The organism is Stenotrophomonas sp. YJH_SMC_135 (assembly GCF_059372355.1).
The window spans coordinates 620,313-804,556 of sequence record NZ_JCAFVN010000003.1; the positions used below are offsets into that span (position 1 = coordinate 620,313).

Annotated in this window: 162 protein-coding genes, 1 tRNA gene, 1 pseudogene and 1 riboswitch (1 of these 165 only partly in view); of the genes and pseudogenes, 76 read left to right on the forward strand and 88 right to left on the reverse strand. The window is 67.5% G+C overall.

Annotated elements, in window-relative coordinates:
- The 11 genes from AC5P98_RS13905 to prmB all read right to left on the reverse strand — a co-directional run.
- Positions 1–1,827, reverse strand: the 5' end (the start) of a protein-coding gene (locus AC5P98_RS13905) for a DNA repair ATPase (protein ID WP_049407829.1). It extends 3,561 nt beyond the left edge of the window; the window shows 1,827 of its 5,388 coding nt (coding positions 1–1,827); the start codon lies at positions 1,825–1,827; the stop codon falls past the left edge of the window.
- A gap of 85 nt (positions 1,828–1,912) precedes the next feature.
- Positions 1,913–3,931, reverse strand: coding sequence for a hypothetical protein (locus AC5P98_RS13910; protein WP_014647885.1), 2,019 nt, complete (start codon positions 3,929–3,931; stop codon positions 1,913–1,915).
- Positions 3,928–4,602, reverse strand: a complete 675-nt coding sequence (locus tag AC5P98_RS13915) for a DUF1449 family protein (RefSeq protein WP_049407831.1) — start codon at positions 4,600–4,602, stop codon at positions 3,928–3,930. Before AC5P98_RS13915 ends, AC5P98_RS13910 begins: the two co-directional genes overlap by 4 nt.
- 168 nt (positions 4,603–4,770) lie before the next feature.
- On the reverse strand, positions 4,771–5,427 hold the full coding sequence (locus AC5P98_RS13920) for a phosphoribosylanthranilate isomerase (RefSeq protein WP_014647887.1): 657 nt from the start codon (positions 5,425–5,427) through the stop codon (positions 4,771–4,773).
- Complete coding sequence (truA, locus tag AC5P98_RS13925; protein WP_014647888.1) at positions 5,424–6,194, reverse strand: tRNA pseudouridine(38-40) synthase TruA; 771 nt, start codon at positions 6,192–6,194, stop codon at positions 5,424–5,426. The genes AC5P98_RS13920 and truA overlap by 4 nt, the downstream gene beginning before the upstream one ends.
- Before the next feature lie 32 nt (positions 6,195–6,226).
- Positions 6,227–6,589, reverse strand: coding sequence for a VOC family protein (locus AC5P98_RS13930; RefSeq protein ID WP_014647889.1), 363 nt, complete (start codon positions 6,587–6,589; stop codon positions 6,227–6,229).
- A 26-nt stretch (positions 6,590–6,615) separates the two neighbouring features.
- Positions 6,616–8,628, reverse strand: a complete 2,013-nt coding sequence (locus AC5P98_RS13935; protein WP_049419021.1) for a FimV/HubP family polar landmark protein — start codon at positions 8,626–8,628, stop codon at positions 6,616–6,618.
- Between the two features lie 145 nt (positions 8,629–8,773).
- Complete coding sequence (locus AC5P98_RS13940) at positions 8,774–9,802, reverse strand: aspartate-semialdehyde dehydrogenase (RefSeq protein WP_014647891.1); 1,029 nt, start codon at positions 9,800–9,802, stop codon at positions 8,774–8,776.
- A 90-nt stretch (positions 9,803–9,892) separates the two neighbouring features.
- Entirely contained in the window at positions 9,893–10,930 is a 1,038-nt protein-coding gene (locus AC5P98_RS13945) for a 2-hydroxyacid dehydrogenase (RefSeq protein WP_049406627.1), read from the reverse strand.
- A complete protein-coding gene (aroC, locus tag AC5P98_RS13950; protein WP_049406630.1) occupies positions 10,923–12,026 on the reverse strand; it encodes a chorismate synthase in 1,104 nt (367 codons plus the stop codon). Before aroC ends, AC5P98_RS13945 begins: the two co-directional genes overlap by 8 nt.
- On the reverse strand, positions 12,023–12,952 hold the full coding sequence (gene prmB / locus AC5P98_RS13955) for a 50S ribosomal protein L3 N(5)-glutamine methyltransferase (protein ID WP_014647894.1): 930 nt from the start codon (positions 12,950–12,952) through the stop codon (positions 12,023–12,025). Before prmB ends, aroC begins: the two co-directional genes overlap by 4 nt.
- A 123-nt stretch (positions 12,953–13,075) precedes the next feature.
- Here prmB and AC5P98_RS13960 point away from each other — a divergent pair, with 123 nt between their 5' ends.
- Positions 13,076–13,726, forward strand: coding sequence for an SCO family protein (locus AC5P98_RS13960; protein WP_014647895.1), 651 nt, complete (start codon positions 13,076–13,078; stop codon positions 13,724–13,726).
- Positions 13,723–14,565, forward strand: a complete 843-nt coding sequence (gene asd, locus AC5P98_RS13965; RefSeq protein ID WP_049406634.1) for an archaetidylserine decarboxylase — start codon at positions 13,723–13,725, stop codon at positions 14,563–14,565. The genes AC5P98_RS13960 and asd overlap by 4 nt, the downstream gene beginning before the upstream one ends.
- Positions 14,566–14,676: 111 nt before the next feature.
- Here the strand turns inward: asd and AC5P98_RS13970 are convergent, their stop codons facing one another.
- Both AC5P98_RS13970 and AC5P98_RS13975 read right to left on the reverse strand, forming a co-directional pair.
- Positions 14,677–15,024 (reverse strand): ribonuclease E inhibitor RraB, encoded by a 348-nt coding sequence (locus AC5P98_RS13970; protein WP_046431838.1) that lies wholly within the window; start codon positions 15,022–15,024, stop codon positions 14,677–14,679.
- A gap of 23 nt (positions 15,025–15,047) precedes the next feature.
- Positions 15,048–16,658: a transglycosylase SLT domain-containing protein gene (locus AC5P98_RS13975; RefSeq protein ID WP_014647898.1), complete on the reverse strand. Its 1,611-nt coding sequence runs from the start codon at positions 16,656–16,658 to the stop codon at positions 15,048–15,050.
- A gap of 122 nt (positions 16,659–16,780) precedes the next feature.
- On the opposite strand from AC5P98_RS13975, the gene AC5P98_RS13980 reads away from it, so the two are divergent.
- Both AC5P98_RS13980 and greB read left to right on the forward strand, forming a co-directional pair.
- Positions 16,781–18,286, forward strand: coding sequence for a helicase HerA-like domain-containing protein (locus AC5P98_RS13980; RefSeq protein ID WP_046431840.1), 1,506 nt, complete (start codon positions 16,781–16,783; stop codon positions 18,284–18,286).
- A 126-nt stretch (positions 18,287–18,412) separates the two neighbouring features.
- Positions 18,413–18,919, forward strand: coding sequence for a transcription elongation factor GreB (gene greB, locus AC5P98_RS13985; RefSeq protein ID WP_014647900.1), 507 nt, complete (start codon positions 18,413–18,415; stop codon positions 18,917–18,919).
- Between the two features lie 87 nt (positions 18,920–19,006).
- On the opposite strand, the gene AC5P98_RS13990 is transcribed toward greB, so the two are convergent.
- Together AC5P98_RS13990 and rimO are read right to left on the reverse strand one after the other, a co-directional pair.
- Positions 19,007–19,831 (reverse strand): DUF3025 domain-containing protein, encoded by an 825-nt coding sequence (locus tag AC5P98_RS13990; protein ID WP_495230066.1) that lies wholly within the window; start codon positions 19,829–19,831, stop codon positions 19,007–19,009.
- Positions 19,828–21,189: a 30S ribosomal protein S12 methylthiotransferase RimO gene (rimO, locus tag AC5P98_RS13995; RefSeq protein WP_049407526.1), complete on the reverse strand. Its 1,362-nt coding sequence runs from the start codon at positions 21,187–21,189 to the stop codon at positions 19,828–19,830. The genes AC5P98_RS13990 and rimO overlap by 4 nt, the downstream gene beginning before the upstream one ends.
- Before the next feature lie 204 nt (positions 21,190–21,393).
- Between rimO and AC5P98_RS14000 the strand changes: the two genes are divergently transcribed.
- Genes AC5P98_RS14000 through AC5P98_RS14010 form a run of 3 tightly spaced genes read left to right on the forward strand, consistent with a single transcriptional unit; the run spans position 21,394 to position 22,667 of the window.
- Positions 21,394–22,065 (forward strand): dienelactone hydrolase family protein, encoded by a 672-nt coding sequence (locus AC5P98_RS14000; protein ID WP_032957503.1) that lies wholly within the window; start codon positions 21,394–21,396, stop codon positions 22,063–22,065.
- A complete protein-coding gene (locus AC5P98_RS14005; protein ID WP_014647910.1) occupies positions 22,062–22,484 on the forward strand; it encodes an HIT domain-containing protein in 423 nt (140 codons plus the stop codon). The genes AC5P98_RS14000 and AC5P98_RS14005 overlap by 4 nt, the downstream gene beginning before the upstream one ends.
- A gap of 15 nt (positions 22,485–22,499) precedes the next feature.
- On the forward strand, positions 22,500–22,667 hold the full coding sequence (locus AC5P98_RS14010; RefSeq protein ID WP_005418011.1) for a LiaI-LiaF-like domain-containing protein: 168 nt from the start codon (positions 22,500–22,502) through the stop codon (positions 22,665–22,667).
- Between the two features lie 106 nt (positions 22,668–22,773).
- Here the strand turns inward: AC5P98_RS14010 and dcd are convergent, their stop codons facing one another.
- Together dcd and apbC are read right to left on the reverse strand one after the other, a co-directional pair.
- Positions 22,774–23,346, reverse strand: a complete 573-nt coding sequence (gene dcd / locus AC5P98_RS14015; RefSeq protein ID WP_014037995.1) for a dCTP deaminase — start codon at positions 23,344–23,346, stop codon at positions 22,774–22,776.
- A 78-nt stretch (positions 23,347–23,424) separates the two neighbouring features.
- A complete protein-coding gene (gene apbC / locus AC5P98_RS14020) occupies positions 23,425–24,279 on the reverse strand; it encodes an iron-sulfur cluster carrier protein ApbC (protein WP_014647911.1) in 855 nt (284 codons plus the stop codon).
- 213 nt (positions 24,280–24,492) lie between these two features.
- On the opposite strand from apbC, the gene AC5P98_RS14025 reads away from it, so the two are divergent.
- From AC5P98_RS14025 to AC5P98_RS14055, 7 genes are all read left to right on the forward strand, one after another.
- Positions 24,493–27,282: a TonB-dependent receptor plug domain-containing protein gene (locus AC5P98_RS14025; RefSeq protein WP_014647912.1), complete on the forward strand. Its 2,790-nt coding sequence runs from the start codon at positions 24,493–24,495 to the stop codon at positions 27,280–27,282.
- 387 nt (positions 27,283–27,669) lie between these two features.
- Positions 27,670–30,648, forward strand: a complete 2,979-nt coding sequence (locus AC5P98_RS14030) for a TonB-dependent receptor plug domain-containing protein (RefSeq protein ID WP_014647913.1) — start codon at positions 27,670–27,672, stop codon at positions 30,646–30,648.
- Positions 30,649–30,742: 94 nt separating this feature from the next.
- Entirely contained in the window at positions 30,743–32,770 is a 2,028-nt protein-coding gene (locus AC5P98_RS14035) for an alpha/beta hydrolase family protein (RefSeq protein ID WP_014647914.1), read from the forward strand.
- A 173-nt stretch (positions 32,771–32,943) separates the two neighbouring features.
- The gene (locus AC5P98_RS14040; RefSeq protein WP_495230067.1) at positions 32,944–35,046 is read left to right on the forward strand and encodes a M13 family metallopeptidase; all 2,103 of its coding nucleotides are present in this window, start codon (positions 32,944–32,946) and stop codon (positions 35,044–35,046) included.
- Between the two features lie 215 nt (positions 35,047–35,261).
- Positions 35,262–37,268, forward strand: a complete 2,007-nt coding sequence (locus tag AC5P98_RS14045) for a M13 family metallopeptidase (protein ID WP_049408192.1) — start codon at positions 35,262–35,264, stop codon at positions 37,266–37,268.
- Positions 37,269–37,391: 123 nt separating this feature from the next.
- Complete coding sequence (locus tag AC5P98_RS14050; protein ID WP_014647917.1) at positions 37,392–37,886, forward strand: VOC family protein; 495 nt, start codon at positions 37,392–37,394, stop codon at positions 37,884–37,886.
- A gap of 76 nt (positions 37,887–37,962) precedes the next feature.
- On the forward strand, positions 37,963–39,546 hold the full coding sequence (locus AC5P98_RS14055; RefSeq protein WP_049408194.1) for a phytoene desaturase family protein: 1,584 nt from the start codon (positions 37,963–37,965) through the stop codon (positions 39,544–39,546).
- A 50-nt stretch (positions 39,547–39,596) separates the two neighbouring features.
- On the opposite strand, the gene AC5P98_RS14060 is transcribed toward AC5P98_RS14055, so the two are convergent.
- From AC5P98_RS14060 to AC5P98_RS14090, 7 genes and pseudogenes are all read right to left on the reverse strand, one after another.
- Complete coding sequence (locus tag AC5P98_RS14060; RefSeq protein WP_014647919.1) at positions 39,597–40,268, reverse strand: rhomboid family intramembrane serine protease; 672 nt, start codon at positions 40,266–40,268, stop codon at positions 39,597–39,599.
- 93 nt (positions 40,269–40,361) lie between these two features.
- Entirely contained in the window at positions 40,362–40,790 is a 429-nt protein-coding gene (locus AC5P98_RS14065) for an MGMT family protein (protein ID WP_401730001.1), read from the reverse strand.
- A complete protein-coding gene (locus AC5P98_RS14070; protein ID WP_019660628.1) occupies positions 40,697–41,617 on the reverse strand; it encodes a DMT family transporter in 921 nt (306 codons plus the stop codon). Before AC5P98_RS14070 ends, AC5P98_RS14065 begins: the two co-directional genes overlap by 94 nt.
- Before the next feature lie 160 nt (positions 41,618–41,777).
- Positions 41,778–43,136: a glutathione-disulfide reductase gene (gene gorA, locus AC5P98_RS14075; protein ID WP_032957466.1), complete on the reverse strand. Its 1,359-nt coding sequence runs from the start codon at positions 43,134–43,136 to the stop codon at positions 41,778–41,780.
- Positions 43,133–43,294, reverse strand: a pseudogene (locus tag AC5P98_RS14080) (amino acid dehydrogenase); the annotation flags it as partial. The pseudogene AC5P98_RS14080 and the gene gorA, both read right to left, overlap by 4 nt.
- Positions 43,295–43,320: 26 nt before the next feature.
- Positions 43,321–44,565: a DUF418 domain-containing protein gene (locus tag AC5P98_RS14085; RefSeq protein WP_041863671.1), complete on the reverse strand. Its 1,245-nt coding sequence runs from the start codon at positions 44,563–44,565 to the stop codon at positions 43,321–43,323.
- Between the two features lie 99 nt (positions 44,566–44,664).
- The gene (locus tag AC5P98_RS14090) at positions 44,665–45,147 is read right to left on the reverse strand and encodes an FKBP-type peptidyl-prolyl cis-trans isomerase (RefSeq protein ID WP_014647924.1); all 483 of its coding nucleotides are present in this window, start codon (positions 45,145–45,147) and stop codon (positions 44,665–44,667) included.
- Between the two features lie 111 nt (positions 45,148–45,258).
- On the opposite strand from AC5P98_RS14090, the gene AC5P98_RS14095 reads away from it, so the two are divergent.
- Positions 45,259–45,798, forward strand: a complete 540-nt coding sequence (locus AC5P98_RS14095; RefSeq protein WP_026347086.1) for a C40 family peptidase — start codon at positions 45,259–45,261, stop codon at positions 45,796–45,798.
- A gap of 131 nt (positions 45,799–45,929) precedes the next feature.
- Positions 45,930–46,703 carry a C40 family peptidase gene (locus AC5P98_RS14100; RefSeq protein ID WP_005414115.1) on the forward strand — a complete coding sequence of 258 codons (774 nt, stop codon included), beginning with the start codon at positions 45,930–45,932 and terminating at the stop codon, positions 46,701–46,703.
- Positions 46,704–46,713: 10 nt separating this feature from the next.
- Here the strand turns inward: AC5P98_RS14100 and AC5P98_RS14105 are convergent, their stop codons facing one another.
- A complete protein-coding gene (locus tag AC5P98_RS14105; protein WP_153643432.1) occupies positions 46,714–46,866 on the reverse strand; it encodes a hypothetical protein in 153 nt (50 codons plus the stop codon).
- A gap of 53 nt (positions 46,867–46,919) precedes the next feature.
- Positions 46,920–48,254, reverse strand: a complete 1,335-nt coding sequence (locus tag AC5P98_RS14110; RefSeq protein WP_014647927.1) for a dicarboxylate/amino acid:cation symporter — start codon at positions 48,252–48,254, stop codon at positions 46,920–46,922.
- Positions 48,255–48,408: 154 nt separating this feature from the next.
- Between AC5P98_RS14110 and AC5P98_RS14115 the strand changes: the two genes are divergently transcribed.
- From AC5P98_RS14115 to AC5P98_RS14135, 5 genes are all read left to right on the forward strand, one after another.
- Complete coding sequence (locus AC5P98_RS14115; RefSeq protein WP_049408205.1) at positions 48,409–50,115, forward strand: alkaline phosphatase; 1,707 nt, start codon at positions 48,409–48,411, stop codon at positions 50,113–50,115.
- Positions 50,112–50,651, forward strand: a complete 540-nt coding sequence (locus AC5P98_RS14120) for a WG repeat-containing protein (protein ID WP_049408208.1) — start codon at positions 50,112–50,114, stop codon at positions 50,649–50,651. The genes AC5P98_RS14115 and AC5P98_RS14120 overlap by 4 nt, the downstream gene beginning before the upstream one ends.
- 463 nt (positions 50,652–51,114) lie before the next feature.
- Positions 51,115–52,401 carry a tRNA lysidine(34) synthetase TilS gene (gene tilS / locus AC5P98_RS14125; protein WP_172412081.1) on the forward strand — a complete coding sequence of 429 codons (1,287 nt, stop codon included), beginning with the start codon at positions 51,115–51,117 and terminating at the stop codon, positions 52,399–52,401.
- A 36-nt stretch (positions 52,402–52,437) separates the two neighbouring features.
- The gene (locus AC5P98_RS14130) at positions 52,438–52,698 is read left to right on the forward strand and encodes an exodeoxyribonuclease VII small subunit (protein WP_014647931.1); all 261 of its coding nucleotides are present in this window, start codon (positions 52,438–52,440) and stop codon (positions 52,696–52,698) included.
- Complete coding sequence (locus tag AC5P98_RS14135) at positions 52,688–53,566, forward strand: polyprenyl synthetase family protein (RefSeq protein WP_032961955.1); 879 nt, start codon at positions 52,688–52,690, stop codon at positions 53,564–53,566. The genes AC5P98_RS14130 and AC5P98_RS14135 overlap by 11 nt, the downstream gene beginning before the upstream one ends.
- 76 nt (positions 53,567–53,642) lie before the next feature.
- Here the strand turns inward: AC5P98_RS14135 and AC5P98_RS14140 are convergent, their stop codons facing one another.
- Complete coding sequence (locus AC5P98_RS14140; RefSeq protein WP_495230068.1) at positions 53,643–54,014, reverse strand: DUF4870 domain-containing protein; 372 nt, start codon at positions 54,012–54,014, stop codon at positions 53,643–53,645.
- Positions 54,015–54,101: 87 nt separating this feature from the next.
- Positions 54,102–55,469, reverse strand: coding sequence for a metalloprotease PmbA (gene pmbA, locus AC5P98_RS14145; RefSeq protein WP_014647934.1), 1,368 nt, complete (start codon positions 55,467–55,469; stop codon positions 54,102–54,104).
- Positions 55,470–55,537: 68 nt separating this feature from the next.
- Between pmbA and yjgA the strand changes: the two genes are divergently transcribed.
- Complete coding sequence (yjgA, locus tag AC5P98_RS14150) at positions 55,538–56,125, forward strand: ribosome biogenesis factor YjgA (RefSeq protein WP_014647935.1); 588 nt, start codon at positions 55,538–55,540, stop codon at positions 56,123–56,125.
- A 41-nt stretch (positions 56,126–56,166) separates the two neighbouring features.
- Here yjgA and tldD read toward each other — a convergent pair whose 3' ends face one another.
- The 4 genes from tldD to AC5P98_RS14170 are packed head-to-tail and all read right to left on the reverse strand — an operon-like array spanning position 56,167 to position 63,647.
- A complete protein-coding gene (tldD, locus tag AC5P98_RS14155) occupies positions 56,167–57,612 on the reverse strand; it encodes a metalloprotease TldD (RefSeq protein ID WP_014647936.1) in 1,446 nt (481 codons plus the stop codon).
- Positions 57,613–57,670: 58 nt separating this feature from the next.
- On the reverse strand, positions 57,671–61,528 hold the full coding sequence (locus tag AC5P98_RS14160) for a YhdP family protein (protein WP_049406602.1): 3,858 nt from the start codon (positions 61,526–61,528) through the stop codon (positions 57,671–57,673).
- A 30-nt stretch (positions 61,529–61,558) separates the two neighbouring features.
- A complete protein-coding gene (rng, locus tag AC5P98_RS14165; RefSeq protein WP_005418079.1) occupies positions 61,559–63,046 on the reverse strand; it encodes a ribonuclease G in 1,488 nt (495 codons plus the stop codon).
- Complete coding sequence (locus AC5P98_RS14170; protein ID WP_049406600.1) at positions 63,039–63,647, reverse strand: Maf family nucleotide pyrophosphatase; 609 nt, start codon at positions 63,645–63,647, stop codon at positions 63,039–63,041. Before AC5P98_RS14170 ends, rng begins: the two co-directional genes overlap by 8 nt.
- 129 nt (positions 63,648–63,776) lie before the next feature.
- On the opposite strand from AC5P98_RS14170, the gene AC5P98_RS14175 reads away from it, so the two are divergent.
- From AC5P98_RS14175 to AC5P98_RS14190, 4 genes are all read left to right on the forward strand, one after another.
- Positions 63,777–64,514, forward strand: a complete 738-nt coding sequence (locus AC5P98_RS14175) for an SIMPL domain-containing protein (protein WP_049406598.1) — start codon at positions 63,777–63,779, stop codon at positions 64,512–64,514.
- A 219-nt stretch (positions 64,515–64,733) separates the two neighbouring features.
- A complete protein-coding gene (locus AC5P98_RS14180) occupies positions 64,734–65,384 on the forward strand; it encodes an energy transducer TonB (RefSeq protein ID WP_049406597.1) in 651 nt (216 codons plus the stop codon).
- Between the two features lie 197 nt (positions 65,385–65,581).
- On the forward strand, positions 65,582–68,377 hold the full coding sequence (locus tag AC5P98_RS14185) for a TonB-dependent receptor (protein ID WP_014647941.1): 2,796 nt from the start codon (positions 65,582–65,584) through the stop codon (positions 68,375–68,377).
- Between the two features lie 167 nt (positions 68,378–68,544).
- Positions 68,545–69,966, forward strand: coding sequence for a basic amino acid/polyamine antiporter (locus AC5P98_RS14190; protein WP_046431885.1), 1,422 nt, complete (start codon positions 68,545–68,547; stop codon positions 69,964–69,966).
- A gap of 49 nt (positions 69,967–70,015) precedes the next feature.
- Here AC5P98_RS14190 and AC5P98_RS14195 read toward each other — a convergent pair whose 3' ends face one another.
- From AC5P98_RS14195 to AC5P98_RS14235, 9 genes are all read right to left on the reverse strand, one after another.
- Positions 70,016–70,981 carry an alpha/beta hydrolase gene (locus AC5P98_RS14195; RefSeq protein ID WP_080354531.1) on the reverse strand — a complete coding sequence of 322 codons (966 nt, stop codon included), beginning with the start codon at positions 70,979–70,981 and terminating at the stop codon, positions 70,016–70,018.
- 77 nt (positions 70,982–71,058) lie between these two features.
- Positions 71,059–71,135, reverse strand: a tRNA-Asn gene (locus AC5P98_RS14200).
- Between the two features lie 22 nt (positions 71,136–71,157).
- On the reverse strand, positions 71,158–71,628 hold the full coding sequence (gene rlmH / locus AC5P98_RS14205) for a 23S rRNA (pseudouridine(1915)-N(3))-methyltransferase RlmH (RefSeq protein WP_014647944.1): 471 nt from the start codon (positions 71,626–71,628) through the stop codon (positions 71,158–71,160).
- A gap of 66 nt (positions 71,629–71,694) precedes the next feature.
- Positions 71,695–72,105, reverse strand: coding sequence for a ribosome silencing factor (rsfS, locus tag AC5P98_RS14210; RefSeq protein WP_005410536.1), 411 nt, complete (start codon positions 72,103–72,105; stop codon positions 71,695–71,697).
- 58 nt (positions 72,106–72,163) lie between these two features.
- On the reverse strand, positions 72,164–72,829 hold the full coding sequence (nadD, locus tag AC5P98_RS14215) for a nicotinate-nucleotide adenylyltransferase (RefSeq protein ID WP_014647945.1): 666 nt from the start codon (positions 72,827–72,829) through the stop codon (positions 72,164–72,166).
- Positions 72,830–72,832: 3 nt separating this feature from the next.
- Positions 72,833–73,870: a DNA polymerase III subunit delta gene (holA, locus tag AC5P98_RS14220; protein ID WP_032961944.1), complete on the reverse strand. Its 1,038-nt coding sequence runs from the start codon at positions 73,868–73,870 to the stop codon at positions 72,833–72,835.
- A 12-nt stretch (positions 73,871–73,882) separates the two neighbouring features.
- The gene (locus AC5P98_RS14225) at positions 73,883–74,458 is read right to left on the reverse strand and encodes an LPS-assembly lipoprotein LptE (protein WP_032961942.1); all 576 of its coding nucleotides are present in this window, start codon (positions 74,456–74,458) and stop codon (positions 73,883–73,885) included.
- A gap of 137 nt (positions 74,459–74,595) precedes the next feature.
- Complete coding sequence (gene leuS / locus AC5P98_RS14230) at positions 74,596–77,238, reverse strand: leucine--tRNA ligase (protein WP_046431889.1); 2,643 nt, start codon at positions 77,236–77,238, stop codon at positions 74,596–74,598.
- Between the two features lie 105 nt (positions 77,239–77,343).
- Positions 77,344–77,943 carry a DUF998 domain-containing protein gene (locus tag AC5P98_RS14235; protein ID WP_495230069.1) on the reverse strand — a complete coding sequence of 200 codons (600 nt, stop codon included), beginning with the start codon at positions 77,941–77,943 and terminating at the stop codon, positions 77,344–77,346.
- Positions 77,944–78,266: 323 nt separating this feature from the next.
- On the opposite strand from AC5P98_RS14235, the gene trxA reads away from it, so the two are divergent.
- The 5 genes from trxA (at position 78,267) to AC5P98_RS14260 (ending at position 83,838) form a co-directional block, all read left to right on the forward strand.
- On the forward strand, positions 78,267–79,124 hold the full coding sequence (gene trxA / locus AC5P98_RS14240; RefSeq protein WP_014038035.1) for a thioredoxin: 858 nt from the start codon (positions 78,267–78,269) through the stop codon (positions 79,122–79,124).
- Positions 79,125–79,231: 107 nt separating this feature from the next.
- Positions 79,232–80,932 carry a FecR family protein gene (locus AC5P98_RS14245; RefSeq protein WP_032961938.1) on the forward strand — a complete coding sequence of 567 codons (1,701 nt, stop codon included), beginning with the start codon at positions 79,232–79,234 and terminating at the stop codon, positions 80,930–80,932.
- On the forward strand, positions 80,929–82,554 hold the full coding sequence (locus AC5P98_RS14250) for a CHASE2 domain-containing protein (protein ID WP_049406215.1): 1,626 nt from the start codon (positions 80,929–80,931) through the stop codon (positions 82,552–82,554). The genes AC5P98_RS14245 and AC5P98_RS14250 overlap by 4 nt, the downstream gene beginning before the upstream one ends.
- Before the next feature lie 67 nt (positions 82,555–82,621).
- On the forward strand, positions 82,622–83,074 hold the full coding sequence (locus AC5P98_RS14255) for a DUF4442 domain-containing protein (protein ID WP_014647953.1): 453 nt from the start codon (positions 82,622–82,624) through the stop codon (positions 83,072–83,074).
- A 47-nt stretch (positions 83,075–83,121) separates the two neighbouring features.
- Positions 83,122–83,838, forward strand: coding sequence for a hypothetical protein (locus AC5P98_RS14260; protein ID WP_495230070.1), 717 nt, complete (start codon positions 83,122–83,124; stop codon positions 83,836–83,838).
- An 8-nt stretch (positions 83,839–83,846) separates the two neighbouring features.
- On the opposite strand, the gene AC5P98_RS14265 is transcribed toward AC5P98_RS14260, so the two are convergent.
- A complete protein-coding gene (locus AC5P98_RS14265) occupies positions 83,847–85,163 on the reverse strand; it encodes a hypothetical protein (protein ID WP_049419039.1) in 1,317 nt (438 codons plus the stop codon).
- Positions 85,164–85,239: 76 nt separating this feature from the next.
- Here AC5P98_RS14265 and AC5P98_RS14270 point away from each other — a divergent pair, with 76 nt between their 5' ends.
- The 9 genes from AC5P98_RS14270 to rnfB all read left to right on the forward strand — a co-directional run bounded on the left by AC5P98_RS14270 (position 85,240) and on the right by rnfB (position 94,394).
- Positions 85,240–85,935 carry a DUF502 domain-containing protein gene (locus AC5P98_RS14270; RefSeq protein WP_049404662.1) on the forward strand — a complete coding sequence of 232 codons (696 nt, stop codon included), beginning with the start codon at positions 85,240–85,242 and terminating at the stop codon, positions 85,933–85,935.
- Positions 85,932–86,717, forward strand: coding sequence for a queuosine precursor transporter (locus tag AC5P98_RS14275; protein ID WP_032958685.1), 786 nt, complete (start codon positions 85,932–85,934; stop codon positions 86,715–86,717). The genes AC5P98_RS14270 and AC5P98_RS14275 overlap by 4 nt, the downstream gene beginning before the upstream one ends.
- 94 nt (positions 86,718–86,811) lie before the next feature.
- Complete coding sequence (locus AC5P98_RS14280) at positions 86,812–88,752, forward strand: DUF885 domain-containing protein (protein WP_495230071.1); 1,941 nt, start codon at positions 86,812–86,814, stop codon at positions 88,750–88,752.
- Positions 88,753–88,768: 16 nt separating this feature from the next.
- Entirely contained in the window at positions 88,769–89,839 is a 1,071-nt protein-coding gene (locus tag AC5P98_RS14285) for a serine hydrolase domain-containing protein (RefSeq protein ID WP_049404666.1), read from the forward strand.
- On the forward strand, positions 89,836–90,240 hold the full coding sequence (gene gloA2 / locus AC5P98_RS14290; protein WP_049404668.1) for an SMU1112c/YaeR family gloxylase I-like metalloprotein: 405 nt from the start codon (positions 89,836–89,838) through the stop codon (positions 90,238–90,240). The genes AC5P98_RS14285 and gloA2 overlap by 4 nt, the downstream gene beginning before the upstream one ends.
- A gap of 418 nt (positions 90,241–90,658) precedes the next feature.
- Positions 90,659–91,102, forward strand: a complete 444-nt coding sequence (locus tag AC5P98_RS14295) for a DUF2147 domain-containing protein (RefSeq protein WP_032958676.1) — start codon at positions 90,659–90,661, stop codon at positions 91,100–91,102.
- 102 nt (positions 91,103–91,204) lie between these two features.
- Positions 91,205–93,286 carry a methionine--tRNA ligase gene (gene metG, locus AC5P98_RS14300; protein ID WP_049407883.1) on the forward strand — a complete coding sequence of 694 codons (2,082 nt, stop codon included), beginning with the start codon at positions 91,205–91,207 and terminating at the stop codon, positions 93,284–93,286.
- 78 nt (positions 93,287–93,364) lie between these two features.
- A complete protein-coding gene (locus AC5P98_RS14305) occupies positions 93,365–93,955 on the forward strand; it encodes an HAD family hydrolase (RefSeq protein ID WP_032958670.1) in 591 nt (196 codons plus the stop codon).
- A gap of 25 nt (positions 93,956–93,980) precedes the next feature.
- Entirely contained in the window at positions 93,981–94,394 is a 414-nt protein-coding gene (gene rnfB, locus AC5P98_RS14310; RefSeq protein ID WP_014647962.1) for an Rnf electron transport complex subunit RnfB, read from the forward strand.
- A 50-nt stretch (positions 94,395–94,444) separates the two neighbouring features.
- Here rnfB and AC5P98_RS14315 read toward each other — a convergent pair whose 3' ends face one another.
- Positions 94,445–94,792 carry a RidA family protein gene (locus AC5P98_RS14315; protein ID WP_005418155.1) on the reverse strand — a complete coding sequence of 116 codons (348 nt, stop codon included), beginning with the start codon at positions 94,790–94,792 and terminating at the stop codon, positions 94,445–94,447.
- Between the two features lie 192 nt (positions 94,793–94,984).
- Here AC5P98_RS14315 and mprF point away from each other — a divergent pair, with 192 nt between their 5' ends.
- Positions 94,985–97,549, forward strand: a complete 2,565-nt coding sequence (gene mprF, locus AC5P98_RS14320; protein WP_049407881.1) for a bifunctional lysylphosphatidylglycerol flippase/synthetase MprF — start codon at positions 94,985–94,987, stop codon at positions 97,547–97,549.
- A gap of 123 nt (positions 97,550–97,672) precedes the next feature.
- On the opposite strand, the gene AC5P98_RS14325 is transcribed toward mprF, so the two are convergent.
- The 4 genes from AC5P98_RS14325 to AC5P98_RS14340 form a co-directional block, all read right to left on the reverse strand.
- Positions 97,673–99,019 carry a virulence factor family protein gene (locus AC5P98_RS14325; protein WP_049407879.1) on the reverse strand — a complete coding sequence of 449 codons (1,347 nt, stop codon included), beginning with the start codon at positions 99,017–99,019 and terminating at the stop codon, positions 97,673–97,675.
- A gap of 78 nt (positions 99,020–99,097) precedes the next feature.
- Positions 99,098–99,715, reverse strand: a complete 618-nt coding sequence (locus AC5P98_RS14330; RefSeq protein ID WP_049419037.1) for a DUF998 domain-containing protein — start codon at positions 99,713–99,715, stop codon at positions 99,098–99,100.
- A complete protein-coding gene (locus AC5P98_RS14335; RefSeq protein WP_032958663.1) occupies positions 99,712–99,885 on the reverse strand; it encodes an oxidoreductase-like domain-containing protein in 174 nt (57 codons plus the stop codon). Before AC5P98_RS14335 ends, AC5P98_RS14330 begins: the two co-directional genes overlap by 4 nt.
- Positions 99,886–99,934: 49 nt before the next feature.
- Positions 99,935–100,537: an HD domain-containing protein gene (locus tag AC5P98_RS14340; protein WP_014647966.1), complete on the reverse strand. Its 603-nt coding sequence runs from the start codon at positions 100,535–100,537 to the stop codon at positions 99,935–99,937.
- 229 nt (positions 100,538–100,766) lie between these two features.
- Between AC5P98_RS14340 and AC5P98_RS14345 the strand changes: the two genes are divergently transcribed.
- Complete coding sequence (locus AC5P98_RS14345) at positions 100,767–101,918, forward strand: tetratricopeptide repeat protein (RefSeq protein ID WP_049407988.1); 1,152 nt, start codon at positions 100,767–100,769, stop codon at positions 101,916–101,918.
- Between the two features lie 7 nt (positions 101,919–101,925).
- On the opposite strand, the gene AC5P98_RS14350 is transcribed toward AC5P98_RS14345, so the two are convergent.
- On the reverse strand, positions 101,926–102,261 hold the full coding sequence (locus AC5P98_RS14350; RefSeq protein ID WP_049407986.1) for a zinc ribbon domain-containing protein YjdM: 336 nt from the start codon (positions 102,259–102,261) through the stop codon (positions 101,926–101,928).
- Between the two features lie 192 nt (positions 102,262–102,453).
- Here AC5P98_RS14350 and AC5P98_RS14355 point away from each other — a divergent pair, with 192 nt between their 5' ends.
- The 3 genes from AC5P98_RS14355 (at position 102,454) to AC5P98_RS14365 (ending at position 104,532) form a co-directional block, all read left to right on the forward strand.
- Positions 102,454–103,815 (forward strand): Hsp70 family protein, encoded by a 1,362-nt coding sequence (locus AC5P98_RS14355; protein WP_049407984.1) that lies wholly within the window; start codon positions 102,454–102,456, stop codon positions 103,813–103,815.
- Between the two features lie 229 nt (positions 103,816–104,044).
- Entirely contained in the window at positions 104,045–104,338 is a 294-nt protein-coding gene (locus tag AC5P98_RS14360) for a YkgJ family cysteine cluster protein (protein ID WP_495230080.1), read from the forward strand.
- Positions 104,339–104,349: 11 nt separating this feature from the next.
- The gene (locus AC5P98_RS14365; protein ID WP_005410566.1) at positions 104,350–104,532 is read left to right on the forward strand and encodes a hypothetical protein; all 183 of its coding nucleotides are present in this window, start codon (positions 104,350–104,352) and stop codon (positions 104,530–104,532) included.
- Positions 104,533–104,581: 49 nt separating this feature from the next.
- Here the strand turns inward: AC5P98_RS14365 and AC5P98_RS14370 are convergent, their stop codons facing one another.
- The 3 genes from AC5P98_RS14370 to AC5P98_RS14380 are packed head-to-tail and all read right to left on the reverse strand — an operon-like array spanning position 104,582 to position 106,583.
- Positions 104,582–105,463 carry a DUF4097 family beta strand repeat-containing protein gene (locus AC5P98_RS14370; protein WP_032958651.1) on the reverse strand — a complete coding sequence of 294 codons (882 nt, stop codon included), beginning with the start codon at positions 105,461–105,463 and terminating at the stop codon, positions 104,582–104,584.
- Between the two features lie 11 nt (positions 105,464–105,474).
- Positions 105,475–106,008 carry a hypothetical protein gene (locus tag AC5P98_RS14375; RefSeq protein ID WP_014647970.1) on the reverse strand — a complete coding sequence of 178 codons (534 nt, stop codon included), beginning with the start codon at positions 106,006–106,008 and terminating at the stop codon, positions 105,475–105,477.
- A complete protein-coding gene (locus AC5P98_RS14380; RefSeq protein ID WP_049407981.1) occupies positions 106,005–106,583 on the reverse strand; it encodes an RNA polymerase sigma factor in 579 nt (192 codons plus the stop codon). The genes AC5P98_RS14375 and AC5P98_RS14380 overlap by 4 nt, the downstream gene beginning before the upstream one ends.
- A gap of 126 nt (positions 106,584–106,709) precedes the next feature.
- Here AC5P98_RS14380 and AC5P98_RS14385 point away from each other — a divergent pair, with 126 nt between their 5' ends.
- Together AC5P98_RS14385 and AC5P98_RS14390 are read left to right on the forward strand one after the other, a co-directional pair.
- Positions 106,710–106,889, forward strand: a complete 180-nt coding sequence (locus AC5P98_RS14385; protein WP_014647972.1) for a hypothetical protein — start codon at positions 106,710–106,712, stop codon at positions 106,887–106,889.
- A 35-nt stretch (positions 106,890–106,924) separates the two neighbouring features.
- On the forward strand, positions 106,925–107,518 hold the full coding sequence (locus AC5P98_RS14390; RefSeq protein WP_080281852.1) for a mechanosensitive ion channel family protein: 594 nt from the start codon (positions 106,925–106,927) through the stop codon (positions 107,516–107,518).
- A 538-nt stretch (positions 107,519–108,056) separates the two neighbouring features.
- On the opposite strand, the gene AC5P98_RS14395 is transcribed toward AC5P98_RS14390, so the two are convergent.
- Positions 108,057–108,323 (reverse strand): DksA/TraR family C4-type zinc finger protein, encoded by a 267-nt coding sequence (locus AC5P98_RS14395; RefSeq protein WP_049404696.1) that lies wholly within the window; start codon positions 108,321–108,323, stop codon positions 108,057–108,059.
- Positions 108,324–108,493: 170 nt separating this feature from the next.
- Positions 108,494–109,051: a DUF2058 domain-containing protein gene (locus AC5P98_RS14400; protein WP_032958646.1), complete on the reverse strand. Its 558-nt coding sequence runs from the start codon at positions 109,049–109,051 to the stop codon at positions 108,494–108,496.
- Between the two features lie 62 nt (positions 109,052–109,113).
- Here AC5P98_RS14400 and AC5P98_RS14405 point away from each other — a divergent pair, with 62 nt between their 5' ends.
- The 3 genes from AC5P98_RS14405 to AC5P98_RS14415 all read left to right on the forward strand — a co-directional run bounded on the left by AC5P98_RS14405 (position 109,114) and on the right by AC5P98_RS14415 (position 112,061).
- Positions 109,114–109,614 carry a M48 metallopeptidase family protein gene (locus AC5P98_RS14405; protein ID WP_014647976.1) on the forward strand — a complete coding sequence of 167 codons (501 nt, stop codon included), beginning with the start codon at positions 109,114–109,116 and terminating at the stop codon, positions 109,612–109,614.
- Between the two features lie 47 nt (positions 109,615–109,661).
- Positions 109,662–110,360 (forward strand): RNA pseudouridine synthase, encoded by a 699-nt coding sequence (locus tag AC5P98_RS14410; protein WP_046431915.1) that lies wholly within the window; start codon positions 109,662–109,664, stop codon positions 110,358–110,360.
- Between the two features lie 108 nt (positions 110,361–110,468).
- Positions 110,469–112,061: a phospholipase D family protein gene (locus AC5P98_RS14415; RefSeq protein ID WP_495230072.1), complete on the forward strand. Its 1,593-nt coding sequence runs from the start codon at positions 110,469–110,471 to the stop codon at positions 112,059–112,061.
- 3 nt (positions 112,062–112,064) lie between these two features.
- Here the strand turns inward: AC5P98_RS14415 and AC5P98_RS14420 are convergent, their stop codons facing one another.
- Entirely contained in the window at positions 112,065–113,141 is a 1,077-nt protein-coding gene (locus AC5P98_RS14420) for an HDOD domain-containing protein (protein WP_049404700.1), read from the reverse strand.
- Between the two features lie 278 nt (positions 113,142–113,419).
- Here AC5P98_RS14420 and AC5P98_RS14425 point away from each other — a divergent pair, with 278 nt between their 5' ends.
- Positions 113,420–114,517 (forward strand): Glu/Leu/Phe/Val dehydrogenase dimerization domain-containing protein, encoded by a 1,098-nt coding sequence (locus AC5P98_RS14425; RefSeq protein ID WP_008264553.1) that lies wholly within the window; start codon positions 113,420–113,422, stop codon positions 114,515–114,517.
- A 47-nt stretch (positions 114,518–114,564) separates the two neighbouring features.
- Here the strand turns inward: AC5P98_RS14425 and AC5P98_RS14430 are convergent, their stop codons facing one another.
- Positions 114,565–117,408, reverse strand: coding sequence for a S8 family serine peptidase (locus AC5P98_RS14430; RefSeq protein WP_495230073.1), 2,844 nt, complete (start codon positions 117,406–117,408; stop codon positions 114,565–114,567).
- Between the two features lie 182 nt (positions 117,409–117,590).
- On the opposite strand from AC5P98_RS14430, the gene AC5P98_RS14435 reads away from it, so the two are divergent.
- From AC5P98_RS14435 to AC5P98_RS14445, 3 genes are all read left to right on the forward strand, one after another.
- Entirely contained in the window at positions 117,591–118,766 is a 1,176-nt protein-coding gene (locus tag AC5P98_RS14435) for a thiolase family protein (RefSeq protein ID WP_049404704.1), read from the forward strand.
- Positions 118,767–118,890: 124 nt separating this feature from the next.
- Entirely contained in the window at positions 118,891–119,232 is a 342-nt protein-coding gene (locus AC5P98_RS14440) for a hypothetical protein (protein ID WP_005418203.1), read from the forward strand.
- 156 nt (positions 119,233–119,388) lie between these two features.
- Positions 119,389–119,799 (forward strand): hypothetical protein, encoded by a 411-nt coding sequence (locus tag AC5P98_RS14445; RefSeq protein WP_049404709.1) that lies wholly within the window; start codon positions 119,389–119,391, stop codon positions 119,797–119,799.
- 112 nt (positions 119,800–119,911) lie between these two features.
- Here AC5P98_RS14445 and AC5P98_RS14450 read toward each other — a convergent pair whose 3' ends face one another.
- Entirely contained in the window at positions 119,912–121,549 is a 1,638-nt protein-coding gene (locus AC5P98_RS14450) for an acyl-CoA dehydrogenase family protein (protein WP_046431928.1), read from the reverse strand.
- 113 nt (positions 121,550–121,662) lie between these two features.
- Here AC5P98_RS14450 and AC5P98_RS14455 point away from each other — a divergent pair, with 113 nt between their 5' ends.
- Genes AC5P98_RS14455 through pdeM form a run of 4 tightly spaced genes read left to right on the forward strand, consistent with a single transcriptional unit; the run spans position 121,663 to position 127,352 of the window.
- Positions 121,663–122,661 carry a ligase-associated DNA damage response exonuclease gene (locus AC5P98_RS14455; protein ID WP_046431930.1) on the forward strand — a complete coding sequence of 333 codons (999 nt, stop codon included), beginning with the start codon at positions 121,663–121,665 and terminating at the stop codon, positions 122,659–122,661.
- On the forward strand, positions 122,658–124,265 hold the full coding sequence (locus tag AC5P98_RS14460; protein ID WP_046431931.1) for an ATP-dependent DNA ligase: 1,608 nt from the start codon (positions 122,658–122,660) through the stop codon (positions 124,263–124,265). The genes AC5P98_RS14455 and AC5P98_RS14460 overlap by 4 nt, the downstream gene beginning before the upstream one ends.
- Complete coding sequence (locus AC5P98_RS14465) at positions 124,262–126,721, forward strand: ligase-associated DNA damage response DEXH box helicase (RefSeq protein WP_099476106.1); 2,460 nt, start codon at positions 124,262–124,264, stop codon at positions 126,719–126,721. The genes AC5P98_RS14460 and AC5P98_RS14465 overlap by 4 nt, the downstream gene beginning before the upstream one ends.
- The gene (gene pdeM / locus AC5P98_RS14470) at positions 126,711–127,352 is read left to right on the forward strand and encodes a ligase-associated DNA damage response endonuclease PdeM (protein WP_049404716.1); all 642 of its coding nucleotides are present in this window, start codon (positions 126,711–126,713) and stop codon (positions 127,350–127,352) included. The genes AC5P98_RS14465 and pdeM overlap by 11 nt, the downstream gene beginning before the upstream one ends.
- A 1-nt stretch (position 127,353) precedes the next feature.
- Here the strand turns inward: pdeM and AC5P98_RS14475 are convergent, their stop codons facing one another.
- The 9 genes from AC5P98_RS14475 to rlmD all read right to left on the reverse strand — a co-directional run bounded on the left by AC5P98_RS14475 (position 127,354) and on the right by rlmD (position 134,708).
- Complete coding sequence (locus tag AC5P98_RS14475) at positions 127,354–127,623, reverse strand: hypothetical protein (protein ID WP_014647988.1); 270 nt, start codon at positions 127,621–127,623, stop codon at positions 127,354–127,356.
- Positions 127,624–127,803: 180 nt separating this feature from the next.
- Positions 127,804–129,072 carry an FAD-dependent oxidoreductase gene (locus tag AC5P98_RS14480; protein ID WP_049404717.1) on the reverse strand — a complete coding sequence of 423 codons (1,269 nt, stop codon included), beginning with the start codon at positions 129,070–129,072 and terminating at the stop codon, positions 127,804–127,806.
- A 125-nt stretch (positions 129,073–129,197) separates the two neighbouring features.
- Positions 129,198–129,404: a cold-shock protein gene (locus tag AC5P98_RS14485; RefSeq protein WP_005410590.1), complete on the reverse strand. Its 207-nt coding sequence runs from the start codon at positions 129,402–129,404 to the stop codon at positions 129,198–129,200.
- Between the two features lie 88 nt (positions 129,405–129,492).
- Positions 129,493–130,239 carry an S-methyl-5'-thioinosine phosphorylase gene (locus tag AC5P98_RS14490; protein WP_006461208.1) on the reverse strand — a complete coding sequence of 249 codons (747 nt, stop codon included), beginning with the start codon at positions 130,237–130,239 and terminating at the stop codon, positions 129,493–129,495.
- A gap of 82 nt (positions 130,240–130,321) precedes the next feature.
- Positions 130,322–130,876 carry a hypoxanthine-guanine phosphoribosyltransferase gene (locus AC5P98_RS14495; protein WP_014038078.1) on the reverse strand — a complete coding sequence of 185 codons (555 nt, stop codon included), beginning with the start codon at positions 130,874–130,876 and terminating at the stop codon, positions 130,322–130,324.
- Positions 130,876–131,883 carry a beta-N-acetylhexosaminidase gene (nagZ, locus tag AC5P98_RS14500; RefSeq protein WP_049404721.1) on the reverse strand — a complete coding sequence of 336 codons (1,008 nt, stop codon included), beginning with the start codon at positions 131,881–131,883 and terminating at the stop codon, positions 130,876–130,878. The genes AC5P98_RS14495 and nagZ overlap by 1 nt, the downstream gene beginning before the upstream one ends.
- Before the next feature lie 159 nt (positions 131,884–132,042).
- Positions 132,043–132,738, reverse strand: a complete 696-nt coding sequence (locus tag AC5P98_RS14505; RefSeq protein ID WP_014647991.1) for a DsbA family oxidoreductase — start codon at positions 132,736–132,738, stop codon at positions 132,043–132,045.
- 115 nt (positions 132,739–132,853) lie between these two features.
- Entirely contained in the window at positions 132,854–133,339 is a 486-nt protein-coding gene (locus AC5P98_RS14510) for a CYTH domain-containing protein (protein ID WP_042359274.1), read from the reverse strand.
- Between the two features lie 34 nt (positions 133,340–133,373).
- Positions 133,374–134,708 (reverse strand): 23S rRNA (uracil(1939)-C(5))-methyltransferase RlmD, encoded by a 1,335-nt coding sequence (rlmD, locus tag AC5P98_RS14515; protein ID WP_049404724.1) that lies wholly within the window; start codon positions 134,706–134,708, stop codon positions 133,374–133,376.
- Between the two features lie 127 nt (positions 134,709–134,835).
- Between rlmD and AC5P98_RS14520 the strand changes: the two genes are divergently transcribed.
- A complete protein-coding gene (locus AC5P98_RS14520) occupies positions 134,836–135,564 on the forward strand; it encodes a response regulator (RefSeq protein ID WP_014647994.1) in 729 nt (242 codons plus the stop codon).
- A 519-nt stretch (positions 135,565–136,083) separates the two neighbouring features.
- Here AC5P98_RS14520 and recO read toward each other — a convergent pair.
- The 9 genes from recO to rpoE all read right to left on the reverse strand — a co-directional run bounded on the left by recO (position 136,084) and on the right by rpoE (position 144,738).
- Positions 136,084–136,803 (reverse strand): DNA repair protein RecO, encoded by a 720-nt coding sequence (recO, locus tag AC5P98_RS14525; RefSeq protein ID WP_049418795.1) that lies wholly within the window; start codon positions 136,801–136,803, stop codon positions 136,084–136,086.
- A gap of 18 nt (positions 136,804–136,821) precedes the next feature.
- A complete protein-coding gene (gene era, locus AC5P98_RS14530; protein ID WP_005410599.1) occupies positions 136,822–137,718 on the reverse strand; it encodes a GTPase Era in 897 nt (298 codons plus the stop codon).
- The gene (rnc, locus tag AC5P98_RS14535; protein WP_046431951.1) at positions 137,715–138,395 is read right to left on the reverse strand and encodes a ribonuclease III; all 681 of its coding nucleotides are present in this window, start codon (positions 138,393–138,395) and stop codon (positions 137,715–137,717) included. Before rnc ends, era begins: the two co-directional genes overlap by 4 nt.
- A complete protein-coding gene (locus AC5P98_RS14540; protein WP_014647998.1) occupies positions 138,385–138,768 on the reverse strand; it encodes a DUF4845 domain-containing protein in 384 nt (127 codons plus the stop codon). Before AC5P98_RS14540 ends, rnc begins: the two co-directional genes overlap by 11 nt.
- A 52-nt stretch (positions 138,769–138,820) precedes the next feature.
- On the reverse strand, positions 138,821–139,615 hold the full coding sequence (gene lepB, locus AC5P98_RS14545; protein ID WP_014038087.1) for a signal peptidase I: 795 nt from the start codon (positions 139,613–139,615) through the stop codon (positions 138,821–138,823).
- Between the two features lie 55 nt (positions 139,616–139,670).
- A complete protein-coding gene (gene lepA, locus AC5P98_RS14550) occupies positions 139,671–141,464 on the reverse strand; it encodes a translation elongation factor 4 (RefSeq protein WP_032958997.1) in 1,794 nt (597 codons plus the stop codon).
- A gap of 180 nt (positions 141,465–141,644) precedes the next feature.
- Positions 141,645–143,177, reverse strand: coding sequence for a DegQ family serine endoprotease (locus AC5P98_RS14555; protein WP_100450448.1), 1,533 nt, complete (start codon positions 143,175–143,177; stop codon positions 141,645–141,647).
- 74 nt (positions 143,178–143,251) lie between these two features.
- The gene (locus AC5P98_RS14560) at positions 143,252–144,121 is read right to left on the reverse strand and encodes a sigma-E factor negative regulatory protein (protein WP_049405576.1); all 870 of its coding nucleotides are present in this window, start codon (positions 144,119–144,121) and stop codon (positions 143,252–143,254) included.
- Entirely contained in the window at positions 144,118–144,738 is a 621-nt protein-coding gene (gene rpoE / locus AC5P98_RS14565) for an RNA polymerase sigma factor RpoE (protein WP_014038091.1), read from the reverse strand. Before rpoE ends, AC5P98_RS14560 begins: the two co-directional genes overlap by 4 nt.
- Before the next feature lie 235 nt (positions 144,739–144,973).
- Between rpoE and AC5P98_RS14570 the strand changes: the two genes are divergently transcribed.
- From AC5P98_RS14570 to AC5P98_RS14585, 4 genes are all read left to right on the forward strand, one after another.
- Positions 144,974–147,037, forward strand: coding sequence for a 3-hydroxyacyl-CoA dehydrogenase NAD-binding domain-containing protein (locus AC5P98_RS14570; RefSeq protein WP_049405574.1), 2,064 nt, complete (start codon positions 144,974–144,976; stop codon positions 147,035–147,037).
- 624 nt (positions 147,038–147,661) lie between these two features.
- Complete coding sequence (locus AC5P98_RS14575; RefSeq protein WP_005410608.1) at positions 147,662–148,525, forward strand: pirin family protein; 864 nt, start codon at positions 147,662–147,664, stop codon at positions 148,523–148,525.
- 121 nt (positions 148,526–148,646) lie between these two features.
- On the forward strand, positions 148,647–149,366 hold the full coding sequence (aqpZ, locus tag AC5P98_RS14580) for an aquaporin Z (protein ID WP_014648003.1): 720 nt from the start codon (positions 148,647–148,649) through the stop codon (positions 149,364–149,366).
- A 197-nt stretch (positions 149,367–149,563) separates the two neighbouring features.
- The gene (locus AC5P98_RS14585; RefSeq protein ID WP_014648004.1) at positions 149,564–150,022 is read left to right on the forward strand and encodes a hypothetical protein; all 459 of its coding nucleotides are present in this window, start codon (positions 149,564–149,566) and stop codon (positions 150,020–150,022) included.
- Between the two features lie 128 nt (positions 150,023–150,150).
- Here AC5P98_RS14585 and AC5P98_RS14590 read toward each other — a convergent pair whose 3' ends face one another.
- Positions 150,151–151,002: a pirin family protein gene (locus AC5P98_RS14590; RefSeq protein ID WP_014648005.1), complete on the reverse strand. Its 852-nt coding sequence runs from the start codon at positions 151,000–151,002 to the stop codon at positions 150,151–150,153.
- A 215-nt stretch (positions 151,003–151,217) separates the two neighbouring features.
- On the opposite strand from AC5P98_RS14590, the gene AC5P98_RS14595 reads away from it, so the two are divergent.
- On the forward strand, positions 151,218–153,299 hold the full coding sequence (locus tag AC5P98_RS14595) for a carbon starvation CstA family protein (RefSeq protein ID WP_014648006.1): 2,082 nt from the start codon (positions 151,218–151,220) through the stop codon (positions 153,297–153,299).
- Positions 153,299–153,523, forward strand: a complete 225-nt coding sequence (locus AC5P98_RS14600) for a YbdD/YjiX family protein (RefSeq protein WP_032958992.1) — start codon at positions 153,299–153,301, stop codon at positions 153,521–153,523. The genes AC5P98_RS14595 and AC5P98_RS14600 overlap by 1 nt, the downstream gene beginning before the upstream one ends.
- Positions 153,524–153,640: 117 nt before the next feature.
- Here AC5P98_RS14600 and AC5P98_RS14605 read toward each other — a convergent pair whose 3' ends face one another.
- Entirely contained in the window at positions 153,641–154,891 is a 1,251-nt protein-coding gene (locus tag AC5P98_RS14605; RefSeq protein WP_014648008.1) for a DUF819 family protein, read from the reverse strand.
- Between the two features lie 158 nt (positions 154,892–155,049).
- Between AC5P98_RS14605 and AC5P98_RS14610 the strand changes: the two genes are divergently transcribed.
- Positions 155,050–155,439 (forward strand): VOC family protein, encoded by a 390-nt coding sequence (locus AC5P98_RS14610; protein ID WP_049404936.1) that lies wholly within the window; start codon positions 155,050–155,052, stop codon positions 155,437–155,439.
- Between the two features lie 87 nt (positions 155,440–155,526).
- Here AC5P98_RS14610 and AC5P98_RS14615 read toward each other — a convergent pair whose 3' ends face one another.
- Both AC5P98_RS14615 and AC5P98_RS14620 read right to left on the reverse strand, forming a co-directional pair.
- Complete coding sequence (locus AC5P98_RS14615) at positions 155,527–156,813, reverse strand: sensor histidine kinase (RefSeq protein ID WP_032958989.1); 1,287 nt, start codon at positions 156,811–156,813, stop codon at positions 155,527–155,529.
- On the reverse strand, positions 156,800–157,513 hold the full coding sequence (locus AC5P98_RS14620; protein ID WP_014648011.1) for a response regulator transcription factor: 714 nt from the start codon (positions 157,511–157,513) through the stop codon (positions 156,800–156,802). Before AC5P98_RS14620 ends, AC5P98_RS14615 begins: the two co-directional genes overlap by 14 nt.
- A 131-nt stretch (positions 157,514–157,644) precedes the next feature.
- Here AC5P98_RS14620 and AC5P98_RS14625 point away from each other — a divergent pair, with 131 nt between their 5' ends.
- The 4 genes from AC5P98_RS14625 (at position 157,645) to AC5P98_RS14640 (ending at position 164,428) form a co-directional block, all read left to right on the forward strand.
- A complete protein-coding gene (locus AC5P98_RS14625) occupies positions 157,645–159,348 on the forward strand; it encodes an ArnT family glycosyltransferase (RefSeq protein WP_049420433.1) in 1,704 nt (567 codons plus the stop codon).
- Between the two features lie 111 nt (positions 159,349–159,459).
- Positions 159,460–160,227, forward strand: a complete 768-nt coding sequence (locus AC5P98_RS14630; RefSeq protein ID WP_049407129.1) for a phosphatase PAP2 family protein — start codon at positions 159,460–159,462, stop codon at positions 160,225–160,227.
- Complete coding sequence (locus AC5P98_RS14635) at positions 160,224–161,873, forward strand: phosphoethanolamine transferase (RefSeq protein ID WP_049407131.1); 1,650 nt, start codon at positions 160,224–160,226, stop codon at positions 161,871–161,873. Before AC5P98_RS14630 ends, AC5P98_RS14635 begins: the two co-directional genes overlap by 4 nt.
- Positions 161,874–162,463: 590 nt before the next feature.
- Positions 162,464–164,428 (forward strand): M2 family metallopeptidase, encoded by a 1,965-nt coding sequence (locus AC5P98_RS14640; protein WP_032960031.1) that lies wholly within the window; start codon positions 162,464–162,466, stop codon positions 164,426–164,428.
- Positions 164,429–164,723: 295 nt separating this feature from the next.
- On the opposite strand, the gene AC5P98_RS14645 is transcribed toward AC5P98_RS14640, so the two are convergent.
- From AC5P98_RS14645 to AC5P98_RS14655, 3 genes are all read right to left on the reverse strand, one after another.
- A complete protein-coding gene (locus AC5P98_RS14645) occupies positions 164,724–165,116 on the reverse strand; it encodes a hypothetical protein (protein WP_014648016.1) in 393 nt (130 codons plus the stop codon).
- An 83-nt stretch (positions 165,117–165,199) separates the two neighbouring features.
- Positions 165,200–166,093, reverse strand: a complete 894-nt coding sequence (locus AC5P98_RS14650; protein WP_032960029.1) for a siderophore-interacting protein — start codon at positions 166,091–166,093, stop codon at positions 165,200–165,202.
- A gap of 140 nt (positions 166,094–166,233) precedes the next feature.
- Positions 166,234–167,460 carry a multidrug effflux MFS transporter gene (locus AC5P98_RS14655; RefSeq protein ID WP_495230075.1) on the reverse strand — a complete coding sequence of 409 codons (1,227 nt, stop codon included), beginning with the start codon at positions 167,458–167,460 and terminating at the stop codon, positions 166,234–166,236.
- Positions 167,461–167,759: 299 nt separating this feature from the next.
- Positions 167,760–167,862: riboswitch (glycine riboswitch) on the forward strand.
- Positions 167,863–167,924: 62 nt separating this feature from the next.
- Between AC5P98_RS14655 and gcvP the strand changes: the two genes are divergently transcribed.
- Positions 167,925–170,792, forward strand: coding sequence for an aminomethyl-transferring glycine dehydrogenase (gcvP, locus tag AC5P98_RS14660; protein ID WP_014648019.1), 2,868 nt, complete (start codon positions 167,925–167,927; stop codon positions 170,790–170,792).
- A gap of 91 nt (positions 170,793–170,883) precedes the next feature.
- On the opposite strand, the gene AC5P98_RS14665 is transcribed toward gcvP, so the two are convergent.
- From AC5P98_RS14665 to AC5P98_RS14675, 3 genes are all read right to left on the reverse strand, one after another.
- Complete coding sequence (locus tag AC5P98_RS14665) at positions 170,884–171,294, reverse strand: VOC family protein (protein WP_005418291.1); 411 nt, start codon at positions 171,292–171,294, stop codon at positions 170,884–170,886.
- A gap of 138 nt (positions 171,295–171,432) precedes the next feature.
- Positions 171,433–172,800, reverse strand: coding sequence for an amino acid permease (locus AC5P98_RS14670; protein ID WP_014648020.1), 1,368 nt, complete (start codon positions 172,798–172,800; stop codon positions 171,433–171,435).
- An 82-nt stretch (positions 172,801–172,882) separates the two neighbouring features.
- Positions 172,883–173,605 (reverse strand): AraC family transcriptional regulator, encoded by a 723-nt coding sequence (locus AC5P98_RS14675; protein ID WP_014038112.1) that lies wholly within the window; start codon positions 173,603–173,605, stop codon positions 172,883–172,885.
- Positions 173,606–173,719: 114 nt separating this feature from the next.
- Here AC5P98_RS14675 and AC5P98_RS14680 point away from each other — a divergent pair, with 114 nt between their 5' ends.
- Together AC5P98_RS14680 and AC5P98_RS14685 are read left to right on the forward strand one after the other, a co-directional pair.
- On the forward strand, positions 173,720–175,810 hold the full coding sequence (locus tag AC5P98_RS14680) for a catalase (RefSeq protein ID WP_495230076.1): 2,091 nt from the start codon (positions 173,720–173,722) through the stop codon (positions 175,808–175,810).
- 22 nt (positions 175,811–175,832) lie between these two features.
- Positions 175,833–176,321: a hypothetical protein gene (locus AC5P98_RS14685; protein WP_049407577.1), complete on the forward strand. Its 489-nt coding sequence runs from the start codon at positions 175,833–175,835 to the stop codon at positions 176,319–176,321.
- Between the two features lie 8 nt (positions 176,322–176,329).
- On the opposite strand, the gene AC5P98_RS14690 is transcribed toward AC5P98_RS14685, so the two are convergent.
- On the reverse strand, positions 176,330–177,031 hold the full coding sequence (locus AC5P98_RS14690) for an alpha/beta fold hydrolase (protein ID WP_049407586.1): 702 nt from the start codon (positions 177,029–177,031) through the stop codon (positions 176,330–176,332).
- 133 nt (positions 177,032–177,164) lie between these two features.
- On the opposite strand from AC5P98_RS14690, the gene AC5P98_RS14695 reads away from it, so the two are divergent.
- The gene (locus AC5P98_RS14695) at positions 177,165–177,452 is read left to right on the forward strand and encodes a hypothetical protein (RefSeq protein WP_032960023.1); all 288 of its coding nucleotides are present in this window, start codon (positions 177,165–177,167) and stop codon (positions 177,450–177,452) included.
- 86 nt (positions 177,453–177,538) lie between these two features.
- Here AC5P98_RS14695 and AC5P98_RS14700 read toward each other — a convergent pair whose 3' ends face one another.
- The gene (locus tag AC5P98_RS14700; protein WP_049407579.1) at positions 177,539–179,662 is read right to left on the reverse strand and encodes a methyl-accepting chemotaxis protein; all 2,124 of its coding nucleotides are present in this window, start codon (positions 179,660–179,662) and stop codon (positions 177,539–177,541) included.
- A 233-nt stretch (positions 179,663–179,895) separates the two neighbouring features.
- Between AC5P98_RS14700 and AC5P98_RS14705 the strand changes: the two genes are divergently transcribed.
- Both AC5P98_RS14705 and AC5P98_RS14710 read left to right on the forward strand, forming a co-directional pair.
- Positions 179,896–180,858 carry a L,D-transpeptidase family protein gene (locus AC5P98_RS14705; RefSeq protein WP_049407580.1) on the forward strand — a complete coding sequence of 321 codons (963 nt, stop codon included), beginning with the start codon at positions 179,896–179,898 and terminating at the stop codon, positions 180,856–180,858.
- Between the two features lie 4 nt (positions 180,859–180,862).
- Positions 180,863–181,540 (forward strand): M23 family metallopeptidase, encoded by a 678-nt coding sequence (locus AC5P98_RS14710; RefSeq protein WP_049407582.1) that lies wholly within the window; start codon positions 180,863–180,865, stop codon positions 181,538–181,540.
- On the opposite strand, the gene AC5P98_RS14715 is transcribed toward AC5P98_RS14710, so the two are convergent.
- Positions 181,470–182,132 (reverse strand): hypothetical protein, encoded by a 663-nt coding sequence (locus AC5P98_RS14715; RefSeq protein WP_049407584.1) that lies wholly within the window; start codon positions 182,130–182,132, stop codon positions 181,470–181,472. The two genes, AC5P98_RS14710 and AC5P98_RS14715, sit on opposite strands and share 71 nt — an antisense overlap.
- A gap of 116 nt (positions 182,133–182,248) precedes the next feature.
- Positions 182,249–183,541: an adenylosuccinate synthase gene (locus AC5P98_RS14720; RefSeq protein WP_014648029.1), complete on the reverse strand. Its 1,293-nt coding sequence runs from the start codon at positions 183,539–183,541 to the stop codon at positions 182,249–182,251.
- Positions 183,542–184,244: the final 703 nt, after the last annotated feature.

Here is a 184,244-nt window from a genome sequence, read left to right on the forward strand (position 1 = left end):
GGCGAGGAAGTCACCCGTGGCGGCGCCGACACGATCCTGCGCCTCCACCAGCTCGGCCGTCATCGTCTCGATGCGCGCGGTGTCGATGTAACGCAGCTCGCGGATGGTCAGCAGCCGTCCACGCAATGCGGTGATCGCATTGAGGGCCTCGACGAAGGCCTGCACCTCGTTCCAGTTCTGCGGCTGCAGCCGGCCCAGCAGCGCCTTGTGCGCGGCCTCTGCCTCGACCATCGCCTGCGCCGACTGCTGGCGGATCGACTGCACCTTCTCGTACTCGTCCAGCACCGATTCGCCGGTGGCGCTGATCTGCCGCAGCAGCGCCTCGGCGCCATCGCAGGCCGCGTCGCCCAGCCAGTGGTGGGCATCGAACAGGCGCCGGGTGTCGGCCACCAGGCGCTGGTAGCGCTGCACCGACACGTCCTGGCCATCGATCTCGCGCGCCAGGTTGAACAGGTTGGAGATGCCCCGCACCAGTTCGGCGTTGCCGATGCGTCCCATGAAGGTGTTGCCGGGTGGCCGGCTTGCAGCAAACTCGTCACTGCTGAACGGGGTCTGCCAGACCTGCATCGGATGGATGCGGGTCGGTTCGCTGCCTTCGGCATGGAACAGCACCATGCGCCCGTCCTGCATCAAGGCGTAGCCATGGCCGAACACCGGGTTCTGCAGCACGCGCTGGATGGTGTTGTAGACGAACAGCGCCGAGCGCCCGCCTTCGCGCTCGTAGAAGATGTACAGCACGTCCTCGCCGTTGGGCGAACGGATGCTGCGCTTGAACTGCATGCCGGCCATCGAGGCGTCGAACGCCTTGTGCTCGCCGCCCTGCAGGTAATAGCCACCCGGGAAGATCACGCCGTGGTCTTCGGGCAGCTGCACGCAGGCCTGCACGATCGCATCGTTGCGCACGATGCCGCCGGTCAGCGTGTTGTAGATCAGCCCGCGCCACTCCGTCTCGCGGTACGGCAGCACCTTCAGCAGCACCAGCGAGCCGACCCGGGCGAACTCGAACTGGGCGTCGTCCAGCGACTGCGTGCTGTCCTCCACCGGTTCGCTGTAGATGCCCTGCCCGGTCTCGGTGTTGTTCTCGACCTTGATCGTGAGGTCGCCGCCGGTGGTCTCCACGAACAGGGTATCGAGGATGTTCAGGTGCGAATGGCGGCCATTGACCGCCAGGTCGCGGGTCGCCCGGGTCCATTCGAAGTCGAACGGCGGCGGCAGTGCGATATCGCGCTCACCGCGCGCATCCAGATAGGTCAGTTCGCCATCGCGCGACAGCGCCCAGCGGAACACGCGCACGTCGCTGCTGCGCTCACCGATCTGGAACGACGCCAGCAGCTTGTCCCCCACCACGATCAGCTGCAGCAGGCGCGCGTGCTTGTAGTAGGCGTACAGTTCGTTGAAGTCGTGCACGAAGCCGGGCTGGTCGAGGAAGCTGCCCTTCAGCTCCAGCGCCGCCACGTCGTAGCCGTCGCTGCCCTGCACCAGCCGGTACAGGCCGAACACGTCCTCGATGCGGGTCTGGGTCTTCAGCCCGATGAACACGTTGTAGCCGAACAGCAGGCGGTCCGGCCCGACCTGCACGATGTCACGGCCGACGCAGTTGTTTTCGCTGCGGATGCGGAAGCGCCCGACCACCTCCAGGCGGCTGTCGCCGAACTCGGCCAGGCGCTGGCGGTTGAGCGTTTCGGCCAGGCCCTGCAGGCGCTGGCCCTGCTCGGCCAGGCGGCGGCGCAGGACTTCATAGGCACCGCCCTGGGCAACGGCCTGGTCGACGGTAGTGCCGCCGGCCTCCGGTGCAGTGGATTCGGCGGACGGATGGGTATCAGACATCAGCAGGCTTCCGGCTCACGGGCGGACGGCCGCGGTTGCGGCCGGTGCGGGCGGGCGATGGCCGCAGCAGCCATCGCCCGATGCATCAACGGGCGCTGTCGACCACGGTGGCCGACACGGTCGGCACCGCTTCGGCATCCTCGGCGATCTGGCGCGGCGCCGGTTCGGCCACGGCCACGCCCAGGTAGCGCTGCATCAGCTCCTGCACGATCGGGCTCTTGCCGGCAAAGCCTTCGATCGACTTGCCCAGCGACACCGCCTTGACCAGGTTCTCGAACATGCCGCCGTCGCCACCGACCAGGTCGATATCGGCGTTGCGCAACGCGCTGGCGATGACGTTGGCGTTCTCGCGCGAGACTTCCTTGCCGGCTTCGATCGAGGCCAGCGCCTGCTTCAGGCTGTTGTCCAGCATCATGCGGAACTCTTCGTGGCCACGTGCCTGGTCGCTCAGCGAAGCGATCGCTTCGAACTTGCGCACCAGGCCTTCGGCTTCGGCCAGCAGCTTCTTCTGCACCACGCCGGCTTCGGCGTTGCCCAGCGATTCGGTGGCGGTGGCACGGGCCAGGCCCATCTTCTCCTCACCCTGCGCCTGCGCCTGCAGGGTCTCGGCCAGCACGCGGGCTTCGTTGCTGCCCTGCTTCAGGCTGGCTTCGGCCTTGGCTTCGATCACGCGGGCCTCGGCGATGCCGACCTTCTCGATGGCCAGTGCCGAAGCTTCACGCACCTGCGCTTCGGCCAGGCCCGGTGCGGCCTGCTCGGCGCGCAGCGCGTCGGCCAGCAGGCGCTTGGCTTCGGCCTGCTTGCCGGCTGCTTCGTGTTCGGCCTGGGCCAGCGTGGTCAGTTCCACTGCGCGGTGCTTGGAAGCGGTCTCGCGTGCCTGCGCTTCCTTTACCTCGCGCACCAGCGATTCCTGTGCCTTGGCCTCGGCTTCCAGGATCAGCACCTGCTTCTGGCGGTCGGCCTCGGAGACCTCGCGCACTTCCTTGATGCGCTCTTCCTCCTGCGCCACGGTCTTGTCGATGGAGATGCGTTCGCGGGTGATGTTGGCCACGTCCATCTTGCCCTGCTCGACCACCTTGTCGCGCTCCACGCCCTGCAGCTGCACTTCGCGGTCGGTGGTGACCTGCTCAAGCTGGCGTGCGCGCTCGACGCGCTCGGCCTCGATGGCCACGGCGCGCTGGCGGTTCTGCTCGGCCACTTCCACTTCGCGCAGGCGGTTCTGGTCGCGGATCTCGATCAGCTGCTGTGCTTCGATGCGGGCGTTCTCGGACAGCTGGCGCTGCTCTTCCTGCACCTTGGCGGTCTCGGCCTCCTCTCGCGCGCGGATGGTCTCGATCTCGCGCTTCTGGCGTGCTTCGGCTTCGGCCTGCTGGCGTTCCAGCGCCAGCAGCGCTTCACGCGCTTCCACGTTCTTCTTGGTGATGGCGAGCTTCTCGTTCTGCTCCAGCTCGTTGGTCACCACGTTCTGCGCGGCGGTCAGCTCGGTGATCTTGCGGATACCCTGCGCGTCAAGGATGTTGAACTGGTCCAGCAGCGCCTTCGGGGTCTGCTCCAGGTAATCGATCGCCACGTCTTCCAGCACATAGCCGTTGAGGTCGTTGCCGATCACCGCGATGATCTCGTCGCGGAACTCCTGGCGCTTCTCGAACAGTTCGGTGAAGTCGAACTTCTTGCCGACCGTCTTCAACGCTTCGGAGAACTTGGCGTTGAACAGCTCATCGACGGCATGCTTGTCCGACGCACGGTCGGCACCGATGGCCTTGGCCACGCGCAGCACGTCGGCCTGGGTCTCGTTCACCCGCAGGTAGAAGGCCACGGCGATGTCGGCACGCATGTTGTCGCGGCAGATCAGGCCTTCCTTGCCACGGCGGTCGATCTGCAGGGTGATCAGGCTGATCCGCATCAGCTCGGCGCGGTACAGCACCGGGATGATCAGCGCACCGGTGAAGTGCACCTTGGGCGTGGAGCTCATGTCGTTGACGATCAGGGCCACGCCCTGGTCGACCTTGCGGTAGAAGGCCTTGAACAGCCCGGCCACGCCCAGCAGCAGGACGAGCAGGCCGCCGGCGACGGCCAGGAACGGTAAGAGGGATGCCAACGTCATTGATGAGTCTCCTTGTTGCCCGGAAGCAGGTTGTCCTGGAAATCGAGGGCGATCGCGTCGGCGCGGACCACCCGGTAATAGTGTTGTTCGGCCATGTGCTCGACCAGCACGATGCGCTCGCCACGCTGCAGTTCGATGTCGCTGCGGATCTGCAGCACCAGCCCGGCGCCGCCATCATCGACCGTGGCATGACCGCTGCGTGCGTTCACCTTCGGCGATGCGACCACGCCGGCCCGGCCGAGCAGCGATGCCTGCGGCACCGGCCGCAGGCGCAGCAGGAAGCGCCGGACCGGGCGCAGGATCAGCGCGATGAGCGGTACCGCTGGCAGCGGTGCCAGCACCGCCACGAGCGTACCCAGGCCCCAGCGCAGCAGGTCCGGCAGCGGCAGCAGTACGAACAGATGGATGAAATAGGTGATGAGCCAGCCGAACAGGCTCAGCAGGGTGACCACCACCATGATCGGGACGCCACCCAAGCCCCAGCGCGCCAGCATGGCTGACAGGCCACTGAGGTCGGTCCCCGCCTCGAGCGCGCCATCGGCGCCGAGATTGCCAAAACCGTCATCGACCAGGCCGAACGCCGCAACCGCCCAATACATCACCGACACCAACAGCAGAATGCTGTACGGCAGCGTCGGGTAACCGAGTACGACGGTGAGAAACTCCTGCATCGCTTGCCTTCCTGGGCTGTGGGCGGCGGCCGTCCGTTCGGGGCGCGCCGCGCGCGTCCCGTCGATCCCCGCGCCAGCCCTCATGGCAGGCGCGCTTGGGACCATCCTATGTGAAGAATGCGTGCAGGCTCAAATCCAGGTCCAAATCACGGCAAATAATGACGCCAATCACTCGAGAACCGTGCAATCGGCGCGGCGCACTTCCTCGACGAAGGTGCGCATCTTGTAGCCGTCTTTGATGCCCGGCTCCAGTTCGATGCCACTGGAGACATCCACGCCCCACGGCAGGGTACCCAGCACCGCGTCGTAGACGTTTTCCGGGTTCAGGCCGCCGGCCAGCAGGAACGGGCGATGCAGGCCGGTCGGGATCCGGCCCCAGTCAAAGGCCACGCCGGTGCCGCCACCGCCACCCGGCGCGTGGCTGTCGAACAGGAAGCCGGCGGCGCTGGGATAGCGCAGCTGCAGGGTGCGGGCGTTGATCTCTTCACGGCCGCCCATGGCGATCGCCTTCAGGTACGGCATGTTGAAGCTGCGGCAGAAGCTCTCGTCTTCCTCGCCGTGGAACTGCAGCAGGGTCGGTCGTACCGTGCGCAGCACCTCGCGCACTTCTTCCTTGCTGTTGTTGCGGAACAGCGCCACCACGTCGACCATGGGCGCGATCGCCTGGCGCATCGCGCGTGCCTCGGCCGGAGCGACCCGGCGGCTGCTTTCACGGGCGAAGATGAAACCCACCGCGTCCACGCCCAGCTCACCGGCCAGGCGGACGTCGCCGGCCCGGGTCATGCCACAGAACTTGATGCGCGTGCGGTAGTAGGAGCGGCTCATAGCGTGACCTCGGCGGGCAGATGCCAGTTGTCGGGGTACAGGGGCCCAAGGAACACCAGGCCCTGCGGCGGTGCGGTGGGACCGGCTACGGTGCGATCGCGCCCGGCCAGCAGTTCGGCGATCCATTCCACCGGCTTCTCGCCACTGCCCACCAGGATCAGCGATCCGACGATATTGCGGACCATGTGATGAAGGAATGCATTGCCCTGCACGGCGACCTCGATCACCTCGCCCTGGCGGCTGACCTGCAGTGACTGCAGTTCACGCCGTGCATGCAGCGCCTGGCACTGCACCGAGCGGAACGCGCTGAAGTCGTTCTCGCCTAGCAGGGCCTGGCCGGCGGCATGCATCAGGCCCGCGTCCAGCGCACGGCGCTCCCAGCTGAGGGTCTGCCGCTGCAGCGCCGGCCGCACTTCGCGGTTGAGCAGGCGGTAACGGTAACGGCGTGCCCGCGCCGAGAAGCGGGCGTGGAAATCATCGGCCACGGGCACGCACCAGCGCACCGCGATCGAGCGCGGCAGGCGGGTGGTGGTGCCCAGCATCCAGGCGCGCGGATCGCGCACCACGTCGGTGTCGAAATGCACGACCTGGCACTGGCCGTGCACGCCGGCATCGGTGCGACCGGCACAGACCACCTGCAGCGGCGCATCGGCCACCGACGACAGGGCCTGCTCAAGGCTGGCCTGCACGCTGGGACCACCCTCGCCCAGGTTCTGCCAGCCCCTGAAATCGCTGCCGTCGTACTCGACGCCAAGCGCGTAACGCATGTGCTACCTCGATGTTGCGGGAGGGGCGGCGCTCAGGCCGGATCGCGTTCGGACCAGACCGCCAGTTCGTTGCCACCGGGCTCGACGAACTGGAAGCGGCTGCCACCGGGGAAAGAAAACACCGGCCGTACGATCTCACCGCCAGCGTCGCGCACCGCCGCCTCGATGGGCGCCAGCTGGTCGGCATACAGCACCAGCAGCGGCGCGCCGCTGTCACTGGCCCGTTGCGGCTGGCCGCGGAAGAAGCCGCCCTGCAGGCGGCCATCGTCGAAGGCGGTGTAGTCGCTGCCATAGTCGACGAACGACCACCCGAACACCTTTTCGAAGAAGGCGCGGCTGTCGGCCGGGTCACTGGAGGCGAATTCAACGTAGTCGATACGGCGCTCGCGGCTCATGGCACGGTCCTTGTCGGCGGGTTCGGTCACGGCAGGCGGGCCAGCAGTTCGCGAGCCTGGGCCTGGCAGTGCAGGTCGCCGCCCTCGGCCACTTCCAGCAGCAACGTCCGTGCGGTCTGCGCATCGCCCAGGTCGAGGTACGCGATGGCCAGTTCCAGGCGTTCCTGCCCGGCGCGCGGCGCCCAGCCGGCATCGCTGGCCGGCGCGGCAGCACCGTCTTCATGCGCGGCCGCGGGGAGCGCGTCGTGCGGCGCCGCGCTCGAATCCCCGCCGTCATGATGCTCGGCCGGCAGGTCGAACACGCCGCGGAACTGCGGCTGCTGTTCGGCGTGCAGCGCGTAGTCCGGTACTGCGATCTCGTCAGGGACCGCCTGCGCGGGCGGCTCATCCTGCACGGGGGTGTCCTGCATGGCCACCGGCTCGTCCCAGCGCGGCAGGTCGGTCACGGCCCCGGGCAGCTCCACCACTTCGTCATCGCGCAGCGTCTGCGCCTGCCAGTCAGTCTGGGCGGCGACGTCGGCGACCGCTTCGGCAGCCACGTCATCCTGCACCTCGGCTTCGGTCGCCCAGGCAGGCATCGCCGGTTCCTGGCGGCCACTGTCGGACACCGCCGTCGACCACGAAGACTGCTCGGCCAGCGTATCCAGCGCCGCGCCGGCCGGTACCGCAGCGGCCAGGCCGGCGGCGTCGCCTTCCTCGCGCAGCGGCGGCAGTGGCGACGGCTTGCGACGACGCAGCAGCCAGGCCGCGCCGGCCGCCAGCAACAGCACCGGAACACCCAGCCAGTACCACGGCGTTGCCGCATCGCGGGCATCCGGTGCCTGCGCCAGGCGCTGCTGCGCCGCGGCCAGGTCGTTGTCCTTCATCGCGATCAGCGACTGCTGCTGTTCCTTGAGTTTTTCCAGGTCGGCCACCCGCTGCTTCAGCTCGCCGATCTCGGCATCGCGGGTCGCGATGTCCTCGCGTGCCTGGCGCAGTTGTTCGTTGCCCAGCATGTCACCCTCGCTGCCGGCTGCAGTGCCGGTGGTTGTGCCCGCGTGCGCGGCGTCGGAGGCCAGCGCCGGAGCGATTTCAAGTCGTGCCCCAGTGGCCGCAGCCGGGGAAGAAGCGTTCGTGGTTCCCGCCGTGGCGACCGGGGCGACAGTACCCGCCGGTTGCGGCACGGTGCGCGCCTGACGCCACTGTGCGGCATGCTCGCGCACCAGCGCGGCGGCCTCGGCGGCATCGACCGCCGCCAGTGCATCGCTGCCGGGCATGCGCAGCACGGCGCCCTGCTTGAGCAGGTTGACGTTGCCACGGATGAAGGCCTCCGGGTTGGCCCGCAGCAGCGCAATCATTGCGCGGTCGCGGCTGACCTGGTTGCCGCGGGCCACCACGCTGGCGATCTGCGACAAGGTCTGCCCACGCTGGACGGTAACGCTGCCATCGGCTGCCGGTGCGGCAGCGGGTGCAGCCACTGCACGCGGGCGAGCCGGTGCGGGTGCCGGCGTGGTGGCGGTGGACGGCGCAGGCGCGCTCACGCTCTCCGCGGCGGCGGGCGCCGGGGCGGCCTCACGGGCGATGGTGTTGGAGAGCGTACCTGCGGGTGCAACGATTTCCGGCTCGGCCACGGCCAGTGCGCTGGACGGTGCATCGACCAGCGCCGAGTACTCGCGCACCAGGCGGCCCTGACCCCAGTCCGCCTCGATCAGGAAGCTCAGCGACGGGGTCTCGACCGGCGTCTGCGAGGTCACCCGCACCACTGCCCTGCCCTGCGCATTGCGGGTCAGTTCGAACTGCAGTTCGCCCACCAGCCCGGTCGGCCGCTGCAGGCCGACGCGCTCGAAGGTGACCGGTGAGGCCAACGCGACACGCAGGTTCTCCAGCTCGGACGGATCGGCCGAGACCACCGGGATTTCGGCCAGCAGGGGCTGGCCCGGCTTGGACAGGACACGGATGTCGCCCAAGCCCAGGGCAAGCGCCGAACTGCTGGCCAGGGCCAGCAGCGCGGTGGAAAGATAGAGGAGGGGGCGCTTTGCGCCCCTGGCCCGTTTATTCATGGCGACACTATAAAGCGTGCGGACCGCGGTCCGCACCCACCGATGGGGACCTTCGGTAGTGCCGGCCGCTGGCCGGCAGACACGCACGTGCCATCACGGCAATGCCGGCCAGCGGCCGGCACTACCGGTGAGGCAACCGCTGTGATCAGCGCTGCTCGGCGGCGACCAGCTCGGCCAGCTGCACGGCATTCAGGGCGGCGCCCTTGCGCACGTTGTCCGATACGATCCACAGGTTCAGGCCGCGCGGGTGCGACAGGTCCTCACGGATGCGGCCGACGTACACCGCGTCGGTGCCCGAGGCGTGGGTGACCGGGGTCGGGTAGCCACCGGCCTCGTGACGGTCCACCACTTCGATGCCCGGCGACTGCTCCAGCAGCGCACGTGCTTCGGCCACGGTGACCTTGTCGCGGGTTTCGATCGCCACCGACTCGGAATGGCCGTAGAACACCGGCACGCGCACTGCAGTCGGGTTCACCAGGATGCTGTCGTCGCCGAGGATCTTGCGGGTCTCCCAGATCAGCTTCATTTCTTCCTTGGTGAAGCCGTTGTCCTGGAAGTCGTCGATGTGCGGGATCAGGTTGAAGGCGATCTGCACCGGGAAGCGCTGCGGATCGATCTCCTGGAAGCTCAGCAGCTGGCCGGTCTGCTTGCCCAGCTCCTCGGTGGCCGAACGACCACCGCCGGACACCGACTGGTAGGTGGAGACGTTGATGCGCTCGATGCCGTACTTGCGGTGCAGCGGCGCCAGCGCCACCAGCATCTGCATGGTCGAGCAGTTCGGATTGGCGATGATGCCGCGCGGACGGTTGGCGACCTGTTCCGGGTTGACTTCGGACACCACCAGCGGCACGTCATCGTCGTAACGGAAGGCCGAGGAGTTGTCGATCACCACCGCACCTGCGGCGGCGAACTTCGGTGCGTATTCCTTGGACACACTGCCACCGGCCGAGAACAGCGCGATCTCGACGCCGGCCGGATCGAAGGTGGCCAGGTCCTGGACCGTGACCTTCTGGCCGTTGAACTCGATCTCGCCACCGGCCGAACGCTCGGAGGCCAGGACGCTCAGGGTACCGACCGGGAAATCACGCTCGGCCAGGATCGACAACATGGTCTCGCCGACGGCGCCGGTGGCACCGACGACGGCGACGTGGAAACTGCGCTGTGCATTGCTCATGGGGGAACTCTCACGAAAACGGGAATGGGGAAAAACACGCACGACAGCTGGGTTCGGGGAACCTCCTCAAGCGGGGCGCGCGGAGGTTCCCTATCGTTTCCCGGTTTTTTTGCCCAGCGTCACGCGCGCGGCCATCGCCGCGTCAGCGTTGATCGCGTTCGGCATCCGCGACGGGCCGCCGTCCAGGCCGAGCCCGGCAAGCAGATTATCCACCGCCAGCTGTACCATCGCCGTGCGCGTGGCCAGCGAGGCGCTGCCGATATGCGGAGTGAGCACGACGTTGCGCAGCGCCAGCAGTTCCGGGCGTACCGTTGGCTCGCCTTCGTACACATCCAGACCCGCCGCAGCCAGGCGACCGTTGGCCAGCGCATCGGCCAGCGCGATCTCATCGACCAGGCCACCGCGGGCGATATTCACCAGCGTCGCCGACGGCTTCATCTTCGCCAGTGCGGCGGCATCGATCAGATGATGCGAGGCCGGCGTGTACGGCAGCACCAGCAGCAGGTGGTCGGACTGTGCCAGCAGCGTATCCAGGTCCACATAGGTCGCGCCCACTTCCGCCTCGGTCGCCGCCGGCAGCTGCGACCGGTTGTGGTACAGCACCTTCATGCCGAAACCGTGCGCGCCGCGACGGGCGATGCCCTGGCCGATGCGGCCCATGCCAAGGATGCCCAGCGTGCTGCCGTGGATATCGGCACCGAGCATGGTCTGGAACGACCACTGCTGCCACTGCCCTTCGCGCAGCCAGCGCTCGGACTCGGTGATGCGGCGCGCGGTGGCCATCAGCAGGGCGAAACCGAGATCGGCGGTGGTTTCGGTCAGTACGTCCGGTGTGTTGCTGGCCAGGATGCCGGCCGCGCTGAGCGCGTCGACGTCCAGGTTGTTGTAGCCCACCCCGACATTGGCGATCACCTGCAGCTGCGCGGCGCCGGCCACCTGGGCCGCGCCGATGCGCTCGTTGAGCGTGATGATCGCGCCGTCGGCGCTGGCCAGTTGTCCGGCGATCTGGTCCGGCGCCCAGGCGGTGACGGTGTCGGTGCAGCGCAGCTGCACGCGATCGCGCAGCGGCGCGATGGCCGCGTCGATCAGCGGCTGGCTCACCCACACGGTCGGCCGCGTGTCAGCCATCGATCTGCCCGGGAATGCGCGGGGTGATCGTGCCGACATCGCCGCACTGCGCGCGGTGGCGCAGCGCCTGGTCCATCAGCACCATCGCTACCATCGCCTCGGCGATCGGGGTGGCGCGGATGCCGACGCAGGGGTCGTGGCGGCCGGTGGTGACCACCTCGACCACGTTGCCGGACGTATCCAGCGACGGGCCCGGCAGGCGCAGGCTGGAGGTCGGCTTCAACGCGATCGAGGCGACCACCGGCTGGCCGGTGGAAATGCCACCGAGGATGCCACCCGCGTGATTGCTGGCGAAGCCCTGCGGGGTCAGCAGGTCGCGGTGTTCGGTGCCCTTCTGCGCGGCGCTGGCGAAACCGTCGCCGATCTCCACGCCCTTCACCGCGTTGATGCTCATCAGCGCGGCAGCCAGTTCACCGTCGAGTTTGCCGTAGATCGGCTCACCCCAGCCCGGCGGCACATTGTCGGCGACCACGTCCACGCGCGCACCGACCGAATCTCCGGACTTGCGCAGCGCGTCCATGTACGCCTCCAGTTCGGGCACCTGTGCAGCGTGCGGCCAGAAGAACGGGTTGTCTTCCACCGCCGACCAGTCGAAACCGGCCGGGGTGATGTCGCCCAGCTGCGACAGGTAGCCACGCACGGTGACGCCGAAGCGCTCGGCCAGCCACTTCTTGGCGACCACGCCAGCGGCCACGCGCAGGGTGGTCTCGCGTGCCGAGGAACGGCCGCCACCGCGCGGGTCGCGGATGCCGTACTTGTGCCAGTAGCTGTAGTCGGCATGGCCCGGCCGGAACTGCTGGCCGATGTTGGCGTAATCCTTGCTGCGCTGGTCGGTGTTGCGGATCAGCAGCGCGATCGGGGTGCCGGTGGTCAGGCCCTCGTACACGCCGGACAGGATCTCGACCTCGTCGGCCTCGCGCCGCGCCGAAGTATGCCGGCTCTTGCCAGTGGCGCGGCGCTGCAGGTCGTGGGCGAATTCGGCCGCGTCCAGCGCCAGCCCCGGCGGGCAGCCATCGATCACGCAGCCGATGGCCGGCCCGTGCGACTCGCCGAACGTGGTGACGGTGAACAGCTTGCCGAACGAATTGGAGCTCACGGGCGCTGCGCCGCCAGTTCGGTGATGCGTGCGCTGTGGGCGATCAGCTCGCGGCATTCAACCGCGAAGATACCCATCTGGCCGACCTTGAATTCGATCCAGGCGAAATCGACTTCCGGCAGCAGCTTGACCAGATGCTGCTCGGATTCGCCCACTTCACAGATCAGCAGGCCGTCCTCGCTCAGGTGCAGCGGGGCATCGCGCAGGATCTTCAGCACCAGGTCCAGGCCGTCGTCGCCGGCACGCAGGCCCATCTCCGGCTCGTAGGAGTATTCCTGCGGCAGGGCATCGGTCTCGTCGTTGGTGACGTATGGCGGATTGGTGACGATCAGGTCGTAGTGGCGGCCGGACAGGCCGTTGAACAGGTCCGACTTGATCAGGGTGACGTTGTGCGCCTGCAGGCGCTCCTTGTTTTCTTCGGCCAGCGACAGTGCATCGTCGCTCAGGTCGACGCCGTCCACCTGCCAGTTCGGGTAGTAGTGGCCCATGGCGATGGCGATGCAGCCCGAACCGGTGCACAGATCCAGTGCACGGTACACGTCGCGGCCGGCCAGCCACGGCTCGAAGCCGCATTCGATCAGTTCGGCGATCGGCGAGCGCGGTACCAGGGCGCGCTTGTCGCTCTTGAAGCTCAATCCTGCAAACCAGGCCTCACCGGTCAGGTAGGCGGCCGGGATGCGTTCATCGATGCGGCGCTGGAACAGCTCCAGCACGCGCAGCTTTTCGGCCTGCAGCAGGCGCGCCTGGCCGTAGGCCGGGCCGAGGTCGTGCGGCAGGTGCAGGCTGTGCAGCACCAGCTGGGTGGCCTCGTCCAGCGCGTTGTCGTAGCTGTGCCCGAAGGTCAGCCCGGCTTCGTTGAAACGGCTGGTGCCGTAGCGGATCAGATCGATGATCGTATGGAGTTCGGCGGCCGTTTCAGCGGTCATGGCGGTACTGCGGGCAAAGTGGCCCCCGATTATAGGGGCTGGCGCCCGTGGCGGCATCCGTTGCGGCGGAAACGATTCGGGCCACAGCCGGTATGATGGGGCCCACTTCGCGCGGGAGCCCCCATGTTCAATCGCAACGCCGGCATCATCCTGCTGATCGCCCTGGCGGCGGGTCTCGGCCTGCTGGCCGCCCAGCAGGTGTTCGCGCCGAAGCCGCCGGCCAATGCCCCGGCCACCGAAGCGATCACGCTGTACCCACAGCCGCGCGAACTGCCCGACTTCAACCTGGCCCAGTCCGACGGCACCCGCCTGATCCCGGGCGAACTGAAGGGCCACTGGACCCTGGTGTTCCTGGGCTTCACCTTCTGCCCGGACGTCTGCCCGACCACGCTGGCCGCGCTGGCCGGCGCGCAGAACCAGTGGGAAGCCCTGCCCGACAGCCTGCGCCCACGCGTGCTGTTCATCTCGGTCGACCCCGACCGCGACAGCGCCACCCGCCTGGGCGAGTACGTGCACGGCTTCCACAAGGACACCCTGGCCGCCACCGCTGACGTTCCCTCGCTGGAGCGCTTCGCCACCTCGTTGGGCTTCGTGTTCCAGAAGGTGCCGGGCAAGCATTTCGACGAGAACCCCGAGGATTACACGGTCGAGCATTCGGCCAGCCTGGCCGTGCTCGACCCGCAGGGCCGCCTCGCCGGCCTGGTACGCCCCCCGTTCAACGCGCCGGCGATCGCCCGCGACCTGCAGAAGCTGACCGAGAAAACCGCCCCATGAGCCTCACCACCGCCCTGACGTATGCCCTGCCCCACCGCCTGCTGTCCTCGATGGCGCGTTCGCTGGCGTACTCGGACGATCCGCGCGTGTCGCGCTGGCTGATCGACACGGTCACCCGCAAGTTCAACGTCAACCTGGACGAAGCGGCCAACCCGGACCCGCGCAGCTATTCGACCTTCAACCAGTTCTTCACCCGTGCGCTGAAGCCGGGCGCACGCGTGGCCGATGCCGATCCGCGCAGCCTGGTGATGCCGGCCGACGGCCGCATCAGCCAGCTCGGCAGGATCGAGGCCGGCCGCATTTTCCAGGCCAAGGGCCAGTCGTTCACCGCCGCCGAACTGCTGGGCGGCGCCGAGGATGCCAAGCCGTACAACGACGGCCTGTACGCCACCGTGTACCTGTCCCCGCGCGACTACCACCGCGTGCACATGCCCTGGACCGGCACCCTGCGTGAAACCGTGCACGTGCCAGGGCGCCTGTTCAGTGTCGGCCCGGCGGCCGTCAACGGCGTACCGCGCCTGTTCGCACGCAACGAACGCCTGGTCTGCCATTTCGATACCAGCTTCGGCCCGATGGTCAGCGTGATGGTCGGTGCACTGCTGGTGTCCGGCGTGGAAACCGTGTGGAGCGGCGAGGAGATTCCGCACTACGGCGACCGCATCACCCGCAAGGACTACCGCGGCCAGGGCATCAAGCTGGAGCGTTTCGCCGAGATGGCACGCTTCAACTATGGCTCGACCGTGATCGTGCTGCTGCCGCCGGGCGTGGCCGAATTCGCCCCGCAGCTGGGCGCCGAAAGCCCGGTACAGCTGGGCCAGGCCCTGGCGAAGCTGAGCTGATAAAAAGGGGACGGAGGGGATTAAGTCGTTTATGCATAAACGACTTAATCCCCTCCGTCCCCTTTTCCACAACGGGATGCCGGCCAGCGGCCGGCACTACCGGTACGCGCGTTACTGCAGGGCCGGGGCCGGGCCGACGTCCATGCCGTCGTAGTCTTCCACGCCCTTCTCCGCGGCCAGAGCTGCGAATTCCTGGTTGCGACGGTCCAGCGAGGCTTCGTCGTGGATCTCCACGCGCTCCACATGCAGCACGTGGAACGGCGCGTCACCCTCTTCCGGATCTTGTTCGAACAGTTCCACGAAGGTGTAGCCCTGCGCCTGCAGGTGCTCTGCCAGTGCTTGCAACGGCTCAGCAGTGGAGTGCACGAAGAAGTACCCCCACAGCAGCGGGCCGTTGATGTCCCAGTCGGTGTTTTCGCGGAGGTTGGCGAACAGGTTGCGGGTGTCTTCGAGATCCATGCGGGTTCCAGGGGTCGGGGGAATTACTTGTCGCAGCCCTGCAGCTTCAGCGTCTGGCCGTGACGCAGGCTGTAGGCCGGGGCCTTCAGGCCGTTGGCGCGGGCCAGGGTCGGCACGTCGCACTGGAACTTCGCCGCGATGGCGCCCAGGGTCTCGCCCTTGCCCACCTTGTGGCTGCGCACCGGCTTCGGGCGCGCGGCCGGCGCCGGGCGAGGCGTCGCCACCGCCGCCACCGGCGTGGTCGGCACACTGGTGGAGGCCGCAGCGTCGGCCACCGGCACCACGCCGCCCACGGCGACGCTGCCGGTGTAGCTGGCCGCGGTCGGGCGCTTGATCGCCGCGTTCAGATCGGCGGTGATCAGCGTGCGGGCCAGGTCGGCACGCGGGCCACTGACGCAGTTGCGCTGGTACAGCCCGGCGATGCGGGTGGTGGCGTTGATCAGGGTGCCGGCCGGAATCCAGCCATCGGCTTCATAGCGCGGGTTGAGGTTGCGCAGCGCGCGCATGTAGCCATCACGGGTGCCGTGGCTGCCCAGGCAGATGGTCAGTTCATAGATGGTGGTGGACTTGGCCAGGCGCAGCGTGGCCGGCTGCGCGCTGATCTTCGGGAACTCCACGCCATACTGCTGCGGGTGCAGGAAGATCCAGGCCGCGGCAATCACCATCGGCACATAGTCCTTGGTCTCGCCCGGGAACTGGTTGTAGACACTGTCGGTCCAGAAGCTCTGGCCGGCGCTCTGCTTGAACACGCGTGCGGCACGGCCTTCGCCACCGTTGTAGGCGGCCACCGACATTTCCACGTTGTTGTTCAGTTCGCGCAGGCGTTCGTTGAGGTAGCTGGCGCTGGCCTCGGCGGCGCTGCGCGCATCGAAGCGCGTGTCGAAGCCGGTGCCATCCGGGCCGAGGCCGAAGCGACGGCCAGTGGCCGGCATGAACTGCATCAGGCCGGCGGCGCCGGCACGCGAGGAGGCGTGCACGCGGCCGTTGGATTCCTTGGCCATGATGCCGAACAGCAGCGCCTCGGGCAGGCCACGCTTCTCCCACTCCGGCCACATCACCGCGCGCAGGTTCTGGTAGTTCTCGTAGCTGGTCAGCAGCGCAGGACGCATGTCGGTCAGCCAGCGACGGATGCCGGCCTGCACCGCCGGGTTGTACTCGACCATGCTGTCGAAGGCGTGCCGCTTGTCGTTCAGCAGCGCGGCAGCGCGCGCGGCCTCGGGCACATCCGCGGTCAGCGGGCCGATGTGATCCGGGTCGGCTTCCAGGCGGTCACCCCCCTCGTCGGCCACGTCATCGCTGGCAGCCGCATCGGCGTCGTGCTTGAGCAGGCGCTTGTAGCTGGCCAGCAGGGTGCCCATCTGGCAGCCCTTCTGCTTCACGCAGTCGTTGAGGACATCTTCCATGTCCTCCAGCGCGGCGTCGGCCTCGTTGCTGCCCTTGGGGTCGGCATTGGCGACCAGCAGCAGGGCGTCGCTGTAGCGCTTTTCGGCGACGGTCATGCGCTGCTGCAGCGCATCCACCTTCACCTTGTCCCGGGCCGAAACCCGCTGCGCATGGGCGTCGGGCGCCAGGGAAACCAGGCCGGCCAGGGCCAGCAGCGGCCAACCGCGGGAAATCAGGACAGGAACGGGCATTGATGGCACTGTGTGCGAAACAGGCAGGCAGAGTAGCGGCGCCGCCAAGGTCCGGGCAAGCCGACCTTCGGACCGTCACTGCCGGCGGTTAACATTGGGCTATTCATCACAAGGGCTGGACCATGGATCCGATTCTGCTCGGCAAAGGCATTACCGACGATATTGCCGTCACCCTGCTGCCGAAACTCGGCAACCGCCACGGCCTGGTGGCCGGCGCCACCGGTACCGGCAAGACCGTGACCCTGATGACGCTGGCCGAGGGCTTCTCGCGACTGGGCGTGCCGGTGTTCCTGGCCGATGTGAAGGGCGATGTCTCCGGCCTGGCCGTGCCCGGCAGCGGCGCCGAGAACCTGCTCCAGCGTGCCGCCGAGATCGGCGTGGCCGACTATGCGCCGGCCGCCAGCCCCACCCTCTTCTGGGACCTGTACGGCAAGCTGGGCCACCCGGTGCGCACCACCGTCAGCGAAATGGGCCCGACCCTGCTGGCGCGCATCCTCGAGTTGAACGACACCCAGTCCGGCGTGCTCGACATCGTGTTCAAGCTGGCCGACGACCGCGGCCTGCTGCTGCTGGACATGGACGACCTGCGCGCCCTGCTCGGCCTCGTCGCCGAGGAGCGCAAGGACATCTCCACCGAGTACGGCCTGGTCAGCGCGCAGTCGATCGCCGCGATCCAGCGTTCGGTGCTGCGCCTGGCGCAGGACGGTGGCGAGCACTTCTTCGGCGAACCTGCGCTGGAGCTGGCCGACATCATGCGGGTCAACCACGACGGCCGCGGCATGATCGGCATCCTCGCCGCCGACCAGCTGGTACTCAAGCCCAAGCTGTACTCCACCTTCCTGCTGTGGCTGCTGTCGGAGCTGTTCGAGCAGCTGCCGGAAGTGGGCGACCTGGACAAGCCGAAGCTGGTCTTCATCTTCGACGAGGCACACCTGCTGTTCGACGATGCGCCGCCATCGCTGGTGCAGCGCATCGAGCAGGTGGTGCGCCTGATCCGCTCCAAGGGCGTGGGCGTGTATTTCTGCTCGCAGTTCCCCGACGACGTGCCAGGCAACATCCTCGGCCAGCTCGGCAACCGCGTGCAGCACGCACTGCGCGCGTTCACCCCGCGCGACCAGAAGGCGGTGAAGACCGCGGCCGAAACCTTCGTGCCGAACCCGAAGCTGGACGTGGCCAAGGTACTGAGCCAGCTCGGCACTGGTGAGGCCCTGGTCTCCACGCTGCAGGACAAGGGCATCCCGATGCCGGTGCAGCAGACCATGATCGCGCCGCCACGCTGCCGGATGGGGCCGATCACCGAAGCCGAGCGCGCCCAGGTGCGTGCCGGCAGCCCGGTCGGCAGTCGCTACGACACCGCGATCAACCGCGAATCGGCCGCCGAACTGCTGGCCCAGCGTGCACAGAAGACTGTCGAACAGGCGCAGGCGCCGGCCGCGCGCAGCCGCGAACAGGACGAAGCGCAGGAAGGCGGTTTCGGCCAGGCGATCAAGGATGCGATCTTCGGCACCAAGCGCCGCCAGGGCATGATCGAGACGATGGCCAAGCAGACCACGCGCACCGTCGGCACCAAGCTGGGCAACCAGATCGTGCGCGGCATCCTGGGTGGCATCTTCGGCGGAAAGCGTTGATCTGCCACGGCCGGGGTCAGAGCCCTTTCCGCTGGAAAGGGATCTGACCCCAGGGTCGGATCCCCCCCGCCAGGGAGGGCTCCGACCCCGCTCCCCGTTCGTCATCCAGAAAAGAAGTCGTATTGCATGTCGCGTTGGCGTCCCCCCGCAGAAAAAAGCACGGCCCTGATCACCGCCTCCGGGCATGCCCGGCTGAAGGCCGAACTGGATGAGCTGTGGCGCGTGCGCCGCCCGGAGGTGGTGAAGGCACTGGCCGCGGCCGCCGCGGAAGGTGACCGCTCCGAGAACGCTGAATACACCTATCGCAAGAAGCAGCTGGGCGAGATCGACCGTCGCGTGCGCTACCTGACCAAGCGGCTGGAATCACTGCGCGTGGTCGACACCACGCCGACCGACCCGCTGGCGGTGTTCTTCGGCGCATGGGTGGAACTGGAGAATGTGGACAGTGGCGAGACCAGCCGCTATCGCATTGTCGGGCCGGATGAGACCGATGCCGGGCTGGGCTGGATCAGCATCGATTCGCCGTTGGCGCGGGCGCTGCTGAAGAAGCGACTGGATGATGAATTCTCGGTGGAGCTGCCCGGCGGGCAATTCACCTTTGCGGTGATCGGGGTGGAGTACGCGCCGTTGTAGAGTCGAGTCATGCCCGACCTCGCTGCCGTTGTAGAGCCGAGCCCATGCTCGGCTGGTGGGCAAACACAGCCGAGCATGGGCTCGGCTCTACAACGGCGGCGGGTATGTGCGCCCTGCACGCAACGGGCGGAAATAATCGGCATTGCGATAGAAGGCGGAATCCTGCACGCCGTGCCAGCCAGGAATACCCGCCAACGGCAGGGGCCGCAGCTGCAGCGGATCGGTCACTGCCCTGCCTTCGGCAATGGCCGCAGTCACCGCGTCAACGCAGGCAGCATCGGCATCACCCTGCACCACCACGCACTTGCCCACCAGCAATCGCCCCGGCAGCAGTGCCTGTTCCATCAACGCGTGCCCGAATACGGTGGCAATGGCGATGTCACCGCTCTGCCAGCGCGTTGGCTCGAACATCGCAGGCCAGTCATGCCCATCCCACGCGCGCAGCAACGTGACATCACCCACACGCACGATCACGCCGGTTTCGTCGAACTGGGTCAAGGCGGCCTGCGCGCGGTTGCGCTGGCCGGGTGGCATGGCTTCGATATGCCGGCACTGCTGCACGTTGAGTGCCCGCTTGAGCTGCGGGTGGGAGGCCCACACCAGCGCGTTGAACAGGTCGTGCCAGTTGTCGGCACGGGTGGCGATGCGCCCCTGCGCGATGCGGGCCTCGTAGTGCAGGCCATCGGCCAGCAACGCGGCATCCTGTTCGACCAGCTGCCAACCCGGCAGGGACAGGCGTGCGTCAAGCGCCGCGATGGACGGCCAGTGGGGGCCATCCAGCAGATTACGGAAATCCTGCAGCCCGGCAAACAGCGGCTGCGCGAACACCTGCGGATCGATCGCCGCACGTGGCGGCGGTACGAAGCGCCGGACGCCGCCCCCGTCACTGGCGGCGGTCGTCGCTGCGGTCACAGCATCTTGAGGTCGAATGCCGGGCGGGTAGCGGCGGGCAGCGCGTCACCGTACAGGTCGTGCTCGTCGCTCTCGGTGATTTCCACGTCGACGAATTCGCCCACGCGCAGCGGCACCTGGTCGGCGTTCTGGATGTGCACCAGTCCGTCGATCTCCGGCGCATCGGCCCTGGAACGGGCCACGGCGATATCGCCTTCGATGGCGTCGACCAGGCACTGCTGCACGGTGCCGATCTTGGCCTCCAGGCGTGCGGCGGAGATCTGCGCCTGCTTCTCCATGAAGCGGGCCAGACGCTCCTGCTTCACTTCCTCCGGGACAGCATCGGGCAGATCGTTGGCGGTGGCCCCCTCGACCGGCGAATAGGCGAACGCGCCCACGCGATCCAGCTGCGCTTCGTCGAGGAACGACAGCAGTTCTTCGAACTCGGACTCGGTCTCGCCCGGGAAGCCGACGATGAAGGTCGAACGCACGGTGATGTCCGGCGCGATACGGCGCCAGTTCTGCACGCGCTCCAGGGTCTTCTCGACCGCACCGGGGCGCTTCATCAGGCGCAGGATGCGCGGACTCGCATGCTGGAACGGGATGTCCAGGTACGGCAGGATGCGGTTCTCGGCCATCAGCGGCACCACTTCGTCCACGTGCGGATACGGGTAGACGTAGTGCATGCGCACCCACGCATCCAGCTCGGACAGGCCTTCGCACAGCGCCTTCAGGCGGGTCTGGTAGGCCTTGTCGCGCCACATCTTCTCGGCGTACTTCACGTCCACGCCGTAGGCCGAGGTGTCCTGCGAAACCACCAGCAGCTCACGCACGCCACCACGCACCAGGCGCTCGGCTTCGCGCAGCACCTCATCCACCGGGCGCGAGACCAGCTTGCCGCGCATCGACGGAATGATGCAGAAGCTGCACTTGTGGTTGCAGCCTTCGGAAATCTTCAGGTAGGCGTAATGGCGCGGGGTCAGCTTGATGCCGTAGTCGGGCACCAGATCCACGAACGGATCGTGCTTGGGCGGCAGCGCTTCGTGCACCGCTTCCATCACGCTCTGGTAATCCTGCGGGCCGGACACCGCCAGCACGTTGGGGTACGCCTCGCGGATCTGCTCAGGGCGCTTGCCCAGGCAGCCGGTGACGATGACCTTGCCGTTCTGGTTCATCGCCTCGCCAATGGCATCCAGCGACTCGGTCACCGCCGAATCGATGAAGCCACAGGTGTTGACCACCACCACGTCGGCCGAATCGTAGGACGGGACGATGTCGTAGCCTTCCGAGCGGAGCTGGGTGAGGATGCGCTCGGAATCGACGAGGGCCTTCGGGCAGCCAAGGCTGACGAAGCCGACTTTGGGGTTCAGCTGGGACATGGAATCGCGGGACTCTGGGGGCCTGGGCCCCTGCCGGCATGGCAGGGGTACCTGGGGGCCGGGGCCTGAAAGGGCGCCAGTATACCGGGGTTGGCAGCCGCCCTCTGAACGCCCAGCCGCCCGATCCGGCACAGCCGCTGACGCCGCGCTAACCGGCGCAGCACCGACAATGCAGCTCTGTTCCCAGCAACGAGGAAGATGACGATGGCCGAGTGGATCACCCTGGATACGCATCACGGCCCGGTACGGGCCTGGCAGGCCCTGCCGGACGGCACCGCGCGCGGCGGCCTGGTGGTGGTGCAGGAAATCTTCGGCGCCAACCCGCACATCCGCAGCGTGGCCGAGCGCTTCGCAGCCGAAGGCTATGCGGTGCTGGCGCCCTCGTTCTTCGACCTGGTCGACGGCCCCGACGCCGACCCGGATGCGCTGCCCTACGACGCCGAGGGCGTGAAGCAGGGCCTGGAACGGGTCGGCGCGCTGGGCATGGAACGGGCGCTGGAGGTCGTGCGCGCGGCGGCCACCCGGCTGGCGCCCTACGGCAAGGTCGGCACCGTCGGCTACTGCTGGGGCGGCACGGTGGCGATGCTGTCCGCACTGCGCCTGGGGCTGCCGTCGGTCAGCTACTACGGTGCGCGCAACGTGCAGTTCCTCGACGAGGCGCCCAAGGCCCCGGTGATCTTCCACTTCGGCGCCCAGGACCGCAGCATCCCGCCGGAAGCGGTCCAGGCCCACCGCGAGAAGCTGCCGCAGATGGCCACCTACGTCTATCCGGCCGATCACGCCTTCAACCGGGAGGTCGGACATGCGTATGATCCAGACAGCGCCGCCCTGGCGCTGCAACGCACCCTGGACTTCTTCTCGGAGCATCTTGGATGAGCGAATTCGAACTCGATTCACGCCTGGCCACCGATAGCGTGCTGGTGGCGGAAGGACCGTTGTCGCAAGTGCGGCTGATGAACGACGAACGATTCCCCTGGCTGGTGCTGGTACCGCGCCTGGCCGGGGTGACCGAGTGGATCGAGCTGGACGGCGAGCAGCAGGACAAGCTGCGCACCGAGCTCAACCGCGCCTGCAAGGCCCTGAAGGGTGCCGACGGGGTGGAGAAGATCAACATCGGGGCGCTGGGCAACATCGTGCGCCAGCTGCACTTCCATGTCATCGGCCGCCATGACGGTGATCCGGCCTGGCCGGGCCCGGTCTGGGGCAGTGGCCCGGCGCACCGCTACGAGCCGGCGGCGCTGGACCAGCATGTCGCCTACTGGAAGGAACGGCTAGGATATCCGGCCCAGTCCTGAGCCTTCGCCGACCCGATGCGATTCAACCTCGTTGCCGCCGTCCTGCTGATCCTGATCGGCCTGTTCATGCTCGCCAGCAATCTCGGCTGGACGCACCTGAACCTGTCCAAGCTGCTGTTGACCTGGTGGCCGGTGGCCCTGGTTGGTGTCGGCATCGCGATGCTGTTCGGTCGCGGCAAATAAGGAAGGCGGCGCATTGCGCCGCCTTCCCTCATGTAGAGCCGAGCCATGCTCGGCTTCAATGCAGGGCAGCCGAGCATGGCTCGGCTCTACAAATCGCCTGCAATCGTCAGGTCCGCGGCAGGGTCACGCCGGTCTGGCCCTGGTACTTGCCGCCACGGTCGCGGTAGGACGTCTCGCAGACGTCATCGGCGGCCGCCTGGAAGAACAGCATCTGTGCCACGCCTTCGTTGGCGTAGATGCGCGCCGGCAGCGGCGTGGTGTTGCTGAATTCCAGGGTGACGTGGCCTTCCCATTCCGGCTCCAGCGGCGTCACGTTGACGATGATGCCGCAGCGCGCGTAGGTGCTCTTGCCCAGGCACACCACCAGGGTATCGCGCGGGATGCGGAAGTACTCGACGGTACGCGCCAGCGCGAAGCTGTTCGGCGGGATGATGCATTCGTCGGCGGTGATGTCGACGAAGCTGCCCGAGTCGAAGTGCTTGGGATCGACGATCGTCGAGTTGATGTTGGTGAACACCTTGAACTCGCGCGAGCAGCGCACGTCGTAGCCATAGCTGGACGTGCCATAGCTGACGATGCGCTGGCCGTTGGCCTGCTTCACCTGCCCGGCCTCGAACGGCTCGATCATGCCGTGCTGCTCGGACATGCGGCGGATCCAACGGTCACTCTTGATGCTCATGCTTTGTCCTGGGGGTACGAGGGGGCGCGAGGATTCTAGCAGGGGCCCGGCCTCGGCCGGCGGCCCCTGCCCCGGCCCTTACAGCAGCGACGACAGGATCGGGATCGAAGCCCGCGGGCGCCTGCCCACTTCCTCGATCAGGCGCTGTGCGGCATGGCGGTAGGCCTGGGCCGGCGCCGAATCCGGCTGGGCGACGGTGATCGGGGTGCCTGCATCGCCCTGTTCACGGATGCCGATCTGCAGGGGCAGAGAGCCCAGCAGCGGCACGCCGTACTGCGCGGCCATGCGCTCGCCGCCGCCCTCGCCGAACAGGTGCTCGATGTGCCCGCAACTGCTGCAGGTGTGCACCGCCATGTTCTCGACGATGCCCAGCACCGGCACCTCGACCTTCTCGAACATCTTCAGCGCTTTCTTCGCGTCCAGCGTGGCGATGTCCTGCGGCGTGGTGACGATCACCGCACCGGCCAGCGGAATCTTCTGGGTCAGGGTCAGCTGGATGTCACCGGTGCCCGGCGGCAGGTCGATCAGCAGGAAATCCAGGTCGTCCCACAGGGTGTCGTTGAACAGCTGGGTCATCGCCGAGGTGGCCATCGGGCCCCGCCAGATCATCGGCGTGTCCTCTTCGATCAGGTAGCCGATCGACATGGTGTCCACGCCAAAGGCACGCAACGGCTCGATGCTCTTGTTGTCCGGGCTTTCCGGGCGACCGGACAGGCCCAGCATGGCCGGCACGCTCGGCCCGTAGATGTCCGCATCGAGCACGCCCACGCGCGCACCGAGCTGCTGCAGCGCCACGGCCAGGTTCACCGAGGTGGTGGACTTGCCGACGCCGCCCTTGCCCGAACCGACCGCGATCACGTTGCGGATGCGGGCATGCGGCGTAAGTCCCTTCTGGACCTGGCTGACATGGGGACGGCGGGGAGAACTGTTCACAACGGGCACCGGCGGGGTCAGGGGGATAACCCGACATCATACAAGCTGGATGCAAGCTGACTGAAATTCAGGAATGCGACAGATTCGTGCACAGATTGTTAAGTTCATGTTACGTTCGATGAGCACTGTTTTGAGCTGCGGAGCCGGATATTCCAGCCCGCGCGATGGCGCATGCGCAGTGCCGTTTTTGTTTTTGCTCTCCAATGGAATTACATGAAACACGTCAGCAATACCGCACGTCGCAACACGCTCGCCGTCGCCCTGATGTCCGCTCTGATGGCCGCCGCCCCGGCAATGGCCCAGGACAAGGCGACCAACCTGGACAAGATCACCGTCACCGGTTCGCTGATCCCGCAGACCCAGGTCGAAACCCAGACCCCGGTGATGTCCATCACCGCCGAAGACATCCAGACCCGCGGCTTCAGCAGCGTTGCTGAAGTTCTGCAGCAGTCGTCGCTGACCACCGGCGGCCTGCAGGGTGGACAGACCTCGGGTGCGTTCACCCAGGGCGCCGAAGCCGCCGGCATGTTCGGCCTGAACCCGGGCTACACCAAGTACCTGATCAACGGCCGCCCGATGCTCTCGTATCCGGCGCTGTACAACGGCAGCGAGTCGTTCAACAACATCAGCGGCATTCCGATCGACATCGTCGAGCGCATCGAGGTCCTGCCGGGCGGCCAGTCGTCGCTGTACGGCTCGGACGCGATCGCCGGCGTGGTCAACATCATCCTGAAGGAACGCATGGACGGCGGCACGATGTCGATCCGTGGCGGCACCTACACCGAAGGTGGTGGCAGCAACATCCGCTTCAGCGCCGCCAAGGGCTTCAATGCATTCGACGACCGCTTCCACGCGCTGGTCAACGTGCAGATCGAAAACGGCAGCCCGATCTGGGGCTACCAGCGTGACATCACCAAGCAGAACAACCCGGTCGGTTACACCGCACAGCTGCCGTCGAACGACTTTGCCGTCATCGGCAACGCCGACAACAAGCTGTACATGATGGACCCGACCCGCTGCGCCAACGTCGCAGGCCTGTACGACGGCACCACCACCGTCGGCAAGCGTGCATCGGGCGAATCGTGCGGCTCGGTGTACAGCGCCGGCTACAAGACCCTGAAGAACGGCAAGAACAGCGGCCAGTTCTACTCGTCGATGACCTTCGACGTGAACGACAACTTCCAGCTGTTCGCCGATGTGCTGTACAGCAAGGAGAAGACCGAGTTCACCTCCGGCTCCAGCGCCCTGTGGTGGGGCACCAAGTCGGTGATGGGCGGTTTCTACGACCAGGGCCTGGGCAAGGTCGTGAACCTGCAGCGCGCCTTCGCACCGGAAGAAATCGGCCCGGGCCACTACAACAACATCCTGAACTCCGATGAGAGCCGTTCCTACCAGGTCACCCTGGGCGGCAAGGGCATGGTCGGCGACTGGGACTACAGCGCCAGCTTCACCCGCGGCGAATACCGCCTGGACCAGAACCGCTTCGCGCGCTGGAAGGACAAGATCGAAGGCTTCTTCGGCGACACCGTGCTGGGCCCGCGCCTGGGTACCACCGCTGATGGCTTCGGCATCTACAACCCGGACTACGCCGCGTTCTACTCGCCGATCACCCCGGACCAGTTCGCCAGCTTCACCGGCTATGGCACCCACCGCAGCAAGACCTGGCAGAACCTGGGTCGCGTGCAGGTGACCAACGGTTCGCTGTTCTCCCTGCCGGGCGGCGACGCCGGCCTGGCCGTGGTGCTGGAAGGTGGCAGCGAAGGTTGGGATTACTCGCCCGACCAGGCCTTCGTCGATGGCAACGCCTGGGGCGCCACCGCCGTGGCCGGTGCCGGCCACCGCAGCAACTACGCGGTGACCAGCGAACTGCGCATGCCGGTGTTCGAGTCGCTGACCATCAGCGCCTCGGGCCGCTACGACGCCTTCAAGATCGCCGACAAGACCGTTGACAAGGCCACCTACAGCATCGGCCTGGAATACCGCCCGGTTGAGAGCCTGCTGCTGCGCGGCAAGTACGGCACCGCATTCCGTGCGCCAACCCTGTCCGATGCCTTCCAGGGCATGAGCGGCTCGTTCGCCTCCGGCCAGAACGACTACTACCGCTGCAGCCAGATGGGCTACGCGCTGCGTGACGAAGCCTGCTCGTTCTACAAGACCACCTCGGTGTACAGCGAAAAGTCCGGCAACCCGGACCTGAAGCCGATCACCGCCGACGTGTGGAGCGCGGGCGTGGTGTGGGCCCCGGTGAGCAACTTCTCGCTGTCGGTCGACTACTACAACTGGAAGATCAAGAACGAGGTCAAGACCCTGAGCACCGACCAGCTGCTGCTGGCCGAGTACCAGTGCCGCAACGGCCTGCCGAACAACACCTCGGCCAGCTGCCAGAACGTGACCGACTGGGTGTCCCGCGACGCCGGTGGCAACCTGGCCCGCGTGTACACCCCGAAGCTCAACGTGGCCAGCCAGAACCTGGAAGCGGTGACCGTCGGCGCCAAGTACCAGCAGGACCTGGGCCGCTTCGGTTCGCTGATGTTCTCGGGCAACTACACCAACATGCTGAAGCGTGAAGTGGTGCCGCTGCCGGGCGCACAGAAGCTGGATCTGCTGAGCGATCCGTACAACATGTGGTACTACGACAACTTCGCCAAGGTGCGCGGCGATGTGTCGGTGGGCTGGGCCATCTCCAAGTTCACCACCACCCTGTACGCCAACTACGTCGGCAGCACCCCGAACTACCTGGCCTACACCGGCCGCAGCTATGACTACGTCCACTCCTCCGGCGCCAAGGCCGGCAAGTGGGGCTCGTACACCACCTACAACATGAGCCTGAACTACCAGGCGCAGGACGATCTGACCCTGTCGCTGATGGTCAACAACGTGTTCAACAAGCTGCCGGAAGGCCAGCGCTACAACTACCCGGGCAACGAATCGACCCCGTTCAACGACGGCTTCTACAGCGTCTACGGCCGTCAGATCTCGGCCCAGGTCAAGTACGACTTCTGATCCCGTCGTATTCCGGACTGCGTGTCTGGACCAGGCCCCGCTTCGGCGGGGCCTTTTTTTGTCCGTCGCACAGCGCGGCCACATCCCGTTCACGGTTCAGACACGTTTGACATGAACCGAAACAAATCAATACATATCAATGAGATGAAGGAGAAATGGGCGCTCCTGTCACTGCAAAGCGCGCCCATCACCCACAGCTTCATGACTCCCTCGTGAACGTTTGACAGGCTCGGTTAATGTCGTGTTAATCTCGGGTCATCGGCACGTGAAGCCGGTACCAGCGCCGGGTGGCAGCACGCTGCCGACCCCGGGCAAGGGGCACACGGAGACGCCGACAAGGACCTGTCCCGGTGTACGACGCAATCATTCGATTCAAGGGGATTTCAGATGATCAATCGCAAGTCGCTCAGCAAGCACCCGCTGAGCTTCGCCCTCGCCTCCGCCGTGCTGCTCGCTGCGGCTGCCCCGGCGATCGCACAGGACGCCTCGGGCTCGACGCAGACCACCGAAGAGGCATCCAAGTCCAAGGCCACCAATCTGGATACGGTGACCGTCACCGGCTCGCGCATCAGCCGCGACGTGTTCAACTCGGTCTCGCCGGTGCAGGTCGTTACCCGTGAAGAAACCACCCTGGCCGGCTTCAACTCGACCACGGCGGCCCTGCAGAGCACCGCGGTCACCGCCGGTGCGGCGCAGATCAACAACGCCTATGGCGGCTACGTCACCGACGGTGGCCCGGGCGCCAACACCCTGGGCCTGCGCGGCCTCGGCCCGACCCGCACCCTGATCCTGCTCAATGGCCGCCGCGTGTCGCCGGCCGGTACCCGCGGCTCGGTGGGCTCGACCGACCTGAACGTGCTGCCGAACTCGATCGTCGACCGCGTCGAAATCCTGAAGGACGGTGCGTCCTCGATCTACGGCTCCGACGCCGTTGCCGGCGTAATCAACATCATCACCAAGAAGAAGGTCGATGGCGTCAGCTTCGAAGCACAGCACAACGCCACCGATGGCGGCGGCGGTGAAGAGCGCCGTTACTCCATCATGTTCGGTGCCACCGGCGAGCGCTCGCACTTCTCCGGCTCCTATGAGTACTACACCCGCAACGAGCTGACCCTGGCCGACCGCAGCTGGGCCGGTGGCTGCCCGACCGACATGTACCGCGACATCGACGCGGGCGACTATTGGGGCAGCGGCGACTTCATCGACCCGCTGACCGGCAAGCCGAAGTGCTGGTCGCTCGATGCCGGCGGCACCACGCTGAACACCATCGGCACCAACACCCGTACCGGTGTCGCGGCCCCGGGCGGCGCCGGCACCCGCTTCAACCGCTGGCGCCCGAATGCGGCCATCACCACCGGCCTGGTGGGCTACGAAGGCGTGGACCTGAACACCCGCGACACCTTCGATCCGGCCATGCGCAACCAGTCGCTGATCTCGCCGACCAAGACCCACACCCTGTACCTGCAGGGTGGCTTCGACCTCAACGCACTGGGCGATGCCGAGCTGTACTACGAGTTCCTGGGCAACAAGCGCAAGTCGACCCAGACCGGCTATCGCCAGCTGACCCTGGACTATGCCGTGGGCAGCCCGCTGATCCCGGCCAACCTGCGTGACAGCGTTGCCGGTGCTCCGACCGACCAGACCAGCGGCAAGAACCTGGGCGTGCGTGCGTTCATCGGTTTCGGCAACGACACCAACAAGCAGAACGTCGACTTCCTGCGCTTCAATGCCGGCCTGCGTGGCCACCTGAGCTCGGAGTGGAACTATGACTTCAACGTCATGCACTCGCGCAGCGACGCCGACTACACCTTCGAGAGCTTCCTGACCAGCCGCCTGCGCCAGAGCCTGGACGTGGTCTCCAACGGTGCCGGTGGCTATGTCTGCCGGGACGGTTCCAACGGCTGCATCGCCGCGCCGGCGCTGAACACCAACACCATCGGTGGCAAGCTGCCGCAGGACTGGAAGGACTGGGTGTTCGTGCCGGTCACCGGCAACACGCTGTACAAGGAAACGACGGTCAACTTCAACGTCAACGGCCCGCTGTTCGACATGCCGTACGGTTCGGCCGGTGGTGCATTCGGCGTCGAGTACCGCAAGGCACGCATCGACGACACCCCGTCGCCGTACTCGATCAATGCCGACCTGTACAACCTGACCAACGCCACTCCGACCCGCGGTTCGGACTCGGTGTTCGAAGCCTACGGCGAACTGGAACTGCCGCTGCTGTCCGGCGTCACCGCTGCCGAGGAACTGACGGTCAACCTGTCCGGCCGCTACACCGACTACAAGTCCTACGGCTCGGATGAGACCTACAAGATCGGCGCGCTGTGGACCCCGGTGAAGTGGCTGTCGTTCCGCGCGTCGTACGGCACCTCCTACCGCGCACCGGCGCTGTTCGAACAGTTCCTGGGCGGCACCACCGGCTTCCTGAGCAGCAGTGCCGACCCCTGCAACGAGTATGGTGATCGCAACCCGAGCTCGCCGCGTTACCAGAACTGCGCATCGCTGGGCCTGGCACCGGACTACCTGGCCACCCAGGGCGTGACCGTGGTCACCCAGGGTGGTGCCGAGGCCGGCCTGGAAGCCGAAACCTCCAAGGCCAAGACCCTGGGCGTGGTGATCCAGCCGGAATTCGGCAGCGGCTTCGGTGACCTGTCCTTCGCCGCCGACTACTTCGACATCGAAGTGAAGAACGGCGTCGACAGCGCGGGCGGCGCGAACATCCTGTCGCGCTGCTACGACAGCGGCAGTGCCGACTTCTCCTCCGGTTCGGGTCTGTGCCGCCTGGTGGCCCGCAACCCGGTCAACAACCAACTGGTGGTGACCAACGGCTTCATCAACCTGTCCACCGACAAGGTCCGTGGCCTGGACTTCACCACCCGCTATGTCCGCGAAATCGGCCCGGGCACCCTGCGCACCACGCTGCAGTTCACCCACTACCTGGAACAGGCCAGCAAGGTCTTCTCCGACGATCCGCTGGTGGACTACAACGGCATGCTGTCGCGTCCGGAAAACACCGCCTCGCTGGACCTGAGCTACAAGTGGAAGAACTGGCAGGTGCGTTACGGCCTGGACTGGATCGACAAGATGGACAGCTACGCGTACTACGAGGAGCGCAACCCGGGTGACTTCGATCCGGCCACCTCGGCGTACAAGCTGTACACCCCGAACTACTTCCTGCAGGCCATCTCGGTGAAGTATGAAGCGGACAAGTGGTCGGTCACCGGTGGCGTGCGCAACTTCGCCGACCGCAAGCCGCCGACCATCTCGCAGGGTGTCTACAGCACCGTCGGCAACGCGCTGCTGTACAGCGGCTTCGACTACTTCGGTCGCAGCTACTTCCTGAACATCACGCGTTCGTTCTGATCCTGCTCCCTGCAACCGCCGCCCTTCGGGGCGGCGGTTCCATTTCAGGCACCGGATTCTCCGCAAGCCGGTGCCAACGCATTCCGAGGTTGCAATGAAGCGAGCCCTGCTGCTGGCGGCCCTGGCCAGCCTTTCACCGTTGCTGCACGCCAAGCCTGTGGCGCCCACCATCGAACAGATGGCCGCCTTCCCGGCCATCTCCAGCCTGTCGTTGTCACCAGACGGAAAACACATCGCCGGCCTTCGCGCCGATGGCGAGGAGCGCGTGATCGTGGTTTGGCGGACCGATGCACTGGACAAGCCACCCACCGTGATCGGCGCCAACCGCATGAAGTTCCAGAGCGTGTCGTTCATCAAGAACGGACAGCTGGCCGTCGTGCTGTGGCAACCCTACGACCTGCGCGCCGACCGGGTGACCAAGACCTTCGTCAGCAAGTTCTTCATCACCGACATCGAAGGCAAGCAGTGGAAGGAGCCGATCACGCCGCCGCGCGCCTCCAGTCGCAATGAAGAGCTCGAGCAGGCACTGGCCAACGCCACGGTGCTCGACACCCTGCCCAACGATCCCGACCACATCCTGGTGGTCAACGGTTCGGGCAGCAGTTCCGGTGACGTCTACAAGGTCGACCTGCGCAACTTCACCTCCCAGCGCATCCAGAAGACCGAAGAGCGCGTGGCGGGCTATATCACCGACCTGGACAGTGAACTGCGGGCACGCCTGCGGCAGGACGTCGACGGTACCGGCGCCTACGTCGCCACCGAGTTCCGCTCGCCTGCCAACGGTGCCTGGGAGGAGCATTTCCGCTCCTACGTGAAGAACCGCGACGTCAACCAGGTGATCGGCTTTGCCGATGATCCGAACATCGCGTTCGTACTCAGCAATGTCGGCCGCGACAAATCAATCGTCTACGAGTACGACATCACGGCCCGCAAGCAGAAGGAAGTGCTGTTCGAGCACAAACTGTTCAACGCCGGCTCGATGCTGATCAACCGCCACCGGAGCGGTGCGGTACCCTTCGGCGAGATCATGGGAATCGGCTACGCCGGTCCGCGCGGCGACGACATCCAGTGGACCTCTCCGCGCATGAAGGCCCTGGACCAGGGGCTGCGCCAGGCGCTTGGCATCCGCCAGGAGCCGCTGGCGATGGTCGATACCGCGAACGGCCAGCGCTACACCGCCAACTACGATACAGGCCTGAGCTACCGCATCGTCGACTACACCGCCGATCTTTCCAATGTGCTGGTGGCTACCTCCGGCCCTTCCAACCCGCCCGAGTATCACCTGCTGCACGACGGCAAGCTGACCCTGCTGGCCAAGACCTATCCGCAGATCCAGCCAGCCGCGCTGGGCACCACCCGGCTGGTCTACTACAAGGCACGCGACGGGCTGGACATTCCGGCATTCCTGACCACGCCCAGCACCGAGCTGTGCGGTGCCGGCCCGTGGAAAGCCGTGGTGCATCCGCACGGCGGCCCGTGGGCACGCGATGGCATGGACTTCGACGGCTCGATGTGGGTACCGCTGATGGCATCACGCTGCATGGCGGTCCTGCGCCCGCAGTTCCGCGGCTCGGCCGACTGGGGCCGCAAGCTGTGGATGGCCGGTGATGCCGAATGGGGCCAGAAGATGCAGGACGACAAGGACGATGGCGCGCAGTGGATGATCGACCAGAAGATCGCCCAGCCCGGCCACATCGCCATGTTCGGCTTCTCCTATGGCGGCTACTCGGCGTTCGCGGCTTCGGTGCGTCCCAATGGCCTGTACAAGTGCGCCATCGCCGGTGCCGGCGTTTCGGACATCAAGAAGATCTGGTCGCGCTTCTATACCAACCCGTTCTTCCGCCAGGCCCAGGCGCCGACCGTGGCCGGCCTCAACCCGGTCGACAAGGCCGGTGAAATGAAGATTCCATTGATGGTCTACCACGGTGACCGCGACCGCACGGTGCCGATCGAGCAGTCGGAGTGGTTCGTGAACAAGGCCAGGGGTTCGGGGCAGCCGGTCGAGTTTCACGCCATCGCCGACTACGCGCATGGTCCCGCCTGGACCCGCGCGATCATGGGTGACCAGCTCAGGCTGATCGACGACTACCTGGGCAAGGGCTGCGGCGGCGGCGGCCTGTAAGCCGCACCGCTTCCTGCAAGGGCGCCCACGGGGCGCCCTTGCACGTTCTGGCCCCTTGCGCCCGGACATGACCTTCGACACCCTTGCAGGCCAGGCCGGCGGCGTATCGTTCGGCCCACGGCCGTACCTGCGGCTTCTCCCTGACTCACTCGGCCTGGAGGCCAAGAATAGTGATGACGCGCACTCCCAAGATCGTCCTGCTCAGCCTGGCCGTGTCGGCCGTGCTGGCCGGCTGCGGCAAGAACGAAACCCCGGCCAAGGATGCCGCGACCCCCGCCCCGGCCACCGCCGAAGCCACCAGCTACAAGCTGGACGACAGCAAGCTGCCGGCCTACAACGCCTTCCAGCCGAGCGACCTGGACACCACCAAGGACGCGTGCACCGCCTTCGGCGACTACGTCAACAGCAAGTGGCTGGCCGCCAATGAAATCCCGGGCGACCGCACCAGCTGGGGCGCGTTCACCATCCTCGACGAACGTTCGGTGGCCGTGCAGCACCAGCTGGCCGAACAGGTTGCGCAGGTCAAGAATCCGAACCACATCGAGAAGATCGTCGGCGACCTGTGGGCCACCGGCATGGACGAAGCCAAGATCAACGCCCAGGGCATCGAGCCGCTGAAGGCCGACCTGGCTGCGATCGACGGCCTGCAGGACAAGGCGGCCATCGCCAACTACCTGCGCACCAGCGCCGCCAAGGGTGACAACCTCCTGTTCGGCTTCGGCGCTGAAGCCGACTTCAAGAACTCCGGCGTGAACATGGCCTATGCCAGCCAGGGCGGCCTGGGCCTGCCGGATACCACCTACTACACCGATGCCAAGAACGCCGACAAGCTGAAGGCCTATCAGGCGCATGTCGCCAAGGTGCTGGAGCTGTCCGGCGTGGCCGCGGCCGATGCAGCCAAGCAGGCCGAGGACGTGGTCAAGTTCGAAACCCGCCTGGCCAAGGCCTCCAAGTCGCGCGTGGAGCTGTCGCGCAACGTCGAGCTGTACTACAACCCGGTCACCCTGGCCGACGCCGACAAGCTGACCCCGAACTTCAGCTGGACCGAGTTCTTCAAGTCGCAGGGCGTGGCCGCGCCGGAGAAGTTCTCGCTGGCCATGCCGGCCTTCCATGAGGAAGTGAGCAAGTCGCTGGCCGACACCGATCCGTCGGTGTGGCGCGCCTACCTGCGCTTCCACACCGTGGACAGCGCCTCGCCGTACCTGGCCGATGCCTTCGTGCAGGAGAACTACGAGTTCTACGGCAAGACCCTCAACGGCCAGAAGGAGCAGAAGCCGCGCTGGAAGCGTGTGCTGGGCACCATCGAAAACGATGCCGGTGAAGCCTTCGGCCAGCTGTACGTGAAGGTTGCCTTCTCGCCGGAAGCCAAGGCGAAGATGGAAGAACTGGTGAAGAACCTGGCCGCCTCGCTGAAGGACCGCATCCAGGGCCTGAGCTGGATGAGCGAGGAAACCAAGGCCAAGGCCATCGCCAAGTGGGAAACCTTCACCCCGAAGATCGGTTACCCGGACAAGTGGCGCGACTGGTCGGGCCTGCAGACCCAGCGCGACAGCTACCTGGGCAACGTGCGCGCGGCCAACGAGTTCAACTACAAGTTCAACCTGTCCAAGATCGGCAAGCCGGTGGACAAGACCGAGTGGGGCATGACCCCGCAGACCGTCAACGCCTACTACAACCCGCTGCAGAACGAGATCGTGTTCCCGGCCGCCATCCTGCAGCCGCCGTTCTTCGATCCGAAGGCCGACGACGCGCTGAACTACGGCGGCATCGGTGCGGTGATCGGCCATGAGATGACCCACGGTTACGACGACCAGGGCGCACGCTTCGGGCCGACCGGCAACATGGAAGACTGGTGGACCCCGGCCGACAAGAAGAACTTCGAAGGCCTCACCGGCAAGCTGGTCAAGCAGTTCGACCAGTACAAGGTCGACGGCCAGGCAGTGAACGGCCACCTGACCCTGGGCGAGAACATCGCCGACCTGGGCGGCCTGGCCACCGCCTACGACGCCCTGCAGAAGGCCACCGCCGGCAAGGAAGATGCGAAGGTCGACGGCTTCACCCGCGACCAGCGCTTCTTCTTCAACTGGGCCACCGTGTGGCGCACCAAGTACACCCCGGAAAACGCCAAGGTCCGCCTGGCCACCGACCCGCACGCCCCGGCGCAGTTCCGTGCCATGGGTGCGCCGTCGAACCTGCCGACCTTCGCTGCCGCGTTCCAGTGCAAGGCCGGTTCGCCGATGGCCCGCACCGGCGAGCAGCAGGTGGTGATCTGGTAAGCCACGGCTGACGCTGCGGCAGACCTGCAAAGGCCCGGGAATCCCGGGCCTTTGTTTTTCACAGCGCCCGTCATCCACGCATGGCTCAGGCCGTTGGTAGATGCCGACCCTGGTCGGCGCACGGCCCGGCGGCGCCACCGTGACGCGTGCATGCCGCGCCCATGCACGGCTTGCTATAGTGCGCGCGCCCTCAATCCATCACGGATTCGTTCCACATGCCCAATTTCCGTCCGCTTGCCATCGCCCTGGGCATCAGCCTGGCGACCCTGGTCCCGACCCACGATGCGTTCGCCGCCAAGAAGAAGGCCGCGCGCGCCCCGGCCGTCAGCGCCCAGTGCAGCGACTTCTACGACGCCACCAACGCAGGCTGGCTGAAGGCCAACCCGGTGCCGCAGACCGGTGCCACCACCGCGCTCGGCCAGCTGGTCGAGCGCAGCCGCCAGCAGCAGCGTGAACTGCTCGACGCCGCGATGAAGTCGCCGCAGGGCGACGTGCAGAAGCTGCTGGGCGACTTCTGGGCCAGCGGCCTGGACGAAGCCGCCGTGGAAGCGGACGGCTCCAACCCGATCGCGCCGCTGCTGACCCGCATCAACGCCATCAAGAAGGCCAAGGATGTGCCGGCCTCGATCGCCGCGCTGCACCAGGTGGGCATCCCGGTGGCCTTCAACTTCGGCCCGGACGTCGACCTGAAGGCACTGGACCGCCACATCGGTTACTTCATGCAGGGCGGCATGGGCCTGCCGGACCCGGCGTTCTATACCCGCACCGACGCCGATACCGTGGCGCTGATGGGGCGCTACCGCAACTACGTCAAGCAGATCCTGGCGCTGACCGGCACCCCGGCGGCCAGGCTCGATGCCGAATCGCAGTCGGTGATCGCGCTGGAGACCGAGCTGGCGCGCAATGCGCAGTCGCTGGCCGGCATCAACAACCCGTTCAACAACTACGCGCCGATCTCCACCAAGGAGCTCAACAGCCGTTACCGCAACCTGCAGCTGGACGCGTTCCTGAAGGCACAGGGCGTGGACGACGACCTGGTCTCGCTGGCCGACCCGGGCCTGTTCAAGCAGCTCGATGGCATGGTCACCAAGCTCAAGCCGGACCAGTGGAAGGCCTACCTGCGCTGGCGCGTGGGCGACTCGATGGCACCGTACCTGTCCAAGGCCTACCGCGACGCGGAGTTTGAATTCCGTGGCCGCGTGCTGCGTGGCGAAACGCTGCCGCCGCAGCGCTGGGAAGACGTGCTGGAGGCGATCAACGTGGCCGCCGGCCCGATGGTCGGCCGCGAATACGCGGCCCGTTACCTGTCGGCCGAAGACCGTCGCCAGGCGGCGTGGATCGTCGACAAGCTGCGCGAAGTGCAGATCGAGGCGGTCAAGAACAACAGCTGGATGAGCGCCGAAGCCAAGACCGAAGCGCAGGCCAAGCTGGCTGCGCTGAAGATCGAGATCGGCACCCCGTTGCGCGACCTCGACTACAGCGTGCAGCCGATGGGCCGCGGTTCGTTCGGCGGCAACATGCTGATCGCGTCGACCTGGCGCCACCGCGAGGAAATGAAGCGCATCGGCAAGGGCAACGCCGACCGCCGCTGGGACGTGCTGCCGCAGCAGCCGTCGCTGGCCTACGACCTGGCACAGAACCGCCTGATCGTTACCGCGGCGATCCTGCAGGGCCCGGTGTTCAATGCCAAGGCCGACGCCGCCGACAAGTTCGGCAGCTTCGGTGGCCTGGTCGGCCATGAGCTGACCCGTGCGATCGACGCCAAGGGTGCACTGGTCGACGCCAAGGGCGAACTGCGCAGCTGGTGGACCCCGGCCGACAAGACCGCCTGGACCCTGCTCGGCGGCCGCGTGGCCGCGCAGTACAGCGCCTACGATTTCCCGGGCGTGAAGGGTGCCAAGGTCAACGGCACGCTCACCCAGGAAGAGAACCTGGCCGACATCGCCGGTCTGGAACTGGCCTGGGCGGCCTATACCGCGCAGGAGCCGAAGGCCAAGCCGGCACAGCAGCAGGGCTTCTTCCGCGCCTGGTCGGCGTTGTGGGCACAGCAGCTGTCGCCGAACGAGGCCGTGCGCCGCCTGACCGCCGACATCCGCGCGCCGGGCCTGTGGCGCAGCAACGGCACGCTGGCCAACCTGCCGGCATTCGGTGCCACCTTCAGCTGCAAGGCCGGCCAGCCGATGCAGCGCAGCGAAGCCGACCAGATCAAGGTCTGGCGCTGAGCCACGCGCACTACCCGTAGTACAGGGGGCGCCTTCGGGCGCCCTTTTTTGCGGGTGCAGCACGATCCCGGGTTAACACCGCGCGTGCTATCGCTGCGGCTTCGTCCATCGCGGAGCCCCGACATGGCACACAAGAACACGATCTGCCTCTGGTACGACAACGGCGCGCTCGAGGCCGCCACCTTCTACGCCAGCATCCTGCCCGACAGCGCGGTGATCGCCGTGCATCACGCCCCCGGCGACTTTCCGGATGGCAAGGAAGGCAACGTGCTGACGGTCGAGTTCACGGTCTGCGGCATTCCCTGCGTCGGCCTCAACGGCGGCACCGCGTTCAAGCACAGCGAAGCGTTTTCCTTCCAGATCCAGACCGAGGACCAGGCCGAGACCGACCGCCTGTGGGATGCGATCGTCGGCAACGGTGGACAGGAGAGCCAATGCGGCTGGTGCAAGGATCGCTGGGGCATCTCCTGGCAGATCAGCCCGCGCATGTTGATCGAAGCCGTGACCAGCAAGGACAAGGCATTGGCCAAGCGCGCCTTCAACGCGATGATGCCGATGAAGAAGATCGACATCGCCACCATCGAAGCGGCAATCAAAAAAGGGGACGGAGGGGATTAGGTCGTTTCTCCCCATGCCCCGTGTGCAGATGCAGATTGCGACTTAATCCCCTCCGTCCCCTTTTTGCGAGGTGTTGATGTCCTGGGATGCGATCGTCGTTGGTGGCGGCCACAACGGCCTGGTCTGCGCGGCCTATCTGGCGCGCGCTGGAAAGAAGGTGCTGGTGCTGGAACGTCGTGGCGTTCTCGGCGGTGCCGCAGTCACCGAGGAATTCCATCCCGGCTTCCGCAACTCGGTGGCGTCGTACACGCTGTCCCTGCTGCAGCCGAAGGTGATCGACGACCTGCAACTGCATGCGCATGGGCTGCGCATCATCAATCGCCCGGTCAACAACTTCCTGCCGATGGAGGATGGTCGTTACCTGCTGTCGGCACCGGGCCGCACCCAGGCAGAGGTCGCGAAGTTCTCCGAGCGGGATGCGCAGCGGCTTCCCGAATACGAAGCGCGCTTGGAGATCTTCGCCGATGTGCTGCGCGCGTGGGCCCTGCGCGCGCCACCGGATGCCGGCGTTGCGGGTGGTTGGCGCGCGTTGCCTGCGCTGTGGCAGATGGGTCGTCTTGGTCGTGAACTGGCCACGCTGGATGCCTCGCTGCGGCAGGAGCTGCTGGACCTGTTCACGCTGTCGGCAGCCGAGTATCTGGATCGCTGGTTCGAAAGCGAACCGATCAAGGCGCTGTTCGGCTTCGATGGCATCGTCGGCAACTACGCAAGCCCCTATACACCGGGCAGTGCCTACGTACTGCTGCACCACGTATTCGGCCAGTGCAATGGCGTGAAGGGTGCGTGGGGCCATGCGATCGGCGGCATGGGCGCGATCAGCCAGGCGATTGCAGCCTCGGCACGCGAGGCCGGGGCGGAACTGCGCGTGGAGGCCGGCGTGCAGCGCGTGCGAATCGAACAGGGCCGCGCGGTGGGCGTCGAACTGGCCAACGGCGAGATCCTGCGCGCACGCACGGTGGTCGCCAACGTCAATCCGAAACTGCTGTACGAACAATTGCTGGAACCGGCACAGGTACCCAACGCGACACGCGAACGCATGGCGAACTGGCGCTGCGGTTCCGGCACGTTCCGGATGAACGTGGCGCTGTCGCGGCTGCCGGAGTTCCGCGCCCTGCCCGGGCCCGGCGATCACCTCAGCGCCGGCATCATCATGGCACCCAGCCTGGATTACATGGACCGCGCCTGGCTGGATGCGCGCCGCGACGGTTGGGCGCGCGAACCGATCGTGGAAATGCTGATTCCGAGCACGCTGGACGATTCGCTGGCGCCGCCCGGGCAGCACGTGGCCAGCCTGTTCTGCCAGCATGTGGCGCCGGTGTTGCCTGAAGGCCGCCATTGGGACGATCACCGGGAGACCGTGGCCGACCTGATGATCGCCACCGTCGAACGGCATGCGCCCGGCTTCACCGCCAGCGTGCTCGGTCGGCAGGTGCTGTCGCCGCTGGATCTGGAACGCACCTTCGGCCTGGTCGGCGGCGACATCTTCCACGGCGCACTGAGCGCCAACCAGCTGTTCTCGGCACGGCCGATGGTCGGCCAGGCCGGCTATCGTGGCGCCCTGCCCGGGCTGTACCTGTGCGGTTCGGGCACACACCCCGGCGGTGGCGTCACCGGTGCACCGGGGCACAACGCGGCGCAGGTGGTGTTGCAGGATCTGTAGAGGCGTGCCCACCAACGGTCGGCACCTGCAGCGTCAAATGATCCTTCGGATCATTTGACGCTGCGCAGATGGTTCGGGCGCTTCGGTGGGCCGGGCGGGCGGCGCTTGAACGGCGGCTGCCCGCGCCAGTAGCGGATCAGCAACCAGCCGAACAGCATGCCGCCGAGGTGCGCGAAGTGGGCCACGCCCGGCTGCCAGCCGGTCATGCCCAGCACCAGCTCGCCCACACCGAACAGGATCACGAAAGTGCGCGCCTTCATCGGGATCGGCGGGAACAGCAGCATCACCCGCTGGTTCGGGAACAGCATGCCGTAGGCCAGCAGCAGGCCGAACACGCCGCCGGAGGCGCCCAGCACCGTGGCAGGGTTTTCCAGCAGCGTACCCACCAGCAGCTGGCAGACACCGGCACCGGCCACGCACACCAGGTAGTACAGCAGGAAGCGCTTCTCGCCCCAGGTCTGCTCCAGCGGCGCGCCGAACATGAAGACCGCCAGCATGTTGAAGAACAGATGGCCGAAGCTGCCATGCAGGAAACCGTAGGTCAGCAGCTGCCAAGGCTGGAAGTTGCCACCCGGCGAGAAAGCGTCGAAGCCCTGCTGCAACGGTTGCAGCATGAACGGCTCGAAGGTCTGCATGCCGAGCAGGAACGGCTGCTGCAGCAGGAACAGGATCGCGTTGGCGATCAGCAGGGCCTTGGTGACGGTTGGCAGTCGCGGGAACATGGGAGCACCGGCATGGAACGGCCTCCATCATAGCCGCAGCATCGTGTCTTGTTGGCGACCCGCAGGTCCGGCCTGTTCAGTCGCCAGCGGTGCTCAGCCCGGGCCCCACACCGCTGCGTCCAGCGCCGCCGCCGGATCGGTCGCCGGCATCCGCACCCGGCCGTTCTCCACCCGCACACCCTCGGCGCGCAACCGTTGTGACTGCTCGCGCCAGCCGGCCGACCCTTCTTCCATGGCAATGCGCCCGTCCGAGCGCAGCACGCGGTGCCAGGGCAGGTCCGGGTCGTCGTTCTGGCCCAGGATGCGTGCGGTCAGGCGTGCACGCCCGGGCAGGCCCGCGCGCATCGCCACCTGGCCGTAGCCCATCACCTGCCCCGCCGGGATTGCGCGGATCACCGCCAGGATGCGCGCACGCGCCTGCTCCGGCGTCAGCGCCGCAGGCGGGTCACCAGCAGAACGCCGATCAGCACCAGCACGGTGCCGGCGATCTGCGCCGGCCCCATCGGTTCGTCGAGCAGCCATAGGCTCATCACGATGGTGGAAACAGGGCCCAGCATACCGACCTGCGCGGCCAGCGACGAACCCACGCGCTGCACCGCCAGCATGATCGCCAGCACCGGCAGCACCGTGCACACGGTGGCATTGACCAACGACAGCCACTGCACCGGCGCCGGTGCCTGCCACAGCAGCGGCAGCGGATGGGTCACCGCGAAATGCAGCAGCACCAGCACGCTGGCCACGCAGCTGGCATAGGCGGTCAGCCGCACCGCACCGATGCGCGCGACCACCTGCCCACTGCCGAACAGGTACAGCGCATAGCTGAGGGCACTGCCCAGCACCAGCAGGCTGCCGACGATGATCTGCCCACCCTCGCGCTGCAGATCGTGGCCGAAGGCCAGCAGCACGCCGAGGTAGCTCAGCACCAGCGCACCGATCTGCCAGCGGCCCGGCCGCTGGCGCGCCAGCAGCACGTTGATCAGCAGTACCAGGGTCGGGTTCAAGTACAGGATCAGCCGCTCCAGGGTCACGCTGATGTACTGCAGTCCCTGGAAGTCGAGCAGGCTGGACAGGTAGTAGCCGGTGAAACCCAGCCACAGCACGCGGGCACGGTCGGCCCAGGACAACGGCTCGGCCCGGCGCGCGGCCCACAGTGCCATCAGTACGAACAGGGGCAGCGCCATCAGCATGCGCAGGGCGAGCAGCGTGGTGGCATCGACGCCGTGGCGCAGGCCGAGCTTGACGATGATCGCCTTGCCCGACGCGGCGATGGCGCCGATCGCGGCCAGGCCGATGCCGCCCAGCGCAATGCGTGGGGAAGCAGTGGCGATGCGGGAAGCGGGAGTGGACATCAGGACGACGGCGGGCCGCGCAGAGCGGCCCGGTAAGGCGTGGGGGACGCTCATTGTCGCATGGGGGCGCCCGCTGCCCTGTAGAGCCGAGCCTGCGCTCGGCGACGCCAGGCCGGTGCGAAAGGCTGCCGAGCAGGGCTCGGCCCCACAACATCCCGGCTCAGCGCATCAGCACCACTTCTTCGGCCGAGGTCGGGTGGATCGCCACGGTGTCGTCGAACTGGGCCTTGGTCGCGCCCATCTTCACCGCCACCGCAAAGCCCTGCAGGATCTCGTCGGCCGCTTCGCCCAGCAGGTGGATGCCTACCACGCGTTCTTCCGGGCCGGCACAGACCATCTTGAACAGGCTGCGCTGGGTACCATTGGCCAGCGCCTGCAGCATCGGGCGGAAGCGGCTGTGGTAGACGCTCACCTGGTCGAAACGCCGGCGCGCTTCTTCCTCGCTCATGCCCACCGCGCCCAGCGGCGGATGCGAGAAAACCACGCTGGCCACGTTCTCGTAATCCATTTTGGACTGCGGGCGCCCCCCGAACAGGCGGTCCATCAGCCGCCGCGAAGCGGCCACCGCCACCGGGGTCAGGCCGACCTTGCCGGCGATGTCACCGACCGCGTGCACGCTCGGCACGCGGGTGGTCTGCCACTCGTCCACCTGCACCTGCTCGTGCTCGCCGATGTCGATGCCGAGCGCTTCCAGACCCAGGCCACGGCTGTTGCCCCGGCGGCCGGCAGCGAAGAACACCGCATCGAACACACTGTCGATCGGGCCGTCATGGCCGAACGCCCGCACGCGCTCGCCATCGCGCTGCAGTTCGCGCAGGCGATAGTCGAAATGGATCCGCACGCCCTGCTGTTTCAGGTTCTCGGCCAGCTGATCGGTCAGCTCGTAATCGAAGCGCTCCAGCAGGCGCTTGCCGCGCACCAGCAGGCTCACGCGGCTGCCGAGCGCCTGCAGCAGGCCAGCCAGCTCCACCGCGATGTAACCACCACCGATGATCGCCACCTCGGCCGGCGCCGCACGCAGGTCGAAGAAATCGTCGGAGACCAGGCCCAGCTCCGCGCCGGGAATATCCGGACGCAGTGGATGCGCGCCAGTGGCGATCAGGATGTGTTCGGCGCTGTAACGCACGCCATCACTGCAGGCCACGGTGTGCGCATCAAGCAGATGGCCACGTGCCGGAATGCGCACCACGCCGGTTTCGTCCAGGCGCTTGTGGTAGCTGGTGTGGATGTTGCTGATGTAGGCCTGGCGATGGATCACCAGTTCCTTCCACGACAGCGCCGGGCGTGCCTCGACATCGAAGCCCATCGCATTGGCCAGGCCGATGCGCTCGTGCAGGTCGGCCGCCAGCCACATCGCCTTCTTCGGCACGCAGCCGACATTGACACAGGTTCCGCCCAGTTCGCCGGGTTCCAGCATTGCCACGCGCTTGCCGTGCTGCGCGGCGCGGATCGCGCCGGCCAGGCCGGCGGAGCCGCCGCCAAGGACGATCAGATCGTAATCATAGGATGCAGTGCTCATCGGAATCGCTCGGGTCGGTAAGGGGCAGGATCGATCGCTGGCGTGTGGCCGCAGACGAGATCGGCGATCCGCTGGCCGATGCCGGCGCTCATGCTGACGCCGAGCATGCCATGCCCCGCTGCAGGCCAGACGTGAGGATGCGCGGGCGCGCGGCCGATCGGCACAGCGCGTGCGCGCTCATCGCTCACCCCTGCTTCGTCCTGCGCCGCATCGGTGGCCACTGCCGGTAGGTCATTGCACGCCACAGCCATTCCATCGGACCAAAGCGGAAGCGCGCCAGCCACGCGTGCGAAACAGCCACCTGCACGGCAAACAACAGCAGCGCGAACAGCAGCTGCACGCTGCGCGGCATCATCTCGAACCTGCCCAGGCCGTAGTGGTAGAAGGTCCAGGTACACAGCAGCGACTGGCCAAGATAGTGGGTCAACGCCATGCGCCCCACCGGCGCCAGCCACGCCAGCCGCGTGCGCCAGTGCACGATCCACGCCAGGTAGCCCAGGCACATCGGCAGCCCGCCAACCGTGACCAGGGCCATCGCCGCGGTCACCGGCAGGTTGTAGGCGCCGGGTGCAAGGTAGGGTTTCCAGGCAACCCCTAGCAGCGTGACCAGCAGCCCCAGCGGCAGTGCGATCCAGCGCAGCGACGCGTACAGCCGCGGGAAGCGCTCCGGCGTCGCCAGCGCGCCACTGCCGGCGAACCAGCTGCCGAGCAGGAACATGCCCAGCACTTCCGGGCCGCTGATCAGCAACGCGCCCATCGAGGTGCCGAACTCGCTCAGGCGCTGCACAGTGGCCTGCGCCCAGCTGCCCTGCCCGTACACCTGCCGCTGCAGGTCGATGCTCTGCTGCGCCTCGGCAAGCATGCCCTGCACCTCTTCGGCCGACGCCATCGACACCATCGCACCCACCAGCAGCATCATCGCTACACCGCCGAGGTAGACGATCACGCCCATCCACGGCAGCCAGCTGCGCGGCGCCTCGCGGCAGGCCAGCAAGGGCAACGAGACCAGCGCATACATCACCAGGATGTCGCCGGACCAGACCAGCAGTGCATGGCACAGGCCGATCAGCAGCAGGCCGGCGCTGCGGCGCAGGTAGAACGGGGTGAAGTCGCGCCCGGCCACCTCGGCGCGTTGTGCCATCACCGCAAAGCCGGCACCGAACAGCAGCGAGAACAGGGTGAAGAACTTGCCCTGCACGAACACATAGACGAAGGCGTCGGCCCAGTAATCGATGCCCCGCCAGTGCACGTCAATGCCGGTGAAGGCCAGGTCCAGCGGGCCGCTGAAAGCCTCGATGTTCATCAGCAGGATGCCCAGCAGCGCAGCACCACGCAGCACGTCCAGCACGGCGATGCGTTCGCCGGAAGCCACCGGCTGCAGGGAAGGAGAAGCGGCGTTCACGGGGCGTCCGTCAGGCAGGTCCGCCATTATGCCGCCGGCCCGTGCACCATGGATGGCCGCGGCGTGTTCCAGAAACGCAACGGCCCGCCGAAGCGGGCCATTGCTGCCATCACGATCGCGCTGCGATCAGTGCTGGTGACCGCCGTCGCCGTGGACGTGGCCGTGGTCCAGCTCTTCCTTGCCGGCTTCGCGCACGTCGACGATTTCGACGTCGAAGTGCAGGTCCTTGCCAGCCATCGGATGGTTCAGGTCAACGTCGACGACGCTCATGCCGACCTTCTGCACGGTCACCGCACGCGGGCCGAAGTTGGTCTGCAGCACGACCTGCTGGCCCGGCGCCAGCTTGGTATTGCCGAAGTGCTTCTTCGGCACGCGCTGGGACAGGCCCTCACGACGCTCGCCGTAGGCATCGGCCGCCTTGACGTCGACGTTGAAGGTCGCGCCGGCTTCCTTGTCCATCATGGCGTTTTCCAGGCCCGGGATGATGTTGCCGTGACCGATCAGGATCGCCAGCGGCTCGCCGCGGTCCTTGGACGATTCGATCGGCTCCTGGCCGACTTCGGAAACGGTGTAGTGGAAGCGGACAACGCGGTCTTTTTCGATCTTCATGCGCAACTCTGTCTGGATCTGCCGGAGGCAGGCGGGTTGGGGCGGGTTGTCGCCCGGCGGGGACGCCGCCATCATGACGGCCAATCCAAGGTGGCGCATTATCCGGAGATCATGCACATCACGCCAGTTTCGTCCGGCCAGCGCCGGTTTCTCGCCCCGGCCCTGCTGCTGGCCCTGCCCCTGTTGATGACCGCCTGTGGCGGTGGCAAGGCCACCCGCCCGGCCCCGCCCCCGCCCACGGCGAACTGGCCAAAGACCGTGCCGGACAACCCCGAGGCTGCCAACTCGGTGCTGATGCGCGCCATCAGCCTGGTCGGCACGCCCTACCGCTATGGCGGCAACACTCCGGATTCGGGCTTCGACTGCAGCGGCCTGGTCGCTTATGTCTATCGCGAGATGCTGGACCTGCGGCTGCCGCGCACCTCCCGCGACCTGGCGGCGGTGCAGGGCCCGAAGATCGACCCGCAGCGCCTGGCCACCGGCGACCTGGTGTTCTTCGGCAGCCGCGGCAGCGTTACCCACGTCGGTATTTATGTAGGTGAAGGGCGCTTCGTGCATGCGCCGAGCACCGGCGGCACCGTGCGCCTGGACTCGCTCAGCGGTCCCTACTGGAAGGACCACTACACAGGGGCGAAACGCGTCCTTCGCTAAAATGAACAGGCGATATATTCAAAACTGTGACGAACATCACTGTGTAACTAACGAATTACTAACGGAATTTTTAACTTATCCGCGCTTTTACAGGGCATGATGCCCCATCGTTTTTTTCCTGTGACCGACGCGTGACGACTGACGACCTGAAAAGCGAAGGCCAGACTTCCGTATCTTCACGTAGTGCCCGCCCGCTGTTGCTTGGCCTGGCACTGTGTCTGACCAGCCTTCCGGCCTGGTCGCAGACTGCTCCGAACCGTTCCGATGTGACCCCGGCCCCGGTGGCCGAGAGCACCGCCCGACCGGCCGCCAAGGCCGAGGCTGCCGCTCCGCAGCGCAGCCGCGTCGATGCCGCCGCCAGTGCCACGCTGGCCGCCCTGCTGCCGCACCTGGCCGCCAACGACACCATTCCGCTGATGGACCGCTCGGCCGTGGTGGCCGGCGACCTCAGCCGCCTGCTCGCCAACTACGACACCAGCAGCGCCGCCAATGGCAGCGTCGTCGGCACCGCCGCCGACAACGGCAAGGTGCAGTCGCTGCTGCGCCGCGCGATGACCCTGCTGGGCACCCCGTACCGTTGGGGTGGCAGCAACCCGGACAGCGGTTTCGACTGCAGCGGCCTGGTCGGTTATGTGTTCCGTTCGGCCCTGGGCATCGAACTTCCGCGCGTCTCGCGCGAGATGGCCCACGATGACAATGCCGAACTGATCAACGACCGCACCGCGCTGGCCGCGGGTGATCTGGTGTTCTTCGGCCGCAAGGGCCGCGTCGACCACGTCGGCATCTACGTCGGCGATGGCCGTTTCCTGCATGCGCCGAGCTCGGGCAAGGACGTCCGCGTGGACACCCTGCTCAGTGGCTACTGGGGCAACAAGTTCATGCAGGCCCGCCGCGTCGACCTCTGACCGGCTGGCGTCACAGCGCCGCCTGATACGCAAAGCAAAGCCGCTGCCCTGCAGCGGCTTTTTTGTTGGGCCCGCGTAATGGTGGGTAGCTGCCGACCTTGGTCGGCACCGCCTCCATCCACGCATGGCGTGGATCTACCACGGTCGGCAGCGCGTCAGCCATCTCCCAAACGAAAGGCCCGCCGGTCAGGGCGGGCCTTTCATCTCCACGCAACCTCAGCTGCGTGGCGGTGTCGGGTCAGGATCGTCCACGCCCACATTGCTGGACGGATTGTCATACACCGCCTGGTCCAGCAGCCCGGTTTCCTTGGCCACGATCACCGGCACCAGCATCTGGCCGGTCACATTCGTCATCGTGCGCATCATGTCGAGGATGCGGTCGATGGCATACAGATAGCCGATGGTCTCCAGCGGCAGGTTGGCTGCGCTCAGCACCACCGTGGCCATGATCACCGCGGTACCCGGCACGCCGGCCGTACCGAAGCTGCCCAGCACCGAGGCGATCAGCACCACCACGTACTGCTCCGGGGTCAGCGGCACACCGCTGTACTGCGCGATGAACACCGCGCACAGCGCCGGATAGATCGCGCCGCAGCCATCCATCTTGATGCTGGCGCCCAGCGGCACCGCGAATGAACCGTAGTCCTTGTTCACGCCCAGGTTGTGGGTGATCGAACGCAGCGCCACCGGCATCGCGGCGAAGCTGGACGAGCTGACGAAGGCCACCTGCATGCCCGGCGCCGCGCCGCGGAAGAACTTCAGCGGGTTCAGGCCGTGCGCCAGCAGCAGCGCGCTGTAGACCACCACGATGTGCAGGGCGCAGGCCACGTACAGGGCCAGCACGAAATGGCCCAGCGGCAGCAGCTTCTCGAAGCCATAGCTGCCGACCAGGCCGGCGATCAGGCCGAAGGTACCGATCGGGGTGACTTCCAGCACGAAGCGGGTCACCTGGATCATGATGTCGCTCATCTGGCCGACCAGCTTGCGCGCCTCGGTCACCTTCTCGCCCAGCTTGACGATGGCAAAGCCCACCAGGCCTGCGAAGAAGATCACCGGCAGGATCGAGCCGCGACCGGCCGCCAGCACAGTCTCACCGGCCGCATTGACCTTGGTACCGATGCCGGACAGCGCGTAGAAGACATTGGCCGGCACCACGTCCAGCAGCACCTGCACCACGCTGGGCACTTCGCGCGGCACGTAGTTGCTGGCCATTGTCAGCTGCAGCCCGCCGGCACCGGGCTGCAGCACGGTCCCCACGCCCAGCCCAACGCATACCGCCAGCGCCGCGGTGATCACGAACCACAGGAAGGTGCGGCCACTGAGCGCGGCGACCGACTTCTGCCCGTGCAGCGACGAGATCGCGTTGATGACCGCGAAGAACACCAGCGGCACGGCGATCATCTTGATCAGGGTGACGTACAGCTCACCGAGCGGGCCGAACCACGTTTCCGCGGCCGGGCCAAGCGCCCAGCCGGCCAGCGCGCCGAGCACGAAGCCACCGACCACGCGCTGCCAGAATGGAATCCGCAGCCAGGCAGAGACCAGCTTCATAGGCAATCCAGAGGGGAAGGAAGGGATGCTGGCACGATAGCCCAAGGCGGCCCGCAGAACGACCGCCCGGCCGGCAAATCAGTGTGTCATCGGCGTGCCTTGCAGGGGCGGGCATAATGAACGTCCCGTTACAGTTTGTGAGATCCCAGCGTCCATGCGCCGTTCCGTCTCAATGTTGGCCGCCTGCGCCACCACCCTGCTGCTGGGCGCCTGCGCCAGCACCACCCCCGCCTCTGTCCCGGCCGGCCTGAAGGTCGCCGTCGACCCGGTCGCCCATCCTGCCGGCGAGACCCCGCAATGGTGGTACCGCAGTGGCGCCGCCCAGGCCGCCGCCAACGGCGCGATGTCCGGCAAGGCGAAGAACGTCATCCTGTTCCTCGGCGACGGCATGAGCCTGACCACCGTGGCCGCCTCGCGCATCTACGAAGGCCAGCAGAAGGGTGGCTCGGGCGAGGAGAACCTGCTGTCCTGGGAGCGCTTCCCGGCCACGGCGTTCAGCAAGACCTACAACACCGATTCGCAGACGCCGGACTCGGCCGGCACCATGACCGCCATCACCACCGGCGTGAAGACCCACATGGGCGCGATCGGTGTCAGCGCCGGCAGCCGCACCGACTGCGCCGACAGCCTGTCCAAGGGCCTGCTGACCTGGCTGCAGCTGGCCGACAGCGCCGGCCTGGCCACCGGTGTGGTGTCCACCGCGCGCCTGACCCATGCCACCCCTGCTGCCACCTATGCGCACTCGCCCGAGCGCAACTGGGAAAACGACACCGACCTGACTGAAGCGGCCAAGGCTGCAGGCTGCAAGGACATCGCACAGCAGCTGCTGTCGACCTCGCGTTATGGGCGCGGCCCGCTGGTCGCTCTCGGCGGCGGTCGCGGTGAATTCACCACCGTGGAAGAGCGCGATCCGGAATACGACGACAAGGTCGGCCAGCGCCTGGATGGCCGCAGCCTGGTGCAGGAATGGCAGCAGGCGCACCCGCAGGGTGCCTACGTGTGGAACAGCAAGCAGCTGGCGGCGGCCGCCAATGCGCCGGCCATCCTCGGCCTGTTCGAACCGGACCACATGCGCTACGAATACGAGCGCCCGCAGGATCCGGGCGGTGAGCCGAGCCTGGCCGAACTGACGGCTGCAGCGATCAGGAATCTGGCCAGGCACCAGGAAGGCTACGTGCTGATGATCGAAGGCGCGCGCATCGACCACGCCAACCACAGCGGCAACGCCTACCGTGCACTGACCGAGACCGTGGCGCTGTCCGACGCGGTGCGCGTGGCCAACGAACTGACCTCGGCCGACGACACCCTGATCATCGTCACCGCCGACCACTCGCATACGCTGAACTTCGTCGGCTACCCGGCACGTGGCAATCCGATCCTGGGCAAGGTGAAGGACAAGGGCGGCGAAGATGGTGCCGGCAAGCTGGACTACGCGCTGGACGGCACCGGCCAGCCGTACACCACGCTGAGCTATGCCAACGGCCCGGGCCATACCGGCAGCAGCAACCAGCAGCCGGCCGGCCCGAAGCGTTACCCGCACAACCCGAGCAGCTTCGAACCGGCCAACGGCCGCCCGAACCTGCGCGAGGTCGACACCGAGCATCCGGACTACATGCAGGAAGCACTGGTGCCGATGAAGTCCGAATCGCACGGTGGTGAGGATGTCGGCATCTGGGCGCGTGGCCCGGGCAGCAAGGCGATCCGCGGCACGCTGGAACAGAACGCGATCTATCACATGATCGTGCAGGCCACCCCGGCCCTGCGCGAGCGCCTGTGCCAGGCCGGCACCTGCGATGACAAGGGCGTGCCGGTGCAGCTGCCGGCACCGACGGCCTTCGAGCGCAAGACCGAGGCCAAGTGATCGTGCGGCAGGCCCGCCTCGACCGCGGCCGCTTCGCGCGGTCGCTGGTCCTGCTCGGCGTACTGGCCGGTTCCAGCGCGCTGGCGCAGGCGCCGGCCTGCAAGCTGCTGACCGACGAACACAGGTTGTGGCCGCTGCCCAACTGCGAGGTGGTCGATCACCGGCCGAAGATCAGCGCCGATGCGCTGAAGGACCTGAACTACGACGACCACGGCCTGGCCGTGGTGTATGCCGACCAGGGCTTCCACTACGTCGACCGCAAGGGCCGCAGCCTGCCTGTGCTGACCTGGGACAACGGCCCGGAAACACCGCAGGAAGGCCTGCTGCGCGGCCGCGTCGGCAACCGCGTCGGCTACTTCGACCTGACGTTCCGCCAGGTGGTGCCCGGCACCTACGATTTCGGGTGGCCGTTCCAGGATGGCGTGGCCGAGGTCTGCAACGGCTGTCGGCGCGGCACGCCGGATGCCGATGGCCACACGCCGATGGAAGGCGGGGAGTGGTTCCGCATCGACCGCGCGGGCCGTCGGGTGAAGTAGGTTTTTCGGCAGGGCTGCGCCCTGCACCTGCCGATGCAACGGCAACGGCCGAAGCAACAGCAACAGCAACAGCGTGCATTCCGTGGGATGGCGGGGCGGCCGGCAACCACGGCGGTTGCTGTTGCTCCTGGTAGGTGTCGAGCTTGGTCGACACGATTTTTCTCTCAGATATCGAATTGAATACGGGGTCAGATCCGTTTTCCGCAGGAAAACGGATCTGACCCCAAGAGCAATTCCGACAGTTCGCAGGAAACTGTCGAAGGCGGGGTGGGTCCGGTTGCGGGGGCGTGAGCCGCATGGATGCGGCGACCGAGCTTACATGGACGTACTTGCAGCGGCCCCCGCAACCGGCCCCACCCCGCCCACCCTCAGGAAACCAGCTTCTGCTGTTGCCGTTGCCGTTGCTCTGGATCGTACCCGGGTGCAGGGCGCAGCCCTGCCGAGCAACCCTATACTTGCCGCCGTGACTGCCTTCCCTGCCCTCGTTCCGCTGGATGCGCCACTGCTGGTGGGCTACAGCGGCGGTGTCGACTCGACCGTGCTGCTGCACTGGCTGTGGCGCTGCGCCAAGGCCTCCGGCACGGCGCTGCGCGCGGTGCATGTGCACCATGGCCTGCACCCCGATGCGGACGACTGGGTGCTGCATTGCCAGCAGCAATGCGCAGCGCTGGGCATCGAACTGGCCGTGCATCGCGTGCAGATCGACCCCACATCGGGCCTGGGCCTGGAAGGCGCAGCACGGCAGGCGCGACGCGCCGCGTTCGCCACCGAACTGCGCGACGGCGAAACACTGGCGCTGGCGCAGCACCTGGACGACCAGGCCGAGACCTTCCTGCTGCGTGCCCTGCGTGGCTCCGGCGTCGATGGTCTTGCCGCGATGTCCGCAGACAGCCGCGTAGGCGAACACCGTGTGTGGCGACCGCTGCTGGCGGTGCCGCGCCGTGCGCTGCTCGATTACGCGCACCAGCACGCGCTGCGCTGGGTTGAAGACCCCAGCAACGCCGACGACCACGCCGATCGCAATTTCCTGCGCCTGCAGGTGCTGCCGTTGCTGCGCCAGCGCTGGCCGCACGCCGCCGCGGCATTGGCGGGCAGCGCCCTGCATTGCCGGCAGACCCGCGCGCTGCTGGACGAGGAGGACGCCGAGCTGATCGCGCATCTGGAGGTGGCACCGCGTGTGCTATCGCTGCAGCTGCTGCGCCAGGTGTCACCGGGCCGCGCCGCGCGCGTGCTGCGTGCCTGGGTGATCGGCCATGGGGCCGCCCCACTGCCGGCCACGGTGCTGCAGCAGGCGCTGGACGAGCTGCTGCCAGCCAGCAACGATCGCCAGGCGCGGGTGCGCTGGCACGATCATGCCATCCAGCAATGGCGCGATCATGCCTATCTCCTGCCCGCGCAACTGCCGGCGCTTCCCCATGATTGGCAGGCCGGATGGGATGGACGCGCGCCATTGGCGCTGCCCGATGGCGGTCAGCTGCACCTGCACGGCGCCGAGGCCTTCGAACGGCCGCTCCAGGTCCGTGCGCGTGTGGGCGGCGAACGCATCCTGCTGCCCGGTCGCCAGCATTCGCATGCGCTGAAGGACTGCCTGCAACGCGAACACCTTGCCCCCTGGCGACGCGCCCAGCTGCCGCTGGTCTTCGATGGAGCGCAGCTGCTTGCCGCCGCCGACGTGGTCATCGCAGCTCCCCTGCAGGCCTGGTTGCAGGCCCACGACGCGCAGCTGCAGTGGCGTCCCGGCGGCTGGTGAATTGACCCCCGCGCGCAGCCCGTCCACACTTGCCGCATGGCCAAGAAGTCCCCCGAAAACGCCTCCCCGGTCGCCCAGTTCGAGCAGTCGCTCGAATCGCTGGAACAGTTGGTGGAGCAGATGGAAACCGGCGAGCTGAGCCTGGAAGCGTCGCTCAGTGCTTACGAACGCGGTGTCGGTCTGTACCGTCAGTGCCAGCAGGCGCTGGAGCAGGCCGAATTGCGCGTGCGCCTGCTCAGCGATCCGGCCCAGCCGGAAACGGCCGAGCCTTTCGATCCGCCCAACCATGACGGCTGAAGCCCTGTTCGCGCGCTGGCGCGACCGTATCGAAAGCCAGCTCGATGCCGCCCTGCCCTCGCCTGCCGAAGCACCGCAGCGCCTGCACCAGGCCATGCGCTATTCGGTGCTGGGCGGTGGCAAACGCATGCGACCGCTGCTGGTGTATGCCAGTGGCCACCTGTTCGGCGCGCAGCCGGAACAGCTGGACGCGGCGGCGATGGCTGTCGAGCTGATCCACGCCTATTCGCTGGTGCATGACGACCTGCCGGCGATGGACGACGACGCCCTGCGCCGCGGCAAGCCGACCACCCACATCGCCTTCGACGAAGCCACCGCGATCCTGGCCGGCGACGCCCTGCAGACGCGTGCCTTCGGCCTGCTGGCCGATGCGCCGCTGCCGGCCACGCTGCGCGTGGCCTGCCTGCAGACCCTCGCTCACGCGTCCGGCGCCTCCGGCATGTGCGGTGGCCAGGCGCTGGACATCGATGCCACCGGCCAGCAGCAGACCCTGGCGGCACTGACCCGCATGCATGCGCTGAAGACCGGCGCGCTGATCCGTGCAGCGGTGCGCATGGGGGCGCTGTGCGGCCAGGCCCACGAGCCGCAGCTGGCCCAGCTCGACAGTTTCGCCGATGCACTCGGCCTGGCCTTCCAGGTCCGCGATGACATCCTCGATGTCGAAGCCAGTTCCGAACAGCTGGGCAAGACCGCCGGCAAGGACCAGGCGCAGGACAAGAGCACCTTCCCCGCGCTGCTCGGCATGGACGGCGCGAAGGCGCAGCTGCGCGAACTGGCCGCACGCATGCAGGCCACGTTGGCCGGCCATGGCGAAGAGGCCGATGCGCTGCGCGCGCTGGCAACGCTGGCGGTGGAACGCGATCACTGATCGCCGCCGGTGACGCTGCCCTCAAACAGGAACGCCCGGCAATGCCGGGCGTTCCTGTTTGCGCATGCGGCCGGTATTACTTGATCAGGCGCAGGGTGAACGGGTAGCGATAGGCTTCGCCGTTGTTGGCCTTGACTGCGGCAATGATGCAGAACACCAGGTTGATGATGCCCACGATCGGCGCCAGGATGCCGCCGATGATCACCACCATCAGGATGATGCTGATGACCATGGCGATGGTCACGGTGATCTGGAAGTTCAGCGCTTCCTTGGCCTGGTCGGTCACGAAGGCCTTGCTGGCGTCATCCTTGTTGATCAGCCAGATGATCAGGGCGCCGATGAACCAGGTGAAGATGCCCAGCAGGTGCGCAGCCAGCGCCATGGTGCGCTGGTCGGCCGGGGCATCGGTGGTTGCCGGCGGCGACGGGACGTTATCGAATTCGCTCACGACAAAACTCCTTTTCATTGGGTGGTCTTGACCCACCAGCACCAAGCTGGTTGCGTCAGGCGCGCATAGCTTACGTCATCAATGCCATCAATCATTACCGGCGACGGTCATCCGCCCCAGCAGGATCGAACCGGTCCGGATGTGCGAGCGCGGGTCGACGTCGCTGCCGACCGCCTCGATGCTGCTGAACATCTCGCGCAGGTTGCCGGCGATGGTGACGCCGTCCACCGGGTACTGGATCTCGCCGTTCTCGACACGGAAGCCGCCCGCGCCTCGTGAGTAATCGCCGGTCACCCCGTTCACGCCCTGCCCCATCAGCTCGGTCACCAGCAGGCCGTCACCCATCTGCCGGGCGATCTCTTCCAGCGGGCCGGCATTGGCCGCCAGCTGCAGGTTGTGCACGCCGCCAGCATTGGCGGTGGTCTGCAGGCCCAGCTTGCGCGCCGAATAGCTGCCCAGCACGTAGCGCTGCAGTACGCCGTCTCGGACCAGCGCCGAACTACGGGTGGCCACGCCGTCGCCGTCGAAGGCGGCCGAGCGCAGGCCACGGCGCAGGTGCGGCAGCTCGTCGATCTGCATCCATTCCGGGAACAGGCGTTGGCCGACGCTGTCCAGCAGGAAGCTGGCCTGGCGGTACAAGGCGCCGCCGGACACCGCCGACAGCAGGTGGCCGACCAGGCTGCGCGCCACTTCCGGGGCGAACAGCACCGGCATGCTGCCAGTAGCCAGTGAACGCGGCTGCAGGCGGGCCACGGTGCGCTCGGCGGCACGACGGCCGACCAGGCCCACGTCTTCCAGGTCCTCCCGGGCAAGCGCGCTGGTGTACCAGCCATCGCGCTGCATGCCATCGCCCTGCCCGGCGATCAGCGCGCAGCCGACCGAATGGTGGGTGCCGCGCTCACGACCAAAGAAACCATGCGAATTGGCATACACCGACAGGCTCTGCATGCTCGACACCGATGCGCCGTCGGAATTGCGGATCTGCGCGTCGGCCTCGCGACCGGCCGCCTCGCAGGCCAGGGCCAGGTCCACCGCCTCATCGGCCTGCAACGCCCACGGGTGCCAACCGTCCAGCTCCGGGAAGTCGGTGGCCATCAGTGCGGCCTCGGCCAGGCCGGCAGCCGGGTCATCCTCGGTATGCCGGGCAATCGCGCAGGCCTGCTCGACCGTAGCGGCCAGGCTGGCCTCGTTCAGGTCACCGGTGCTGGCACTGCCCTTGCGCTGGCCGAAATAGACGGTCACGGCGATGCCGCGGTCGCGCGTGGACTGCACGGTCTCGACCTCGCCGAGGCGGACATTGACCTCCAGTCCGCGGTCCTCGCTGCAACTGACCTCGGCCTGGCTGGCGCCCAGCGCGCGGGCGCGGTCGAGCAGCTGCTGGGAGAGGTCGGCCAGCCGTTCCAGCCGGGCCGGGCTGTCGTCGCCGACGGCCACTTCAGGGGCGATCACGTTCAATGCTTTATCCTGTACAGGTTGGGCCCGGCATCACGCCGGGCGACTTTTTTTGAGATCAGGTAGGGACGATGCGCGGACGCGACGAAGAAACCGGTGAATTCCACGACAAGAGCCGCAGCCAGAACCGGCGCGACGCGCTCGACGTCCTGGCCCTGGGCGAGAAGCTGGTGTCGTTGACCCCGGCCCAGCTGGCGCGCCTGCCGATCCCGGAAGACCTGCTGCCGCATATCGCCGAGTGCAAGCGCATCACCGCCCATATCGCCCACAAGCGCCAGCTGGCGTTCCTGGCCAAGCACATGCGCCGCGAGGACGAGGCAACGCTGGACGCGATCCGCGATGCGCTGGACGCCAACAGCGAGACTGGCCGCCGCGAAGTGGCGATGATGCACCGCGTGGAAGACTGGCGCGACCGCCTGTTGGCCGACGGTGACAAGGCGCTGGCCGCCCTGCTTGACGACTACCCGCAGGCCGACCGCCAGCAGCTGCGCACCCTGGTACGCAACGCGCAGGCCGAAAAGGCGAAGAACAAGCCGCCGCGCGCCTACCGCGAGATCTTCCAGGTGCTGCGTACGCTGATGCTGCCGGCGGCGCTGGGCTTGAAGACGGCAGGCGACGAACACGCCGGCGATCCGGTCGACGAGGCCGACGAGGACTGAGTCCGCGCCGGCCCGGGCGGTGGCCGCGGCCATCGCCACGCTCAGGCCTGCGTACCGCCGACGGTGATGCCCTCGATCAACAGCGAGGGCTGGCCGACACCCACGGGCACACTCTGCCCGTCCTTGCCGCAGATGCCCACGCCCTCGTCCAGGGCCAGATCGTTGCCGACCATGCGCACCTTCTGCATGGTCTCCGGGCCGTTGCCGATCAGGGTCGCGCCCTTCACCGGGGTGGTGATGCGGCCATCCTCGATCAGGTAGGCCTCGGTGGCCGAGAACACGTACTTGCCGCTGGTGATGTCGACCTGGCCACCGCCGAAGTTCACCGCGTACAGGCCCTTCTTCACCGAACGGATCATCTCCTGCGGGTCGTGCTCGCCGGCGCGCATGTAGGTGTTGGTCATGCGTGGCATGGTCAGGTGCGCGAACGATTCGCGGCGCCCGTTGCCGGTCGGGGCCATGCCCATCAGCCGCGCGTTGAGGCTGTCCTGCATGTAGCCGACCAGGATGCCGTCCTCGATCAGCGGGGTGCACTGGCTCGGGTGGCCTTCGTCGTCGATGTTCAACGAACCGCGGCGACCGTCGAGGGTGCCGTCGTCGACGATGGTCACCCCCGGTGCGGCGACGCGCTCGCCGATGCGGCCGGCGTAGACGCTGGTGCCCTTGCGGTTGAAGTCGCCTTCCAGGCCGTGGCCGACCGCTTCGTGCAGCAACACGCCCGGCCAACCCGGGCCGAGCACCACCGGCATCATGCCGGCCGGCGCCGGCACCGCGTCCAGGTTCACCAGCGCCTGGCGCAGCGCTTCCTGGGCCAGGGCTTCGGGGCGGCCGCTGGCGAACAGCGCTTCGTAGCCATAACGGCCACCACCACCGGCGTAGCCGGACTCGCGACGGCCGTTGTGTTCGACGATGACCTGCACGTTCAGGCGTACCAGCGGGCGCACGTCGGCCGCCAGCACGCCGTCGCTGCGGGCGATCAGCACCGTATCGACGCCGCCGGACAGGCTCACCATCACCTGCTTCACGCGCGGGTCGGCGGCACGCAGGTAGCCATCCAGGCGCTTGAGCACCTCGACCTTGGCCTCGTTGCCGATGCCGTCGATCGGGTCCAACGCTGGGTACAGCGCGCGCGCATTGCCGCGCAGCAGTGAACGTCCGGTCTGCGCACCGCCCTCGCGCGAGATCGCGCGCGCCGACTGCGCCGCCGCCAGCAGCGCATCGGCATGGATGTCATCGGAGTAGGCGAAGCCGGTCTTCTCGCCGGAAATCGCCCGCACGCCCACGCCCTGCTCGATGGAATGGGCGCCGTCCTTGACGATGCCGTCTTCCACGCTCCAGCTCTCGCGGCGGGCGTGCTGGAAATAAAGGTCGCCGAAGTCGACACCAGGGCCGAGCAGCTGCCCGAAGGTGCGCTCCAGGCCGGCGGTATCCAGGCCGCCGGGGCGCAGCAGGCGGTCTTGGGCAAGCGTCAGGGCGATATCAGTCATGGTTTCGATCTGGGGGTGCGGGGGCGCTCAGGCAAGCCCCGTGAACAGGAAGCCGTGCTCAGCGCGAGCGCGGCAGGTCGGTGACGGTCGGCGGAATGGCCGGTGCAGGTGCCGGCACGGGCGGTGATGGGGTCTTGTCGCGGCTGCGCTCGATCACTTCCACCTTCGGCTCCTTCCATGGACCGGTCACCTTGTAGGTACGGGCGCCAATCTCGCCCAGCGGCTTGGACAATACCGCATTGGTGGCCGCGCCCAGCGCCGCCCCCACCGGGCCGCCGGCCACCGCACCGACCACGGTCAGCAGGTTGCCCGCGCGCGGGTTGACGTCGATGGTCTGGTCGAACTGCTGGTTGCGCAGGTCGGCCTGGCCACGGATGGTGATGTTGGCCGCCGGGCCTTCGATCAGCACCTTGTCGGTGCGCGCCATGCCCTGACCGAACTGCATGCTGCCCTCGATCTGGTTGAACGCGAAGCCCTTGGAGAAGAAGTCGCGGAAATCGAACATCAGCCGCCGCGGCAGCTGTGCGACGCTGAGCAGGCCCAGCACGCGGCCGGCGCCCGGCTCCAGCTCCAGCAGCTGGCCATTGCGCGCATGCAGGTCGAGGCTGCCCTGCAGGTTGCCCAGCTGGAAGTCCGACGGCCCCCCGCTCCAGGCCGCCTGCAGCTGCGCCTGGCCGGAACCGCCGCGCAGCTGGCCGCCGTAATCAAGGTTCTGCATCAGCCCGCCCAGGTCCTCGCTGCGCACCTGCGCGGTCAGTTCGGTACGGGCGCCGCCCGTACGGCCGAGCCAGCGGCCGGTGATGTCGATTTCCTGGTCCGGCGCGCGGAAGCGCAACGCGTCCACGTTCAGGCCGTTGGCCAGTGGGCGCGTGCGCAGCACCGCCTGGCCCAGCACCACCTTGCCGAACTTCAGGTCGGCGATGTCCAGCGCGAACGGCGGCAGCTTGGCCGGGTCCATGTCATTGGCACCGGCCTGTACCCGCGCCGGCGCGGCGGCCGCCCCCGGTGCCGTCGGCAGTGACTGCCAGTGCACGCGGTCAAGCTGGCCGCTGATGGTGCCGCCGTCGGCGTTGGGTACGGTCAGGCGGCCGGCCAGCGACGGCCCATCCAGGCGCACGTCCAGTGCCTGCGGGCCCGGGTGCAGCTGCAGCCGGGTCTGCTCGAACACTCCGCCGATCAGCTTGAGCTGGCCGACCTGCACGTCGACCGCGCGCAGCGGCATCGCGTCGTCGTCACTTCCACCGCGCGCCAGGCTGATCCACTCCAGCGCATCCAGGGTCGGGCTGCGGCCATTGACCGTCAGTCCGCTCGCCGGCGGCTCGCGGTCGACATGGTCGCTGCCCAGCGTGACCTGCACACCGGTCTGGTTGTTGTGGCTGCGCGCGGCCAGGGCCAGGCGATGGCCGAACGCTACGTCGATGCGGCCGGCGCCCATCGGCAGCTGCGCGGCCACCGTGGTCGCCAGCGGCTCGGCGGCCGGCTTGTCCAGCGGCGCCGGCAGGTCGAGCCGGGTGCCGACCAGGTCCGAACCCAGTCGCAGCTCGCTCGGCGGCGCAGGTGCGCCGGGCGCCACCTTGGGCAGGTTGACGCCGATGGTCCAGGCCGAATTGCCGTTGATGTAAGGCTTGAGCCAGGCCATCTCGGGAGCACGGTCGATCAGCACGCTGGCATCGAGGCGGGCGGTCAGCTGCGACTCGAAGGCGCGCGTGCTGTCATGCACGTAACCGCCGGCACGCAGGCTCAGCCGTCCTTCCTGGCCGAGGTGGCGCACCGCCAGGTCCTCGGCGCCGAAACCGCCATTGCTGTAGCGCGCCTGCCCGTGCATGTTGTCAAAGGTCAGCTGGAAGCGCTTGTCGACCAGCTTCACGCCGGCCAGATCGACCGTGCCCTGCAGGTGGCCCTCGCCTTCATCCTGATGCAGCGGCTGCAGCAGATCGAAGGTCACATGGGCCGGACCACTGGCGACCAGATTGTCCAGCGTATCGCCGTAATCCTTGTGCAACGGGCTCTGACGCAGCATCGCCAGCAGCTTGCCGGCCTCGCTCGGCGCGTCGGCACGTACGTACAACGGCTGGTGCCCGAAGTCCGGAATGCCCGCTTCGAATTTCTGTACCGCCACGCCGGCAAGATCACCCCGTCCACGCATGTCGAAGCCAGGGCCGATGAAGGCGATGTCGGCGTCGACCTGGCTCATCAGCGGCCAGTCGTGCTGGAAGCGGATGTCGCCATTGGTGATGTGGCCGGTGGCCTCGAAGCGGCCATCATTGTTGTCGAACGGCCAGTCGTCCAGGTCACCGGTGACCAGGCCGACGCCATTGCGCACCTGGCCGCCAGCCAGCGCCATGTCCAGCCAGTCGGTGGCGCCCTTGCTCATCTTGGAGTGGATCCAGAAGCGCTTGGCCGCCGTCATCGGCACGTCGTCCAGCTTCGCGGCCAGCTGCAGCCACGGCCGCGTGCCGTCGCCCTGGAACCAGACCCCGCCGCGCACGTCGGCCGCGTAGTCGGTGCCTTCCACACGCATCGCCGGCGTCCCGATCCGCCAACCACCGCCCTCGTCGCGCCAGCCCACGATCTGTCCGGCCAGGTGCAGGTCATGGCGCACGCCGAAGCCGGTCGGCCAATCGAACTGCAGCTGCCGTTGCGGTTGCAGCTGCAGGCTGAAGCCGTCGGCGTCGCCTTCAAAGCGCCCGCCCAGGCCGCGCAGGCCGGGCGAGTTGCCCACGCTGGCGAAACCCAGCGACTGCAGTTCACCCTGCGCCCACAGGGGGCCATCGCGTTCGCCCGACAGCTGCAACGCGCGCACGTCCAGCTGCGGCCTGGACAGGAACAGCCAGCGACGCAGGCCCGGCTCAAGGCGATCACTCAGGGCCAGCGCACGCAGTGCGATGCCGGCCTGCACTTCACCGGAACGGACCTGCAGCTGTTTGCCGACCTGCAGCTGCAGGCCATCGAGGCGCTGCTCGCCGTCTTCATTCTTCAGCCGCAGCTGCGGTACCTGCAGCGCCCAGCCCTCGGCCTGGCGCTGCCAGCGCAGGCGGGCCTGCAGTCGCTGCAGCTGCAGCTGCGGCGCCGCCATGCCGGGTATCGGTGCGCCATCGATACGCACGTCGCGCAGGTCCGAATCCGTGGTCAGCGCCACCGGCGCGAAATCGCGCAGGGTCAACCACAGGTTCAACTCGCCCTTGCCCTCGCGCAGGCGCACGCCGCCAGCCGCCAGCAAGGGCGCCCAGGCGTGGAAATCGACCGGGTCGGCGCCCAGCCAGGCCTCGCCGTTGCCGCGCGCACGGTCCACGTCCAGCACCGCGGTCAGCGGCAGCGCTTCGGGCTGCGCCCAGGCGCGTACGCCCACGCGCAGGCGATCGCCATTGACCCGCATGCGCAGGTCGATGCGCGGCAGCGTGGTGTCGATGCCCAACGTCGGCGCGTGCACGCCCAGGCGCCCCCCGATCACCTGCAGCTCGCCCAGCCGGCGCAGCGCATCCAGCGGATCGCCGCCGTTGTCCGATTGCGGCAGCCCGCGCACCGTCCAGCGTCCGTCCTCGCCCTGCTGCAGATCCAGCGCCAGGCCACGCAGGCGCAGCTCGGTCAGCGAGCGCCCGGGCAGCAGCCCGCTGTACATCGATACCAGCACCTCGGCCTCGCCGATCGCCAGGCCCTGCCCGGCGCCGATGCGCAGGCCTTTCAGCTGCAGCAGCGGGCCACGACGGGTCCAGGCGGTCTGCAGCTGGTCGAAACGCACCGGCTGGCCGGCACGCTCGCTCAGCCAGGCGGCGATCCTGTCAGGATGACGCTCGGCCAGCGGCAGCAGCTGGCTGAGCGTGCCCACCAGCAGTGCAAGCCCGACCAGGCCCACCGCACAGGCGGCAATGAAATGACGGCGGATCCTTCGCAGTCGCAGGCGCGGCGGCGCGCTCATCGGCCACCGCCGGCCTGCAGCCGGCGAGGATCAGAGCAGAACGACATCGAATTGCTCCTGCAGGTACTGCTCGTCCGCCTGGAAGCGGATGCTCTTGCCGAGGAACTCTTCCAGCTCGGCCACCGCCGAGGATTCCTCATCGGTAATGCGCGCGACCACCTTGGTCGAGGCGATCACCAGCAGGCGCGCAGCATCGAACTGGCGCACGGCACGGGTGATCTCGCGGAAGATCTCATAGGTCACCGTCTCGGTGGTCTTGATGCTGCCGCGGCCACTGCACTGCGGGCACGTTTCCGACAGCTGGCGCTCCAGGCTTTCCACCGTGCGCTTGCGCGTCATCTCCACCAGCCCCAGCGGCGAGAAGTCGTACACCGTGGTCTTGGCATGGTCGCGGGCCAGCGCCTTTTCCAGCGTGCGCAGCACCTGGCGGCGATGCTCGGCATCGTCCATGTCGATGAAGTCGATGATGATGATGCCGCCCAGGTTGCGCAGGCGCAGCTGGCGGGCCACCGCCTGTGCCGCTTCCAGGTTGGTGCGGAACACCGTCTCTTCCAGGTTGCGCTGGCCGAGGAACGAACCGGTATTGACGTCGATGGTGGTCATCGCCTCGGTCTGGTCGATCACCAGGTAACCACCGGATTTCAGCGGCACCTGCTTGTCCAGCGCGCGGCCGATCTCGTCCTCCACGCCGAACATGTCGAAGATCGGGCGGTCACCGGAGTACAGCTCCAGCTTCTCGGCCAGCACCGGCATGTACTTGGCGACGAAGGCCTGCAGTTGGCCGAAGGTCTCCTTCGAGTCCACCTTCACCTTGTCCACGTCCTTGCGGATCAGGTCGCGCACCGACCGCAGCGGCAGGCTCAGGTCTTCATAGATGATGCTGCACGACGGCGCTTCGCGGCCGCGGCGCTCGACCACGTTCCACACGCGCGACAGGTAGGCGATGTCCTCGGCGATGGCCTCGGCCGGCTGGCCTTCGGCGTTGGTGCGCACGATGTAGCCGTAGCCGCCGTGCTGCGCCGACAACTCGGTCACCAGCGCCTTCAGGCGGGCGCGCTCGGTTTCATCCTCGATGCGCGCGGACACCCCCACCACCTTGGACTGCGGCAGCAGCACCATGTAGCGCGAGGGAATGCTGATCTGCGTGGTCAGGCGTGCACCCTTGGTGCCGATCGGGTCCTTCACCACCTGCACCACGATGTCCTGGCCGTCACGCAGCAGCTCGACGATCGGCACGCTGGCCGGCGGCGGCAGCGTCGTGTTCTCGGTGTCGGCACTGGCCACCGGGGCCGGGCGCACCACGTCGTTGGCGTGCAGGAACGCGGCGCGCTCCAGGCCGACCTCGACGAACGCGGCCTGCATGCCGGGCATGACCCGCTGCACCTTGCCCTTGTAGATGTTGCCGACCACACCCCGGCGCCAGCCGCGCTCGATGTGCAGTTCCTGCAGCATGCCGTTCTCGATCACCGCGACCCGGGTTTCGCGGGGGGTCACATTGACCAGGATTTCCTCAGACATCGGCAGCCTCCCTGGCGGCATCGGCAATGGGGGCCGGCACGCCACAGCGCGCCAGCAGACGATCGGTATGCAGCAATGGCAGCCCCATGACGCCGGAGTAGCTGCCGGAAAGATGTTCGATCCAGCGCTCGGCCCCGCCCTGGATGGCGTAGGCCCCGGCCTTGTCCAACGGCTCGCCGGTGGCGACATAGGCGGCGATGTCGGCGGCGGCGATCGGGGCGAAGGTCACTTCGGAAATGACCAGTTCGCTGTCCAGCCCGTCGGCGCCGACCACCACCACCGCAGTCATCACCTGGTGGGTGCGCCCGGCCAGGCGCGCCAGCATCGCGCGCGCGCCGGCGGCGTCGGCCGGCTTGCCGAACACTTCACCGTCCAGCACCACCTCGGTGTCCGAGCCGAGCACCCGCGCCTGCGGGTCTTCGGCCAGCACCCGGGCCAGCCCGGCGCGCGCCTTGTCGGCGGCGACCCGGCACACATACTGTTCGGCACTCTCGGTCGCGGCGCGCTGCTCGACGACCTCCAGGTCCAGGGCCTGGAAAGGGCGTCCGAGTCGGGCCAGCAACTGGTTGCGTCGGGGGGAGCGGGAAGCAAGATAGAGCATCGGCACAGCATAACCTGAGCCCGTCACCTGAATCGTCGGCAACCCGTTACGGAACGCGTACAACCCCTTACAGGCTCACAGCGCGTTCATCGCTACGACACCACCCTCACCGCACAACAAGGAGATCCCATGCGCCTGACCGCCACCCCGCTGCTGCTCGCCCTGTCCCTCGCCCTTGGAACCTCGATGACTGCCCATGCTGCTCCGTCGTCGCCGTCGATCGCCGCCGCGGCCGAAGGCACCCTGCTGAACATTTCGGCCAACGCCGAGGCCACCCGCGTGCCGGACGTCGCCACCCTGTCGGCCGGCGTGGTCACCCAGGCCGCCGACGGCAACAGCGCCATGCGCCAGAACGCCCAGCAGATGGACAAGGTGCTGGCCGCGATCAAGGCCGCCGGCATCGCCGAGCGCGACGTGCAGACCAGCGGCGTCAGCCTCAACCCGCAGTACCGCTATGCCGACAACGAGGCGCCGAAGATCACCGGCTACCAGGCCAGCAACACGGTCAGCCTGAAGGTCCGTGACATCGCCAAGCTCGGCAAGGTGCTCGATGCGCTGGCCGCTCAGGGCGCCAACCAGATCAACGGTCCGCAGTTTGAGATCGACCAGCCCGAACCGGTCTATGACGAAGCCCGCCTGGCCGCGCTGAAGAAGGCCCAGGCCCGCGCCCAGACCTATGCCAAGTCGCTGGGCCTGCAGGTGCGCCGCATCGTCAGCATCTCCGAGAACAGCAGCGGCGGTTTCCGCCCGATGCAGATGATGCGCACCATGGCGGCCGGTGCGGCGATGGACAAGGCCACCCCGGTCGCACCGGGCGAATCGACCGTCTCGGTCAACCTGGACGTGGTGTTCGAACTGGGCCGCTGATCGCGTCCGCCGCGGTCGACGACACAGGCGGGTCCCGCAGGGGGCCCGCCTTTTTCGTGCCCTCCGCCGACACTGGCTGAAGGCCAGCCCAACGATCCTGCCCCTGCCTCTAGGCAGTAGCCGTCGTGCCGCGCTACTGATGGACTGCCAGCCGCGTGCGGCAACCCCGCCACGGGCCCTGGTGCGTTGAGGACTTCGTCACTGGCATGGAGGTGGATCATGGTTCGTACGTACCCCGTTGCATCCCTGCATTTCGACCCCGCCCGGGTGGCCGCCTGGAGCGCGGCGATCGCCCTGCACCTGCTGGCCTTCCTGTTGCTGCTCATCCCTGCGACCTACCAGGCCGTGCAGGTCCCGCGTGAAAAGACGCCGGTCCGGCTGATCGAGAAGATCCCGCCACCACCAACGCCGCCGGTTCCGGTCACGCCCAAGGAGATCGTCCAGGTGGTGCCGAAACCGCGAACGCAGCCGGTGGTGCCGCCACTGCCCGCGCCCACCGCGACCGTGGAGGAGACCCAGGGCATCGCGTTGCCGGCCGCCGAACCGGCTCCGCCGCAGCTGGCGCCCAGCATCGACACGTCCACCCCTCTGGCCGGCGCCCAGCTGCAGTACCGCAGCGCCCCGCCGCCGACCTACCCCATCCAGTCCCTGCGCAACCACGAACAGGGCACGGTGCTGTTGCGGGTGGAAGTGGACAGCCATGGCCAACCGGTCGCGGTCAGCGTCGAGCGCAGCAGCGGCTCGCGCAACCTGGACCAGGCCGCCCGCCAGCAGGTGCTCCGGCACTGGCGCTTCGAGCCTGCCCAGCGTGACGGCGTGGCAGTTCCGGCCATCGGCCTGGTACCGGTACAGTTCTCGCTGCCCGACTGAGCCCCACCACCGGCCCGGCCTCGCGCCGGGCCGGTCCCTGCCGCTGCCCGGGAAATGCGGACAGGCCAGGGACCAAGCGTTACCGATTAAGCAAAATTTCACGACTTCGTCACCTGCAGGAAACCTAGATTGGCGCGTCCCGGTATCGATCCGGCGACAGCCCTCAACGCTACGGTTTTCCAGTTAGGAGAGAAGCTGTGAAACACCCGATCCAACGGCCCGCCAGCCGCCGCCGCAGCACCCTGGCATCGTCCATCACCCACATCCTCACCGGCGGCGCCCTGCTGCTGGCCGGCGCCGTCGCTTCCTCCTCCGCCTTCGCGCAGGAAAAGGCCACCAACCTCGACCGCATCACGGTCACCGGCTCCAACATCCCGCGCACCAACACCGAGACACCGTCGCCGGTGCAGGTGGTGACCCGCCAGGAAATCGACCGCACCGGCAAGACCTCGCTGGCCGAGTACCTGCAGACCATCACCGCCGATGGCGCCGGCTCGATTCCCAAGACCTTCGGCAACGGTTTCGCCGGCGGTGGCGCCGGCATCTCGCTGCGCGGCCTGGGCGCCGGCTCGACGCTGGTACTGTTGAACGGCCGCCGCATGGCCACCTATGGCCTGGCCGATGACGGACAGAAGGTCTTCACCGACCTCAGCACCATTCCGCTCGATGCCGTCGAGCGCGTGGAAGTCCTGAAGGACGGCGCTTCGGCGATCTACGGCTCCGATGCCATCGCCGGCGTGGTCAACATCATCCTGCGCAGCGACTTCCAGGGCGCCATCCTGCGTGGCTCCTACGGCCTGTCCGGTGACAGCGATGGCGACGCCCGGAAAGCAACCCTGACCGCCGGTACCGGTGACCTGGCCACCGATGGCTGGAACGCCTTCTTCAGCCTGGACGTTGGCAAGACCGACGCGATCAAGATCAGCGACCGCAAGAACCGCAAGTGGATCGGTACCGGTGACACCCGCCCGTGGGGCTATGACAAGACCGCCCAGTTCCTCGGCGGTGCCTACACCCGTGGTGGCACCTCCGGCGGTTCCGGCCCGAACGGCTCCTACCTCGACGCCACCGGCCATCTGGTGCCGCTGCCGGGTTGCGCCGGCCTGACCACCATCGGTGGGCAGACCCCGGCCAGCATCGCCGCCGATGGCTGCCTGTGGGATCCGGCGCAGCAGTACCGCGACCTGATTCCGGAAGAGAAGTACGTCAACGTGTTCGGTCGCGCCAGCTTCGCCTTCGGTGAAGGCGGCGAGATCTACACCGAGATCGGCTACTCGAAGAAGGAAACCATCTTCAGCAACACCCCGTCCGGCGTGTCGGGCGGCTGGGGCTATCCGGGCGGCCCGGTCAATGCCAACAGTGGCCCCGGTGCCACCGTGCTGGGCCCGAACCATCCCGACAACCCGACCCCGGGCACGGCGCGCCGCGTGCGTTACTCGGCCTGGGATGTCGGCCCGCGCGTGACCGACAACACCAATGAGTTCAACCGCTTCCTGGTCGGCATCAAGGGCAACTGGGGCGACTGGAGCTACGACACCGCCTACCTGCACTCGGGCACCGACCTGACCAACAAGCGCACCGGCTTCCTGCGCTACAGCGCCGTCCAGTGTGCACTGGGCAATGCCAACTGCGCCGGTGGCGTGTGGCGTATCGGTGATGATGCCGGCAAGAACTCGCAGGCGCTGTACGACTACATCTCGCCCACGATCAGCGCCCGCGCCAAGTCCAGCCTGGACATGTTCGACTTCACCGTCTCGCGCAGCCTGATGGACCTGAAGGGTGGTCCGCTGGGCCTGGCGATCGGTACCGAGTGGCGCAAGACCAGCAACAGCCTGACCCCGCAGACCTACACCGACCAGGGCGACATCATCGGCCTGGGCTACTCGGCCTATGACGGCACCCAGAACGTCTACGCCGGCTACGTCGAACTGTCGGCACCGGTGCTGGAACAGCTGGAACTGTCCGGCGCCCTGCGTTACGACAAGTACGAAAGCGGCGAAGGCAAGGCTACGCCGAAGCTGGGCGTGAAGTGGACCCCGGCCGACTGGATCGCCCTGCGCGCCAGCTACGCCGAAGGTTTCCGCGCGCCGAACCCGGCCGAGAACGGTGACGGTGGCCTGGCCGCCTTCTCCACTGCGGTCGACCCGGTGCGTTGCCAGATCAGCGGCGGCGCTGCCAGCGAATGTGGCGCCAATTCGGTGGCGATCATCACCAAGCCGAACAAGCTGCTGAAGCCGGAAGAGTCCAAGAGCTACTCGGTCGGCATCGTGCTGCAGCCGACTTCGACCACCTCGATGACCGTCGATGCCTGGCAGATCAAGCGTACCAACGAGATCGTGCAGGGCAGCACGGCGGCGGCGATCCTGGCCGGCAACGTGCTGCGCGACAGCAACAATCTCAATGGCGTGGCCAACAGCGGCACCATCCTGGCGGTCAACACCGGCTACGTGAATGCCAGCTCGTCGCGCGTGCGCGGTATCGATACCGATATCCGCCAGACCTTCGAGATCGGCCCGGGCCAGCTGGAGCTGGACCTGCAGTGGAGCCACATCCTGAAGTTCGAGCGCACCGAAGGCGGCGACACGGTTGATTACGTGGGTACCCACGGCAACTGCGACGTCACCAACTGCATCGGTACGCCGAAGGACAAGGTCAACTTCGGCACCACCTGGAAGCAGGGCCCGTGGAGCGTCAGCGGCATCGTCAACTACATCAGCAAGATGGACAACATCGACAGCCGTGGTGGCAGCTACCTGGCCTTCTACGCTGACGGTACGCCGGTGAAGAAGATCTCTTCGTTCACCACGATGGACCTGTCCGGTCGCTGGAGCATCAACGACTCGTTCGAACTCAACGCCTCGGTGGCCAACGTGTTCGACCGCATCGCCCCGCTCGATCCGACCACCTACGGCGCGGTGAACTACAACCCGATGCACTTCTCCGGTGCGCTGGGCCGTTACTACACCGTCGGCTTCAAGTACACGTTCAAGTAAGACCGGTTGCAGCGTCACCTTCGAAGGCCCGGGCCGTTGCCCGGGCCTTCGTCGTTTTCACGCGGGCCGGTTCCTGCAGGCTGGCGCTTGCCTGCTGACTCTTGCGGACATGTTCACGAGGACATGGCTACCGTATGCTCGCGGCATTCGCGCCGCAGGGGATCTCCATGGCCGCGACATCGCAACGGCTGGGCCTGCCCGCGTTGACTGCACTGGTAGTCGGCTCGATGGTCGGCGCCGGCATCTTTTCACTGCCGCAGAACGTCGCGCGCAGCGCCGGCCCGGCCGCCGCCTTGATCGGCTGGGCGGTCAGTGGCGCCGGCATGCTGATGCTGGCCTTCGTGTTCCAGGCCCTGGCCAATCGTCGCCCCGACCTGGATACCGGCATCTACGCCTATGCGCGCGAAGGCTTCGGCAACTACATCGGCTTCTCCGCGGCGTGGGGCTACTGGGTGGCGTCGGTGCTCGGCAACGCCAGCTTCTTCGTACTGATCTTCAGTGGCCTCGGCCACTTCGTGCCGGTCTTCGGTGAAGGCAATACACCCGCCGCCGTAGCCGCTTCATCACTGCTGCTGTGGACCGTGCACCTGCTGGTGCTGCGCGGCCTGCGCACGGCCGCCATCGTCAACGGCCTGGTGACGGTGGCCAAGCTGCTGCCGATCGCGTTGTTCCTGATCCTGGCGGCGGGCGCGTTCCGCATGGACGTGTTCCGCGCCGATTTCCTCGGTACGCCCGCACTCGGCGACCTCGGCCAGCAGCTGCGCGGCATGATGCTGGTGACCGTGTGGGTGTTCATCGGCATCGAAGGGGCCAGCATCTATTCGCGGCGTGCCGCGCGCCGTGCCGACGTTGGCCGTGCCACGGTGATCGGTTTCCTCGGGGTCTGGCTGCTGCTGGTACTGGTCAGCCTGCTGTCGATGGGCGTGCTGTCGCAGGCCGAACTGGCCGGGCTGCCCAATCCGTCGATGGCCTACGTGCTGCGCGCCATCGTCGGCGAATGGGGCGCGACGGTGATCATCATCGGTTCGATCGTCTCCGTACTCGGCGCATTGCTGGCCTGGGTGCTGCTGTGCGCCGAAGTGCTGTATGCCGCCGCCGGTGACGGCACCATGCCGGCCTTCCTCGGCCGCGAGAACGCGCGTGGCGTGCCGGCCAATGCACTGTGGTTGAGCAATGGCCTGATCCAGTTGTTCCTGCTGATGGTGCTGGTCAGTTCGGGCAGCTACACCGGGCTGGTGCTGCTCGCTGCGTCGATGAGCCTGGTGCCCTACTTCCTGTCCACCGCGTTCGGCGTGCAGCTGGCCTGGCGCGGGCAGGCCTACGCCGGCGAACCAGGCGTGCGCTGGCGCGATTTCGGGGTCGCACTGCTGGCCAGCGCCTATGCGCTGTGGCTGGTGTATGCCGGCGGCCTGGACAACCTGCTGCTGTCGGTACTGCTGTACGTGCCCGGCGTGGTGTTGTTCGCTTTGACCCGGCGCCAGCGCGGCGAGCGGGTATTCACGCGCTGGGAGTGGGTACTGTTCGGCGCGATCCTGGCGGTGGCGATCGCCACGCTGGTGGCCTTCTGCAGAGGTGAGCTGGCACTGTAGAGCCGAGCCCACGCGCGGCTTCACACAGGCAGCCGAGCATGGCTCGGCTCTACAACTGGCGATCCGCCAGCATGCCGATATCCTGCATCCAGCGCTCGGCCAGCTGCGGCCACGCCGCTACCGGTGCATCCTTCATGCGCAACCCGAATGCGTGGCCGCCGCGTGCGAACAGATGCATTTCCACCGGCACCCCCGCGTCCGCCAGGGCACGGTAATAGGCCAGCGATTCGCGCACGTCATCGGTGCGATCGTCGGTGGCCTGCGCGATGAACGTCGGCGGCACCTTGTCATCCACGGTGATGTCCCTGACCAGCGACAATCCCTTCCCGTGCCCAGCCCACAGGTGCCCGGAATACATCACCATGGCGAAATCGGGACGGCTGGGTTGCTCATCCGCAGCATCGACCGGCGCGTAGCTGCGCAGCGCGTGCGTGCTCAGTCCAGCCACCACGTGACCACCGGCGGAAAAGCCGATCGCCCCGACCCGCTTGGGATTGATTGACCAGCGCTCGGCCTGTGCGCGCAGCAGGCCCATTGCACGCTGTGCATCCTGCAGGGCCATCGGCACTTCCGGAAAGTCGCGGCAGTTGCACTCGGGGTCCCAGTTCGGGCCAGAGGCTGGTACCCGGTACTTCAGCAATGCACAGGTGATGCCCTGTGCGGTCAGCCAGTCGCAGATCTCGCTGCCTTCCAGGTCCATCGCCAGCACCCGATAGCCTCCGCCAGGCACCACCATCACTGCGGTGCCGGTGGCCGGTCCCTTCGGCGGAAACACGGTGAGGGTCGGCGCAGCGACGTTCTGCAGCATCATCCAGTGTTCGCCACTGCCTTCGGAGATCACTTCGCTGACCTGCTCGGGTCCCTTCAACTTCGGCGGCGCGATCACCGTGCCCTGCGGCCACAACGGGAGCTCGGTGGTGCCCTGTGGCGGATGCCAGGTGGAAGGCGCGGCTTTCGTTGTGGCGAACGGCACCATCGCCAGCAGCAGGAAGCTCGAGGACAGCAGCACGCGCATGATCGGCATCCATGGTTGCAGCAGCAGAGTGTAGCGACAAAAAAAAACCCGCATCTCGCGATGCAGGTTTTTCAAGGTGGCGCCCGAAGTTGGACTCGAACCAACGACCCCCTGATTAACAGTCAAGTGCTCTAACCGGCTGAGCTATTCGGGCAGACGACTAGTATAACCACTCTTCACGCGCGATGGTAGGGGTGATTGGCAATCATTGCGGCGGCCCGATACAGCTGCTCGGCCACCACCAGGCGCACCAGCATGTGCGGCAGCGTCAGCGGTCCGATCGACCACTTCTCATCGGCCAGCGCGGACACCTCCGGCGAATGCCCTTCCGGGCCACCGATCAGGAACGCCAGGTCGCGGCCCTGCCCGCGCCAATGCTCCAGGCGCTGTGCCAGCTGTTCGGAACTCAGCTGTCGTCCTGGCACATCCAACGCCACCACATAGGCGTTCTTCGGCAGCGCAGCGATGACCCGCTTGCCTTCCTCTTCAGTGGCGCGGCGCGGATCACGCCCCTTGCCGCGCAAGCCGGGCTCGATTTCCACCAGCTCGAACGGCAGCCAGTGCGACAGCCGCTTCTGGTACTCGGCGAAGCCCTGCGCGACCCAGCTGGGCGCGCGTTCACCGGTGGCGATCAGGCGGGCTTTCATCTACACGGTCCTCCAAAACGTCGACGGCGCCATCGGCGCCGTCGAAGGGATGCATCAACGTGCGGCTCAGGCCACTTCGTCGTCGCTGGACGGCGGCTGGTCGCCGACGGTCCACAGGCGCTCGAGGGCGTAGAACTCACGCACGCGCGGCAGCATCACGTGGACGATCACGTCGCCCAGATCGACCAGCACCCACTCGGCTTCGCGCTCGCCTTCAACACCCAGCGGCATCACGTCGAGGTTCTTGGCGAAGCGCACGACTTCATCGGCGATCGACTTGACGTGGCGGGTCGAGGTGCCCGAAACGACGATCATGTAGTCGGCAACGCTGGACCGGCCGCGCACGTCGATCTCGACCAGGTCCTTGGCCTTCAGGTCTTCGGTGGCTTGGCGGACGCTGGCCAGCAGTTCCGGCACGGACGGCGGCGGGCTGGGCAGATCGACCTTGATGGTCTGGGGCTGGGTCTGGTTGCTCAAAGTGGATCGACTCGATAAACGTGGGGGCGATTATACGGGGATGGCACGGCGGCGCCATTCACGCTGTGGCCGGGCGGTACAGCCCGTGTGCAGCGACGTAGTCCGCGACAGCCGGCGGCAGCAGGGCGCGCCAGGGGCCACCGGCGGCGATCTGCGAGCGCACGGCGCTGGCCGATTCCTCGCGCAGCGGGTGGTGCAGGCGCAGGATGCGTCCGGCCGGGCTGGCGAACAGGGCCTGTTCGTTGTCGGCCCAGCGCCCCTGCAGGGCACGCCCCAGTTCACCGTCGATCGACGCCTGCAGCGGGCTGCCCGGCCGCTCGGCCACCACGAAGTGGGCCAGCCCGAACAGGGCCTCCCATTCGTGCCAGCCGGACAGGCCCAGCAGGCTGTCGGCGCCCACCAGCCAGGCCAATGGCCGGCTTGGGCCCAGCTCGCCACGCAGCTCGCGCAGGGTATCGACGGTGTAGGACGGACGACCGGGATAGCGCGTGGCACGGTCCAGTTCACGACGGTCCAGCAGCAGGCCCGGTTCGTCGCCGATGGCCAGCGACAACATGGTGCAGCGCTGCTCGGCGGTAGCGCCGGGCACCGCACGGTGCGGCGGATCGCCTGCCGGCAACATGCGCACGGCCACCTGCAGTTCGTCCCGGGCGGCTCGCGCGATTGCCAGATGCCCCAGGTGCACCGGATCGAAGGTGCCCCCGTAATAGATCCGCAGGCTCATCGCTCAGGCCCGCGCCAGCAGGCGCACGGCACGCGGTTCGGCCACGGCCACCAGCAGGCGCTCCAGCGCCAGCCAGGCATCGCCGTCGGCCCGCCCCTTGGCGATGCGGTCGACCAGCCCGGCTTCGGCCACGAAGCGTTCCCAGCGCTTGCCTTCCGGGTGCCGCTGCAGCGCGCGCTTGTAGGGCGCCTGCCGTGATTCCCAGATGCCACGCGATTTCATTTCGGCGGCCAGATTGCCGCCACGGGCCTGCACACGGGCCAGGCCGGCACCGGCCAGCAGTTCACGGATCACGATCGGCATCAGTGCGGCCACCGCTTCGCCTTCGCCGCGCAGGCCAGCCAGCATGCGCAGCACGGCCGGCGGCTGGCCGGAGAACGTCGCCTCCACCAGTCGGAACACGTCGTAGCGGGCAGCGTCAGCCACCAGCGATTCCATCCGCTCCACATCCAGCGGCTGGCCATCGGCCAACAGCGCCAGCTTGTCGATTTCCTGGGCGGCGGCCAGCAGGTTGCCCTCCACCCGCTCGGCCAGGCGCTGCACGGCGGCCGGGTCGGCACGCAGGCCCTTGCCGCGCAGGCGGCGCTCGATCCAGTCCGGCAGTTCGTGCGGCTTGATCGCCCAGGCCACCGACAGCACGCCGATGCGGCTGACCGCCTCGGCCCACTTGCCCTGATGGGCCTTGCTCCATTCATTGGCGGTGATCATCAGCACCACGTCCGGCGCCGGATTGGCGCAGAACTGGCTGATCACTTCGGCGCCGTCCTTGCCGGGCTTGCCGCTGGGCAGGCGCACCTCGACCAAGCGGCGGGCGCTGAACAGGCTGGGCGCATTGAAGCTGGCGTCGAGCTGGTTCCAGTCGAAATCCCGCCCGTCGGCGTCGAACACTTCGCGTTCGCCGATGCCGGAGGCGCGCGCGCGCGCGCGGACGGCATCTGCCGCCTCCAGCACGCGCAGGGTTTCCGGGCCTGCGATCAGGTACACCGGCGCCAACGGGGTGTCAGCGCCCTGGCTGGCCAGCTGCTCCGGACGCAGTTCCATCGTCGCTGCCGCTCAGTGCTTGACGTCGGCGGCCGGCACCGCACCCTCGATCGGCTTGGCCTTCGGCGCGGACAGGCTGCCGCCCTTCTCGATCTCGGCGCGGACCACGCTGTCGATACGGCGGATGATCGAGGCGGACATTTCCCGGCGCAGCTCCGTGGCCAGGATTTCGCGTTCGGTGGTGGTACCGGTGGCGTCGGTCGGCGGCGACACATAGTCGCGCGACAGTTCGATCACCTGCTGCGGCACCAGTTCGCTGCCATCCTCGCGACGGAAGATGAAGATCACCGCGTAGCGCAGGCTGTATTCCTGTGCGCGGCCCTGCGAGTCGATGGCGATCGGCAGGTCACCCCAGCGCTCGGACAGCACCTGCAGCTGGGCGTTGGGTCCCTTGCTGTCCTCATCGGCCAGCTTGGCACCGGAGGCCAGCAGGCTGCGGTTGAGCAGCTTGACCAGTTCACTGTACGGGGCGGTGGAGACCACCTTCACCGGAGCAGTGTCGGTCGGCAGCATCAGCTTGTTGCGCAGATGGAAACCGCAGCCGGCGAGGCCGAGGACAAGAACGAGGGCAAGCAGGATTCGGGTCATGGAGACAGTCTGGCGGAGCCGGGCGATCACGGCAACACACAGCGTGCCCGAAGCCGCGTGAATGCAGGGCCATCAGGCGCCCGGCCCTGCTCATGGAATGGCACCGGCCACCGCGCGGGTGACCGGTGCCGGGGACATCAGGCAGCGACGATGTTCACGATCTTGCCCGGGACGATGATGATCTTGCGCACCGTCAGGCCTTCCATGAACCTGGCCGCGTTGGGCTCGGCCAGGGCCAGCGCCTCGACCTGCTCGCGCGCGGCATCGGCCGCCACCTCGATGGTGCCACGCAGCTTGCCGTTGACCTGCACCGCCAGGGTCAGCGCATCGCGCACCAGCGCGCTGCTGTCGGCCTGCGGGAACGGCTGGTCTTCCAGCAACGTCTCGCCATGACCCAGCACCTGCCACAGGGCGTGGCTGGCATGCGGGGTGATCGGGTTGAGCAGCAGCACGATCGCCTGCAGCGCTTCCTGGCGCACCGCGCGGCCCTGCTCGCTGCCATCCTCGAACTTGGCCAGCGCGTTCATCAGCTCCATCACCGCAGCGATCGCGGTATTGAAGCTGTGGCGGCGGCCATAGTCGTCACCGACCTTGCCGATGGTTTCATGGGTCTTGCGGCGCAGCGCCTTCTGGTTGGCATCCAGCGCCGCGGCATCCAGTGCCGGGGCGGCACCGTCGGCAGCGTGCTTCTGCACCTGGGCCCAGAGGCGGCGCAGGAAGCGGGCCATGCCGTCCACGCCGGCTTCGTTCCACTCCAGCGACTGTTCCGGCGGTGCGGCGAACATCGAGAACAGGCGCACGGTATCGGCGCCGTACTTGCCGACCATCGCCTGCGGGTCCACGCCGTTGTTCTTCGACTTGGACATCTTCTCGGTACCACCGACCACCACCGGCTGGCCGTCGGCGATCAGGGTGGCGCCGGTGATGCGGCCGCGCTCGTCGCGCTGCACTTCCACGTCGGCCGGGTTGATCCAGTCCTTCGAGCCGTCCGGGTTCGGGCGGTAATAGGTTTCGGCGATCACCATGCCCTGGCACAGCAGGTTGCGCGCCGGTTCGTTGCTGTCCACCATCCGCGCGTCGCGCAGCAGCTTGTGGTAGAAGCGGAAATACATCAGGTGCAGGATCGCGTGCTCGATGCCACCGATGTACTGGTCCACCGGCAGCCAGTAGTTGCCGCGCTTGTCGACCGCATCACGGGCACCCGGCGAGGTGTAGCGGGCGTAGTACCAGCTCGACTCCATGAAGGTGTCGAAGGTGTCGGTCTCGCGCTCGGCCGCGCCGCCGCAATCCGGGCAGGTGGTCTTGCGCCATTCCGGGTCGGTCTTGATAGGCGAGCCGGTACCGGCGAAGGCCACGTCTTCCGGCAGCACCACCGGCAGCTGCTCTTCCGGCACCGGCACCGCGCCGCACTTGGCGCAGTAGATCACCGGAATCGGGCAGCCCCAGTAGCGCTGGCGGCTCACGCCCCAGTCGCGCAGGCGGTAGTTGACGCGGCGCTGGCCCTGGGCCTTGCGCTCGAAACGTTCGGCCAGGGCTTCAAAGGCGCCCTGGAAATCCAGGCCGTCGAACTCGGCCGAGTTCACCAGCTCGAAGGCACGGCTCTTGTCGCTGTACCAGTCCTGCCAGCGGCTACCGTCCCAGTTGCGCTCCTCTTCGGTGCGCGCATCCTTCAGCGCGATCACCTGCTTGATCGGCAGGCCGTACTTGTTGGCCACTTCGTTGTCGCGCTGGTCATGGCCCGGAACGGCCATCACCGCGCCGGTGCCGTAGCCCATCAGCACGAAGTTGGCGACCCACACCGGCACCGGCTCGCCGGTGACCGGATGCAGCGCGCGCAGGCCGGTGTCCATGCCGCGCTTTTCCTGGGTTTCCAGTTCAGCCTCGGACACGCCACCCTGCTTCAGGTCGGCCAGCATCGCCGCCAGCTCCGGGTTGTTCTTCGCCGCATGCAGCGCCAGCGGGTGCTCGGCGGCGATCGACACGAAGGTCACGCCCATCACCGTGTCCGGGCGGGTGGTGAACACGCGCAGCGGGTCCAGCGCGCTGCCATCGACATCGCGCACATCGAACTGGATCTCCAGGCCCTCGGAACGGCCGATCCAGTTGCGCTGCATGGTCTTGACCGATTCCGGCCAGCCGTCCAGCTCGTCCAGGCCGTCCAGCAGTTCCTGGGCGTAGTCGGTGATGCGCAGGAACCATTGCGGGATCTCGCGCTTCTCCACCAGCGCACCGGAGCGCCAGCCGCGGCCGTCGATGACCTGCTCGTTGGCCAGCACGGTCTGGTCGACCGGGTCCCAGTTCACCACCGCGTTGCGGCGGTAGGCCAGGCCCTTGCGCATCAGGCGGGTGAACATGCGCTGCTCGTGGACGTAATAGTCCGGACGGCAGGTGGCGAACTCGCGCGACCAGTCGATGGCATAGCCCAGCGACTTCAGCTGGCTGCGCATGTGGTCGATGTTCTTGTAGGTCCACGCCGCCGGCGCGGTCTTGTTCTTGATCGCAGCGTTTTCCGCCGGCAGGCCGAACGCGTCCCAGCCCATCGGCTGCAGCACGTTGTGGCCGGTCATGCGCTTGTAGCGGCTGATCACGTCGCCGATCGTGTAATTGCGCACGTGGCCCATGTGCAGCGCACCGGACGGGTACGGAAGCATCGACAGGCAGTAGTACTTCGGCTTGTCCGAAGTCTCGTCGACCTCGAAGGCACGGGTGGCGTCCCAGTACTGCTGGGCGGCGGATTCAACCTGCTGCGGGTCGTAGGCGTTGGTTTCAGCGCTGGTCATGGAACACGCGGATGCGGCGGCAAAGCGGTACAGCGTACCGCAGTGCGGCAAATGGCTCCAATCCTGCCTGCCGGACGCCGGCGCCGCGGCGCTCGGGGAGGCGTCTCAGCGCGAGCGCGACAGCGGCAGGGCCGCCGCCAGCCAGACCAGCCAGCAGGCGAACGCGAGCCGTTGTGCCATCGGCGCCGGCAGTGTGCCCTGCAGGGCGAACGCCGCCAGCGCGGCCAGCACGCCGCAGCCCAGGGCCACTGCGCCCGAGGCCCGGCCATGCGCCTGGCGCAGATGGGACACGCCCAGCAGCACGGTGCCGGCGACGAAACCCAGCACCCAGATCATCCAGGCGCTGGCATGCAGCTGGCTGGCGGGCCCATGCAGGTCATCCACGTCCAGTGGCAGCAGCCCCATCGCGGCAAAGGCCAGACCGGCCAGCAGCAGCATCTGGCTGCCGACCCGTGGCGCCCAGCCAGCAGTGGCCGGCAGACTGCGGCGCAGGCGTTCAGCCACCGCCACCGCCAGCACGCCGGGCAGCACGAAACCCAGCAGATTGAAGGCCAGCGCATGCGGTACACCGCGCGCACCCAGCAGCGCCACCGGGTGGCGAGCCTGGGCATAGCCGTCCAGGCCGGCACCGAAGCCGGCCACGGCCAGGACGAATACGACTGCCGCAAGCAGCCCCAACCAACGATCAAGCCGGACCACGGACATTGCGCGCAATCACCTGGAAAGGAATGGACCACGGCATTGTCGCGGTAGCGGCGCGATGCGCCAAGCGCGGCGCATTCCAGAGCAATTCAATATCCGCCTGCTGCGCCTACCGTGATGCTCGAGGCATGGCAGTTCCGCCCTGTCGCAAGCGCGCCTCCCCATCGAAGCCTGTCGCCTCCGGCTAGTGGGTGATCCACACGCTGCACTGCGCCCCTGCCGGCCCGCCAGCACCACTCGAGGGCGTACTCCGTGATGGCAGGGTTGAGACCGACATCGATCGTCACCATAGAATCGGTCTCCAGATGCCAAGCGATGCCTCCCCCATGACCGAGACGACCTACGTATTCGACGCCACCACTGCGACCTTCGAGGCCGAAGTCCTGCAGAAGTCGCTGCAGACGCCGGTGCTGGTCGACTTCTGGGCCACCTGGTGCGGGCCGTGCAAGACCCTGGGCCCGATGCTGGAAAAGCTGGCTGCCGAGTACAACGGCGCTTTCGAGCTGGCCAAGGTCGATGTCGACAAGGAACAGCAGATCGCGGCGGCCTTCCAGATCCGCTCGGTGCCCACCGTGTTCCTGGTCAAGGGCGGCCAGCTGGTGGACGGCTTCCCCGGCGCCATTCCGGAAGGCCAGCTGCGTGAATTCCTGGCCCAGCACGGCATCGTGCCGGCCGATGTCGGCGATGCCGCCCCTGAAGATGACGCCCCGCTGGACCCGCAGGCGCAGGTCGACGTACTGCGCGCGCAGATCGCCGCCGAGCCGGACAAGGATGAGCTGAAGCTCGACCTGGCCCTGGCCCTGCTGCAGATCGGCGGCGTGGACGAGGCCGGTACCCTGATCGACGGCCTGCCGGCCAATCTGGCCACCGACGACCGCGCCGTGCGCGCCCGTGCCCGCCTGGCCTTCGCCGCTGCGCTGAAGGATGCCCCGGCGGCCGAGGTGCTGGAGGCCCGCATCGCCGCTGATGGCAAGGATCTCAAGGCCCGCCACCTGCGCGGCGTGCAGCTGCTGCTGGGCGGGCATGACGAGGCCGCCCTGGCGCAGTTCCTGGAAATGCTGCGGATCGACCGTGGATTCGAGGAGGGCCTGCCACGCAAAGCCTTGATCGACGCCTTCAACGTGATCTCCGACGAGGACCTGGTGGGCCAGTACCGCCGCAGGATGGCGTCGCTGCTGTTCTGAACGGAAGCCCGCTCCGTTCAGAATCCCTGCACTGAACGCGGGCAATAATGCGCGCGCTGGCGGCCTTGCGGTCGCCACGATCCGTTCGGGGGGATGAGGTCGGGGCCATGGGGTCTTGCAGCTGCACCCCCGCATTGCCGGGATTGCAAACTGTGACCGTCGTCCGCTCTCTGTCGTTCGCCATGCGTTTAACGGGCGCCCTGCTCTGCGCCCTCCTCCTGCCGCCTGCCATCGCCGGCGCCCAGGACTGGAACTACCGGGTCCGGCCCGGCGACACCCTGTGGGACCTGGGGGGGCTGTACCTGAAACCCTCGGTACGCTGGCAGCAGCTGCAGCAGCACAACCGCATCGACAACCCCTACCAGTTGCCGCCGGGCCAGCTGCTGCGCTTCCCGATCAGCTGGCTGCGCACCGAACCGGCGCCGGCCCGGGTGCTGTCGGTGCGCGGCAAGGTCGAGCTGTCCGGTGCCGATGGCACGGCGACCCGTGCGCTCCAGGCCGGCGAGCAGCTGCATATCGGTGACACCGTGGAAACCGAGGGCGATTCCAGCATCACGCTGGAATTTGCCGATGCCTCGCGCCTGCAGCTGCGCGAATACTCGCGCCTGCGCCTGGACCAGCTCAGCCGCTATGGCCACACCGGCATGGTCGACACCCGCCTGCGCCTGCAGCAGGGGCGCGCCAGCAACCGGGTGACGCCGGCGCGCGGCCCGGCCTCGCGCTACATCATCGATGCACCCACCGCGACCAGCAGCGTGCGCGGCACGGTGTTCCGGGTCAGCGCCGGGGATACCGGGCACGTCGGCGCCACCGAGGTCCTGCAGGGCAAGGTGCAGGTCGGCAACCCCCATGGCCAGCGGCTGGTACGGCCGGGGCAGTCCACCCGCAGCAGCAGCGCCGATGCGGCCCCCGCCGCGGTCTCGGCCCTGCTGCCGGCGCCGGCGCTGCGCAATGACGCGCTGCGCCTGGCGCCGCTGCCGACCCTGCTTGCCTGGGAACCGGTCACTGGCGCCGATCACTACCGGGTGGAAGTGGTGCAGGCGGCAACGCCGGAGATCCTGCTGTTCGCCACCACCACCGCCGACACCCGGTTGGCGATCGGCGACCTGCCGCCCGGCCAGCTGCGCCTGCTGTTGCGCGCGGTCGACGCACAGGGCGTCGAAGGCCTGGATGCGAGCGCCGATTTCGAGCTCAGTGACCAGCCACCGCCGCCGCTGACCGTATCGCCGCTGCATGGGCAGACGATCAACAGCGACCGCCCGCGCTTCCGCTGGAGCCAGGCCCCCGGTGCACGCAGCAGCGTGCTGCAGATCGCCGCCGAACCCAGCTTCCGGCAGCCACTGCAGGAGCAGGCTACCCATGCGACCGACCTGCGCCTGGCGCAACCGCTGCCGCCCGGACAGTACTACTGGCGCGTGGCCTCGCGCGATGCCGAAGGCCACCAGGGCCGCTATGGCCAGGCGCTGCCGCTGCAGCTGAGCAACGAGCCGGTGGACCCGGCACTGCAACCGCCCGAGGCCGCGCACGGCGAGCTCACCCTGCGCTGGCAGGCCGGCAGCGAAGGCCAGCGCTACCGGGTGCAGGTGGATCGCCGCGGTGACTTCAAGGCCCCACTGATCGATGAAACCGTGGCCCAGCCGCAGGTGAGCTTCAAGCGCCCGTGGAGCGGCACGCTGCACGTGCGCGTGCAGTACATCGACGATGACGGCCACGCCGGCGAGTTCTCTCCTGCCCAGCAGATCCCGTTGCCATGCCGCCTGTGCTACGGCGCCGGTGGCGGTGCACTGCTGCTCTGGTTGTTGTTGTGAGGCGCTCGCCGCTGCCATGGTCGAAGCGGATCCTGCTGGCCCTGCTGGCCGGCGTGCTGACCATCGTGGCCAGCCAGGGCCAATGGCTGTGGCGGCAGGACGAGGCAGCCTATGACGCACTGATCGGCAACTGGGACTACCGCCCCGACCCCAGCGTGCTGATCGTGGCCATCGACGAAGGCAGCCTGCAGCGTATCGGCCAGTGGCCCTGGCCGCGCTCGGTGCATGCCCGCCTGCTGGACCGCCTGACCGATGCCGGCGCCGAACGCGTTGCGCTGGACCTGATGCTGTCCGAACCCGACCGTCGCGACAGCCGCCAGGATGATGAGCTGGCGGCCGCGATCCGACGCAACGGCCGGGTGGTGCTGCCGGTGCTGGCGGCACCGGCGGCCGGCGACCGCATGGCCGAGGAAATGCTGCCGATCCCGCAGATCGCCGCCAGTGCCGCCGCGATCGGCCACACCGATGTCGAGGTGGACGGGGACGGCGTCGCCCGCGGCGTCTATCTGCACGCCGGTATCGGACGGCCGCACTGGCCGGCACTGGGCCTGGCACTGGCCGACCTGCCGGCGGGTGCGGTACGCGGCCTGCCCGACCCCGACCCGGCGCTGGGCTCGCCCTATCAATGGCGTCGCGATGATTACGTGCGCGTGCGCTACGCCGGCCCGCCCGAGCGGCTGCCGCAGGTGTCCTATGCGGACGTGCTCGATGGGCACGTGGATGGAGCGATGCTGCATGGCCGCCGCATCGTGGTCGGCATGACGGCCAGCGGCATCGCGCCTCGCCTGCTGACCCCGACCACCCGCGAGTTCTGGATGAGCGGCAGCGAGTACCAGGCCAACATCACCTCGATGCTGCTGCAGCACAAGCAGATCGACGTGCTGCCGCACGCCTGGCAGCACGCCATCAGTGGCGTGCTGGTGGCGCTGTGCGTGATCCTGCTCGGCCTGCGCCTGCCGTGGCTGGTCGCGCTGTGTTCGCTGCCGATGCCGCCGCTGCTGAGCTGGCTGCTGCTGCGCACCGGTGACCTGTGGTGGGCACCGGCCAGCGCGATGCTGGGCGTGGTGCTGGCACTGCTGGTCTGGGCGGTGTGGCGGATCTCGGCCTGGCACCGCCTGGCCAACCGCGATGCCCTCACCGGCCTGGGCAACCGCCTGCGCTTCGAGCAGTCACTGCAGCAGGAATGCGACGCCGCGCGGCGCAGTGGCAAGCCATTGAGCCTGGCGCTGATCGACGTCGACCACTTCAAGCGCCACAACGACCGCCATGGCCACCAGGTCGGTGACCGCGTGCTGCGTGATGTCGCCCGCCTGATCGGCGCGCATGCCCGTCGCCCGCGCGACATGGCGGCGCGCTACGGTGGCGACGAATTCGCACTGGTGCTGCCGGATACGCCGGCCGAGGGCGCGCGCCGGGTGATCGAGGACCTGATTGCCTGCGTGCGTGCACTGCCGGCGCCAGGCGATGGCAGCGATGACGGCGTCACGCTCACCATCGGGGTATTCACCCGCGTGCCCGACGGTGACCTGCAACCGCACCATTTCGTGGAAGGCGCCGACACCGCCCTGTACCAGGCCAAGGCCAACGGCCGCGACGGGTTCATGATCGACGGCGGGACGTGACTCCCGGGGTGCAACATACGCATGCGAATGGTTAGACTGGGCACCTCGCCCCGCGCCCCGGACCCGCATGAACGCCCGCCTGTTCCGCTTCGGCATCAACCTCTGGCCGCCGTTCCTGTTCACCGGCATCCACGTCACCCGGATCACGCCCGATTACCGGCAGATCGACGTGGCACTGCGACTGCGGCCGTGGAACCGCAATTACGTGGGCACGCATTTCGGCGGCAGCCTGTTCGCGATGACCGATCCATTCTGGATGCTGGGCCTGCTGCACATCCTCGGCCGTGACTATTACGTGTGGGACCGGGCCGGTGCGATCGATTTCCTCAAGCCTGGCCGGGGCACGGTGCGCACTTCGTTCCGCATCGATGATGCACTGCTGGCCGAACTGCGTGCCGAAGCGGCCGGCGGCGAAAAGGTGCTGCGCTGGTTCAGCAACGATGTCGTCGACGAAAGCGGCGAAGTGGTCGCCCAGGTACGCAAGCAGGTGTACCTGCGGTTGAAGCCGCACGCACGCTGATCCAGCACGCGCGCGCTATCCTCGGCCTCCCTGCCATGGAGGCTCCGATGCGCCCGTATGCGCTTGCCACACTGCTGACCCTGCTGTCCTTCACCGCCCACGCCCTCGACCTGCCACCGGTGCAATATCCGACGCTGCCGGCCCAGGCGGCCAATGCCGCCGGCTTCGTCCCGCAGGGCTGGGCACTTGAATCGAGTGTCGAAGGCGATCTCGACCAGGATGGCCGCGCGGACCTGGCGCTGGTGCTGCGTCAGCAGGCGGCACGCAACGTCATCGAGCACGATGGCTTGGGTCCCTCGCCGTACGACAGCAACCCGCGCATTCTCGCCGTGGCGTGGTCGCGCCCGTCAGGCTATGTGCTGGCGGTGCAGGACCACCAGCTGATACCACGCCCGGACAATCCGGTGATGAGCGACCCGCTCGAAGACGGCGGCGTCAGCATCCAGCGGGGCACCCTGAAGGTCGCACTGTTTTCATTCGCCAGCGCGGGCAGCTGGTCAATGGGCACGACCGCCTTTACCTTCCGTTGGCAGGACGATGCCTTTGCGCTGATCGGCTACGACCAGAATTCGGTGATGCGCAATTCCGGGCAGACCGAGTCGGTGAGCGTGAACTTCTCCACCGGCAGGGTAAAGCGGAGCGAAGGCAGCATCGAGGACGACAAGGACAGCGTGCACTGGGAGGCCCTGCACAGCCGCCGCCGCTGGACGCTGCAGACCATTGGTGATGGCTGGGCATTCGATCCGCTGGCGGGCAGCGACTGAGACGCTGCTCAGTCGCGCGCAGCAGCGGCCGGGGCGTTCTCCATCACCAGCGGCACCGACAGCCATGGGCTCTCGTCGGTGCTGCGCGACGGTGAACGCCGCGGCACCTGCAGACGGCGGCCATCGGCCGACAGCTGCGGTGCCCGCACCGGCGAGCGGAACTGCGCAGGCAGGCGCTGCAGCGCATCCACCGGATCCTGCGCCTGCTGCCGCAGCCAGCGCTGCGCGCCGATCAGCCGCACCATCGCGGCGGCATCCTGGGTCCGTGACGAATAGGCCGGATAGACCGGGCGGGCAATATCGGTCAACACGCACCCCAGGATGTTCGACAGGCAGCCAAAGTCATGCTGCGGCGGTGCCGGCACCGGCAGCGGGCGATCCGCTTCCAGCGCCGCCATCGCCGCCGCGCCGCAGGCCCAGCCCAGATTGCCCGCCGCGCGCGCCAGGGTGCTGCTGCGATCCAGGACCAGCACCCCGCCGAATTCCTGCGCCGAGGTTTCGATCGCAGCCCGGCTCATCGCGTACTCACCCTGCATCGCACGGCACAGGCTCTGTTCGGCGGCCAGCATCGGCTGCATTGCCTGATCGCATTCCGCTGGCAACGGATGGTCGGCCGGCAGTTCGACCAGCATGTCGGCCAGCAGTTGGGCATTGGCCTGCACCAGGCTGGCACCGATGATGCTCTCCACCAGGTAACTGCCGCCCGTCACCAGCCGCCGGCCCAGCTGAAGCCCCCTGCAACTGCCACGCAGCGCACCGTCGATATCGCCCTGCACATAGGCCAGCGCGCGTGCGCTGGTGGCATCGATCATCAGGCCATAGGTCGGCATCGGCACCAGGATGCCGTCGCCCTTGGGCCGGAATGGCGACACGAAGTGGTCCGCATCGGCCAGCTGGTCCAGGCGCGCATGCAGCTGCTGGTGGCCAGCGTGGGCATCGACGAAGCGCTGCGGGTCGGCGCGCACCTGGCCCAGGCAGTCACTGGCGGTCGGCCCGCAGCTGGCCGCCGGTCGTGATCGCAGCGCGTCATGGTCCTCCGCCAGCTGCGGTCCGGCGCCGCCATTGCCGCGCGGATCGGCCTCCCAACGCTGCACGTCGCGGGCCAGGGCCTGTTCGCGCTGGCGCGCGTCCAGATCGTCGAACGCGAGCGTCCACAGCAGCGCAAAACCGTTGTGGCCGTGGACGGGCAGGCGGGCCTGCAGGCGCTGCTGGGCCTGTCGCCGCGATTCCGGCACCGGCCACATGCGCGAGGCGCACCACACCACGATGGCCAGCACCAGAAGGCCTGCCAAGGTCCAACCCAGTCCGCGCAGAATCTTCAACACAGCTTCCCTTCCATGTGCCGTTGCCGCAGTCGATTCCCCAGCGTAATCGAGCGGCCGTGACCGCTACAATGCGCACATGTCGCTCGAAGCCCCCGCCCTGGTCCCCCGCCCCTCCCTGCAGCGCCTGTTCCTGACCGGCCTGCTGACCCTGCTGCCGATCTGGCTGACCTGGGTCGTGGTCAAGTTCGTGTTCGTGCTGCTGTCGGGCATTTCCAGCCCGTTGGTGGTGCCACTTTCCGAGCAGATCGCGACAAGCTTCCCGCACTACCTTGGCTGGGTGCGGGCCGAGTGGATCCAGAACACCATCGCTCTGCTGGCCACCCTGCTGGTGATCCTGGCGGTGGGCGTGGCCAGCCGCCGCGTGCTGGGCCAGCGCCTGCTGCGCTGGGTCGGCGCGGTCATCAAGCGCATTCCGCTGGCCAGCATCATCTACGACAGCGCCAAGAAGCTGCTGGACATGCTGCAGACCGAACCGGGCAGCACCCAGCGCGTGGTGCTGATCGACTTCCCGCACCGCGACATGAAGTCGGTCGGGCTGGTCACCCGCGTGATCAAGGAACACGGCACCGACCGTGAACTGGCCGCGGTGTACGTGCCAACCACGCCGAACCCGACTTCGGGTTACCTGGAAATCGTGCCGGTGGAACTGCTGACCCCGACCGACTGGACCGTCGACCAGGCCATGAGCTTCATCATTTCCGGCGGCGCCGTCGCGCCGTCCAGCGTTCCGTTCACGCGCGCCGGCGATCGCCCCGGCGATCGCAGCGAATGACCGCGGCGCCGATCGAGCGCCCGTTGCAGGACCGCGCGGTCCTGCTGTTCATCGTGCTGGCTGCGTTCTTCTGCGGCAATGCGGTGCTGGCCGAACTGATCGGAGTGAAGATCTTCGCGCTGGAAGACACCCTCGGCATCGATCCGCTGAACTGGAACCTGTTCGGCCAGACTGGTTCGCTCAGCTTCACCGCCGGCACCCTGCTATGGCCGGTGGTGTTCATCATGACCGACACCATCAACGAGTTCTTCGGCAAGCGCGGCGTGCGCTTCATCTCGTGGCTGGCCGTGGTCCTGATCGCCTATGGCTTCCTGTTCGCCTTCGCGGCGATCTCGCTGGCGCCGGCCAGCTGGTGGATCACCTCCATGGACGGGCACGGCGTGCCGGACTACCAGGCCGCATTCGCAGCGGTGTTCGGCCAGGGCATGTGGACCATCGCCGGTTCACTGGTGGCCTTCCTGCTCGGCCAGCTGATCGACGTGGCGGTGTTCCATCGCATCCGCCAGGCCACCGGCGAGCGCCACGTGTGGCTGCGTGCGACCGGGTCCACCGCGATCTCGCAGGTGGTGGACAGCTTCGTGGTGATCTGGATCGCCTTCGTGCTCGGCCCGCAGCACTGGCCGACCTCGCTGTTCCTGGCCGTCAGCAGCGTCAACTACATCTACAAGATGGGCTTTGCAATTGCCCTGATTCCGCTGCTGTACCTGATGCGGCGTGCGATCACCCGCTATCTGGGCGCAGACAGGGCCGCTGCGCTGCGCGCGGCGGCGGCGGCTGACTGAAGCCCCAGCGGCGGCAAGCTGACTGCGCCTTCACGCTGGCCGTACGCGGCCGGATCGTGCAAGCTCCACGGTCTGTGTTCCACGGAAGCTCCTGATGCCGCATCCCACCCGCGCCCTGGCCGCCGCCATCGCCGCGTTGTTCCTGTTCAGTGCCGTGCCGTCGGCCGAAGCAGCGAAAAAGAAGGCCAGCCGCCCTGCCGCCGCGCAGACCCGCCAGGCTGCCAAGCCCAAGGCCAGGCCCGCCCGCGCCACCGCACCGGCGCGTGGCAGCTCGGCACGCCGCGCCGCGCCGCGTCCGGTCGCGCCGGCCCGTGCCGTACCCAAGCAGGTACAGCTGGAGCGCCTGTACGACGAGTACTGGGATGCCTCGATGCGGTTGAACCCGCTGCAGGCCACCTTCCAGGGCGAATCCCGCTACAACGACCAGCTGCCCAACATCCTGTCCGCCGCCTGGCGCCAGCAGTCGCACGACTTCACCACGCAATGGCTGGGCAAGGTCGAGAAGCTCGGCAGTGATGGCCTGCAGGGCCAGGACCTGCTCAGCTACGAGATCTTCGTGCGCGACGCACGCGCCTCGCTGGCCGCCGAGCGCTACCCGAGCTGGATGATGCCGATCAGCCAGTACTACAACATCGGCAGCATCATGGCGATCCTCGGTGCCGGTGCCGGCGCGCAGCCATTCAACACCGTGCAGGACTACGACACCTGGTCGCGCCGTTCGCTGGGCATTCCCGAACTGTTCGACCAGGCCATCGACAACATGCGCCAAGGCATGAAGGCCGGCGTGGTACAGCCGCGCGACCTGATGGAAAAAGTGCTGCCGCAACTGGATGCGGTGATCAAGCCGACCGCCGAAGAGAGCATCTTCTGGTCGCCGATCCGCACCATGCCCAACACCATCCCGGCCGAGGACAAGGCGCGCATCAGCGCCGAGTACAAGCGCATGATCGAACTGCGCATCATGCCGGCCTATCGCGCCCTGCGCGGCTTCATCGCCACCGAATACCTGCCGGCCACGCGCGCCAGCAGCGGCCTGGGCGCACTGCCCGATGGCCAGGCCTGGTACGCCAGCCTGATCGTGCAGACCACCGCCAGCGACCAGACCGCCGCGCAGCTGCACGCGCTGGGCGAACAACGCGTGCAGGAACTGCAGGCGCAGATCGCCACGGTGATGAAGGATGCCAAGCTGCGCGGCACCCCCACCAAGCTGCTGCGCAGCATGCGCAACGACCGCCAGTTCCAGTACGGCGATGCCAATGCGCTGATCAACCGTTACCGCCAGGTGCAGCAGCAGGTCAACGCACGCCTGCCGCAGGTGCTGGATACCTTGCCCAAGGCGCCGCTGGACGTACGCGCGGTGGAACCGGAGCGTGCGCTCACCGCCGCTGCCGCTGCCTACCAGCCGGCACTGCCCGGGCAATCCGCGGTGCTGTACGTGAACACCCGCGACCTGCCCGGCCGCAAGCGCTGGAACGTGCCGGTGCAGTACCTGCATGAAGCGATCCCCGGCCACCACGTGCAGCTGGGCCTGCAGCAGGAGCTGGCCAAGCTGCCGCGCTTCCGCCGCCTCGGTGGCGATCTCGCCTTCGTCGAAGGCTGGGGCCTGTACGCCGAAACGCTGGGCGAGGACCTGGGCATCTACACCGATCCCTACGACCGCATCGGCTACCTGTACTCGCGCCTGCTGCGCGCCGCCCGCGTGGTGGCCGATACCGGCGTGAATGCCCAGGGCTGGAGCAAGCAGCAGGCTGTCACCTACCTGCAGAAGACCGTGGACATGAGCAGCGACGATGCCAACGCCGAAGTCGAGCGGGTCATGGCCCAGCCTGGCCAGGCACTGTCGAACGTGGCCGGCCTGACCACCATTGTCGCCCTGCGCGACAAGGCCAGGGCGCGCCAGGGCGCCGCCTTCGACCTGCGCCGCTTCCACGCCGAACTGCTGAAGGACGGCTCGATGCCGCTGGACGTGCTGGACAGCAAGATGGAACGCTGGATGGCCCAGCCGGCCAGCGCCACGCCCGCCCCGTCACTCTGAGCCTTCCGGAGCCGCCATGCGTCCTGCCGTCGCCCTGTTCGCCGCCGTGCTGGGCCTGCTGCCGCTGGCCACCGTTGCCGCACCGGTGCTGGCCCCACCGGATGCGGGCATCGACGGCCTGATGCAGGCCTACGACGGCCAGGTGCCCGGCGCCGCCGTACTGGTGCTGCATGACGGCAAACCGGTATTCCGGCGCGGCTATGGCCTGGCGGTGGTGGAGGACGGCACGGCGGTCACCGCGGCCAGCAACTTCCGGCTGGCCTCGGTCAGCAAGCAGTTCACCGCTGCGGCGGTGTTGCTGCTGGTGGAAGATGGCCGGCTCGGGCTGGACCAACCTGCCCGGCAATGGCTGCCCGAACTGCCCCCGGCTGCGGCCGCCATCACCATCCGCCAGCTGCTCTCGCATACCGGTGGCCTGCCCGACTACGAAGACCTGATGGACCCGGCTGATGCTCGGCAGGTGCATGACGCCGATGTGCTGACCCTGCTGTCGCGCCAGGACCGGCTGAACTTCGCGCCCGGCACGCAGTACCACTACAGCAACAGCGGCTATGCGCTGCTGGCACTGATCATCGGCCGCGCCTCCGGCCAGGATTTCGCAGCCTTCCTGCAACAGCGCATCTTCCGCCCGCTGGGCATGGCCCACACCGTGGCCCATCAGGACGGCATCGATACCATCGCCGCACGCGCCTATGGCTACAGCTGGATCGATGGCCGTTGGCAGCGCACCGACCAGAGCACCACCAGCGCCGTGCTCGGCGATGGCGGCATCTATTCCTCGCTGGACGACCTGGCCCGCTGGGATGCGGCGCTGTACGACGACCGCCTGCTGTCGAAGGCCTTGCGCCGCGCGATGTTCAGCCCCGCCACATCGACGCCCGAACCGGATGTACCGCACTACGGGTTCGGCTGGCGGCTGAATGGCCCCGTGCAATGGCACAGCGGCGAGAGCATCGGCTTCCGCAACGTGATCGTGCGCCACCCGGAAAAACACCTGACCGTGATCGTTCTGACCAACCGCAACGACCCCGAACCCTATCCGCTGGCGCTGAAGATCGCCCAGCGCTGGCTGGACACCCTGCAATGACCGCCGATTCCGGTGCCCTGCTGGGCATCCACCACGCCGCACTGATCTGCAGCGACTACGCACGTTCAAAAGACTTCTACGTGCGCATCCTCGGCCTGCGCGTGCTGGCCGAGAACCACCGCGCCGCGCGCGACTCCTGGAAGCTGGACCTGGCCCTGCCCGACGGCGGCCAGCTGGAACTGTTCTCCTTCCCCTCGCCGCCGCCCCGTCCCAGCCGCCCGGAAGCCCAGGGCCTGCGCCACCTCGCGTTCCGGGTGACTGCACTGGAACCCTTCATCCAGCGCCTGGCCGCGCATGGTGTCGCCTGCGAACCGATCCGCGTGGACGAGTACACCGGACGCCGCTTCACCTTCTTCGCCGACCCCGACGACCTTCCGCTGGAGTTGTACGAAGTCGGTTGACGTCCCCGGGGGTCAGATCCCTTTTCCGACGGAAAAGGGATCTTACCCCATCGCCGCCACCGGAAACGTCATCCACGCATGGCATGGATCTGTGTCGACCAAGGTCGACACCCACCAACCGCACCAGCACCGGCAGATCGCCGGAAACTGTCGAAGGCGGGGCATTGTGGGTTTGCGGGGTGTGAGCCGCATGGATGCGGTGACCAAGCCCCCAGGGACGGGTTTACGGCGGCCCCGCAAACCCACAGTGCCCCGCCATCCCTCAGCAAGTCCGCTTTTGCTGTTGCTCCGGCTGTTGCGGCTGCCTCTGCAGGTGCAGGGCGCAGCCCTGCAAAGCCCCCCTTCCCCATACCCCGCCGAATGGGTATACAGTCGACCCATGCCGGCACCGTGCCGGAATGAACCCTGGGAGGGGACCATGCGCAACACCTTCAAGACCCTGCTGCTGGCACTGCCGCTGTGCCTGGCCGCTCTGTCGGCCCAGGCCGCCGACGGCGCCGCCGGCCGCTGGAAGACCATCGACGACAAGACCGGCAAGGTGAAGTCGATCGTCGAGATCAGCCAAGCCGCCAACGGCACCCTGACCGGCAAGGTGGTCGACATCCTGCACTCGGACAAGGGCCCGAACCCGGTCTGCGATGGCTGTGAAGGCGCCAACAGGAACAAGCCGGTGAAGGGCATGACCATCCTCTGGAACCTGAAGGCCGATGGCGCCAACAAGTGGTCCGGCGGCACCATCCTCGACCCGGCCAACGGCAAGACCTACAAGTCGAAGATGGAGCTGCAGCCGGGTGGCACCAGGCTGGACGTGTCCGGCTGCATCGCCTTCATCTGCCGCGCCCAGACCTGGCAGCGCGAATAAGCGCCCCGGCCCCCGCTTCATCCCCGTGACCCGGCCCCGGCCGGGTCACGTCGTTGCGGGCATGCGATACTCTGCGGTTCCCCTCGGCTTCACCCCGCGACCATGACCCGTACCGCGCTCGTCACCACCGCCCTGCCCTACGCCAACGGCCCGCTGCACCTGGGCCACCTGGTCGGCTACATCCAGGCCGACATCTGGGTGCGTGCGCGGCGAATGAGCGGCGGCAAGGCCTGGTTCGTCTGCGCCGACGACACCCACGGCACGCCGATCATGCTGGCCGCGGAAAAGGCCGGGGTCACCCCGGAAACCTTCATCGCCAACATCCAGGCCAGCCACGAACGTGACTTCGCCGCCTTCGGCGTGGCCTTCGACCACTACGACTCGACCAACTCGGCGGCCAACAAGGCACTGACCGAGCAGTTCTACCTGAAGCTGGAAGCGGCCGGCCACATCAGCCGCCGTTCGGTCGCCCAGTTCTACGACCCGGCCAAGGGCATGTTCCTGCCCGACCGCTACGTCAAGGGCATCTGCCCGAACTGCGGCAGCCCCGACCAGTACGGCGACAACTGCGAAGTCTGCGGCGCGACCTATGCACCGACCGACCTGAAGGAGCCGCGTTCGGTCATCTCCGGCGCCACGCCGGAAATGCGCGATTCGGAGCACTTCTTCTTCGAGGTGGGCCACTTCGATGCATTCCTGCGCGAATGGCTGGCCGGCGATGTCGCCCTGCCGGGCGTGAAGGCCAAGCTGGGTGAGTGGCTCAACGCCGAAGGTGGCCTGCGCGCGTGGGACATCTCGCGCGATGCGCCATACTTCGGTTTCCAGATTCCCGGCCAGCCGGGCAAGTACTTCTATGTCTGGCTGGATGCACCGATCGGCTACCTGTCCAGCTTCCAGACCCTGTGCGGCAAGCTCGGCGAGGACTTCGAAGCGCACCTGCGCGCCGGCACCGCCACCGAACTGCACCACTTCATCGGCAAGGACATCGTCAACTTCCACGGCCTGTTCTGGCCGGCGGTGCTGCACGGTACCGGCCACCGCGCGCCGACCCGCCTGCACGTCAACGGCTACCTCACCGTGGACGGTGCCAAGATGAGCAAGTCGCGCGGCACCTTCGTGATGGCGCGTACCTTCCTTGATGCCGGCCTGGAGCCGGAAGCGCTGCGCTACTACTACGCCGCCAAGTCCGGCGGTGGCGTCGACGATCTTGACCTGAACCTGGGTGATTTCATCGCCCGCGTCAACGCCGACCTGGTCGGCAAGTTCGTCAACCTGGCCAGCCGCTGCGCCGGCTTCATCAGCAAGCGCTTCGACGGCCAGCTGGCCGCGCAGCTGCCCGACGCGGCGCAGTACCAGCGCTTCGTCGACGGCCTGGCGCCGATCCGTGAAGCCTACGAGCGCAACGACCCGGCTGCGGCGATCCGCCTGACCATGACCCTGGCCGACGAAGCCAACCGCTACATCGACGACGTCAAGCCGTGGGTCATCGCCAAGCAGGAAGGCGCCGACGCGCAGCTGCAGGCCGTGTGCAGCCAGGGCCTGAACCTGTTCCGCGTGCTGGTCACCGCACTGAAGCCGGTGCTGCCGGCCACCGCCGCGCAGGCCGAGGCCTTCCTGGCCGCGCCGGTCAATGACTGGACCGAACTGGCACAGCCGCTGCTGGGCCACCGCATCACCGACTACACCCCGCTGTTCACCCGTATCGACCCGAAGAAGATTGACGCCATGATCGACGCCTCCAAGGACACCCTGCAGCCGGCCGCTGCCGCCGCCCCCGCCGCCACGACCGACGCCGCCAAGCCGGCCACACCGGCCCCGGCCAAGGACGGCGCGAAGAGCGCCGATGCTCCGGCCTATATCGGCATCGACGATTTCGCCAAGCTCGACCTGCGCATCGGCAAGGTGCTGGTGTGCGAGTTCGTGGAAGGTTCGGACAAGCTGCTGCGCTTCGAACTGGATGCCGGCGAACTGGGCAAGCGCCAGATCTTCTCCGGCATCCGTGGCAGCTACGGCGAGCCGGAAGCCCTGGTCGGTCGCAGCGTGGTGTTCATCGCCAACCTGGCCCCGCGCAAGATGCGCTTCGGCCTGAGCGAAGGCATGATCCTGTCGGCCGGTTTCGACGGTGGCGCGCTGGCGCTGCTGGACGCCGACAGCGGCGCGCAGCCGGGCATGCCGGTCCGCTGATGCCTGCAGCGGGCGCGGCCACCGCCGCGCCTGCCGGCAGCATCGGCCAGCGGAGGCAACGCGATGGGAAGCAATGGAATGGAACTGGCGCTGTTCGACTTCGACCACACCGTGACCACCTGCGATACCTATGGCCGTTTCCTGCGCCGCGTGGCCACCGCCGAACAGCTGGCGCAGGCGTGGTGGAAGGTCGGCCCGTGGCTGGCCGCATACAAGCTGAAACTGATCTCGGCCGAACGCATCCGTGCACGCGTCACCCGTCTGACCTTCAGCAACCGCCACAGCGATGACATCGCCACGCTGGCCGCAGGCTTCTCGCGTGAGTTCCTGCCCGAGGTGGTGCGCCCGGAAATGCTGGAGCAGATCCGCTGGCACAGGGAACAGCAGCATACCGTGGTGATCGTGTCCGGCTCGCTGGACCTGTACCTGCGGCCATGGTGCGAGCAGCTGGGCCTTCAGTTGATCTGCAACCGGCTGGAAAGCCAGGACGGCCGCCTGACCGGTCGCTATGCCGGTGGCGACTGCGGCCCGCGCAAGGTCGAGCACATCCGTCGCCAGTTCGATCTGTCCCGCTACGTGCGTATCCATGCCTACGGTGACAGTTCCGAAGACAAGCCGATGCTGGCGCTGGCCCACGAGCGCTGGTTCCGTGGCAAACCCCTGAAGTAACCCCGACGCGCAGCCTTCGCCACGCATGAGCCTGATACCGCCCCTGACCGAACGCCTCGACCGCCTGCTGCCGCAGACCCAATGCGGGCAGTGCGGCTACGACGGCTGCCGCCCGTATGCGCAGGCGATGGCGCGCGGCGAGGTGGGCGTGGACCGCTGCCCGCCGGGCGGCGATGCCGGCGCGCGCGCGCTGGCGCAGGTACTGGGCGTGCCTGCCATTCCGTTTGATCGTTCGCGTGGCGAACACAAGGTGCCGCAGGTGGCGCTGATCGTGGAAGCCGACTGCATCGGCTGCACCAAGTGCATCCAGGCCTGCCCGGTGGACGCCATCGTCGGCGGCGCCAAGTACATGCACACGGTCATTGCCGATCTGTGCACCGGTTGCGAACTGTGCATTCCGCCGTGCCCGGTGGACTGCATCGAGTTGCTGCCCCTGTAACAGGGGTCGGATCCCTTTCCGCGGGAAAGGGATCCGACCCCATCCCGCAGTTACGGCACGGCCGCCGTCACCACGATCTCGACCTTCCACTCGGCGTGGGCCAGCTTGGCTTCGAAGGTTGCGCGGGCCGGGGTCGCGCCCTCGACCACCCACTCGTCCCACGCCTTGTTCATGCCGTCGAAGTCGGCGATATCGGCCAGGAACACTTCCGCGCGCAGCACGTGCTGGCGATCACTGGCGACCAGTGCCAGCAGCTTGTCGATCTCCGCCAGCACCTGCCGGGTCTGCCCGGTGATGTCCTGGCTGGTGTCTTCCGGAATCTGGCCGGAGAGGTAGGCGACCTTGTTGTACACGGTCATTTCGGACATGCGCGGTCCGACGTCGTAACGCTCCATCATGGGCGTGGCTCCTGCGGGTGATCAGGCCTGCATTGTCCTCCAATCCGGTCGACGGTGGGTGCACGGGCACCTTCCGCGACACGTCACTACCGGGCTCCGACGGTCCCACTGGTCAAATGACGATGACAGGCGCACGATGCGCCACGCCCGCGTTGACACCGCCCTCGCCCCTCCTGCCGCACCCTTGCGCCGATGACCGTCCCCGTCGATTCCACCACTGCCCCTTCCACGCCAGCCTGGAAGCGGGTTGCCACCATCGTCATCCCGCTGCTGATCCTCGCCCTGGCCCTGCACGGCCTGGCCAACGAGTTCGACGAGCACGGCTACCGGGCCATCCGCCAGGCGTTCCGCCAGCTCAGTGGCATGCAGATCGCGCTCACCGTGGTACTCGGCCTGGCCAGTTACGCCTGCCTGATCGGCTTCGATGCCATCGGCCTGCGTCGCAGCGGCATCCGCGTGCACCCTGCGCGAGTCGGCATCACCGCGTTCCTTGCGCACACGCTGGGCCAGACCGTGGGCTTTGCCGCGTTGACCGGCGGCGCGGTGCGCCTGCGTGGCTACCGCAGCGCCGGCCTGGACCTGGCGCAGATCGGCCAGGTGGTGCTGATGAGCACGCTCGGTTTCGTGTTCGGGGCATGGCTGCTGATCAGCGTGGCACTGTGCATGGAACCTGCAGCGGCAGCGTTGGCATTGCCATTGAATCCCGATGCCGTGCGCATCGTCGGCATCGTCGCCCTGCTCGCATATCTCGGCACCGTGCTGCTGGTCGGCCGCGATGGACGGCAGTTCAGCGTGTTCGGCCATGCGTTGTGGCTGCCCGACCGCCGTACCATGATCGGCGTCACCGTGCTGAGCGTGATCGAACTGGTGCTGGCCAGTGCCGCGTTCTACGTGCTGCTGCCGGACTCCACGCCGACCGGACTGCCCGGCTTCGTCGGCCTGTACCTGGTGGCCGTGCTGGCCGGCCTGGTCTCGACCGTGCCCGCCGGCCTTGGCGTGTTCGAGTGGAGCCTGCTGAAGCTGTTACCGCAGGTGGCACCGGCGGCGGTGCTGGCAGCGGCGCTGATCTACCGCGTCACCTACTACGTGCTGCCGCTGGTGCTGGCCACCCTGCTCGCGCTCGCGCCCGCCCTGCGTCAGCCACTGCAGGCCAGCGCCGGGGCAACCCGTGCGGGCTGGAACGCGCTGCGCCCGTGGCTGCCGCAGATCATCGCGCTGGCGGTGTTCAGCATCGGCGCCGCACTGGTCATCGACGGCACGCTGCCGACGCCACGCCGTCACCTGGTCAATGCCTCGCTGCCGATCCTGGAGACCTCGCACCTGATCGGCAGCCTCAGCGGCGTCGCACTGCTGCTGATCGGCCAGGGCCTGGCCCGGCGCAGCCACGCCGCGTGGGTGCTGGCGATGGCGGTGTGCGTGATCACCCCGCTGCCGCTGTGGCTGCGGGGTGGCCAACTGTTGATCGCCGTCTCGGCAGTGCTGGTGGCGATGGCACTGTGGGCCGCACGTCGCGAGTTCTACCGCCAGGGCGCGCTGCTGGACGAAGCCTGGTCATGGCCATGGCTGCGCAACCTCGGCCTGGTGCTGGTCGCGGTCACCTGGCTGCTGTTCTTCACCTACAGCCATGTCGAGTACCAGAACGAGCTGTGGTGGCAGTTTGCGATATCCGGCAACGCACCACGCGCGCTGCGCGCGTTGCTGGTCGTGGCGATCGCGCTGGTGATGTTCGGCCTGGCGCGGCTGCTGCACAGCACGCGCAGCCCGCTGCCAGCCGCCGACGAGGCCACGCTGCAATCACTGGCGCCGGTACTGGCCGGTGCCACCGATACCCAGGCCTGCCTGGTGCTGACCGCCGACAAGGCGGTGCTGCGCGACGAGGCGAAACAGGGCTTCGTGATGATGCAGCGCTACGGCGGTTCGCTGATCGCGATGGGCGATCCGGTCGGCCCGCCGGAGGTCGCCCGCGCATTGATCTGGCGCTTCCGCGAGGAAGCCGACCGGCTCGGCCTGCGCCCGGTGTTCTACCAGGTCGGCGAGTCCTACTGGCAGACCTACCTCGACCTGGGCCTGGGCCTGGTCAAGCTGGGCGAAGAAGCGATGGTGCCGCTGCACGATTTCGGCCTGGAAGGCCGCGAACGTGCGGACCTGCGCCAGGCCTGGAACCGGGGCAAGCGCGGCGGCCTGTCCTTCCGTGTGGCACCGGTGGAGGAAATTCCCAGCCTGCTGCCGCGCCTGCACGCGATCTCCAACGCGTGGCTGGAAGACAAGGCCGGCGACGAAAAGGGCTTTTCGCTCGGCAGCTACGACCCGGATTACCTGGTGCGGTTCCCGGTGGCACTGGTGGAGGCCGAAGGCCAGATCGTGGCGTTCGCCAACCTGTGGCAGGCGCCGGCCGGTGCCGAGCTGTCGGTGGACCTGATGCGCCACGTCAACGAGGCGCCGAAGGGGACGATGGACTTCCTCTTCATCGAACTGTTCCTGTGGGGCCGCGCGCAGGGCTATGCACGCTTCTCGCTGGGCATGGCGCCACTGTCCGGGCTGGTACAGCATCGCCTGGCCGGCCGCTGGAACCGCCTGGCCGGCCTGCTGGCGCGGCATGGCGAACGCTTCTACGGCTTCAGTGGCCTGCGCCGCTTCAAGTCGAAGTTCGACCCGCAGTGGCGGCCACGCTATCTCGCTGCGCCGGGCGGCATGCACCTGCCGGCCGCACTGCTGGATGCCACGCGCCTGATCTCGCTGGACCCGCGGCGCAACTGAAGCCCCGCACCACCAGGCATACCCGGCGCCACCTGTCGCCCGGTAGGTGTCGACCTTGGTCGACACGCTCATCCCAAGGCGCCCTCAGCCCCAGCGCCGACCAAGGTCGGCGTCTACCAAGCGCTACATACCGCCCTTGAGGATCACCTCGGCCAGCCGATCATAGTCACCACCGAAATGGTGGTCACCCGGCAGCTTCACCTTCTTCACACCGTCATTGGCCGGCAGGTCCGGGCACAGTGCGTCCTCATCCTTGTCGCCGTACACGCACAGCGTTTTCTCCGCCGGCAGTCTGGCCACTTCCGGCGCGATCGGCAGGCCGTCGCCGCCGCCGCCCAGCCAGTTGCTGACGTGGAACTCGAAGTCGGCCTTCTTGCCTACCGACAGCAGCACGATGCGATCCAGCGCTGCACGGGTATCGGCATCGAGCTGGTTGATGGTCGCCGGCAGCACGTCGGCCCCCTGCGAGAAACCGATCAGCATCACCTTGTCGCGGTGCCACTGCTGGCGGTAGTGATCGATGATCTTCTGCAGGTCAGCAGCGAAGCCCTTCGGCGTGCGCTCGCTCCAGAAGTAGCGCAGCGAGTCGATGCCGACCACGGCCACGCCGTGCTCGTTGAGCGACGACGCCACGTCCTTGTCCAGGCCGGCCCAGCCACCATCACCGGAGACGAACACGGCCAGCGTGTCGCCGTTGCCGGTCGCCGGTACTTCCACCACCGGCAGGCCCTTCAGCGCGGCCGGCGGCGGTGCCAGGCTGACGCCTGCCTGCGCACCCATCACCCGCGCTGCAGCCACCAGGCCCGGTGAGGCATCACCACGCGCCGTGCGCTTGAACTCGCGCGCCATCGCCACCTGCTGCACGAAACCGCTGGCCTCGCCCGCCTTGCAGCCGTGATCACCGGCTGCACTCAACCACGGGAAGTTCAGTTCGGCGGGTTGCAGCGTGTTGCGCTTCACGCCATCGCCGCAGACCATGCGCTCGTGGTTGTGGTCCGGGCAGAAACCAGTGGTGAGCAGGCCGGCGAACACCTGCGTATCGGCCTGCGCAGCCAGCGCATAGGCCATTTCAGCGCCTTCGCCATCGCCGCCGACCAGCGGCAGGTGGTACCCGGGCAGATGCAGCGAGGCCTGCAGCCAGCGCGAGAAATTCTCGACATCGCCGGAACCGAACGAACAGGTCGGGTTGCCTTCGCGCTTGAGCACGCCGCGCAGGTGCGCGATGTCCACGGCGGCGACCATCGCACCGTCGGCACGCAGGGCCTCGATCGGCAGACGGCTGGTATCGCCACCGGGAGTCGGTTCGTGGAACCAGATCACCACCCGCTGCGGGGTACCGGCCGGCATATGCACCGGAATCTGTTCGAACCGCCCGTGGCTGAACTGCTGCACGGTCGCTGCCGCGGTTGCCGGCAGTGCGGCCAGCGCCAGCACCACGCCCATTACCCTGCCCAGCCCTGCACGCTTCATATCGCAGCCCCGATGGAATGCGCACACGATACGCTGCCTCCACGTGCACGGCACGTACCGGTGCAGGCCGTTGGGGTTTCAGCAGGCTGCGGCGCGACGACTGCGCCGATACAGCGCCAGCGCCAGATACAGCAGCCAGCCCACGATCACCACGATCACCACTTTCTGCCCCAGCCCGCGCGGCGGCCCGCTACGCCACAGCACGTGCAGCCACAGCAGCACGAAGGCCAGCCAGGCCCAGCCCCAGAGCAGGCCGGCGGCGGATTGCCAGCCCGGTTCGCGGCGCAGGTACCAGGCCTGCAGCAGCATGCCGACGCTGGCACACAGGAACGCAGTGTTGGCCGCCAACCCGTGGATGAACGGTGCCAGCAGCGGGGTTGCTTCGGGCAGCCAGCTGTCACCGATGGCGACCGTGGCCAGGCCCAGCGCCGAGACCGTGAACAGCAGCGGCGCCGCCGCGCTGCGCCGCGGACCGATGCTGCCGCGATAAAGGGCGATGCCGAGCAGGGTGATCGCCAGTGCCAGCAGGCAGTACGCCGCACGCAACGCCAGCCCCCACGGCCCGTGCAGGTAGAGGCTGAGCGTGGCCCGCACCCAGTCCAGGTCGGTGCGTGCGAACTGGGTCCACAGCGCGGTAACCAGGAACAGAACCAGGGCTGCCAGCGCCAGCAGCGCCGCCGGACGCGCGCGGCTCATGCGGAGGCTTCCGGGTGCCGCGCCTGCCATTCGGCCAACGCCTTGCGATAGCGCTGCAGCTCGTCGGCATACAGGTCCAGCACGCACAGCGGGCAACCGCTGCCACAGCATTCGTTGGGACCGGGCTCTTCCGGCGGCAGCGGACGGGGATCGGGATCAGGGACGGACACGGTTGGAAGCGGCAATCGGTGGAAACGGGCCCCAGTGTAGCGGGCTGGCTCAGCGACCCAGCTGCCGCCGCAGGTTGTCGCGCGCGGCCGCGTCGAGGCGCTGGTGGAAGAACTCGCTGAGGAAGATGCGCGGTGCGCGCAGCAGGCCCTGCAGGAAACGGCGGCGGCCAGCGCGATACAGGAAGCCCGGCACCACGCCCTTGTACTCTTCGGCCACGCCCCGGTCATAGGCGGTGAACACCGGTTCCGGCGCGGCCAGGATCGCCATGTCGCAGTCCAGGAACAGCGCGGCCTCGGCATCGACATCGTCCGGGCCGAGCGCGCCATGGCGGGCGGTCAGCAGGATCAGCTGCTCGACCCGGGCGGCATCGACAGCGGCGAGTTCCGGCGCCTGTGTGATCGCCTGCAGGGCCATCTGCGCCGAACGTGCTTCGTTGTCCTTTCGCCCCGCCACGTAGATCGCATCGTGGTAGAGCACGGCCAGGTAGACCTCGGCCGGCTGCTGCCAGCCGGGGCCGTCGGCAACCTCCTGGCAGTGCTGCAGCACCGCGCGCACGTGGCCGAAGTGATGGTAGGCGCGTGGTGGCGTTGCATAGCTGTCCTGCAGCGCCTGCCACTGCGCCGGAGCGAGCGTCAGCGGGGAAAAGTCCATGCCCGGATCATCCCGCCTGCGCGGTTGACGGGCAAGCTGTCGCTTTTTTCACCACGTCCTCACAACGCCCTTCGCACTAGGCCGCAACGCGGTTGTCCACAGCTTTCCCGAGCGCTGGTCCACACCGGTTGTGGATGAACCTGCGGACCGACCAACGGTCGCTGCAGCGGTGCGCGCACAGGTCTACACTCGCCTCAGGCGGGAGCGCCCGCCGCTGCCGGGAGCCGTCATGTACCGTCCTGCCGCCCGATTCGTTCTGCTCGCACTGGCCGCATTGGCAGCACCGTCCGCGATCGCACAGGATCATCCGGGAACGGCCGCGCCGCTGGCCGTTGCCAGCACCACCACTCCGGCGATGCCGACGCCGCAGCAGGTGTTCGCGATTCCACCGGCGATGCGCGACATGCTGCGCACGCAGGTGATCAATCACGGTTACTCCCGCGAGCAGCGCCTGCAGGCGCTGGTGGAGATGATCTTCGACCGCCACGGCCTGGACCTGCAGTACGACGCCGATGCGACCTTCACCGTCAGCGAGATCTGGCAGCAGCGGCGCGCCAACTGCCTGGCCTTTACCCTGATGTTCGTCGCGCTGGCACGCGAAGCCGGCATCCAGGCACGCGTGCAGGAAGTCGGCCAGGTCGTGTCGTGGTACCAGGACCAGGCCCAGGGCCTGGTCTACAGCGTCGGCCACGTCAATGCCGGGGTCGGCTTCGCCGGCCGCTTCGCCACCGTCGATCTGGATCGCAACGTGCTGTACGACCGCCGCGGGCCGCTGCCGATCAGCCAGGCACGGGCATTGGCACACTTCTACAACAACCGCGGCGCCGAACGCATGGCCAGCGGCGATCTGGTGGGTGCACGCACCTTCTTCAATGCCGCGCTGGCACAGGACAACAGCTTCGCCGCCACCTGGAACAACCTGGGCGTGCTGGAAAACCGTACGGGCGATACCGCCGCCGCGCGCCGGGCATTGGAAACGGCGCTGCGACTGGACGGCCGCCAGAACGCTGCACTGACCAACGCCAGCGCGCTGTACCGGAAGCTGGGCATGATCATGCAGGCGCAGGCGCTGGAGCAGCGCCTGCAGTCGGTGCAGCGCGAGGATCCGTTCGCGCAGTACATGCTCGGCGCCGAGGCCGAACGCGCCGGCCGACTGGATCAGGCGATCCGCTATTACCGGCAGGCCGTGCGCCTGTACGACACCGCACACCAGTTCCACTTCGGGCTGGCGCGGGCCTATTTCCTGGCCGGCCAGCTCAAGCGCGCCGATCGTGAACTGCTGCGCGCGCAGGCGCTGGGCGGTGCCCCGCAGCAGGCGCGCTACCAGGCCAAGCTGGACAGCCTGGCCCGCTGGCGCGCACAGCAGCAGGCCAGGCGCTGAAGGCCGGTCAGGCCTTCTTGAGGAAGCAGGTCTTCAGGACCAGGCCCTTGATCTTCTCCGAGTTGCCTTCGATGTGCTCGGCATCGTCCTCGACCAGGCGGATGTTGCGGATCACGGTGCCCTGCTTGAGCGGGATCGAGGAACCCTTCACCTTCAGGTCCTTGATCACGGTGACGGTGTCACCGGCCTGCAGGGTATTGCCGTTGCTGTCACGCACGACCAGGGTCGAACCGGCACTTTCCTCGGCGGTCCATTCGAAGCCGCAGTCGGCGCAGATCCACAGCGCGCCATCGGCATAGGTGTTTTCCAGGGTGCACTGCGGGCAGGCGGGGACAGAAGACATCAGCAAGTACCTCAAAGTGAATCAACAGCCGCCATTGTAACCGCCCGGCTCGCCTGCCCTTTTCCGGGCGGCGCCCGGCCCCCGGCTTGACCCGATCCGGCCTCCCGGTACGGAATGGGAGGCCGCAGGAACTTGCAGTCGGCGGCGAACTGCAGCAGAGTGCGCGGCCCCTGATCGCCCCCGGAACTCCCCATGCGCCTCGGCATCGACTTCGGTACCAGCAACTCCGCCGCCGCCATCGTGCATGAGGGAACACTGCTGCCGATCCGCTTCGGCGACGCCGAGCAGTTCCGCACCAGCGTGTACTTCCCCGGCGTGGTGCCCGACCCGGACGACTTCCAGCTCGACGACGGCCAGGAACACCAGCTGCAGCAGATGATCGACAGCGCCGCGCGCGCGGCGCGCGCCGCCGGCCAGGAACGCACGCCGCAGGCGCTGCGCCGCGAAGCCCTGCGCGCGCTGCGCCGGGAATGGATGGAAGCCCGCGCCGGCAAGGAACGCAGCGCCAACGACCTGCTGCAGAACGCGGTCTACGGCGACGAAGCGCTGGAAGCCTATTTCGAGGAACACGAAGGCAACCTGGTGCAGAGCCCGAAGTCGATGCTCGGCTACAACCTGCACCCGCGCGCGAAGCAGACCATCACCGGCATCGCCGCGCACATCCTCGAACACATCCGCCTGACCGCCAGTGCCCAGCTCGGCCGGCCGCTGCGCGCCGCCCTGCTCGGGCGCCCGGTGCAGTTCCGCAGTTCGATCGGCGCAGCCGGCAACGACCAGGCGCTGGACATCCTGCGTGAAGCGGCCACCCAGGCCGGCTTCGACCAGGTTGATTTCCTCGAGGAGCCAGCCGCGGCGGCCATGCATTACCACGCCGAAAGCCGCGAGCGGCACCAGGCGGTGATCGTCGATATCGGCGGCGGCACCACCGACATCGCCCATGCCGAAGTCGGCGGCGACGACGCCCCGCGCATCCACCGCGCCTGGGGTATCGCCCGCGGCGGTACCGACATCGATCTGGCGCTGAGCCTGTCCAGCTACATGCCGCTGTTCGGCCGCGGCATCACCCGCGTGCCGGCCCACCACTACGTGGAAGCGGCCACCGTGCAGGACATGACCCGCCAGCGCGAATTCCGCCTGCACAAGTACGACCATGTCGACGCGCCCTGGGGCGACCGCCTGCAGGCCCTGCAGGACACCGGCAACACCGCCCGCCTGTACCGTGACGTCGAACGCGCCAAAATCGCCCTCAGCGCTGCCAGCGAGCACCGCAGCACGCTGGACTACATCGCCCGCGACCTGCATGCCGACAGCAGCGCCGACGGCCTGGCCGCCGCCGCCCATGGCTACCTGGAGCAGATCCGCGAGCTGCTGGCCCAGGTCCGCAGCGACATCGGCGGCGACCCGGATGCCGTGTTCCTGACCGGTGGCATGTCCCGCGCCGGCTACCTGCGCCAGGCGGTGGCGGCCGCCTTCCCGGGCGCCCGCATGGTCCACGGCGAGCCCTCGCTGGGCGTGGTCCAGGGCCTTGCGCTGGCGGCAGCCAGCCAGGATTAACAAAACGTTACGCGGTCTAAGTTACTCTTGGTCGGCTAGAACCCTGCTGCCCCTTCCACCGGCCATGCCGGTGTGTGTCCACGGTGCAGCCTGGCCCGCCCAGCGGGCCTAGCGGCCATGCCTTCCTGGCTCGTTCATGGTCCGCGCAGCACCTGAGCCGCCATTGAGACCCGCTTTGGGCACCCGCCAGGCCCCTGAGGCCTTACAACCTGACGCAGCACCTGCACCCATCGACTGCCGCCGTTGTGACGCGGTCTGTTGCCGGTTGCCCGTGCTGCTGCAGCCTGGCGACCACGTGCCCGGCCAGTTCCTGTCACGCGACACCCACGGCCGTGCCGTGATGGCGCGCAACGAGGAAGGCTGGTGCGCGGCGATCGATCCCTATCACCTGCGCTGCACGATCTATTCGCAGCGCTCGGCGATCTGCCGCCAGTTCTCGATGGGCGGCGATGACTGCCGCCGCGAGCGGCAGGACTACCTGCGCCAGGCCGATGCCTGGGCGCTTTCCTCCCCTTCCACCTGACAGGAGCAACCATGCCCCGCAAGGCAAAGACCCCCGCGAAGGCCAGCAACAGCATCCGCAGCGAACGCAAGGGCGCGGCCGCCAGCACCGTGGTCAGCAGCGATTCGATCGCTTCGGACCTGGCAGCGTTCCGCAAGGCCGGTGGCAAGATCGAAGTCCTCGGCACTACCTGGGCGCTGAAGAAAGCCAGCTGACCCAGCTCCGACCGCGGCGGCGCTGCCGCCGCGGCCTGCCGGACCGCGCTCAGCGATCCAGGCGTACCCGCACACTGCCCGAATGCGACTGGATGCGGATGTCACCGTCGCCATTGCCGAGCCGAGTATCGAGATGGCTGCCCGGGCCGTAGCGCGGCCGTTCCACCTGGCCGGCGTCGCTGTTGATCGACCCGCTGAAGCTGTTCACCGACAGCTGCGCCGAAACCGTGCGTGGCAGGCGCAGGTTGACCGACGCGCTCACCGATTCGACATTGATACGGCCCCCCGGCGCCAGCCCGGCCGCCGACAGGTCGATGCTGCCCGACACGGTTTCCACCGCCAGCCGCTGCACCCGCCCGGCATCGACCTCGACCCGGCCGGATACCGTCTGTGCACCGATGTCACCGGACACGCCGCCGCCGGCTTCGATGCGGCCACTGACCGTGTTCACGTCCAGCTTCGGCGTCTGCAGGCGCGCGATGACACCGCCGCTGACCGTATTGAGCTTGCTGTCGCCGCTGCGACCGGAGGCGCTCAGGCTGCCGCTGACCGTGTCGGCCTGCAGGCGGCGCACATCGATGCCGCTGATGTCCTGGCTGGCACTGACCGTACTCAGCAGCAGTTCCACCGAGCGCGGCACGTTCAGCACCAGCGTCGCGCCGCCGTTGTTGTTGCGACGCGGATACTCGATCTCCCAGCGCACGCGGTTGGCACTCTTCTCCTGGCGCAGCTGCAGGCCATCGCTTAGCGTACCGGTGAGCTGCACGTCGTTGCGGTCCCAGCCACGCACGCTCACTTTGCCGGCCACGTTGCTCAGTTCGATGCGGCCGCCGGCGGCCAGGTTGTGGCGCTCGTCGATCCGGGTGTCAGCCAGGGCCACCGCGGGCAGCAGCAACAGCGCGGCGCAGCAGGTCATCAGGGTTCGTGTCATCGGGGGTCTCCTCAGGTCGTCAGGCCGGACTCGGCGGCATAGGCCGCCTGCCGGGTCAATTCCAGCCGCAACGCATAGGTGCGCTTGAGCTGGCCAAGCAGATGCGGCGCGCGTGGATCCTGCGCCAGCGCGGCCCGGATCTGTGCCGCGCTTTCATCGAGTTCGTGCAGCGCCGGCTGCCATTCCGGCGCCCGGCCTGCGGGCAACGAGGCCACTGCCTGCTGGTACTGCTCGGTCATCGCCGCGGCCTGCAGTTGCAGGGTAGACGGCACCGGCGCGTCCGGTTGCGCATGGCGCCACGGCGCCACCGCGTAGAGCGCCAGGCTTGCGGCCAGTGCGGCCCCCACCGGCAACCACCAGCGCCGGCGCGAACGCCCCGGCAGCACCACCACGTTGCCGGTCGGCGCAGGCGCCGCCTGTGGTTCACGCGGCGGCAGCTGCGCCGACAACCGCGTCCAGCCATCGGCGGGCAGGCCGCGTTCGGAAGGCAGCGCGCGCAGTCGGGCCACCAGATCGTGGTCGGAATCGTGTTCGTGTGTACTCATGTCATGTCTCCCAGCCGTGCGCGCAACAGGCCGCGCGCACGATGCAACTGTGCCTTGGAGCTGCCGACGGCCATCTGCAGCTGCGCGGCGATCTCCTGGTGTTTCCAGCCCTCGATGTCATGCAGCACCAGTACCGCGCGCGCCCTCGGCGGCAGCGTCGCCAGCGCGCGCTCCAGGTCGCGCTCGGTACCGGCGCAGCGGTCGTGTACGGCCAGTTCCTGCAGTCCTGCGTCCACATCATCAAGACTGTCGTGGTCCTGCCCGGCGGCGCGCCCACGCAGTTCCATCAGCGCAGCGTTGACGCCCAGGCGATGCAGCCAGGTCGACAGGCTGCTCTCGAAACGGAACCCCGGCAGCGCCTTCCACGCCTGCAGGAAGGCTTCCTGCAAGGCGTCTTCGGCACGCGCCTGCTGGCCCCCGCACAGCCGCCACAGCACGGCGAACACGCGCGGTGCATGCCGCCGGTACAGCAGTTCATAGGCCAAGGTATCGCCGGCGGCGGCCGCCCGCACCAGGGCGGGTTCATCGACGGCGTCGTGGGCGGCAGGCGGCGCGGGCATGGTGGTGTCGAGCATATCGCTTGGATGCGGCGGCCCGGGAAAAGGTTTAGAGCCGGACGACGATCACTGCCGTGCAACCTTTTCAACACCTGCTGCATCCATGGAAGGTCCTTCGCGAAATTGCCGTCCAGGAGTCCTGCCATGTCCAGCCCAACCTGCGCCGCCCTGCTGGTGATCGCCGCCTGCGTCGTGCTGCAGGCACTGGGCCTGTCGCTGCAGCTGCACCCTGGTAACGGCCGTGCCTGCCTGCAACAGCACCGCCAGGCGCTGGTGTGCCTGGCCTGGGCCCCGGCGGTCGAATCCCCGGCACGCGCCGGGTAACATCGAAGGTCGTTATTGCCACCTGTTGTCGCCCCATGATGTTGTCGCTGAAGGATCACCTGCCGCCTTGGACCCACCCGTGGTTGAACTACGCCGGCGTCGCCCTGCAGATCGTAGGGGTGCTTCTGGTCGCGTGGCTCCTGCGCATGCTCGCCCGGCGCCTGATCCGCCGCTTCGCCGAGCACTACACGTTGCCGCCCGAGATGGTGATGGGCGCGCGCCGGATCACCAGTTTCGTGGTCTATTTCAGTGCCCTGCTGTACATCCTCAGCCTGCTCGGCGCGAAGCCCTCGGTGCTGTGGACCGCGTTCACCGGCTTCGCGGCCGTGGGCGCGGTGGCCTTCTTCGCGGCCTGGAGCGTGCTGTCCAACATCTTCTGCACGCTGCTGATCTTCACCACCCGCCCGTTCCGCCTGCACGACTACATCGAGGTGCTGGAGAACGGCGAGAAGCCGGGCCTGAAGGGCCGGGTGATCGACGTGAACCTGATCTACACCACGCTGCAGGAGACCGGCGAGGGCCACGAGGGCACGGTGCTGCAGCTGCCGAACAACCTGTTCTTCCAGCGCACGGTACGGCGCTGGCGTGACCCGGCGCAGGCCCCCGGCGGCATCCAGGGCGACGGTTGAGGGTGGAGTTTTCGGCAGTGCTGCGCCCTGCAGCTGCAGAGGCCGAAGCCGAAGCCGAAGCAAGATCAAGAGCGGCATTCCGTGGGATGGCGGGGCGGTGTGGGTGGTCAGGACACGCCGTAAACCCCCCTCCGGGGTCCGGCCCAGCCGCTGGCGGCTGTGCGTTCGGGCGCTTGCGAAGCAGTGCTTCGCAAGCAAAGCGCCCTCACCCATGGGGCTCGATGGCGCCATCCATGGCGCCAACGGTCCTGCCCACCCACACCGCCCCACCTCTGACAGATTCCGCGCGCTGTTGGTGGGTGCCGACCGTTGGTCGGCACATCTGTCAGATATCGATAGTCAAAATTGGATCCGACCCCGTGCCGACCAACGGTCGGCACCCACCATCAGCAGCAGGTTCCAACAGATCGCGGAAATCTGTCGAAGGCGGGGTGGGTCCGGTTGAGGGGGGCCAGATCAGTGAGCGCCATGGATGGCGCCTTTGATGTTGACGTTGCTTCTGCAGGTGCAGGGCGCAGCCCTGCAATAAAACACCCCTTTACCTCAGCTGGCTGTCCTTGCTGCCACGCCGGTTGTACCCGGCATGCGCCTGGTCTTCGTCGTCCCGCGCCTGCTGGCACGCAACGCACAACCGCACACCAGGCACAGCCCGGCGTCGCGCCAACGGGATCGGCGCGTCGCATTCCTCACAGTGATCCAGACCGGGGCCGTCGCGCAGCTGGCGCCGCGCGCGGGCGATCGCATCATCGACAGTGGCGTCGATCTGGTCCTGGACCGCGCCGTCTCCTGCCCAACCGGTGGCCATGGCTATCCTCCGCAGGTGTGTCGCCCGATATGGGGACGATACACCCCGGCAAAAAGGAAGGCCTTCATGTAGAGCCGAGCCATGCTCGGCTGCTCTTCAGGATGCCAAACAGAACGCCGACGGATCCGATCAGGCCGATTGCGGCTTAATCCCCTCCGTCCCCTTTTTGCTTACCAGATCAGGTCGTCGGGCACCTGGAACTGCGCGTAATAGGCGTCGTCTTCTGCGTTGCCGGTGGAGATCTCGGCGGTCGAGCCCGGCTGGCCGTGGTCGACGATGATTGCTTCGGGTGCGCGTTCACGCACCTTTTCGGCGGCGGCGCGGGGCAGCAACGCATAGCCCTCGCCGTGGGCGACGATGACCAGCACGCCCACCGACAGCGCCTTGCGCAGCTTGGGGTCGATCAGCAGGGTACGGATCGCCGCGCCATCGCTGAAGCGGTACTCGTCGTCGCCCTTATGGGGTACGGCATGGGCCGTGATGATCTGCCTGGCCTGGGCCTTCTGTTCAGCCTGCCTGGCCTGGGCATTGCGTTCGGCGGCCAGTGCGCGGTCGCGCTCGACCTTCTCGGCGCGGGCACGTTCAGCCTCGCGCTGGACCTCGGCCGAGGTCGATTCGGCCTTGCCCTGGCGGGCCTTGGCCTGCTCGCGTGCGGCGGCGCTGGCCTGCGACTTCTTGGCCAGGCCGGCCTTGAGCAATTGTTCCTGCAGCGCGTTGGGCTTTGCCATGGTCGGTGCGTACCGCGTGTAATCTTGGATGCCCCATTCTACCGACGCCCCGCCGGCCCTGCATGGCAGTCCTGAAGTACCTCACCGGTTATCCCGAACCCCTGGTTGCCCAGGTCAGCGAGCTGCTGGCGCAGGGCAGGCTCGGCCCCTGGCTGCAGCAGCGCTACCCCGACCCGCACGAGGTGCGCAGCGACCGCCAGCTGTACGACTACACCCAGGAGCTGAAGGACCGTTACCTGCGCAAGTCGGTGCCGCTCAACAAGGTCTGCTACGACAATACGCTGGAAGTGATCAAGCACGCGCTGGGCACCCACACCGCCATCTCCCGCGTGCACGGCGGCCGCCTCAAGGCCAGCCGCGAGATCCGCATCGCGACCGTGTTCCGCCAGGCACCCGCGGCGTTCCTGCGCATGATCGTGGTGCATGAGCTGGCCCACCTGAAGGAAGCCGACCACAACAAGGCCTTCTACCAGCTGTGCCAGCACATGGAGCCGGACTACCTGCAGCTGGAGTTCGATACCCGCCTGTACCTGACCGAGCTGGCCAACCGCGGCCAGCGCTGACCGGCCGCAGCAGCTACACTGCGCGCCCCCTGCCCGACCTGCCTGCCATGGAACCGATCCGTCTCGACAAACGCCTGTCCGCCCTGCTCGGCATCCCGCGCGGCGAAGCGCGGCGCTACATCGAAGGCGGCTGGGTCACGGTCAACGGCGACGTGGTGGAACAGCCGCAGCGCCCGGTCGATGGCAGCGCGGTGATCGTGGTGGCCGAACAGGCCAGCGATGAAAAGGCCGAGCGGGTCAGCATGCTGCTGCACAAGCCGGCCGGTGTCGCCGCCGAAACCCTGTGTGCCCTGGTCAGCAGTGACAGCCGCAGCGAACTTGATGCCAGCGACATCCGTCCGTTGCAGCGTCACTTCCACGGCCTGCAGCTGGCCGCCTCGCTGCCGGCCAGCGACAGCGGGCTGGTGGTGGTCAGCCAGGATCCGGCCACGCTGGCCCACCTGCAGCGCAACCTGGGCCGTACCGAGCAGGAATACCTGATCGAAGTGGCCGAAGGCGGTCCCGAGCGCGGGCCGTGGCTGATGGCGCGGCTGCAGCAGGAATCGGGCGGCGCCAAGGTCAGCTGGCAGAGCGAGCAGCGCCTGCGCTTCGCCGGCAAGGGCCTGACGGCCAAGGGGCTGCGTGTGGCGGTCAGCGCCGCCGGCCTGCAGGTCACGGCCGTGCGCCGCCTGCGTATCGGACGCGTGGCGCTGGGGCCGCTGCCGCCGGGGCAGTGGCGCTACCTGGGCAGCGACGAGCGGTTCTGAGGTGTGCGGGTCAGGGCCCTTTCCCGTGGAGAGGGATCCGGGGGTCGGATCCCGTGCCGAAGGCAGGGGCTCTGACCCCCTGTCGATCCTGCAGGCATTCCTTCACGCATGGCGTGGCTCTACCATCGGGGCATGAGCCTGCCCAAGCCGCTGTGGCGACGCCTGCTGCGTGTTGCTGCGATCATCCTCGCCGTGCTGGTGCTGCTGGTCCTGTCCGGGCTGCTGCTGGCCGACCATCTCACGCCGCAGGCGCATGGCGCGCCTTCGCACGTGCTGCCGCTGCAGCCGGCACAGACCCGCATCGACCAGCAGATCGTGCCGCTGCAGGCGGCCCACCCCGGCCAGTCGGGCGTGGCCTTCCTCAGCGATGGCATGGATGCCTTCGCCGCCCGCGCGATGATCACCACCCAGGCCGGCCGCAGCCTGGACCTGCAGTACTACATCTGGCACGACGACCTGATCGGCCACCTGATGGCCAAGGCGCTGTATGACGCCGCCGAGCGCGGCGTGCGCGTGCGCATCCTGCTCGATGACATGAATGCCAAGGACAAGGACGCGCTGATGATGGCGCTCGATGCCCATCCGAACATCGAGATCCGCCTGTACAACCCGTTCCGCAACCGGACCGGCATCCTGCGCATGGTGGAGATGGTGCAGCGCTTCTTCAGCGTGAACCACCGCATGCACAACAAGAGCTGGATCGCCGATGGCCGCGTCGCAATCGTCGGTGGCCGCAACATCGGCGAGGAGTACTTCAGCGCGCGCACCGACGTGAACTTCCAGGATCTGGACCTGCTGGTCGCCGGCCCCGCCATGGAGCAGGCCAACCGGATCTTCGACGACTACTGGAACAGCGAAACCGCCATTCCGGTATCCGCGCTTGCCTTCCATACCGACGCACAACTGCGCCTGCTGGTGCGCGAATCGGACCACGAGGCGCAGCGGGACGTGGCCCGCCCCTACCTTGCGCGCGTGGCCGAATCACGCCAGCGGCAGCGCCCGAGCCCCGAGCCGTTGCACTGGAGCGGTGCCGTGCGCATCGTGTCGGACCCGCCGATGAAGCACCGCAGGGATGATCGCGCCACCTGGCTGGTGTCGACCCTGATCAGCGAGCTGCAGGCCGCCCGGCACAAGGCCCTGTTGATCTCGCCCTACTTCGTGCCCGGCAACGAGGGCCTCGATGGCTTTTCGGCAATGGCCGGGCGGGGCGTGCAGGTGGGCGTGGTCACCAACTCGCTGGCCGCCAACGACGTCGCCGCCGTGCACGGGGGCTACATGGGCTACCGCGTGCCACTGCTGGAAGCGGGCGTCCACCTGTACGAGCTGAAGGCACAGGGTCAGTCGGGCGATGCCGGCGTGTTCGGCAGCAGCGGCGCGAGCCTGCACACCAAGGCATTCCTGATCGATGACCGCCGCGGTTTCGTCGGCTCCTTCAACCTGGACCCGCGCTCGGCCTACCTGAACACTGAAATGGGTGTGCTGTTCGACGATCCGGTGCTGGGTACACAGCTGCGGGACGAATACCTGCGCCTGGCTGACCCCAGGCACAGCTGGTGGCTGGCACTGGACGACCGCCGCCGGTTGCGCTGGCTGGAGCGCGAACCGCCCCCCCACTGGGTGGAGGCCGAGCCAGGGGCAACGGCGCGCAAGCGCTGGTTGTCGCGGGTGATCAGCTGGCTGCCGGTGGAATCGCAGCTGTAGCGCTCAGGACGCCGGAGCGGCCTCATCCTGTCCGGCCTCATCCAGCGTTTCCACGTTGCGCCCATGCAGGCGCCGCCAGATCCAGCGCAATGCATGCGGCGGTGCCGAGGGCAGCTGCTCCAGCAGGGCCAGCATGCGGCTCTGGCTGGCATGCCCATGGCGGCACAACAAGCTGGCCGCTGCGGCCGCGCTCGCCAGGCGCAGGCTGTCGGCCAACGATCCTTCCGCATCCACCGCCAAGGCCTGGTGAACCGGCTCAGGCAACTCCCATGCGGCAGCGACCCGCTGCGCCAGCGGCAACGACCACTGCTGCAACAGCTGCAGGGCCAACGCCGGCTCCACGGGCTCGCCACGGGCCTGTGCCTCCTGCAGCAGCTGGCGCATCACCAGCGCCGCACCCAGCCCCTGCACCAGGCCCAGCCACTGCGCGGCGAAGGCATCGCCGAAGGTGACCGTGCGTGCGTGGTCGGCCGCTGCACGCGATGCCAGCAGTGCGTGCTCCCAGATGATCGCGCTGAACTGCGGGAACACCTCGCATTGCACCTGCATCACCGGCTGCACCAGTACCGCACTGATGATCTGGCGCACGCCCTCGGTGCCGACCAGGGTCACCGCCCGCTGCAGGCTCTCTACCGGGCGCTCGTGGACCTTGTAGGCCGGGCTGTTGGCGATGCGCAGCAGGTTGCCGGTCAGCACCGGATCCTGGCCGATGATCGCGGCCATCACCCGGGCCGAGGCGGCATCGTCGTTGACGGTCTGGATCAGCTGCGGCAGCAGCTGCGGCCGGCGGGGCAGCTGCCTGGCCGCCCAGTCGCGGTCCTGCAGCGCGCGCGCCACCGCCTCGCCCAGGCCTGGGTCCTGCACCGGCGTTGGCTCGCCGGCCAGCCGTGGGTACAACGCAAGCGCATGCAGCCCGCGTTGCAGGTGAGCGGCGATCTCCGGCGACGGCAGCGCCTCGCCCTGCAGGCTTGCGGCTGCGGCGGCCACCGCTTGGCGGGATGCGGCAACCAGCCGCGCCGGTGCCGCCCCGGTCGAACGTGTCAGCCAGCCGCGCAGCGATCGCCACCATGCCGCTGTCATCGCCGCCCGTCCTGTCGTTGTGATGCCCTTGCCGTCACTGACCGCCCTGCCTCTTCACGCCCATCCGGCCACCCGCCGTCGTCGCAGCATCGGCCGCACTTTCATCTTCTTTAACCTGACGGCCGCCGACGTCGACGGCAACGGCCGGGCGAATGGACTAGAATGGCGCCGCGCGACCCGTCCCCCAGCCATGACGACGTCGCTTTTTTTGTTTTGGGACCCTACCGTTCACTGGCCGTTCGCTGCAGTTCGCCGCTGTTCGCGCCATCGGAGACGCCATGCTATTCGAAACCCTCGCCACCACCGGCCACGAACAAGTGGTGTTCTGCCACAACCACGATGCCGGCCTGAAGGCGATCATCGCCATTCACAACACCACCCTGGGCCCGGCCCTGGGCGGCGTGCGCATGCGCCCCTACGCCAGCACCGACGAGGCACTGGCCGACGTGCTGCGGCTGAGCCGGACGATGACCTACAAGAATGCGCTGGCCGGCCTCAACGTCGGTGGCGGCAAGGCGGTGATCATCGGCGACCCGAAGGTGGACAAGACCGAGGTGCTGTTCCGCGCCTTCGGCCGTTACGTCGACTCGCTGGGCGGCCGCTACATCACCGCCGAAGACGTCGGCACCGACGTCAACGACATGGAGAACATCTACCTGGAGAGCCAGTTCGTGACCGGCGTGCACCAGGTCCATGGCGGCTCCGGCGATCCGGCCCCGTTCACCGCCTACGGTGCGCTGCAGGCGCTGATGGCGGCGATGCGCTTCAAGTTCGGCCACGAGGAAGTGGGCAAGACCAGCATCGCGGTGCAGGGCCTGGGCCACATCGGCATGGAGCTGGTGAAACTGCTGCGCGACCGCGGTGCCAAGCTGTATGTCACCGACCTGGACAGCGCACTGGTTGATCGCGCGGTCAGCGATTTCGGCGCCGAAGCGGTCAAGCCCGACGAGATCCACGAAGTGAACGCCGACGTGTTCGCACCGTGCGCGCTGGAAGGCGCCATCAACGCCGACACCCTGCCGCGAATCAAGGCCAAGATCATCTGCGGTACCGCCAACAACCAGCTGTCGAGCCTGGAAATCGGCGATGAACTGCACGCGCGCGGCATCCTGTATGCGCCGGACTATGCGGTCAACGCTGGCGGCGTGATGAACGTGTCGCTGGAGATCGATGGCTACAACCGCGAACGCGCCATGCGCCTGATCCGCAGCATCTATCACAACCTCACCCGCATCTTCGAACTGTCGCAGCGCGAGAACATCGCGCCGCAGCGTGCGGCCGACCGCATCGCCGAAAGCCGCATCCTGTCGATCGGCAAGCTGAAGATGCCGCTGGGCCGCAGCACCCCGCGCCTGGGCAACCTGCGCGGCGGCTGAGCCTGCCGATGTCGCGCCGGAGCTGACGTCCCGGCGCGACCTCCCGCTCAGAACCCGGTGCTGTAGCGCAGCGCCGCCTGGCGCGCGCCCTCGCCACCGACGCGCTGGTCGAAGCCCAGGCTCAGGTGGCCATTGCGGCCCCACCACGACTCCAGCGCCACGCCGAACAGCGCACTGCCACGCGGTGCGTCCCATCCCGCCAGGGGTGCCCAGGCATCGACACCAACGAAGCTGGCCTGCCAGTCCGCATCGGCACCGTCGAGCCGTTGCTGCCACTCGGCGTGCCCGCGCAGCGTCCAGCGCCCCCAGCCGCGCTCGCCGCGGATACCGGCCAGCATCTGGCTGCGCTGCACGCGGTTGGCGTCGCCACGCAGGCCGAAGCCGAAACCACCCAGCTCATTGAAGGCATCGGTATCCACGCGCGTGGTGCTGGCACCCAGATACGGTGTCAACGACGCGCCCGCGCGGCCAAAACGATAGCCGCCTTCGACGCTGGCACTGCTGAAGCGTCCGCCGTAACGTGCGGAAACACCATAGGCACCGGCGCCCAGCAGCAACTGGCGATCCAGCGCACGGGTGAACTGGCCGCTGCCGACCTGCGCCAGCGCATAGCCCCGGCCCAGGTTCCAACCGGCGTACAACTGTGCCTGCGCCTGGCGATCACGCCCACGATCGCCGCCGAAGCTGCTGCCACCATTGCTGCGGGTCTCGCCAAAGGCCACGCCCATCAGCCCATTGCTGCCCAGCGGCAGGTCCTGGCCGGCCATCCAGCCACGGCTGTCGGCGGCATTGCCGGCAAAACTGCCCTGCCCGGCCTCACCGAGCGCGCTCTGCCAGGCCCCGCGCAGGCGCGGCGCCGCCTGCACGCGATCGAAGCGCTCGGCGATCGCACGGCGCGACATGTCGATGCTGTCGAAGGTGGCCGACTCGGCCCGCGCATGCGCCTGCCCGGACAGGCTCTGCAGGCTGGCTGCCAGGCCCTCGCTGCCACCGCCGGTCCACTGCAGCGCACCGGCCGCCGTGCCGAAGGCCGAGCCCTGCAGCGCAGGACTGCCATCGAGTGCGCTGAACGCACCTTCCAGTCGTTGCGCCGCGGACTGCGCCGAGGCCGCGAGCCCGGTCGCCGCCGCCGTCACGCTCACCTGGGTCAGGTTCAACCAGGCAGTGTTGCTGTCATAGCCATAGCTGCTCTGCAGCAGCGACAGGCCCTGCAGGCCGCTGGAGGAGGCCGGGCTGCTGAAGGTGCCGCTCAGGCCACCGGCCGCATGGACCAGGTCCTGGCGGCTGCCGTTCTGCGGCACGTAGCCGGAGACGAAGCCATGCACGCGCACGCCACCATTGATCGAGGCCGTGCCGGTCACCTGCAGCGCATTGGCACCGAGCGCGATCATCAACTGGCCACCCGCCTGCTGCGTGTAGTTGCCCTCGATGGTGCCGGTGGTGCTGCCGGTGGTCAGGAACACGCTGCTGCCGTTGACCACGTTGCCGATCACGCGCGGCGTGCCGCCATTGAACTGCAGGCCGGTCGAATCCGGGTCGGGCTGGCCGAGGATGGTCACGTTGGAACGGATGACACCGCCGTTCTGCAGCGACAGGATGCCGCGTTCGATGCGGGTGGCGCCGCTGTAGCTGTTGTTGCCTGCGAGCACCAGGGTGCCCCCGCCCTGCTTGACCAGGCCGCCGCTGCCGACGATGTCGTTGCTCCACAGCGAGCCGCTCGATGGCGCATCGACATTGGCCACCACATCACCCCAGTCGAAGCGGCCCGGGCCCTTGATCGCCCGCGAGATGTCGAGCAGGCCGTAGCCGAACACCGCATCCACGCCGGGCGCGCCGATGTCCTTGGCCGTGCCCAGCAGGGTCTGCCGCACCAGGTTGTTGTCGAAGTACGGGTAGCGCTGCCAGACCAGCGCGGCGGCGCCGGAGATCAACGGGGCGGCGAAGGACGTCCCGTAGTTCCAGTAGTAGGTGCTGCCATTGGCATCGGGATAGACCGCGCTGCCCGGCGCCGCCAGGCAATAGCGCGCCGCCTGCCCGCAGGCATTGGCGTAGCTGGCCAGCGTGCCCGGTGCATAGGGATCCACTGCGGTCGCCACCAGCCAACCGCGCTCCAGGTCGGCCGCCGGCAGCGAGCCGGCAACGCCCAGCTGGCTGGGCAGGGCGGCCAGGCTGCTCGGTTCGGTGCGCGCATCGTTGCCGGCCGCGAACACCACCAGGCCGCCATGGTTGATGACGAACGGACGGTACTCGGCCGCCACCTGCGCGGTGGTCGGCAGGTCGGTCCAGTACAGGCCGCCCCACGAGTTGTTCATCACCTTCACGTTGTAGCTGATCAGGTCCTGGTGGACCTGCGCCACGCCCAGCGGACCGCTGAAGGAATTGCCCTTGCCGCTGCCGTCATCGACCGGCGGCTTGTCGGCGATGATCCGCGCCGAAACGATCTGCGCACCGGGGGCGATGCCGCCCGGCCAGGTTCCCACCGGCGCGCCGGCGGCCAGGCTGGCTACCGCCGTGCCGTGGCCCACCACGTCGTCCACCAGCAGGTTGTTGCGCGCCGGATCAATGTAGTTGAGGTTGCCCACCACCCGCCCGTTCAATGCCGCTGCGTTGCGCTGCACGCCCGAGTCGACGATGCCGATGCGCACGCCCTGCCCGGTCAGGCCGACGGCCTGTGCGGCACGCGCATTGGTCACTGACAGGTGCGCGTCGAAGGCCGGTTCCTGCGGCTTGGCCGGAGGCGGTGCCGTCGGAGGGGGCGTCGTTGGGGGTGTGGGGGTGGTCGGAGGGGGATCGATGCGGACATTGCCGCCGCCTCCGCCGCCGCCACATGCCGTCATTGCCATCGCCAGCGCCGTTGCCAGCGCGGACCTAACCATCGTCGTGCGTTCCATCGATTCCTTCCCATGAACGTTGACCTGCCTACATCCCGGCAGGCGTGCGGTGCCGCCCAGCGGCGGCCCTCCCCGACCCTCTATACTTGGGCCGACCCCCACGCAGTCTGCCGGGAAACCGGGGCGCTTCCAACGTCCGCGGTCTCCTTTCCGAACATTGCTTACGCATCAACGAGATTGCCATGTCCAACATCGTCATCGCCGCCGCCAAGCGCACCGCCATCGGCTCCTTCCTCGGCCAGTTCAACGGCGTGCCGACCCCCACCCTCGGCGCGGCCGCCATCGCTGCCGCCCTGGAACAGTCGGGCGTACCGGCCAGCGACGTCTCCGAGGTCCTCATGGGCTGCGTGCTGCCGGCCAACCTCGGCCAGGCGCCCGCCCGCCAGGCGGCGATCGCCGCCGGCATTCCGCTGTCGACCGGCGCCACCACCCTCAACAAGGTGTGCGGCTCGGGCATGAAGACCATCATGCTCGGCCATGACCTGATCAAGGCCGGTTCGGCCAGCATCGTGGTCGCCGGTGGCATGGAATCGATGTCCAACGCCCCGCACCTGCTGCCGAACTCGCGTACCGGCAACCGCTTCGGCAACTTCCAGGCGGTCGACCACATGGCCCACGACGGCCTGGTCAACGCCTATGACGGCAAGGCCATGGGCGAATTCGCCGAATGCGCCGTGGACAAGTACCAGTTCAGCCGCGAGGAGCAGGACGCCTACGCGATCGAATCGGTCAAGCGCGCGCAGGCCGCACAGGCCAACGGTGCGTTCGCCGACGAGATCGTCGCGGTGAAGGTAGCCACCCGCAAGGGTGACGTCGAGGTCGCCACCGACGAGCAGCCGGGGCGCTCGGATATCGCCAAGATCCCGACCCTGCGTCCGGCCTTCAAGAAGGACGGCAGCGTCACCGCCGCCAGTTCCTCCAGCATCTCCGACGGCGCCGCCGCGGTGGTCCTGCTGACCGAGGAAGACGCGGCCGCCCGTGGCATCACTCCGCTGGCCCGCATCGTCGGCCACGCCACCCATTCGCAGGAACCGGAGTGGTTCACCACCGCCCCGATCGGCGCGATCCACACGCTGCTGACCAAGACCGGCTGGTCGCTGGACCAGATCGACCTGTTCGAGATCAACGAGGCCTTTGCCGTGGTGGCAATGGCGCCGATGCGTGAGCTGGGCATCCCGCACGACAAGCTGAACGTGAATGGCGGTGCCTGCGCGCTGGGTCATCCCATCGGTGCCTCCGGTGCACGCCTGGTGGTGACCCTGGTCAACGCCCTGCGCACGCGCGGTGGCAAGCGCGGCATTGCCACCCTGTGCATCGGTGGCGGCGAAGCAACGGCAATCGCCATCGAATTGATTTAAAAAGATTTAACGATGATTTCGCAAAAATGAATGCGGGATCGCTTGACACCCAATCTTGGCTTGTCATCATGTTGTCGGCGCGCAGCATGCGCGTTGCCTAATTCTAACGACGAGGATTTACACAATGAGCATCAACAAGCTGCTGGTCGCGATGTCCCTGGCTCTGGCCCTGGCCGCCTGCTCGAAGCAGGAAGCTGCCCAGGACGCCGCTGCTTCGGCCAACGAAGCCGCCACCGAAGCCCAGGCTGCTGCCGACCAGGCCGCCGCTGCCGGCGCCCAGACCGCCGACGCTGCCCAGCAGGCTGCCAACACCGCCGCCACCGCTGCTGACGCTGCGACCGACGCTGCTGCCAACACCGCTGCTGCCGCGACCGACGCTGCTGCTGGCGAAGCCAAGGACGCTGCCAAGGCTGCCGAAGCTACCGCTGAGCAGGCCAAGGACGCTGCTGAAGAAGCCAAGAAGTAATAACTTCTTTCTTCACGCTGTTCCGGAAAAGCCGCTGGTTCGCCAGCGGCTTTTTCTTTGCGCCACTGCCACCTCGCGGCGCGGGCATCGCGACCCCGCCTTCACAACGGCATGAATAGGCTGGCGTCCCCATCCATTGCAGTACCGGAGACCGCCATGAAGATTCGCCCGATCACCACCACCCTGCTGGCCGCCTCCCTGCTGCTGGCCCTGGCCGCCTGCAAGGGCCCGGAAGCCGAACAGGCCAAGCAGGACGCGCAGCAGGCCGCTGACAGCGCCGGCGCGGCTGCCCGCGATGCCGTCGACAAGGCGGCAGAAGCTACCCGTGACGCCGCCGACAAGACCGCTGCAGCCTCCGAGCAGGCCGCCGCCGATACCCAGCAGGCGCTGGACAAGGCTGCAGACGCCACCGCCAACGCTGCCGACAAGGCCAAGGACGCCGCAACCGACGCCGCCGCACACGCCGGCGACGCGACTGCCAACGCCGCACAGAAGGTGGCCGACAAGGCCCGCGATGTCGCCAATGACGCGAAGGCGAACGCCGCCAAGGAAGAAGCCAAGCACTGAGGCGTACCGGCAGCCAGGCATGGGCCCGGCGCTACAGGAAAAGCCGCGGCACTGCCGCGGCTTTTCTGCTTTTCGCTTTGCGTTTTTTCCGTTGATTCCGTGGTGGGCGCTCCTACGGCAGCGCGCGCACCAGCATCGCCGACAGATCCACGCCCGTCGGCAGGGTCCCGAACACCAGCCCATGCTCCGCTTGCAGCCGGCTGCGCACGAATGCCTCTGCCATCGGACTTTGCGCACGCAACAGCAGCGCGGCCTGCAACAACAGCACTGTGCGCTCGCAGAACAGCCGCGCCTGCGACTCATCCGGTGGCGGTGCTGCTGCCCACCGCTGCAAAGCCGCTGCGTAGCGCGCATCACGATCGGCCACCGCCGCCAGTTCAGCGCGCAGCGCCGCCAGCGCCTCCGGTTCGCGCGCCAGCGCGCGCAGCACGTCCAGACACTGGATGTTGCCGCTTCCTTCCCAGATCGAATTCAACGGTGCCTGCCGGTACAGCCGCGGCAGCATCGATTCCTCCACATAGCCCGCGCCGCCCAGGCATTCCTGTGCTTCATTGACGAAGGCCGGCGCGCGCTTGCACAACCAGTACTTGCCCAGCGCCGTCCCCACACGCGCCAACGCGGCTTCGTTGGCATCCACGCCGGCCCGGTCCACCGCACGCGCGATGCGCATCGACAGCACTGTGGCCGCTTCCGACTCCAGTGCCAGGTCGGCCAGCACATTGGTCATCAACGGGTGCTCGACCAGCAGCTTGCCGAACGTGCGGCGATGACGTGCGTGATGCAGCGCCTGCGCCAGCGCCATGCGCATTTCCGCCGCCGCGCCCAGCATGCAGTCCAGGCGGGTCATCATCACCATGCCGATGATGGTGGCCACGCCCCGCCCCTCCTCGCCCACGCGCCACGCCTGTGCCCCGCAGAACTCGACTTCGCTGGAGGCATTGGCCCAATCGCCAAGCTTGTCCTTCAAGCGCATCAACCGGAATGCGTTGCGGTCGCCGTCGGCCAGCCGGCGCGGCATCAGCAGGCAGGTCAGTCCTCCCGGCGCCTGCGCCAGCACCAGGAAGCCATCGCACATCGGTGCGGAAAAGAACCACTTGTGACCGACCAGGCGATAGCGCTCGCCATCGATCGGTTCAGCGCGCGTGCTGTTGGCACGCACATCCGAGCCTCCCTGCTTCTCGGTCATGCCCATGCCCAGCGTGATGCCGGCCTTGTCCGCCACCGGTACATCGCGCGGGTCATAGACCGGCGCTGCGGCCTTGCGCGCCCACTCGGCCAGGTGCGGCTGCGTGTGCAGCACTGCAACTGCCGCATGGGTCATCGTCAACGGGCAACTGGTGCCAGCCTCGGCCTGGTGGTGCAGGTAGCTCAACACCGCGCGCGCGACATGCCCGCCCGGTTGCGGCTCGTGCCAGGACAACCCGGCGACCCCGTGCGATTTCGCTGTGCCCATCAACTGGTGATAGGCCGGATGGAACTCCACCGTATCGATGCGATGGCCCTGCGCATCATGCGTGCGCAGGCGCGGCCGATCGCGGTTGGCATCGAAGCCGAGCCGGTACAGTTCGTCACCCGCCAGCGCGCCATAGACCGCCAGCCGCGGCGCAAAGCCGCCAGCGCCTTCGCGCTGCACCGCCTCCATCAGCGCCACGTCATCGGTCCACAACTGGCGCCCCGCGAACGACGGCGGCTGGTTCAGCACCACATGGGTTTCGTAGGGCGCATTGCTGCTGAAGCTGGGTCCACTCATCCGGTCCGTCCTGGCGGCAAGAGATCTGCGGTTCGATTGTGCCGCATCGCCTGCCAAGCCCGTGTTCAGGCCGATTCTCACCCTGTGCACGAGCGGCCGGCCACAGTGACCGCATGGCAGTCAATGACGATCTGGTGGTCCTGCGCCCCGAAGGGCTGTACTGCGCCGCCGGTGATTTCCACATCGATCCCTGGCGACCGGTCCCGCGCGCGGTCATCACCCATGGCCACGGCGATCACGCACGCCCGGGCATGGGCGAATACCACTGCAGCGACGGCAGCCTGCCGATCCTGCGCTGGCGCCTGGGCGATGTGCCGGTGCAGGCGCATGCCGAGGGCGTGCCGTTCCGCCTGGGCCGGGTGCAGGTATCGCTGCATCCCGCCGGCCATGTACTGGGATCTTCGCAGGTGCGCATCGACGACGGGCAGCAGGTCTGGGTGGCGTCCGGCGACTACAAGCGCCAGCCTGATCCAACCTGTGCGCCGTTCGAAGTGGTGCCCTGCGATACCTTCATCACCGAGGCCACCTTTGCCCTGCCGATCTATCGTTGGCCGGACACGCCCACCGTCGCTGCGGAGATCGTGGCGTGGCGCCGCGAATGCGAACAGCGCGGCGAAGCTGCCATCCTGCTGTGCTATGCACTGGGCAAGGCGCAACGGGTACTGGCCGAACTGCTGCCGCTGGACGATCGCCCGGCCTGGCTGCACGGTGCCATCGCCAATGGTGTGGAGGTGTATCGGCAGGCCAACGTGCCAATGCTGGAGACGCTGGCGGTGGCCGAGCAGGGTCGCCAGCCGGATGCCGCCGGCCAGTTGATCCTCGCCCCGCCCTCGGCCGCCGGCACGCCGTGGATGCGCCGCTTCGGCCGCTACCAGCTGGGCTTCGCCTCGGGCTGGATGCAGCTGCGCGGCAACCGGCGTCGCCGCAACGTCGATCGTGGCTTCGTCATTTCCGATCACGCCGATTGGCCCGCACTGCTGCAGACCATCGAACAGACCGGCGCGCAGCGGGTGATCGCCACCCATGGCAATACCGATGCGTTGATTCCCTTCCTGCGCGAGCGCGGCGTAGCGGCTGAAGCCTTCCGTACCGATTTCGGGAGCGAGGAATGAAGGCCTTCGCGGCGCTCTACCAGCGCCTGGACCGCAGCACCGCCACGCTGGACAAGCGTGCGGCATTGATCGATTACTTCCGCCAGGCAGGCGCGCACGATGCGGCGTGGGCGCTGTACCTGCTCAGCGGTGGCAAGGTGGGCGGCGCACGCCGCAAGATCGCCGCCAGTGGCGAACTGCGCGCCTGGATTGCCGAAGAATCCGGCTTGCCGCCATGGCTGGTGGAAGACAGCTATGCGCAGGTCGGTGACCTGGCCGAAACGTTGACCCTGCTGCTGGATGATCCATCCCAGCCGGCCGCCGACCGTGCGTTGGCGGATTGGATCGAACAGCATCTGCTGGCGGTGGCCAACCAGCCCGAAGCGGTACGCCGTGCGGCGGTCGTCGCGGGCTGGCAGCAGCTGTGCAGCAGCGAACGCCTGGTGTTCAACAAGCTGCTGACCGGCGCCCTGCGCGTCGGCGTCTCGCAGCGGCTGGTGCAGCAGGCACTGGCGGAGTGGTCCGGCCTGGACATCGCGCGCATCGCCCAGCGCATGCTTGGCGAGTGGGTGCCCTCGCCCGCACTGCTGGGCCAGCTGCTGTCGCCGGATGAGCTGCCACTGGACCGGCAGCAACCCTACCCGTTCTTCCTCGCCTCGCCACTGGAAGGCGATCCTGCCGAACGCCTCGGCCCCATCGAAGATTGGCTGCTGGAATGGAAGTGGGATGGCATCCGCCTGCAGCTGCTGCGCCGGCGCGGCGAGGTCGCATTGTGGTCACGCGGCGAAGAGCGGCTGGATGGTCGCTTCCCCGAAATCGAACAGGCGGCGATGGCGCTTCCCGATGGCTGCGTGCTGGACGGAGAGCTGCTGGCGTGGGACGAAGCCACGGACCTGCCGCGTGCATTCACCGCGCTGCAGACCCGCATCCAGCGCCGCAAGCCCGGTGCGGCTACCCTGCGCAACACGCCGGTGCGCGTGCTCGCCTATGACCTGCTGGAACACGATGGCGCGGACCTGCGTGAGTTGCCGTTGCGGGAACGGCGTGCACGGCTTGCCGACGTCGTCGGTGCCCTGGGTGATGCACGGATCCAGCTCTCACCCGACGTTGCCGCCGAAGACTGGCCGCAGGCGGCGGCGATGCGCGATGTGGCACGCGAACGTGGCGTGGAAGGGCTGATGCTGAAACGTCGTGCCTCGCCCTACCAGGCCGGGCGACGCCGCGGTGACTGGTGGAAATGGAAGGTCGATCCGCTCACCATCGATGCAGTGCTCCTGTACGCGCAGGCAGGCCATGGGCGGCGCAGCACGTTGTACACCGACTACACCTTCGGCGTCTGGGACGGCGACACGCTGGTACCGGTGGCCAAGGCCTATTCGGGCCTGGATGACAAGGAGATCCTCGCGCTTGATCGCTGGATCCGCGCCAATACCCGCGAGCGCTTTGGCCCGGTGCGCAGCGTACGCCCCGAACACGTCTTCGAACTGGGCTTCGAGGCGGTCAACCGCAGCAGCCGGCACAAGTCCGGTATCGCCGTACGCTTTCCACGCATCCTGCGCTGGCGCCACGACAAGCCAGCCAGCGAGGCCGATCAGCTGGCTACCCTGCAGGCGCTGGCGCGATGAACCGCAGCCAGGCACTACGCCGGCTGGAAGACTGGTTCGCGTCGAAAGGCTGGCGCTCGTTGCCGTTCCAGCGCGCGATGTGGCGGCACTATCTCGCCGGCGGATCCGGGTTGCTGCACACGCCCACAGGCAGCGGCAAGACACTGGCGATGTTCGGGGGACCGCTGCTGCAGGCCATGATCGACCCACCGCCTTCGCCCCGCCGCGCCAGTGCGGTACGCCCGCTGCAGGTGCTGTGGGTGACGCCCTTGCGCGCGTTGGCCAGCGACACCGCGCGTGCGCTGCAGGCCGTGGTCGATGGGTTGCAGCTTGGATGGCGTGTCGGCCTGCGCAGCGGTGACGCCAGCAACCGCGAACGACGACAGGCACGCGAGGGCCGCATCGACGTACTGGTCACGACGCCGGAATCGCTGGCGCTGCTGTTGAGCTATCCGGATACGCAGCCGCGCATGCGCCAGCTGCGCTGCGTGGTGGTGGACGAATGGCACGAACTGCTGGGCAACAAGCGCGGTGTCCTGCTGCAGTTGAATCTGGCCGTGCTGCGCGATGCCGCGCCTGCATTGCAGCTGTGGGGGCTGTCGGCCACGCTGGGCAATCTGGATGAGGCGCGCGACGTGCTGCTGCCCGGACAGCCCGACGCGCCGATCGTGCAGGGCGTGCGCCCGCGTGCGACCACGGTGCGCAGCCTGCTGCCCGAACCCGGTGAACGCTTTCCCTGGGCCGGGCACCTGGGCCTGGCCCAACTGCCGCGGGTGCTGGACGCATTGATGCAGGCACGCAGCAGCCTGCTCTTCACCAACACCCGTGCACAGGCAGAACTGTGGCATCAGGCGCTGGCGTCGGTTTGGCCCGAGGAACACGACACGCTTGCGCTGCACCACGGTTCGCTGGATCCGGCGCTGCGCCAGCAGGTGGAGGACGGGCTGCGTGCAGGAACGCTGCGCTGCGTGGTCGCCACCTCCAGCCTCGACCTCGGCGTGGACTTTCCCGAGGTCGAACAGGTACTGCAGCTGGGCAGCCCGAAGGGCGTCGCCCGCCTGCGCCAGCGCGCCGGACGTGCGCGCCATCGTCCCGGTGCCAGTGGCGCGATCCTGTGCGTGCCCAGCCATGCGCTGGAACTGGCCGAGTACGCAGCCGTGCGTCGCGCACTGGCCGAAGGCGTGGTCGAAGCACGCAGGCCGCCGATGCTGTCGCTGGACGTTCTGGCCCAGCATGCGGTCAGCCGTGCCCTGGCCGGTGGCTTCCACGGTGATGCGCTGCTGGCGCAGGTCCGGCGCACCCATGCGTTCGCATCCCTGGCCGAGGACCAGTGGCAGGCCGTGCTGACTTTCATCGTGCAGGGGGGCCAGGCCCTGGCCCAGTACCCTGACTTCCACAAGGTCGTGCAGGACGCCGATGGCCGCTACCGGATGCACGACCGGCGCCAGGCACTACGCCACCGGCTGTCGATCGGCACCATCAGCAGCGATGGCAGCGTGCGCGTGCAGTTCCTGCGCGGGGCCGGCCTCGGCGCCGTGGAGGAACAGTTCGCCAGCCGCCTGCGCCGCGGAGACCGCTTCCAGTTCGCCGGGCGCCTGCTGGAGCTGGTGCAGCTGCGCGACATGACCGCCTTCGTGCGGCTGGCACGAGGGCGCGGTGAAGGTGTCGTGCCCCGCTGGCAGGGAGGCCAGCTGCCGCTGTCGATGGCACTCGGCGGCGAACTGGAGTCGGTGCTGTCAGGCGCCGACGACAGTGCGGAAGCGCGCTGGCTGGCACCGCTGCTGGCACTTCAGCAGCAGGTGTCGGCGCTTCCCGGCCCGGACCACGTGCTGCTGGAGGACGTACGCCGCCGCGAAGGCCAGTTCCTCTTCGTCTATCCCTTCGCCGGACGCCACGTGCACGAGGCGCTGGCCGCCCTGTTGGCACTGCGCTGCACCCGCCAGCAACGCAACAGCATCGGCTATGCCGTGAATGATCACGGCCTGGTGCTGGCACCGGCGCAGGCGATCGACCTGGACGCGGCGCAATGGCATGCGTTGTTCACCACCGATCAACTGCTGGACGATCTGCGTGCGGCGGTGAACCTGGGCGAGCTTGCGCGGCGCCAGTTCCGTGGCATCGCGCGCGTCGCAGGCCTGCTGGTACCCAGCCTGCCGGGGGGCATGCCGCGATCGCTGCGCCAGCTGCAGGCCTCGGCGGGCCTGCTGTATGACGTATTGCGCGAGCATGACCCCGAGCACCTGCTGCTGGCGCTGGCCGAACGCGAAGTGCTGCATGACAGCCTTGACCTGCCGGGGCTACGCCAGGTGCTGGTCCGGATCGGCGCGCGACGCATGTCGATGCAGCGCCCTGCATCGCTGACGCCCCTGGGCTTTCCACTGTGGGCCGAACGCCTGCGCGGACAGTTCAGCAACGAGGACTGGCGTACCCGCGTGCAACGCGCGGCCCAGCAGCTGGAACGTCGCCATGGCCGATGAAATACCGCTGCTGCTTGCCGGCGAACCGGTGACCCTGGCGGGCGCACGCGCACTCTACTGGCCGGCGCGGCAGGCGCTGCTGATCGCGGACCTGCACCTGGGCAAGGCCGATGTGTTCCGCCGCGCCGGCATCGCGCTGCCCAGCGGCGGAACCAGCGAAGACCTGCAACGCCTGCAGGGTCTGCTGGACAGGCACGCCTGCCGCGAGCTGTGGATCCTGGGCGACATCCTGCATGGGCCGGCGCATCGCGCCGCCTGGTACCAGCAATGGCTCGGCTGGCGCGAACGCAACACCGCACTGGACGTGCATGTCCTGCGCGGAAATCATGACCGGCAGCTACCGCATGCCCAGCTGCAGGTGCAGATCCACGAGGAGGTGCGGCTGGCGCCGTTCCTGCTGCGCCATGAACCGTGCGCAGACCCGGCGTGGCACGTGGTCGCAGGCCACCTGCATCCGCAGGTCGCACTGCCCGCATTGCGCCGGCGCTTCCCGGCCTTCTGGCTGCGCGAGCGGATGACGGTCCTGCCGGCCTTTTCCGCGTTCACCGCCGGAATCGTGCCTGCTCCCGCCAGCGGCGAACAGATGATCGCCTGCGTGGAAAACGGCCTGGTGGAACTGCCAGTGGCTTGAATCAGGCCGGACGAATGTCCAGCTGCGGCATCAACTGGAACTCAGGCGTGTCAACTTCACGTCGCCGCGGCAAGGCCTGGATTGCCGCCAGCATCTCCTGTGCGCAGGCGCGGATGCGTCCGTGGTGCTCCGGCGATGCATGACTGATCAAGCTGCCCACATGGAATTCGAACACGTCCTCCAGTACGTCGGGCTGGTCCTCGTGCAGCATCTGCAACAGTCCGCGCAGCTTGCAGATTTCCGATTCCAGCTCCTCTACCGCGAACCACATGGCGTCCTCCTCTTCAACAACAGGCGGCACGTCCGGGCCGCGACAGGCCGCAACGGCAACGCCGCCCGGGCCACGCGCGATGTCAATCACGGAAAGGAAAACGGGTGACGCGCAATCGCGTGCAACCTACTTCTCGCATATACACGGTGAGGCAACCGTTAATTCGCGTGACAGCGCGCTTCACGCATTCGCAGTGATCGCGCCGATGCCAGGCATCTGCACCCCTGCAGCCAACGCGTCGACAAATGCCGGATCCAGCGCAAGCGAACCGAACCAGCCATGCTGCGTACCGCTGAGCACGCGCAGCATGTGGCCACGCCCACCCGGCAGGCGCCCCATCGGCCCGAGCAGCACGTCGCGCGCCTTTGCCCAGGCATCGCGATCAGACTGGAACAGCGGCGTCAGCCAACGGCTCCAGCGCTGGTAGACCGCAACGTGCGCCCTGCGCTGCGCCTGGTAGGCCTGCAATGCAGCGCCTCCCCCGCCATGTGCGCGCACGGCATCGCGCAATGCCAGCGCATCGAGCAGCGCCATGTTCACGCCCTGCCCCAGCTGCGGGCTCATCGCATGTGCGGCATCGCCGGCCAGCACCATGCGGCCGCAATGCCAGCGCGTCATCACGGCGTCACGGTAGACCGCGCGCGCCAGCTGGCCGGCATCATGCAGATGCGCAAAGCGCGCGCTGGCCTGCGGCCACAGCGCGTGCAGCTCGTCCAGCCAGGGCGTCATGCCATCGGCCTGCCATCGTTCGAAGTCGGCGCGTGGCAGGCTCCAGAAGAAGCTCAGGCGCGGCGTGTCATCACCTGGCCGCGTACCGACCGGCAGCAGCCCGATCATCTTGCGCGCGGCCACGTAGCGCTGCCGCAGCTCCTCCAGGTGCGGCCAGTCCTCGGCCGGCAGCAGGCACCACAGTGCGCCCCAGGGATACACGCGGTCCAGCCCGGTGCCGCCTTCGATCGAGCCGCGCAGCGTCGAAGCCGCACCATCGGCGGCCACCACCAGGTCGAACGGCCCATGCATGCGGCCCTCACTGTCATGCAGGCGGCCCTGTGCGGCATCCACTGCGGCGATGGTGACGCCGGCATGCAGCTGGCCCGCGCCCGCACGCGCCCCGTCCAGCAGCGAGAACAGCGCCCCACGCTGCATGCCGAGGCCGTGCAGGCGCGCGTCCAGGCCGTCATAGCGCATGTCCATCACCGTGCGCTCGCACGGCGTATCGCCATACAGACGGTGCACCGGCGCCGCATGCGCGCGCACGGCATCAAGCAGGCCCATCTGCCACAGCACCTGCAGGCCGCTGGGCTGCAGCAGGAAGCCGGCGCCAACCGGCCCCGGCGAGGGCACGCGTTCGAAGATCTCCACCTCGTGACCATCACGAGAGAGCAGGATGGACAATGCCTGTCCAGCGGTGCCGTAGCCGATCACGGCGATGCGCAGTCGTTCCTTCATCGGCGCATTGTGCCCGAGCGCAAATCCGGATGGCCACCTGGAACCCTGTCCACAGCGCCGCAATGCCCGTCGCGACGCAAAAAAAACCCCGCCGAAGCGGGGTTTTCAACGCACTGTCGAGTGGATCACTCGGCCGGCGTGATGTTCGAAGCCTGGGCACCCTTCGGGCCCTGGGTCACGTCATAGGTGACACGCTGGCCTTCCTGCAGGCTGCGGAAGCCCTTGGAGTTGATGGCGGAGAAGTGCGCGAACACGTCGGCGCTGCCATCCTCCGGCGAGATGAAGCCAAATCCCTTGGCGTCGTTGAACCACTTGACGGTACCGTTCGGCATGGTGATGCGAGACCTTATGCAATGAATGGGTGGTGTACGCTGAACCCGCGCACAAGCTGAGTATGCAAAGCTTGCTCGGGGAAGACAATCACCCCCGCGCCAATTCGCCCACCAGTTCCGGAAGTCCGTTGCTGGCCGCCTGCACGTTCGCCAGTACTTCGGCCATCGTAATCTCCTCGCCATCACCGCAGCCGGCGGCCCAGTTGGCGATGATTGCCAGGCAGGCGTAATCCAGCCCCAGCTCGCGTGCCAGCGCGGCCTCCGGCATGCCGGTCATGCCTACCAGGTCGCAGCCGTCACGGCGCATGCGGGCGATCTCGGCGATGGTCTCCAGGCGCGGACCCTGCGTCGCGCCATAGCAGCCACCGTCATGGACCGTGACGCCGGTCACTTTCGCTGCCGCCAGGATCTTGCTGCGCAGCATCGGCGTATAGGGGTGGCCGAAATCGACGTGGACCACGTCGGTGCCTTCTTCTTCACAGATCGTGCTGATGCGGCCCCAGGTGTAGTCGATGATCTGGTCCGGGCAGGCCAGCACGCGCGGACCGAAGTCTTCGGTGATGCCACCCACCGTGTTCAATGCCAGCACGCGCTGCGCGCCCAGCTGCTGCAGTGCGGCCAGGTTGGCGCGGTAGTTGATCTTGTGCGGCGGCAGTGAGTGCCCCTCGCCATGCCGCGCCAGGAACGCCACGCGATGGCCGAGCAGCGTGCCCACGCGCACCGGGCCGGACGGGCGGCCAAAGCGGGTGTCGACCTCGTGGGTCTGCACGTCGTCGAGCTTGGCCAGGTTGTAGACACCGGTACCGCCGATCACGGCCAGGGCGATCTGTTGCATTCAAAGCACTCCATGGAAAGACGAACGCCGGCACCCGAGGATGCCGGCGGTGGAAGAAGACGCGCCGCAGGCAGCTGCGCCGTTACTCCTTCATTGCGTAGATCGCCGGCACGCAGCGCAGGGTCTCGTTGACGTCCATGCCGAAGCCGAACACGTAGCGGTCCGGCAGCTCGATGCCGGCGTAGTCGGCGGTCACGTCCGGCAGTGCGCGGTCGTGCTTCTTCACGGTCATCGCGGCGATGCGCACGTCGGTCGCGCCCTGCTCCAGGCACCAGGTGCGGACGCCCTGCAGGGTGTAGCCCTCGTCGAGGATGTCGTCGATCAGCAGCACGCGGCGGCCGAACAGCGAGGTGGCCGGCTTGTGCTTCCAGACCAGGTCTCCGCCGGTGGTTTCACCACGGTAGCGGGTCGCGTGCAGGTAATCGAACTGCACGTCCTGGCCGCGCGCGCCCAGTTCCAGCGCCAGCTGGCCGGCGAACGGCAGCGCACCATGCATGATGGACAGGAACAGCGGCACCTCGCCCTTGTAATCGCGCGCGATGGCGTCGGCGATACCAGCGATGGCCTTGTCGATGGTGGGGCGGTCGACCAGCAGGTCAGCCTGGGCCAGGGCCTGGGAAATGGTGAGGTTGGGCATCAGACGGTTCTTCCAAGGGTTTCAAGCAGACGGGATTGGGTGTCGCCATGGCGGGCGTCGGCCAGCAGGCCGTCCCAGCCGAGCGCGCCGCGGCCAAGCAGGCCCAGCAGCGCAGCAGTATTGAGGGAGCGTCCCTGCACCGCGTGCAGGGCTTCATCGACCAGTTCCGGGTGGCAGACCAGCACTACGTCGCAGCCCGCATCCAGATGCGCGTGCACGCGTGCCGGCACGCCACCGGCGCTGTGCGAGGCGGCCATGCCGATGTCATCGGAGAACACCACGCCACGGAAGCCGAGCTCGCCACGCAGGATGTCCTGGATCCAGCGCGGGGAATAGCCGGCCGGCTCCGGCGCCACCTGCGGATAGATCACGTGCGCCATCATCACCGCATCGGCACCGGCGGCGATGCCGGCCTGGAACGGCACCAGGTCCTGCCCACGCAGTTCGTCCAGCGCGCGCGGGTCGATCGCGGTATCGACGTGGGTGTCTTCCAGCACGGTGCCGTGGCCGGGGAAATGCTTGAGCGTGGCGGCCATGCCGACCGCATGCATGCCGCGCACATAGGCGGCGGTGAACGCGGCCACCACCTGCGGGTCTTCACTGAAGGCACGGTTGCCGATGGCGCGGTTGCCGCGGCCGAGGTCGACCACCGGCGCGAAACTCAGGTCGAGGCCGCTGGCACGTACTTCGCTGGCCATCAGCCAGGCATGCTGCTCGGCCAGGGCCAGCGCCTGCTGCGGGTCGGCGGCGTACAGCGCGCCGATGTCCTGCAGCGGCGGCAGCGCGCTGTAGCCCTCGCGGAAACGCTGCACACGGCCGCCTTCCTGGTCCACGCAGATCAGCTGCGGGCGCGGGGCGGCGGCACGGATCGCCGCACTCAGATCGGTCACCTGCTGGCGCGAGGCGAAGTTGCGCTTGAACAGCACCACCCCGGCCACGGCGTCGTGCTGCAGCCAGTCACGTTCCTGGGCGGTCAGTTCGGTGCCGGCAACGCCGATCAGCAGCATGGTCGATCTCCACAACGCGCGCCCGCATGGCGCAGTGCCGCATTGTCGCAGAACCGGCCGACAGGCGCAGGGGTCAGACGAAGGGGAGTGTGGGGTCAGAGCCCCTGCGGGGATCTGACCCCGGGGTCGGATTCCCGCGGGGGGCTGCCCCCGGTCTGCTCAGACCTTGCAGCCGTCCGGGCCGCAGGCCTCGTCGCCGTCAGCCGAAGCTGCCGGGGCGCCCTGTTCGGCTGCGATCTGGCGAAGGGCGTTGGCGAAGGCCTCTGGCGGCTGGGCCCCGGAAATGGCCCACTTCCCATCGATGACGAAAGTCGGCACCGAGGAAATGCCCAGTGCATGGGCCTGCGCCAGCCTGGCTTCGACCTCGGCCAGGCCGCGGTCGGAGCCCAGCATCTGCGCGATTTCAGCACCGTCCAGGCCGCCAGCCACGCCGGCCTTCACCAGCACTGCAGTATCGGCCAGATTCTGGCCATGCTCGAAGTGGGCACGGAAAAGTGCTTCGCCGACCGCATCCTGCACGCCGTGCTGGCCGGCCAGCCACAACACCCGATGCGCCGGCAGCGTGGTCACCCGCACCTGGCCCTGGCTGAAATCCATCGGCAGGCCCTCGGCCCGCGCGGTGGTCTGGGTCTGGCCGAGGATCTGCTCGGTGCGCTCGACGCCACCGAACTTGCGCACATAGGCCTCGCGCAGCGGCACCGGGGTGGCGTCCGCGTCCGGGTCCAGCTGGAACGGCTGCCAGTGGATATCGAGTTCAGGCGCATTGGCGCCGAGCAACTGCACACCCTGCTGGAAGCGATGCTTGCCGATCCAGCACCAGGGGCAGACCACGTCGGAGTAGATGTCGATTCTCATCCCCACCACATGGGGCCCGCCTCCCTCGAAAAAAGGGGACGGAGGGGATTAAGTCGTTTCCAGCACAGCTGGGGTAAAGACGACTTAATCCCCTCCGTCCCCTTTTTTGGGGGCTTCACCACTGTGAATAGGGATGGCTGGCCAGTGCGACGTTGTAGTAGCGCGCGTCGTCGGTGACTTCGGCACCCACCCAGTCCGGCAGGTCGATCGCCTGGTCGGCGCTGTCCAGCTCGACTTCGGCCACGACCAGGCCGGCGTTGTCGCCGAGGAACTCGTCCACCTCCCAGGTCAGGCCGGCGTGTTCGACCAGGTGGCGGCGCTTGTCGATCAGGCCACCGACGCACAGCGCCAACAGGGCGCGCGCATCCTCCACCGGGATCGGGTAGTCGAACTCCTGGCGGGTATGGCCGATGGTGCGCGACTTCAGGTTCAGCGCGGCGTGGTCGCCTTCGATGCGCACGCGCACCGAGGCGTTCTGGGTGCCGCGGTCGAGCGCGCCCATGTCGTTGATGTAGCCCTGCGCCATCGGGATCACCCGATGCGCGGCGGTGCGCCAGCCATCACTGCTGACGAGGAATTTGCGTTCGATTTCGATGCCCATCGCGCCATTATGCGCGATGGGTGATGACAACCTGTCAGCGCTTCTCGAACACCGCGATGCTTTCCACGTGCGCGGTATGCGGGAACATGTCCATGGCACCGGCGCTGACCAGGGTGAAGCCCTGTTCGTTGACCAGATAGCCGGCATCGCGCGCCAGCGAGCCCGGGTGGCAGCTGACGTAGACAATGCGCTTGAACTGCTTCAGCGGCAGCTGCTGCAGCACTTCGATCGCACCCGAGCGCGGCGGGTCCAGCAGCAGCTTGTCAAAGCCCTGGCGCATCCACGGGGTGCTGCGCTGGTCCTGGGTCAGGTCGGCGCTGAAGAACTGCGCGTTGGCCAGGCCGTTGCGCTCGGCGTTCTCACGCGCACGCGCCACCAGGCCGGCATCGCCTTCCACGCCAACCACCTCGCGCACGCGGCGCGCCAGCGGCAGGGTGAAGTTGCCCAGGCCGCAGAACAGGTCCAGTACACGCTCGTCCTCACCCGGTTCCAGCAGGTCCAGGGCGTGGGCGATCATCTTCTCGTTGAGCTTGGCATTGACCTGGATGAAGTCCAGCGGGCGGAACGCCAGCTCGACATCCCACGGCGCCAGACGGAACGACAGCGGCACACCCTGCCCGTCCAGCGGCTGCACGGTATCCACGCCGCCGGACTGCAGGTAGATCACGAAGCCATGCTGCTGGCCGAAGGCCGCCCAGGCCGCGCGGTCGGCATCGCTGAGCGGCTGCAGATGGCGAACGGTCAGGACCACGGCCTGGTCACCGGCGATGAATTCGATCTGCGGGATGTCACGCTTGCCATCGAGTGACTCGATGAAGGTGGACAGCGCCTCGACCTTGGTACCAATCTCGGGGATCACGGTCAGGCACTGGCTGAGGTCGGCAACGAAGCGCGGATCCTGTTCACGGAAGCCGACCAGGGTCTTGTCCTTCTTTTCGACCCGGCGCACCGAGAAACGGCCCTTGCGGCGGTAGCCCCAGCTCTCGCCGACCAGCGGCGCGAGCACGGTGCCCGGCTTCACATGGCCGATCCGCTCCAGGTTGTCCATCAGCACGCGCTGCTTGGCCACGATCTGCTGGTCTTTGTCCAGGTGCTGCAGCACGCAGCCGGCGCAGGTGCCGAAATGGGGGCACTTGGGGGTCACCCGCTGCGACGAGGCCTGCAGCACCTCCAGGGTGCGCGCCTCGTCGAAATGGCGGCTGCGGGCAGTCTGTTCAGCCATCACCACCTCGCCGGGCAGCGCGCCGCTGACGAAGGTGACCTTGCCGCCCTCGCCTTCACGGCGGGCGACACCGCGACCATCATGGCTGAGGTCGAGGATCTCGGTCTGGAATGGGGTACGGTCAGTGCGGGAACGGGATCGGGCCACGTGGCAACAGGCTGCGGGCAAAAATGGGGGCGTATTGTCGCAGATCCTGACCGACGGGGCCTGGACCCGCTTGCGCCCGTGGCCGTCGTGCTTGATGATTGGGCCAGCTGACATGGAGGCAGCCCTGATGCAGATGACCCCGCGGGCCGCACGGCCCCGCTTCCTGCTTGTCGAGGACGACATCATCAGCCGCGGTTTTTTCAAGGCGGCGTTGGAAACGTTACCGGCGGATGTGGATACCGCAGATTCGCTGGCCAGTGCCCTGGCCAGTGCCGAACCCGGCGCGCATGATCTGTGGCTGATCGACGTCAACCTGCCGGATGGCAATGGCGCGCAACTGCTGCGTGAGCTACGCCGCTCACATCCCGACACACCGGCGCTGGCACATACGGCCGACGGCGATACCTCCATCCACGCCCGCCTGCGCGAAGCCGGTTTCAGCGACACCCTGGTCAAGCCGCTGGGCCGCGACCAGCTGCTGAAGGCCGTGCGCCGTGCGCTGGTCAACAGCCCGGCGGGAATCTTCGTGGCACAGGCCCCGGCCGCGGTCGAGCTGGCCGTTCAGGACTGGGACGAGACTGCGGCATTGGCCGCGCTCAATGGCCAGCGCAACCACCTGATCGCACTGCGCGAGCTGTTCCTGGCCGAGTTGCCCGGTGTGCGCGACGCGGTCGAGCAGGCGGTGGACCAGCACGACGAGCGCCAGCTGCGCAGCCAGTTGCACCGGTTGCAGGCGAGCTGTGGCTTCGTGGGGGCGGCACGGTTGGGCCGGGCGGTGCGCCAGCTGCATCATGCACCCGAGTCCGGGCAGGCCCAGGACGGGTTCCGCGCCGCGGTAGCTGCCCTGCTGCATTGAGGGTTTTTCGGCAAGGCTGCGCCCTGCACCCGCAGAGGCTTCAAGCCAAGCCAAGGCAACAGCAACAGCAACGGCATGCATTCCGTGGGTTGGCGGTGCGGTATCGGAGGGCGGGGACGCCGTAAACCCGTCCTTGGGGGCTTGGCAGCCGCATCCATGCGGCTGACACCCCGCCCTCCGATACCGCCCCACCTCTTACAGTTTTCCGCGATCGGGTAGATCCACGCCATGCGTGGATGAATTTCTGTCAGATATCGAAATCAATCTGGGGTCGGATCCGTTTTCCTGCGGAAAACGGATCCGACCCCACGCCGTTCCGACAGTTCGCGGAACACTGTCGAAGGCGGGGTGGGTCCGGTTGCGGGAGTGTCCGCGGCATGGATGCCGCGGCCAAGCCCCCAGGGACGGGTTTACGGCGTCTCCCGCAACCGGACCCACCCCGCCTACCCACGGATAGCCAGCTTTTGCCGTTGACGTTGATTCGGCAGGTGCAGGGCTGCAAGCCCTGCCGAACATCCCCTACCTGCGCGGCGCGAGCTGCTCGAGCATTTCCCAGGACTTCAGCCCGCGCGCGCCCAGGTGATGGGCCAGCACTCGCCGCATCGGCAGGCGCAGGCTGGCCAGATCGGCCGCATCCGGTTCTTCGTCGGCCGCAAGGGCCAGCAGCGCCGAGCCAGTGGCCGCCGCCCGGCGCTCCCCGCCACGCTCGCTCAGCAGGCGCTGCGCCCCTTCCTGCGGGTCCAGCTCGTAGCGCGCCGCCGGGTCGATCGGCTGGCCATCACTGGCACTGTCCAGGTCGAAACCCAGGCCCAGCGCGGACAGCAGTTCGCGCTCGAAACGGCGCAGGGTCCAGGCCAGGCCGGCACCGACCGCCAGCCGCGCGCGTGCCTCACCGTAGGCGAGGTACAGCTCCGGCAGCGGGTCCTGGCGCGGGGCCAGGCGCAGGGTCAGTTCACTCAGGTAGAAGCCGGCCAACATCGCCTGGCCGACCAGGCGTGGCGCGGCATCCAGCGCCTCGGCGCCCCGCAGCTGGGCCAGTTCACCCCGCTGCTGGGCACTGAAGCGGATCCACTGCAACGGCTGCAGGGCGGCGCGCAGCACCTGGCCCTTGGCGGTGGACACGCCACGCGCCAGCAGGCCGATACGGCCATGCTGCGCGCTCAACACTTCGACCAGCAGGCTGGTCTCGCGGTAGGCCCGTGCGTGCAGCACGAAGCCGGTGTCGTCCTCGATCATCATCGAAGCGACCGTCGCGGCTTATTCGTAGCCGAAGGCCTTCAGCGCGGCCTCGTCGTCGGACCAGCCTTCACGCACGCGCACCCAGGTTTCCAGGAACACCTTGGCCCCGAACAGACGCTCCATCTGCAGGCGGGACTTGGCGCCGATCTCCTTCAGGCGGGCGCCGCCCTTGCCGATCACGATGGCCTTCTGGCCCTCGCGCTCGACCCAGATCACCGCACCGATGCGCAGCAGGTTGCCATCCTCGGTGAAGCGCTCGATCTCGACGGTGGTTGCGTACGGCAGTTCCTCGCCGAGCTGGCGCATCAACTGCTCGCGCACCAGTTCACCGGCCAGGAAACGCTGGCTGCGATCAGTGATCTCGTCCTCGCCGAACATCGGCGGGGCTTCCGGCAGCAGCTTCAGCACGTCGCGCACCAGCGCTTCCAGGCCGTTGCGCTTCTGCGCCGAGATCGGGTGCACGGCGGCGAAATCACGACCTTCGGTCACCTGCTGCAGGAACGGCAGCAGCGCGCCCTTTTCCTTCAGGCGATCGATCTTGTTGACCACCAGCACGACCGGGATGCCGGCGTCGCGCAGCACGTTGAACGCCAGGCTGTCCTCTTCATCCCAGCGACCGGCTTCGATCACCAGCAGGCCTGCATCGACGCCTTCCAGCGAGCCACGCGCGGCGCGGTTCATCACCCGGTTCATCGCCCGCTTCTGCACCTTGTGCAGGCCGGGGGTGTCGACCAGCACCAGCTGGCCTTCCGGATAGGTGGCGATGCCCAGCAGGCGATGGCGCGTGGTCTGCGGACGGTTGGAGACGATGCTGACCTTGGCGCCGACCAGGGCATTGGTCAGGGTCGACTTGCCCACGTTCGGGCGGCCGATGACGGCCACGCTGCCGCAATGATGGGGAGTTTGTTCGCTCACTTGGAATCCAGTTGTTCTAGGACGGCCGCAGCCGCCTGTTGTTCGGCAAGCCGCCGCGAGGCGCCTTCGCCCTCGGTGCTGGCGGCCGGGTCGGCTACGTTGCAGCGTACCCGGAAGTGCTTGGCGTGGTCGTCACCGGATTCTGACACCAGTTCATACTGCGGCAACGCCTTCTGTCGGGCCTGCAGCCATTCCTGCAGGCGGGTCTTGGGGTCCTTCTCGGGCCGGCCGGAGGCCGGCAGTGCCTCGATCGAAGCGCTGAACCAGGGCAGTACCACCGCCCGGCAGGCCTCGAAGCCGGCATCCAGGTAGATCGCAGCCACCACGGCTTCCACCGCGTCGGCCAGGATCGAATCACGACGGTGGCCGCCGGACTTCATTTCTCCCGGACCCAGGATCAGTCGATCGCCCAGTTCCAGGGTGCGCCCGATCACCGCCAGCGCGCCTTCACGCACCAGCTCGGCGCGGGCACGGGTCATCGCGCCTTCGTCAGCCTTGGGCCAGCGCTGGTACAACGCCTCGGCCGCCATCATGTTGACGATGCTGTCGCCCAGGAACTCCAGGCGCTCGTTGTGTGGCGCACCGGCACTGCGATGCGTCAGCGCCTGCTTCAGCAGCGCCGGGTCGCGGAAGGGATGACCGATCAGGTCACCACGTTGGAAAGGTTTATTCGGCACCGCTTCGGGTCAGGTCCTGGGATGAATCGAATTTGCCAACCACGTCCAGGTTGCCGACCAGCGGACGGCGCACTTCGTAGTTGACCTTGAGGGTCCAGCCATTGTCGCGGCGGTCGAACTTCACGTTGGCCGGCTTCACGTTTTCCGAGTAGTTGATGTACAGCCGCTTGAAGAACAGATCCTGGATCCGGGCCGGTTCCATGCTGCCCACACCCGGCTCGTTGGCCAGGCTCTTCATCGCCGAGCGCACCGCGTAATACTCCTGGTACATCGGGAACAGCTTCATGCCGATGTAAAGGAAGAAACCGACCACGATCAGGACCGCCAGGAACGAGGTCAGGGTCATGCCACGCTGCGTGTTCATCGTCTTCATTGCGTTCTCCCCAGATACGCGTTGGATGTGAAAATACTCGGTTGATGCCCGATCAGTTGATGCTCGAGCCGATCCGCGACGGCTCGAAGCCATCCTTGCAGAACCAGCCCTGGCAGTTCAGCCAGATCAGGAAGGCCTTGCCGCGCAGGTTTTCTTCCGGCAGCAGGCCCCAGAAACGGCCATCGTCGCTGTTGTCACGGTTGTCGCCCATCACAAGGTACTTGCCGGCCGGCACGGTCCACTGGCCCTGGCCACGCGGATAGTCGGTCTCCAGCACGGTGTGGGTACGACCCGGCAGGTGTTCCACCAGCAGGTTGGCACCCTCGCCCTGGCCCTTGTGGCCTGCATAGATGCCCTTGTTGTCGTACTTCAGCGGTTCGCCGTTGAGGATCACGCCATCGCCTTCGAAGACCACGGTGTCGCCCGGCACGCCGATGACGCGCTTGATGAAGTTCTCACCCTTGGCCGGATCGTTGTCGCTGTGGCCGGGGAAGTGGAACACCACCACGTCGCCGCGCGACGGCTCGCCAAACGGCACGATCTTGGTGTTGCTGATCGGCAGGCGCAGGCCGTAGGAGAACTTGTTGACCAGGATGAAGTCGCCGATCAGCAGGTTCGGCATCATCGAGCTGGACGGGATCTTGTACGGCTCGGCGATGAAACTGCGCACGATCAGCACGATCGCCAGCACCGGGAAGAACGCACGCGAGTAATCCACCAGCACCGGCTCGGAGTCGAGCAGGCCCGCGCGCTGGGCGCGACGCTTGGCGAGGTACAGCTTGTCCGCGAGCAGGATCAGGCCCGAGGCCAGGGTCAGCACGACCAGGAGGATCTCAAACAGTTTCATTCAGGGTCCTTTGCAACGTCACCAGACGACCGGCCCCGCAGGGCCGGTGCGGGCCTTACTTGTTGTCCATCTGCAGGACGGCCAGGAACGCTTCCTGCGGAATCTCCACGCGTCCGACCTGCTTCATGCGCTTCTTGCCTTCCTTCTGCTTTTCCAGAAGCTTCTTCTTGCGCGAAACGTCGCCACCATAGCACTTGGCCAGCACGTTCTTGCGCATGGCCTTGACCGTGGTGCGGGCGATGATCTGCGAGCCGACGGCGGCCTGGATGGCCACGTCGAACATCTGGCGCGGGATCAGGTCCTTCATCTTCTCGCACAGCTCGCGGCCACGTCGGTCAGCGTGGCTGCGGTGCACGATCAACGACAGCGCATCGACCTTGTCACCATTGATCAGCACGTCCACGCGCACGAACGGGCCTGCGTCGAAGCGCACGAAGTGGTAATCGAGCGAGGCGTAGCCGCGGCTGACCGACTTCAGCTTGTCGAAGAAGTCCAGCACCACCTCGGCCATCGGCAGCTCGTAGCTGATCTGCACCTGGCTGCCCAGGTAGTTGATGCCGATCTGGCTGCCGCGCTTTTCTTCGCACAGCTTGATGATGTTGCCGATGTACTCCTCGGGGGTGAGCACGTTGGCGCGGATGATCGGTTCGCGGATTTCCTCGACCTGGTTCACCGCCGGCAGCTTGGCCGGGTTGTCCATGTTGATGATCGAGCCATCGGTCTTCAGGACCTCATACACCACCGTCGGCGCGGTGCTGATCAGGTCCAGGTTGTATTCGCGCTCCAGGCGCTCCTGCACGATTTCCATGTGCAGCATGCCCAGGAAGCCGCAGCGGAAGCCGAAGCCCATCGCCTCGGAGCTTTCCGGCTCGAAACGCAGCGCGGCATCGTTCAGGCGCAGCTTGTCCAGCGCTTCGCGCAGGTCCGGGTAGTCTTCGGCATCGACCGGGAACAGGCCGGCGAACACGCGCGGCTGCATTTCCTGGAAGCCCGGCAGCGGCTTCGGCGCCGGATCGCCGGCCAGGGTGAGGGTGTCGCCGACCGGCGCGCCATGCACGTCCTTGATGCTGGCGGTGACCCAGCCCACTTCACCGGCACGCAGCGCCGGCAGCACCTTGCGCTTCGGCGTGAACACGCCGACGTTGTCGACCTGGTGGTTGCGGCCGGTCGACATCACCTGCAGCTTGTCACCGGCCTTGATCTCGCCCTGCATCACGCGCACCAGCGACACCACGCCGAGGTAGTTGTCGAACCACGAGTCGATGATCAGCGCCTGCAGCTTGTCGGTGTCGCGCGGCGCCGGCGGCGGAATGCGGTGCACGATCGCTTCCAGCACGTCCTGCACGTTGAGGCCGGTCTTGGCACTGACCGGCACGGCGTCGGAGGCATCGATGCCGATCACGGCCTCGATCTCGGCCTTGGCGCGCTCGATGTCGGCGGTGGGCAGGTCGATCTTGTTGATCACCGGCACCACTTCCAGGCCCTGCTCCACGGCGGTGTAGCAGTTGGCCACCGACTGGGCTTCCACGCCCTGCGCCGCATCGACCACCAGCAGCGCGCCTTCGCAGGCGGCCAGCGAGCGGCTGACTTCATAGGAGAAGTCGACGTGGCCGGGGGTGTCGATGAAGTTCAGGTGGTAGGTCTGCCCGTCCTTGGCCAGGTACGGCAGTGACACCGACTGCGCCTTGATCGTGATGCCACGCTCGCGCTCGATCGGATTGGAATCGAGCACCTGCGCTTCCATCTCGCGGGCCTGCAGGCCACCGCAGAGCTGGATGATGCGATCGGCCAGCGTGGACTTGCCGTGGTCGACATGGGCGATGATGGAGAAGTTGCGGATGTTCCGCATCGAATCAGAAGACATAGGTGGCGGCGGCGCGCGGCGTCGTCAGGGTAACGGTCGATTATCGCACGCCCAGCGCCCGGCCGCGAAAACCGGCTGCCGGGCACCGGCCCGGAACGACCGAAGCCCCGCCGGGGCGGGGCTTCGGGGGAGGCCCAGGGGCCGCCGGAGCGGCCCCGGCAGGCCCTACTGGCCGGCCTTGACCGCCACGAAGGCGCTGTTGCCATTGGCCGTGCGGACCAGCAGCATGACCACGTCGTCCTTCTTGAAGCTGGACAGCGCCCGGTTCAGGGCATCCACACTGCCGACCGCGACGCGGCCGACCTGCAGGATCACCATGCCCGGCGACAGGCCGGCATCACGCGCCGCCTGGCCCTTGACCCCGGTGATGCGCACGCCTTCGTTGCCGTTGAGCCCGAACTGCTTGCGCTGAGCTGCGCTCAGGTCGCTCACGTCCAGCCCCAGCAGGGCATTGGCCCCGGTCTGCGGCGCCGCCTCGGGACCGCCGGCCGACGGCCCGCGGGCACTGGCCTGCCCGTCTTCACTCAGGGCGGTCAACGTGGCACTGAGGTCATGCGGCTTGCCGTCGCGGTACACCACCAGGTTCACCTTGCTGCCCGGCGCCATCGCACCGATCAGCGGCGGCAGGTCGGACCAGCTGTTGACCGGGCTGCCGTTGACCGAGCGGATGACGTCGCCCACCTGCACGCCGGCCTTGGCGGCCGCACTGCCGGCCACGATCTGGTTGACCAGGGCGCCACGGCTGTCCGGCAGGCCCAGGCCCTGCGCCTTCAGCGAATCGATCGGCTCCACGACCGCGCCGAGCTGGCCGCGGGTGACCTTGCCGCTCTTCTTGATCTGCTCGACCGCGCTCATCGCCAGGTCGATCGGGATCGCGAAGCTGATGCCCATGTAGCCGCCGGACGCGGAGAAGATCTGCGAGTTGATGCCGACCACTTCGCCGCGGGTGTTCAGAAGAGGGCCACCGGAATTGCCCTGGTTGATCGCCACGTCGGTCTGGATGAACGGCACATAGCGCTGGTCGGGGCCCCCCGTACTGCGGCCGACGGCGCTGACCACGCCGGCGGTGACAGAATGGTCGAGGCCGAACGGCGAGCCGATCGCGACAACCCACTGCCCCGGCTTCAGGCTGTTGGAGTCACCCACGCGCACGGTTGGCAGGTTCTTCCCGTCGATCTTCAGCAGGGCGACGTCGTACTGCTGGTCGCTGCCCACCACCTTGGCGGTGAACTCACGGCTGTCGCCCAGCTTGACCTTCACGTCACTGGCGTCGGCCACCACGTGGTAGTTGGTCAGCACATAGCCATCGGGCGAGATGATGAAGCCCGAGCCCATGCCACGGCCCTTGATGCTGGGGCCACCGTCTGGCCCACCCGGCCCCTGCCCCGGCATCGGGAAGTCGGGACCAAAGAAGCGGCGGAAGAACTCCGGCATGTCATCGTCGCCCATCGGGCCGCGCGCGGCCTGGCGGTTGTTGCGGACGATGGTGGTATCGACGTTGACCACGCCCGGGCCGACCTGTTCGACCAGGTTGGTGAAGTCGGGCAGGCCACTGACCAGCGGCTGCGCCGGTGCCCGCGCGGCCGCGGCTGGCGCGGGCTGGGTCTGCGCGACGGGCGCCGGCGCCTGTGCGCAGGCCACCAGGGGAAGGGTCAGGGCCAGCAGGCCAATGGCCTGCGTGCGGAGTCGGGGAGTCATCGGACGGCAACCTCCGGGTCGGGTGGAAAGAGGAATACGGGCCCCGCCGACGGCGGGGCGTGAAGGCGCCCGGCTCAGTCGCGCGGGCGCGGCGGCACCGGCAGGTCATCCTGCAGGCGCGGCTCGAACGGATAGAACGCGGCACTACCGGCGTGGGCCGGGAAGCTGGCATTGAGCGCGCCGCCAGCGGTGGGCGCCAGGCTGGAGCGCGGCCATGGCCGGGCCTGCAGCCCGCTGACCTCGCCGAACGGCAGGTTGCGGTTGGCCGGCACGGTCGGGGTCAACGGTGCCTGCACGGCGGCGATGGCGCGCTGCGAAGTGTCGTCGCGCTGGGCGGCACGCGCGGCCTGCTGGCTGCGCGTAGCGCTGGCACGGCGGGCGTCCTGGCGGCGGCCCGCCGCGGCCATCGCTACGGCCGGCGCAGCAGCCACGGCCACCGCGGCCGTGTCCACCGAAGCCTCGGTGACTGGGGTCGGCGCGGCCGGTGCCAGTTCCGCCTGGCTGGCGATCACCTGCGGCGCCAGCGGTTCACCCGGCGTCGCCTCCTTCAATTTCTCGCCGCCGATGAACAGGGCGACCGCGGCGACCGATGCGGCCAGCGCAGCACCGCCGCCCCAGGCGCGCCAGCCACTGCGACGCACCTGGCGACGCGGCTCGGCCTGCGGCGTCGGCTCTGCCGCAATGGCGGCCGCAACGGCGGCACTGAAGCCGGCCGGTGCCAACGCCGGGGCCTGCCCGCGCATCACGTCGCCCAGCAGCTGCCAGCGCTCCTGGCAGCCGGCCAGTTCGGGGTCGTGTTCCATCCGGCGCAGCAGGAAGCGCGCTTCATCGGCACCCAGCTCGCCATCGACCAGGGCCGACAGCTGCTCGCGATGGCGCTGGTCCAGGCGCTGCCCGGCGGGCGATTGATGGTTCTGCGATTCGTTGAACGGATTACTGGTCATACGCGGCTCTTCTCACGGGTGGCGCTGCCGATGTCCAACAGCGGCCGGAGTTCGGTGTCGATCGCCTCGCGCGCCCGGAAGATCCGGGAACGCACGGTGCCGATCGGGCACCCCATCTTCTGCGCGATATCCTCGTAGCTCAGGCCTTCCACCTCGCGCAGGGTGATCGCCGACCGGAGTTCCTCCGGCAGCGCGTTGACGGCCTTCATGACCGTCTGTTCCAGCTCCTGGCGCATCAACTCGCGCTCGGGCGTGTCGGTGTCCCGCAGGCGGGTACCGCTGTCGAACTGCTCGGCGTCACCGATGTCGATGTCATCGGTCGGCGGACGACGATTGTGTGAAGCCAGGTAGTTTTTGGCGGTATTCACGGCGATTCGATGCAACCAGGTTGAGAACTGGGCATCGCCACGGAAACTCCCGATCGCGCGGTAGGCACGGATGAAAGTGTCCTGGGCGACGTCCTGACATTCGCTCCAGTCGGCGATGTAGCGACCGACCAGGGCCACGACCCGATGCTGGTACTTGCGCACCAGGACATCGAACGCGGCACTCTCGCCGTGCTGCACGCGCCGGACCAGCTCCAGATCCAGCTCCTGAGGTGTATCAACATCGGCCATGAGGGGCCGCACTCCTGTCAGCCCAACCGACGTCGGGCAATGAGACTGCCAATCCCGGGAAAAGTTCAGTCGCCGATCACCTGGCGCCGCACCAGCTTTTAACCACCATTCGGTTAGCGTCCCGATCCACGGCCATGGATCCGGGGGCGCCACTCCCCTGCTATTGGGATTTGACGCGGGGGAAACAACCTCTGGATCATAGCCGCTTCTCCATACACAACCGGATGGAACGTCCATGCTCTCAGGCTTCGATGGTCTCCGCTTCAGCCACTGGCACCCCGAGATCCGCGACGACGGCGTGGTGGTTCTCTCCCTGGATCGCCAGGACAGCAGCGTCAATGCGATGTCGCAGGACGTGCTGCTGGAACTGGGCGACCTGCTTGAGCGCATTGCCCTGGACCCGCCCAAGGGCGTGGTCATCCAGTCGCTGAAGAAGGCCGGCTTCATTGCCGGTGCCGACCTGAAGGAGTTCCAGGAATTCGACCGTCGCGGCACCGTCAACGACGCGATCCGGCGTGGCCAGGCCACCTACCAGAAGCTGGCCGAGCTGCCCTGCCCGACCGTGGCGGCCATCCACGGCCACTGCCTCGGCGGTGGCACCGAGCTTGCCCTGGCCTGCCGCTATCGCGTGGCCTCCAATGACAGCAGCACCCGCATCGGCCTGCCGGAAACCCAGCTGGGCATCTTCCCGGGGTGGGGTGGCAGCGCCCGCCTGCCGCACCTGGTGGGCGCCCCGGCGGCGATGGACATGATGCTGACCGGCCGCACCCTGTCGGCCTCGGCCGCGCGCGGCATCGGCCTGGTCGACAAGGTGGTGGCGCCGGCGGTGGTGCTCGACACGGCCGTTGCACTGGCGCTGTCCGGCACCACCCGCCCGCTCAAGCAGCGCGCGACGGCCTGGGCCACCAACACCTGGCTGGCACGCACGCTGCTGGCACCGCAGATGGTCAAGCAGGTCGCCCGCAAGGCGAAGAAGGACCAGTACCCGGCGCCGTACGCACTGATCAGCACCTGGCAGCGCAGTGGCGGCAAGCCGATCCAGGCCCGCCTGGACGCCGAGCGGCGTGCCGTGGTGAAGCTGGCCAGTACTCCGACCGCGCGCAACCTGATCCGTATCTTCTTCCTCACCGAACGCCTGAAGGGCCTCGGTGGCGGTGATTCCGGCATCCGCCACGTGCACGTGGTCGGCGCCGGCGTGATGGGCGGCGACATCGCCGCGTGGGCCGCCTACAAGGGCTTCGAGGTGACCCTGCAGGACCGCGAGCAGCGCTTCATCGACCCGGCCATGGAACGCGCGCAGGCACTGTTCGCCAAGAAGGTGCGCGACGAGAGCAAGCGCCCGGCCGTGGCCGCGCGCCTGCGTGCCGACCTGGAAGGCAACGGCGTGGCCGAGGCCGACCTGGTGATCGAGGCAATCATCGAGAACCCCGAAGCCAAGCGTGCGCTGTACCAGACGCTTGAGCCGAAGATGAAGCAGGACGCCCTGCTGACCACCAACACCTCGTCGATTCCGCTGGTGGAACTGCGCGACCACATCCAGCGCCCTGCGCAGTTCGCGGGCCTGCACTACTTCAACCCGGTGGCGCAGATGCCGTTGGTGGAGATCATCCATCACGACGGCATGGCGCCGGAGACCGAGCGCCGCCTGGCCGCGTTCTGCAAGGCGCTGGGCAAGTTCCCGGTGCCGGTGGCCGGCAGCCCGGGCTTCCTGGTCAACCGCGTGCTGTTCCCGTACATGCTGGAAGCGGCCACCGCGTATGCCGAGGGCATTCCGGGCCCGGTGATCGACAAGGCCGCGGTGAAGTTCGGCATGCCGATGGGCCCGATCGAACTGATCGACACCGTCGGCCTGGACGTGGCCGCCGGCGTCGGCCGCGAACTGGCGCCGTTCCTGGGCCTGCAGATCCCGGCCGCACTGCAGACGGTGGAACCGGACAAGCGCGGCAAGAAGGATGGCCAGGGCATCTACACCTGGGAGAACGGCAAGCCGAAGAAGCCGGACGTGGCCAGCGACTACCAGGCCCCGGCCGATCTGGAGGACCGCCTGATCCTGCCGCTGTTGAACGAGGCGGTGGCCTGCCTGCACGAGGGCGTGGTGGCCGACGCGGACCTGCTGGATGCCGGCGTGATCTTCGGCACCGGTTTCGCACCGTTCCGCGGCGGTCCGATCCAGCACATCCGTGCGGTCGGTGCCGATGCGATCGTCGAGCGGTTGAAGGCGCTGCAGCAGCGCCATGGCGACCGTTTCGCGCCGCGCCCCGGCTGGGACAACCCCGTCCTGCGCGAACCGGTGGTCTGAGTTCATCGGCCGGGCCTGCGGCCCGGCACCCGCAGAGGCAACGTCAAGTTCCACAGCAGAAGCCAGAGCCGGAGCAACAGCCGGCTCTGGCTTTTCTATTTGTTGGGCGGGGCGGTGTGGGCAGGCAGGACACGCCGTAAACCCGTCCATGGGGGCTCGATGGCGCCGTCCATGGCCCCAACGGTCCTGCCTGCCCACACCGCCCCACCCCTGACAGTTTCCCGGTAACGGTCGGTGAATCTCGATATCGGTGTGGATCACTACAAACTGATGGGTGTCGACCTTGCTCGTCACCAGGAGCGAAGCGACCGGCGTTTGATTTTGATTTTCTTTTTTCTTCTCCGTGGCTGGACGCACACGGAAACTGTCAGAGGCCGGGCGGGGTGGGTCCGCGGGGGTGTCCGCGGCATGGATGCCGCGGCCAAGCCTCCAGGGACGGATTCACGGCGTCCCCCGCGAACCCACCCCGCCCGGCCAAGCGCGGCTTTTGCTTTACGCAACCAACCCCACAGCCACGAGGGGCTGCGCCGTTGGCTGGAACACCCTGTTACCCAGACGGGGCATGTGCCCATCACAGCTGCATGCGATGCTCACCACCTGATCCCTGCCAGCGAGAACGCCCGCATGACCACCATCATCGCCCCGCGCGTGCACGACATCGGCGGCCTGGAAGTCCGTCGCGCCGTCCCCACCCTGCAGGCGCGCAGCATCGGCTCGTTCGTGTTCGTCGACCAGATGGGCCCGGCACTCATGCACCCCGGCACCGCCATCGACGTGCGCCCGCATCCGCATATCGGCCTGGCCACCGTCACCTACCTGTGGTCGGGCGCGATCGGCCACCGCGACACGCTGGGTTCGGATCAGGTGATCCGTCCCGGTGACGTCAACTGGATGACCGCCGGCCGCGGTATCGCCCATTCCGAGCGGACGCCGCAACCGGACCGCGACCATGACAACCCGATCCACGGCATGCAGACCTGGGTCGCGCTGCCGAAGTCGCACGAGGAAATCGAGCCGGCGTTCTACCACCATGCCGCTGCCACCCTGCCCGAGCAGCGTCGCAACGGCGCGTGGCTGCGGGTGATCGCCGGCCGTGCGTACGGCGAGGAATCGCCGGTGAAGGTGTTCGCCGACACCCTCAACGTGGCAATCGATCTCGACCCCGATGCGGAAATCGATATCGACGACGGCCACCGCGAGCGCGCGTTGTACATCCTCGAGGGCGACGCGCAGCTGGATGGCGTGGATATTCCCGCGCAGCACCTGGTGATCCCCGAAGCCGGTGCACGCGGCCGCCTGCGCGCGAAGACGCCGGTGAAGGCGATGCTGTTCGGTGGCGAGCCGCTGGATGGCCCGCGCCACCTGTGGTGGAACTTCGTGTCGAGCTCGAAGGAGCGCATCGAGCAGGCCAAGCACGACTGGGAAGCCGGCCGCTTCGGCACCATTCCGGGCGACGACAAGGAATTCATCCCACTTCCGCAGTACTGAACATCGCGTGTTGCACACATCTGAAGGTGTATCCCTGCACCCGGCGTTGACGCTACAGTCACCCGCTGATCATTGAAATGTGACATAAATCACACTTTCGACCGTCAAAGGAGTGCAACACATGAGCATGGGTAAACGCTTGTCCGCCGAGTTCCTCGGCACGTTCTGGCTGGTTCTGGGTGGCTGTGGCAGTGCGGTGCTGGCCGCCAAGTTCGGTGGCGACGGCAATCCGCTGGGTATCGGTTTCCTCGGCGTGGCGCTGGCCTTCGGCCTGACCGTGGTGACCGGCGCCTATGCGTTCGGCCATATCTCCGGCGCGCACTTCAACCCGGCAGTCAGCGTCGGGCTGTGGGCCGGTGGTCGTTTCCCGACCAGGGATCTGGTGCCCTACATCATCGCCCAGGTTGCCGGCGGCCTGCTGGCCGGCTTCATCCTGCTGCAGATCGCCTCCGGCGCCACTGGCTTCGCCATCGATGGCAGCCAGGCGGGTGCGTTCGCCAGCAATGGCTATGGCACGCTGTCGCCCGGCGGCTACAGCGTGGCAGCCGCCTTCCTGTGCGAAGTGGTGCTGACGGCAGTGTTCCTGATCGTGATCATGGGTTCCACCCACGGCAAGGCACCGGCCGGTTTCGCCCCGCTGGCGATCGGCCTGTCGCTGACCCTGATCCACCTGATCAGCATTCCGGTCACCAACACCTCGGTGAACCCGGCCCGCTCCACCGCCGTGGCCTTCTTTGCCGGCAGCGGCGCAGTCAGCCAGCTGTGGCTGTTCTGGGTCGCTCCCCTGCTGGGCGGCGCGATCGGCGGCCTGATCTACAAGTGGATCGGCAGCGACCGCTGATCCTCGCGACTCCCATTGCGGCCGACCCTCGGCCGCAATGGTTACTTCTGCAACCGCGAATTGTGCGATTGCTCACGTTCCGTTAAGGTTGAGTTGACCGTCCGTGCACATGCCGGATGGGGCGGCATCCGGGGATGGGATGCCACGGCCGCCGGCCCTGCTGGCGGAGCCAAACAACTCATCACCTTGGGGGATGCATGAAGTTCGTGCCTGTCATCTTGTCGAGCCTGCTGTTCGCTGCGGCCCAGGCCGCCGCGCAGGCGCCGTCCGAATGTCCTTCGCTGCCAGCCAGCAGTGGCCTGCAGTGGCAGCAGCAGGTGCAGGCCGATTTCCTGGTCTGCCGCGCCAGCACCCCTGATGGCCGCGAAGTACTGAGCCTGATGCTCAGCGCGCGTGACCCCGCCATTCCGCTGAGCCGCTCGCTGCGCCAGGAAAAAGGCAGCTTCGGCGGTGAATCACTGTACTGGTACCAGCCCGACCTGGGCGGCCAGCAACCGCCGGGATATGCCGAACGGCGCATCAGCGTGGTCAAGATCGACAAAGGGCGTTATGCGCAGATTGCGCTGTATCCGGACAGCGCGCAGGAACTGAGCTCACTGCAGCAGCTGGCGCAGGGCATGAGCCTGACCCCTTCGGCCGTGGCCGCCGGGCGCTGAAGGTGACGGGGATGACTGCCTGGCAGCATCCCCGCAATGCACCTCGATCGGCAGGTAGTGCCGGCCGCCGGCCGGCAAACCCTTCGGTCCTGATCAAAAGCAGGTGCCGGCCGGCGGCCGGCACTACCTCAGAACCTGCCTTCCTGGAAATCGACGAAGGCCTGCATCAGTTCCTGCCGCGTGTTCATCACGAACGGGCCGTGCCGCATCACCGGCTCGCGCAACGGACGGCCGGCCACCAGGATCAGCCGCGCGCCTTCGCTGCCAGCCGAAACATGCAGCTGTTCGCCGCCGCCCAGCACCGCCAGCTCCTGGCGCGCAACATCACGGGCGGCGTCCTGTTCACCCACCGTCAGTCCGCCTTCAAATACATAGGCAAAGGCGTTGTGGCCTTCCGGCAGCGTGTAAGTCCAGGCCCGGTCGGGCGCCAACGTGATGTCGAGATACAGCGGCTCGGTGGCCGGCTGCACGATCGGGCCGCGGGTGCCGTCGACCGAGCCGGCGATCACCTTCACTTCCACGCCGGCTGCCGGCTGCACCACGGGAATGCGCTCGGGCGCGAACTCCTGGTACTTCGGCTCGGTCATCTTCTCCTTCGCCGGCAGGTTCACCCACAGCTGGAATCCACGCATCTGCCCGCTTTCCTGCTCGGGCATCTCCGAGTGCACCAGGCCGCGGCCAGCGGTCATCCACTGCACGCTGCCCGGGGTCAACAGGCCTTCGTTGCCATGGTTGTCGCGATGCCGCATGCGTCCGTCGAGCATGTAGGTGACGGTCTCGAAACCGCGGTGCGGGTGTTCCGGGAAGCCGGCGATGTAGTCCTCGGCCCGGTCGGTGCCGAATTCATCGAGCAGCAGGAACGGGTCCAGGTCCGGCAGCGTCGGGCCGCCGATGACGCGGGTCAGGCGCACGCCGGCACCGTCGGAGGTGGGCATGCCACGGATGGTGCGCAGCACGCGGACCGGTTCGGGAAGGCTCATGGCGACTCCTGTGGGATGGATGCCCCTGAAGATGGACGCCACATGGCCGTACGCCAATGGATGGCACCGCAACCAATTGTTCCATCCCTGATGTTGGCTGCACGTCAGCGCCACCGTCGTACGACCAAAGTACTACCGCCGATTCGTCCTGTGCCAATTGACCCTGTCGTGGGCAAGCAGGACTCTTTGACTGTCTTTCCGGGAGAGAGCACCTCATGAAAGGGTTTTCCAAACTGGGCTGGGCGGCACTCGCCCTGCTCGGCGCATTCTGTCTGGGCACCGTCGCCCTGCGCCGCGGCGAGCACATCAACGCACTGTGGATCGTGGTGGCCGCGGTCTCGCTGTACCTGGTCGCCTACCGCTTCTACAGCCTGTTCATCGCCAACAAGGTGATGCAGCTGGATCCGACCCGGGCCACCCCGGCGGTGATCAACAACGATGGCCTGGACTACGTGCCGACCAACAAGCACGTGCTGTTCGGCCACCACTTCGCCGCCATTGCCGGCGCCGGCCCGCTGGTCGGCCCGGTGCTGGCCGCGCAGATGGGCTACCTGCCCGGCCTGCTGTGGCTGGTGGTGGGCGTGGTGCTGGCCGGCGCAGTGCAGGACTTCATGGTGCTGTTCCTGTCCAGCCGTCGCAACGGCCGCTCGCTGGGTGACCTGGTGCGCGAGGAGATGGGCCAGGTACCCGGCACCATCGCCCTGTTCGGTGCGTTCCTGATCATGATCATCATCCTGGCGGTGCTGGCGATGGTGGTGGTCAAGGCGCTGGCCGAAAGCCCGTGGGGCATGTTCACGGTGATCGCGACGATGCCCATCGCGATCCTGATGGGCGTGTACATGCGCTACATCCGCCCCGGCAGGATCGGCGAGATTTCAGTGGTTGGCCTGATCCTGCTGCTGGCCGCGATCTGGTACGGCGGCAAGGTCGCCGCCGACCCGGTGTGGGGGCCGGCGTTCACCTTCACCGGCACCCAGATCACCTGGATGCTGATCGGCTACGGCTTCGTCGCCTCGGTGCTGCCGGTGTGGCTGCTGCTGGCCCCGCGCGACTACCTGTCGACCTTCCTCAAGATCGGCACCATCATCGCGCTGGCCATCGGCATCCTGGTGGTGATGCCGGAACTGAAGATGCCGGCGCTGACCCAGTTCGCCGCCAGCGGTGATGGCCCGGTGTGGAAGGGCGGCATGTTCCCCTTCCTGTTCATCACCATCGCCTGCGGTGCGGTCTCCGGTTTCCACGCACTGATCTCCTCCGGCACCACGCCGAAGCTGCTGGCCAATGAAGCGCACATGCGCTACATCGGCTACGGCGGCATGCTGATGGAATCGTTCGTGGCGGTGATGGCGCTGGTGGCGGCCTCGATCATCGATCCGGGCATCTACTTCGCGATGAACAGCCCGGCCGCCGTGATCGGTGCCGATGCAGCCTCGGCGGCGCACTACATCACCAACACCTGGGGCTTCACCATTACCCCCGAGCAGTTGACCGCGACCGCGGCCGCCATCGGTGAACCGACCATCCTGCACCGCGCCGGTGGTGCACCGACGCTGGCGGTAGGCATCGCGCAGATCCTGCACGAAGCGATCCCCAGTGGCAGCGACGCGATGATGGCGTTCTGGTACCACTTCGCGATCCTGTTCGAAGCCTTGTTCATCCTGACCGCGGTGGACGCCGGCACCCGCGCCGGGCGCTTCATGCTGCAGGACCTGCTGGGCAACTTCGTGCCGGCCCTGAAGAAGACCGAGTCGTGGACCGCCAACATCATCGGTACCGCCGGCTGCGTGGCGCTGTGGGGCTACCTGCTCTACACCGGCGTGGTCGATCCGTTCGGCGGCATCCAGACGCTGTGGCCGCTGTTCGGCATCTCCAACCAGATGCTGGCTGGCATCGCGCTGATGCTGGGCACGGTGGTGCTGTTCAAGATGAAGCGTGACCGCTATGCGTGGGTCACTGCGGTACCGGCGGTGTGGCTGCTGATCTGCACCACCTACGCCGGCTTCATCAAGATCTTCGACAGCAACCCGGCGCAGGGTTTCCTGGCGCAGGCACACAAGTTCCAGGCCGCGCTCGCCAGCGATACGATCACTGCACCGGCCAAGTCGGTGGCGCAGATGAAGCAGATCGTGGTCAACGCCTACGTCAACACCGGCCTGACCGCGCTGTTCCTGCTGGTGGTCGGCGCGGTGCTGGTGTATTCGATCAAGACCATCCTGGCGGCACGCCGCAACCCGCAGCGCAGCGACCGCGAGACCCCGTACGTGGCGCTGAAGCCGCATGAAATGGTGGATCTGTGATGAGCACGCAACTGGTTCCCGCCGGCCAGTACCAGGCGCACCGCCGCATCTGGCGGCGCCTGGTGCAGACCGCACGACTGTGCTGTGGCATTCCTGATTACGACAACTACGTCCGGCACATGCTGGATAAGCACCCGGACCAGGAGCCGATGGACTACAAGACGTTCTTCCGCGAGCGCCAGGAAGCGCGTTACGGCGGGCGCAACGGCGGGCGCTGCTGCTGAGGGCCAGGCCTGCCTTTCAGCAGGCAAAAGAAGGCCGAGCGCGGGCTCGGCTCTACACGGGCAGAGCGGGCTCGCGGCGCACGCCGCGAACCCGCAACAGGATCGTCCGGCCAGGACTCAGGCGCCGGCCATCCACTTCAGGATCAGGCCGGTGACATACGCCAGCCCGGTGCCGGTGGCATAGCCCACCGTACCCAGCAGCACGCCCACCGGGGCCAGCGTCGGATGGAAGGCTGCGGCCACCACGGGGGCCGAGGCGGCCGCGCCGATGTTGCCCTGCGAACCGATCGCGAAGAAGAACAGCGGCGCGCGCAGCAGCTTGGCCACCACCCACAGCACCAGCACGTGCGTGGCCATCCAGATCGCGCCAAGCAGGAACAGCCACGGCCGATCCAGCAGCGACAGCAGGTTCATCTGCATGCCGATGCAGGCGATCAGGAAGTACAGGAACACCGTGCCCAGCCGCGAAGCGCCTGCGGCTTCCAGCCGGCGCGCACGGGTGAAGCTCAGGCCCAGGCCCATCGCCGTGGACAGCAGGATCACCCAGACGAACTGGCTGTCGAGGCTGAACTGGCTGGCCCAGCTGACATTGGCCTTGAACCAGCCCGACAACGGCGCGGCGATGGCATGGGCCAGGCCGACGCCACCCAATGCCACGCCAACGATCACCATCAGGTCGGTCATGCTGGGAATGCGCGCGTTCTGTGCCTCGTAGGCGCTGATGCGCGCCTTCATCTCGTCGATGGCGCGGGTGTCGGCACCGTTGCGGGTATCGATCTGCTGCGCGCGGTTGGCCAAAAACAGCAGGATCGCCATCCACAGGCTGGCGCAGGCCACGTCGACCACCGCGAACTGGCCAAAGGTGGTGGCATCGGTGCCGAACACCTCGCGCATGGCCACCATGTTGGCGCCGCCACCGATCCAGCTGCCGGCCAGCGCAGCCATGCCGGCCCAGGTATCACCGGCCACCGTTTCCGGATGGATCAGCTTCATCAACTGGAACGAGACGATGGCGCCGAGCATGATGCCGGCGGTACCGGCGCAGAATACGATCAGCAGCTTTGGGCCGAGCTTGATGACGCCTTTCAGGTCGATCGACAGCGTCAGCAGGACCAGCGCAGCGGGCAGCAGCACGTCGCGCGCGACCGGGTTGTAGAGCGAGGTGTTGTGGCCATCGATGACACCGGCGGTGTTGTAGATGGCGGGGATGAAGTAGCACAGCAGCAGTGCCGGCACCCAGGCGAAGATCTTCTTCAACAACGGGGTCGGACCACTGGCGGCCCAGAAGATCAGGGCCAGGGTGGCGGCAATCAGGCCCAGTCCAACGATGTCGTTGCTGATCAGGGCGGTAGCGGGTTCGGTCGGCATGGGATCCTCTGTCGATCGAAAGAGCGGAGAAAAAAAAGCGCCGCATGAAGCGGCGCAGGTCGAGATTAACATTGTCTTCACGCCTGGTCATGCTGCGCTGCTTGTCGCCTTCCCCTGCATTGACGACGATTGCGGCATCACCGTTGTGGAGCAGGCCCATGCAGCTTGGTGCGTTCTCTGTCAGCCTGTCCGTGAAGGATCTGGCCGCCTCCTGTGCGTTCTACGAAGCCCTCGGGTTCTCGGTCACCGGTGGCGATCCCACGCAGAACTGGCTGGTAATGCGCAGCAACGGCACGGTCATCGGGCTGTTCCAGGGCATGTTCGAGGGCAACCTGCTGACCTTCAACCCCGGCTGGGACCAGCACAGGCAGGAGCTGCCCCACTTCCAGGAAGTGCGTGAACTGCAGGCGGAACTGGATGCCAAGGGTATCGAACTGGCAGTCCGCACCGACCCCGATGGCCAGGGGACCGGCTACCTGCAGCTGGCCGATCCCGACGGCAACGTGATCCTGATCGACCAGCACGTGGCGCGGCCGAACGGGCGGTAATGCGAACAGCCATTGCGTGGGTAGGCGTCGACCTTGGTCGACGGGCCGCATGCCAACCTAAGGTTGGCATCTACCAGGACGGCCGGTTCAGGCCGGGCGCGAGGCACTGAAATCGAGCGTGACACGCGTTCCGCGCGGTTCGCAGGGCTGCAGCTGCAGGGTCCAGCCCAAGTGCTCGCACAGCCGCGCGATCAGGTCCAGGCCAATGCCGCTGCCACGATCGGCGCGTCCGCCACGGGCCATGCGCGCGTGGATGGCGGCAATCTCCTCCGGGCTCATGCCATGCCCTGGGTCCTGCAGCGTCAGCACCGCCGACGCACTCAGCTGCAGCTCGATATGGCCGCGGCCGCTGTTCTCGATGGCATTGCGCAGCAGGTTGCCGATCGCCGCCTGCACCACTGCCATCGGCGCAACGATATCCACCGGCGCCGCCTGGATGCCGATGCTCAGGTCCTTGTCACCGAGCAGGTGGCGATGGTCGTCGACGATCTCCGGAAGCAGCTGGTCCAGGGCGATGCGCTCGGCACGCGCGGCCAGGCGTGCCGGATCACGCGCCAGCACCAGCAGCAGCTCGATCAGCTGCTCCACGCTCTGCGCTGTGCGCAACACCCGCTGCATCTGCTGGCGGGCGCGCTCGGGCAGGCCCGGTTGCTCCAGCGCGAGCTCGGCAGCACCGGTCATCACCGCGATCGGCGTGCGCAGTTCGTGGCTGGCGGTGCTGATGAAGACCCGCTCGCGCTCGACGAACTGCTCGTTGCGGTCCAGGTAGTCGTTCAACGCACCGGCGATGGTATGCAGCTCAGCGCTGCCGCGCGGATCGACTTCGATACGCTGGCCCTGCACGCCCGGCCGCAGCCCGGCAATGTGCTGTGCCAGCAGGCTCAACGGACGCACCATCCGCTCCATGCCGAACGACGCCATCAGCACGGTGACGAAGATCATGATCACCCCGGCCAGCATCACCCAGCGCGTGGCGAACTGTTCCAGGTCATGGAAATCGGAGATGTCCAGCGCCAGCGCCACCCGTCCCATCGACTGCGTTTCACGGACCATCACCGCCGTCTCGCGGCCCTTGACCATCACGCCGTCATGCAACCCCGGATGCAGGGAGCGCAGGCTCTCTGGCAGATTGACCGCGTCAAAGCGGTACAGGCTCAGCGTGTCCGAGTCCTGCCAGCGATAGTGAGGTTCGTGCTCGACATGCTCGACGATGCTGTCCAGTTCGGAATTGAGCAGCGCGCGCCACGCGGCGTGCTCGGCGTGTTCGTGCACGTAGTTGCCGACACTGAACACTGCAATCGACAGCAGCGCCAGGTACCCGAGCAACCACCACACCACCCGCCGGTACAGCGGCCCCGGCTTACGCGCCCTCATCAGCATTCCTGCCTGCGTCGGCAGCGTCCATCAGCGCCAACCGATAGCCCACCCGCGGCAGCGTATGGATCAGCTTGTCGGCAAACGGGCCGTCGACGCTGCGGCGCAGCTCGTAGACATGCGAGCGCAGCAGATCGCCATCCGGTGGCTCGTCGCCCCACAGGGCGAACTCCAGCTGCTGGCGGGTGACCGCACCGGGGCTGGCGCGCATCAGCACTTCCAGCAGCTTGCGGCAGGCCGGGTACAGGTGCAGCACCTGGCCACCACGCTGGGCTTCCAGGGTCGCCAGGTCCAGCACCAGGTCGCCCACCTGCAGGCGCTTGCGCGGATTGCGGCCCTGCGCGCGCAGCAGCAGCGCCTCCAGCCGCACTTCCAGCTCGGGCAGGGCGAACGGCTTGGTCAGGTAGTCGTCGGCACCGGCGCGGAAGCCGGCGATCTTGTCCGGCAGCTCGTCGCGCGCGGTCAGCATGATCACCGGCACCTCCGACGCGTGCTCGGCGCGCAGGCGACGCAGCACCTCCGGCCCCTCCATGCGCGGCAGCATCCAGTCCAGGATCACCGCATCGTAGGGGTGGCTGCCTGCCAGGTGCAGGCCGGTGATGCCATCCGGGGCCACGTCGAGCACGTGCCCGCGCGACTCGAAATAGTCGAACAGGTTGGCCACCAGCTGGCGGTTGTCCTCGATCACCAACAGACGCATGCACGAAAGATCCACGGAAGTTCGTACCATGGTAGCGCCGACCATGTCGGAATGCGGTCGCCCTGCGCCCGCTCCGACGCCTTTCCTACCCCAGCCACGTCAGAGTGGCGGTTTTGCTCCCGGAGCCTGCCGTGCCCGTAGCCCTGCCCCGCCGTTGGCGCCTGCCCCTGTTGTGGCTGCTGATCATCGCCGCGTTGGCCGCCGGTATCGGCCTGCGCCAGCCGCAGCCGCCGGACGAGCCGCGCTTCGTGCTGGCGGCCCGTACCATGGTCGAAAGTGGGGAATGGCTGCTGCCGCACCGGGGCGTGGAGCTGTACGCGGAGAAGCCGCCGGTCTTCATGTGGCTGCAGGCGGCCGCTTACGAGGTGGTCGGCAGCTGGCAATGGTCGTTCCTGCTGCCGTCGCTGCTGGGCGCCCTGCTCAGCCTGTGGCTGGTGTCGGACCTGGCACGGCGGCTGTGGTCGCCGCGGCATTCCCTGTACGCCCTCGCGGCGCTGTTCTGCACCCTGCAGTTCGGCCTGATGGCCAAGCGCGCGCAGATCGACATGGTGCTGGTCGGCATGACCACGGTGGCCCTGTGGGGATTGATGCGCCACCTGTGCGAGCGCCGCAACCTGCCCGCGCTGTGGCTGGCCGGTTTCGCCGCTGGCCTCGGCACGGTGACCAAGGGCGTGGGGTTCCTGCCGCTGCTGATGGTGCTGCCGTGGTTCGGCTGGTGGCTGTACCAGCGCCGCCGCGGGCGCAGCGTGGACGGTCCGCACCCGGCAACGCTGCTGTGGCTGATCCCGGCCTTCCTGCTGGGCGTGGCGGTGTGGCTTGCCCCGCTGGGCTGGGCATTGCTGCATGAGCCCAGCGCGTCCCTGCAGTCCTACGCCCACGAACTGCTGTTCAAGCAGACCGGCACCCGCTACGCCAACGCCTGGCACCACCGCCAGCCGGTCTGGTACTACCTGCAGGTGATCCTGACCTTGTGGCTGCCGGGCAGCCTGCTGCTGCCGATGCTGTTCAAACCCTGGTGGCGCCGCATCCGCCGTGGTGACCGCCGGCAATGGCTGCTGCTGGGGTGGGCGCTGCTGGTGCTGGTGTTCTTCAGTGCCAGCCCCGGCAAGCGCGAGGTCTATGTGCTGCCAATGCTGCCGGCGATGGCGCTGGCGGTGGCCCCGCTGTTGCCTGGCCTGCTGCGACGGCTTTGCGTGCGGCGCTACCTGTTCGGCTACACCGTGGTGCTGATGCTGGCCACCGGTGTGCTCGGCGTGATGCTGATGACCGAACATCCGTGGGCCCTGGCGCAGCTGGAACGGCGGGCGATGCCCGATTCGCTGCTGCCGGTGCTGGGAGATGGCCTGCTGACCTTTGCCATTGCCCTGGCCACGTTGATCGTGTGGCTGCGGGTGCGACGTGCCGCAACGCTGGTGCTGCTGACCCACGGCATGCTGTGGATGCTCTACGGCCTGGTGCTGATCCCGGCGCTGGATCCGTACGCATCAGCGTCGGCGGTGATGCGCCGGGTGGGCGCGCGGATCGGCCCGGACGCGGAGCTGGCACTGGTCGCCTGGCGCGAACAGAACCTGCTGCAGGCAGATCGGCCGGTGCGCGAGTTCGGCTTCAAGCGCCCGTGGGCCGAACAATGGCATGACGCCGGCCCGTGGCTGGCCGAGGCGCCGGGCAAGCGCTGGGTGCTGGTGCTGGACGATGCGATGAGCCCCTGCGTGGACCCGGCCAAGGTGATCGACATCGGCATTGCCAACAGGAATCGTTGGCAACTGCTTCCCGGTACGGCCTGGGACCCGAAGTGCCACGCCGAGCGGACCGGATCGACCGCCGAAGAAGACTGAACGGTGACGCGCGCCGGGGACTCATTAACCCGGCGCGAACGGGCGTCCGACCCTTCTCCGACATCGAGGTGACGAGCATGAGCGCGGATTCCCGAACCGCCCCTTCCCAGCATGCCCGTTCGTCCCATTGATGCGGTTGCGCCGCTTGCGACATCACCACTGGCGTCAAGATTCGCCGTAACTCACTTCTGGCTGCCTGTCGCAATCGGTCTGCCCGTGTTTACGCTGCTGATGGGTTTCGGCGGTGATCAATGGGTGGCCGATCACCTGTTCCGCCTCGAAGGTGGCCACTGGGCGTTGCAGGACGCCTGGGTCACCCGCACGGTGGTGCACAAGGCCGGCAAGTGGCTGAGCACATCGGCGGCGCTGGTCGCGATCCTGTTGTGCGTGCACCACTGGCGCAAGGGGGGCGATCGCACCCTGCGATGGGCGCTGCTTTATGTCGTAATTGGCATGGCGCTGGGTACGGGCGTGATCTCCCTGCTGAAGACCCTGGTGCCGATGGAATGTCCTTGGGACCTGCTGCGCTATGGTGGCCATCAGCCCTATATCGGGCTTTTCACGCAGCGCCCGGCCGGCATGGCCGCACAGGCCTGCTTCCCTGCCGGCCACGCCAGCGCAGGCTATGCGTGGCTGTGCCTGTACTATTTCGCCCTGCTGTGGCGCCCGTCGTGGCGCTGGGCAGGCTTGTGGATCGGCCTCGGCACCGGCCTGGTGTTCGGCATCAGCCAGCAGCTGCGCGGCGCGCATTTCATTTCGCATGACGTTGCCACCGCGTTGATATGTTGGCTGCTGTCACTCGGCCTGTACCTGATCGTCAAAGGCATCCTGATCCGCCCTCAGCTGGACCGTCCCAACCGCCAGGAGGCAAACGCATGAGTGCATCGGTCCAACGCCCCGCCCGCGCTTCTGCGCTGGCGGGTCTTCGCCACTGGCGGCCACAGCTGTCCACCGAAGCACTGATCGCGTTCACCAGCCTGTTCTTCGCGGTGGCCGGCAACGGCCTGTTCTGGCACAGCGCGATGGCCAGCCATCCGGGCAGCCTGCGCTACGCGCTGTCGCTGCTGCTGTTGCTGCTGGGTGCGCACGGCGTGCTGCTGGGCATCCTGGTCTGGCGCTGGAACGCCAAAGTGGTGATCAGCCTGCTGCTGCTGGTGACCGCATTCGCCGCACACTACATGAGCCGCTACCACATCTACCTGGATGCGGACATGCTGCGCAACGTGCTGGCGACCGACCCCAAGGAAAGCCGCGAGCTGATGACGGTATCGCTGCTGTGGCCGGTACTGCTGCTGGCAGTGCTGCCGATGGTGGTGCTGTGGCGCGTGCAGCTGCGCCGCCGCAGCTGGGGCCGCAGCCTGCTCTGGCGCGTCGGCTTCCTGGTGGTGGCGGCAGTGACGGCTGTCGGCGGCGCGTTGATCTCGTTCCAGGATGTCTCGGCACTGATGCGCAACCAGCGTGAAGTGCGCTATCTCGCGACACCGGCCAATGTCCTGTTGGGCATGCCGCGTGCATTGCGTGGCGACAATCCGGTGCAGCGCGCGCCGAAGCTGCCGATCGGCACCGATGCCAAGGCCACCCCGCGCGCGCCGGCCAGCAAGCCGCGCCTGCTGGTGATCGTCATGGGCGAGACCGTGCGTGCGCAGAACTGGGGGCTCAACGGTGGCCGCAACACCACCCCGGAACTGGCGCAGGCCAGCGTGATCAATTTCCCGGACATGCATTCGTGCGGCACCAGCACCGAGGTTTCGTTGCCGTGCCTGTTCTCGCCGTGGGGCCGCCATGACTACGACGAGAAGAAGATCCGCGCGCACCAGTCGCTGCTGCACGTATTGAACCGTGCCGGCATCGCACCGTTGTGGCGTGACAACCAGTCCGGCTGCAAGGGCGTGTGCGAAGGCTTGGACTTCCAGTCGCTGTCCGATGCCACCACGCCGGGCCTGTGCGCCGATGGCCGCTGCATGGACGAGATCCTGCTGCAGGACCTGGCCACCCAGGTACGCGCCAGGCCCGGCGACCGGGTGGTGGTGCTGCACCAGCTGGGCAACCACGGTCCGGCCTACTTCGAGCGCTATCCGCCCGCATTCCGCCGTTTCACCCCGACCTGCGATACCCGTGACATTGGCCGTTGCTCGCGCGAAGAGATCACCAACAGCTACGACAATGCCGTGCTGTACACCGATCACTTCCTGACAAAGACCATCGGCACGCTGCAGGGCATGCAGGATTACGACACGGCGATGATCTACCTGTCCGACCACGGCGAGTCGCTGGGCGAGAAGGGCCTGTTCCTGCACGGCGTGCCCTACGCCATCGCCCCGGCCGAGCAGACCCGGGTACCGATGACGATGTGGTTCTCGCCAGGCTTCGCCAGCAGCCGTGGGCTGGACCTGCAGTGCGTGCGCAAGCGTTCGGCGGCGTATACCGACCATGACAACCTGTTCCCGTCGGTGCTGGGCCTGATGCAGGTGAAGACCTCGCTGTACGAGCGTGATCGCGACCTGTTCGCCAACTGCGAGAGTTGAGGGGTGTTCGGCAGGGCTTGCAGCCCTGCACCTGCAGGGGCAACGGCCGAAGCAACAGCAACAGCGTGCATTCCGTGGGATGGTGGGTGGGTCCGGTGGCGGGAGACGCCGTAAACCCATCCTTGGGGGCTTGGCCGCGCCATCCATGCCGCGGACACTCCCGCCACCGGACCCACCCCGCCTTCGACAGTTTTCCGCGATCTGTTGGACATGCCGATGGGGTCGGATCCGTTTTCCGTAGGAAAACGGATCCGACCCCATTTTGATTGTCGATATCTGACAGATGTGTCGACCAAGGTCGACACCTACCGACAGCACACGGAATCTGTCAGAGGTGGGGCGGTGTCGGAGTGCGGGGTGTCAGCCGCATGGATGCGGCTGCCAAGCCTACACGGACGTACTTGCGGCGTCCCCGCACTCCGACACCGCCCCGCCAAACCACGGATAGTCCGCTGTTGCTGTTGCTTCGGCTTTGCCGTTGCTTGAAGGCCTCTGCGGGTGCCGGGCGCCGCCCGGCCGACTTCCGCCACTTGCGGTGGCAGCGGCTGCCCACTAGCCTTCGGCCGTCGTTCACTACCCAAGGACCGCCCGTGAAACACCGTCATCTCCTGCTGGCCTCGGCAATCGCCGCCGCCACGCTGGCCCTGGCCGCCTGCAAGAAGGAAGCTGCCCCAGGCACCGATACCGCCAGCAGCAGCGCCCCGGCCGGCGAAACCGCCGACCAGTTCGTGGCCCGCATCAATGCCGAGTTCAAGGCCGCCTACCCGGAGATGACCTCGGCGCAGTGGCTGTCCTCCACCTACATCAACAGTGATTCGGAACGCATCGCGGCCAAGGCCAACGAGCGCTCGCTGACCCAGCTCAACAGCTGGATCGAACAGGCTGCGAAGTTCGACGGCAAGCCGATGAGCGAGGACAGCAAGCGCGCGATCCACCTGCTGAAGCTGATGTCGTCGATGCCGGCACCGCGCGACCCGGCCAAGCTGGCCGAGCTGACCCAGATCGCCACCCGCATGGAAGGCAGCTATGGCGCCGGCAAGTACTGCACCGATGCCAACGATCCGAACTCCTGCCGCCAGCTGGGCGAGCTGGAGCAGGTGCTGGCACGCAGCCGCGACTATGACAAGCAGCTCGACGCCTGGCAGGGCTGGCACAGCACCACCAAGAACATGCGCGGCGACTACCAGAAGTTCGTCGGCCTGGTGAACGAAGGCGCCAAGGGCATGGGCTTCACCGATGCCGGCCAGATGTGGCGCAGCGGCTATGACATGCCGCCGGAGCAGATCGGCCCGGAAACCGACCGCCTGTGGGAACAGGTCAAGCCGATGTACGAGCAGCTGCACTGCTACGCACGCGGCAAGCTGGACAAGACCTACGGCAAGGACAAGGCCGAAGTGGGCAACGGCCTGATCGCCGCGCACCTGCTGGGCAACATGTGGCAGCAGGACTGGTCGAACCTGTGGGACCAGCTGGAACCGTACCCGGGCGCCGGCAGCCTGGACATCACCGCGGCGCTGGAGAAGCAATACCAGACCAACCTGAGCGCGGCGCTGGCCAAGGCCGGCAAGGATGCCAACGTGGCCGCGCAGTACAAGGCGCAGCGCGAGGCCGAACTGCGCACCGCCAAGCAGATGACCGAACGCGCGCAGGACTTCTACGTGTCGCTGGGCATGCCGTCGCTGCCGCAGTCGTACTGGGAACGCACCCAGTTCATCAAGCCCGATGACCGCGATGTGGTCTGCCACGCCAGCGCCTGGGACATGAACATGGAAGGCGACGTGCGCACCAAGATGTGCATCAAGCCGAACGAAGAGAACTTCACCACCATCTACCACGAGCTGGGCCACATCTATTACGACCTGGCCTACAACCCGCTGCCGCCGCTGTTCCAGGGCGGTGCCAACGATGGGTTCCATGAAGCGATCGGCGACACCATCGTGCTGGCGATGACCCCCAAGTACCTCAGCTCGATCGGCCTGGTCGATGCGCCGACCGAAAGCCGCGAAGCGGTCATCAACAACCAGATGCGCATGGCGCTGTCGGGCGTGTCGTTCCTGCCGTTCGGGCTGATGATCGACCGCTGGCGCTGGGGTGTATTCGATGGTTCGATCACCGCCGACAACTACAACAAGGCATGGTGGGACCTGAAGGCCAAGTACCAGGGCGTGGCGCCTGCCAGTACCCGTGGCGAGGAGTTCTTCGATCCGGGCGCGAAGTACCACGTGCCAGGCAACACCCCGTACACCCGCTACTTCCTGGCGCGCATCCTGCAGTTCCAGTTCTACAAGGGCCTGTGCGACGCGGCCGGCTACAAGGGCCCGCTGCATGAATGCACCTTCTACGGCAACAAGGAAGCCGGCCAGAAATACTGGGCGATGCTGAGCAAGGGTGCCAGCCAGCCGTGGCAGGCCACGCTGAAGGAGCTGACCGGCACCGACAAGCTCGATGCCGGCCCGATGATCGAGTACTTCACGCCGGTCAACGAGTGGCTGAAGCAGCAGAACGAAGGCCAGATGTGCGGCTGGCAGGCCAACGCGGCACCGGCGGCGAAATGAGAAAAGGGGCGGGTCCGCAAGGATCCGCCCCTTCCTGGTAGTGCCGGCCGCTGGCCGGCAACTACGCGATGAAGACCCCGCGGGCAGCCGGCCAGCGGCCGGCTCTACCGGAACAGCAATCAAGCAAAGGCCAGATGTGCGGCTGGCAGGCCAACGCGGCCCCGGCGGCGAAATGAAAAAAGGGGCGGGTCCGCAAGGATCCGCCCCTTCCTGGTAGTGCCGGCCGCTGGCCGGCAACTACGCGATGAAGACCCCGCGGGCAGCCGGCCAGCGGCCGGCTCTACCGGAATGCCTGTCAGCTGTCCTTCTTCGCCGCCATCGCCGCGGCCAGGTCCGCCTTGAACTCCTCGAAGGTCTGGCCCTTTTCCTTCGCTTCGGCCTGTGCGGCGTCGCGCAGCGCATCGGAGTACATCAGGCGCACCGGCGTGCCGTTGCGCTCGTGCAGTTCACCGGCCTGCATGATCAGCGCCAGTACCTGCGCGGCGGAGTCACTGTGGCCGGCGATACGGCCGTCCATGCCCAGCACCCATTCGCCATCGCGGCGCACGACACCGGCCAGCAGGGTGCGCTGCGCGTCGCGCAGTTCCGCATGTGGCTCCACCGGCGAGGCCTGGGCAGCGGCCTTGTTGGCGGCCTGCTTTTCCTGGCGACGGCGCTGGTCGCGGCGGGTCTTGGAGCTGGTGGACATGGTGCGGTACCGCTGCGAAAGGGGGCGCAAGGATAGCGCACCCCACGCGCAGCACCGCTTCACGCGCGCTCGATCCAGCAAGGTCAGTCCAGCACCTTGCCGTGCCGCCAGTAACCCATGAAGGTGATCGTGCGGCGGTCCAGCCCGCACTCGCGGACCAGATGGCGACGGATCGCCATCACCGCTCCCGCCTCGCCTGCCACCCAGGCATACAGCGGCCCGGCCACGCTGGCATCGGCCTGTTCCCAGAGAATCTGCGCGTCAACGTCGATCTCTTCCAGTTCTTCGCCAGCGACCACGCTCGAGGCGGCCAGGCGCGCCTGCACCGCCTGCAACAGAGGCGCCCCGTACGCCGCCTGCCCGCGCGGCAACCAGACCAGCTCGGCCGTGGCCGGCGCCTTCAGGCGAACCGCATCACCGGCCTGCGCCACTTCCAGCAGGGCCAGCGTACGCGGCGGATCCACCCTGGCCGCCAGTTCCTCGAGAATCCCGGCCACTGCCGGCAGCGCGGTCTCGTCAGCCACCAGCAGCACCTGGCCAACGCCGGCCGGCGGCTTCCATTCCCAGCCCTCGCTGCTGTCGGCGCAGTCGGCATCCGGGGCCAGCAGCACCACGCGGTCGCCCGGCCGTGCATGGATGGCCCATCGCGAGGCCGGCCCGGTCTCGCCATGCAGCACGAAATCAACATCGACCTCGCCCTGCTCTGCACGCAGCTGGCGGAGGGTGTAGGTGCGCATCGGCGGGCGCTGATCGTCCGGCAGGGCCCGATAGCGTGGGTACCAGTCCTCGCCGCTGGGGACCTGCGGCGCCTCCTGGCCGGGCAAGGGGAAGAACACCTTGATGCGCTGGTCCGGCCCTCCGGTCGTCATCCGCGCCACGTCGGCACCGGTGAACACCATGCGGTCCAGGGAAGGGGAAAGAACGCGGCGCTCCTTCAGCGCCACCTCGAACAGGCGGTAGGTCTGCTGCGCAGCCATGGGGAACCTCATGCAACGACAGTGGATCGGCTGGCTGTCGTGCACCTGTGCACCGGCTGGCTGGAGTGCCCAGCCTAGTCCGGCGGTTTCCCGCCGCAAGCGTTGCGGGCGCCACGGCCCGCCCTACCCCTGCGCGCTGCTCAGTGACCCGTGCAGGCTGCCTGCGCCGCGCGTTCGCGCCGGTGTTCCCAGTACCAGAACACGAAGCCGGCGCCGAAGAACCCAGCCTCGCCCAACGCCAGGTGCAGCGGGCTGGCGCTGAGCAGCGGCGACACCACGCCGGCCACCACGGTGCTGATCATCAGCTGCACGAAGGCCTGCAGCGACGAGGCCAGGCCGCGCTGGTGCGGGTACATGTCCAGCACCGCCAGCGCCAGGATCGGGAAGATCAGCGCCATGCCCATGCCACCCAGGAAGATCGGCAGCACCGCCCACGGCAGCACGAACTGCGGCGCCAGCGCCACGTAGCCGACGTTCAGCAGCACCGACAGCGCGCACAGGCCGAAACCAATGGATACCTGGCGGGTGGGCGTGGTGTGCCCGGCCATGCGCCCGGACAGGAACGAGCCGGTGGTCATGCCGCCGATGGTGGGGATGAACAGCCAGGCGAAACCGCCCTCGCCCAGGTGCAGGTGTTGCATCACGAACACCGGTGCCGAGGAGATGTACAGGAAGATGCCACCGAAACCGATGCTGCCGGCCAGCGCCAGGCGCAGGAAGCGCGGATTGAAACCGATGCGCACGTAATCACGCATCAGCACCCGCGGCGACAACGGAACGCGCGCTTCGAGCGGATGGGTCTCCGGCAGGTAGCGGGCGGTGGCCGCCAGCAGAACCAGTGCGAACACCACCAGGAACCAGAAGATCAGCGGCCAGCCAGCACCGCTGAGCAGGATCCAGCCACCGATGATCGGCGCGATCGCCGGGGCGATGCCGAACAGCATCGACACCTGGCTCATCAGCCGCTGCGCGTCGTGACCGTGGTACAGGTCGCGGATCACCGCGCGGCCGACGATCATGCCGACGCCTGCGGACAGGCCCTGCAGGGCGCGGAACCCCAGCAGCGTGGTCAGATCGGTGGACAGCGCACAGCCGACCGAGGCGCCCACGAACACCACCAGGCCGCCGAGGATCACCCGCTTGCGGCCCCAGGCATCGGACAGCGGGCCGTGTGCCAGGCTCATCAGGCCGTAGAACAGCAGGTACACGCTGATGGTCTGCTGCACCGCCACCTCGTCCACCGCCAGGCGCTGGGCCAGCTGCGGGAACGCGGGGAAGATGGTGTCGATCGAGAACGGACCGAACATGGCCAGGCCGGCGAGCAGCAGGGCCATGCGGCGGGTGGAAGGAGCAACAGCGGCGGTCATGGAGAAGGCGTCCGGCAGGGCCATGCGCGGCACGCACGGCGGGCGCCAGTCCCCTGCAGCAGGGACGGCGCCAGATGAATTCGGGTATCCGCCCATCATAGGTGGGGATTGCGCCTGATGCCATGCAGCAGTGCACAAAACGCACGGGCGGGCCATCGGCCATTCAGGCGCCGCGGCCGGGCCCGCAGGCGGCTGGCGGGCCCGCAACGGGCTATAATCGGCGGGCAACACGGTGGGAGAAGCGGAACACCGCTGCCGAAGGCGCAACGCCCGTAATCGCTCAGGCCCGATACCACCCGTAACACAACTCTGGAGAGACCGGTTCGATCCGGCGCCGAAGGGGCACGAAGCCGCGGTTTTCCGCGCTTCCAAACTCTCAGGCAAAAGGACAGAGGGGCGCCCCGCAGACCGCCGACCGGCGGCTTGTGCCCGTGCGTGTGCCCTTTCCTGACGGATCCTTCGCCATGTCCCAGAACACCCCTTCCCTGCGTGAGCTCGAGCACCACAATGCGTTCGTCGAGCGCCACATCGGCCCCAACGATGCCGAGATCGCGCAGATGCTCGACGTCGTCGGCCACGCGTCGCTGGATGCGATGACCGATGCCATCGTACCGGCCAAGATCAAGTCGCCGGCGCCGCTGGCACTGCCGGAATCGATGACCGAAGTGCAGGCACTGGCGAAGATCCGTGCGATCGCCGACAAGAACACCGTGCTGCGCAGCTTCATCGGCCAGGGCTACTACGGTACCCACACGCCGAACGTGATCCTGCGCAACATCCTGGAAAACCCGGCCTGGTACACCGCCTACACCCCGTACCAGGCCGAGATCTCGCAGGGCCGCATGGAAGCGCTGATCAACTTCCAGACCCTGTGCGCCGACCTCACCGGCATGGAAATCGCCAACGCCTCGCTGCTGGACGAAGCCACCGCCGCAGCTGAAGCGATGACCCTGGCCAAGCGTTCTGCCAAGTCGAAGTCGGACACCTTCTTCGTGCACGACGCCGTGCACCCGCAGACCCTGGAACTGCTGCGTACCCGCGCCGAGCCCATGGGCATCGTGCTGCGCGTCGGCACCCCGGCCGAGGCACTGGAAGCAGAAGCCTTCGGCCTGCTGCTGCAGTACCCGGACACCTTCGGCCAGATCGGCGACTACAAGGCGCTGGTCGAGGCCGTGCACGCGCGCGGCGGCCTGGTGGCCGTGGCCACCGACCTGCTGGCGCTGACCCTGCTGGCCGCCCCGGGCGAATGGGGTGCGGACATCGTGGTCGGCAACAGCCAGCGTTTCGGCGTGCCGTTCGGCTTCGGCGGCCCGCACGCCGCATTCATGGCCTGCCGCGACGCCTACAAGCGCTCGATGCCGGGCCGCCTGATCGGCGTCTCGGTCGATGCCCAGGGCAACCCGGCCTACCGCCTGACCCTGCAGACCCGCGAGCAGCACATCCGCCGCGAGAAGGCCACCTCCAACATCTGTACCGCACAGGTGCTGCTGGCGGTGATGGCCTCGATGTATGCCGTGTACCACGGCCCGGAAGGCCTGACCCGCATCGCCCGGCGTACCCACCGCCTGGCCTCGATCCTGGCCGCCGCGCTGCGCGAGGCCGGCGTGCAGGTCGGTGGCGACTTCTTCGATACGCTGCACATCACCGGCGTGCATGCCGATGAGATCCACGCCAAGGCACGCGCCGCCGGTTACAACCTGCGTGCGATCGACAGCGACTCGGTCGGCATCAGCCTGGACGAGACCGCCACCCGCGGCGACGTGGTCGCGCTGGCCGCCGTGTTCGGCGCGCAGGCCGACATCGATGCGCTGGATGCCAGCACCGCCGACGCACTGCCGGCCGGCCTGCTGCGCCAGTCCGCATTCCTGACCCATCCGGTGTTCAACACCCACCACAGCGAGCACGAACTGCTGCGCTACCTGCGCTCGCTGGCCGACAAGGACCTGGCGATGGACCGCACGATGATCCCGCTGGGCTCGTGCACCATGAAGCTCAACGCCACCGCCGAGATGATCCCGGTGACCTGGCCGGAGTTCTCGCAGATCCACCCGCTGGTGCCGGCCGACCAGGCGCTGGGCTACAAGGAACTCATCGACACGCTGGAAGCGATGCTGGTGGAATGCACCGGCTATGACGCGGTCAGCCTGCAGCCGAACTCCGGCGCGCAGGGCGAGTACGCCGGCCTGCTGGCGATCCGCGCCTACCACCGCTCGCGCGGCGAAGGCCACCGCGACATCTGCCTGATCCCGGATTCGGCGCACGGCACCAACCCGGCCTCGGCGCAGATGTGCGGCATGAAGGTGGTGGTGACCAAGACCGATGCCAACGGCAACGTCGACGTCGAGGACATCCGCCTCAACGCCGAGAAGTACAGCGACCGCCTGGCCGCGATCATGATGACCTACCCGTCCACGCACGGCGTGTTCGAGGAAGAGGTGGTGGAGATCTGCGAGATCATCCACAAGCACGGCGGCCAGGTGTACACCGACGGTGCCAACATGAATGCCCTGGTCGGCGTGGCCAAGCCGGGCAAGTGGGGGTCGGACGTTTCGCACCTGAACCTGCACAAGACCTTCTGCATCCCGCACGGCGGTGGCGGCCCGGGCGTCGGCCCGTGCGCGGTCAAGGAGCACCTGGCCCCGTTCCTGCCGGGCAAGCTGGGTGACAACGGCCCGGTCGGCATGGTCAGCGCGGCCAGCTTCGGCAGCGCCTCGATCCTGCCGATCAGCTGGATGTACATCGCGATGATGGGCCGCGACGGCCTGCGCAAGGCCACCCAGGTCGCGCAGCTCAACGCCAACTACATCGCCAAGCGCCTGGCCCCGCACTTCAAGACCCTGTACACCGGCCGCAACGGCCTGGTGGCGCACGAGTGCATCCTGGACGTGCGCCCGCTGGAGAAGACCAGCGGCATCGGTGCCGAGGACGTGGCCAAGCGCCTGATCGACTTCGGCTTCCATGCCCCGACCCTGAGCTTCCCGGTGGCCGGCACGCTGATGGTGGAGCCGACCGAAAGCGAATCGCTGCACGAACTGGATCGCTTCATCAACGCGATGATCCAGATCCGCGAGGAGATCACCGCGATCGAAGACGGCCGCCTGGACCGCGAGGACAACCCGCTGAAGAACGCGCCGCACACTGCCACCGCAGTGACCGCCAGCGAGTGGACCCACGCCTACCCGCGTGAACTGGCCGCCTTCCCGCTGGCCAGCCTGAAGCAGAGCAAATACTGGCCGCCGGTGGCGCGTGTCGACAATGTGTACGGCGACAAGAACGTGATGTGCGCCTGCATCCCGGTCGATGCCTACAAGGATGATGAAGTCGAGGCGTGATTCCTCACTGCATCGGTAAAGAAAACGGCCCGCGCAAGCGGGCCGTTTTCATGGGGCGTGTGGACCAAGGCCCACACCCACAAGCATCCGATCACGGGTCCGGCATCTGCCCCAGGCTCAACTGCCACGACACGCCAAAGCGGTCCTGCACCCAGCCGTAGCGATTGCTGAAGTCATAGTCGCCCACCGGCATCAACCAATGGCCGCCCTCACCCAGCACGCGTGCCGCGCGCTCGAACTGCTCGGCACCGGAACACTCGACGAACAGCGAGATCGACGGCGAGAAGGTGAAATCGTGCACGTCCAGGCTGTCGAAGCACAGGTAGTGGGTGCCACCGAGCAGGAAGATGGCCTGGCGGACCTGCCCCGGCACGCCGGCGCCGGCCCCCTCGGGATGGCGTTGCAGGGCCAGCAGCCGGAAATCGGCAAAGGCTTCGGCGTACAGGGCCAGCGCGGCCTCGGCCTGGCCGGTGAACATCAGGAAGGGACGGCTGCGCAGCATGCGGTACTCCTGGTCGACGGGCCGATGACGGCCTACCTGTACAGTGCCACGCGGAATGTGTGCCTGTTGTAGAGCCGAGCCCATGCTCGGCTGGCGATCGCGCAAACAGCAGCCGACCGCAGGGTCGGCTCTACAGAATCACGCCTGGCGCATGCGCCGCGCGATGGCACTGCTGGCGGCGATCGTGGCGGTCAACGCCACCATCGACAGGAACTGCAGGCGGGTGTGCGACTCACTCAGCAGCAGGCCGAAGATCAGCGCAAGGATCGCCAGTGCACAGCAGGTCAGCCACGGGAAACCGGCCATGCGGAACGGCAGTCGGGTACCCAGACGATCCGCGCGACGACGCAGCACCAGCTGCGAGACCAGCGACAGCGTCCACACCAGCAGGCAGGTGGAACCGACGATGTTCAGCAGCACTGGCAGCACCCGGTCCGGGAACAGCAGTTCCATTACCGTGGCGGCAAAGCCGAACAGCACGCTGGCCAGCACGGCGATCACCGGCACCTGGCGCGGGTCGGTCCAGCCAAGCACGGCCGGCGCTTCGCGACGCTGCGCCAGCGAATACATCATGCGCGAGGCGCCGTAGAGGTTGGCATTGAGCGCCGACAGCAGCGCGATCACGGCGATCAGGGTGATGGCGGTGCCCGCGCCCGGGATGCGGGCGATGTCCAGCACGGCGGCGAACGGCGACTTCAGCGCCTCGCTGGTCCACGGCACCACGGCGATGATCACGCTCAGCGAGCCGATGTAGAACACCAGGATGCGCCAGGCCACGGTGCGGATGGCACGGGCAATGCTGCGCTCGGGGTCTTCGGTTTCGGCCGCCGCCACGGCCACGATCTCGGTGCCGCCGAAGGCGAACACCACCACCAGCAGCGCCGCGCCGATCCCGGCCAGGCCCTTCGGCGCAAAACCACCGTGTTCGGTGAAGTTGCTCAGGCCCGGGGAGGTCACCTGCGGCAGCCATCCCATCAGCAGCGCCACGCCAATGGCGATGAACGCCAGGATCGCCGCGACCTTGAGGATGGCGAACCAGAATTCGAACTCGCCGAAGTTCTTCACTCCGAGCAGGTTGATCGCGGTGAAGAACAGCATGAACGCCAACGCCGCCATCGGTACCGGTATCGCCGGCCAGACCGTGGCCAGCAGCCCGGCCGCACCCACTGCTTCGGCGGCGATCACGATCACCAGCTGCACCCACCACAGCCAGCCCACGGTGGCACCGGCGGTAGCCCCCATGGCGTCGGCTGCATACACCGAGAACGCGCCGCTGGTCGGTTTGGCCGCCGCCATCTCGCCCAGAGCGTTCATCACGATGATCACCAGCGCTCCGGCGACCAGATACGACACCAAGACCGCCGGACCGGCCGCCTGCACACCCACGCCCGAGCCGAGGAACAGCCCGGCGCCGATGGCGCTGCCCAGGCCCATCATGATCAGCTGGCGGGGCTTGAGCGAATGTCCGAGGCGGGACGGCGAAGCGGTCGGAATCGAGTTGGGCATCGGCGGGGCTGGCGGCGGGCTACAGGGGCGACACCTTACCCTGTCCCGTGCCCACGGGGATAGGCACAGCGCAGCAGGCCGCTCAGGCCAGCGCCGGCTCGCCGACGTTCCCACCGATACGGGCACGATAGGCACGCGGCGAGAAACCGGTTTCAGCCTTGAACTTGCGGGTGAAGGCACTCTGGTCGCTGAAACCGCAGGCCTGGCCGATGCAGGCGATGCTGTCGTCGCCATGCAGCAGATGCATGGCCATCTGGATCCGCAGCCGGGTCAGCACCTGCTGCGGGGTCATCTGGAACACCTTGCGGAAGCTGCGCTCCAGCTTGGACAGCGAAAAGCCGGTGATGTCCAGCAGGGTCTGCATGCGCACGTTCTCGGCGTAGTGCGCGTTGAGGTGGGCCAGCGCCAGCCGCAGCTGCTCGTACTGGGTGCCGAGGCTGTCCTTCTGGCCAAGGTCGCGGGAAATGCCGATCAGGCCCTCGATGGCCCCGTCGACCACCAGCGGGCGCTTGCAGGTCAGGCACCAGCCCGGTTCGCGGTTGGCGAACAGGTGCAGCTCCATCAGGTTCTCGATCACCTCACCGGACAGCACGCGGGCGTCCTGGTCAACGTAGTCCGCACTGAGGCCGGTCGGGTAGATTTCGGCCGCCGTACGCCCGATCACGTCCTTGCGCGCGCGCAGACCCAGCCGCCGCAGCATGGTCTGGTTGACGTGGGTGTAACGCCCCTGGCGGTCCTTGATGAAGAACAGCACATCCGGGATGGCGTCGAACAGGGCTTCGATGTCGGCGGGCTCGACTCGCATGCGGCAAGCATACCCGAGCCTGCTTTTGCCCGTACGTTCACCTTTGCCGGACCGTGGTTTAACGGGGCTGGTTCCAGTGTCGTGGTTCCTTTTGATGATCCGGAGCCAACGTCCATGGCCGCCAGCAAGCCGACCGGCAAGCCCGCAACCGTCCCTGCCGAAAGCCACCGCCGGGGCGATGGCGATGAACTGCACCAGCAGGCCGGGGGCAGCCATCCGGCAATGACCACCGACCAGGGCATTCCGGTGGCGGACAACCAGAACTCTCTGCGGCAGGGACCTCGGGGGCCCACGCTGCTGGAGGACTTCATCCTGCGCGAGAAGATCACCCACTTCGATCACGAACGCATTCCCGAGCGCATCGTGCACGCACGTGGCAGCGCAGCACACGGCTACTTCGAGCTGACCCGATCACTGGCAGCCCATACCCGCGCACGCATCCTGACCGAGGTCGGCGTGAAGACGCCGGTATTCACCCGCTTCTCGACCGTGGCCGGTGGCGCAGGCTCGGTGGATACCCCGCGCGACGTGCGCGGCTTTGCGGTCAAGTTCTACACCAAGGAGGGCAACTGGGATCTGGTCGGCAACAACATCCCGGTGTTCTTCATCCAGGACGCGATGAAGTTTCCGGATCTGGTGCACGCAGTGAAGATGGAGCCGGACCGCGCCTTCCCGCAGGCCGCGTCGGCCCATGACACGTTCTGGGACTTCATTTCGCTGATGCCCGAATCGATGCACATGATCATGTGGGCGATGAGCGACCGCGCCATCCCGCGTTCGCTGCGGATGATCGAAGGCTTCGGTGTGCACAGCTTCCGCCTGCTGAACGAGGCCGGCGAGTCGACGTTCGTCAAGTTCCACTGGCGGCCCAAGCTGGGCATTCAGTCCACGGTCTGGGACGAAGCGTTGAAACTGCAATCGGCCGACAATGACTTCCATCGCCGCGACCTGTTCGAGGCCATCCAGCGCGGCGACTTTCCCGAATGGGAGCTGGCGGTGCAGCTGTTCACCGAAGAAGACGCCGACGCATTCCCGTTCGACCACCTGGATCCAACCAAGATCATTCCCGAATCGCTGGTGCCGTTGCAGGTGATCGGGCGCATGGTACTGGACCGCTGGCCCGACAACTTCTTCGCCGAGACCGAGCAGGTGGCGTTCTGCCCGGCCAACGTGCCGCCCGGCATCGACTTCAGCAACGACCCGCTGCTGCAGGGCCGCCTGTTCTCCTACCTGGACACCCAGCTGCTGCGCCTGGGCGGCCCGAACTTCCACCAGATCCCGGTGAATGCGCCGAAGTGCCCGTTTGCCAATCATCAGCGCGACGGCCACATGCAGATGCAGGTGCCCAAGGGCCGCGTCGCCTACGATCCCAGCTCGCTGCAGGACGACACCCCGCGCGAGACGCCTGCCGGATTCCGCAGCCATGCCAGCGCCGACGATGGCCGCAAGGGCCGCACCCGCGCGGAGAGTTTCGCCGACCACTACAGCCAGGCCCGGATGTTCTTCCGCAGCCTGGAAAAGCCGGAGCAGGCGCACCTGGCATCGGCGCTGGTGTTCGAGTTGTCCAAGGTGGAAACGCTGAAGGTGCGGGTGCGCACCGTCAGCCACCTGCGCAACATCGATGACGCGCTGGCGCAGCGCGTGGCCGATGGCCTGGCCCTGCTTGCGCTGCCCGACCCGGCCCCAACCGCCACGCCGGTGCTGGACATGCCACCCGCTCCCGAGGTGCGCGTGATCGGGCGTAACAAGCCCACCCTGCAGGGTCGCTGCATCGGCATCCTGTTCGACGAAGGCTCCGACGCGCGCGTGATTGCCAGCCTGAGCAAGGCCGTCCGGAAGGCAGGTGCAGACGTGAAGCTTGTCGCGCCAAAAGTGGGAGGCGCCAGGCTGAGCGATGGCGCATTGCAGGCGGCAGATGGGCAGCTGGCGGGCACCCCGTCAGCCGTGTTCGATGCAGTAGCCGTGGTGCTCAGCCTTGAAGCCGCGAAGGCCTTGTCGAAAGAGAGTGCAGCCGTCGAATTCGTCAGCCAGGCGTGGGCACACCTGAAGGCCATCGCCAGCGACGCGGGCGGCCAGGTGCTGCTGAAGGCGGCGCGCGTCGGCAACGACCCCGGCATCGTCGAAGCAGAAGACGCCAAGGCATTCCTGGCGGCGGCCGCCACCCGCCAGTGGGCGCGCGAGCCCAAGCTGCGCCTGCTGGCCTGACCACAACGACAGGAGAATCGTCATGCCACGTGGTGACAAATCCGCATACACCGAAAAGCAGAAGCGCCAGGCCGAGCACATCGAGGAAAGCGAACGTGATCGCGGCGCGAGTGAAGGCACCGCCGAACGCATTGCCTGGGCCACCGTGAACAAGCAGGACGGCGGCGGCAAGCGCGCCGGCAGTGCCCGCAAGGGCGCGAAGAAGGCGACCAGCAAGAAGGCTGCCAAGAAGGCGCCTGCCAGGAAATCGGCCACGAAGAAGGCCGCAACCAAGACGAAGGCGGCGAAGAAGGCACCTGCGAAGAAGGCGGTGGCGAAGAAGGCACCGGCTCGCAAGACCGCGACAAAGAAGGCCGCAAAGAAGACGGCGAAGAAGGCAGCGGTAAAGAAGGCGGGTACGGCCGCCGCGCGGGGCGCCGCCGCGAAGAAGGCAGCCAAGACGCGGGCCGCGAAGAAGACCGTGCGCAAGGCGGCGGCGAAGAAAGCCGCGCGCACGCGTGCACGCGGCTGAGTCTTCGATCAGGAGGGGAGCGCCCTCATCCATGCGGCAACTTCGGCTGCGGCTGCCTCGGCACGGGCCTGCAGCAGTAGATGCGGCCCTTCCAGCGATACGTGCCGGGCATCGGGCAACAAGACCTGCAGCTCGGCCACGCTGGGCGGCCACAACAGGTGGTCCTGTCGTGCATGCAGGCATAACGTCGGCAGCGTGAGCTTCGGCAACTGCGCGCGGACATCGATCTGCAGTGTCGCCGCAGCGCGCTGCCGCAGGATCGCGGTCGGTACCGCAGCGATCGCATGTCGCAGCTCGCGAAGGTTCATGCGTGTCCGCCAATGCCCCAGCAGAAGCCGGGCCAGCAACGCCAGCGGCGGCGGTGGCCATGCAGGGGCAAGCAAGCGTGCGCTCGCCGCTGGCAGCGGCACCGGTCGCCGCGCGAAGGTCGTACTCAGTATCAATCCGCGCAATCCCGGCGGTGAAGCCACCGCCAGTTCGATAGCCAGCGGCCCGGCAAACGATTCAGCCAGCAGCACAAAGGGAGAGATGGGAAGCTGCGCGCGCAGGATCGACGCCAATGTAACGTAGTCCTGTGGCCCGTGCATGGGCAGCGGCAGCACCTGCACGGTAACCCCCTGGTCCTGCATCGCTTCCACGAAGCATGTCGACAGCAGGCCGCTGCCATCCAGCCCGGGCAGCATCACGATCGGGAGCACCACGGCGTTCATCACATTGCTCACCTCTCAGCTCCCTTCGCACGGCTCGCTGCCCCGCAGCTTCGCTTATCGGCTCGACCCAGGGAAGTGCACGCCGCTGCTCGCGGCGCTACCCTGATGGCCCCGGACAGACGAGGAAGGCGGCATGCGCAAGCCACGCTGGCTCAGCTGGACCGGCATTGCCCTATGCGCGCTCTATCTCGCGCTGACCACCTGGCTGGTGCTCGATGCCCGGTCCAACAGCGACCCCAAGAGCGCCTACATCCTCATGCAACTGCCGGTGATGCTGCAGACCGCAGCACTCAACGTCATCGGCGTGGGACGCTGGCTTTCCGGAATGACCTGGATCACCGTCTACCTTCTGGTGATTCCTCCCACGCTTGGCGTCCTGTATGTGCTTGGGGCCATGCTCGGCAGCGTCCTGGAGCAATGAGGGCGATCCTCCCTGCTGCCTGAGCGGGCGATGGAAATACGGCCGCCCAAGGCGGCCGTATTCCTGTTGCTGCACTGGCAGCCCGCTCAGGCTACGCGACGGGACACAGCAGATACCGCCGCGCCTTCCACCTTGAATACCGCCACCGACGTGGTCAACGCATGTGCCTGCTCCTCCAACGCGCGGCTCGCCGCGGTGGCTTCTTCCACCAGGGCCGCGTTCTGCTGGGTCACCTGGTCCATCTGCACCACCACCTGGTTGACCTGCTCGATGCCGGCGGCCTGTTCCTTGCTGGCCGCTGCGATGTCGCTCATCAGCTGGGTGGTGCGCGAACTGGCCTGGGCGACGCGTGCGATCGCTGCTTCCGATTCAACGGTCACCGCCAGGCCACTCTTCACCTTGGCAGCGGCGTCTTCGATCAGCTCCTTGATTTCCTTGGCCGCGACGCCGGCGCGCTGCGCGAGCGTGCGTACTTCGCTGGCGACCACGGCAAAACCACGGCCCTGCTCGCCCGCGCGCGCGGCTTCCACCGCAGCGTTCAGTGCCAGGATGTTGGTCTGGAACGCGATGCCGTCGATAACGGTGGAGATTTCCGAGATGCGTGCCGAGGACTGATCGATCTCACCCATCACCGAGGCCATCTGCGCCATCGCCTGCTCGGTCTCGCGTACGGCGGCACCGGCGGCATGCGCTTCGCTGTCGGCCTGACGCGCCAGCTCGGCGTTCTGGCGCACGGTGGAGGTCAGCTCCTCCATCGACGCGGCAGCTTCCTCCAGGTTGGCCGCCTGCTGCTCCGTGCGGCGCGACAGGTCGTTGTTGCCGGCGGCCAGTTCCTGGGCCGCGTTGTTGATGCTGTCGGCAGCCACCTGGATGCCCCGCACAATGCCCGTCAGCTGCGCGGTGGTGGTATTGGCGTCGTCGCGCATGCGTGCGAACACGCCGTCGTACTCACCGTCCATGCGTGCGGTCAGGTCACCGTGCGAGATCGCGCGCAGCACGTCGGAAACATCGGCAATGCTGGCCTGCGAACTGGCCATCATGCCGTTGAGGTGTTCGACCATCGCCTTGAACTGATACTGGAACGCAGCAGCATCGCCACGCATGCTGAAGTCGCCGGCGCGAGCCGCACGGGCCAGTTCATCGATCTGCGCGTTGATCGCCATCAGGCTCTGCTTTACCGCGGCCAGAGTGCGGGTCAGCGTGCCCTTCTCGCCCGGGTAGTCCGGCAGGTCACGGCTGAGGTCGCCGATCGCGTAACGCTGCATCACTTCGGCCATCAGCAGCTCCACCTGCACGTGCGATTCGACCAGGCTGTTGGTGGCCTGCACCATGCGGCCGAAATCACCGGGGAAGGCACTGTCGTCCATGCGATAGCGGATCGCACCCGCTTCGTGCTGCTCAGCCATCTGCAGCTGCGCGCCGATCGCCGCCTGCACGCTCTGCCGCACGCTGGCCATGGCCTCGCCCAGCTGGGTCAGCTCATCCCGGCCACCGAGGCGGAACTCCTGGTCCAGCTGGCCCTTGGACAGCCGCTCGGCCAGGTTCACCGCGCGCGCCAGCGGGCCGGTCAGGCTGCGGCCGATCATCACCGAGGCGCCGATGCCGGCAAGCAGCGCGACGCCGCCCAGCACCAGCAGCTGCAGCAGGCTGCGTTCGCCCAGGCGGATCGCTTCGGCGGCAGCTTCACGGCTTTCCTTCTCCTCGAAGTCCACGCCATCGGACAGCGCCTTGTTCCAGCCGTTGGCCGCTTCTTGCACCGCGCCCAGGGTCAGCGCCACGGCGCCGGGATAATCGCCCTGCTCCATCAGTTCGCTGGTCTGCTTGTTGAGCGGGCGCGCAACGGCACGCTTGGCCGCGATGGTTTCCGCGATGGTCTTGCCTTGGGCATCGCTGGGCAGCGCCTGGTAGGCGGTCCAGCTGGCCTCATAGCGCTTGACCAGGTCGGCGATGCGCTTCTCGTCGCTGCCGCGGTCTTCGCCCTGACGGATCAGCATTTCGCGGCGCACGACCATCATCTGGTTGTTGGCATCGAGCATCTGCGACAGCAGGCGCACCTTGGCCACGCTGACGTCGACCACCTGCTGCATCGCGCGCTTCTGCACGACACTGGCAGTGGCGCCGGTGGCCACCACGGCGGCGACCAGCAGCAGCAACAGGCCAAAACCCAGCCCAAGACGCCAGGCAACCCTGACGTTCCTCAAGTAGTTCATCGGTACATCCAAAACGGGGGGATGCGCCCTTATCGGCGGCACGGCAGGCAATCTTGATCGCCCTCCATCGGTGGCTTCGGCCACGGTTCACCTTGGTGAGTCCCCGTCCCAGCGGCACCTGCCGCTGGCAATCGGCCGCAATTACATGCCTGCTCATGCGGGCATCAGATCCCTTTCACGGCGGCTCGGCGCCGTCTGCGGGCAAGGTGGCGGCGTACCTGCTGGAGATCCCAATGTCCTCATCTGTGTCCCGATCCACCCTGCTCGCACTCTCGCTGCTGGCGTCGCCGGCCTTCGCGCAGGTGCCGCCGCCCAACCTGCCCGCCCCCATTGCCGAGAAGGCCGGCCCGGACACCGCAGCGCGCTCCGCCCTGCACGCCCAGGTGCTGCTGGATCGCGCGAATTTCTCGCCTGGCCAGATCGATGGCGAAGTGGGCAGCAACCAGCGACGCGCGGTGGCGGGCTTCCAGGCCGCGCATGGGCTGACCGTAACGGGTGAGCTGGACGACGCCACCTGGAAGGCTCTACAGGCCGATACGATCACGCCGCTGGCCAGCTACACGCTGACTGCCGAGGATGTCGCCGGCCCGTTCCAGCCCATACCGAAAGGACCTACCGCACAGGCCAAACTGAGATCGCTGGGTTTCAGCAGTGTGGAAGAAGCCCTGGGCGAGCGCTTCCACGCCTCGCCGGAGTTGCTGAAGGTGCTCAATCCCGGCGTGGATCTGACCAAGGCTGGCAGCCGCATCCAAGTGCCCAACATCGCACCAGCGGCATTGCCGAAGGCGGCGAAGATCGTGGTCGACAAATCCGACTCCACCCTGCAGTTGCTGGATGCGCAGGGCAAGCTGATCGCGCAGGTGCCGGTGTCGTCGGGCAGCCAGCACGACCCGTTGCCGATCGGCGAATGGAAGATCCTGGGCGTGTATCGCGACCCGCCGTTCCACTACAACCCGAAGTTGTTCTGGGATGCGCGCAAGGGCGAAAAGAAGGCGACGCTGCCACCGGGCCCGAACAATCCGGTCGGCCGGGTCTGGATCGACCTGTCCAAGCCGCACTACGGCCTGCATGGCACACCCGAACCCAGCCACGTGGGCAAGACCGAATCGCATGGCTGCGTACGCATGACCAACTGGGATGCGGTGCGTGTGGCCGACGCAGTGGATACTTCGGTGCCCGTGGTGATGCAGGAGTAAGCCCATGCGTCTTTCGCAGCTGATCGTATTGGGCGTACTGCTGGGACTGGGGGCAGGTTGGTGGGTGCGTCGCGATGGGAGTGAGCCGGTAGCCGCCTCGCTGCCGGCAGCGCCATCGGCGGTGTCCGCCGCGCCGGTGGTCGAACCAGCGCCACGCGCAACGGCCCCACCCGCCACCACCGCGCCGCCGGCCGCGCAGGCTGCGGATGCACCGTCCGGCCTGCTGCTGCCGGTGCAGGGCATCCTGGCCTCGCAGCTGCGCGATACCTTCACCGATGCACGCAGCGAAGGCCGCGTGCACGATGCCGTCGACATCCTGGCCGATGCAGGTACTCCCGTACTCGCGGTGGCTGATGGCACGGTGGAAAAACTGTTCGACAGCGAACGCGGCGGGCTGACGATCTACCAGTTCGAGCCCAGCGGACGCTGGTGCTACTACTACGCGCACCTGCAGCGCTATGCCGATGGCCTGGCCGAGAAACAGGCGATCAAGCGCGGGGATGTGATCGGCTACGTCGGCAGCACCGGCAATGCCAGCGCCGAGGCCCCGCACCTGCACTTCGAAGTGCATGTGTTGGGGCCGGAGAAGCAGTGGTGGAAGGGAGAGTCGATCAATCCCTATCCCTTGCTGAAGTCGGCGGCACCGATGCCCGGCGCTGCTGGCGCCGCAACGCCACAGTGAAGACAGTCAACGCAGCCCCCGGAATCAGCAGGAACAGCGCCGCCATCTTCCAGAAAAAGAACGGCCACAGCCAGAGGTAGTCCAGGTCGGTCAGCTTCAGCAGACCCAGCGGCGGCTGCAGCTCGATGTCTGCAGTGCGTCCCGCCAGCGCCGGATCCACCTCCAGCACGGTTACCCGCAGCCATGAGCGGCCGCGTGGCAATGCGTCGCCGCGACCGTAACCAAAGTAGGAGGCCATGAGGCCGCTGGACTCAACCGATACCAGCGCGCGGTCGATGCCCTGCCCGGCCACTCCCCAACGCTCCCCTGCGCGGAAGTCTCCATGTTCGGTGGGAGTCTCGATGCGCAGCAGCACTTCAGGGTCAGCCTCTGTACCGTCCGCGGCATAGCGCAGGCGCAGCCGAAGCTGGTCATCGATGAGGCGGTAGACGGTGATCTGGGCGGTTGCGCCAGGGCGCAGCACCAGCGGCACCGTCTGCGTGCGCGAAGCCAGGGCATTGGCGGCTGCACCCAACACAAGTACCAGGCCGGCCATGCACCACAGGCTCCACGACACCCACAGGGTGACCCGCACTACCGTCCCGCCTTTCACGCTGACATCCTGGTCATCGCGTCGCTTCCCCGCTGGCCTGGCCACACAGTAACGAAAAAGCCCCGCGTGCGCGGGGCTTTTCCTGTCACCAACGCCGGGCATGGCCCGGCGCCACCTCAGGCGAACGGATCCTGCAGGACCATGGTGTGGTCGCGGTCCGGGCCGGTGGAGACGATGCTGATCGGGCAGCCGGCCAGCTCTTCCAGCGAACGCAGGTAGGCGCGTGCGGCCGGCGGCAGGTCGTCCCACTGGGTGATGCCGTGGGTGTTCTCGCTCCAGCCCGGGAACTCCAGATACACCGGGGTGCATTCTTCCCAGCCCTGCGCGTCCAGCGGCGCGTACTCGGTGCGCTTGCCGTTGTATTCGTAGGCGATGCAGACCTTCAGCTTTTCCATGCCATCCAGCACGTCCAGCTTGGTGATGCACAGGCCGCTGATGCCGTTGATGGCCACGGCGCGCTTCAGCGCGACGATGTCCATCCAGCCACAACGACGCGGGCGGCCGGTCGACGCACCGTACTCGGCGCCGCGGTCACGAATGCCCTGGCCGACTTCGTCGTCCAGCTCGGTCGGGAACGGGCCACCGCCGACGCGGGTGGCGTAGGCCTTGGCGATGCCCAGCACGTAGTCGATCGAATCAGCGCCGACGCCGGAACCGGCCAGCGCACCACCGACGGTGGTGTTGGAGCTGGTGACGTACGGGTAGGTGCCGTGGTCGATGTCCAGCAGCGCGCCCTGCGCACCTTCGAACAGCACGCGCTTACCCTGCTTGCGCAGGTCGTGCAGGATGCCGGCCACGTCGGACTTCATCGGCTGCACGTATTCGCCGAAGGCCAGCGCTTCGTCGAAGGTCTTCTGGAAGTCGACCGCATCGGTGTTCAGATACTTGGTCAGCACGAAGTTGTGGTAATCCAGCGCGGTGCGCAGCAGTTCTTCCAGCTGCTTCGGGTAATGCAGGTCGGCGATACGGATGCCGCGACGCGCCACCTTGTCTTCGTAGGCCGGGCCGATGCCGCGGCCGGTGGTGCCGATCGCCTTGCCACCGGCTGCGCGCTCGCGCGCCTGGTCCAGGGCGATGTGGTACGGCATGATCAGCGGCGCGGCCGGGGAGATCTTCAGGCGCGAACGCACTTCCACGCCGGAGGCTTCCAGCTCGGCGATTTCCTTCTGCAGCGCAGCCGGCGAGATCACCACGCCGTTGCCGATCAGGCACAGCGCGTCGTCACGCAGGATGCCCGACGGGATCAGGTGCAGGACGGTCTTCTTGCCATTGATGACCAGGGTGTGGCCGGCGTTGTGGCCGCCCTGGAAGCGCACGACAGCGCCGATTTCCTCAGTGAGCAGATCGACGATCTTGCCCTTGCCTTCATCGCCCCACTGGGCACCCAACACTACGACAGACTGACCCATGACGGGCTCCTCGATTTGTTGCGGCCATCGGGGCCGCGGACGGGTAAACCGTGGCGGGGCTGGCCAGCACCTGGAGGGCGGCTCCAAACGGGGAGCGGCCGGCGATGGAGGGCCCAGACACGGAAAAAGCCGAACGGGGAGGCCCGTCCGGCTTTTGTGCATTATCCGGGTTTCCGGGGTCCGCTGCCACCTTTCCGACGGACGGCTTCACCGGCCGGTCAGCCGCCCCGCCCGGTCGTGCCGGCCGCTGGCCGGCAATGCCAACCAAGGTTGGCATCTACCAGAGCCTGGCCACGCAGGTGCAGGTCGGTCAGCCGCCCCACCCGGTCGTGCCGGCCGCTGGCCGGCAATGCCAACCAAGGTTGGCATCTACCAGGGCCTGGCCACGCAGGTGCAGGCCGGTCAGCTGCCCCGCCCGGTCGTGCCGGCCGCTGGCCGGCAATGCCAACCAAGGTTGGCAGCTACCAGGGCCAAGCCACGCTGGTGCCGGTCAGTCAGCCGCCCCGCCCGGTCGTGCCGGCCGCTGGCCGGCAATGCCAACCAAGGTTGGCAGCTACCAGGGCCAGGCCACGCAGGTGCAGGTCGGTCAGCCGCCCCACCCGGTCGTTCCGGCCGCTGGCCGGCAATGCCAACCAAGGTTGTCAGCTACCAGAGCCTGGCCACGCTGGTGCCGGTCGGTCAGCTGCCCCGCCCGGTAGTGCCC

Excerpts from the sequence above, each read along its gene's own strand:
- AC5P98_RS14560 (WP_049405576.1), bottom strand. The coding sequence starts at position 144,121 with ATGACCAGTAATCCGTTCAACGAATCGCAGAACCATCAATCGCCCGCC.
- AC5P98_RS14420 (WP_049404700.1), bottom strand. The coding sequence starts at position 113,141 with ATGACAGCGGCATGGTGGCGATCGCTGCGCGGCTGGCTGACACGTTCG.
- AC5P98_RS14440 (WP_005418203.1), top strand. The coding sequence starts at position 118,891 with ATGAGCATCAACAAGCTGCTGGTCGCGATGTCCCTGGCTCTGGCCCTG.
- AC5P98_RS14005 (WP_014647910.1), top strand. The coding sequence starts at position 22,062 with ATGAGCGAATTCGAACTCGATTCACGCCTGGCCACCGATAGCGTGCTG.
- AC5P98_RS14675 (WP_014038112.1), bottom strand. The coding sequence starts at position 173,605 with ATGCGAGTCGAGCCCGCCGACATCGAAGCCCTGTTCGACGCCATCCCG.
- AC5P98_RS14410 (WP_046431915.1), top strand. The coding sequence starts at position 109,662 with ATGGAACCGATCCGTCTCGACAAACGCCTGTCCGCCCTGCTCGGCATC.
- AC5P98_RS14485 (WP_005410590.1), bottom strand. The coding sequence starts at position 129,404 with ATGCCGAACGGTACCGTCAAGTGGTTCAACGACGCCAAGGGATTTGGC.
- AC5P98_RS14455 (WP_046431930.1), top strand. The coding sequence starts at position 121,663 with ATGGCAGTCAATGACGATCTGGTGGTCCTGCGCCCCGAAGGGCTGTAC.
- AC5P98_RS13945 (WP_049406627.1), bottom strand. The coding sequence starts at position 10,930 with ATGGCTGACACGCGGCCGACCGTGTGGGTGAGCCAGCCGCTGATCGAC.
- recO (WP_049418795.1), bottom strand. The coding sequence starts at position 136,803 with ATGATGATCGAGGACGACACCGGCTTCGTGCTGCACGCACGGGCCTAC.
- AC5P98_RS14390 (WP_080281852.1), top strand. The coding sequence starts at position 106,925 with ATGATGTTGTCGCTGAAGGATCACCTGCCGCCTTGGACCCACCCGTGG.
- AC5P98_RS14630 (WP_049407129.1), top strand. The coding sequence starts at position 159,460 with ATGCCCGTTCGTCCCATTGATGCGGTTGCGCCGCTTGCGACATCACCA.
- AC5P98_RS14605 (WP_014648008.1), bottom strand. The coding sequence starts at position 154,891 with ATGCCGACCGAACCCGCTACCGCCCTGATCAGCAACGACATCGTTGGA.
- AC5P98_RS14435 (WP_049404704.1), top strand. The coding sequence starts at position 117,591 with ATGTCCAACATCGTCATCGCCGCCGCCAAGCGCACCGCCATCGGCTCC.
- leuS (WP_046431889.1), bottom strand. The coding sequence starts at position 77,238 with ATGACCAGCGCTGAAACCAACGCCTACGACCCGCAGCAGGTTGAATCC.
- AC5P98_RS14245 (WP_032961938.1), top strand. The coding sequence starts at position 79,232 with ATGGGGTCTTGCAGCTGCACCCCCGCATTGCCGGGATTGCAAACTGTG.
- AC5P98_RS14160 (WP_049406602.1), bottom strand. The coding sequence starts at position 61,528 with ATGAGCGCGCCGCCGCGCCTGCGACTGCGAAGGATCCGCCGTCATTTC.
- AC5P98_RS14415 (WP_495230072.1), top strand. The coding sequence starts at position 110,469 with ATGGCGTGGCTCTACCATCGGGGCATGAGCCTGCCCAAGCCGCTGTGG.
- AC5P98_RS14450 (WP_046431928.1), bottom strand. The coding sequence starts at position 121,549 with ATGAGTGGACCCAGCTTCAGCAGCAATGCGCCCTACGAAACCCATGTG.
- gcvP (WP_014648019.1), top strand. The coding sequence starts at position 167,925 with ATGTCCCAGAACACCCCTTCCCTGCGTGAGCTCGAGCACCACAATGCG.
- AC5P98_RS14330 (WP_049419037.1), bottom strand. The coding sequence starts at position 99,715 with ATGAGCCGCGCGCGTCCGGCGGCGCTGCTGGCGCTGGCAGCCCTGGTT.
- AC5P98_RS14045 (WP_049408192.1), top strand. The coding sequence starts at position 35,262 with ATGCCCAATTTCCGTCCGCTTGCCATCGCCCTGGGCATCAGCCTGGCG.
- AC5P98_RS14700 (WP_049407579.1), bottom strand. The coding sequence starts at position 179,662 with ATGAACTACTTGAGGAACGTCAGGGTTGCCTGGCGTCTTGGGCTGGGT.
- AC5P98_RS13960 (WP_014647895.1), top strand. The coding sequence starts at position 13,076 with ATGTTCAATCGCAACGCCGGCATCATCCTGCTGATCGCCCTGGCGGCG.
- AC5P98_RS14490 (WP_006461208.1), bottom strand. The coding sequence starts at position 130,239 with ATGCAACAGATCGCCCTGGCCGTGATCGGCGGTACCGGTGTCTACAAC.
- AC5P98_RS14510 (WP_042359274.1), bottom strand. The coding sequence starts at position 133,339 with ATGGGCATCGAAATCGAACGCAAATTCCTCGTCAGCAGTGATGGCTGG.
- holA (WP_032961944.1), bottom strand. The coding sequence starts at position 73,870 with ATGGAACTGCGTCCGGAGCAGCTGGCCAGCCAGGGCGCTGACACCCCG.
- AC5P98_RS14050 (WP_014647917.1), top strand. The coding sequence starts at position 37,392 with ATGGCACACAAGAACACGATCTGCCTCTGGTACGACAACGGCGCGCTC.
- AC5P98_RS14260 (WP_495230070.1), top strand. The coding sequence starts at position 83,122 with ATGCGCCCGTATGCGCTTGCCACACTGCTGACCCTGCTGTCCTTCACC.
- AC5P98_RS14085 (WP_041863671.1), bottom strand. The coding sequence starts at position 44,565 with ATGGCGGACCTGCCTGACGGACGCCCCGTGAACGCCGCTTCTCCTTCC.
- AC5P98_RS14395 (WP_049404696.1), bottom strand. The coding sequence starts at position 108,323 with ATGGCCACCGGTTGGGCAGGAGACGGCGCGGTCCAGGACCAGATCGAC.
- AC5P98_RS14540 (WP_014647998.1), bottom strand. The coding sequence starts at position 138,768 with ATGAAGACGATGAACACGCAGCGTGGCATGACCCTGACCTCGTTCCTG.
- AC5P98_RS14555 (WP_100450448.1), bottom strand. The coding sequence starts at position 143,177 with ATGACTCCCCGACTCCGCACGCAGGCCATTGGCCTGCTGGCCCTGACC.
- AC5P98_RS14590 (WP_014648005.1), bottom strand. The coding sequence starts at position 151,002 with ATGAGCCTTCCCGAACCGGTCCGCGTGCTGCGCACCATCCGTGGCATG.
- AC5P98_RS14520 (WP_014647994.1), top strand. The coding sequence starts at position 134,836 with ATGCAGATGACCCCGCGGGCCGCACGGCCCCGCTTCCTGCTTGTCGAG.
- rpoE (WP_014038091.1), bottom strand. The coding sequence starts at position 144,738 with ATGGCCGATGTTGATACACCTCAGGAGCTGGATCTGGAGCTGGTCCGG.
- AC5P98_RS14400 (WP_032958646.1), bottom strand. The coding sequence starts at position 109,051 with ATGGCAAAGCCCAACGCGCTGCAGGAACAATTGCTCAAGGCCGGCCTG.
- AC5P98_RS13970 (WP_046431838.1), bottom strand. The coding sequence starts at position 15,024 with ATGGATCTCGAAGACACCCGCAACCTGTTCGCCAACCTCCGCGAAAAC.
- AC5P98_RS13930 (WP_014647889.1), bottom strand. The coding sequence starts at position 6,589 with ATGAGCCGCGAGCGCCGTATCGACTACGTTGAATTCGCCTCCAGTGAC.
- AC5P98_RS14350 (WP_049407986.1), bottom strand. The coding sequence starts at position 102,261 with ATGTCTTCTGTCCCCGCCTGCCCGCAGTGCACCCTGGAAAACACCTAT.
- AC5P98_RS14445 (WP_049404709.1), top strand. The coding sequence starts at position 119,389 with ATGAAGATTCGCCCGATCACCACCACCCTGCTGGCCGCCTCCCTGCTG.
- AC5P98_RS14135 (WP_032961955.1), top strand. The coding sequence starts at position 52,688 with ATGACGGCTGAAGCCCTGTTCGCGCGCTGGCGCGACCGTATCGAAAGC.
- yjgA (WP_014647935.1), top strand. The coding sequence starts at position 55,538 with ATGCGCGGACGCGACGAAGAAACCGGTGAATTCCACGACAAGAGCCGC.
- AC5P98_RS13915 (WP_049407831.1), bottom strand. The coding sequence starts at position 4,602 with ATGCAGGAGTTTCTCACCGTCGTACTCGGTTACCCGACGCTGCCGTAC.
- AC5P98_RS14665 (WP_005418291.1), bottom strand. The coding sequence starts at position 171,294 with ATGCTGCGCAGCCGTCCCTTCCTGATGTTCACCGGCCAGGCCGAGGCC.
- truA (WP_014647888.1), bottom strand. The coding sequence starts at position 6,194 with ATGCGTTACGCGCTTGGCGTCGAGTACGACGGCAGCGATTTCAGGGGC.
- prmB (WP_014647894.1), bottom strand. The coding sequence starts at position 12,952 with ATGACCGCTGAAACGGCCGCCGAACTCCATACGATCATCGATCTGATC.
- AC5P98_RS14030 (WP_014647913.1), top strand. The coding sequence starts at position 27,670 with ATGATCAATCGCAAGTCGCTCAGCAAGCACCCGCTGAGCTTCGCCCTC.
- AC5P98_RS14280 (WP_495230071.1), top strand. The coding sequence starts at position 86,812 with ATGCCGCATCCCACCCGCGCCCTGGCCGCCGCCATCGCCGCGTTGTTC.
- AC5P98_RS14650 (WP_032960029.1), bottom strand. The coding sequence starts at position 166,093 with ATGGCTGCGCAGCAGACCTACCGCCTGTTCGAGGTGGCGCTGAAGGAG.
- AC5P98_RS14025 (WP_014647912.1), top strand. The coding sequence starts at position 24,493 with ATGAAACACGTCAGCAATACCGCACGTCGCAACACGCTCGCCGTCGCC.
- AC5P98_RS14585 (WP_014648004.1), top strand. The coding sequence starts at position 149,564 with ATGAAGTTCGTGCCTGTCATCTTGTCGAGCCTGCTGTTCGCTGCGGCC.
- AC5P98_RS14270 (WP_049404662.1), top strand. The coding sequence starts at position 85,240 with ATGTCGCTCGAAGCCCCCGCCCTGGTCCCCCGCCCCTCCCTGCAGCGC.
- AC5P98_RS14655 (WP_495230075.1), bottom strand. The coding sequence starts at position 167,460 with ATGACCGCCGCTGTTGCTCCTTCCACCCGCCGCATGGCCCTGCTGCTC.
- AC5P98_RS13935 (WP_049419021.1), bottom strand. The coding sequence starts at position 8,628 with ATGAATAAACGGGCCAGGGGCGCAAAGCGCCCCCTCCTCTATCTTTCC.
- AC5P98_RS14645 (WP_014648016.1), bottom strand. The coding sequence starts at position 165,116 with ATGTCCACCAGCTCCAAGACCCGCCGCGACCAGCGCCGTCGCCAGGAA.
- AC5P98_RS14235 (WP_495230069.1), bottom strand. The coding sequence starts at position 77,943 with ATGTCCGTGGTCCGGCTTGATCGTTGGTTGGGGCTGCTTGCGGCAGTC.
- AC5P98_RS14000 (WP_032957503.1), top strand. The coding sequence starts at position 21,394 with ATGGCCGAGTGGATCACCCTGGATACGCATCACGGCCCGGTACGGGCC.
- AC5P98_RS14670 (WP_014648020.1), bottom strand. The coding sequence starts at position 172,800 with ATGCCCAACTCGATTCCGACCGCTTCGCCGTCCCGCCTCGGACATTCG.
- AC5P98_RS14405 (WP_014647976.1), top strand. The coding sequence starts at position 109,114 with ATGGCAGTCCTGAAGTACCTCACCGGTTATCCCGAACCCCTGGTTGCC.
- AC5P98_RS14305 (WP_032958670.1), top strand. The coding sequence starts at position 93,365 with ATGGAACTGGCGCTGTTCGACTTCGACCACACCGTGACCACCTGCGAT.
- AC5P98_RS14035 (WP_014647914.1), top strand. The coding sequence starts at position 30,743 with ATGAAGCGAGCCCTGCTGCTGGCGGCCCTGGCCAGCCTTTCACCGTTG.
- AC5P98_RS13920 (WP_014647887.1), bottom strand. The coding sequence starts at position 5,427 with ATGAGCCGCTCCTACTACCGCACGCGCATCAAGTTCTGTGGCATGACC.
- AC5P98_RS13940 (WP_014647891.1), bottom strand. The coding sequence starts at position 9,802 with ATGAGCAATGCACAGCGCAGTTTCCACGTCGCCGTCGTCGGTGCCACC.
- AC5P98_RS14685 (WP_049407577.1), top strand. The coding sequence starts at position 175,833 with ATGCCACGTGGTGACAAATCCGCATACACCGAAAAGCAGAAGCGCCAG.
- AC5P98_RS14385 (WP_014647972.1), top strand. The coding sequence starts at position 106,710 with ATGTCCAGCCCAACCTGCGCCGCCCTGCTGGTGATCGCCGCCTGCGTC.
- AC5P98_RS14275 (WP_032958685.1), top strand. The coding sequence starts at position 85,932 with ATGACCGCGGCGCCGATCGAGCGCCCGTTGCAGGACCGCGCGGTCCTG.
- mprF (WP_049407881.1), top strand. The coding sequence starts at position 94,985 with ATGACCGTCCCCGTCGATTCCACCACTGCCCCTTCCACGCCAGCCTGG.
- AC5P98_RS14595 (WP_014648006.1), top strand. The coding sequence starts at position 151,218 with ATGAAAGGGTTTTCCAAACTGGGCTGGGCGGCACTCGCCCTGCTCGGC.
- AC5P98_RS14190 (WP_046431885.1), top strand. The coding sequence starts at position 68,545 with ATGGCCGCGACATCGCAACGGCTGGGCCTGCCCGCGTTGACTGCACTG.
- greB (WP_014647900.1), top strand. The coding sequence starts at position 18,413 with ATGTCGCGTTGGCGTCCCCCCGCAGAAAAAAGCACGGCCCTGATCACC.
- AC5P98_RS14680 (WP_495230076.1), top strand. The coding sequence starts at position 173,720 with ATGGCCGCCAGCAAGCCGACCGGCAAGCCCGCAACCGTCCCTGCCGAA.
- AC5P98_RS14475 (WP_014647988.1), bottom strand. The coding sequence starts at position 127,623 with ATGTGGTTCGCGGTAGAGGAGCTGGAATCGGAAATCTGCAAGCTGCGC.
- AC5P98_RS14115 (WP_049408205.1), top strand. The coding sequence starts at position 48,409 with ATGCGCCGTTCCGTCTCAATGTTGGCCGCCTGCGCCACCACCCTGCTG.
- rlmH (WP_014647944.1), bottom strand. The coding sequence starts at position 71,628 with ATGAAAGCCCGCCTGATCGCCACCGGTGAACGCGCGCCCAGCTGGGTC.
- metG (WP_049407883.1), top strand. The coding sequence starts at position 91,205 with ATGACCCGTACCGCGCTCGTCACCACCGCCCTGCCCTACGCCAACGGC.
- AC5P98_RS14175 (WP_049406598.1), top strand. The coding sequence starts at position 63,777 with ATGCGCCTGACCGCCACCCCGCTGCTGCTCGCCCTGTCCCTCGCCCTT.
- AC5P98_RS14635 (WP_049407131.1), top strand. The coding sequence starts at position 160,224 with ATGAGTGCATCGGTCCAACGCCCCGCCCGCGCTTCTGCGCTGGCGGGT.
- AC5P98_RS14040 (WP_495230067.1), top strand. The coding sequence starts at position 32,944 with ATGACGCGCACTCCCAAGATCGTCCTGCTCAGCCTGGCCGTGTCGGCC.
- asd (WP_049406634.1), top strand. The coding sequence starts at position 13,723 with ATGAGCCTCACCACCGCCCTGACGTATGCCCTGCCCCACCGCCTGCTG.
- AC5P98_RS14295 (WP_032958676.1), top strand. The coding sequence starts at position 90,659 with ATGCGCAACACCTTCAAGACCCTGCTGCTGGCACTGCCGCTGTGCCTG.
- AC5P98_RS14345 (WP_049407988.1), top strand. The coding sequence starts at position 100,767 with ATGTACCGTCCTGCCGCCCGATTCGTTCTGCTCGCACTGGCCGCATTG.
- AC5P98_RS14060 (WP_014647919.1), bottom strand. The coding sequence starts at position 40,268 with ATGTTCCCGCGACTGCCAACCGTCACCAAGGCCCTGCTGATCGCCAAC.
- lepA (WP_032958997.1), bottom strand. The coding sequence starts at position 141,464 with ATGCGGAACATCCGCAACTTCTCCATCATCGCCCATGTCGACCACGGC.
- AC5P98_RS14615 (WP_032958989.1), bottom strand. The coding sequence starts at position 156,813 with ATGAGGGCGCGTAAGCCGGGGCCGCTGTACCGGCGGGTGGTGTGGTGG.
- AC5P98_RS14370 (WP_032958651.1), bottom strand. The coding sequence starts at position 105,463 with ATGACACGAACCCTGATGACCTGCTGCGCCGCGCTGTTGCTGCTGCCC.
- AC5P98_RS14430 (WP_495230073.1), bottom strand. The coding sequence starts at position 117,408 with ATGGAACGCACGACGATGGTTAGGTCCGCGCTGGCAACGGCGCTGGCG.
- AC5P98_RS14110 (WP_014647927.1), bottom strand. The coding sequence starts at position 48,254 with ATGAAGCTGGTCTCTGCCTGGCTGCGGATTCCATTCTGGCAGCGCGTG.
- AC5P98_RS14070 (WP_019660628.1), bottom strand. The coding sequence starts at position 41,617 with ATGTCCACTCCCGCTTCCCGCATCGCCACTGCTTCCCCACGCATTGCG.
- AC5P98_RS14495 (WP_014038078.1), bottom strand. The coding sequence starts at position 130,876 with ATGCCCAACCTCACCATTTCCCAGGCCCTGGCCCAGGCTGACCTGCTG.
- AC5P98_RS14705 (WP_049407580.1), top strand. The coding sequence starts at position 179,896 with ATGTCCTCATCTGTGTCCCGATCCACCCTGCTCGCACTCTCGCTGCTG.
- AC5P98_RS14710 (WP_049407582.1), top strand. The coding sequence starts at position 180,863 with ATGCGTCTTTCGCAGCTGATCGTATTGGGCGTACTGCTGGGACTGGGG.
- AC5P98_RS14225 (WP_032961942.1), bottom strand. The coding sequence starts at position 74,458 with ATGACCCGAATCCTGCTTGCCCTCGTTCTTGTCCTCGGCCTCGCCGGC.
- AC5P98_RS14375 (WP_014647970.1), bottom strand. The coding sequence starts at position 106,008 with ATGAGTACACACGAACACGATTCCGACCACGATCTGGTGGCCCGACTG.
- AC5P98_RS14610 (WP_049404936.1), top strand. The coding sequence starts at position 155,050 with ATGCAGCTTGGTGCGTTCTCTGTCAGCCTGTCCGTGAAGGATCTGGCC.
- AC5P98_RS14380 (WP_049407981.1), bottom strand. The coding sequence starts at position 106,583 with ATGCTCGACACCACCATGCCCGCGCCGCCTGCCGCCCACGACGCCGTC.
- rnfB (WP_014647962.1), top strand. The coding sequence starts at position 93,981 with ATGAGCCTGATACCGCCCCTGACCGAACGCCTCGACCGCCTGCTGCCG.
- AC5P98_RS14690 (WP_049407586.1), bottom strand. The coding sequence starts at position 177,031 with ATGAACGCCGTGGTGCTCCCGATCGTGATGCTGCCCGGGCTGGATGGC.
- AC5P98_RS13910 (WP_014647885.1), bottom strand. The coding sequence starts at position 3,931 with ATGACGTTGGCATCCCTCTTACCGTTCCTGGCCGTCGCCGGCGGCCTG.
- AC5P98_RS14180 (WP_049406597.1), top strand. The coding sequence starts at position 64,734 with ATGGTTCGTACGTACCCCGTTGCATCCCTGCATTTCGACCCCGCCCGG.
- AC5P98_RS14010 (WP_005418011.1), top strand. The coding sequence starts at position 22,500 with ATGCGATTCAACCTCGTTGCCGCCGTCCTGCTGATCCTGATCGGCCTG.
- AC5P98_RS14425 (WP_008264553.1), top strand. The coding sequence starts at position 113,420 with ATGCTATTCGAAACCCTCGCCACCACCGGCCACGAACAAGTGGTGTTC.
- gorA (WP_032957466.1), bottom strand. The coding sequence starts at position 43,136 with ATGAGCACTGCATCCTATGATTACGATCTGATCGTCCTTGGCGGCGGC.
- AC5P98_RS14105 (WP_153643432.1), bottom strand. The coding sequence starts at position 46,866 with ATGGCTGACGCGCTGCCGACCGTGGTAGATCCACGCCATGCGTGGATG.
- aqpZ (WP_014648003.1), top strand. The coding sequence starts at position 148,647 with ATGAGCATGGGTAAACGCTTGTCCGCCGAGTTCCTCGGCACGTTCTGG.
- AC5P98_RS14130 (WP_014647931.1), top strand. The coding sequence starts at position 52,438 with ATGGCCAAGAAGTCCCCCGAAAACGCCTCCCCGGTCGCCCAGTTCGAG.
- gloA2 (WP_049404668.1), top strand. The coding sequence starts at position 89,836 with ATGACCGCCGATTCCGGTGCCCTGCTGGGCATCCACCACGCCGCACTG.
- AC5P98_RS14195 (WP_080354531.1), bottom strand. The coding sequence starts at position 70,981 with ATGCGCGTGCTGCTGTCCTCGAGCTTCCTGCTGCTGGCGATGGTGCCG.
- AC5P98_RS13975 (WP_014647898.1), bottom strand. The coding sequence starts at position 16,658 with ATGCCCGTTCCTGTCCTGATTTCCCGCGGTTGGCCGCTGCTGGCCCTG.
- AC5P98_RS14460 (WP_046431931.1), top strand. The coding sequence starts at position 122,658 with ATGAAGGCCTTCGCGGCGCTCTACCAGCGCCTGGACCGCAGCACCGCC.
- AC5P98_RS14695 (WP_032960023.1), top strand. The coding sequence starts at position 177,165 with ATGCGCAAGCCACGCTGGCTCAGCTGGACCGGCATTGCCCTATGCGCG.
- trxA (WP_014038035.1), top strand. The coding sequence starts at position 78,267 with ATGACCGAGACGACCTACGTATTCGACGCCACCACTGCGACCTTCGAG.
- dcd (WP_014037995.1), bottom strand. The coding sequence starts at position 23,346 with ATGAGCATCAAGAGTGACCGTTGGATCCGCCGCATGTCCGAGCAGCAC.
- AC5P98_RS14465 (WP_099476106.1), top strand. The coding sequence starts at position 124,262 with ATGAACCGCAGCCAGGCACTACGCCGGCTGGAAGACTGGTTCGCGTCG.
- AC5P98_RS14365 (WP_005410566.1), top strand. The coding sequence starts at position 104,350 with ATGCCCCGCAAGGCAAAGACCCCCGCGAAGGCCAGCAACAGCATCCGC.
- AC5P98_RS14095 (WP_026347086.1), top strand. The coding sequence starts at position 45,259 with ATGCACATCACGCCAGTTTCGTCCGGCCAGCGCCGGTTTCTCGCCCCG.
- AC5P98_RS14620 (WP_014648011.1), bottom strand. The coding sequence starts at position 157,513 with ATGCGTCTGTTGGTGATCGAGGACAACCGCCAGCTGGTGGCCAACCTG.
- AC5P98_RS13980 (WP_046431840.1), top strand. The coding sequence starts at position 16,781 with ATGGATCCGATTCTGCTCGGCAAAGGCATTACCGACGATATTGCCGTC.
- AC5P98_RS14355 (WP_049407984.1), top strand. The coding sequence starts at position 102,454 with ATGCGCCTCGGCATCGACTTCGGTACCAGCAACTCCGCCGCCGCCATC.
- AC5P98_RS14340 (WP_014647966.1), bottom strand. The coding sequence starts at position 100,537 with ATGGACTTTTCCCCGCTGACGCTCGCTCCGGCGCAGTGGCAGGCGCTG.
- tldD (WP_014647936.1), bottom strand. The coding sequence starts at position 57,612 with ATGACTGATATCGCCCTGACGCTTGCCCAAGACCGCCTGCTGCGCCCC.
- AC5P98_RS14055 (WP_049408194.1), top strand. The coding sequence starts at position 37,963 with ATGTCCTGGGATGCGATCGTCGTTGGTGGCGGCCACAACGGCCTGGTC.
- lepB (WP_014038087.1), bottom strand. The coding sequence starts at position 139,615 with ATGAAACTGTTTGAGATCCTCCTGGTCGTGCTGACCCTGGCCTCGGGC.
- AC5P98_RS14285 (WP_049404666.1), top strand. The coding sequence starts at position 88,769 with ATGCGTCCTGCCGTCGCCCTGTTCGCCGCCGTGCTGGGCCTGCTGCCG.
- AC5P98_RS14575 (WP_005410608.1), top strand. The coding sequence starts at position 147,662 with ATGACCACCATCATCGCCCCGCGCGTGCACGACATCGGCGGCCTGGAA.
- pdeM (WP_049404716.1), top strand. The coding sequence starts at position 126,711 with ATGGCCGATGAAATACCGCTGCTGCTTGCCGGCGAACCGGTGACCCTG.
- AC5P98_RS14600 (WP_032958992.1), top strand. The coding sequence starts at position 153,299 with ATGAGCACGCAACTGGTTCCCGCCGGCCAGTACCAGGCGCACCGCCGC.
- AC5P98_RS14480 (WP_049404717.1), bottom strand. The coding sequence starts at position 129,072 with ATGAAGGAACGACTGCGCATCGCCGTGATCGGCTACGGCACCGCTGGA.
- AC5P98_RS14720 (WP_014648029.1), bottom strand. The coding sequence starts at position 183,541 with ATGGGTCAGTCTGTCGTAGTGTTGGGTGCCCAGTGGGGCGATGAAGGC.
- rng (WP_005418079.1), bottom strand. The coding sequence starts at position 63,046 with ATGTCTGAGGAAATCCTGGTCAATGTGACCCCCCGCGAAACCCGGGTC.
- AC5P98_RS14170 (WP_049406600.1), bottom strand. The coding sequence starts at position 63,647 with ATGCTCTATCTTGCTTCCCGCTCCCCCCGACGCAACCAGTTGCTGGCC.
- AC5P98_RS14505 (WP_014647991.1), bottom strand. The coding sequence starts at position 132,738 with ATGAGAATCGACATCTACTCCGACGTGGTCTGCCCCTGGTGCTGGATC.
- nagZ (WP_049404721.1), bottom strand. The coding sequence starts at position 131,883 with ATGCTGCTGATCGGCGTTGCCGGCACCGAACTGACCGCCCAGGAACGT.
- AC5P98_RS14255 (WP_014647953.1), top strand. The coding sequence starts at position 82,622 with ATGAACGCCCGCCTGTTCCGCTTCGGCATCAACCTCTGGCCGCCGTTC.
- AC5P98_RS14315 (WP_005418155.1), bottom strand. The coding sequence starts at position 94,792 with ATGATGGAGCGTTACGACGTCGGACCGCGCATGTCCGAAATGACCGTG.
- AC5P98_RS14325 (WP_049407879.1), bottom strand. The coding sequence starts at position 99,019 with ATGAAGCGTGCAGGGCTGGGCAGGGTAATGGGCGTGGTGCTGGCGCTG.
- AC5P98_RS14570 (WP_049405574.1), top strand. The coding sequence starts at position 144,974 with ATGCTCTCAGGCTTCGATGGTCTCCGCTTCAGCCACTGGCACCCCGAG.
- rimO (WP_049407526.1), bottom strand. The coding sequence starts at position 21,189 with ATGTCCCAGCTGAACCCCAAAGTCGGCTTCGTCAGCCTTGGCTGCCCG.
- AC5P98_RS14065 (WP_401730001.1), bottom strand. The coding sequence starts at position 40,790 with ATGGCTGCTCGACGAACCGATGGGGCCGGCGCAGATCGCCGGCACCGT.
- AC5P98_RS14090 (WP_014647924.1), bottom strand. The coding sequence starts at position 45,147 with ATGAAGATCGAAAAAGACCGCGTTGTCCGCTTCCACTACACCGTTTCC.
- nadD (WP_014647945.1), bottom strand. The coding sequence starts at position 72,829 with ATGAGCCTGCGGATCTATTACGGGGGCACCTTCGATCCGGTGCACCTG.